This window comes from Methylobacterium sp. J-070, assembly GCF_022829385.1.
Taxonomy (GTDB): domain Bacteria; phylum Pseudomonadota; class Alphaproteobacteria; order Rhizobiales; family Beijerinckiaceae; genus Methylobacterium.
In genome coordinates this window covers 170,373-394,245 of sequence record NZ_JAKSXX010000235.1, presented here as the reverse complement: position 1 = coordinate 394,245, position 223,873 = coordinate 170,373, and the positions used below count along the sequence as shown (strand labels likewise).

The 223,873-nt window shown below is 70.1% G+C and carries 218 protein-coding genes, 1 tRNA gene and 1 pseudogene (2 of these 220 only partly in view); 85 read left to right on the top strand and 135 right to left on the bottom strand.

Annotation, left to right across the window (positions count from 1 at the left end):
- From MKL01_RS26755 to folK, 13 genes are all read left to right on the top strand, one after another.
- Positions 1-70, top strand: partial view of a formylmethanofuran dehydrogenase subunit C gene (locus tag MKL01_RS26755; protein ID WP_243908194.1) — the final stretch only. It extends 725 nt beyond the left edge of the window; the window shows 70 of its 795 coding nt (coding positions 726-795); the start codon falls outside the window, past its left edge; it ends in the stop codon at positions 68-70.
- A gap of 84 nt (positions 71-154) precedes the next feature.
- Positions 155-361: a hypothetical protein gene (locus MKL01_RS26750; protein ID WP_243908193.1), complete on the top strand. Its 207-nt coding sequence runs from the start codon at positions 155-157 to the stop codon at positions 359-361.
- Between the two features lie 306 nt (positions 362-667).
- Positions 668-2,302 (top strand): sensor histidine kinase, encoded by a 1,635-nt coding sequence (locus MKL01_RS26745; protein ID WP_243908192.1) that lies wholly within the window; start codon positions 668-670, stop codon positions 2,300-2,302.
- On the top strand, positions 2,299-3,003 hold the full coding sequence (locus tag MKL01_RS26740) for a response regulator transcription factor (protein WP_243908191.1): 705 nt from the start codon (positions 2,299-2,301) through the stop codon (positions 3,001-3,003). Before MKL01_RS26745 ends, MKL01_RS26740 begins: the two co-directional genes overlap by 4 nt.
- Before the next feature lie 223 nt (positions 3,004-3,226).
- Positions 3,227-3,316 (top strand): pyrroloquinoline quinone precursor peptide PqqA, encoded by a 90-nt coding sequence (gene pqqA, locus MKL01_RS26735; protein ID WP_007564431.1) that lies wholly within the window; start codon positions 3,227-3,229, stop codon positions 3,314-3,316.
- A gap of 50 nt (positions 3,317-3,366) precedes the next feature.
- Positions 3,367-4,266, top strand: coding sequence for a pyrroloquinoline quinone biosynthesis protein PqqB (gene pqqB / locus MKL01_RS26730; RefSeq protein ID WP_243908190.1), 900 nt, complete (start codon positions 3,367-3,369; stop codon positions 4,264-4,266).
- Positions 4,267-4,544: 278 nt separating this feature from the next.
- Positions 4,545-5,630, top strand: a complete 1,086-nt coding sequence (gene pqqC / locus MKL01_RS26725) for a pyrroloquinoline-quinone synthase PqqC (protein ID WP_243908189.1) — start codon at positions 4,545-4,547, stop codon at positions 5,628-5,630.
- Positions 5,627-6,772, top strand: coding sequence for a pyrroloquinoline quinone biosynthesis protein PqqE (pqqE, locus tag MKL01_RS26720; RefSeq protein WP_243908188.1), 1,146 nt, complete (start codon positions 5,627-5,629; stop codon positions 6,770-6,772). Before pqqC ends, pqqE begins: the two co-directional genes overlap by 4 nt.
- On the top strand, positions 6,769-7,494 hold the full coding sequence (locus MKL01_RS26715) for a hypothetical protein (protein WP_243908187.1): 726 nt from the start codon (positions 6,769-6,771) through the stop codon (positions 7,492-7,494). Before pqqE ends, MKL01_RS26715 begins: the two co-directional genes overlap by 4 nt.
- The gene (locus MKL01_RS26710; RefSeq protein WP_243908186.1) at positions 7,475-7,837 is read left to right on the top strand and encodes a hypothetical protein; all 363 of its coding nucleotides are present in this window, start codon (positions 7,475-7,477) and stop codon (positions 7,835-7,837) included. The genes MKL01_RS26715 and MKL01_RS26710 overlap by 20 nt, the downstream gene beginning before the upstream one ends.
- Before the next feature lie 85 nt (positions 7,838-7,922).
- Positions 7,923-8,759: a dihydropteroate synthase gene (gene folP, locus MKL01_RS26705; protein ID WP_243908185.1), complete on the top strand. Its 837-nt coding sequence runs from the start codon at positions 7,923-7,925 to the stop codon at positions 8,757-8,759.
- A 2-nt stretch (positions 8,760-8,761) separates the two neighbouring features.
- Positions 8,762-9,139, top strand: coding sequence for a dihydroneopterin aldolase (gene folB, locus MKL01_RS26700; protein WP_243908184.1), 378 nt, complete (start codon positions 8,762-8,764; stop codon positions 9,137-9,139).
- The gene (gene folK / locus MKL01_RS26695) at positions 9,136-9,618 is read left to right on the top strand and encodes a 2-amino-4-hydroxy-6-hydroxymethyldihydropteridine diphosphokinase (protein ID WP_243908183.1); all 483 of its coding nucleotides are present in this window, start codon (positions 9,136-9,138) and stop codon (positions 9,616-9,618) included. Before folB ends, folK begins: the two co-directional genes overlap by 4 nt.
- Positions 9,619-10,002: 384 nt before the next feature.
- Here the strand turns inward: folK and xoxJ are convergent, their stop codons facing one another.
- From xoxJ to MKL01_RS26665, 6 genes are all read right to left on the bottom strand, one after another.
- Positions 10,003-10,863 carry a rare earth element methanol dehydrogenase accessory protein XoxJ gene (gene xoxJ, locus MKL01_RS26690; protein WP_243908182.1) on the bottom strand — a complete coding sequence of 287 codons (861 nt, stop codon included), beginning with the start codon at positions 10,861-10,863 and terminating at the stop codon, positions 10,003-10,005.
- A complete protein-coding gene (locus MKL01_RS26685) occupies positions 10,848-11,459 on the bottom strand; it encodes a c-type cytochrome, methanol metabolism-related (protein WP_243908181.1) in 612 nt (203 codons plus the stop codon). Before MKL01_RS26685 ends, xoxJ begins: the two co-directional genes overlap by 16 nt.
- Positions 11,460-11,593: 134 nt before the next feature.
- A complete protein-coding gene (xoxF1, locus tag MKL01_RS26680; RefSeq protein ID WP_243908180.1) occupies positions 11,594-13,399 on the bottom strand; it encodes a lanthanide-dependent methanol dehydrogenase XoxF1 in 1,806 nt (601 codons plus the stop codon).
- A gap of 710 nt (positions 13,400-14,109) precedes the next feature.
- Positions 14,110-14,376: a hypothetical protein gene (locus MKL01_RS26675; protein ID WP_243908179.1), complete on the bottom strand. Its 267-nt coding sequence runs from the start codon at positions 14,374-14,376 to the stop codon at positions 14,110-14,112.
- A gap of 129 nt (positions 14,377-14,505) precedes the next feature.
- Entirely contained in the window at positions 14,506-15,693 is a 1,188-nt protein-coding gene (gene rnd, locus MKL01_RS26670) for a ribonuclease D (protein WP_243908225.1), read from the bottom strand.
- A gap of 75 nt (positions 15,694-15,768) precedes the next feature.
- Positions 15,769-16,179 (bottom strand): hypothetical protein, encoded by a 411-nt coding sequence (locus tag MKL01_RS26665; protein WP_243908178.1) that lies wholly within the window; start codon positions 16,177-16,179, stop codon positions 15,769-15,771.
- Positions 16,180-16,324: 145 nt separating this feature from the next.
- Between MKL01_RS26665 and aspS the strand changes: the two genes are divergently transcribed.
- The 6 genes from aspS to MKL01_RS26635 all read left to right on the top strand — a co-directional run bounded on the left by aspS (position 16,325) and on the right by MKL01_RS26635 (position 21,783).
- Complete coding sequence (gene aspS / locus MKL01_RS26660) at positions 16,325-18,166, top strand: aspartate--tRNA ligase (RefSeq protein WP_243908177.1); 1,842 nt, start codon at positions 16,325-16,327, stop codon at positions 18,164-18,166.
- A 21-nt stretch (positions 18,167-18,187) separates the two neighbouring features.
- Positions 18,188-19,057 (top strand): glycosyltransferase family 2 protein, encoded by an 870-nt coding sequence (locus tag MKL01_RS26655; RefSeq protein WP_243908176.1) that lies wholly within the window; start codon positions 18,188-18,190, stop codon positions 19,055-19,057.
- Positions 19,048-20,133 carry an acyltransferase family protein gene (locus MKL01_RS26650; protein WP_409566347.1) on the top strand — a complete coding sequence of 362 codons (1,086 nt, stop codon included), beginning with the start codon at positions 19,048-19,050 and terminating at the stop codon, positions 20,131-20,133. Before MKL01_RS26655 ends, MKL01_RS26650 begins: the two co-directional genes overlap by 10 nt.
- Positions 20,134-20,174: 41 nt before the next feature.
- Positions 20,175-20,462, top strand: coding sequence for a hypothetical protein (locus tag MKL01_RS26645; protein ID WP_243908174.1), 288 nt, complete (start codon positions 20,175-20,177; stop codon positions 20,460-20,462).
- Between the two features lie 60 nt (positions 20,463-20,522).
- Positions 20,523-21,107, top strand: coding sequence for a hypothetical protein (locus MKL01_RS26640; RefSeq protein WP_243908173.1), 585 nt, complete (start codon positions 20,523-20,525; stop codon positions 21,105-21,107).
- A 283-nt stretch (positions 21,108-21,390) separates the two neighbouring features.
- Positions 21,391-21,783 (top strand): hypothetical protein, encoded by a 393-nt coding sequence (locus MKL01_RS26635; protein WP_243908172.1) that lies wholly within the window; start codon positions 21,391-21,393, stop codon positions 21,781-21,783.
- Between the two features lie 13 nt (positions 21,784-21,796).
- Here MKL01_RS26635 and MKL01_RS26630 read toward each other — a convergent pair whose 3' ends face one another.
- Both MKL01_RS26630 and MKL01_RS26625 read right to left on the bottom strand, forming a co-directional pair.
- A complete protein-coding gene (locus MKL01_RS26630) occupies positions 21,797-22,051 on the bottom strand; it encodes a DUF3297 family protein (RefSeq protein ID WP_243908171.1) in 255 nt (84 codons plus the stop codon).
- A 39-nt stretch (positions 22,052-22,090) separates the two neighbouring features.
- Positions 22,091-22,708, bottom strand: coding sequence for a CatB-related O-acetyltransferase (locus MKL01_RS26625; RefSeq protein WP_279604909.1), 618 nt, complete (start codon positions 22,706-22,708; stop codon positions 22,091-22,093).
- A gap of 78 nt (positions 22,709-22,786) precedes the next feature.
- Here MKL01_RS26625 and MKL01_RS26620 point away from each other — a divergent pair, with 78 nt between their 5' ends.
- Together MKL01_RS26620 and MKL01_RS26615 are read left to right on the top strand one after the other, a co-directional pair.
- Positions 22,787-25,117, top strand: a complete 2,331-nt coding sequence (locus MKL01_RS26620; protein ID WP_279604880.1) for an NADP-dependent malic enzyme — start codon at positions 22,787-22,789, stop codon at positions 25,115-25,117.
- A gap of 80 nt (positions 25,118-25,197) precedes the next feature.
- Entirely contained in the window at positions 25,198-26,643 is a 1,446-nt protein-coding gene (locus MKL01_RS26615) for an acetamidase/formamidase family protein (RefSeq protein ID WP_243908170.1), read from the top strand.
- A 12-nt stretch (positions 26,644-26,655) separates the two neighbouring features.
- On the opposite strand, the gene ppx is transcribed toward MKL01_RS26615, so the two are convergent.
- The 3 genes from ppx to MKL01_RS26600 all read right to left on the bottom strand — a co-directional run bounded on the left by ppx (position 26,656) and on the right by MKL01_RS26600 (position 31,784).
- A complete protein-coding gene (ppx, locus tag MKL01_RS26610) occupies positions 26,656-28,197 on the bottom strand; it encodes an exopolyphosphatase (RefSeq protein ID WP_243908169.1) in 1,542 nt (513 codons plus the stop codon).
- A gap of 282 nt (positions 28,198-28,479) precedes the next feature.
- Entirely contained in the window at positions 28,480-30,969 is a 2,490-nt protein-coding gene (locus tag MKL01_RS26605; RefSeq protein ID WP_243908168.1) for an RNA degradosome polyphosphate kinase, read from the bottom strand.
- A gap of 104 nt (positions 30,970-31,073) precedes the next feature.
- Positions 31,074-31,784, bottom strand: coding sequence for a DnaA/Hda family protein (locus tag MKL01_RS26600; RefSeq protein WP_243908167.1), 711 nt, complete (start codon positions 31,782-31,784; stop codon positions 31,074-31,076).
- Between the two features lie 295 nt (positions 31,785-32,079).
- Here MKL01_RS26600 and purM point away from each other — a divergent pair, with 295 nt between their 5' ends.
- Together purM and purN are read left to right on the top strand one after the other, a co-directional pair.
- Positions 32,080-33,159 carry a phosphoribosylformylglycinamidine cyclo-ligase gene (gene purM / locus MKL01_RS26595; RefSeq protein ID WP_243908166.1) on the top strand — a complete coding sequence of 360 codons (1,080 nt, stop codon included), beginning with the start codon at positions 32,080-32,082 and terminating at the stop codon, positions 33,157-33,159.
- The gene (purN, locus tag MKL01_RS26590) at positions 33,159-33,809 is read left to right on the top strand and encodes a phosphoribosylglycinamide formyltransferase (RefSeq protein ID WP_243908165.1); all 651 of its coding nucleotides are present in this window, start codon (positions 33,159-33,161) and stop codon (positions 33,807-33,809) included. Before purM ends, purN begins: the two co-directional genes overlap by 1 nt.
- Positions 33,810-33,849: 40 nt before the next feature.
- On the opposite strand, the gene MKL01_RS26585 is transcribed toward purN, so the two are convergent.
- A complete protein-coding gene (locus MKL01_RS26585; protein ID WP_243908164.1) occupies positions 33,850-34,215 on the bottom strand; it encodes a hypothetical protein in 366 nt (121 codons plus the stop codon).
- Between the two features lie 167 nt (positions 34,216-34,382).
- Positions 34,383-34,805: a nucleoside-diphosphate kinase gene (gene ndk / locus MKL01_RS26580; RefSeq protein ID WP_243908163.1), complete on the bottom strand. Its 423-nt coding sequence runs from the start codon at positions 34,803-34,805 to the stop codon at positions 34,383-34,385.
- Positions 34,806-35,247: 442 nt separating this feature from the next.
- On the opposite strand from ndk, the gene MKL01_RS26575 reads away from it, so the two are divergent.
- Positions 35,248-35,712: a DUF2147 domain-containing protein gene (locus MKL01_RS26575; protein WP_243908162.1), complete on the top strand. Its 465-nt coding sequence runs from the start codon at positions 35,248-35,250 to the stop codon at positions 35,710-35,712.
- Positions 35,713-35,772: 60 nt separating this feature from the next.
- On the opposite strand, the gene MKL01_RS26570 is transcribed toward MKL01_RS26575, so the two are convergent.
- On the bottom strand, positions 35,773-36,408 hold the full coding sequence (locus MKL01_RS26570; RefSeq protein ID WP_243908161.1) for a glutathione S-transferase N-terminal domain-containing protein: 636 nt from the start codon (positions 36,406-36,408) through the stop codon (positions 35,773-35,775).
- Between the two features lie 240 nt (positions 36,409-36,648).
- Between MKL01_RS26570 and MKL01_RS26565 the strand changes: the two genes are divergently transcribed.
- From MKL01_RS26565 to MKL01_RS26550, 4 genes are all read left to right on the top strand, one after another.
- The gene (locus tag MKL01_RS26565; protein ID WP_243908160.1) at positions 36,649-36,939 is read left to right on the top strand and encodes a hypothetical protein; all 291 of its coding nucleotides are present in this window, start codon (positions 36,649-36,651) and stop codon (positions 36,937-36,939) included.
- 148 nt (positions 36,940-37,087) lie between these two features.
- Positions 37,088-39,121: an FUSC family protein gene (locus tag MKL01_RS26560; protein ID WP_243908159.1), complete on the top strand. Its 2,034-nt coding sequence runs from the start codon at positions 37,088-37,090 to the stop codon at positions 39,119-39,121.
- A 23-nt stretch (positions 39,122-39,144) separates the two neighbouring features.
- The gene (locus MKL01_RS26555) at positions 39,145-39,342 is read left to right on the top strand and encodes a DUF1656 domain-containing protein (protein WP_243908158.1); all 198 of its coding nucleotides are present in this window, start codon (positions 39,145-39,147) and stop codon (positions 39,340-39,342) included.
- Positions 39,343-40,398, top strand: a complete 1,056-nt coding sequence (locus tag MKL01_RS26550) for an HlyD family secretion protein (protein ID WP_243908157.1) — start codon at positions 39,343-39,345, stop codon at positions 40,396-40,398. It begins immediately after the preceding gene.
- Positions 40,399-41,252: 854 nt separating this feature from the next.
- Here MKL01_RS26550 and gatB read toward each other — a convergent pair.
- The 4 genes from gatB to gatC all read right to left on the bottom strand — a co-directional run bounded on the left by gatB (position 41,253) and on the right by gatC (position 45,016).
- Positions 41,253-42,725 (bottom strand): Asp-tRNA(Asn)/Glu-tRNA(Gln) amidotransferase subunit GatB, encoded by a 1,473-nt coding sequence (gene gatB / locus MKL01_RS26545; RefSeq protein ID WP_243908156.1) that lies wholly within the window; start codon positions 42,723-42,725, stop codon positions 41,253-41,255.
- Between the two features lie 156 nt (positions 42,726-42,881).
- The gene (locus MKL01_RS26540; RefSeq protein ID WP_243908222.1) at positions 42,882-43,181 is read right to left on the bottom strand and encodes a hypothetical protein; all 300 of its coding nucleotides are present in this window, start codon (positions 43,179-43,181) and stop codon (positions 42,882-42,884) included.
- Positions 43,178-44,641, bottom strand: coding sequence for an Asp-tRNA(Asn)/Glu-tRNA(Gln) amidotransferase subunit GatA (gene gatA / locus MKL01_RS26535; protein ID WP_243908221.1), 1,464 nt, complete (start codon positions 44,639-44,641; stop codon positions 43,178-43,180). Before gatA ends, MKL01_RS26540 begins: the two co-directional genes overlap by 4 nt.
- Positions 44,642-44,728: 87 nt before the next feature.
- Positions 44,729-45,016: an Asp-tRNA(Asn)/Glu-tRNA(Gln) amidotransferase subunit GatC gene (gatC, locus tag MKL01_RS26530; RefSeq protein ID WP_243908155.1), complete on the bottom strand. Its 288-nt coding sequence runs from the start codon at positions 45,014-45,016 to the stop codon at positions 44,729-44,731.
- 453 nt (positions 45,017-45,469) lie between these two features.
- Between gatC and MKL01_RS26525 the strand changes: the two genes are divergently transcribed.
- Both MKL01_RS26525 and ruvX read left to right on the top strand, forming a co-directional pair.
- Positions 45,470-46,036, top strand: coding sequence for an SMI1/KNR4 family protein (locus tag MKL01_RS26525; RefSeq protein ID WP_243908154.1), 567 nt, complete (start codon positions 45,470-45,472; stop codon positions 46,034-46,036).
- On the top strand, positions 46,033-46,533 hold the full coding sequence (gene ruvX, locus MKL01_RS26520; RefSeq protein WP_243908153.1) for a Holliday junction resolvase RuvX: 501 nt from the start codon (positions 46,033-46,035) through the stop codon (positions 46,531-46,533). Before MKL01_RS26525 ends, ruvX begins: the two co-directional genes overlap by 4 nt.
- Here ruvX and dprA read toward each other — a convergent pair.
- The 22 genes from dprA to MKL01_RS26410 all read right to left on the bottom strand — a co-directional run bounded on the left by dprA (position 46,523) and on the right by MKL01_RS26410 (position 68,088).
- Positions 46,523-47,734 (bottom strand): DNA-processing protein DprA, encoded by a 1,212-nt coding sequence (gene dprA, locus MKL01_RS26515; protein WP_243908152.1) that lies wholly within the window; start codon positions 47,732-47,734, stop codon positions 46,523-46,525. The two genes, ruvX and dprA, sit on opposite strands and share 11 nt — an antisense overlap.
- Positions 47,735-47,771: 37 nt before the next feature.
- Positions 47,772-48,374 carry a glycerol-3-phosphate 1-O-acyltransferase PlsY gene (plsY, locus tag MKL01_RS26510; RefSeq protein ID WP_243908151.1) on the bottom strand — a complete coding sequence of 201 codons (603 nt, stop codon included), beginning with the start codon at positions 48,372-48,374 and terminating at the stop codon, positions 47,772-47,774.
- Positions 48,374-49,678: a dihydroorotase gene (locus MKL01_RS26505; protein ID WP_243908150.1), complete on the bottom strand. Its 1,305-nt coding sequence runs from the start codon at positions 49,676-49,678 to the stop codon at positions 48,374-48,376. Before MKL01_RS26505 ends, plsY begins: the two co-directional genes overlap by 1 nt.
- The gene (hisF, locus tag MKL01_RS26500; RefSeq protein WP_243908149.1) at positions 49,675-50,478 is read right to left on the bottom strand and encodes an imidazole glycerol phosphate synthase subunit HisF; all 804 of its coding nucleotides are present in this window, start codon (positions 50,476-50,478) and stop codon (positions 49,675-49,677) included. Before hisF ends, MKL01_RS26505 begins: the two co-directional genes overlap by 4 nt.
- Positions 50,479-50,496: 18 nt before the next feature.
- Positions 50,497-50,967: a DUF29 domain-containing protein gene (locus MKL01_RS26495; RefSeq protein WP_243908148.1), complete on the bottom strand. Its 471-nt coding sequence runs from the start codon at positions 50,965-50,967 to the stop codon at positions 50,497-50,499.
- Between the two features lie 35 nt (positions 50,968-51,002).
- Positions 51,003-51,749: a 1-(5-phosphoribosyl)-5-[(5-phosphoribosylamino)methylideneamino]imidazole-4-carboxamide isomerase gene (gene hisA, locus MKL01_RS26490; protein WP_243908147.1), complete on the bottom strand. Its 747-nt coding sequence runs from the start codon at positions 51,747-51,749 to the stop codon at positions 51,003-51,005.
- Positions 51,750-51,786: 37 nt separating this feature from the next.
- Positions 51,787-52,446, bottom strand: a complete 660-nt coding sequence (gene hisH / locus MKL01_RS26485; RefSeq protein WP_243908146.1) for an imidazole glycerol phosphate synthase subunit HisH — start codon at positions 52,444-52,446, stop codon at positions 51,787-51,789.
- Positions 52,447-52,465: 19 nt separating this feature from the next.
- Complete coding sequence (locus tag MKL01_RS26480) at positions 52,466-52,951, bottom strand: DUF2628 domain-containing protein (protein ID WP_243908145.1); 486 nt, start codon at positions 52,949-52,951, stop codon at positions 52,466-52,468.
- A 68-nt stretch (positions 52,952-53,019) separates the two neighbouring features.
- Positions 53,020-53,607 (bottom strand): imidazoleglycerol-phosphate dehydratase HisB, encoded by a 588-nt coding sequence (gene hisB, locus MKL01_RS26475; protein WP_243908144.1) that lies wholly within the window; start codon positions 53,605-53,607, stop codon positions 53,020-53,022.
- Positions 53,608-53,690: 83 nt separating this feature from the next.
- A complete protein-coding gene (locus tag MKL01_RS26470) occupies positions 53,691-54,566 on the bottom strand; it encodes an S-methyl-5'-thioadenosine phosphorylase (RefSeq protein WP_243908143.1) in 876 nt (291 codons plus the stop codon).
- A 278-nt stretch (positions 54,567-54,844) separates the two neighbouring features.
- A complete protein-coding gene (locus MKL01_RS26465; protein ID WP_243908142.1) occupies positions 54,845-55,756 on the bottom strand; it encodes a cytochrome c1 in 912 nt (303 codons plus the stop codon).
- Between the two features lie 18 nt (positions 55,757-55,774).
- Entirely contained in the window at positions 55,775-57,061 is a 1,287-nt protein-coding gene (locus MKL01_RS26460; protein WP_243908141.1) for a cytochrome b, read from the bottom strand.
- Between the two features lie 13 nt (positions 57,062-57,074).
- Complete coding sequence (gene petA, locus MKL01_RS26455; protein WP_279604879.1) at positions 57,075-57,659, bottom strand: ubiquinol-cytochrome c reductase iron-sulfur subunit; 585 nt, start codon at positions 57,657-57,659, stop codon at positions 57,075-57,077.
- Positions 57,660-57,939: 280 nt separating this feature from the next.
- A complete protein-coding gene (locus tag MKL01_RS26450) occupies positions 57,940-59,805 on the bottom strand; it encodes an ABC transporter ATP-binding protein (protein WP_243908140.1) in 1,866 nt (621 codons plus the stop codon).
- A gap of 129 nt (positions 59,806-59,934) precedes the next feature.
- A complete protein-coding gene (locus tag MKL01_RS26445) occupies positions 59,935-60,519 on the bottom strand; it encodes an AprI/Inh family metalloprotease inhibitor (RefSeq protein ID WP_243908139.1) in 585 nt (194 codons plus the stop codon).
- 156 nt (positions 60,520-60,675) lie between these two features.
- Positions 60,676-61,500, bottom strand: coding sequence for a succinate dehydrogenase iron-sulfur subunit (locus tag MKL01_RS26440; RefSeq protein ID WP_243908138.1), 825 nt, complete (start codon positions 61,498-61,500; stop codon positions 60,676-60,678).
- 93 nt (positions 61,501-61,593) lie between these two features.
- Positions 61,594-63,411 carry a succinate dehydrogenase flavoprotein subunit gene (gene sdhA, locus MKL01_RS26435; protein ID WP_243908137.1) on the bottom strand — a complete coding sequence of 606 codons (1,818 nt, stop codon included), beginning with the start codon at positions 63,409-63,411 and terminating at the stop codon, positions 61,594-61,596.
- Positions 63,412-63,443: 32 nt separating this feature from the next.
- The gene (sdhD, locus tag MKL01_RS26430) at positions 63,444-63,863 is read right to left on the bottom strand and encodes a succinate dehydrogenase, hydrophobic membrane anchor protein (protein WP_243908136.1); all 420 of its coding nucleotides are present in this window, start codon (positions 63,861-63,863) and stop codon (positions 63,444-63,446) included.
- Positions 63,864-63,873: 10 nt separating this feature from the next.
- Positions 63,874-64,275 carry a succinate dehydrogenase, cytochrome b556 subunit gene (sdhC, locus tag MKL01_RS26425; RefSeq protein WP_243908135.1) on the bottom strand — a complete coding sequence of 134 codons (402 nt, stop codon included), beginning with the start codon at positions 64,273-64,275 and terminating at the stop codon, positions 63,874-63,876.
- A gap of 129 nt (positions 64,276-64,404) precedes the next feature.
- Positions 64,405-65,706: an SLC13 family permease gene (locus MKL01_RS26420; protein ID WP_243908134.1), complete on the bottom strand. Its 1,302-nt coding sequence runs from the start codon at positions 65,704-65,706 to the stop codon at positions 64,405-64,407.
- A gap of 229 nt (positions 65,707-65,935) precedes the next feature.
- On the bottom strand, positions 65,936-66,436 hold the full coding sequence (locus MKL01_RS26415; RefSeq protein ID WP_243908133.1) for a hypothetical protein: 501 nt from the start codon (positions 66,434-66,436) through the stop codon (positions 65,936-65,938).
- 158 nt (positions 66,437-66,594) lie between these two features.
- Positions 66,595-68,088 (bottom strand): AMP nucleosidase, encoded by a 1,494-nt coding sequence (locus MKL01_RS26410; protein ID WP_243908132.1) that lies wholly within the window; start codon positions 68,086-68,088, stop codon positions 66,595-66,597.
- 214 nt (positions 68,089-68,302) lie between these two features.
- On the opposite strand from MKL01_RS26410, the gene tsaA reads away from it, so the two are divergent.
- Together tsaA and MKL01_RS26400 are read left to right on the top strand one after the other, a co-directional pair.
- Positions 68,303-68,800, top strand: a complete 498-nt coding sequence (gene tsaA / locus MKL01_RS26405) for a tRNA (N6-threonylcarbamoyladenosine(37)-N6)-methyltransferase TrmO (protein ID WP_243908131.1) — start codon at positions 68,303-68,305, stop codon at positions 68,798-68,800.
- On the top strand, positions 68,797-69,513 hold the full coding sequence (locus MKL01_RS26400) for an SGNH/GDSL hydrolase family protein (protein ID WP_243908130.1): 717 nt from the start codon (positions 68,797-68,799) through the stop codon (positions 69,511-69,513). Before tsaA ends, MKL01_RS26400 begins: the two co-directional genes overlap by 4 nt.
- 446 nt (positions 69,514-69,959) lie before the next feature.
- On the opposite strand, the gene guaA is transcribed toward MKL01_RS26400, so the two are convergent.
- From guaA to MKL01_RS26365, 7 genes are all read right to left on the bottom strand, one after another.
- Complete coding sequence (gene guaA, locus MKL01_RS26395) at positions 69,960-71,516, bottom strand: glutamine-hydrolyzing GMP synthase (protein ID WP_243908129.1); 1,557 nt, start codon at positions 71,514-71,516, stop codon at positions 69,960-69,962.
- A 199-nt stretch (positions 71,517-71,715) separates the two neighbouring features.
- On the bottom strand, positions 71,716-72,135 hold the full coding sequence (locus tag MKL01_RS26390; RefSeq protein ID WP_243908128.1) for a hypothetical protein: 420 nt from the start codon (positions 72,133-72,135) through the stop codon (positions 71,716-71,718).
- Positions 72,136-72,595: 460 nt separating this feature from the next.
- Positions 72,596-73,957, bottom strand: coding sequence for an NTP/NDP exchange transporter (locus MKL01_RS26385; protein ID WP_243908127.1), 1,362 nt, complete (start codon positions 73,955-73,957; stop codon positions 72,596-72,598).
- A gap of 228 nt (positions 73,958-74,185) precedes the next feature.
- The gene (locus MKL01_RS26380) at positions 74,186-74,929 is read right to left on the bottom strand and encodes an NADPH-dependent F420 reductase (RefSeq protein ID WP_243908126.1); all 744 of its coding nucleotides are present in this window, start codon (positions 74,927-74,929) and stop codon (positions 74,186-74,188) included.
- The gene (locus tag MKL01_RS26375) at positions 74,919-75,824 is read right to left on the bottom strand and encodes an aldo/keto reductase (protein ID WP_243908125.1); all 906 of its coding nucleotides are present in this window, start codon (positions 75,822-75,824) and stop codon (positions 74,919-74,921) included. Before MKL01_RS26375 ends, MKL01_RS26380 begins: the two co-directional genes overlap by 11 nt.
- Before the next feature lie 117 nt (positions 75,825-75,941).
- Positions 75,942-76,280 (bottom strand): hypothetical protein, encoded by a 339-nt coding sequence (locus tag MKL01_RS26370; protein ID WP_243908124.1) that lies wholly within the window; start codon positions 76,278-76,280, stop codon positions 75,942-75,944.
- 74 nt (positions 76,281-76,354) lie between these two features.
- Positions 76,355-76,798, bottom strand: a complete 444-nt coding sequence (locus tag MKL01_RS26365; protein WP_243908123.1) for a CHRD domain-containing protein — start codon at positions 76,796-76,798, stop codon at positions 76,355-76,357.
- Between the two features lie 236 nt (positions 76,799-77,034).
- On the opposite strand from MKL01_RS26365, the gene MKL01_RS26360 reads away from it, so the two are divergent.
- The 3 genes from MKL01_RS26360 to MKL01_RS26350 all read left to right on the top strand — a co-directional run bounded on the left by MKL01_RS26360 (position 77,035) and on the right by MKL01_RS26350 (position 80,226).
- A tRNA-Met gene (locus MKL01_RS26360) sits at positions 77,035-77,111 on the top strand.
- Between the two features lie 285 nt (positions 77,112-77,396).
- Positions 77,397-78,329: a metallophosphoesterase gene (locus MKL01_RS26355; RefSeq protein ID WP_243908122.1), complete on the top strand. Its 933-nt coding sequence runs from the start codon at positions 77,397-77,399 to the stop codon at positions 78,327-78,329.
- Between the two features lie 118 nt (positions 78,330-78,447).
- Positions 78,448-80,226 carry a hypothetical protein gene (locus MKL01_RS26350; protein WP_243908121.1) on the top strand — a complete coding sequence of 593 codons (1,779 nt, stop codon included), beginning with the start codon at positions 78,448-78,450 and terminating at the stop codon, positions 80,224-80,226.
- Positions 80,227-80,245: 19 nt separating this feature from the next.
- Here the strand turns inward: MKL01_RS26350 and MKL01_RS26345 are convergent, their stop codons facing one another.
- The 5 genes from MKL01_RS26345 to MKL01_RS26325 all read right to left on the bottom strand — a co-directional run bounded on the left by MKL01_RS26345 (position 80,246) and on the right by MKL01_RS26325 (position 84,598).
- Entirely contained in the window at positions 80,246-80,872 is a 627-nt protein-coding gene (locus MKL01_RS26345) for a class I SAM-dependent methyltransferase (protein ID WP_243908120.1), read from the bottom strand.
- Between the two features lie 143 nt (positions 80,873-81,015).
- The gene (locus tag MKL01_RS26340; RefSeq protein ID WP_243908119.1) at positions 81,016-81,681 is read right to left on the bottom strand and encodes a class I SAM-dependent methyltransferase; all 666 of its coding nucleotides are present in this window, start codon (positions 81,679-81,681) and stop codon (positions 81,016-81,018) included.
- Positions 81,678-82,871 carry a glycosyltransferase family 4 protein gene (locus MKL01_RS26335; RefSeq protein ID WP_243908219.1) on the bottom strand — a complete coding sequence of 398 codons (1,194 nt, stop codon included), beginning with the start codon at positions 82,869-82,871 and terminating at the stop codon, positions 81,678-81,680. Before MKL01_RS26335 ends, MKL01_RS26340 begins: the two co-directional genes overlap by 4 nt.
- Positions 82,872-82,876: 5 nt before the next feature.
- Positions 82,877-84,148 (bottom strand): glycosyltransferase, encoded by a 1,272-nt coding sequence (locus tag MKL01_RS26330; protein ID WP_243908118.1) that lies wholly within the window; start codon positions 84,146-84,148, stop codon positions 82,877-82,879.
- Between the two features lie 183 nt (positions 84,149-84,331).
- Positions 84,332-84,598 (bottom strand): hypothetical protein, encoded by a 267-nt coding sequence (locus MKL01_RS26325; protein WP_243908117.1) that lies wholly within the window; start codon positions 84,596-84,598, stop codon positions 84,332-84,334.
- 532 nt (positions 84,599-85,130) lie between these two features.
- Between MKL01_RS26325 and MKL01_RS26320 the strand changes: the two genes are divergently transcribed.
- From MKL01_RS26320 to MKL01_RS26305, 4 genes are all read left to right on the top strand, one after another.
- On the top strand, positions 85,131-87,113 hold the full coding sequence (locus MKL01_RS26320; protein WP_243908116.1) for an acyl CoA:acetate/3-ketoacid CoA transferase: 1,983 nt from the start codon (positions 85,131-85,133) through the stop codon (positions 87,111-87,113).
- Positions 87,114-87,265: 152 nt separating this feature from the next.
- Complete coding sequence (mdcB, locus tag MKL01_RS26315; RefSeq protein ID WP_313901491.1) at positions 87,266-88,066, top strand: triphosphoribosyl-dephospho-CoA synthase MdcB; 801 nt, start codon at positions 87,266-87,268, stop codon at positions 88,064-88,066.
- 103 nt (positions 88,067-88,169) lie between these two features.
- A complete protein-coding gene (locus MKL01_RS26310) occupies positions 88,170-88,904 on the top strand; it encodes a DUF3750 domain-containing protein (protein ID WP_243908115.1) in 735 nt (244 codons plus the stop codon).
- 336 nt (positions 88,905-89,240) lie between these two features.
- On the top strand, positions 89,241-90,908 hold the full coding sequence (locus tag MKL01_RS26305; RefSeq protein WP_243908114.1) for a methyl-accepting chemotaxis protein: 1,668 nt from the start codon (positions 89,241-89,243) through the stop codon (positions 90,906-90,908).
- 13 nt (positions 90,909-90,921) lie between these two features.
- Here the strand turns inward: MKL01_RS26305 and asd are convergent, their stop codons facing one another.
- Positions 90,922-91,833, bottom strand: coding sequence for an archaetidylserine decarboxylase (gene asd / locus MKL01_RS26300; RefSeq protein ID WP_243908113.1), 912 nt, complete (start codon positions 91,831-91,833; stop codon positions 90,922-90,924).
- A 32-nt stretch (positions 91,834-91,865) separates the two neighbouring features.
- Here asd and MKL01_RS26295 point away from each other — a divergent pair, with 32 nt between their 5' ends.
- On the top strand, positions 91,866-93,572 hold the full coding sequence (locus MKL01_RS26295; RefSeq protein ID WP_243908112.1) for an aminotransferase class III-fold pyridoxal phosphate-dependent enzyme: 1,707 nt from the start codon (positions 91,866-91,868) through the stop codon (positions 93,570-93,572).
- Between the two features lie 254 nt (positions 93,573-93,826).
- Here MKL01_RS26295 and MKL01_RS26290 read toward each other — a convergent pair whose 3' ends face one another.
- Both MKL01_RS26290 and MKL01_RS26285 read right to left on the bottom strand, forming a co-directional pair.
- Complete coding sequence (locus MKL01_RS26290) at positions 93,827-94,438, bottom strand: hypothetical protein (protein WP_243908111.1); 612 nt, start codon at positions 94,436-94,438, stop codon at positions 93,827-93,829.
- Between the two features lie 53 nt (positions 94,439-94,491).
- Positions 94,492-95,178, bottom strand: a complete 687-nt coding sequence (locus MKL01_RS26285) for a class I SAM-dependent methyltransferase (RefSeq protein WP_243908110.1) — start codon at positions 95,176-95,178, stop codon at positions 94,492-94,494.
- Between the two features lie 660 nt (positions 95,179-95,838).
- Between MKL01_RS26285 and MKL01_RS26280 the strand changes: the two genes are divergently transcribed.
- Positions 95,839-96,630: a lytic transglycosylase domain-containing protein gene (locus MKL01_RS26280; protein WP_243908217.1), complete on the top strand. Its 792-nt coding sequence runs from the start codon at positions 95,839-95,841 to the stop codon at positions 96,628-96,630.
- A 233-nt stretch (positions 96,631-96,863) separates the two neighbouring features.
- Positions 96,864-97,997: a DUF2778 domain-containing protein gene (locus MKL01_RS26275; protein WP_243908109.1), complete on the top strand. Its 1,134-nt coding sequence runs from the start codon at positions 96,864-96,866 to the stop codon at positions 97,995-97,997.
- A gap of 148 nt (positions 97,998-98,145) precedes the next feature.
- On the opposite strand, the gene gyrB is transcribed toward MKL01_RS26275, so the two are convergent.
- From gyrB to MKL01_RS26250, 5 genes are all read right to left on the bottom strand, one after another.
- On the bottom strand, positions 98,146-100,590 hold the full coding sequence (gyrB, locus tag MKL01_RS26270) for a DNA topoisomerase (ATP-hydrolyzing) subunit B (RefSeq protein WP_243908108.1): 2,445 nt from the start codon (positions 100,588-100,590) through the stop codon (positions 98,146-98,148).
- A gap of 179 nt (positions 100,591-100,769) precedes the next feature.
- A complete protein-coding gene (locus tag MKL01_RS26265) occupies positions 100,770-101,732 on the bottom strand; it encodes an aldo/keto reductase (protein WP_243908107.1) in 963 nt (320 codons plus the stop codon).
- 4 nt (positions 101,733-101,736) lie between these two features.
- Positions 101,737-102,381: an MBL fold metallo-hydrolase gene (locus MKL01_RS26260; RefSeq protein WP_243908106.1), complete on the bottom strand. Its 645-nt coding sequence runs from the start codon at positions 102,379-102,381 to the stop codon at positions 101,737-101,739.
- An 87-nt stretch (positions 102,382-102,468) separates the two neighbouring features.
- A complete protein-coding gene (locus MKL01_RS26255) occupies positions 102,469-102,855 on the bottom strand; it encodes a hypothetical protein (protein ID WP_243908105.1) in 387 nt (128 codons plus the stop codon).
- A gap of 83 nt (positions 102,856-102,938) precedes the next feature.
- Positions 102,939-104,606, bottom strand: a complete 1,668-nt coding sequence (locus MKL01_RS26250; protein ID WP_243908104.1) for an alpha-amylase family protein — start codon at positions 104,604-104,606, stop codon at positions 102,939-102,941.
- A gap of 157 nt (positions 104,607-104,763) precedes the next feature.
- On the opposite strand from MKL01_RS26250, the gene MKL01_RS26245 reads away from it, so the two are divergent.
- Positions 104,764-107,784: a penicillin-binding protein 1A gene (locus tag MKL01_RS26245; RefSeq protein ID WP_243908103.1), complete on the top strand. Its 3,021-nt coding sequence runs from the start codon at positions 104,764-104,766 to the stop codon at positions 107,782-107,784.
- 68 nt (positions 107,785-107,852) lie between these two features.
- A complete protein-coding gene (locus MKL01_RS26240) occupies positions 107,853-108,917 on the top strand; it encodes a hypothetical protein (RefSeq protein WP_243908102.1) in 1,065 nt (354 codons plus the stop codon).
- Positions 108,918-108,936: 19 nt separating this feature from the next.
- Here the strand turns inward: MKL01_RS26240 and MKL01_RS26235 are convergent, their stop codons facing one another.
- Complete coding sequence (locus tag MKL01_RS26235) at positions 108,937-109,152, bottom strand: hypothetical protein (protein ID WP_243908101.1); 216 nt, start codon at positions 109,150-109,152, stop codon at positions 108,937-108,939.
- 270 nt (positions 109,153-109,422) lie between these two features.
- On the opposite strand from MKL01_RS26235, the gene MKL01_RS26230 reads away from it, so the two are divergent.
- Together MKL01_RS26230 and MKL01_RS26225 are read left to right on the top strand one after the other, a co-directional pair.
- Positions 109,423-109,671, top strand: coding sequence for a hypothetical protein (locus MKL01_RS26230; protein ID WP_243908100.1), 249 nt, complete (start codon positions 109,423-109,425; stop codon positions 109,669-109,671).
- A 187-nt stretch (positions 109,672-109,858) separates the two neighbouring features.
- Positions 109,859-110,488 (top strand): hypothetical protein, encoded by a 630-nt coding sequence (locus MKL01_RS26225; RefSeq protein WP_243908099.1) that lies wholly within the window; start codon positions 109,859-109,861, stop codon positions 110,486-110,488.
- Between the two features lie 367 nt (positions 110,489-110,855).
- Here the strand turns inward: MKL01_RS26225 and MKL01_RS26220 are convergent, their stop codons facing one another.
- Positions 110,856-111,434 (bottom strand): polysaccharide biosynthesis/export family protein, encoded by a 579-nt coding sequence (locus tag MKL01_RS26220; protein ID WP_243908216.1) that lies wholly within the window; start codon positions 111,432-111,434, stop codon positions 110,856-110,858.
- A 188-nt stretch (positions 111,435-111,622) separates the two neighbouring features.
- On the opposite strand from MKL01_RS26220, the gene MKL01_RS26215 reads away from it, so the two are divergent.
- Positions 111,623-113,845, top strand: coding sequence for a GumC family protein (locus MKL01_RS26215; protein WP_243908098.1), 2,223 nt, complete (start codon positions 111,623-111,625; stop codon positions 113,843-113,845).
- 4 nt (positions 113,846-113,849) lie between these two features.
- On the opposite strand, the gene MKL01_RS26210 is transcribed toward MKL01_RS26215, so the two are convergent.
- Complete coding sequence (locus MKL01_RS26210) at positions 113,850-115,034, bottom strand: GNAT family N-acetyltransferase (RefSeq protein ID WP_243908097.1); 1,185 nt, start codon at positions 115,032-115,034, stop codon at positions 113,850-113,852.
- A gap of 250 nt (positions 115,035-115,284) precedes the next feature.
- Here MKL01_RS26210 and MKL01_RS26205 point away from each other — a divergent pair, with 250 nt between their 5' ends.
- Positions 115,285-116,346 (top strand): polysaccharide deacetylase family protein, encoded by a 1,062-nt coding sequence (locus tag MKL01_RS26205; RefSeq protein ID WP_243908096.1) that lies wholly within the window; start codon positions 115,285-115,287, stop codon positions 116,344-116,346.
- Between the two features lie 114 nt (positions 116,347-116,460).
- Here MKL01_RS26205 and MKL01_RS26200 read toward each other — a convergent pair whose 3' ends face one another.
- Both MKL01_RS26200 and MKL01_RS26195 read right to left on the bottom strand, forming a co-directional pair.
- On the bottom strand, positions 116,461-116,796 hold the full coding sequence (locus MKL01_RS26200) for a hypothetical protein (RefSeq protein ID WP_243908215.1): 336 nt from the start codon (positions 116,794-116,796) through the stop codon (positions 116,461-116,463).
- 84 nt (positions 116,797-116,880) lie between these two features.
- Positions 116,881-117,087, bottom strand: coding sequence for a DUF2842 domain-containing protein (locus tag MKL01_RS26195; protein ID WP_243908095.1), 207 nt, complete (start codon positions 117,085-117,087; stop codon positions 116,881-116,883).
- Between the two features lie 183 nt (positions 117,088-117,270).
- On the opposite strand from MKL01_RS26195, the pseudogene MKL01_RS26190 reads away from it, so the two are divergent.
- The 4 genes and pseudogenes from MKL01_RS26190 to MKL01_RS26175 form a co-directional block, all read left to right on the top strand.
- Positions 117,271-118,290, top strand: a pseudogene (locus MKL01_RS26190) (COX15/CtaA family protein); the annotation flags it as partial.
- A gap of 221 nt (positions 118,291-118,511) precedes the next feature.
- Complete coding sequence (trhA, locus tag MKL01_RS26185) at positions 118,512-119,195, top strand: PAQR family membrane homeostasis protein TrhA (RefSeq protein WP_243908093.1); 684 nt, start codon at positions 118,512-118,514, stop codon at positions 119,193-119,195.
- A gap of 131 nt (positions 119,196-119,326) precedes the next feature.
- On the top strand, positions 119,327-120,526 hold the full coding sequence (locus tag MKL01_RS26180; RefSeq protein WP_243908092.1) for a glycosyltransferase family 4 protein: 1,200 nt from the start codon (positions 119,327-119,329) through the stop codon (positions 120,524-120,526).
- 144 nt (positions 120,527-120,670) lie between these two features.
- Positions 120,671-122,191: an undecaprenyl-phosphate glucose phosphotransferase gene (locus MKL01_RS26175; protein WP_243908091.1), complete on the top strand. Its 1,521-nt coding sequence runs from the start codon at positions 120,671-120,673 to the stop codon at positions 122,189-122,191.
- 253 nt (positions 122,192-122,444) lie between these two features.
- Here MKL01_RS26175 and MKL01_RS26170 read toward each other — a convergent pair whose 3' ends face one another.
- The 9 genes from MKL01_RS26170 to MKL01_RS26130 form a co-directional block, all read right to left on the bottom strand.
- Complete coding sequence (locus MKL01_RS26170) at positions 122,445-122,798, bottom strand: hypothetical protein (protein ID WP_243908090.1); 354 nt, start codon at positions 122,796-122,798, stop codon at positions 122,445-122,447.
- 197 nt (positions 122,799-122,995) lie between these two features.
- Positions 122,996-125,566 (bottom strand): TonB-dependent receptor domain-containing protein, encoded by a 2,571-nt coding sequence (locus MKL01_RS26165; protein WP_243908089.1) that lies wholly within the window; start codon positions 125,564-125,566, stop codon positions 122,996-122,998.
- Between the two features lie 249 nt (positions 125,567-125,815).
- On the bottom strand, positions 125,816-126,454 hold the full coding sequence (locus MKL01_RS26160) for a hypothetical protein (protein WP_243908088.1): 639 nt from the start codon (positions 126,452-126,454) through the stop codon (positions 125,816-125,818).
- A gap of 13 nt (positions 126,455-126,467) precedes the next feature.
- Entirely contained in the window at positions 126,468-127,310 is an 843-nt protein-coding gene (locus MKL01_RS26155; protein ID WP_243908087.1) for an ABC transporter permease, read from the bottom strand.
- Positions 127,311-127,321: 11 nt separating this feature from the next.
- Positions 127,322-128,071: an ABC transporter ATP-binding protein gene (locus MKL01_RS26150; RefSeq protein ID WP_243908086.1), complete on the bottom strand. Its 750-nt coding sequence runs from the start codon at positions 128,069-128,071 to the stop codon at positions 127,322-127,324.
- Positions 128,068-128,298 (bottom strand): hypothetical protein, encoded by a 231-nt coding sequence (locus tag MKL01_RS26145; RefSeq protein ID WP_243908085.1) that lies wholly within the window; start codon positions 128,296-128,298, stop codon positions 128,068-128,070. The genes MKL01_RS26150 and MKL01_RS26145 overlap by 4 nt, the downstream gene beginning before the upstream one ends.
- 65 nt (positions 128,299-128,363) lie before the next feature.
- On the bottom strand, positions 128,364-128,789 hold the full coding sequence (locus tag MKL01_RS26140; protein ID WP_243908214.1) for a hypothetical protein: 426 nt from the start codon (positions 128,787-128,789) through the stop codon (positions 128,364-128,366).
- A gap of 58 nt (positions 128,790-128,847) precedes the next feature.
- A complete protein-coding gene (locus MKL01_RS26135) occupies positions 128,848-129,831 on the bottom strand; it encodes a YVTN family beta-propeller repeat protein (protein WP_243908084.1) in 984 nt (327 codons plus the stop codon).
- Positions 129,832-129,952: 121 nt separating this feature from the next.
- Positions 129,953-131,293, bottom strand: coding sequence for an ABC transporter substrate-binding protein (locus tag MKL01_RS26130; RefSeq protein ID WP_243908083.1), 1,341 nt, complete (start codon positions 131,291-131,293; stop codon positions 129,953-129,955).
- 183 nt (positions 131,294-131,476) lie between these two features.
- Here MKL01_RS26130 and MKL01_RS26125 point away from each other — a divergent pair, with 183 nt between their 5' ends.
- The 7 genes from MKL01_RS26125 to MKL01_RS26095 are packed head-to-tail and all read left to right on the top strand — an operon-like array spanning position 131,477 to position 136,949.
- Positions 131,477-131,998 (top strand): DUF3280 domain-containing protein, encoded by a 522-nt coding sequence (locus MKL01_RS26125; RefSeq protein WP_243908082.1) that lies wholly within the window; start codon positions 131,477-131,479, stop codon positions 131,996-131,998.
- A gap of 27 nt (positions 131,999-132,025) precedes the next feature.
- Positions 132,026-132,727: a (5-formylfuran-3-yl)methyl phosphate synthase gene (locus tag MKL01_RS26120; RefSeq protein ID WP_243908081.1), complete on the top strand. Its 702-nt coding sequence runs from the start codon at positions 132,026-132,028 to the stop codon at positions 132,725-132,727.
- Positions 132,724-133,299 carry a uridylate kinase gene (locus MKL01_RS26115; RefSeq protein ID WP_243908080.1) on the top strand — a complete coding sequence of 192 codons (576 nt, stop codon included), beginning with the start codon at positions 132,724-132,726 and terminating at the stop codon, positions 133,297-133,299. Before MKL01_RS26120 ends, MKL01_RS26115 begins: the two co-directional genes overlap by 4 nt.
- Positions 133,296-134,846 (top strand): DUF6513 domain-containing protein, encoded by a 1,551-nt coding sequence (locus tag MKL01_RS26110; protein WP_243908079.1) that lies wholly within the window; start codon positions 133,296-133,298, stop codon positions 134,844-134,846. Before MKL01_RS26115 ends, MKL01_RS26110 begins: the two co-directional genes overlap by 4 nt.
- 4 nt (positions 134,847-134,850) lie before the next feature.
- Positions 134,851-135,441, top strand: a complete 591-nt coding sequence (locus tag MKL01_RS26105; protein WP_243908078.1) for a DUF447 domain-containing protein — start codon at positions 134,851-134,853, stop codon at positions 135,439-135,441.
- 21 nt (positions 135,442-135,462) lie between these two features.
- The gene (locus MKL01_RS26100) at positions 135,463-135,996 is read left to right on the top strand and encodes an SRPBCC family protein (RefSeq protein ID WP_243908077.1); all 534 of its coding nucleotides are present in this window, start codon (positions 135,463-135,465) and stop codon (positions 135,994-135,996) included.
- Positions 135,993-136,949, top strand: coding sequence for a YncE family protein (locus MKL01_RS26095; protein WP_243908076.1), 957 nt, complete (start codon positions 135,993-135,995; stop codon positions 136,947-136,949). Before MKL01_RS26100 ends, MKL01_RS26095 begins: the two co-directional genes overlap by 4 nt.
- Before the next feature lie 64 nt (positions 136,950-137,013).
- Here the strand turns inward: MKL01_RS26095 and MKL01_RS26090 are convergent, their stop codons facing one another.
- The 8 genes from MKL01_RS26090 to MKL01_RS26055 all read right to left on the bottom strand — a co-directional run bounded on the left by MKL01_RS26090 (position 137,014) and on the right by MKL01_RS26055 (position 142,188).
- Complete coding sequence (locus MKL01_RS26090; RefSeq protein WP_243908075.1) at positions 137,014-137,214, bottom strand: hypothetical protein; 201 nt, start codon at positions 137,212-137,214, stop codon at positions 137,014-137,016.
- Between the two features lie 71 nt (positions 137,215-137,285).
- Positions 137,286-138,461: a chlorophyllase/cutinase-like alpha/beta fold protein gene (locus tag MKL01_RS26085; RefSeq protein ID WP_243908074.1), complete on the bottom strand. Its 1,176-nt coding sequence runs from the start codon at positions 138,459-138,461 to the stop codon at positions 137,286-137,288.
- Between the two features lie 115 nt (positions 138,462-138,576).
- Positions 138,577-138,777, bottom strand: a complete 201-nt coding sequence (locus tag MKL01_RS26080; RefSeq protein ID WP_243908073.1) for a hypothetical protein — start codon at positions 138,775-138,777, stop codon at positions 138,577-138,579.
- A 77-nt stretch (positions 138,778-138,854) separates the two neighbouring features.
- A complete protein-coding gene (locus MKL01_RS26075; protein WP_243908072.1) occupies positions 138,855-139,310 on the bottom strand; it encodes a response regulator in 456 nt (151 codons plus the stop codon).
- Between the two features lie 169 nt (positions 139,311-139,479).
- Complete coding sequence (locus MKL01_RS26070) at positions 139,480-140,352, bottom strand: dienelactone hydrolase family protein (protein ID WP_243908071.1); 873 nt, start codon at positions 140,350-140,352, stop codon at positions 139,480-139,482.
- Positions 140,353-140,439: 87 nt separating this feature from the next.
- Positions 140,440-140,844: a hypothetical protein gene (locus MKL01_RS26065; RefSeq protein ID WP_243908070.1), complete on the bottom strand. Its 405-nt coding sequence runs from the start codon at positions 140,842-140,844 to the stop codon at positions 140,440-140,442.
- A gap of 120 nt (positions 140,845-140,964) precedes the next feature.
- A complete protein-coding gene (locus MKL01_RS26060) occupies positions 140,965-141,459 on the bottom strand; it encodes a DUF192 domain-containing protein (protein ID WP_243908069.1) in 495 nt (164 codons plus the stop codon).
- A gap of 123 nt (positions 141,460-141,582) precedes the next feature.
- Positions 141,583-142,188 (bottom strand): cold-shock protein, encoded by a 606-nt coding sequence (locus MKL01_RS26055; protein ID WP_243908068.1) that lies wholly within the window; start codon positions 142,186-142,188, stop codon positions 141,583-141,585.
- A gap of 351 nt (positions 142,189-142,539) precedes the next feature.
- Here MKL01_RS26055 and MKL01_RS26050 point away from each other — a divergent pair, with 351 nt between their 5' ends.
- On the top strand, positions 142,540-143,553 hold the full coding sequence (locus MKL01_RS26050) for a heparan-alpha-glucosaminide N-acetyltransferase (protein WP_243908067.1): 1,014 nt from the start codon (positions 142,540-142,542) through the stop codon (positions 143,551-143,553).
- Positions 143,554-143,585: 32 nt separating this feature from the next.
- On the opposite strand, the gene efp is transcribed toward MKL01_RS26050, so the two are convergent.
- Positions 143,586-144,209 carry an elongation factor P gene (gene efp, locus MKL01_RS26045; protein WP_243908066.1) on the bottom strand — a complete coding sequence of 208 codons (624 nt, stop codon included), beginning with the start codon at positions 144,207-144,209 and terminating at the stop codon, positions 143,586-143,588.
- Between the two features lie 285 nt (positions 144,210-144,494).
- On the opposite strand from efp, the gene epmA reads away from it, so the two are divergent.
- The 5 genes from epmA to MKL01_RS26020 all read left to right on the top strand — a co-directional run bounded on the left by epmA (position 144,495) and on the right by MKL01_RS26020 (position 148,785).
- Positions 144,495-145,541: an EF-P lysine aminoacylase EpmA gene (gene epmA / locus MKL01_RS26040; protein WP_243908065.1), complete on the top strand. Its 1,047-nt coding sequence runs from the start codon at positions 144,495-144,497 to the stop codon at positions 145,539-145,541.
- Positions 145,538-146,593: a lysine-2,3-aminomutase-like protein gene (locus MKL01_RS26035; protein WP_243908064.1), complete on the top strand. Its 1,056-nt coding sequence runs from the start codon at positions 145,538-145,540 to the stop codon at positions 146,591-146,593. Before epmA ends, MKL01_RS26035 begins: the two co-directional genes overlap by 4 nt.
- A gap of 4 nt (positions 146,594-146,597) precedes the next feature.
- Complete coding sequence (locus tag MKL01_RS26030; RefSeq protein WP_243908063.1) at positions 146,598-147,209, top strand: glutathione S-transferase family protein; 612 nt, start codon at positions 146,598-146,600, stop codon at positions 147,207-147,209.
- A 101-nt stretch (positions 147,210-147,310) separates the two neighbouring features.
- Positions 147,311-147,958 (top strand): dimethylmenaquinone methyltransferase, encoded by a 648-nt coding sequence (locus MKL01_RS26025; RefSeq protein WP_243908062.1) that lies wholly within the window; start codon positions 147,311-147,313, stop codon positions 147,956-147,958.
- 5 nt (positions 147,959-147,963) lie between these two features.
- Complete coding sequence (locus MKL01_RS26020; RefSeq protein ID WP_243908061.1) at positions 147,964-148,785, top strand: YdcF family protein; 822 nt, start codon at positions 147,964-147,966, stop codon at positions 148,783-148,785.
- Here MKL01_RS26020 and MKL01_RS26015 read toward each other — a convergent pair.
- The 5 genes from MKL01_RS26015 to MKL01_RS25995 all read right to left on the bottom strand — a co-directional run bounded on the left by MKL01_RS26015 (position 148,728) and on the right by MKL01_RS25995 (position 151,855).
- Complete coding sequence (locus MKL01_RS26015; RefSeq protein ID WP_243908060.1) at positions 148,728-149,030, bottom strand: DUF3253 domain-containing protein; 303 nt, start codon at positions 149,028-149,030, stop codon at positions 148,728-148,730. The two genes, MKL01_RS26020 and MKL01_RS26015, sit on opposite strands and share 58 nt — an antisense overlap.
- A gap of 1 nt (position 149,031) precedes the next feature.
- Positions 149,032-149,787 carry a DUF599 domain-containing protein gene (locus MKL01_RS26010; protein ID WP_243908059.1) on the bottom strand — a complete coding sequence of 252 codons (756 nt, stop codon included), beginning with the start codon at positions 149,785-149,787 and terminating at the stop codon, positions 149,032-149,034.
- 99 nt (positions 149,788-149,886) lie between these two features.
- The gene (locus tag MKL01_RS26005; protein ID WP_243908058.1) at positions 149,887-150,171 is read right to left on the bottom strand and encodes an acylphosphatase; all 285 of its coding nucleotides are present in this window, start codon (positions 150,169-150,171) and stop codon (positions 149,887-149,889) included.
- Between the two features lie 257 nt (positions 150,172-150,428).
- Positions 150,429-151,277, bottom strand: coding sequence for a formate/nitrite transporter family protein (locus MKL01_RS26000; protein ID WP_243908057.1), 849 nt, complete (start codon positions 151,275-151,277; stop codon positions 150,429-150,431).
- A 146-nt stretch (positions 151,278-151,423) separates the two neighbouring features.
- Entirely contained in the window at positions 151,424-151,855 is a 432-nt protein-coding gene (locus MKL01_RS25995; protein WP_243908056.1) for a gamma-glutamylcyclotransferase family protein, read from the bottom strand.
- Between the two features lie 182 nt (positions 151,856-152,037).
- Between MKL01_RS25995 and MKL01_RS25990 the strand changes: the two genes are divergently transcribed.
- On the top strand, positions 152,038-152,208 hold the full coding sequence (locus MKL01_RS25990) for a hypothetical protein (RefSeq protein ID WP_243908055.1): 171 nt from the start codon (positions 152,038-152,040) through the stop codon (positions 152,206-152,208).
- Positions 152,209-152,238: 30 nt separating this feature from the next.
- Here the strand turns inward: MKL01_RS25990 and MKL01_RS25985 are convergent, their stop codons facing one another.
- From MKL01_RS25985 to MKL01_RS25975, 3 genes are all read right to left on the bottom strand, one after another.
- A complete protein-coding gene (locus MKL01_RS25985; protein ID WP_243908054.1) occupies positions 152,239-154,242 on the bottom strand; it encodes an acetyl/propionyl/methylcrotonyl-CoA carboxylase subunit alpha in 2,004 nt (667 codons plus the stop codon).
- A 99-nt stretch (positions 154,243-154,341) separates the two neighbouring features.
- Entirely contained in the window at positions 154,342-154,782 is a 441-nt protein-coding gene (locus MKL01_RS25980) for a hypothetical protein (protein WP_243908053.1), read from the bottom strand.
- Positions 154,783-154,944: 162 nt separating this feature from the next.
- Positions 154,945-155,523 (bottom strand): L,D-transpeptidase, encoded by a 579-nt coding sequence (locus MKL01_RS25975; protein WP_243908052.1) that lies wholly within the window; start codon positions 155,521-155,523, stop codon positions 154,945-154,947.
- A 181-nt stretch (positions 155,524-155,704) separates the two neighbouring features.
- On the opposite strand from MKL01_RS25975, the gene MKL01_RS25970 reads away from it, so the two are divergent.
- On the top strand, positions 155,705-156,634 hold the full coding sequence (locus tag MKL01_RS25970; RefSeq protein WP_243908051.1) for a histone deacetylase family protein: 930 nt from the start codon (positions 155,705-155,707) through the stop codon (positions 156,632-156,634).
- 271 nt (positions 156,635-156,905) lie between these two features.
- On the top strand, positions 156,906-157,523 hold the full coding sequence (locus tag MKL01_RS25965) for a LysE family translocator (protein WP_243908050.1): 618 nt from the start codon (positions 156,906-156,908) through the stop codon (positions 157,521-157,523).
- Between the two features lie 7 nt (positions 157,524-157,530).
- Here the strand turns inward: MKL01_RS25965 and ribB are convergent, their stop codons facing one another.
- The 5 genes from ribB to MKL01_RS25940 form a co-directional block, all read right to left on the bottom strand.
- Positions 157,531-158,607: a 3,4-dihydroxy-2-butanone-4-phosphate synthase gene (gene ribB, locus MKL01_RS25960; RefSeq protein WP_243908049.1), complete on the bottom strand. Its 1,077-nt coding sequence runs from the start codon at positions 158,605-158,607 to the stop codon at positions 157,531-157,533.
- Positions 158,608-158,641: 34 nt separating this feature from the next.
- The gene (gene aroC, locus MKL01_RS25955) at positions 158,642-159,742 is read right to left on the bottom strand and encodes a chorismate synthase (protein ID WP_243908048.1); all 1,101 of its coding nucleotides are present in this window, start codon (positions 159,740-159,742) and stop codon (positions 158,642-158,644) included.
- 206 nt (positions 159,743-159,948) lie between these two features.
- On the bottom strand, positions 159,949-160,218 hold the full coding sequence (locus tag MKL01_RS25950) for a hypothetical protein (RefSeq protein ID WP_243908047.1): 270 nt from the start codon (positions 160,216-160,218) through the stop codon (positions 159,949-159,951).
- An 83-nt stretch (positions 160,219-160,301) separates the two neighbouring features.
- A complete protein-coding gene (locus MKL01_RS25945) occupies positions 160,302-160,931 on the bottom strand; it encodes a DUF3578 domain-containing protein (RefSeq protein WP_243908046.1) in 630 nt (209 codons plus the stop codon).
- Positions 160,928-162,061: an anhydro-N-acetylmuramic acid kinase gene (locus MKL01_RS25940; protein ID WP_243908045.1), complete on the bottom strand. Its 1,134-nt coding sequence runs from the start codon at positions 162,059-162,061 to the stop codon at positions 160,928-160,930. The genes MKL01_RS25945 and MKL01_RS25940 overlap by 4 nt, the downstream gene beginning before the upstream one ends.
- Before the next feature lie 124 nt (positions 162,062-162,185).
- Between MKL01_RS25940 and tyrS the strand changes: the two genes are divergently transcribed.
- A complete protein-coding gene (gene tyrS, locus MKL01_RS25935; RefSeq protein ID WP_243908044.1) occupies positions 162,186-163,457 on the top strand; it encodes a tyrosine--tRNA ligase in 1,272 nt (423 codons plus the stop codon).
- Between the two features lie 28 nt (positions 163,458-163,485).
- Positions 163,486-164,172, top strand: a complete 687-nt coding sequence (locus tag MKL01_RS25930; protein WP_243908043.1) for a response regulator — start codon at positions 163,486-163,488, stop codon at positions 164,170-164,172.
- A gap of 1 nt (position 164,173) precedes the next feature.
- Here MKL01_RS25930 and tatC read toward each other — a convergent pair whose 3' ends face one another.
- The 6 genes from tatC to argS form a co-directional block, all read right to left on the bottom strand.
- Positions 164,174-164,974, bottom strand: a complete 801-nt coding sequence (gene tatC, locus MKL01_RS25925) for a twin-arginine translocase subunit TatC (protein ID WP_243908042.1) — start codon at positions 164,972-164,974, stop codon at positions 164,174-164,176.
- On the bottom strand, positions 164,971-165,567 hold the full coding sequence (tatB, locus tag MKL01_RS25920; RefSeq protein WP_243908041.1) for a Sec-independent protein translocase protein TatB: 597 nt from the start codon (positions 165,565-165,567) through the stop codon (positions 164,971-164,973). Before tatB ends, tatC begins: the two co-directional genes overlap by 4 nt.
- Before the next feature lie 132 nt (positions 165,568-165,699).
- Positions 165,700-165,972, bottom strand: a complete 273-nt coding sequence (locus MKL01_RS25915; protein WP_243908040.1) for a twin-arginine translocase TatA/TatE family subunit — start codon at positions 165,970-165,972, stop codon at positions 165,700-165,702.
- Between the two features lie 147 nt (positions 165,973-166,119).
- Entirely contained in the window at positions 166,120-167,124 is a 1,005-nt protein-coding gene (gene nagZ, locus MKL01_RS25910; RefSeq protein ID WP_243908039.1) for a beta-N-acetylhexosaminidase, read from the bottom strand.
- Between the two features lie 292 nt (positions 167,125-167,416).
- Positions 167,417-168,793, bottom strand: a complete 1,377-nt coding sequence (locus MKL01_RS25905) for an SPOR domain-containing protein (RefSeq protein ID WP_243908038.1) — start codon at positions 168,791-168,793, stop codon at positions 167,417-167,419.
- A 48-nt stretch (positions 168,794-168,841) separates the two neighbouring features.
- Positions 168,842-170,593: an arginine--tRNA ligase gene (argS, locus tag MKL01_RS25900; protein WP_243908037.1), complete on the bottom strand. Its 1,752-nt coding sequence runs from the start codon at positions 170,591-170,593 to the stop codon at positions 168,842-168,844.
- Between the two features lie 270 nt (positions 170,594-170,863).
- Between argS and MKL01_RS25895 the strand changes: the two genes are divergently transcribed.
- Complete coding sequence (locus MKL01_RS25895) at positions 170,864-171,304, top strand: hypothetical protein (RefSeq protein ID WP_243908036.1); 441 nt, start codon at positions 170,864-170,866, stop codon at positions 171,302-171,304.
- 49 nt (positions 171,305-171,353) lie between these two features.
- Here the strand turns inward: MKL01_RS25895 and MKL01_RS25890 are convergent, their stop codons facing one another.
- Positions 171,354-172,601, bottom strand: coding sequence for a deoxyguanosinetriphosphate triphosphohydrolase (locus MKL01_RS25890; RefSeq protein ID WP_243908035.1), 1,248 nt, complete (start codon positions 172,599-172,601; stop codon positions 171,354-171,356).
- Positions 172,602-172,756: 155 nt separating this feature from the next.
- Between MKL01_RS25890 and MKL01_RS25885 the strand changes: the two genes are divergently transcribed.
- Together MKL01_RS25885 and MKL01_RS25880 are read left to right on the top strand one after the other, a co-directional pair.
- Positions 172,757-173,083 (top strand): HesB/IscA family protein, encoded by a 327-nt coding sequence (locus MKL01_RS25885; RefSeq protein WP_243908034.1) that lies wholly within the window; start codon positions 172,757-172,759, stop codon positions 173,081-173,083.
- A 138-nt stretch (positions 173,084-173,221) separates the two neighbouring features.
- On the top strand, positions 173,222-175,168 hold the full coding sequence (locus tag MKL01_RS25880) for a hypothetical protein (protein ID WP_243908033.1): 1,947 nt from the start codon (positions 173,222-173,224) through the stop codon (positions 175,166-175,168).
- Positions 175,169-175,181: 13 nt separating this feature from the next.
- Here the strand turns inward: MKL01_RS25880 and MKL01_RS25875 are convergent, their stop codons facing one another.
- From MKL01_RS25875 to MKL01_RS25865, 3 genes are read right to left on the bottom strand one after another with little or no spacing between them, the layout of a single operon-like run.
- Positions 175,182-175,916 (bottom strand): ABC transporter ATP-binding protein, encoded by a 735-nt coding sequence (locus tag MKL01_RS25875; RefSeq protein WP_243908032.1) that lies wholly within the window; start codon positions 175,914-175,916, stop codon positions 175,182-175,184.
- Positions 175,897-176,628 carry an ABC transporter permease gene (locus MKL01_RS25870; RefSeq protein WP_243908031.1) on the bottom strand — a complete coding sequence of 244 codons (732 nt, stop codon included), beginning with the start codon at positions 176,626-176,628 and terminating at the stop codon, positions 175,897-175,899. Before MKL01_RS25870 ends, MKL01_RS25875 begins: the two co-directional genes overlap by 20 nt.
- A gap of 54 nt (positions 176,629-176,682) precedes the next feature.
- Positions 176,683-177,681, bottom strand: a complete 999-nt coding sequence (locus MKL01_RS25865; protein WP_243908030.1) for an ABC transporter substrate-binding protein — start codon at positions 177,679-177,681, stop codon at positions 176,683-176,685.
- Positions 177,682-177,865: 184 nt separating this feature from the next.
- Between MKL01_RS25865 and MKL01_RS25860 the strand changes: the two genes are divergently transcribed.
- Positions 177,866-178,243: a 4a-hydroxytetrahydrobiopterin dehydratase gene (locus MKL01_RS25860; RefSeq protein ID WP_243908029.1), complete on the top strand. Its 378-nt coding sequence runs from the start codon at positions 177,866-177,868 to the stop codon at positions 178,241-178,243.
- 14 nt (positions 178,244-178,257) lie between these two features.
- Here the strand turns inward: MKL01_RS25860 and MKL01_RS25855 are convergent, their stop codons facing one another.
- From MKL01_RS25855 to MKL01_RS25840, 4 genes are all read right to left on the bottom strand, one after another.
- Entirely contained in the window at positions 178,258-178,479 is a 222-nt protein-coding gene (locus tag MKL01_RS25855) for a hypothetical protein (RefSeq protein ID WP_243908028.1), read from the bottom strand.
- A gap of 169 nt (positions 178,480-178,648) precedes the next feature.
- Entirely contained in the window at positions 178,649-181,711 is a 3,063-nt protein-coding gene (locus MKL01_RS25850; RefSeq protein WP_313901490.1) for an efflux RND transporter permease subunit, read from the bottom strand.
- A gap of 21 nt (positions 181,712-181,732) precedes the next feature.
- Positions 181,733-182,833 carry an efflux RND transporter periplasmic adaptor subunit gene (locus MKL01_RS25845; protein ID WP_243908027.1) on the bottom strand — a complete coding sequence of 367 codons (1,101 nt, stop codon included), beginning with the start codon at positions 182,831-182,833 and terminating at the stop codon, positions 181,733-181,735.
- Entirely contained in the window at positions 182,830-183,930 is a 1,101-nt protein-coding gene (locus MKL01_RS25840; protein WP_243908026.1) for an efflux RND transporter periplasmic adaptor subunit, read from the bottom strand. Before MKL01_RS25840 ends, MKL01_RS25845 begins: the two co-directional genes overlap by 4 nt.
- 97 nt (positions 183,931-184,027) lie before the next feature.
- On the opposite strand from MKL01_RS25840, the gene MKL01_RS25835 reads away from it, so the two are divergent.
- Positions 184,028-184,591 (top strand): TetR/AcrR family transcriptional regulator, encoded by a 564-nt coding sequence (locus MKL01_RS25835; protein ID WP_243908025.1) that lies wholly within the window; start codon positions 184,028-184,030, stop codon positions 184,589-184,591.
- 58 nt (positions 184,592-184,649) lie between these two features.
- Here the strand turns inward: MKL01_RS25835 and MKL01_RS25830 are convergent, their stop codons facing one another.
- From MKL01_RS25830 to MKL01_RS25820, 3 genes are read right to left on the bottom strand one after another with little or no spacing between them, the layout of a single operon-like run.
- Positions 184,650-185,711, bottom strand: coding sequence for a sensor histidine kinase (locus MKL01_RS25830; protein ID WP_243908024.1), 1,062 nt, complete (start codon positions 185,709-185,711; stop codon positions 184,650-184,652).
- Entirely contained in the window at positions 185,708-186,160 is a 453-nt protein-coding gene (locus MKL01_RS25825; protein ID WP_243908023.1) for a response regulator, read from the bottom strand. The genes MKL01_RS25830 and MKL01_RS25825 overlap by 4 nt, the downstream gene beginning before the upstream one ends.
- Positions 186,157-188,031, bottom strand: coding sequence for an MHYT domain-containing protein (locus MKL01_RS25820; protein WP_243908022.1), 1,875 nt, complete (start codon positions 188,029-188,031; stop codon positions 186,157-186,159). Before MKL01_RS25820 ends, MKL01_RS25825 begins: the two co-directional genes overlap by 4 nt.
- A gap of 456 nt (positions 188,032-188,487) precedes the next feature.
- Between MKL01_RS25820 and MKL01_RS25815 the strand changes: the two genes are divergently transcribed.
- Positions 188,488-189,174, top strand: coding sequence for a hypothetical protein (locus MKL01_RS25815; RefSeq protein ID WP_243908021.1), 687 nt, complete (start codon positions 188,488-188,490; stop codon positions 189,172-189,174).
- 101 nt (positions 189,175-189,275) lie between these two features.
- Here the strand turns inward: MKL01_RS25815 and MKL01_RS25810 are convergent, their stop codons facing one another.
- Positions 189,276-189,560 (bottom strand): hypothetical protein, encoded by a 285-nt coding sequence (locus MKL01_RS25810; RefSeq protein WP_243908020.1) that lies wholly within the window; start codon positions 189,558-189,560, stop codon positions 189,276-189,278.
- A 448-nt stretch (positions 189,561-190,008) separates the two neighbouring features.
- Here MKL01_RS25810 and frc point away from each other — a divergent pair, with 448 nt between their 5' ends.
- Both frc and MKL01_RS25800 read left to right on the top strand, forming a co-directional pair.
- Positions 190,009-191,286, top strand: coding sequence for a formyl-CoA transferase (gene frc, locus MKL01_RS25805; RefSeq protein ID WP_243908019.1), 1,278 nt, complete (start codon positions 190,009-190,011; stop codon positions 191,284-191,286).
- A 193-nt stretch (positions 191,287-191,479) separates the two neighbouring features.
- Positions 191,480-192,412 (top strand): methionyl-tRNA formyltransferase, encoded by a 933-nt coding sequence (locus tag MKL01_RS25800; protein WP_243908018.1) that lies wholly within the window; start codon positions 191,480-191,482, stop codon positions 192,410-192,412.
- 54 nt (positions 192,413-192,466) lie between these two features.
- On the opposite strand, the gene MKL01_RS25795 is transcribed toward MKL01_RS25800, so the two are convergent.
- Both MKL01_RS25795 and oxlT read right to left on the bottom strand, forming a co-directional pair.
- Positions 192,467-193,141 carry a class II aldolase/adducin family protein gene (locus MKL01_RS25795; RefSeq protein WP_243908017.1) on the bottom strand — a complete coding sequence of 225 codons (675 nt, stop codon included), beginning with the start codon at positions 193,139-193,141 and terminating at the stop codon, positions 192,467-192,469.
- Positions 193,142-193,248: 107 nt separating this feature from the next.
- On the bottom strand, positions 193,249-194,526 hold the full coding sequence (gene oxlT / locus MKL01_RS25790) for an oxalate/formate MFS antiporter (protein ID WP_243908016.1): 1,278 nt from the start codon (positions 194,524-194,526) through the stop codon (positions 193,249-193,251).
- A 478-nt stretch (positions 194,527-195,004) separates the two neighbouring features.
- On the opposite strand from oxlT, the gene MKL01_RS25785 reads away from it, so the two are divergent.
- The 4 genes from MKL01_RS25785 to MKL01_RS25770 all read left to right on the top strand — a co-directional run bounded on the left by MKL01_RS25785 (position 195,005) and on the right by MKL01_RS25770 (position 198,052).
- Positions 195,005-195,697, top strand: a complete 693-nt coding sequence (locus tag MKL01_RS25785; RefSeq protein WP_243908015.1) for a GntR family transcriptional regulator — start codon at positions 195,005-195,007, stop codon at positions 195,695-195,697.
- Between the two features lie 400 nt (positions 195,698-196,097).
- Complete coding sequence (locus MKL01_RS25780) at positions 196,098-196,250, top strand: hypothetical protein (RefSeq protein WP_243908014.1); 153 nt, start codon at positions 196,098-196,100, stop codon at positions 196,248-196,250.
- 105 nt (positions 196,251-196,355) lie between these two features.
- Complete coding sequence (locus MKL01_RS25775) at positions 196,356-197,429, top strand: HD-GYP domain-containing protein (protein ID WP_243908013.1); 1,074 nt, start codon at positions 196,356-196,358, stop codon at positions 197,427-197,429.
- Between the two features lie 128 nt (positions 197,430-197,557).
- Positions 197,558-198,052, top strand: coding sequence for a CAP domain-containing protein (locus MKL01_RS25770; protein ID WP_243908012.1), 495 nt, complete (start codon positions 197,558-197,560; stop codon positions 198,050-198,052).
- 10 nt (positions 198,053-198,062) lie between these two features.
- On the opposite strand, the gene recJ is transcribed toward MKL01_RS25770, so the two are convergent.
- From recJ to MKL01_RS25735, 7 genes are all read right to left on the bottom strand, one after another.
- Positions 198,063-199,880 carry a single-stranded-DNA-specific exonuclease RecJ gene (recJ, locus tag MKL01_RS25765; RefSeq protein WP_243908011.1) on the bottom strand — a complete coding sequence of 606 codons (1,818 nt, stop codon included), beginning with the start codon at positions 199,878-199,880 and terminating at the stop codon, positions 198,063-198,065.
- Between the two features lie 135 nt (positions 199,881-200,015).
- Entirely contained in the window at positions 200,016-201,416 is a 1,401-nt protein-coding gene (locus MKL01_RS25760; protein WP_243908010.1) for an NAD(P)(+) transhydrogenase (Re/Si-specific) subunit beta, read from the bottom strand.
- A gap of 4 nt (positions 201,417-201,420) precedes the next feature.
- Positions 201,421-201,876 carry a proton-translocating transhydrogenase family protein gene (locus MKL01_RS25755; protein ID WP_243908009.1) on the bottom strand — a complete coding sequence of 152 codons (456 nt, stop codon included), beginning with the start codon at positions 201,874-201,876 and terminating at the stop codon, positions 201,421-201,423.
- Positions 201,877-201,900: 24 nt separating this feature from the next.
- On the bottom strand, positions 201,901-203,130 hold the full coding sequence (locus MKL01_RS25750) for a Re/Si-specific NAD(P)(+) transhydrogenase subunit alpha (protein ID WP_243908008.1): 1,230 nt from the start codon (positions 203,128-203,130) through the stop codon (positions 201,901-201,903).
- Between the two features lie 203 nt (positions 203,131-203,333).
- Complete coding sequence (locus MKL01_RS25745; RefSeq protein WP_243908007.1) at positions 203,334-203,627, bottom strand: aa3-type cytochrome c oxidase subunit IV; 294 nt, start codon at positions 203,625-203,627, stop codon at positions 203,334-203,336.
- Positions 203,628-203,749: 122 nt separating this feature from the next.
- The gene (locus tag MKL01_RS25740) at positions 203,750-205,111 is read right to left on the bottom strand and encodes an ABC1 kinase family protein (protein WP_243908006.1); all 1,362 of its coding nucleotides are present in this window, start codon (positions 205,109-205,111) and stop codon (positions 203,750-203,752) included.
- Between the two features lie 177 nt (positions 205,112-205,288).
- A complete protein-coding gene (locus MKL01_RS25735; protein ID WP_243908005.1) occupies positions 205,289-207,160 on the bottom strand; it encodes a M3 family oligoendopeptidase in 1,872 nt (623 codons plus the stop codon).
- A gap of 247 nt (positions 207,161-207,407) precedes the next feature.
- Between MKL01_RS25735 and MKL01_RS25730 the strand changes: the two genes are divergently transcribed.
- From MKL01_RS25730 to MKL01_RS25720, 3 genes are all read left to right on the top strand, one after another.
- Positions 207,408-208,892: a sigma-54-dependent transcriptional regulator gene (locus MKL01_RS25730; RefSeq protein WP_243908004.1), complete on the top strand. Its 1,485-nt coding sequence runs from the start codon at positions 207,408-207,410 to the stop codon at positions 208,890-208,892.
- Between the two features lie 241 nt (positions 208,893-209,133).
- A complete protein-coding gene (locus MKL01_RS25725; protein ID WP_243908003.1) occupies positions 209,134-211,128 on the top strand; it encodes a murein L,D-transpeptidase in 1,995 nt (664 codons plus the stop codon).
- 241 nt (positions 211,129-211,369) lie between these two features.
- Complete coding sequence (locus tag MKL01_RS25720) at positions 211,370-212,875, top strand: DUF882 domain-containing protein (RefSeq protein ID WP_243908002.1); 1,506 nt, start codon at positions 211,370-211,372, stop codon at positions 212,873-212,875.
- 87 nt (positions 212,876-212,962) lie between these two features.
- On the opposite strand, the gene MKL01_RS25715 is transcribed toward MKL01_RS25720, so the two are convergent.
- The 12 genes from MKL01_RS25715 to MKL01_RS25660 all read right to left on the bottom strand — a co-directional run.
- Positions 212,963-213,211 (bottom strand): hypothetical protein, encoded by a 249-nt coding sequence (locus MKL01_RS25715; RefSeq protein ID WP_243908001.1) that lies wholly within the window; start codon positions 213,209-213,211, stop codon positions 212,963-212,965.
- Positions 213,212-213,390: 179 nt separating this feature from the next.
- Positions 213,391-216,081, bottom strand: a complete 2,691-nt coding sequence (gene ppdK, locus MKL01_RS25710) for a pyruvate, phosphate dikinase (RefSeq protein ID WP_243908000.1) — start codon at positions 216,079-216,081, stop codon at positions 213,391-213,393.
- Positions 216,082-216,247: 166 nt separating this feature from the next.
- Positions 216,248-216,391 carry a DUF3096 domain-containing protein gene (locus MKL01_RS25705; protein WP_243907999.1) on the bottom strand — a complete coding sequence of 48 codons (144 nt, stop codon included), beginning with the start codon at positions 216,389-216,391 and terminating at the stop codon, positions 216,248-216,250.
- Between the two features lie 120 nt (positions 216,392-216,511).
- The gene (gene pufC, locus MKL01_RS25700; RefSeq protein WP_243907998.1) at positions 216,512-217,615 is read right to left on the bottom strand and encodes a photosynthetic reaction center cytochrome PufC; all 1,104 of its coding nucleotides are present in this window, start codon (positions 217,613-217,615) and stop codon (positions 216,512-216,514) included.
- A 10-nt stretch (positions 217,616-217,625) separates the two neighbouring features.
- Positions 217,626-218,606, bottom strand: coding sequence for a photosynthetic reaction center subunit M (pufM, locus tag MKL01_RS25695; RefSeq protein WP_243907997.1), 981 nt, complete (start codon positions 218,604-218,606; stop codon positions 217,626-217,628).
- 80 nt (positions 218,607-218,686) lie between these two features.
- The gene (gene pufL, locus MKL01_RS25690) at positions 218,687-219,511 is read right to left on the bottom strand and encodes a photosynthetic reaction center subunit L (protein ID WP_243907996.1); all 825 of its coding nucleotides are present in this window, start codon (positions 219,509-219,511) and stop codon (positions 218,687-218,689) included.
- A gap of 82 nt (positions 219,512-219,593) precedes the next feature.
- Positions 219,594-219,785: a light-harvesting antenna LH1, alpha subunit gene (gene pufA / locus MKL01_RS25685; RefSeq protein WP_243907995.1), complete on the bottom strand. Its 192-nt coding sequence runs from the start codon at positions 219,783-219,785 to the stop codon at positions 219,594-219,596.
- Between the two features lie 10 nt (positions 219,786-219,795).
- A complete protein-coding gene (pufB, locus tag MKL01_RS25680) occupies positions 219,796-220,032 on the bottom strand; it encodes a light-harvesting antenna LH1, beta subunit (protein WP_243907994.1) in 237 nt (78 codons plus the stop codon).
- 124 nt (positions 220,033-220,156) lie between these two features.
- Positions 220,157-220,378: a hypothetical protein gene (locus MKL01_RS25675; RefSeq protein ID WP_243907993.1), complete on the bottom strand. Its 222-nt coding sequence runs from the start codon at positions 220,376-220,378 to the stop codon at positions 220,157-220,159.
- Between the two features lie 35 nt (positions 220,379-220,413).
- Positions 220,414-221,880, bottom strand: coding sequence for a chlorophyllide a reductase subunit Z (gene bchZ / locus MKL01_RS25670; protein ID WP_243907992.1), 1,467 nt, complete (start codon positions 221,878-221,880; stop codon positions 220,414-220,416).
- The gene (bchY, locus tag MKL01_RS25665) at positions 221,880-223,409 is read right to left on the bottom strand and encodes a chlorophyllide a reductase subunit Y (RefSeq protein WP_243907991.1); all 1,530 of its coding nucleotides are present in this window, start codon (positions 223,407-223,409) and stop codon (positions 221,880-221,882) included. The genes bchZ and bchY overlap by 1 nt, the downstream gene beginning before the upstream one ends.
- Before the next feature lie 5 nt (positions 223,410-223,414).
- Positions 223,415-223,873, bottom strand: partial view of a chlorophyllide a reductase iron protein subunit X gene (locus tag MKL01_RS25660; RefSeq protein ID WP_243907990.1) — the 3' portion only. It continues 546 nt past the right edge of the window; only the last 459 of its 1,005 coding nucleotides appear in the window; the start codon falls outside the window, past its right edge; it ends in the stop codon at positions 223,415-223,417.

Here is a 223,873-nt window from a genome sequence, read left to right as displayed (position 1 = left end):
CCGGCCGCTGCGCCGCTACTCGGGCGATCTCGCCACCATCGCCAAGGGCGAGATCTGGGTCGCGGCCTGACGCCGCCTGGGCAAGGGCCGTGGACGCGTCCTATGCTCCGCGCCAAGCCGGCCCGTCCGAGGCCGGCAATGCGGGGACGCGCCCATGCTGCTGCTGCTGTCGATCTGCCTCGTCGCCCAGCCCTCGACCTGCCGCGAAGACCGGATCGAGATGTCGTTCGAGAAATCGAGCCCGTTCGTATGCCTGCGCAACTCCCAGAGCGCACTGGCGACCTGGCAGGCCACGCATCCCGAATGGCATGTCGAGCGCTGGCGCTGCGCCGCCAAGGACAGCGTGCCGAAGGATCTGTGAAGTCGGCTTGGTTCTCCGGCCCGGCGGTGACATGCTCGCGTCCGCGACGGGGCCGTGGATCGGCGATCGGCCTCCGCCGACCGGCGTTCGAAGGTCACGGATGTCCCACCCTCAGCCTGATCCCTCGGCGCCGGCGCGCGACCCGGGCCGCTACGGCGCCATTCCGGGATCCCGGGTTCAGCCGCAGGGCCCATTCCGGCCCGCGCCGCAGCCCGCTTGGCAGCATCACTCCCAGCCCCGCGGGATGAGGGTGCGGACGGGACGATCGCAGCCGATCCGGCCGGCTTTCGAGACGGTGTCGCGACCATGCGCTCGCTGAAGGTCCGCTTCGCGCTGCTGCTCGGGGGTACCGCCATCGTGGTGGTGCTCGCCGCCGCCGCGGCGCTGGCGGCGATCGGCGCGGCGGAACGGACCGTGGATCGGACGCTGGAGGCGCAGCGACGGCTGGAACTGCTGGCGGAATTGTCGGGCCGCCTTACGCAGTTCGGTCTCGCGGCCGTCGAGACCGTGGGCAATCCCGATGGACAGCCCGAGGCGATGGCGATCGCCCGCGACAACGCCGACCGCGCGCTGACCACCGTGGACGAGGCCCTCGCGAAGAGCTTCCCCCCGAGCGACGATCCCGCCGACCGGATGCAGTACGCGGCACGCACGCGCCCCATGGCGCAGCTGAGGGCGGCCCGCGCCGTGCTCGACCGGCAGGTGACGCTCATCAGTCGCCAGACCGACCAGGAGCGGCGACAGGACTCTATCAAGGGCGCGCTGAACGGGTTCGGCGCCATGACCGGGCAACCGCTCTCGTTCCTCATCGAGGCCGAGCGGCGCAGCATGGCGCTGGGTTCCGAGCAGGCCCGGGCGCTGTCGGCGCGCCTGCGCGGGGCCGCCGCCTCCGCGGTGGCGGCGGCCCTGGTGCTGCTGGCGATCCTCTATCGCGGCGTCACCCGGCCCACCCTGGCGCGGATCGAGGAGGTTCGCCGGGCGGCGAGCGCCATCGGTCACGGGGCCCTCGACACGCGCCTGTCCGTGGCGACCCGGGACGAGCTCGGCCTCCTCATGACCAACGTCAACCGCATGGCCGCCCGCCTGGCCCGCCGCGAGTCGCGGGTGGTGGCCGACCGGGCCGCCCTGGAGGACACCGTCGCGACGCGCACCGCCGACCTGCGGGCCGCCAATGCCCGCCTCGAAGCCGCCGACCAGTCGCGGCGCCGCTTCTTCGCCGACGTCAGTCACGAGCTGCGCACGCCCCTCACGGTGATCCTCGGCGAGTGCGACCTCGCCCTGCGGGGCGCGACGAGGGGCGCCGATCCGGGGCCGATCTTCGCCACGATCCGGAAGCGGGCGCAGCGGCTGAAGCTGCGGGTGGAGGACCTGCTGCGCGTCGCCCGCTCGGAATCGGGCGAGATCGAATTCGACAAGCGCCCCCTCGGCCTCGCCCTGGTCCTGTCGGAGGCGGTGGACAACATGGGCTCGGAGGCCGCGCGCCGGCGGGTCGCGCTCACCCTCGATCCCGGGACGCGGGACGTCGAGTGCCTCGCCGACCGCGAGTGGATCCGGCAGACCGTCGAGAGCCTCGTGGACAACGCCCTGCGCCACGCCACCGGACTGACGCGCGTCGAGGTTGCCCTGGCGACCGGTCCGGGTCCGGTGGGACGGATCACCATCACCGACGACGGGTCGGGCTTCGGCGCTCCCGAGGCCGAACTGTTCGAACGGTTCCGGCGCGGCACGGGCGCGGGGCCCGACGAGACCGGCTTCGGCATCGGCCTCGCCCTGGCCCGGTGGATCGTCGAGCAGCACGGCGGCACGATCCGGTTGGAGTCCGGGCCGGACGGGCGCGGCGCCCGGGTCAGCCTGGACATCCCGGCCCTCGATCCGGCATGGGATGCCGGAACGGCCGGGGACGCGGCCGGCGCCGGACAGGTGAGGGAGTCGGCCGCATGACGCGGATCCTGATCGTCGAGGACGATATCGACATCCGGGCCCTCCTGGCGCGAGGCCTCGAGGCGGAGGGTTTCGAGGTCGGCACGGCGGCCTGCGTGGACGAGGCGCTCAAGGCCGCGCACGATCCCGCGCCCGGGGCCGTGCTCCTCGACATCAATCTGCCGGACGGGTCCGGCCATGACGTCTGCCGCTCCCTGCGCGAGGGCGGCTTTCCCGGCGCGATCCTGTTCCTCTCCGCCCGGGACGAGATCCGCGACCGGGCCGAGGGGCTGGCGCTCGGAGCCGACGACTACATCGTCAAGCCGTTCGCGTTCGACGAGCTGGTCGCCCGCCTGCGGACCCACCTGATGCGGCGCGCCCAGTCGGAAGCGCCGCGCTCGCGTATTACGGTCGGCAAGCTGATGCTCGACTTCGACACCCGTCAGGCGAGCTGCGGCGAGGCCAGTGCCCGGCTGACCCCCCGCGAGGCCGACCTGCTGGCGATGCTCATGGAGAACATCGGCAAGCCAGTCTCGCGCGCCGATATCTTCGACCGGCTCTGGGCCAGCCAGGGCGGGCTCTCCCTGAACGTGGTCGATGTCTACATCGGCTATCTCCGCTCGAAGATGGCCGATTTCGTCCGCTATGGCGGGCCCGTTCTGGTCACCGTCCGGGGTAAAGGCTTCATGCTGGAGCTTCGCGGTCCCGACTTCCGTCAATGAGCCAGTGTACTTAAGTCGCAGGCGGCCGGTTTTTGCGATGGTGTCCGGATATTTAGGAAGTCTCTCACGAAAAATTTGGGAGGATCCGGCAACTTAGTGCTTGAAGAGCGCGGCTGAATCGTCGATACCTCTCCGGCGCCGGAAATCAGAGCGCCATCAGTGTCTTAGGGTCCTCTTAGGAACCGCGTGACGCTCGGTGAGGATAACGTCTAGGAGAAACACCATGAAGTGGGCTGCCCCCGTCGTGTCCGAGATCTGCGTCGGCATGGAAGTGACGAGCTACGAGTCGGCCGAGATCGACACCTTCAACTGAGCCGTTTCGCAACTGAGATTCCTCGGGCCGGGGATCGCGGGAGCCGCACCATGCGCGTCGTGATCCTCGGTTCCGCGGCCGGCGGCGGCCTTCCGCAATGGAATTGCCGCTGCCCCATCTGCACGCTGGCGCGGTCCGAGCCGGACCGGGTGCGGCCCCGGACCCAGTCGAGCATCGCGGTCTCCGCTGACGGGTCGGACTGGCTGCTGATCAACGCCTCGCCGGACGTCCGGCAACAGCTCTCCGACAACCCCCAGATGCACCCGCGCACGGGACTGCGCGACTCGCCAATCCGCGCCGTGCTCCTGACGAACGGCGACGTGGATCACGTCGCCGGGCTCCTGACCCTGCGCGAGGGCCAGCCCTACACCCTCTACGCCACCGGCGGCATCCTCGATTCCGTGAACGCGAACCGCGTATTCGACGTGATGGCGGACGGCGTTGTCGCCCGCCGGGCCGTCGGCATGGACGAGCGGTTCGAGCCCCTGCCCGGCCTGTCGGTCACGCTCTTCCCGGTCCCCGGCAAGGTGCCGCTCTGGCTGGAGGACGAGACCATGGAGATCGGCGCCGAGACCGAGACGACGGTCGGGGCGCTGATCGAGGCCGGCGGGCGCCGCCTCGCCTACGTGCCCGGCTGCGCTCGGGTCACCGATGGCCTGCGTGAACGGATCGCCGGCGCGGACGCGCTGCTGTTCGACGGCACCGTGCTCCACGACGACGACATGATCCGGGCCGGCGTCGGCACGAAGACCGGCTGGCGCATGGGCCACGTGCCGATGCGCGGCGAGAACGGGTCGATCGACGCGCTGGCCGGCGTCGAGATCGGGCGGCGCATCTTCGTGCATATCAACAACACCAACCCGGTGCTGGTCGAAGGCTCGCCGGAGCGGGCCGCCGTCGAGGCCGCCGGCTGGACGGTGGCGCATGACGGACTGCGCTTGGCGCTCTAGGCCGGCGGATACACGAGAACGCGGATGAACCGGACCGTCCAAACCGTTCCTCGCTCAGTCTGAAGGCCGGCTCGGAACGCGTTCGCGTAACGCGCCTTGCCGGGCGGGCTCTGTGACGCAGGCGTCTCGGGCGCGAACCGGGTGCCGGGCCGGAACCGGGAGTTGGGCCGGTCGGCCACCGGCACTATATCGGCCCTGAGCCCAACTAGTTAACCCGTCGATGCGGGCGGGATCAGGATGACAGGAAACGCGAGCCGAGAACGGACGCCGGAAACGCCATGAACGCACTCTTCCCAACCCCCGATGCCGCCGAGAGCCAGCGCCTCCTGAGCCCCGAGGAGCTGGAAGCGGCGCTGCGCGACATCGGCGCGCGTCGCTACCACAACCTGCACCCGTTCCATCGACTGCTGCACGACGGGAAGCTGTCGAAGGATCAGGTCCGGGCCTGGGCGCTGAACCGCTACTATTACCAGGCGATGATCCCGGTGAAGGACGCCGCCGTCCTCGCCCGCATGACCGACGCGTCGCTGCGGCGGATCTGGCGTCAGCGCATCGTCGATCATGACGGCGATCACGAGGGCGACGGCGGCATCGAGCGCTGGCTGAAACTCGCCGAAGGCGTCGGCTTCGAACGCGACTACGTGCTGTCGACCCGGGGCATCCTCTCGGCCACCAAGTTCTCCGTCGAGGCCTACGTCCATTTCGTCGCCGAGAAGACCCTCCTGGAGGCGATCGCCTCGTCGCTGACCGAGATGTTCTCGCCGACGATCATTTCCGAGCGCGTCGCCGGGATGCTGAAGAACTACGACTTCATCACCAAGGATACGCTCGCGTATTTCGACAAGCGCCTGACGCAGGCCCCGCGGGACGCCGACTTCGCCCTCGACTACGTCAAGCGGCACGCGACCACGCCGGAGCTGCAGCGCCGGGCCATGGCGGCCCTGACCTTCAAGTGCACCGTCCTGTGGACGCAGCTCGACGCCCTGTACTTCGCCTATGTCGCCCCCGGGATGATCCCGCCGGATGCCTGGCGTCCGGGCGAAGGCCTCGTCGCCGAGCCGGCGCCGGGCCAGGCACAGGGCCCGGGCCGCAAGATGGCCGCCGAGGACCGTCCCCGCCTGCCCCGGGGCGTGCGGCTGCGCAACGACGAGACCCGCGGCAAGTACGTCCTCCTCGCCCCCGAGCGCACCTTCGACCTCGACGACAATGCCGTGGCGGTCCTCAAGCTGGTCGACGGCAGCCGCAGCGTTGCCGACATCGCGGATGAACTGGGCCGGACCTACGCGGCCGATCCGCGAGCCATCGAGGCCGACGTCCTGCAGATGCTCGACGGCCTCGCGGAGAAACGGGTTCTCGAGCGATGAACGCCCTGACGCCGAACCGGCCCGAGGTGCCGGCTCCGGTGGGTCTGCTCGCCGAGCTGACCCATCGCTGCCCGCTGCGCTGTCCCTACTGCTCCAACCCGCTGGAACTCGACCGCCGCTCAGGCGAGCTCGATACGGCGACGTGGCAGCGCGTCCTCACCGAGGCCGCGGGCCTCGGCGTGCTCCACGTGCACCTCTCCGGGGGTGAGCCGACGGCGCGCAACGACATCGTCGAGATCACCAAGACCTGCGCGGATCTCGGCCTCTACTCGAACCTGATCACCTCGGGCGTCGGCGGCGCGCTGGCCAAGCTGCAGGCGCTTTACGATGTCGGCCTCGACCACGTACAGCTCTCGGTCCAGGGCGTCGATGCGCAGAACGCCGAACGGATCGGCGGCCTGAAGAATGCGCAGCCCCAGAAATTTGAGTTCGCCGCCCAGGTCGTGGCGCTCGGCCTGCCGCTGACGCTGAATTCGGTGATCCATCGCGGCAACATCCACGAGGTCGCCGGCTTCATCGATCTGGCGGTGACGATGGGTGCCAAGCGCCTCGAGGTGGCGCACACGCAGTATTACGGCTGGGCCTACGTCAACCGCGCCGCGCTGATGCCCGACAAGGCGCAGGTGGACGAGTCGATCCGCATCGTCGAGGCCGCGCGCGAGCGGCTGAAGGGCCAGCTCGTCATCGATCTCGTGGTGCCCGACTACTACGCGAAATACCCGAAAGCCTGCGCCGGCGGCTGGGGGCGCAAGCTGATAAACGTCACGCCTCAGGGGAAGGTCCTGCCCTGTCACGCCGCCGAGACGATCCCGGGGCTGGAATTCTGGAACGTCACCGGGCATTCCCTCGGCGAGATCTGGCGCGACTCGCCGGCCTTCACCGCCTATCGCGGCACCGACTGGATGAAGGAGCCCTGCCGCTCCTGCGACCGCCGCGAGAAGGATTGGGGCGGCTGCCGCTGCCAGGCTTTGGCGCTCGCCGGCGACGCGGCGGCCACCGACCCGGCCTGCTCGCTCTCGCCGCTGCACGCCAAGGTGCGGGCGCTGGCCACCGAGGAGGCGGCCGAGAGCCCGCCGGATTACGTCTATCGGACGATCGGCAGCAACGTCCGGTCGCCGCTCAAGGAGGAATTCCACTCGTGAGACGTCATGTCGTGAGAGGTCTGGCCACGACGGCCGCCGCGCTGGTGCTGGCCGCGCTGCCGGCCTACGCCGAGGATGCGCCGAAGCCCGCCGCCGTCACCCAGGCCAATGCCGCGGCGCCGCCCTCGGCGGCGGACCTGCTGTTCGACCAGCCGCACATGAAGAACACGGCGCCCGGCTCGACCATCACGTACGATTACCTGCGCCGCTCCGGCATCTCCAGCGGGCCGTTCGGGGCGCCCCTGGACGACACGGTGGTGCTCAAGGTGGCGCCCGGGAAGAGCCCCGAGGCGCGCGACATCGTCGTCACGATGTTCTCGGGCCTGAACCGGGTCCCGGCCGGGCCCTTCGAGGACATGCCGGGCAACCCGGTCGTCTCCCTGTTCCTGGAGAACCACCTGCGCGGACTCGCCAAGGCGCTGGAGGCCAATCCGCGCTACCTGAAGCTCGCGATCCGCAAGGGCCTGCGCGAGAAGGCGGTCGTCTCGCCGACGAAGGTGACGTTCGGCGGTCACGAGGTCGACGGCTGGCGCGTGACGACGAAGCCGTTCGAAGGCGACGCCCTGGCGCAGCGGATGCGCGGCATGGACGACCTGACCTACACCTTCGTCACCGCCCCCTCCGTCCCCGGCGAGATCGTCTCGATCGAGGCGGCGTCGAAGACGCGGGACGGCGGCGAGTTGCTTGAGGAGAAGCTGAGCTATGATCAGAAGGCTGGCTGAACGGGGTGCCCTGGCTGCCCTCGCCCTGACCCTGTCGGGTCTGGCCGGCTGGGCCGCCGAGGAGAACGACTATCCCACCGATGCGCGGGTCGATTACGTCTTCGGCTGCATGGCGGCCAACGGCCAGACCCGCGAGAGCCTGCAGAAGTGCTCCTGCTCGCTGGATCAGCTCGCCGCGATCCTGCCGTACGACAAGTACGTCCAGGCGAGCACGATCCTGTCGATGCGTCAGGGCGTCGGCAACCGCGCCAACGAGTTCAAGTCGACCAAGGTCTTCGACGACAAGGTCGCGGAACTCCGTCGTGCGCAAGCCGAGGCCGAGATCCGCTGCTACCGCGGCTGAAAGTGCAGGGGCCGGCCGAGATTGCGCCGGCCTCGCGATTCGCGCACACGCATCCCGTACCGCGCTCGTGAACGGGACCTGCTCCGTGACCGCCTCTTCCGGCCTGTCCGACCTCCTGCCCGCGCTCGGTGGGCGCACGCTGGTCATGGGCATCCTCAACGTCACCCCGGATTCCTTCTCCGACGGCGGCCTGTTCGCCGGCGCGGCCGAGGCCGTGTCGCAGGCGGAACGGCTGGTCGCCGAGGGCGCGGCGATCCTCGATGTCGGCGGTGAGTCGACCCGGCCCGGTCACGTCCCGGTCTCCGCCGAGGAGGAGCAGGCGCGGGTGCTCCCGGTGATCCGTGCGGTTGCGCCCAGGCTGCCGGTGCCGATCTCCATCGACACCTACAAGGCCTCCACGGCGCGCGTCGCGCTCAAGGCCGGGGCCCGGATCGTGAACGACGTCTGGGGTCTGCAGCGCGAGCCCGACATCGCCTCCGTGGCGGCCGCGTACGGAGCGCCGGTCATCATCATGCACAACCGCGAGACGATCGACGCCGACATCGACATCGTCGCCGATATGCTCGGATTCTTCGAGCGGTCCCTGGGCATCGCGCACCGGGCGGGCCTCGCGGACTCCGACATCGTCCTCGATCCGGGGGTCGGCTTCGGCAAGACCTGGGCGCAGCATCTCGAGGCGCTGAGGCGGCTCCCGGAGATCCGCGCCCTCGGGTATCCGGTGCTCGTGGGCGTGTCCCGTAAATCCCTCCTCGGGCGCCTGCACGACCGCGAGACCCGCCCGGCGGACCGGCTCCACGGCTCCCTCGCGGCCCACGCCGTCGCGGCGGCGCTCGGCGCCGACATCGTGCGGGTGCACGACGTGGCGGCCCACATCGATGCGATGCGCGTCGTCGACGCGATCCTGCGGCCGGAGGCGCGGTGAGCATGGGCGACGACCTGATCCGCGTCACCCGGATCGCCGTGTTCGGGCGGCACGGCGTCCTGCCCGAGGAGGCGGTGCTGGGCCAGCGCTTCTACATTTCCCTCGAGGCCCGTCTGGACCTCGGCGCCGCCGGTCGTTCCGACGATGTCGCCGGCACGGTGAGCTACGCCGATCTCACCGAGATCGCGGTCGGGATCGCCACGGAACGGCGGTTCAACCTGATCGAAGCCCTCGCGGAGTCGATCGCCGCCACGATCCTCGCGCGGTTCCCGGCGGTGGACGCCATCGCCGTGCGGGTCGACAAGCCCAGCGCCCCGGTCCCGGCCATCCTCGACGGCGTCAGCGTCGAGATCACCCGCCGTCGGGAGGTCCGCCGATGAAGGCCTATCTCGGGATCGGCAGCAACATCGGCGACATGGCGGCGCTGCTCGACCGGGCGGTCGCGGGTCTCGCCGCGACGCCCGGAATCACCGTGACCGCACGCTCGGCCGACTACCGCACGCCCCCCTGGGGCAAGACCGATCAGCCGTGGTTCCTCAACGGCGCCGTCGCGATCGAGACCGCGCTCGATCCGCACGGACTGCTCGACGCCTGCCTGCGCGTGGAGCACGATCTCGGCCGCGTCCGGGAGGAGCGCTGGGGGCCGCGGGTGATCGATATCGACGTCCTGGCCTACGAGGGGGCCGCCGTGGACGACGCGCGCCTCGTCCTGCCGCACCGATACGTGCGCGAGCGGGCTTTCGTGCTGGTGCCCCTCGCCGAGATCGCGCCGGACCTCGTCATCGGCGGCGAGCGCGTGGTCGACGCGCTGGCAAAGCTCGACCGCACCGGGATCGCGCGGGCCGGAACCCCGGCCTGAACGAAGGCGGCGATCCGGGGACGGTTCCGGAGGGCGACCGCATCCCGATGCGGCCGAAGCGCCGCGGATGCGCCGATCTCGCGGAGGCCGTTTGATCGCCTCGGTCGAAAGTCCCGCGCCGACATCGCGGATGCCGCGATGAGAGCATGCGCGGATTGAATTGGATCACGCGCTTGCCGGTCTGGGCGCGACTCTCCTCCCCGCAAGGGGGAGGAGAGCGCGTCGCGCTTCCTGATCCGCATCAGATAGAAAATATTCTCAGGTAGCGCCGGCGGTGAGCGCGGCACCGCCCGGACCGCTTCGCTCCATCGGGTAGTCAAAGGGACCAAGCCGGGCCTCGAGACGGCGTCGCCGCCCCGGTCGGATCGGTCGCGCACGCGCCCGTCAGCGCTCGCCGGGCTCGGCCAGCCTGTTCTCCTCGGCGTCGAGGAGCGGCACGTCGAATTCGCGCAGGACAGCGTCGATATCGGCCCTGCGCTTGCGCAGGACGGTGTTGAGGGTGCGCTTCCAATCGTTCTCGCCGATCCGGACGCCCATGGCGATGCGGTAGGCCATCGGCGGCCGCTCCGGTTCCTTGAGCAGCGGCACGACGGTCATGGGCGTGCCCGACTGCTTGGCGAGCCAGCCTGCCGCCGGCCCCCACAGGACGGCGGCGTCGATCTCCTTGGCGGCGAGCGCCGCCACGATCTCGGCCGCGACCGTCTGGTACTTGCGGGACGGGTCGAGCTGGTAGGGCGCGTACGCCTTCATCGTCGAGACGAGGCCGAGTTCGCCCATGCGGTTGACCGGCGGCGTCCCGGCGATCACCCCGATGCTCCTGCCCTTGAGGCGGACGTCGTCGAGACCCGTCACGCCATCGAACTCGCCCTTGCGGGTGACCAGCGTGTAGGCAGAGCGGTAATAGGGGTTGGTCGTCTGGACGAGGTCGCTGCCGAAGGCCTGACCCATGATCAAGTCGCACAGGCCGGTGCCGAGGGTGTTGCGCACGAACCCCGGCCCCTGGGTGAGCCAGTAGTAGCGGACCTTGATCTTCAACTCGTCGGCGATGATCGCCGCGATCTTGTTCTCGAAACCGTCGTCCTTGCGCTCGGAGAACGGCATGTTGCCCGGATCGCCGCAGACGCGCAGCACGTCCGTGGTGACCGTGTCGGGGAGGTGCTGGGCGAGCGCCCCCTGCGCGCCCGTCAAAGACAGGGCACAGAGGGCTGCGATCCGGGCGAAGGCCGACATCAGCCGCCCATGCATTCCTTCTCCGCCTTCTTGGCGCCGTCGGGCTTGTCCTCGTGGTCCGAGGGCCGGATCCGTCCGACCGCCCCGGAGGCGCGCGCCTTCAGATAGACGTAGAGGTCGTCCGAGTAGCACATGACGTTCTTGTTGTCGCCGAAGGCCGGCATGACCTTCTGCTCGGAGGCGCTCACGTCCTGCTTGCCGCCGACCAGGATGCCGATGAACTCCTCGTACGAGAGGTGCTTCAGCGAATCCTTCAGCGCGGGCGCGTAGGTGGAACCCATGCCGTCGGGGCCGTGGCAGACGTGGCACTCCGCGTGATACCGGCGGTAGCCCGAGTACGCATACCAGTCGAGCTTCTTGCCGTCCTGGGTGACGTGGAACGTCGGGTGGCCTTCGGCGTCGACGTACTTGCCGTCTTCCACCTTCACGGCAGCGTTGTCCTTGAGCAGCTTCGGATCCTGCTCGGCGGTCTTGTCGTTCGCGTTGAGCGAATTCGCGAGGGCGGGGTCGGCGGGCTTTGCATCCTCAGCATGTACGGCCGCCGCGGAGACGGCAGCTAGGGCGAGGGCGGCGATAACCGGCCGCGTTACGATCGTGCTGAGGTTGAGCAACGCATAAGTCTCCCTGGAGCGAGGCCTTTCGCCTTCCTTCGAGCCGTAGCCTCTTGCGTCTGAGTCTAATCATAAGGATGCCGGCGCGGGAACCCGCGCCGGCATCGTTTTTCACACTTGCACCCTGCGGCCGATTAGTTCGGCAGGGCGAAGACGGTGAGCTGACCGCCGAGGTTGGTGTACTGCGACAGAGCCGCGTAGCCACCCACCGCGCCGAGACCGGCGTTCGGATCGGTCAGGCCGGCCGCGAGGCCGATGCCGGCCCAGCCGCCGACGCCCGACAGGACGCCCACGTACTGCTTGCCCTTGTGCTGGTAGGTCATCACGTTGCCGATGATGCCCGACGGGGTCTTGAACTTGAACAGCTCCTTGCCGGTCTTGTCGTCGACCGCCTTCAGGTAGCCCTCAAGCGTCCCGTAGAACACCACGTCGCCGGCCGTGGCCAGAGCACCGGACCACACCGAGAACTGCTCGGCGTCGGACCACTTGATCTTGCCGGTCGTGCCGTCCCAGGCGATGAAGTTGCCCATGCCGCCGTGCGAGTTCGGAGCCGGGTACATCGACAGGGTCGCACCGACGTAGGGCTGGCCCGGGGTGTAGGTCACCCGGAACGGCTCGTAGTCCATGCAGACGTGGTTGGTGGGCACGTAGAACAGGTTGGTCTTCGGCGAGAAGGCCGCGGGCTGCTGATCCTTCGACCCGAGGGCCGCCGGGCAGATGCCCTTGGAGTTGGTGTCCTCACCGTTCTGCTCGGTCGAGTACTTCGACACGACCAGCGGACGGCCGTAGGTCTTCGAGCCCTTGTCCATGTCGACCTTGGACGCCCAGTTCACGGCCGGGTCGTACTTCTCGGCGACCAGAAGGGCGCCGGTCTCGCGGTTCAGCGTGTAGCCGAAGCCGTTGCGGTCGAAGTGGGTCAGGAGCGGCTGCTCCTTGCCGTCGATCTTCTGATCCGTGAGGATCATCTCGTTGATGCCGTCGTAGTCCCACTCGTCGTGCGGGGTCATCTGATAGACCCACTTGGCCACGCCGGTATCCGGGTTACGCGCCCAGACGGTCATGGACCAACGGTTGTCGCCCGGACGCTGCTTGGGGTTCCAGGTCGAGGGGTTGCCCGAGCCGTAGTACATCAGGTCGAGCTTGGGGTCGTACGAGAACCAGCCCCAGGTGCAGCCGCCGCCGGTCTTCCACTGATCGCCTTCCCAGGTCTTCAGCGAGGAGTCCTTGCCGACCGGCTTGCCGAGGTAGGTGGTCTTCTCCGGGTCGACCAGCATCTGGTCGTCCGGACCCTCGGAGTAGCCGCGCCACACCTTCTTGCCGGTCTTCAGGTCGTAGGCGGTGACGTGGCACTGCACGCCGAACTCGCCGCCCGAGATGCCGACGATGACCTTGTCCTTGACCGGCAGAACCGTCGCGGTGTTGGTCTCGCCCTTCTTCGGGTCGCCGTTCACGACCGACCAGTTGACCTTGCCGGTCTTGGCGTCGAGCGACACGAGGGTGGTGTCGGCCTGGTGCAGGAGGATGGCGCCGTCGGCGTAGGCGAGGCCACGGTTGACCGTGTCACAGCACATCACCGGGATCACGGACGGATCCTGCTTCGGCTCGTACTTCCAGACGATCTTCGCCTCGTGGTCGAGGTCGAGGGCGTACACGATGTTCGGGAACGGCGTGTGCACGTACATCATGTTGCCGACGACGAGGGGCGAGCCCTCGTGGCCGCGCAGGACGCCGGTCGAGAAGGTCCAGGCGACCTGGAGGTTCTTCACGTTCGACGCGTTGATCTGGTCGAGCTTCGAATACCGAGTATTCGCGTAGTCGACCGTCTGAAGGACTTGCTCCGCCGGATTGGCAATGCCCTTCAGGACGCTTTCGTTGGCCAGCGCCGGCGCGGCAACGGCCGCGACGCTCGCGCCAAGCGCAAGGAGATGTACCGCTCTCATGGGTTCCTCCGACAAGTCTTTGAGAGTCGTTAGGGCGCGTTGAGAGAACGCGTCGCTCGGACCCCGACCTGACTGTTTGCGACAGGGATGGACGCCTCGGTAGCGGGCATAGTGGACTTCGAGGAGATCTACGGACCCCCTAGCCAGGAACCGCCATCCCTGAGGCGGTCCCCTCGAAACCGAGGCTTGGACGGACCTTAAGAGATTTTTGAGCGCCGTCAACTCGCTGTTCCGCGCGTTTCGCCGCACGGTGAAAGGTTCTTTGCAGGTAACAAAACATCGCCGTCTGTCATGCACCTGCGAAAAGAAATGTTGCGATGCACCAAACGGGATGCATTCTTTTGGCTTGTTCTCACGGCGACGCGTCGGTCGGCCATGCAGACCTTGCAAGCGTTGAAGCTCTGCTGTGCCTAACTATGCGCGCTCCGCGGTTCACGGCTGGTGCGGTGCTGCTTTTGTGGGCGGACTCCGTCGGCGCCGTGTTCGCAGTGCGGGAGTAAGCGACGACCGGCCGACGAGGGCGCCCCGGCCAACGATCCCGTGCGCTCAGTCGCCGCATGGGCGAGTCGCAGGATTTGGCGGGTCGCCGCGTATTTGCCGGTACTGATTTGCCGAATCATCCCGACGGCTCCAGTCAGCCACGACGCCCGTATGGCGCGAAGCCGGCCGCTCCGTCGCCGCCGGTTTTCCGAACGGCGTCGACCACCGAATCAAAGCGCGCCGACCGGTCCCGTGCTCTCGAACTCCGCCGTATCGCCGATGAGATCGGTGATCGAGATGTTGAGGCGACGCCCGTTCGCGAGGCGGAGCTGCGCGTCGGGCTCGAGCCAGATGGGCCGCAGGCCCGCGTGACTGCCGTTCAGGGTGCCGAAGGCGACGATGCCGCCCTCGCGCCGTTCCACCACCACGCGGTAACGGACGCGGGCGGAGCCGCAGCCCTCCGCCGAGACCAGCCCCCGACCGGTCAGAGTCTTCAAGACTTCGTTCGGCTCAAGCATACGCGCAGCGGAGGGCGGGATTAATCGGCAACGGCATTGCCATTTAGTCCCGACCGTCGGGCGAGTCACGTCTGCGGAAGCGGTTTGTCGTGCTCCGCGCGGGCTTTGTCAGTCGGCGGCGCCGGGCGCCTCGTCGGCGGAGGTCGGGTCGAGCGTGCGCACCACGATGCGGCCAGCCTCCACGGACAGGGCCAGGCGCCCCTGCTTGAGCGCGAGGGCCTTCTCGCCGAACAGCGTCCGACGCCAGCCCTGCAGGGCCGGAACCTCGGCCGCGTCGTCATCGGCGACGGCTTCCAGATCATCGACGGTGGCGATGATCTTCGGCGCGACGCCCTCGGCCTCGCAGACCGCCTTCAGAAGCACCTTCAGGAGCTCCACGATCGCGCCGTTGCCTCCGCTCCGGCGCGCCCGCTCGGGCATGCGGATGTCGCTGGTGTCGCGCAAGAGGCCGCGCTCCACGGCGGCCAGGATCTCTCCGCCGGTTCGTGAGCGTTCGAACCCGGCCGGGATGGTCCGCAGGCGGCCCAGCGCTTCGGCATTCCGCGGGGCGGCGGACGCGATGTCGATGACCGCCTCGTCCTTCAGCACGCGGCCGCGCGGCACGTTGCGGGCCTGCGCCTCGCCCTCGCGCCACGCCGCGACCTCCATCAGCACGGCGATCTCGCGGGGCTTGCGCATCCGGCCGGACAGCCGCCGCCACGCCTGTCCCGGATCGGCCCGATAGGTGTCCGGCGACGTCAGCACCGCCATCTCCTCGTCGAGCCAGGCACCGCGATCGGTGCGCAGGAGCTCGGCGACGAGGACCTCGTAGACCTTCACGAGGTGCGTGACGTCCGAGAGGGCGTAGGTGAGCTGCGCCTCCGAGAGCGGCCGGCGGGACCAGTCGGTGAAGCGGGACGACTTGTCGATCTTGGCCTTGGCGACATCGTTGACGAGCTGCTCATACGAGACGGAGTCGCCGTAGCCGCACACCATGGCGGCGACCTGCGTGTCGAAGAACGGTTGCGGCAGGATCCCGCCCATCAGCCAGACGATCTCGAGATCCTGGCGGGCGGAGTGGAACACTTTCACGGTCCGCTCATCCGCCATCAGGTCGATGAAGGGCTGGAGATCGATGCCGGGCGCCAGGGGATCGACCAGCACCGCGGTGCCGTCCGGAGCCGCCATCTGTACGAGGCAGAGCTTGGGATAATACGTCGTCTCGCGCATGAACTCCGTGTCGACGGTCACGAAGGGCTGCTCGGCGAGACGCGCGCAGATCTCACGCAGCGTGTCGGTTGTGGTGATCAGGTCCATGACCCGGCTATACGCAACCCGCGCCGACATGGGGAGGGACCACCGCGCAGGTCCCCATCTTCCCCGCATTCCCCGTCACGATATCAGCTCTGCCGCTCCCGCGCGGGCTGCCCCGCGGCGCACCCGCGCCTGGCGCCGGATTCGCGTGGCGTGCGCCCGGCGTTGCGCCTCCGCGCGGCCGAGCAGCCGGTCCAGGATCCCGGTCTCGATGCGCTCGCCGGTGGCGCCGTCGACCAGCCGGCGGATCCGATCGACCCGGAAGCCGCGATAGCCGCCGCGCCGGGCATCGATGCCGCCGAGCAGGGTCCGCCCCGGACCGAGCTTCAGCTCGCGCGCCGCCAGGGACCGGTTGCTCCAGGCGCCGGCCGCGTCCTCGTAGACGAGGTCGAAACGGCCATCGAGCGGCAGCGTCCGCCAGGCACCGGACGCCGTGGCGACCGGCGTTTCACGCGGCTCCCGCGTGTGGGAAAAAGCGTTGTGGCTCATGGACATCATATGGGGATCGCGCGGCCGTTCCGGTAGGCGCGGAGGGCGGTCCGGGCCCGGCTTTCGGAGCCGTGGCGCCCGTCCCGCGCTTGACTTGGGGGGCCTCGCGTGAATGGTGCCGGCCTTCCCACGGAAGAAGCCCGTCATGCACCGTTACCGTTCCCACACCTGCGGGGCGATCCGCCCGTCCGACGTCGGCCAGCGCGTCCGCCTCTCCGGCTGGTGCCACCGCATCCGCGACCACGGGGGCGTGCTGTTCATCGACCTGCGGGACCATTACGGCCTGACGCAGTGCGTGGTGGATTCCGACTCGCCGGCCTTCAAGGCCGCCGAAGGGGTGCGCTCGGAATGGGTGGTGCGGATCGACGGCCGAGTCCGCACTCGTCCGGCCGGCACGGAGAACGCCGAGCTGCCGACCGGCGCGGTCGAGGTCTATATCGACGACCTGGAGGTGCTGGGGCCGGCCGGGGAGCTGCCGCTGCCGGTCTTCGGCGACCTGGAATATCCCGAGGAGACGCGGCTCCGGTACCGCTTCCTCGACCTGCGGCGGGAGAAGCTGCACGCCAACATCATGAAGCGCGGCGCGATCATCGATTCGCTGCGGCGCCGGATGCGCGAGGGCGGCTTCTTCGAGTTCCAGACCCCGATCCTGACCGCCTCGTCGCCGGAGGGCGCCCGCGACTATCTGGTGCCCTCCCGGGTCCATCCCGGCAAGTTCTACGCGCTCCCGCAGGCGCCGCAGCAATTCAAGCAGCTGACGATGATCGCGGGCTTCGACCGGTATTTCCAGATCGCCCCCTGTTTCCGCGACGAGGACGCTCGGGCGGATCGCTCGCCGGGCGAGTTCTACCAGCTCGACATCGAGATGAGCTTCGTCACCCAGGAGGACGTGTTCCAGGCGGTCGAGCCGGTCCTGCGGGGCGTCTTCGAGGAGTTCGCCGCGGGCCGGCGCGTGACCCCGGCATTCCCGCGGATCACCTTCGCGGAGTCGATGCTGAAGTATGGCGTCGACAAGCCGGATCTGCGCAACCCGCTGATCATCGCCGACGTCACCGACGCCTTCGCCCGCCCGGACGTGGCCTTCAAGGCCTTCCAGGGGGTGATCGCGGGGGGCGGCGTGGTCCGGGCGATCCCGGCGACCGGGGCGGCCGCGCAGCCGCGGTCGTTCTTCGACAAGCTGAACGACTGGGCCCGGTCCGAGGGCGCGCCGGGACTCGGCTACATCGTCTTCGAGGACGAGAACGGCCGGCTCTCCGGCAAGGGCCCGATCGCCAAGTTCATCCCGGCCGAGGTCCAGGCGCTGATCGCCGAGCGGGCGGGCGTCAAGGCCGGCGACGCGGTGTTCTTCTCCGCCGGGCCCGAGGCGAAGGCGGCCGGCCTCGCCGGCAAGGCCCGTATCCGCATCGGCGACGAACTGGGGCTGTGTGACAAGGATCAGTACGCGTTCTGCTGGATCACCGACTTCCCGATGTACGAGTGGAGCGAGGAGGAGAAGCGGATCGACTTCTCCCACAACCCGTTCTCGATGCCCAACATCGACCGCGACGAGTTTCTCGGCTTGGACCTCGCCGCCCTCGCGGCCGAGGACGAGACCGGCCCGGTCACCAGGAAAGTCCTCGGGATCAAGGCGTTCCAGTACGACATCGTGTGCAACGGCGTCGAACTGTCCTCCGGAGCGATCCGCAACCATCGTCCGGACGTCATGGAGAAGGCCTTCGCGATCGCCGGCTACGGCCAGGAGGTACTGGAGCAGAAGTTCGGCGGCATGCTCAACGCCCTGCGCATGGGCGCCCCGCCGCACGGCGGCATCGCGCCGGGCGTCGACCGCATCGTCATGCTCCTGTGCAACGAACCGAACATCCGCGAAGTGGTGCTGTTCCCGATGAATCAGCGCGCCGAGGACCTGATGATGGGCGCCCCCTCGGAGGCGACCCCCAAGCAGTTGCGGGAGCTGCATATCCGCCTCAACCTGCCCGAGAAGCTTTGAGCCTGGCAGACCCGCCGCGCGGTGGCGGCCCTCGTCGCGATCGTCGTGGCGCATGACAGTGCCGAGATGCTGCCGGCCTGCCTGGCGGCGCTGGCCGCCCAGCACGTGCCGGCGATCGTGGTCGACAACGCCAGCCGCGACGCTTCCGTGGCGGTCGCGGAGGCCGCAGGCGCACGGGTGATCCGCAACACCCGCAACCAGGGCTACGGCCGCGCCAACAACCGGGGCGTCCGGGCCGCGGAGGCGGCGGAGCACGTCCTGATCGTCAACCCGGACGTCGTCCTGCGCCCGGGCGCGGCGACGGCGCTCCTGGACGCGGCCCGGGCCTGGCCGGATGCAGGCCTCCTGGCGCCGCGGCTCGTCGAGGCCGACGGCCGCTTCTTCTACCAGGCGCGCTCGTTGCTGGCGCCCTATCTCACCAATCCCGGCGGCCGCCGCGCGCTGCCGCAGGGCGATGCCTGCGCGCCGTTCCTCTCCGGGGCTTGCCTGATGATCCCGCGCGCGCTCTTCCTGGACCTCGGCGGCTTCGACGAGAACATCTTCCTGTTCTACGAGGACGACGACCTGTGCCGGCGCCTCGCGGAGTCCGGGCGCGCCCTCGTCCATGTCCACGGAGCCGAGGCGCTGCACGGCCGCGGCCGGTCCTCGGCGGCGGAGCCGGGGCGGGTGTTCCGCAGCCGCTGGCACCAGTCCTGGTCGCGAGCCTATGTCAGCCGCAAGTACGGCCTGCCCGACCCGAGCCTCGCCGCCCTGATGAGCAACCTGCCGAAGGCCCTCCTGTCCGCGCTGGTGCTGCGCCGTGCCGGCCTGGAGCGCTACGGCGGCTCGGCGGCCGGCGCCCTGGCTTTCCTGCGCGGCCGGACGGCGCTCGGCCGTGAGGGATTGACGTGACCGTTGCTCCGACCATCGCGGCGGCCCTCGATCGCGGGCGGAACGGTTTTACCGGTCTGCGCCTCGCCCTCGCCCTGGCCGTGGTGATATCGCATGCCTTCAGCGTCGCGACCGGTGCGGCCGGGGACGAGCCGCTGGCGCGGGTGACCGGCTACACGCTCGGCGAGCACGCGGTGAACGGGTTCTTCGCCGTGTCGGGCTTCCTGGTCACCATGAGCGGCGACCGGCGCGGGATCCGCGACTACGTCCTCGCCAGGACCCTGCGGATCCTGCCGGGACTGGTGACCGCGACGCTCGTCGTGTCGCTCGGGCTCGGCGCCGCGCTGACCCGCCTGCCGCTCTCCGAGTACCTGCGCGACCCCGGATTGTGGTCGTTCATCCGCGGGACGCTCACGACCTTCAAGAGCAACGCCGCCCTCCCGGGCGTCTTCGAGGCCAATCCTTACCGGGCCCCCCTCGGCACGGTCTGGACGCTGAAATACGAGGTGCTGTGCTATCTCGGCGTCCTCGCCGCCGCCCTGTGCGGCCTGCTGAGGCGGCGCTGGTCGGCCCTGGTGATCGTCGCGGGGCTCGCGCTGGCGCTCTCCATCGTCACCGGGCTGCGCGGATCGGAGCTCGCCAAGGGCACCGAGACGGCCATGCGCCTGCCGCTGCTCTTCGCGGCCGGGGCGGCCCTGTATCTCTGGCGCGACCGCCTGCGGGTTTCAGCCGTCGCCCTCGCGTGCCTCGCCTTCGGCGCGGTCGTCCTCGCGCGGACGCCGGCCTACCCGGCGCTGCTGTTCCTGGGGGAGGCCTACGGCGCCGTCTGGCTCGCCCTCGGACCCATGGCGTGCGGGCCGTTCGATCCGCCCGCGGACCTGTCCTACGGGATCTATCTCTACGGCTGGCCGGTTCAACAGACCCTGCACGCCCTGTGCCCGCAGATGTCCGGGCCCGCCCTGCTGGCTCCGGCCTTCGCTTTGACACTGCCGGTGGCCGCCCTGTCCTGGTACGGGATCGAGCGACCGGCCCTGGCGCTGAAGGCGCGGGCGCTGGGGCGGCGACGCCTGGGCACGATCGAGCCGGCGGGGCCGTGAGCGATCACGATAGGGCACTCCCGCCCGCCGCAGCCTTGGCGTTGGCGGCGAAGCTGCTGCAAGCGCACGGCTTCATCATCGTCGCACGGAACGAGCGCGGCGACAGCCTCTACCTCGCGCTCCAGGGCCAGGACGCGACTCTTCGCCTGTCCAGCCATGCCCGCCGTCCCCGGCAGCGACGGACCCATCCCGAGGTCGTGACCAGCCTCGTCGTGGCCACGCCGAAGCGGGGCCGTCAGCTTTCAGCGATGATCGCGGCGGCCCAACGGGACTACGCGGCTCGCACAACCAAAGGCCCTGTTCAGGAAGAGCGGCCATTCGCCGAATAGGAAAAAATTGGCATAATACCGGCGATGCAATAGGTTTCTTGTCCAAACGGGGCAAGGCCGATGTCGCGACTCACGAACGATCGTCACGCCCAGGAGATCGCCACCCTTCGCGCCGAGCTCGCTGGCTTCGCTGTCGATGTCAAGCTGATCCAGTTCGAGAACGTTTTGAGCCGCAAGGACCGAGCCGACCAGCCGCGTGCGCCAGCCGGGCAGTCCGATGGCGGCCGCTGGGTTTCGGATGGCACGGACGGCGCCTCCGAGGCTCAATCGCGAACAGTAGACGCTGTGCTCGCAGATGGATCGCGGGTTCTCTCGATCCGGATCCGAGCCAAACCGCATACGGACTGGGACGAGCAGCACACGGTCACCGGACCGGACGGGACACGCACGGTCTTCGAGACCTCAGGTTTCACCCAGACGATCCGCGATGGTGACAGCGGCGAGATCCTGGCTCGCAGCACCCTCACCCGGGATGGGGCCGAACCGGAGGCCTTCGTCCGACTGGCTCGAAGCCGACCGCGGCCCTCCGATGAGCTGGCGCGGCGATTCGCGAGAACGCTCGAAGCCGCGGGATCGCTCTTCTCGGTTTTGTCCGGGCAGAATACCAAAGATCGTAAGGCTATATTTGCTGCACCCAATGACTAACCAACGTCAGTTTAGATCAATATACAACGCTGTGGCTTCGCGTGAGACGCTACTTAAGCAGTTACGTCTTAGATACATTCTGAATACTCCAGTACATCATATAGCATGTGGTGTGTTCATCGAAAGATCTTCCGATCCAGATTGCTTTCGACCTAGACTTGTCGCCTGCTCATTGTTCTATGCAGATTCGATCTCCGATATCCGCATAGGAACATTCTATGAGCCATTGATAAAGCCGGCCAGATCAGAAAATGCTGCGTGGCTATGGTCAGAACCGGACTCATTGACTGATGCGATTGAAGTTATTATCAATTATGCTGTTCCGAAAATGAAATTATTGAGTGAAATCGAGGGTTATTTGACTCTGCTATCTGGTGACAATCGCTTTTATGACGAAGAAGCCGAAGACCGCATGATCGTCTACATCGCGGCCGGAGACCTCGAGGCCGCTCGAAAGATCTGGCACGAGCAACAACCCTTGCACGCCCGCAGGACGTTCCCGCCGGGGTCTCTCCCGCATCGCTGGCAGACGCAACTCACCGCCGTGGCGGACCCGCTCATGGCCGGCGATCGCCCGGCGCTGGCCAGGATCCTGCACGAATGGGAGGCGGCCAACGTCCGGGGAACGGAGCTCGAGCCCTATTGGGAGCCCACGCCCTTCCCGCTGGAGCGATGATCCGGCGCGGATCTCAGCCCACGTCCGCCGCGTCGCGCAGATAAGGCTCCACCGGGCCCTTCAGCTTCACCGTCATCGGGTTGCCGGCGCGGTCGAGGGTCTTGCCAGCCGAGAGGCGCACCCAGCCCTCGCTCACGCAATATTCCTCGACGTTGGTCTTCTCGACGCCCTTGAAGCGGATGCCGATGCCGCGCTCGAGCAGGGCCGCGTCGTAGTAGGGGCTGTTCGGGTTGACCGAGAGGCGGTCTGGCAGCGCGGGGTCGGACATGGTCGGGCTCCGGGTTCGGCAGGCAATCCGGGCAGCGGATTACGCAATCCCCCGGCCTGCGGCAACGTCGCCGGCCGCCGCGACGAGGCGGGCGACGTCGCCGCTCTGCAGCAGCGGCACGAGCCGCGTCACCGCCTCGTGGGGCAGGTCCCACCACGCGGCCGCCATCAGCGCCGCCACGGTGTCCTCGTCGAAGCGGCGCCGCACCACCCGCGCCGGATTGCCGGCGACCACCGCGTAGGGCGGGACGTCGCGGGTCACCACGGCCCTGGCGGCCACCACTGCCCCGTGGCCCACCGTGACCCCCGAGAGGATCATGCAGCCGGATCCGAGCCAGACGTCGTGCCCGATCACCACGTCGCCCCGCGAGGCGTGGAAATCCTCCGGCGCCCGCGCGTCCGGGAACAACCCGCGCATCGCGGCGAACGGGTAGGTCGAGACCCAGTCGAGCCGGTGGTCGCCGCCGAGCAGGATCTCGACCTTGTCGGCGATGGAACAATAGCAACCGATCGTCAGCCGGCGGCCGCTTTCGGGGAAACGCACTTTTGGACGCCCGTACGAATAAGCGCCTATGGAGAAGCCGTAGGCCTTCGCCAGTTTGGCGAGGTGGATCCGGGTCTCGTTGTGCGGGTTGCGCCCCCTACGCAGCCGGTGCAACAGACCGGTCAAGACGCGAGCCCGTGCGATGCGCGATCGCGTCGTCCTCTGCGGAAAAGGTGAGCGGGAGCGTGGGCGATGGCCGATAACATGTCCGAGGACCTCAAGGCCGGGGCGCTCGTCTACCACCGCCTGCCCAAGCCCGGGAAGCTCGAGATCCAGGCGACCAAGCCCCTGGGCAACCAGCGCGACCTCGCGCTGGCCTACTCGCCCGGCGTGGCGGCGGCCTGCATGGCCATCCATGACGATCCGCAACAGGCCGCCGATCTGACGATCCGGCAGAACCTCGTGGCGGTGCTGTCGAACGGCACGGCCGTCCTGGGTCTCGGCGACATCGGACCGCTGGCCTCCAAGCCCGTGATGGAGGGCAAGGCGGTCCTGTTCAAGAAATTCGCCGGCATCGACGTGTTCGACATCGAGGTCGATCAGAAGGACGTCTCCAAGCTCGTCGACGTGGTCTGCGCCCTGGAGCCGACCTTCGGCGGCATCAACCTGGAGGACATCAAGGCGCCGGAGTGCTTCGAGGTCGAGGAGCAGTGCCGGGCCCGGATGAACATCCCGGTCTTCCACGACGACCAGCACGGCACCGCGATCATCGTGGCGGCGGCCGTGCTCAACGGCCTGGAACTCGCCGGCAAGAACCTGTCCGACGTCCGCATCGTCACCTCCGGGGCCGGTGCGGCCGCCCTCGCCTGCCTCAATCTCCTGGTCTCGCTCGGCGCCACCCGCGAGAACATCACGGTCACCGACATCAAGGGCGTGGTCTACAAGGGCCGCCCGGAGCTGATGGACCGGTGGAAGGACATCTACGCGCAGGAGACCAGCAAGCGGACGCTGGCCGAGGTCATCCCGGGGGCGGACGTCTTCATCGGCCTCTCGGCCGGCGGCGTCCTGAAGCCCGAATACCTCAAGGAGATGGCCGAGAAGCCGCTGATCATGGCGCTGGCCAACCCCTACCCGGAGATCATGCCGGACTTGGCGCAGACGGAGCGGCCGGACGCGATGATCTGCACGGGCCGGTCGGACTTCCCGAACCAGGTCAACAACGTCCTGTGCTTCCCCTACATCTTCCGCGGGGCCCTCGATGTCGGCGCCCACAAGATCAACGAGGAGATGAAGAAGGCCGCCGTGAAGGCGATCGCGGGGCTCGCCCACGAGACCACCTCCGACGTGGTCGCCCGGGCCTATGGCGGCGAGGCGCGGCCGTTCGGGCCGAACTCCCTGATCCCGAGCCCGTTCGACCCGCGCCTGATCCTGCGCATCGCCCCGGCGGTGGCCAAGGCCGCGATGGATTCCGGCGTCGCCGGGCGGCCGCTCGCCGATCTCGACGCCTATGTCGAGAGCCTCGACCGGTTCGTGCACCGGTCCGGCCTGATTATGAAGCCGCTGTTCTCGAAGGCGAAGGTCGAGCCCAAGCGGGTGATCTACGCCGAGGGCGAGGACGAGCGGGTGCTGCGCGCCGTGCAGGCGATCGTCGAGGACAAGGTGGCGCGGCCGATCCTGGTCGGCCGCCCGCGGGTGGTCGAGACCCGCCTGAAGCGCTTCGGCCTGTCGATCGAGCACGGCCGCGACTTCGAGTTGATCGACCCCGAGGACGATCCGCGCTACCGCGCCTACGTGCAGACCTACCTCGAGGTCGCCGGCCGGCGTGGCATCACGCCCGACGCGGCGCGCACGCTGGTGCGGACCAACAACACCGTGATCGGTGCCATCGCGGTGCGCCGCGGCGAGGCCGATGCCCTGATCTGCGGCCTGGAGGGCCGGTTCGAGACACGGCTGCGCATCATCCGCGACGTGATCGGGCTCGCCCCCGGCGCGGAGCAATGCGCGGCGATGAGTCTCGTGGTGACCCATAACGGCGCCTACTTCCTGGCCGACACCCATGTCCGCCAGAATCCCACGGCCGAGGAGATCGCCGACGTGGCCCAGGCCTGCGCCAGCCACGTGAGCCGCTTCGGGCTGACGCCGAAGATCGCGCTCCTGAGCCACTCCGATTTCGGGCAGTCGGATTCGCTCTCCGCGATGAAGATGCGGGACGCCCTCGCCCTGCTGCAGAAGCGCGACCCCCATCTGATGGTCGACGGCGAGATGCAGGCGGACTCGGCCCTCAGCGAGATGGTCCGCGACCGCGTGCTGCCGGGATCGCGGTTCAAGGGAGCGGCCAACGTGCTGATCTTCCCGAATCTCGACGCCGCCAACATCGCGTTCCAGTTCGCCAAGGTCCTGGCGGATGCCCTGCCGGTCGGTCCGCTGCTGATCGGTCCGGCCAAGCCCGCCCATATCCTGACGCCGTCGGTGACCGCCCGCGGGATCGTCAACGTCACGGCAGCCGCCGTGGTCGAGGCGCAGTCAGACCATGCGATGCCGGCCGAGCCCGGCGAGGGCGGCGTCGGCATGATCTCGGAGTGAGACGGCGCGACGACGGCCGCAAGCGTGGCCGTCGACTTGCTTTCCCTCTCCCGAGGCTTGGATACCTTGGGAGATGAGCCATGTGTGCGGGTGACGATCCGACTTGCCATGCCTTCGAGGAGCACCGGCGCCGGTTCCGAAAGGATCTGGAGCCGGAGCGACGTGCCTTCCTGAAGAGCAGTTTCGCCGCGACCGGCGCGGCGGCCGCGGCTTTCGCGGCCGGCGGCCCGTCGCTCGTGAGTCCGGCGCTCGCCCAGGCGAGCGCCGCCCGGATCGCCACGACCGCGCATTATCATCTGCCGGCGCATGCCGAGACCGTCCACTGGGGCTTCTTCAGCCGGAGCCTCAAGCCGCAGGTCGAGATCGGCTCGGGCGACTTCGTGACCATCGAGACGCTCACCCATCAGGCGAGCGACGATGCCGAGCGCATGATCGCGGGCGATCCGGGCGCCGAGAGCGTCTACCTCTGGACCAAGGACAAGATGGGCGTCACCCCCCGCGGCGCGGGGGCGATGGACGCCAAGATCGGCCCCGGCGGTGGGCTCGGGGTGCATATCTGCACCGGCCCGGTGGCGATGCGCGGCGCGGAACCCGGCGACGTCCTGGAGGTGCGCATCCTCGACGTCGCGCCCCGCCCCTGCGCCAACCCGAAGTACAAGGGTCTGGCCTTCGGCAGCAACGCGGCGGCGTGGTGGGGCTACCACTACAACGACCTGATCACCGGCGATAAGCCCCGGGAGGTCGTGACCATCTACGAGGTCGACGCGACCGGGGAGCGCGACTGGGCGCGGGCCGTCTACAGCTTCCGCTGGCCCGGCGTGACCGATCCGTTCGGCGTCTCCCACCCGACCATCGATTATCCCGGCCTGCCGGTGGACCACACGAAGACGCAGAAGACCTTCGAGGTGTTGAAGGGCATCCGGGTGCCGATCCGCCCGCATTTCGGCACGATGGGCGTGGCGCCCGCCGAAGCCGACCGGGTGAACACGATCCCGCCGAGCTACACCGGCGGCAACATCGACAATTGGCGGATCGGCAAGGGCGCGACCCTCTACTATCCGGTCGCGGTGCCGGGCGCCCTGTTCTCGGTGGGGGACCCCCATGCCAGCCAGGGGGATTCGGAACTGTGCGGCACCGCCATCGAGTGTTCGCTGACCGGGACGTTCCAGTTCGTCCTGCACAAGAAGGCCGACCTGCCCGGCACGCCGCTGGAGGGCCTCGATTTCCCGATGATCGAGACCCGCGAGGATTGGGTCCTGTCCGGCTTCAGCTATCCGAACTATCTGCGCGACCTCGGCCCCGATGCGCAGACGGCGATCTTCCAGAAATCCTCCATCGACCTCGCCATGCGCGACGCCTTCCGCAAGATGCGCCAGTTCCTGATGCACGCGAAAGGCCTGACCGAGGACGAGGCGATCTCGCTGATGTCGGTGGCGGTGGATTTCGGGATCACGCAGGTCGTCGACGGCAACTGGGGCGTCCACGCCGTGGTCAAGAAGGCGATCTTCTCCGATCGCGTCGCCTGAACGCCGGCGCCCTCAGCCGATCTCGATCCGTCCGTCCAGGCCGACCACGCGGCCGAGGCCGCGGACGCGGTTCAGCAGGCGGTCGCCGCTCAGGGCTTCCCAATCGCGGGACAGGCGCAGGGTGACGCGCCCGTCCTCGACGGTGAGCGGCGCCCGGCTCAGGGCGCCCCCCATGCCGGCCGAGATCGGGAAGGCGACGCGCAACAGGCCGCCGAGCAGGCGCGCCCGCTCGAACAGGCGCGTCCCGGCCACCCCGCGCAGGATCGGATTGGCCTTCTCCGGCGCGAGGCCGGTGTGCCGCAGGGAGACCGCCAGGGCGAGATAGGCCCGGCCCGGATGGTCGACGCCCACGAAGGCGGCATTCTGGATCACCGCGATGCTCTGTTCGTCGCGGTAATCGGGATGGGCCCGCCAGCCCACATCCGAGAGCAGGCAGCCCGCGTGGCGCAGGCGTCGCTCATCCGCCGTCTCATGCCCGTCGAGGGTCGCCACGAACCGGTCGGTCCAGGCGATCAGCTCCTCGCCGTGCGCCGGCGCGCGGGCGCGCAGGGTGTTGAATTCGGCCGCCGAGGCGAGCAGCGGGTCGATCAGACGCGTGTCGCGGTCGAGCTGCTCGAACAGCAGCCCCTCCCGGACCCCGGAGGCCGAGATCGCCACCTCCCGCGGCCGGCCGACCCGGATGATCTCCTCCAGCACCGCCGCACCGTAGGCGAGGAGCGGACGCCGCGCCTCGGAGATCAGGTCCACGTCCTGCAGGAGGGCGACATCGGTCTGCTCGACCACCTGGAGGAAGCTCAACTCGTCGGTCGGCTCCACGGTGTAGCCGTGCATCACGTGCACCGGATAGCCGCGGGCGGCCTGATGGAGCCGTGCCAGCGCGCGCCAGGTGCCGCCGACCGCGTAGAAGGTCCGCCCGCGCAGGGTCTCGAGCTGGGGGGCCGCCCTGCGCATGTGCTCGCGGACGATCTTGGCGGCCTTCTTCACCGATCCGCCGGACAGGTCCTGCAGGGCGAGGCCGCCGAGGGGCATGGTCACGCCCTGCCCGACCACGGTGCCGCGGACATCGACGAGTTCGAGCGACCCGCCGCCCATGTCGCCGACCACGCCATCGGGGGCGTGAAAGCCCGAGATCACGCCGAGCGCCGAGAGTTCCGCCTCACGCCGGCCGGACAGAAGCTGGATCTCCTGGCCGCAGGCCGCTTCGGCGGCGCGCAGGAAGTCGGGCCCGTTCTCCGCGTCCCGCGCCGCCGCCGTGGCCAGGACGAGCACCTGGCCGACCTGCATCGTCTGGCAGAGCACGCGGAACCGGCCCAGGGCGGTGAGCGCCCGGGCGACGGCCTCGTCGTTGAGCCGCCCGGTGGTCAGCACGTTGCGGCCCAGGCCGCACAGCACTTTCTCGTTGTAGAGCGGTGTCGGCGCCCGGCTCAGGCCGTCATAGGCGACCAGCCGGACCGAGTTGGAGCCGATATCGATGATCGCCACCGGGGTCTGGGCAGCGCCCCCGGTCAGGTCCGCGGAATGCGCGAGGATGAGGTTGGCGCGAGAACTGCCCAAACGTTCGTGTCCTTGTTCGAGCGCGGCGGAGGTGTCTGGCGCACCACCGGTCCAGTTTAGAGCCGCGGCCGATCGCGTTGCAATCGACCTCGGCTCCAGATCCGTAACGTCGGCCGGCGCCGACCGAACGGGAAGCCGTGGCGGCCGGGAAACCATGCGGACCGGCGTCGAAAGTCGATCCCGTCGTTTGCGCAGATCTTGAAGCGTGCGCAAGTTCTTCACGCAAAACCGCAGGGCGGTTCTGCGAAACCTGTCGAGCCTGCTGCGCACGGGCCGGGACACTCAGGCGCGTTGCGCCCGCCGGCTCAGCGCACGGGGGCTCGACTTCTTCGACGCCTTGCCCCGGCCCGAAAGGCTCGGGTTGGTCATGAAGTACTTGTGCGCGTTGAACGGCTCCTCGCCCTCCGCGGGTTGGATGCGTTCGCAGCCGCCCGACGCCAGCAACCGCCAGCTCTGGCGGTTGTCGAGGAGGTTGGCCAACATGATCTGGTCGAGCACCTGCTGATGCACCGTGGGATTGGTGATCGGCAGCAGAGCCTCGACGCGCCGGTCGAGGTTCCGGCTCATCAGGTCGGCCGAGGAGATGTACACCGTGGCCTTCGGGTGCGGCAGCCCGACGCCGTTGCCGAAGGCGTAGATGCGCCCGTGCTCCAGGAAGCGCCCGACGATCGACTTAACCCGGATCGTCTCGGACAGGCCGGGGATACCCGGCCGCAGGCAGCAGATGCCGCGCACGACGCAGTCGATCTGCACGCCGGCCTCCGAGGCGTCGTAGAGCGCGTCGATGATCTGGCTGTCGACCAGCGAGTTGCACTTGATCCAGATGGCGGCCGGGCGCCCGGCCTTGGCGTGGGCCACCTCCGCCTCGATGTGCTCCAGGAGCCGGATCTTCGCCGTCAGCGGCGAGACCGCCATCCGCTCCAGCTCCGCCGGCTCGGCATAGCCGGTGATGAAGTTGAAGATCCGCGACACGTCCCGGGCGATCGCCGGATCCGCCGTGAAGAAGGACAGGTCGGTGTAGATCCGCGCGGTGATCGGGTGGTAGTTGCCGGTGCCGACGTGGCAGTAGGTGACGAGCCTGTCGCCCTCGCGCCGGACCACCAGCGACAGCTTGGCGTGGGTCTTCAGCTCGACGAAGCCGAACACCACCTGCGCGCCGGCCTTCTCCAGGTTGCGCGCCCAGCGGATGTTGGCCTCCTCGTCGAACCGCGCCTTCAACTCCACCAGGGCGGTGACCGACTTGCCCAGCTCGGCGGCCTCAGCCAGCGCGGCCACGATCGGTGAGTTCGACGAGGTGCGGTAGAGCGTCTGCTTGATCGCCACGACGTTCGGGTCCCGGGCCGCCTGCGCCAGGAACTGCACCACGGAGTCGAAGGACTCGTAGGGGTGGTGGACGATGAAGTCCTTCTGCCGGATCGCCGCGAAGACGTCGCCGCCGCTCTCGCGGATGCGCTCGGGGAAGCGCGGATTGTAGGGCTTGAACTTCAGGTCCGGGCGGTCGATCCCGACGACCTGGGACAGCTCGTTCAGCGCGAGCATCCCCTCCACCAGGAAGATCGCGTCCGGGGCGATCTCCAGCTCGTCCGCCACGAAACTGCGCAGGTCCTCCGACATCCCCGCCTCGACCTCGAGGCGGATCACGACGCCGCGGCGCCGCTGCTTCAGAGCCGTCTCGAAGTGGAGGACGAGATCCTCCGCCTCCTCCTCGATCTCGAGGTCGGAATCGCGCACGACCCGAAACGCGCCGCTGCTCCGGACGAGGTAGCCGGGAAACAGCCGGCCGGTGAACATCCCGATCACCTGCTCGATCGGGATCAGCCGCGCGGACGTTTCGCTGTCGCTCACCGGCAGGCGCACGTACCGGTCGATGACGCCCGGCAGGCGGATCAGAGCGCGCAGCACCCGGCCATCCTTCGGCCGCACCAGCATCAGCGCGATGGTGGTGCCGAGATTCGGGATGAACGGGAACGGATGGGCCGGATCGATCGCCAGGGGGGTCAGGACCGGGAAGACGTGGTTGAGGAAGTACTCCTCCAGCCAGGCCGCCTGGTCGGCCGTGAGCGCGGCGGGCTCGACGATGTCGATGTCGGCCGCGTGCAGTTCCCCGCGCAGCTCGCGCCAGCGGGCCTGCTGATCGGCCGCGAGGCGTACGACCTCGGCGCCGATCCGCACCAGCTGCTCGGACGGCGACAGGCCGTCCTGGGACGGGACCGTCAGGCCCGCGCGGACCTGATCGATCAGGCCGGCGACGCGGACCATGAAGAACTCGTCGAGATTGTTCGCCGAGATCGACAGGAAGCGGACCCGCTCCAGCAGCGGATGGTTGGGGTTCGCCGACTCCTCCAGCACCCGCCGATTGAACTGAAGCCAGGACAATTCGCGATTCACGTAGCGCTCCGGCGAGTGGCGCAGCGAGCGCCCGGCCTCCAGCACCGATTCCCGCGCCGCGCCCGGCGCCGGCGGCTCCGCCGGTGATGCCGCCGCCGGCCATTCGTCATTGGCATCCGCGACCGGGCCGACGGCCGTCGGCGCGGCTGTGCCGCGCGGTGGCTCGGCCTGGGCGCGCTTGACCGCGGGGGCGCGCCGCGGAGCCGGATCGGCCGGGGCCCTCGGCGGGGGATCGTTGGGAACCGCCTCGCCCACGCCGACCTCGGCCGGTGTGCGCCGCGCCATCGGGGTCCGGCGCGGCGTCGGGGTGACCGCCGCGCGCCGCCGGGGCTCGGCCGCCTCGTCGTCGGCGTCGCGGTCCACGGGCTTCTGCGTCGATTCCATCCCGATCCCTGTCCCTGTCAGCGGCTCCTCGCGGTGGCGGAGCGTGTAGCATCCCTGCCGGCTGGCCTTCACGACGGTTTCGTGACGGCCACCGGATTCCCCCTTCAGCCGGCCGCGTCGGCCTCGTCGTCGAGGCCCATCCGGCGCAGCACCGCGAGGGCGAGGGGCCGGCTGATGCGACGCCCGCGCCCGAGGGCGTCGCGATCCAGCTCGGCGACCACGTCCCGGGCACGGCCGAGGGAGCGGTCGATCCGCAGGGCCAGCGAATCGATCACCCCGAGATCCACCACCAGCTGCCGGTCCACGAACAGCTTGACCAGCACGGCACGCAGGAGCGCATCGTCCGGCGTCTCGATGGCGATCCGGGGCGCGAGGCGCAGCCGTGAACGCAGATCCGGCGTGGCCAGGCCGAGGGCGTCGATCCCGGCGGCGCTGGTCAGCAGCACCGGGCAGGCCCGCTCCCGCGCCCGGTTGAGCAGATGGAACAGCGCAGCCTCATCCCGCTGCTCCGCCCGGTCGATATCCTCGATCACCAGGGCGCCGTTCGACACCAGGTGCTGGATCGCGTCCGCCCCGAGGTCGGCGGCCGGGGTGGTCCAGGCATGGGCGCGCTCCGCCCAGATCGCCGCCAGATGGCTCTTGCCGCTGCCCGAGGGACCGGTGAGCACCAGCACGCTGTCGGGCCAGTCGGGCCACGCCTCGATCAGCGTGTAGGCCGCCTCGTTGGCCGGCCCCACGAGGAAATCCTCGCGGCCGTAGCGGGGGTCGAGCGGCAGGTCGAAGGCCAGTTGCCGCGGTGGTGCGTTCTCGCGCATGCGTCGTCCAGGATCACCCCGCGCCCGCGGCGGTCAAGGCCGAACCGACGGCGGCGGCCGGCCCGATCATAGCCCGCGTGCGCACGATGATGCTCTCCCGGCAACCCGACGCGCCAGTGGCAGAGTGGGGATGCGGCCCGAGCCGATCAAGGCTCCGGCCAGCCGTGCGAGGGCCGGGAGACAAATGACCCGATCGCCGCGGCGGCGAGGCGGAATCTTCGCCCGGCCGGCCGACTCGCACAACGCCGGGTTAGCCGTTAGAGCGGTGCCGATCGTAGAACGAGGTGGCGCGGGCATGACGGCCAAGGACGGCACGGAGCCGAATACGGGGCTGACCTACGCGGCGGCCGGCGTCGACATCGACGCCGGGAACGCCATGGTCGAGACGATCAAGCCGCTGGTGCGCGCGACCCGGCGCCCCGGCGCCGATGCCGAGATCGGCGGGTTCGGCGGATTGTTCGACCTCAAGGCCGCGGGCTTCCGCGACCCGATCCTGGTGGCGGCCAACGACGGGGTCGGCACCAAGGTCAAGATCGCCATCGAGACCGGCCGCCACGACACGATCGGCGTCGACCTCGTGGCGATGTGCGTGAACGACATCATCGTCCAGGGCGCGGAACCGCTGTTCTTCCTCGACTACTACGCCACCGGCAAGCTCGTCCCGGGCGTCGGCGCCGACATCGTGCGGGGGATCGCCGAGGGCTGCCGGCAGGCGGGCTGCGCCCTCATCGGCGGCGAGACCGCCGAGATGCCCGGCCTCTACGACGGCTCCGACTACGACCTCGCGGGCTTCGCGGTCGGCGCCGCCGAGCGCGGCACGCTGCTGCCCCGGCCCGGCATCCGGCCGGGCGACGTCGTCCTCGGGCTGCCGTCCTCGGGCGTGCATTCCAACGGCTACTCCCTGGTCCGCCGGATCGTCGCCGGGAGCGGGCTCGGCTGGGATGCGCCGGCCCCGTTCGCGCCCGGCCGGAGCCTCGGCGAGGCCCTGCTGGAGCCCACCCGGATCTACGTGAAGCCGCTGCTCGCCGCCCTCGGCGCCACGGACGGCATCCGGGCGCTGGCGCACATCACCGGCGGCGGCTTCCCCGACAACCTGCCCCGGGTCCTGCCGGACGATGTCGGCATCGCCATCGATCTCGACGCGGTGACCCCGCCGCCGGTGTTCGGCTGGCTCGCCGGCGCGGGCGGCGTTTCGCAGGCCGAGATGCTGCGCACCTTCAATTGCGGGATCGGCATGGTGGTGATCGCCGCCGCCGACGCGGTGGACGACGTCGACGAGGCCCTGACCCGGGCCGGCGAGATGCCGGTGCGCCTCGGGCGGATCACGCCGCGCGGGTCCGAGCCCGTGTCCTTCGGCGGACGCCTCGCCCTCTGATGGCGGGGGCCCGCAAGACCCGCGTGGCGATCCTGATCTCGGGGCGCGGCTCGAACATGGCGGCGCTGATGGAGGCGGCGCGGGACCCCGCCTACCCGGCCGAGATCGTGCTGGTCGTGTCGAACCGCCCGGGGGCCGCGGGCCTCGAACGGGCGGCCGCAGCCGGCATCCCGACGCGGGCGATCGACCACACGGCGTTCGCCGACCGCGCCGGCTTCGACGCCGCCCTCGACGCCACGCTGCGGGCGGCCGACATCGACCTCGTGTGCCTCGCGGGCTTCATGCGGATCCTGACCCCGGATTTCGTCGCCGCCTGGGCGGGCCGGATGCTCAACATCCACCCGTCGCTCCTGCCCCTGTTCAAGGGCACCCACACGCACCGGCAGGCCCTCGACGCCGGCGTGCGCCTGCACGGCTGCACGGTGCATTTCGTGGTGCCGGAACTCGATGCCGGCCCGATCGTCGCCCAGGCGGCGATCCCCGTCCGCCAGGACGACGATCCCGAAAGCCTCGCGGACCGGGTGATCGTGCAGGAGCGCCGCCTCTACCCGGCCGTGCTCGCCCTGGTGGCGGGCGGGCGCGCCCGCCTGGAGGGCACGCGCGTCGTCATCGCCGAGGCGGCGCCGGACGGCGCGCTGTTCAGCCTGTAGCGCGCGGCACCGACGCCGGAGCCGGCGCGCCGAGGCGGTGTCAGACCGGGCGCTGCAGCTTGCAGCTGTCCAGGGCCGAGAGCGCCTTCGCGCGGGCGGACTCGTTGAAATAGCCCGTGGCGCGATAGGCCTCGATCTCGGACGCGTCGAGATTGCGCAGGGTCTGGCGGGCGTAGCAGCCGCAGGGGCGCTCGAGGGCCGCCTCGGTCGCGCTGGTCATGCGGGCCTGGACGACCGTGCAGGCGTGCCGCACGCGACCTTCGAGATTGGCCTTGGTGGCGGTCTTGAGGGCCGGATCCGGCTCGTATTGCTGGAACGGGGCGGAGGACCCGCCCGCAAGGGCGGCAGTCGCGCCGAGGGCGAACAGGCCGGTCGCGATCAGCAGGGGAAGGCGGCGCATCGTCATGGTCGTGGCGGTCCGGGAGCTGCGTTGGCTAAGCTCAGCCGTTGGACTCCCCCGGGCTCCATCCCGTCAATGGCGGCCCGGACACACAGGTCGGCATTCGCCGCGTGCCCGGGTGCGATGCGGGACGATCGGCGGCCGGTGTGCCCGGACCGCCACCGTCCCGGGGATCAGCCGACGATGTCGGAGTCCTGGAAGAACTGCGCGATCTCGATCTTGGCGTTCTCGGCGCTGTCCGAGCCGTGGACGGTGTTCTCGCCGACGGACTCGGCGAACTTCTTCCGGATCGTGCCGTCGGCGGCCTGGGCCGGGTTGGTCGCGCCCATCACCTCGCGGTACTTGGCGACGGCGTTCTCGCCTTCGAGGACCTGCACCACCACCGGGCCCGAGGTCATGAAGCTGACCAGTTCGCCGAAGAACGGACGCTCCTTGTGGACCTCGTAGAAGGTTTCGGCCTGCGTCTTGGACATGCGGATGCGGCGCTGGCCGACGATGCGCAGACCCGCCTCCTCGATCACCGCGTTCACCGCGCCGGTCAGGTTCCGCCGCGTCGCGTCGGGCTTCAGGATCGAGAAGGTGCGCTCGGTGGCCATGGTGCGTCCGGTCTGTGTGTGGAAGAGGCGGGCGGCGGCCCGGCATTCCGGACGCGCCTGTGCAGCGACGAGTTCGCTTCGGCGCCGGGCTTATAGCGGTCGCCCTACGGAGCCTCAAGCCGCGGGGCGGCGCGGGGCCCACTTTGGCGGCCGAGCCGGATCGGGCCGGTGCCCGGGCGCGCGACGGCACCGGACACGGCACGACCTGTCGCGGCAAACGCGGCCGCCCACAACGACGCGTTGCAATCGGACCCTTACCTATTCGCCGGCGGCCGATCGGACTGCGCCCTCGGCCGGCCCGATCGGATCGCGCTTGCGCCAAGCGTGGCCGTGGCTCTGCCGCAACACCGCCGAAAAATCGCCTGATTGCGACGGCTCATTCGCGCCTCGACCGACTTCGTTCATCCCTCGGGCGTCCGCGCCCCATTCCCGGAGACGAACCATGCGACTCGCTCTCAGCGCCGCCCTGCTTCTCGCCGGCCTCTCCGCGGCTGCCGCCGATACCGGCAAGGACCCGTCCGGCACCTGGCTCACCGGCGACGGCCGCGCCAAGATCCGCATCGACCGGTGCGGCCCGGGCCAGAAGCTCGTCTGCGGCAAGGTCGTCTGGCTCAAGGCGCCGACCACCGAGACCGGCGCGCCCCGCACCGACCTCCGGAACCCCGACCCGAAGAAGCGCGCCCGCCCGGTGATCGGGCTCCAGCTCATCGAGGGGCTCAAGCCCGACGAGGAGAAGTTCACCGGCGAACTCTACAATATCGAGGAGGGCAAGATCTACACGGTCAGCCTCGAGCGCGAGAGCGAGGCCGAGCTCAGCGTCTCCGGATGCATGCTGAAGGTGCTGTGCGGCTCCCAGACCTGGACCCGGGTGCCGGACGTGAACCAGCAGGCGGCCAACAAGAACTGATGCCGCTTCGTGCCGGGAGCCGGCCTCCGGCTTTCGGATGAAGTCGAGGCGCCCGGCGGTTCAGATCGCCGCGAGACCGCGCTGCACCGCCGGGCGCGCCAGGACGGCCTCGAGCCACCGGGCCACGTTCGGCAGGGCGCCGATGTCGACGCCCTGCTTGAAATTGAGCTTCGCCCAGGTGACCGTGGCGATGTCGGCGATCGAGTAGTCATCGGCCAGGTAGGGCCGGCCTTCGAGGCGGCGCTCCAGAACGCCGTACAGGCGTTTGGCTTCCGCGGTGAACCGGTCGATCGCGTAGGGCACCTTCTCCGGCGCGTAGATCTTGAAGTGATGGGTCTGCCCGAGCATCGGCCCGAAACCCGCGACCTGCCAGAACAGCCACTCGTCCACGGCGACCCGGGCACGCTCGTCGGACGGGTAGAACAGCCCGGTCTTCCGGCCGAGATACTGGAGGATCGCCCCCGACTCGAAGACGGAGATCGATCGTCCCCCCGGTCCATCCGGATCGACGATCGCCGGAATCTTGTTGTTCGGCGAGAGCGCGAGAAAGTCCGGGGCGAACTGCTCGTTCTTGGCGATATCGACGGGCACGACCCGGTAGGGGAGCCCGCACTCCTCCAGCATGATCGGGATCTTCCAACCGTTCGGCGTACTCCAGGTATGGACGTCGATCGGCCGCCCGGACACCGCTGCCATGCTCTGCCTGCTCCTCGACCGAACCAACGGCGGCGCGGTGATCCTCCGCCGGTCTCGGACAACCCCGTCAGTGAAGACGATTTCCCGGCCGCGCTCAAGGGCGGCGTTCCCGTGCGCCTCACGATTGCGAGATAGGGCCCGGTGGCTGTTGGCAGTGCGCCGCGCAGACTTGCCGCGTCCGCACCGGACCGGCGAGATTGCGCCCGGGGCGTCGCCGCGACGCCGAAGGGGGAAGCTTCGATGTTCGACCGACTCGTCAGGATCGCCGTCCTGTCCTTGCCGCTTCTCGTCACCCAGCCCGGTCTCGCCAAGGACGCGCCCGCGACGGCGCCGGCGGCCACCGAGGCTCCCGCCGCCGCGCCGCCCGCGAAGACTCCGAGCCCTGGACAGACGGCGGCCCGTGAGCGGCAGAAGAAGTGCGGGGCCGAGTGGCGCGGCCTGACCGATGCGCAGAAGACCGCGCAGGGACCGAAATGGCCGCAGTTCTGGAGCAAGTGCAACAAGCGCCTGAAGGGCAACGACAAGGCGTGAGGCGGCCGCGAACCGTTGAGAGTCTCGACCGTTCCCTCTGCCTGGCAGCCGGTCATCGCCGGGCGGCCGGTCATCGGGACGCGTGAGGACATGACGGATCGCCGTTGGGCGCGACCGGCGGTCAGGCGGGTGCCGGGCCGGCCGCATCATGGCTGAGGCTGCCCCCGGCGCCGGCCGGGCCCCGGAGTCGATGCTCGACCGGCTCCTGGCGGTCCTCGACGCCTGGGTGCCGAAGCCCGCGGCCTGGGCTTTCGCGGTGCGCATCTGGATCGCCATGATGCTGGCGCTCGCGGCGGCCTTCTGGCTCCAGCTCGACAGCGCCTCCTCGGCGGCGACCTGCGTGGCGATCCTCGCGCAGCCGAAGCGCGGTCAGGCGATCTCCAAGGCCGTCTACCGTCTGCTCGGCACGCTCATCGGCGCGGTCGTGTCGATCGTCCTGATGGCTCTTTTCGCCCAGGATCGGGTGCTGCTCCTCGTCTCGTTCACGGTCTGGCTCGGGCTCTGCGTCTTCGTCGCCCAGTACCTTCAGGACACCCGCGCCTACGGCGCCATGCTGTCGGGCTACACGGTGGCGATCGTCGCGCTGGGCCAGATCGACGAACCGCAGGGCACCTTCGACGCCGCCGTCTCGCGCGTCGCCGTGATCGTGCTCGGGATCGTGGTCATCACCTTCATCAACGACGCGCTGGCCTCGCCGAGCACCTGGCGGGCGCTGCTGCCGCAGCTCCGGCAGGCCTGGGACCAGACCCGCGCCTACGCCCGGGCGACGCTGGCGGCGGGCGATCTCGGCCCGGTCCGGACCGCCGCGCTGATCCGCACGATCGCGCCGATGCGCGCCGATGCCAGCGCCATCGCGGGCGAGCTCGACGACGGTCCCGCCCGTGCCGCGGGCGCACGCAGCTGCATCGCCGCGCTCTACGTGATGGCGGCGGCGATTCGCGCGGTCGCCGCCGCCACCGCCTGTCTGCGCAACCCGGGTCCGGCTGTCACGGAGGCGCTGGCGATCTGCCGCCGGGTTGCCGACGCCCCCGACGCCGAAGCCCTCGACCGGGACGACGAGCGCCTGCGCGATCTGGTCGACGCGGCGATCCGGGACGGCGACCGACCCCTCGACGAGGTGGTCGTGCTCCAGCGGGCCCTGGATTTCGTCTGCGCGGCGACCTTCGCCCAGGACGGGATCGGCGCGGTCGCGGACGGGCATCGGCCGTTGCGCGACACCCAGCTGCCGACGCATCGGGATTTCCCGGTCGCCCTGCGCGGCGCCCTCCGTGTGGCCGTCGGCTTCGCCGTGACCGCCGCGGCCTTCGTGGCGCTGGGGTCGCCGCAGGCCAGCTTCGCGATGGTCCAGGTCGCGTCCACCGCGGCGCTGTCTTCGTCGACACCCGATCCCAAGAAGTTTGCCAACGGCGTCGTGATCGGGATGTGCCTCGCCGCGACCTTCGCGGGCATCGCCCGCTTCGCGTTCCTCAACGGCGTCCAGGGCTTTCCCATGCTCGCCCTGGCGATGGCCCCGGTGATCTTCTTCGGCTGCTTCCTGTCGCTCAACCCGAAGACCTTCGGGGTCGGCTTCATCCTGATCGTGTTCTTCCCGGTGCTGCTCGGCCCGTCCAATCCGCAGAGCTACGATGCGGAGACGTTTCTGCTGAACGCGTTCCTCGTCGTCGTCGCCGCCACCGTTTTGTCGATCGTGGTGCGGCTCCTGCTGCCGATCACGCCGGAGAAGCAGCGGGTCTACGCCCTCGATTCGGCCCGGCGCGCCCTGGCGGATGCCCTTGTCGGCGAGGGCGGCGACGCCACCACGCGCACGAGCCTGAACGCCGACCGCCTGTTCCAGTTCGCCAACTACAGCTCCGGCAGCAGCGCGGTGCGGCGGGCGAGCCTCTCGCACGCCTTCGCGCTGGCCCGGCTGGAGGCTGCGGCCGCGCGCGCGCACGCCGAACTCCGCCGGCTCTGGCCGATCAAGGGCCTTCGGGGAGCGATCCAGCGGGCCAGGGCCGGCCTGGCCGCGGGCGACGATCGCGCCCTCGAAACCAGCGCCCGTGACCTCATCCGGGCGGCCTCGCACGAGGACCGGTCCGTGCGGCTGACGACAGCTCGCGCGGCCAGCGATCTCGTGTCGGCGTCACGGACCATCGCCCGCCACCGGCGATTTCTGCATCGCCTCGGTATCGCACTATTCTGATGCAGAGGATGCACGAGGCCGGCATGTACCAAGACATCCATATCGGCGGCGTGCTGATCTCCTCGTTCGTCGCCTATGCATTGGCCGCCTTCGTGATCCTCCTGGGTCTGCGCTGGGTCGTCTTCGCCCGCATCCGCTTCAGCCGCTACGTGGCCAACGCCCCGCTCGCCGAGGCCGGTCTCTACGTCTGCGTCCTCGCCCTCCTGATCGCGTTCATCTAGATGCCCGCCACCACCGCCGACGAGGATGATCCCAAGGCCGTCTCCCGGGCGGAGGTGCCGAGCCGGCCCGATGCCCCGGCGCTGCCCCTGCGACGCGGGCTTGCCGCCAAAATCTTCCGGCTGGCCGCGACCGGCGTGATCCTGCTCGTCGCCTTCGTGGCGGCGGCCTACGTCTGGGACTTCTACGTGGTGGCGCCCTGGACCCGGGACGGCAGCGTCCGCGTGCAGGTCGCCAACATCGCCCCGCAGGTCTCGGGGCAGATCGTCGAGCTGCGGGTTCGCGACAACCAGTTCGTCCGCAAGGGCGACCTGCTCTACGTGATCGATCCCATCGACTTCGAGGTCGCGGTGACTTCGGCCGACGCCGAGGTCAAGAACCGCGAGGCCGACCTCCAGGTGAAGAACGCGCAATCCGCCCGGCGGCAGGCCCTCAGCACCGTCTCGACCTCGGTGGAGGAGAAGCAGCAATTTGCCGGGACGGCCAAGATCGCCGAGGCGGCGCTCGAGAGCGCGCAGGCGCAGCTGCGACAGGCCAAGGTCAATCGCGAACGGACCCAGGTGAAGTCCACCGTCAACGGCCGCGTGACCAACCTGCTGATGCGTGTCGGCGACTATGCCCGGACCGGCACCCCGAACATCAGCATCGTCGACACCGACTCCTTCTGGATCGACGGCTATTTCGAGGAGACCAAGATGACCAACATCCGCGTCGGCGACCGCGCCGACGTCAAGCTGATGGGGGTCGATCCGCACCTGACCGGGACGGTGGACAGCATCACGCTCGGCATCTCCACCCCCAACGCCGCCGTGAGCACGCAGGGTCTGCCGAACGTCAACCCGGTCTACACCTGGGTTCGGCTGGCCCAGCGCGTTCCCGTACGGATCCGCATCGATTATGTCCCGCCGAATGTCCCGCTGATCGCCGGGCTGACCGCCACCGTGGTGGTCAACGGCGGCCGCGCGCCGGCGCCGAACTGGTTCATGGATCTCCGGGAGCGGGTTTCGACCCTGGCAAACCCGGTGGTCGGGTCTGCCCTCGAGGCCGATCGGCGCTGAGCGCCTTCGAGGGGCAACCGCGGGCGCGGCGCCTCGGCGGATTCGGCGCGGACAGGCGATCACCGGAACGGTCCGGACCCGTCGAAACGCCGCCTGGACGGTGCCGTCTCGGCAATACTCTTACCGGGAGCGCCGCGGGCAGGCCGCCGGCCGCCAATTCGGCCGCGACGCGGACAGGTCACCCGGCACGCGCTCTTCGGTCGAGAACGATTTGGCGGCCGTCAAATGGGTCGCGGCCGAGGTAATATTTGTGCGCCGCCGCACGATCGATCCAAGGGTTTGATCGGGTTCGCATGCATCGCAGCACGGGAAGTAAAGCGTTCGCAAAAAGCAATTTGCCGGGAAAATGGCTGTTGACCGCTCCCGAGTGTGGGTGCAGTCTCCGGATGTGCTTCGCGGAAGCGGGCATGGACCTGCCGGAAACCTTGACGCGCTCGGGTTTCGCAGTGGCTCAGGTTGTCGGAAGCTGGAGGAGACAGGGATGACTCCACCGCAGCGGAACGCCGCTTAGACGGAGTCGGGACAGGTTCGGCCCGACACCCAGCGGCAGGTCACGAACATCCGGACGGAAGCGGCTCCAGGGGCGCAGAAGCGGCCAGTACGGCACGCCTTCGAATACGCGAAAGGCCCCACCTATAGCCGTTCCGCCACGGTACCCTCGATCGAGGCTCTGCTCGTCTCTCACCTGCCCGGCTTCGCCGCGGCGGGATGTCGTCGTGGCGCGACGCCGGGCAACTTCCGAACCATGCGGGTCCGCACACGCCCTGCAAGCGGCGCGAAGCGTTCCGGTCGCGCGCCCCCGCGCCGATGGCGCGCCGCTCCGGTCCGCTTCGCCGGGCCGGCGGCGACGAGCCTCAATCGATTCCGAGCTTCGCCTTCAGCAGCGCGTTCACCGTCGCCGGGTTCGCCTTGCCGCCCGTGGCTTTCATGGTCTGGCCGACGAACCAGCCGAGCAGGGTCGGCTTCTCCTTGGCCTGGGCGACCTTGTCGGGGTTGGCCGCGATGATCTGATCGATCGCCGCCTCGATGGCGCCGGTGTCGGTCACCTGCTTCATGCCGCGGCTCTCGACGACGGCGCGGGGCTCGCCGCCTTCTGTCCAGACGATCTCGAACAGGTCCTTGGCGATCTTGCCGGAGATCACGCCCTCGCCGATCAGGTCGACGATCGCGCCGAGCTGCGCGGCCGAGACCGGCGTCGCCTCGATCACCAGGCCCTCCTTGTTCAGGCGCCCGAACAGTTCGTTGATCACCCAGTTGGCCGCGGCCTTGCCGTCCCGGCCCTTGGCCACCGCCTCGTAGTAGTCGGCCGAGGCCCGTTCGGCGACCAGCACCCCGGCATCGTAGGGCGACAGGCCGTAATCCTTGACGAACCGTGCCTTCTTGGCGTCCGGCAGCTCCGGCAGGCCCTCCGCGAGGGCGTCCACGTAGGCCTGGTCGAATTTCAGCGGGAGCAGGTCCGGATCCGGGAAGTAGCGGTAGTCGTGCGCCTCCTCCTTGGACCGCATCGAGCGGGTCTCGCCCTTGGCGGGATCGAACAGGCGAGTCTCCTGGTCGATCGTGCCGCCATCCTCCAGGATCGCGATCTGCCGCCGCGCCTCGGTCTCGATGGCCTGACCGATGAAGCGGATCGAGTTGACGTTCTTGATCTCGCAGCGCGTGCCCAGGGGCTCGCCGGGCCGCCGCACCGAGACGTTCACGTCGGCACGCAGGCTGCCCTTCTCCATGTCGCCGTCGCAGGTGCCGAGGTAGCGCAGGATCGTGCGCAGCTTGGTCACGTAGGCCTTCGCTTCCTCGGAGGAGCGCAGGTCCGGCCGGGAGACGATCTCCATCAGCGCCACGCCCGAGCGGTTGAGGTCCACGAAGCTCCGGGTCGGGTCTTGGTCGTGCAGCGACTTGCCGGCGTCCTGTTCGAGGTGCAGGCGCTCGATCCCCACCGTGATCGAGGAGCCGTCGAGCATGTCGACCAGGACCTCGCCCTCGCCGACGATCGGGTCCTTGTACTGCGAGATCTGGTAGCCCTGCGGCAGGTCCGGATAGAAGTAGTTCTTCCGGTCGAAGACGGAGCGCAGGTTGATCCGCGCCTTCAGGCCGAGGCCGGTGCGCACGGCCTGGGCGACGCATTCCGCGTTGATCACCGGCAGCATGCCGGGCATCGCGGCGTCGACCAGCGAGACGTGGTCGTTCGGCTCGCCGCCGAATTCGGTCGCGGCGCCGGAGAACAGCTTCGCCCGGCTCGACACCTGGGCGTGGATCTCCATGCCGACGATCACCTCCCAGTCGTGGAGGCCGCCCTTGATCAGCTTCTTGGGGTCGACGGGTGCGTTCATGGTCGTCCGGGCCTGGCTGTGAGGCGAATTCCGCGCGATCCGACCGGCAACCGCATCCCGAGGTGCTGCGTCGCAGCCTCGAAGGAGGGCGCCAGGGATCGCGACGCTTGCCGCTGTCCTACGCGCACTGCACTTACGGGTCGCGCCGCGAAAGAATCAAGCGCGGCGTCCCACGGCCCGGCGGGCGCCGTAGCCGAGGATCGCCCAGAGCAGGGCCGCCACGGCCCGGACCGGGAAGAAGGTCGGCCCGTCATGGGTGACCGGAGCCGGCCAGGGGATGCCGGCCGCGCTCACCGCCCAGGAGAACAGCACCGAGAAGCCCAGGGCCGCGATGGCCGCGATGAACACCTTTCCGAACTGGCTGGCGGTCCAGCCGAGATAGACCGCCACCACGATCAGCGCCGGATCGAAGCCGGCCCAGATCCAGACCGTCCAGGGGTAGAACGGGACGGTCATGCCCACCAGGGCTCTGGCAGGGCGGTGCGGCCGGCGGCATCCTCGATGACCTGGGCGACCGAGAACAGCGTCTCCTCGTCGAAGGGCCGGCCGATGAGCTGGAGCCCGAGCGGCAGCCCCTGCCCGTCGAGGCCCGCCGGCACGGCGATGCCGGGAAGCCCGGCCATGTTCACCGTCACGGTGAACACGTCGTTGAGGTACATCTCCACCGGGTCGGCCGAGGCCTTCTCGCCGATGCCGAAGGCGGCCGACGGGGTCGCGGGGGTGAGGATCGCGTCGACGCCGTCCGCGTACGCGGCCTCGAAGTCGCGCTTGATCAGCGTGCGGATCTTCTGCGCCCGGACGTAGTAGGCGTCGTAATAGCCCGCCGACAGCACGTAGGTGCCGATCATGATCCGGCGCTTCACCTCGCGGCCGAAGCCGGCCGCCCGGGTGTTCTCGTACATCCCGGCGATGTCCTTGCCGGGCACGCGCAGGCCGTAGCGGACGCCGTCGTAGCGCGCGAGGTTCGAGGAGGCCTCGGCCGGGGCCACGATGTAGTAGGCCGGCAGCGCGTACGCGGTGTGCGGCAGCGAGATGTCCCTGAGGGTCGCGCCCGCCGCCTTCAGCCAAGCGGCGCCCTCCTCCCACAACTTCTGGATCTCGGCCGGCATGCCGTCGACGCGGTATTCCTTCGGGATGCCGATGGTCAGGCCCTTCACGCCGCGGGAGACCGCCGCCTCGAAGTCGGGCACGGGCAGGTCCGCGCAGGTGGTGTCGCGGGCATCGGCCCCGGCCATCGAGCCGAGGAGGATCGCGCAGTCGCGCACCGTCCGGGCGATCGGACCGGCCTGGTCGAGGGACGAGGCGAATGCCACCGTGCCCCAGCGCGAACAGCGCCCGTAGGTCGGCTTGATCCCCACCGTGCCGGTGAAGGCGGCCGGCTGGCGGATGGATCCGCCGGTATCGGTGGCGGTGGCGCCGAGGCAGAGCCGTGCGGCCACCGCCGCGGCGGACCCACCGGAGGAGCCGCCCGGCACGAGCGGCACGTCGGATCCCATGCGCCGCCAGGGCGAGATGACGTTGCCGTAGGCGCTGGTCTCGTTGGACGAGCCCATGGCGAATTCGTCGAGGTTCAGCTTGCCGAGCATGACGGCGCCGTCGCGCCACAGGTTGGCCGAGACCGCCGACTCGTAGTGCGGCTCGAAAGTCTCCAGGATCTTGGATCCGGCGGTGGTGGTCACGCCCTGGGTGCAGAACAGGTCCTTGATCCCGACCGGGATCCCCTCGAGCGGCCGGCCTTCCCCGGAGGCGATCTTCCGGTCCGAGACCTCGGCCATCTCCAGGGCGCGATCCGGGGTCTCCCGGACGAAGGCATTCAGGGCGCGCGCCTTGGCGATCGCGTCGAGATGCGCCTGCGTCAGCTCGCGCGCCGAGATCCGCTTCGCCTTCAGGGCGTCGCGCGCCTCGGCCAATGTCATGTCGTTCGGATTCACGCTGTTCACGTCCCCGCGCGCCGCGGCGCGCCCGTCAGAAACCCGGTCCGCAGAGTCGAGGGCGGTGCCGCCCTACTCGATCACCTTCGGAACCAGGAAATAATTGTCCTCGGTCTCCGGAGCGTTGGCCACCACGTCGGCGGCTCGGCCGCCGTCGGTGACCACGTCCTCCCGCTTCTTCATCGCCATCGGGGTGACCGAGGTCATGGGTTCGACGCCGGAAACATCGACGGCGCCGAGCTGCTCGACGAAGGCCAGGATGGCGTTCAACTCGCCCTGTAGCGGACCGACCTCGTCGTCGGTGACCGCGATCCGCGCCAGATGGGCGATGCGCCGAACCGTCTTCTCGTCGACCGACATGCCGTCCCGTTCGTCCCTGTCCGGGAGGTGCCTCCCGTGGTCGGTCGGGCTATAGCACCGGCGTTCGCAGCGCCGCAACGCGGACGGCGGCGCGGCGGGAGCCTGCGCGGCTACCGGGGGATCTTCACGTCGGACGCCGCCTCACGTCACGACGTGGTTCGGGGTTACCGACATCTCGATGGTGATCCCGGCCTGACGCACGGGCTGGAACATCGACTGGGCGAAGCCCAGAACGAGGATCTCGAAGGCGAGCAGCAGCATCCAACAATGCTTGCGGGTCAGCGCGGGCGCGGGGCGAGACGGGGCGGAACGGTGGAGCGGGGCGGTCGTCGACAAGGCGGGCACCCAAGGCGTGGTTTAACGAAGTCTTAACCTATCTATTCGCGAACGGCTCCGGGCGCACGCGGGTGATTTGCGGAGGTGGTTAAGGCTGTGGATGGTGGAGTGGGGTCGATGTGGGAGCGGGTGTTCGGCACCCTGTCGCCGGGGCTGACGGCGGATGACGCGGCCCTGGACCGCGCGGCCGAGGCGCTGGGATTCCCGCTCCCGGCCTCCTATCGGGATTTCTGCCGCACCTGCGGCGTCGGCTTGGCGGGCGGCCAGTTCCGGGTCGCCGTCCCGGCACCCTTCGAGCCGGTGGATCTGGTCGCCCAGGCGGCGGTCATCGCCCACAGCGTCGGCGCCGCGGTGCGGATGCTGGAGGACGGGGCGGAACCCCACCGGTTCGACGTCGAGGGCGGCGATCCGCACGTCATCGAGCGCGCCTGTTTCTTCGGGACGGGCGAGGACGGCAGCTTCCTGTTCTGGGACGTCTCCGGTGACGGCGAATACGACATCTGGCTGCTGGCCCCCGATCTGGTGATGATCCGGTTCGGCGGCGAGAGCCTCGCCGACCTCTTCACCCGGGCCACCGGTCCGGCGGTCGCCCTGATCCTCGGGGCGGGCGCCGAGCCCCTCCCCGCCCGGTTCGAGGGCATCTCCGAGGCGACGCTCGCCCGAACCGCGGCGGCGGCCCCATGAACCACGACGCGATCCGCGCCTTCGTGGCCGCCTCGCAGGGCGGCGCACGCCTCATCGGGATCGACCTCGGCACCAAGACGATCGGCCTCGCCCTGTCGGATCTCGGACGGCAGATCGCGACGCCGCTGGAGACGATCCGCCGGGTGAAGTTCACGCCGGACGCCCAGCGGCTGGCCGCCCTGTGTCGGCAGCACGCGGTGGGCGGACTGGTGGTCGGCCTGCCGCTCAACATGGACGGCAGCGAAGGCCCGCGGGTACAGTCGACCCGCGCCTTCGTGCGCAACCTCGCGCCGATCCTGCCCCTGCCGCACGTGTTCTTCGACGAGCGTCTGTCGACCGCCGTGGTGACCCGGGCCCTGATCGAGGCCGACGCCTCCCGGGCGCGACGCGGCGCACTCGTCGACAAGCTCGCCGCCGCCTACATCCTCCAGGGCTGCCTCGACGTCATGCGGCACCTCGCCGATTCGGACGCCGACGCGGATCCGCTCAGCGGCTGACCAGCGAGACGGCACCGCTCCCGTGGCGCTCGATCCGGCCGTCCAGTTCGAGCTCCAGCAGCACGGTCTGCACCACCCGGGCGCCGACGCCCGCGCAGCGCGCCAGCTCGTCCGTGCCGACCGGGCTCGGTCCCAGCAGGGCGACGATCCGCGCCCGGTCGTCGGCGGGCTCCGGCGACTCGTCGGGATCATCGGATGATTCGGGCCAGGGTCCCTCGGCGACGACCGGGGGGCCCGTCGCCTCGCGGGTGAGCGCGTCCAGGTCGATCTCGTCCCAGAAATCGGGCTGCTCGGCGAGATCCGGCCGGGGCCGGGCCGGGGCGGCATCGGCGTCCGCACCGCCCTCGATGATCGCACCGACGACGTCGAGGACGTGGGTCACGTCCGACACGAGGGTCGCACCCTGGCGGATGAGGTCGTTGGTGCCCTCGGCGCGCGGATCCAGCGGCGAACCCGGGACCGCGAAGACCTCGCGGTTCTGCTCCAGCGCGAAGCGCGCGGTGATCAGCGAGCCGGAGCGGCGCGCCGCCTCGACCACGACGGTACCGTAGGAGAGGCCGGAGATGATCCGGTTGCGCCGGGGGAAGTCGCGCCCGCGCGGCTCCCATCCCAGCGGCATCTCGGCCAGGACGGCGCCCCCCTGCCCCAGGATCGTCTCGACGAGGGCCGCGTGGCTCGCGGGATAGATCCGGTCCTGACCGCCGGCCATCACCGCGACCGTGCCGGTCGGGAGGCTGGCCCGGTGCGCCTGCACGTCGATGCCGCGGGCGAGACCCGAGACGACGACCAGACCGGCCTCTCCGAGGCCGCGGCTCAGCCGCTCTGTGAAGGCGAGCCCGGCCGTCGAGGCATTGCGCGAGCCCACCACCGCCACGGCCGGCCGGTTCAGGATGGCCGCCCCCCGCACCGCCAGCAGCGGCGGCGCGGCCTCGGTCTGGTGGAGGAGCCGGGGATACTCCGTCTCCCCGGCGGCGATGAGACGGCCGCCGAGGCGGTGCAGGGCGGCGACCTCGTCCTCGGCCTGCGCCCGGGTCACCGGTTCGATTCGCCGGCCCTGGCGCCGTGTCAGGTCCGGCAGCGCCTCGAGGGCGCCGGCCGCGCCGCCGAACCGATTGATCAGGGTGCGGAAGGTGCGCGGGCCGACGCCCTCGGTGCGGATCAGCCGCAGCCAATCAAGCCGCTGGGCATCGGTGAGCTGCATGCACCACCCCCAAGGTCCGCGCATCGCGCGCGTGCGCTCAGCCCTTCTGGCCGATGCGCCCCTCGGTGCCGGACGCGAGCCGGCGGATGTTGGGCGCGTGCTTCCACCATAGCAGCGCCGCCATGATCAGGAACAGCCAAGCTTGGGCCGGCGCGCCGAGGGCCCACAGGGTGAGCGGCGTTGCGATCGAGGCGGCGAGCGCCGCGAGGGACGAGTATTTGAGCGCGAATGCGAGCCCGAGCCAGATCGCCGCGAAGACGCCGAGCGCCGGCGGGCTGAAGGCGAGCAGCACGCCGATGAAGGTCGCGACGCCCTTGCCGCCCTTGAACCGGAGCCAGACCGGGAAGAGGTGACCCAGGAACGCCCCGAGGCCTGCGGCGAGCGCCGGCCCCTCCCCCAGGTTCCGGGCGATCAGCACCGCCGCCGTGCCCTTCAGGGCGTCGCCCAGCAGGGTCGCGGCGGCGAGCCCCTTGCGGCCGGTTCGCAGCACGTTGGTGGCGCCGATGTTGCCCGAGCCGATCGACCGCACGTCGCCGAGGCCGGCAAACCGCGTCAGGATCAGCCCGAACGGGATCGAGCCCAGGAGATAGCCCAGCGCGAGGCCGCCGAGCGCGGCCGGGGTCACGAGATCCGGGGACATCACGCGGCCGTCGCGAGATCGTCGGCCGCGTGCACGATGGTGCCCCCGACCAGCGTCAGCACGGCGGCGCCCTGGAGGCGCGCCTCGTCGAAGGGCGAGTTCTTCGAGCGCGATTTCAGCCGGCGCTTGTCGAGGACGTAAGGCAGATCGGGGTCGAGCAGCATCAGGTCGGCGGGGGCGCCGACCGTCAAGCGTCCGGCCGCGCGGCCGAGGATCCGGGCCGGGTTGATGGTGAGCGCGGCGATGAGCTTCGGCAGCGCCAGGTCGCCGGTATGCACGAGACGCAGCGAGGCGCCGAGCAGCGTCTCGACGCCGAGCGCGCCGTTCGCCGCCTCGGCGAAGGGCAGGCGCTTGGTCTCGACGTCCTGGGGATTGTGGTCGGAGACGACCACGTCGATCACGCCCTCGTCGAGGGCGCGCACCACCGCGTGCCGGTCGGCCTCGTCGCGCAGGGGCGGCGAGAGGCGGCAGAAGGTGCGGTAATGGCCGATATCGTTCTCGTTGAGCACGAGGTTGTTCACCGAGACGCCGCAGGTCACCGGCAGGCCGTCCTGCTTGGCCCGGCGGACGATCTCCACCGAATCCGCACACGAGATCATCGCCGCGTGATAGCGGGCGCCGGTCAGCCGCGCGAGGCGGATGTCCCGCTCCAGCAACACGGTCTCGGCCTCGCGGGGGATGCCCATCAGGCCGAGGCGCGAGGCGAACTCGCCCTCGTTCATCACCCCCTCGGCGACGAGGTCGGCCTCCTCGACGTGCTGCATCAGCAGGGCGTCGAAGTCCCGGGCGTAGGTGAGCGCCCGCCGCATCACCTGGGCGTTCGCCACGGCGCGCAGCCCGTCCGTGAAGGCGACGGCACCCGCTTCCTTGAGCAGGCCGAACTCGGTCATCTCCCGGCCGGCCAGGCCCTTGGTGATGGCGGCGGCGGGCAGCACGTTGACGCTCGCCGTGTCGCGGGCGCGGCGGAGCACGAAGTCGACGATGGCGGGCTCGTCGATCACCGGGTTGGTGTCGGGCATGCAGACCAGGGTCGTGACGCCGCCTGCGGCGGCGGCGGCGCTCGCGGAGGCCAGGGTCTCGCGGTGCTCGGCCCCCGGTTCGCCCACGAAGGCGCGCATGTCGATCAAGCCCGGCGTCAGCACGCGGCCGGCGCAGTCGATCCGGGCCGCGTCGGCGGGCGCGCCGGGCGCGGCTCCGGACGCGATGTCGGCGATGCGGCCGTCCCGCACGTAGAGTGCGCCTGGGGTGCTGCGGCCCGTCGCGGGATCGAGGAGATCGGCGTTGACGAGAAGGTAGCTGCTCACCGGGACACCCTCGCGGAAGTGGCCGGGCGGTCGAGGCGCACGGCGAGGCCGGCCGCCGCCATGTGCGCCTTGGCCTCGGCGACGCTTGCCTGTCCGAAATGGAAGATCGAGGCCGCCAGCACGGCGCTCGCGCCGCCCTCGGCCACCCCGGCCACGAGGTCGTCGAGGCCGCCGACGCCGCCGGACGCGATCACCGGGACGGTCACGGCGTCGCTGATCGCCCGCGTCAGGGCGAGGTCGTAGCCGGAGCGGGTGCCGTCCTTGTCCATGGAGGTGACCAGCAACTCCCCCGCGCCCTTCCCGGCGACCAGCCGGGCGAAGGCGACCGCGTCGATGCCCGTGGGATCGCGGCCGCCATGGGTGAAGATCTCCCAGGCCGCCGGTGCCCCCGGCGGCGAGACGCGTTTGGCGTCGATCGCCACCACGATGCACTGGGCGCCGAACTTCTCCGCCGCCCGGGCGACGAGGTCCGGATCCCTGACCGCCGCGGTGTTGATGGCGACCTTGTCGGCGCCGGCGAGCAGCAGGGCGCGCACGTCCTCGACGGTGCGGACGCCGCCGCCGACGGTGAGCGGCATGAAGCAGGCCTCGGCGGTTCGACTCACGATGTCGAGCAGCGTGCCGCGGGCCTCCCGGCTGGCGGTGATGTCGAGGAAACAGAGCTCGTCGGCGCCGGCCGCGTCGTAGACCTTGGCGGCCTCAACCGGATCGCCGGCATCGCGCAGGCCCTCGAAGCGCACGCCCTTCACGACGCGCCCGTCCTTCACGTCGAGGCAGGGGATGATGCGGGTTTTGAGCACGGCGTCTCGGCAATCGGTTCAGGCTTCGGAGTCGATCGCGAAGTGGCGATCCATGATGTCCTGATACGTATAGGGGCACGTCTCTGGAAAGCGGCTGACCGCGAGCCTGGTCACTTTCGCGGCTTCAAGGCGCGCGATTCGATAGGCCTTGGTGATGGCTTCGACGACACGGCGCTTCAGTCCGGGGCTCTCGCTCAATTCCTCGGCGACCTGAATGCGATGTGTTGCGATCGAGATCATCCAGCACCGCGTGCGCTTGCCGGGCTGATGGTCGAATTTGAGCATGTGCAGCAGCACCACGCGCAGCGCGCTCACCAAACTGGCGAACTGGCTCTTGCCCCAGCTCTCGATCTCCTCGGCCAGGTTCTCGCGGTCGAGACCCGACAGGTCTCCGGACCGCAGCCGCGCACCCTGCTCCTGCGTCCAGGTGTAGAAGTCGTCCGCGTAGGCCGTCCCGGCCGAGGCCGGCCGGGCCTTCACCGCCGTCATCGATGCCTCCCGCGTCGGCGCCTCACCGGAACGATCTAGCACGAAGCCGGGCCGCGCGCCGCAGCGATCGCCGCCAGGGCCGCCTCCGGATCGATCCGGCCGTCGTAGAGCGCCCGCCCGGTGATGGCCCCGGCGATCAGCGCGCAGTCCGGCTGGAGCAGGCGGTGCACGTCGTCGATCGAGGCGAGGCCACCCGACGCGATCACCGGGATCCGCACGGCCTGCGCCAGCGCCAGGGTCATCTCGACGTTGAGACCCTTCAGGATCCCGTCCCGGGCGATGTCGGTGTAGATGATCGCCGCGACGCCCGCGTCCTCGAACCGGCGCCCCAGCTCCTCCGCGGTCATGCTGGAGGTCTGCGCCCAGCCCTCGACGGCGACGCGGCCGTCCTTGGCGTCGATGCCGACCGCGATCCGGCCGGGATGCTTGCGGGCGGCCTCGCGGACGAATTCGGGATCGCGCACCGCCGCCGTGCCGATGATCACCCGGGCGACGCCCTTGGCGAGCCAGCCCTCCAGGGTCTTCATCTCGCGGATGCCGCCCCCGAGCTGCACCGGTATCGTCACCCGGCCCAGGATCGCCTCGACCGCCGCGGCGTTGCGCGGAGCGCCCGCAAAGGCGCCGTCGAGATCGACCACGTGGAGCCAGGAAAAGCCCTGCTCGGCGAAGATCGCGGCCTGCGCTGCCGGATCGTCGCCGAAGATCTTGGCCTGCGCCATGTCCCCCTGGATGAGGCGGACGCAGCGTCCCTCCTTGAGGTCGATCGCCGGGTACAGGATCACGGGCGTTTCAGTCCTTCTTGCCGGGGCGACACCGCCCTCAGGGCCGCCAGTTCAGGAAATTCGCGATGAGCGCGAGGCCCAGCCGCTGGCTCTTCTCGGGGTGGAACTGCGTGCCGGCGACGTTGTCGCGCGCCACCAGGGCGGTGACCGGTCCGCCGTACTCGGCCCGCGCCACCACGTCCTCGGGACGCGCGGGGGCGAGCGCGTAGCTGTGGACGAAATAGGCGTGCAGCCCGTCCTCGCCCGTCGGGATGCCGGCGAGCAGCGGGTGGCCGCGCTCCGCCCGCAGGGTGTTCCAGCCCATATGGGGGACCTTGAGCGCCGGGTCCGAGGGCCGGATCGGTCCGACATCGCCCGGGATCCAGTCGAGCCCCGGCGTGACGGTGTATTCCAGCCCGCGGGTCGCCAGGAGCTGCATGCCCACGCAGATCCCCAGGAAGGGCCGTCCGGCCCCTTGGGCGGCCTGCGTCATCGCCTCGACCATGCCGGGCACGGCATCGAGCCCGCGGCGGCAATCCGCGTAGGCGCCGACGCCCGGCAGGACGACGCGGTCCGCAGCGGCGACAACGTCCGGATCCGAGGTCAGGCAGATCCGCGCGTCACGCCCGGTCTCGCGGGCGGCGCGCTCGAAGGCCTTGGCGGCGGAATGGAGGTTGCCCGACCCGTAATCGATGATCGCGACGGTCTCGGCGCTCATGCTCGTCTCGCCCGGACACTCACCGGGCGCCTTCCTGGGCGGGGAACAGACCGATGACGGGCTCGGCGCGGCGGCTGGGGCCGCTCGGGAACGGCGCGCGCGGCGCGGTCGGGCTCGCCGCCAGCCAGCGGTTCAGCGCCCGCGACTCCGCCTCGGCCGCACTGCCGGCCATGACGGCGTCGCGCACCGGCCAGCCGCGCCGGGCCAGGGTCCAGCGCCGGAGACTCGACGCTTCGAGCCCGATCAGACATCCGGCCAGCAGCGTGGCGATCAGGCCGGCGCCGACGGGCAGGCCCAGCGCGACGCCCGCGCCGGCGAGGGCAGCGAGCCCGACGAGCACGATCAGCGCGGCGATCCAGAGGCGGTGATACAGGAACCACAGCACGGAGAACGCGAAGGCCGTCCACGAGAAACCGTCCGGCACCACCACCGCCCGGTCGAGCCCGAGCGATTCACCCGGCCGCGCCTCCTGGGGCAGGTGGAGCGTGTAGCTGCGCATCCGCATCGCGATACTCCGAGAACGGCGCTGCCGGATGGCCGGAGGGCCGACCGGACCGCGCGACGAGGACAGGTCTACAGGGAGCCCTTGGTGGAGGGAACGCGTCCCTCCTCACGCGGATCGATGGCCACCGCCTTCCGCAAGGCCCGGGCCAGGCCCTTGAAGCAGCTTTCCGCGATGTGGTGGGCGTTGTCCCCGTAGAGCGTCTCCACGTGGAGGGTCAGCCCGGCGTTCATCGCGAAGGCCTGGAACCACTCCCGCACCAGCTCGGTGTCGAATGTCCCGATCTTCTCAACGCGGAAGGCGGTGCGAAAGACCAGGAACGGCCGGCCGGAAATATCGACACAGACGCGGGTCAGTGCCTCGTCCATCGGAAGATGGATGTCGGCGTAGCGCGTCACCCCGCGCTTGTCTCCGAGCGCCTCGGCGAAGGCCCGGCCCAGGGCGATGCCGCAATCCTCGGCCGAGTGGTGCTGGTCGATGTGCAGGTCGCCGTCGACCTTCACGTCGAGGTCGAACAGCGCATGCCGGGCCAGCAGGTCCAGCATGTGGTCGAGGAACCCGATCCCGGTGGCGATGTTCGATCGTCCGGTCCCGTCGAGAGCCACGGTGACCGCGATGTCGGTCTCGGCGGTCTTCCGGGTGATGGTGGCGCTGCGCATTTCTCTGGGACTTTGCGTCGAGGACGGCCCGGGCCGCGAGCGCCTTCTAGTGGGAGTCTCGCCCGATTGGAAAGGGTGGCTGCCTAATCGGTCAGGACCCGCCCCGCGACGGCGTCGAGCTTGGCGAGCAGCGCGGGATCGCGAACGGCCGGTGCGGTCATGATCGCCCCGTCGAGAGCCCGGTGCGAACCCGCCGGGCAGGGTTCGCGCTCGGCCGGGAAGTCGCGCGCCAGACGTGCCACGAGCCGCGCGGCCTTGTCGGCGTTGGCCCGGGCGACCGCCACCACGGCGGCGACATCCACGGCGTCGTGACCGGGATGCCAGCAATCGTAGTCGGTCACCATCGCGATGGTCGCGTAGGTGATCTCCGCCTCGCGGGCGAGCTTGGCCTCGGGCATGTTGGTCATGCCGATGACGTCGAAGCCCTGCGCCTTGTAGGCGCGCGACTCGGCCAGCGAGGAGAATTGCGGTCCGTCCATGCAGACGTAGGTGCCGCCGCGATGCACCGCGATCGCCTCGGCCTTCGCCGCCGCCGCGATGCGGGCCTGGAGGCCGGGCCCGATCGGGTGGGCGAGCGAGACGTGCGCGACGCAGCCATCGCCGAAGAACGAGGCGGCGCGGCCCTGGGTCCGGTCGACGAACTGGTCGACGAGCACGAACAGGCCGGGTGCCAGATCCTCGCGGAACGAGCCGCACGCCGAGAGCGAGACCAGGTCGGTCACGCCGGCCCGCTTCATCGCGTCGATGTTGGCCCGGTAGTTGATCCCCGATGGTGAAAACCGGTGGCCCCGCCCGTGGCGCGCCAGGAAGACGATCGGGGTGTCGCCGATCCGCCCGATGCGCAGGGCATCCGAAGGTTCGCCCCAGGGCGAAGCGACGCGTTCCTCGCGGACGTCCTCCAGCCCCGGCAGGTCGTAGACCCCGGAGCCGCCCATCACCCCGAGCACCGCTGCGGTCATTCCGTTGTCCTGCGTGCGATCATTCCATCCGCCACCTCATCCCGAGGTGCCGGAGCGAAGCGGAGGCCTCGAACGAGCCCTCCGGTCCCCGCGGAGATCCCTGAACCCCTCCCCTCGGGACCTCCCGGCGCGGGCGCCTGAGGGTGCGGTGGTGAGAGGGATCGGCGTCGGCCGATATCGCCCCGCGGGATCCCCGCAGCGGTAGCACGGGGAGCCCGCGCAAAAAAGATGGGCCTCCCGAAGGAGGCCCAGCCGGCTCGTCCCTCCGGGGAGCCCGTTCAGAACGTGTTGTGCAGCTCCGGCTGGAGGCCGTGGACCTCGCCGCCGACATCCGACCAGACCTTCTTCTTCACGTAGTAGAGCAGCCCCGACATCACGATCAGGAACAGGATCACCCGGAAGCCCAGGGCCTTGCGGTCCATCATGTGCGGCTCGGCCGCCCACATCAGGAAGGCCGCGACGTCCTTGCCGTACTGGTCGACGGTCTCCGGGACGACCGGCTGGCCCTGATCGTTCTTCGGGTAGGTGACCTGCCCGTCGCTGATCGGCGGCGGCATCGCGATGATGTGGCCCGGATAGTACTTGTTGTAATGGCCGCCGTCCGGGACGCTGAAATCCTTCGGCGGGTCCTCGTAGCCGTTGATCAGCGCGTGGATGTAGTCGGGGCCCTGCTCCGAGTAGCCGACGAACGGCAGCCAGTCGGTCAGGAAGTACAGCGAGCCGCGGGAGAAGGTCCGCGCCTTGGCGATGACGGAGAAATCCGGGGGGGCCTTGCCGCCATTGGCGGCAGCCGCCGCCTGATCGTTCGGGAAGGGCGGCGGGAAGGTGTCGGCGGGCCGGCCCGGCCGGTCGAACATCTCGCCGGAATCGTTGGGCCCGTCCTTGACCTGATAGGTCGCCGCCAGGGCCTTGACCTGTCCGACGCTGAAGTCCGGGCCGCCCTCCTGCGCGAGGGTGCGGAACGCCACCAGCTTCATCGAGTGGCAGGCCGAGCAGACCTCCTTGTAGACCTGGAAGCCGCGCTGCAGCTGCGCGGTGTCGAACCGGCCGAAGGTGCCGGCGAAGCTCCAGTTCACGCGGGCCGGGATCGGCCCGCCATGCCCTTCCTGGGCGGAGACCGGCACGGCGCCGATCAGCAGGGCCGCGACGGCGGCCGCCGCGGTCGTCGAGAGGACGCGGGTCATCATCATGGTCCTGTCGTCAGCCCGTCAGCCTTTGATGGTCGGAGCGGCGGCGGCGCCGGCCGGCATGCCGGACCCGCTCACCTGCTTGCCCGGTCCGGTCACGCTCTCGAGGATCGAGCCCGGCAGCGCCTTCGGCGTCTCGAACAGGCCGCAGAGTGGCATGACGAGCAGGAAGTGGGCGAAGTAATAGGCCGTGCAGATCTGCGCCGCCAGCACGTAGCCGCCCTCCGGAGGCTGCGAGCCGAGCCAGCCGAGCAGCAACGTCGCGCCGATGAACACCCAGAAGAACTGGCGGTAGATCGGCCGGTAGTTGCACGAGCGGATCCTAGACGTGTCCAGCCAGGGCGCGAAGGCCAGGATGATCACCGCCGAGAACATCAGGATCACGCCGCCGAGCTTGCTCGGGACCGCGCGCAGGATCGCGTAGAAGGGCAGGAAGTACCATTCCGGGACGATGTGCGCGGGGGTCACCGCCGGGTTCGCCGGGATGTAGTTGTCGGCGTGGCCCAGGTAGTTCGGCTGATAGAACAGGAACCACGAGAACAGGATCATGAACACGCAGACCGCGAACATGTCCTTGATGGTCGCGTAGGGCGTGAACGGCACCGCGTCCTTGCCCGACTTGATCGGGATGCCCACCGGGTTGTTCTGCCCGGTGACGTGCAGCGCCCAGACGTGCAGCACGACCACGCCGGCGATCATCCAAGGCAGCAGGTAGTGCAGCGAGAAGAACCGGTTCACCGTCGGGCTGCCGACCGAGTAGCCGCCCCAGAGCAGAGTCTGGATGGTGTCGCCCACCACCGGGATCGCCGCCAGGATGTTGGTGATGACCGTGGCGCCCCAGAAGCTCATCTGGCCCCAGGGCAGCGTGTAGCCCAGGAAGGCCGTGGCCATCATCAGCAGGTAGATGACGACGCCCAGAATGTAGAGCACCTCGCGCGGAGCCTTGTAGGACCCGTAATAGAGGTTGCGGAACATGTGCAGGTACACGGCCACGAAGAACATCGACGCGCCGTTGGCGTGCGCGTAGCGCAGCAGCCAGCCGTAGTTCACGTCGCGCATGATCTTCTCGACGGAGGTGAACGCGCCCGCCGCCGACGGCTCGTAGTGCATCGCCAGCCAGACGCCGGTGACGATCTGGATGCCCAGGAACGCGATCAGGATCGCCCCGAAGGTCCAGAAGTAGTTGAGGTTGCGGGGAACCGGGAAGGCCACGAACGAGGAGTGCACCAGCCCGACGATGGGCAGGCGCGCCTCGAACCATTTGGCCACGCGGCTCTTGGGGACGTAGGTGCTGGCCGTCGCGCTCATGCTTCCGTCCTCCTCACGCCGCTTCCTTGCCGCCTTCGCCGATCCGGATCTTGGTATCGGTCTGGAAGGCGTAAGGGGGGATCGGCAGGTTGATGGGCGCCGGCCCGTGGCGCACGCGGCCCACCGCGTCGAATTGCGAACCGTGGCAGGGACAGGCCCAGCCCTCGAAATTGCCCTGATGGCCGATCGGCACGCAACCGAGATGCGTGCAATTGCCGTAGACCACGAGCCACTGGTCGTGGCCGTTCTTGACCCGCGTGGTGAACGCCGCCGGGTCGATCATGGCCGACAGGGGGACCGCCTTCATGTCGGTCAGTTCCTTGTCGGTCAGCTTGCGCACGAAGATCAGCTTGCCCCGCCAGAAGACGTTGACGATCTGACCGTCCTGGATCGGGGTCAGGTCGACCTCGATGGGCGCGCCGGCCGCGATCGTCTCGGCGTCGGGGGCCATCGACGAGACGAGCGGCCACGCCGCGGCCGCGGCCCCGACGGCCAAGCCGGCACCCGTGGCCAGGAACATGAAATCGCGACGGCTGCCCTCAGGCCCGGAGGCGGCGGGAGCGGCGGCAGAGGTATTCGCCAAGATTCGGAACTCCATGCGTCGGCGTCAGGGCCGCAGGCGCCCTGCTTCGATTTCCCGGCTCGGGAAGCATCAAAGCATTATGGTTCTAAGGCGCGCAATGAGACCGTCTGCCGCCCCGGAGTCAAGCGCCCGCGTGCAGCGCAGCGATAGGGTTCGGTCGGGTTCATCGTGATATGTTGCCGGCTGCCGTTACCCCCGCGCGTCCCGGTCGCTCGGCCATGCCGGAGACAGCGGCGACGCTCCAAGAATCCGCTGATGCCTGCCGCGCCGGCGTGCATGTCGGACGCCCGCGGTCTCACGCCACGGCGGCGTCGAACTGGTTCGCGCCGTCGCCCAGGAAGCCGCCCGACTGGCGCGACCAGAGGCCCGCATAGACGCCGCCGCGAGCCACGAGTTCGGCATGGGTGCCCTGCTCGATGATCCGGCCGCGATCGATGACGACGAGCCGGTCGAGGGCCGCGATCGTCGACAGGCGGTGGGCGATGGCCAGCACGGTCTTGCCGGCCATCAGCGCATCGAGCGATTCCTGGATCGCAGCCTCGACCTGGCTGTCGAGGGCCGAGGTCGCCTCGTCCAGGATGAGGACCGGCGCATCCTTGAGCATGACCCGCGCGATGGCGATGCGCTGCCGCTGGCCGCCGGACAGCTTGACCCCGCGCTCGCCGACCTGCGCGTCGTAACCCCGCCGTCCCTTGTGGTCGATCAGGTCGGCGATGAACGCGTCCGCGTGCGCGAGGCGGGCGGCCCGCTCGATCTCCGCCTGCGTGGCGCCGGAGCGGCCGTACGCGATGTTGTCCCGGATCGAACGGTGCAGGAGCGACGTGTCCTGGCTCACCATCGCGATGGCCTCACGCAGGGATTGCTGCGTCACCGTGGCGATATCCTGACCGTCCACCAGGATGCGGCCGCTCTCCACGTCGTAGAGGCGCAGGAGCAGGCTCGCGAGGGTCGATTTTCCCGCCCCGCTCACGCCGACGAGGCCGACCTTCTCGCCGGGACGGATCGTCAGTGAGAAATCCTCGATGATGGTGGCGTCACCGCGGCCGTAATGGAAGCCGACATCCTCGAACCGGATCTCGCCGCCGGACACGACGAGGTCCCGCGCATCCGGGGCATCGACCAGCCCGTGCGGCCGCGCCATGGTCTGCATGCTTTCCTGCACGACGCCGACATTCTCGAACACGCCGCGCACCGTCTGCATGACCCAGCCCGACATGGCGATGAGCCGCAGGACCAGGGCGAGCCCCGCGGAGGCCTCCCCGGTGGTCATCCCGCCGTCGCGCCAGAGCACGAGGCAGGCCGCACCGGTGGCGACCAGCAGGGCGCTGTTGAGGATGCCGAGCAGGCTGGTGGTCAGGGTGACCAGCCGGAACTGGTGCAGGTAGGCCGCGGTATGGACGTCCACCGCGTCGCGGACCGCCGCCCGCTCCTCGCGGTCGCGGGCGAAGAGCTTCACGGTGAGGATGTTGGTGTAGCTGTCCACGATGCGGCCGATGAGCGTCGAGCGCGTGTCGGCGGTGCGGTGGGAGCGCGCCCGCGCCCGGGGCACGAACCATGTGGTCAGGCCCGCGTAGGCGGCGATCCACAGGAGGACCGGGAGCACGAGCCACGGCGAGATCGAGCTGAACAGCCCGACGGCGGTGACCGCGTAGATCGCCACGTAGAGCAGGGTGTCGATGAACACGACGGCGAGTTCGCGGACCGCCGGGCCGACCTGCACGACCCGGTTGGCCAGCCGCCCGGAGAAGTCGCCCTGGAAGTACGAGAGGGCGTGGCCGAGGGTGTAGAGGTGCGCCCGCCACCGGATCTGACTGGTGGATTGCGGAACGACGAGCTGATTCGACAGGACCTCATGGGCCCAGATCGAGAGCGGCCGGACGAGCGCGATCAGCAGGACGGCCAGCGTCAACCCGGTCGCGTGGTCCGACAGCACCGTCGCCCGGTCGGCCGAGCCGAGCAGATCGATGAACCAGCGCATGACGAGATAGAGCGACGCCTCGACCGTCCCGGCCACCACCGCGATGACGAACAGCAGCGCCAGCGCGCCGCGGATCGGGTGCAGGTAGAACCAAGCGAACCCGATGATCGACCGCGGCGGCATGCGCGCTTCATCGAAGGGCGCGAACGGGTCGACGCGGCGCTCGAGCCAATCGAGGAACATGCTACCGGGGGCGTGATGCTGCGGGAGCCCTTCATGTAAGCGCGGGGCGCCTCGAACCAACCGTGCGGAGTGGTCGCGGCGGCGATTCCACCGCGCCCGGATCGTGCGCCGGACCGGGCCGGTTCCGCCTCAGCGGTTGAGCGCCAGCGCGGCCCCCGACTTGGTCAGGGCGCCGTCCAAGCCGCCGCCGCCCTGCCGCAGCCGAGCGGCCACCGAACCGCCCGCCTGGTAGAGGTAGACCTCCCCGTCGCGGAAGTCCCAGGCCGAGACCCGGGCCAGATCCTTGTTGGGGCAGCCCGCCGCCGAGGCCTTGTACAGGTCGAGGGCCGGCGCGCTCGACAGGGTCACCTTGCAATTGGCGCCCGTCGCGTCCCGGGCGTCCCAGGTTCCGACGACGGAGGCCCGTCCGCTCGCCACGACCGGCGGGGGCGGCGCGGGCGGGGCGACGGGTTCGGCGATCACGGTCGGGGCCGAAGGGGAGAGGGCCGCCTGAGCGCCGGGCGCCGTGGGGGCGTCGGGGCTCGCCGCCACGCCGGGGGGCGGCGCCAGCGGCGCCGCCGTGACGGTCCCGGACGGGACCGCGGTGACCGCGTCGAGGTAGCCCTGCTGCGACGGCCCGCGTGTGCGCGGCCCGTCCAGCCGGCTCGACGCGCAGGCGCCGAGGCTGGCGCCCAGGCAGAGGACGGCAAACGTCGTCAGGTACGGGCGCGGCATCGGTTCACTTCGGGTCAGGCTTGAGAGCGGAGCGTCCCGCCTGACTCGGATTCAAATGCGCTGTCCGCAAGGCGCCGGCCCGGCTCGCGGGCCGCCCCGGCGCGAGGAGCCGGCCTTTTCCCCCCGGTGTGACCGGGAGGCCTCACCCCAGTGCGATCAGAGGGTGCGCTCCACCATCATCTTCTTGATCTCGGCGATGGCCTTGGCCGGGTTCAGGTTCTTCGGGCAGGTGTTGGCGCAGTTCATGATCGTGTGGCAGCGATAGAGCCGGAAGGGGTCGTGCAGGGCATCGAGCCGGTCGCCGGTGTTCTCGTCTCGCGAATCGATCAGCCAGCGATAGGCCTGAAGCAATGCCGCCGGGCCGAGGAACTTGTCGCCGTTCCACCAGTAGCTCGGGCACGAGGTGCTGCAGCAGGCGCACAGGATGCATTCGTAGAGACCGTCGAGCCGGGAGCGGTCCTCGGGCGTCTGGCGCCACTCCTTCTCGGGGGCGGGCGTTTCGGTCTGCAGCCAGGGTTCGATGGCGGCGTGCTGGGCGTAGAAATTCGTCAGATCCGGCACGAGGTCCTTCAGGACCGGCATATGGGGCAGCGGGTAGATCCGGATCGCCCCGTCCTTGTCCTTGCGGGTCAGGACCGGCAGGGCGTTGTCCGGGCTCTTGCACTCGTCGATGCCCATCGTGCAGGCGAGCGCGTTCTGCCCCTCGATGTTCATCGCGCAGGAGCCACAGATGCCCTCGCGGCAGGAGCGGCGGAACACCAGGGTCGAGTCGACCTTGTTCTTGATCCACAGCAGCGCGTCGAGCACCATCGGGCCGCAATCGTCGCGGTCGACCTGATAGGTGTCGATCCGCGGATTGGCTCCGTCATCCGGGTTCCACCGGTAGATCTTGAAGGTCTGCACACTCCTGGCGCCGGGAGGGGCCGGCCAGGACTTCCCCTGCGTGATCTGCGAGTTTTTCGGAAGGTTGAACTGAGCCATTGTCTTTGTGTCCGGCAGTATCGGTCAGAACCTGAAACCGGCCTCGAAGGATGCGCGCGCCGGTCGCCGGCGCGTGCATCGGCAATCATGCGCTCAGTACACCCGCGCCTTCGGCTCGATGTACTGGATCTCGTTCGACATCGTGTAGGTGTGCACCGGCCGATAATCGATGTTGACCTGGTGCCGACCCTCGTCGAGCCACGACAGCGTGTGCTTCATCCAGTCCTTGTCGTCGCGGTCCGGGAAATCCTCGCGGGCGTGAGCGCCGCGGGATTCCTTGCGGTTGGCGGCGGATTCCATCGTCACCACCGCCTGGCCGATCAGGTTGTCGAATTCCAGGGTCTCCAGCAGGTCGGTGTTCCAGATCAGCGACCGGTCGGTGATCTTCACGTCGGCGGCGGCGTTCCAGACCTTGTGGATCAGGCCCTTGCCCTCTTCCAGGACTTCGCCGGTGCGGAACACCGCGCAGTTGTTCTGCATGGTCTTCTGCATCTCGGCGCGCAGTTCGGCGGTCGGGGTCGAACCGTTGGCATGGCGGAAGCGGTCGAGGCGCTCGAGCGCCTTGTCGGTGGCACCCTTCGGAAGCTCCATCGCCCGGCCGTTCGGCTCGACGATCTCGGCGCAGCGCTTGCCGGCGGCGCGGCCGAAGACCACGAGGTCGATCAGCGAGTTCGAGCCCAGGCGGTTGGCGCCGTGCACCGAGACGCAGGCCGCCTCGCCGATCGCCATGAGGCCGGGCACCACCGTGTCGGGGTTGCCGTCGCGCAGGGTCAGCACCTCGCCGTGATAGTTCGTGGGGATGCCGCCCATGTTGTAGTGCACGGTCGGAAGGACCGGGATCGGCTCCTTGGTCACGTCGACGCCCGCGAAGATCTTGGCGGATTCCGAGATGCCCGGCAGGCGCTCGTGCAGGATCTTCGGGTCGAGATGGTCGAGATGCAGGTAGATGTGATCCTTGTCCTTGCCGACGCCGCGGCCGTCGCGGATCTCCATGGTCATGGAGCGCGAGACCACGTCGCGGGAGGCGAGGTCCTTGGCGGACGGTGCGTAGCGCTCCATGAAGCGCTCGCCCTCCGAATTGGTCAGGTAGCCGCCCTCGCCGCGGGAGCCCTCGGTGATCAGGCAGCCAGCGCCGTAGATCCCGGTCGGGTGGAACTGCACGAACTCCATGTCCTGGAGCGGGAGCCCGGCGCGCAGCACCATGGCGTTGCCGTCGCCGGTGCAGGTATGGGCGGAGGTCGCCGAGAAGTAGGCGCGGCCATAGCCGCCGGTCGCCAGGATGGTCGTCTGGGCGCGGAAGCGGTGGATCTCCCCGGTGGCCTGGTCGAGGGCGATGACGCCTCGGCAGCGCCCCTCCTCGTCCATGATCAGGTCGAGGGCGAAGTACTCGATGAAGAAGTCGGTCTGGTTCTTCACCGCCTGCCCGTAGAGGGTGTGGAGCATGGCGTGGCCGGTGCGGTCGGCCGCCGCGCAGGTGCGCTGGGCGGTGCCCTTGCCGTAATCGGTGGTCATGCCGCCGAACGGGCGCTGATAGATCTTGCCCTCCTCGGTCCTGGAGAAGGGCACGCCCCAATGCTCCAGCTCGTAGACCGCCGCGGGCGCGTTGCGGACGAGGTACTCGATCGCGTCCTGGTCGCCGAGCCAGTCCGACCCCTTCACGGTGTCGTACATGTGCCAGCGCCAATCGTCCGGGCCCATGTTGCCCAGCGAGGCCGAGATGCCGCCCTGCGCCGCCACGGTGTGGGAGCGGGTCGGGAACACCTTGGTGATGCAGGCGGTGCGCAGGCCGGCCTCCGAGCAGCCCACCGTGGCGCGCAGGCCGGCGCCGCCCGCGCCGACGATCACGACGTCGAAGGCGTGATCGTGGATGGTGTAGGCAGGCCCGCTGCCGTTTGTGCCGTTGACGGCCATGGTCGGCTCCTCGAGATTCGTGATGGCGGGGTTCAGGCCGGCTGTCCGAAGCCGATGCGCAGGACCGCGTAGACGCAGGCGACGGCCACCAGGACCGCGTAGACATTGTTGGCGAACACGGCGACGATCTTGGTCGCCTGCGCGTGCACGTAATCCTCAATCACCACCTGCATCCCGATGCGCATGTGGAGGGTCACCGACAGAAAGGCCAGGATGAGGATGATGGAGACGAAAGGGTTCGCGATCACGTGGACTGCGTCCGCGTAGCCCCGGCCGGCCATCCTGGCGATGATGACCACGAAAGACAGCATCAGGACGGTATTGGTCACTGCGGTGATTCGCTGCAGCCACCAGTGGCCGACGCCGTGATGGGCGACGCCCAGTCCGGCGACGCGGGCGCGCGGGGTCCGGATCGAGACGTGGGTGTCCTGGCGGACCTGTTCCTTGGCCATGCCGACCTCCTCAGCGGACCAGAAGGGCGACCGCCCAGATGACGAGGGTGAGCACAGGCGAGCCGATCAGGGTCATGCGGGACATGGCGAGCCGCTTCTCCCGGTCGAAGCCGATCCCGAAATCCCAGGCGAGATGGCGCAGACCGCCGAGCATGTGGTGCATCAGGATCCAGGTATAGACGAACAGGATCAGGCGCCCGATCAGCGAGCCGAAGAAGCCCGCCACGTAAGAGTAGGCCACCGGCCCCGAAGCCAATGCGACCAGCCAGATCGCCACGAGCGCAGTCCCGCCGTAGAGCGCCGTGCCGGTGATGCGGTGGAACACCGACATCGCCATGGTCCAGGTCCAGCGATAGATCTGGAGATGCGGCGACATGGGCTGTGCCACTGTCGGGCGTGCGGTGGGTGCCATCGGGTTGAAGCCTCGCAGCTGCGAACTGGACCGTCTCTAATCTGGTAGCGCTAGTGGCTGAGGGAGCAAGCCGCAATGCGTCATGCTGCAACGCAATGTGGCGCCCGGGGCGACACCTGCGGGAATCTGTCACTTCAATTGTCCGAGGACGCGCCACCACGCGTAATCGAGGGGGGCCGCCAGCAGCAGCGACACCAGACCGAAGGCGAGGGTCAGCCGCGTCGCGTCCCGGAGGCGGACGCCCCCCAGTTCGCTGGCGAACACGATCGGGGGCGCCTGATACGGGAAGAACAGCGTGGAGTAGCCGATCACCTGCAGCGACACGACCGCCAGGGGCGACAGGCCGCTTCCGGCCGTCATCTCGCTGGCCAACCCGGTGTAGAGCGCGGGCGCGCCGTTGGCGGTCACGAGCAGCGTCAGGACCGTGCTCAGGCCGGTCAGGACGGCGAAGTTCTTCGCCTCCGCCCCCGGCTCCAGCGGCGCCACCGCCAGCATCAGACGGCCGAGGCGTTCGCCGAGTCCAGTCTCGTTCACGAGCGCCACGAGGCCGAGGAGCGCCGCGATATAGAAGCAGGTGCGCAGATTGACCTGCTGGAAGGCCTCGGGTCGCAGCACCCCGATCTTCGGCATCAGGCAGATCACCGCGGCCGCGAGTCCGACCCAGGCGGGCGCGAGCCCGTGCAGGCTGTCGGTCATCCATAGCGCCAGCGTGCAAACGAGGATGGTCGCGAGGCGCCGCTCGGCGCCGGAGGGCGGCGGGAGGGTCGGCAGGCTCTCGGGCGTCCCGGCGATGCGATCGGGGAACAGCCGCACGATCAGGGCCACCAGCATCAGACCCTTCACCAGCGCGAGGACCGGCGCGTGCAGCACGAAGTAGGACAGGTACGAGAGGTGCAGGCCGAGCAGGCGCTCCGCGGAGCCGGCCATCACGAGGTTCGGCACGTTGGCCGGCAGGATCGCCGCCGACAGGATCGGCGTAGCGACGCCCACGGCCAGCACGGCTCCGGTCCGCCCCGGCCGGCCGGCCGCCAGCCCGAAAGCATCGCAGAGCGCCAGCGTGATCGGTAACATCAGGGCGATCCGACCGAGGTTCGACGGCATCACGAAGGCGATGAGGAAGCTCAGCATCACCAGCCCGGCGATGAAGCGACCGTAGGAGGCCGAGAGTCGCAGGGCGAGGGCCCGCGCCATGCGGTCGCCCAACCCCGTGCGGGTCATGCCCTGGCCGACGATCATGCCGGACAGGACCAGCCAGAAGGCGGAGGCCGAGAAGCCGGAGAAGACCGTCCCGGCGCTGCCGAGCCTCAGCAGCATCGCCAGACCGAAGAAGGCCAGAGCCGTGACGACTTCCGGCAACAGCGCCGTGGCCCAGAGGCCCATGCACAGCACGAGCAGGATCGCCGTCGCCGGAACAACCGCCTCCCCGCTCACCAGGACCTCGCAACCACTCGTGGAACGTCGAAGCGCCGCATCCTGACCGCGTTGGAACGGTTCGCAATTCGGGGTTGGTTGACGGAGCCTTCGTCAACGGCGAAGGCTGGGCAGGTCGGAGCCGGCCGTTGCGAGAGCGATGGTCGGGGCGATCCTGTCCCTACGCGAAGGCCCGGCCGGGTGAGGGCCGAGCCTGTCGGGCATCGGGTCGAGCGCGAACGAAGCGTATTCAGTAGCCGTAAGCGGCGCACGCGGCCGGGTCGTAGGCGCCGTACCCATCGTCGTCGGCACATCGATCGTAGCCGTAGCCTCCCAGTCCGTAGCCCACGCCGAGGCCCAGTCCGACACCGGCGAGGCCGTAACCCACGCCGCGCCCGTATCCCCGGCCGGACCCGCGCCCGGCGAAGCCGTGGCCGGCCACACCGCGGTTGCCGATCACGCCCGGCCGCCCGGCGAAACCGCGGCCGGCCGCAGCGAAACCTCCGGTCCGGAGACCGCCGGCGCCGATGCCGGTGGTGCCGAGGCCGGCACCGCGAAAGCCGCCCGCTCCGCCGACGGATCCGCCGACCCGTGCGCCGCCGCCGAAGCCGGCGGACCCGTGGAATCCGCCACCGCCTCCGAACCCACCCCCGTGAAATCCACCCCCGCCGAAGCCGCGGGCATCAGCGCCGCTCGGCAGGAACGCCGCCGCAGCCAGCAGGGCGGTCGAGGCAATCGCGAGACGCTTCATGGGACAGTCCGATTCGACACGAGGGATCTGACTGTCCAATCCTTCGGGGCGCCGGCGTATCCACCCGTGAGCGAAAGGTCGCGGCGCGCCCATCGGTCCCCGCGACGGGCGTCCGGCGAGACGTCGCCGATCGTCCTCGCTGGCTGCGCGTCCAGCCGCTACCGGAACGGCGGCTCGTCGAAGCTCCGCAGCTTGCGCGAGTGCAGCCCGTGCCGGTCGGCGCGGAGCACGTCGAGGGCAGCGAGTCCGACCCGCAGATGCTCGGAGACGGCCCGGTCGTAGAAGGCGTTCGCCGCGCCGGGGAGCTTGATCTCGCCATGGAGCGGCTTGTCCGACACGCAGAGCAGCGCTCCGTAGGGCACGCGCAGGCGGAACCCCTGCGCCGCGACGGTGCCGCTTTCCATGTCGACCGCCACGGCGCGCGATTGGTTGATCCGCCGCCGCTCCTGGCTGAACCGCAATTCCCAATTGCGATCGTCGTAGGTGACCACCGTCCCGGTGCGCAGGCGCCGCTTGAGGGCGTCGGCCTGCTCGCCCGTCACGGACGCGGCGGCGCTCTGCAGCGCGAGCTGCACCTCGGCGAGGGCCGGGACCGGCACGTCCGGGGGCACCAGCTCGTCGAGGATCCGGTCGCGGCGGAAATAGGCGTGCGCCAGCACGTAGTCGCCGATGGTCTGCGACTGCCGGAGGCCGCCGCAATGCCCGACCATCAACCAGCAATCCGGGCGCAGCACCGCCAGATGGTCGGTGATGGTCTTCGCGTTCGAGGGGCCGACCCCGATATTGACGAGCGACGTGCCCTGCAGGGTCCCGTCGGGGCCGCGGGCGACGAGGTGGTAGGCCGGCATCTGGTGGCGATGCCACGGCGAGGCGGCGATCACCGCGGCCGGATCGGCGGTCGCGGCCTCGGCCCGGCTCACCGAGATCCCGCCCGGCAGGACCATGCGCTCGAACCCCTCGGCCCCGGAGGACAGCCGCTCCAGGCCGTGGCGCACGAACTGGTCGACGTAGCGATGATAATTGGTGAGCAGGATCCAGGGCTGGACGTCGCGCCAGTCGCAGCCCGTGTAATGGACCAGCCGCCGCAGCGAGTAGTCGACCCGCACGGCGTCGAACAGCGCGAGCGGCAGGGGCTCGCCGGCGGCGCGGTCGAAGGTCCCGTCGGCGATCTCGTCGCCCACGAGCGACAGGAGCGGCACCGGGAAATAGGTGGCGAGCTCGGCGCCATCGACCGCACGGCCCCGCGCGTCGAGCCCCGCTTCCAGGACATAGGGATAGGGAATCTCCTGTGCGCTCAAGCCCACCTCGAGGGCGATCCCGTAATCGGCGATGAGCGGTTCCAATTGCCGGGTCAGGTAATCCCGGAAGAAGGCCGGATGCGTGATCGTCGTCGCGTAGGTGCCGGCGGCCTGGAGCTTGGCGGTGGCGCGCCGCACCCGCGGCAGAGGTCCGTCGGGCCGGTAGGTGATGCGCAATTCCGGGTAGCGGAAGGCCAGGCGTTCCGTCGAGTCCGGCGGGGGGCCGCCCGCGAGGTAGCGCTCCAGGGCGAGACGCAGGGCCCCGGCCGCGCCCTCGTAGAGGTCCACCAGCCGGTCGATAGCGGTCCCGGCATCCGCCACCGCCTGCATCGGCCGCAATTCCCGCTCGATCATAGTCCCTCCGCACGACGCGGCGGTCCCGGTCGCTTGGCCGACGGGACCGCCCCTAACGCCTTGATCTGACGCGCTCTCCTTCGCCGGATCGGGATCCGGCCGGCGGCGCGTGGTCTCATGTCGGCTCTACACCGCCCGCCGCACTGGGGCGAGATGCGGGCTTGCGGCCGGCCGGCGCATGCCCGAGAACCCGGCCCGGGCGTGGCGAGGACGCATGAGCACGGACGAGTTCGGGACCCGTCCCGGTGAGGAAACAGCGATCCTCCCCACGACCTTCGACGCCGGCCTGTACTTCATCGGCCGGCTGCGCACGCCTTGGACGGCCCGATCCGATTGCCCGAAGAACGGGCTGCAGTCCGACGCGCTCTGCACCGTCGAGGTCGATCCGGCCTTCGCGCCCGGCCTGCGCAACGTCACCGGCTGCACGCACCTGATCCTGCTCTACTGGATGGACCGGGCGACCCGCGGCCTCCTGGTGCAGCGGCCGCGCCACGCGGACGGTCCGCGCGGCACCTTCTCGTTGCGCTCGCCGGCGCGGCCCAATCCGATCGCGCTGGCGGTGGTCGCGCTGATCGGCCGGGAGGACAATAGCCTGCGGGTGCGGGGCCTCGACTGTCTCGACGGCACGCCGCTCCTCGACATCAAGCCCTATTACGCCTCCACGGATGCCCGGCCCGGAGCGCAGGTCGACCGCGCCGGGGCCGAGCCGTGAGGCGCGTCGCGGTCCTGGTCGCCGCCGGGCTCGTGGTGCTGGCGATCGGCGGCCTGGCCGGCTGGCGCCTGCGCCGGCCGGGGGTCGACGCCCGTGCCTACGCGGAGATGCGCCTCGTCGCCGTGCAGGTCAGTCTGGACGAGGCGCCCGCCGACTACGTCTTCTGGGGCGGCGACTCGCAGGTGGAACTGCAGCCCGGGAGTCAGCGGCCGTGCGGCCTCGATCTCGTCAATGGCGGCGTCAGCGGCGCGACGGCCGCCAGCTATGCGCAATACCTCGCGGGCCTGACCTTCAAGGTTCACCCGCGGATCGCCGCGCTGACGATCGGGACCAACGACATCCTGGTCAAGAACAACCCGCAATTGACGAAGCCGACGGAGCAGTTCGAGGCGGCCGCGGAGGAGATCATCAAGCGGTTTCAGTCCCTCAGCCCGCGGGTCGTCGTGACCGCCCTCCCGCCCGTCGGGCGCCAGATCGGCAAGTTCGTCGATGCGCGCGCGGTGACGGAGTATTCCGAGCGGTTGCGGGCCCTGTGCGGGCGCCTCGGTTGCACGTTCGCCGACCCGTTCGCGGCGCTTCGCGACGGCGATAGCGGCTTCGCCAAGCCGGGTGCGTTGCGCGACGGTCTGCATCTGGCGGCGTTCCGGCCGGCACTCCGGGCGCTGGAGCCGGCGCTGTGCCGACAGGAGCCCTCCAGGGAGGCCGTCCCTTAGACCGCGCCGGCAGCGACGCGATGCCTGTGGCGCGACGCGGTCCGAGATAGACGGCGGCTCCGGGGCGCAGGAAAGCCTCGCCTCAGCAGACGGGCCGCCGAGGCCCCTGGATCGTCCGCCCCTCCGTGAAGATCGCGAACGGGTGCGTCCGCCTGCCTCGACCGTCGCATGCGATGCCCACGGCCGAACTCGGCGCTGGCGCGAGGCGATCGTCGCGCGCCTCATGTTGCCGGAGATCGTACGGGTCGGCGAGGGCTGACCGCATCGCCAATCGAGGCGGCGCAGGTGGGAGCGCCGTTCGGGGATCGCCTCGGCGCGACCGGACGCCGGGCGAACTGGACCATCCCGGCGCCCCGCGCCAGATCGGCGATGCGGCCTCGGTGGCCCGGCGGGGCCCATGACCGTCAGCAAGATCGAATTGCGTGCTGTCTCGATCGTGCCAGTCTCTATTCCCACTCGATCGTGCCCGGCGGCTTCGAGGTGATGTCGTAGGTGACCCGGTTGATGCCCTTCACTTCGTTGATGATGCGCGTGGCGACCCGGCCCAGGAAACCCATGTCGAACGGGTAGAAATCGGCGGTCATGCCGTCGACCGAGGTGACCGCGCGGAGCGCGCAGACGTGGTCGTAGGTGCGGCCGTCGCCCATCACCCCCACGGTCTTCACCGGCAAAATCACCGCGAAGGCCTGCCAGATCGTGTCGTAGAGGCCGGCCTGCCGGATCTCATCGAGATAGATCGCGTCGGCCTTGCGCAGGGCTTCGAGCTTCTCGGCGGTGATCGTCCCGGGGCAGCGGATCGCCAGGCCGGGCCCGGGGAACGGATGGCGCCCGACGAAGGCTTCCGGCAGACCGAGTTCCTTGCCCAGCGCCCGGACCTCGTCCTTGAACAGCTCGCGCAGCGGCTCGACGAGCTTCATGTTCATCCGCTCGGGCAGGCCGCCGACATTGTGGTGGCTCTTGATCGTCACCGAGGGACCGCCGGTGAACGACACGCTCTCGATCACGTCCGGATAGAGCGTGCCCTGTGCGAGGAACGCGGCGCCGCCGATCTTGCGCGACTCGGCCTCGAACACGTCGATGAACAGGCGGCCGATGGTCTTTCTTTTGACCTCCGGATCCGAGACGCCCTCGAGCGCCGAGAGGAACATGCCCGACGCTTCGACGTGGACCAGCGGGATGTTGTAATGGTCCCGGAACAGGGCAACCACCTGCTCGGCCTCCCCGAGGCGCAGGAGGCCATGGTCGACGAACACGCAGGTGAGCTGGTCGCCGATCGCCTCGTGGATCAGGACGGCCGCCACCGCGGAATCGACGCCGCCCGACAGACCGCAGATCACCTTCTCGGAGCCGACCTGCGCGCGGATCTTGGCGATGGCCTCCTCCCGGTAGGCGCCCATGGTCCAATCGCCCGTGCAGCCGGCGACATCGCGCACGAAGTTGCGGATCAGCAGGGCGCCGTGGGGCGTGTGCGCCACCTCCGGATGGAACTGCACCGCGTAGTAGTTGCGCGTCGCGTCGGCCACCGCGGCGAACGGGGCGTTCTTCGAGATCGCCACGGTGGTGAAGCCGTCGGGCAGCTTGGTGACCCGGTCCCCGTGGCTCATCCAGACCGGATACGTCTCGCCCTTGTGCCAGACGCCGTTGAACAGCGGGCAATCGGCCAGGATCTCCACCTCGGCCCGGCCGAACTCGGCGTGGTGGCCGCCCTCGACGGCGCCCCCGAGCTGGGCCGCCATGGTCTGCTGACCGTAGCAGATGCCGAAGACCGGAACGCCCGAATCGAACACCACCTGCGGGGCCCGGGGCGAGGCCTCGACGGTCACCGATTCGGGGCCGCCCGAGAGGATCACGCCCTTCGGCTGCTGCTCGCGGAACGCGGCCTCGGCCTTGGTGAAGGGGACGATCTCGCAGTAGACGCCCTCCTCCCGGACGCGCCGGGCGATGAGCTGGGTCACCTGAGAGCCGAAATCGACGATCAGGATCTTGTCGTGGTCGGTGTTCATCGCGGGCGATTATCCGATGACCGGCGCGCGCGCAACGCGCGGCTCCAGGCGGACTGGGGATCGCCGCGCGAGCTATGCGCCGGGATCGTCCGCGCCGCGAACCGCGCCCCCTCGTTTGGCGGGGAAACACGGCGCGGAGCCCTGCAGGCGGCCCGGCCGCACGCGCCGAGCCGGTCCTCGCCTCGGCGCGCGCGGGCGCTCAGTCGAAGTTGCGGACCTTGGCCGAACCGCCGAGGCTGATCGCGGGCTTCGGAGCCGCGCCGGCGAGGCTGACCTTCTTCTGGCCGGGCGGTGTCTTCGCGCGCAGCTGCGGAGCGGCCTCCGGCACCGGCCGCGACGGCTTCAGATGCGCCTGCCCGTGGATCACCGAGCCGATCTCGCCCGCGGCCCGGACGAGGTCGTCGCGCTCGCACGAGCGGGCGACCTTCAAGCCGAGCTTGTGCATATGGCTCTTGCCGTACAGGTAGGCGGCGAGCTGGGCGCGCTTCAAAGGCGGGATCTGCTCCAGGATCAGGGGCAGGTCGAAATCGTCGGCCCGATAGACGGAGCCCAGGACCTCGAGGCTCACCGGGCAATCGACTTCGGGCTCGGCGCCGCTGGTCGGATGCGCTTGGGTCATGGATGCCTCACGGGATTCGATGGATCGGTCACGGTGTCGGATGCCCCGGACTGCGGATCGGGTTCAACCCCGATCGGAACCGCGAGGTTCGCGAGGCGGTCCTGGTCGGCACCGTCGGCCGGGACAGTCTCCGACTTCCAGGCCCCGAGGCAACCCGTGCAGACGGATTCGATGACGGCACGGGCATGGGCCTGCCGTCGCGTGAAGAGCGCCTCCCGGGCGGCGCGGGCGGCCTCCGCATCCGGCAGGGGACGGATATGGAGAATGAGCGGCTCCTGTGCGGTCGCCGGGGCCGCAGCCAGGGCGATCGACCCCAGAACCGCAAGGACGCGCGGGTCGTGACCGCTCGATCGTCTCCGTGCCGACGGCGCAGAGCCCGTCATGCCGTCCTCCCGCTGCCACGCACCGGATATCGCGCGCGGCATGGTAAACCGCAGCTTAACGGAGGCGTCCGCCCGGTTCAGGCAGAGGGAGCCGCCCGGCCGAGGGGCAGCGTCTGCCCCGACGGTTCGGCCTCGCCGGATTCCTGCGCGGTCCGGCGCCGCTCCTGCGCGTGGCCGAGCCAGAGGCTGTTCACCAGCCAAGCGACCGAGAGCGGGATCGCGGCCCCGGCGATCCCGGTGCTTCCGAGGCCCGCGCCCTGGATGCCGGTGAACGACCATGCGCCGACCTGATCGCCGAGCCGGTACACCACTGTGTCGATGAAGCTCTTCGCCTTGTAGCGGTCCTCGCGCGGGACCACGGTGAACAGCACCTCCCGGACCGGGCGCGCGATGGCGAAGTTGCCCGCCCGGCGCAGGACCTGGAAGGCCACGATCACCCCGATCGTCGGCGCGACCGCGAGCGCCGCGAAGCCGATGATGCTGAAGGCCGGCAGCAGCGCCAGCGTCAGCGCGACGCCGAGCCGGTTCACGATCCGGCCGGTGAGGAACAGCTGGACGCCCAGCGTCAGCACGTTCACCGCGAGGTCCACGCTCGCGAAGAAGGCGGTCTGGGCGCCGCGGTCCGGGAAGCTGCGCTTGGCGATGCCCGCCTGCTCGAAATACAGGAAGGTCGAGGTCACCGAGAATAGCAGCAGGAACAGGGAGATGTTGAGGAGATAGGGCGACGCCATGGTGCGGGTCACGCCCGCCAGCACGCTGCCGCCGATGGTACCGTCCTGCCCGGTCGCCTCGGTGGCGCCCGGCACCTCATGCAGCCGGCTCGACAGGGCCGCCAAGCCGCGCATGCAGTAGACCGCGACCTCGAGCAGCACCACCGCGCACAGCATCAGGCCCCAGGTCGGGACGTTCTTGGCGAGGATCGCCGTGGTGGCCGACCCCGCGATGGCGCCCAGCGTCGCCCCCGCGGCGATGAAGCCGAACAGCCGCTTCCCCTGCGCGTTCGAGAACACGTCGACGATGGTCGCCCAGAAGATCGAGACCACGAACAGGTTGAAGATCGACAGCCAGACGAAGAAGACCCGGCCGATCCACACGGACCATTCCGGCGGCGCGAGGTAGAGCGTCAGCGCGAAGGCGAGGATGTTGGCCGCGAAGAACCGGTAGGTGATCGGCACGAACCGCGCCCGCGGCATCCGCTTCACCAGGTAGGCGAACGGCAGGTTGAGGCTCAGCATGCCGACCAGCGTGGCGGTGAACAGCCAGGGCAGGTTCTCGATGCCGCCGGCGACGCCCATCTGGTCGCGGATCGGCCGCAGCACGTAGTAGGCGGCCAGGATCGAGAAGATGTAGGCCCACGACCACGCGAGCGCCCTGCCCTCCCCGGGCTGGACGTCGATCAGGCGGGCCAAGGTGCCGCGGTCCGGGGCGGACTCAGGCATGGTGGGACCTCGCGGTCATGAGCATGGTTCCGCGTCCGCCTGAGCGGCGTGAGGGAGGCGCAGCCTCGGGGACCCGCCGCAGGTCGCGTCTCCAATGCCGCTCCGGATGCTGCCTTCCCCCGCCCCCGGGCGAGGGATGGCGCGCGCAGCCCGTCGCGTCCCGCGGCGGATGGACCGGCGTGCGCCGCCGAGCCCGGACGGGCGAGGGAGCCCGTCCTGCCCCTGCCCTCACTTGGCCATCCCGAGCTTCGCGCTGAGTTCCGGTGCGGTGACGTCGTGGCCGTAGCCCGGTGAACCCATGGCGAACTTGTCGGCGTCCTTGAGCGGGCCGACCACCACCGGATCGAAGCCGGCGTCGCGGACCAGGCCCGCCGCCACCTTCACCGCATCCGGATCGTCGCCCGCGATCGGGATCGCCATCCGGCCGCCGGCGCGGTCCTTGCCGCCGTCGGCGCCTTCCTTGGCGAAGACCTTGTAGTTGGCCGCGTTGAAGGCCCGCACCAGCTTGGCACCCGGGAAATACTTGGCCGACGTGGTGCCGATCCCGTTCGCCTGGACCTCGTCGTAGAGCGCGCCGTCCCGCTTCTGCGTGGCGTTGCCGGCATCGATCACGATCCGGCCCGAAAGGGCCGGCCCGATCTCCTTGGCGAGATCCGGGTAGGCCTTGTAGGGCACCGCGATGAACACGGCATCGCCGAACTTGATCGCCTCCTCGGGCGTCCCGGCCTTCGCCTTCGGACCGAGCTCCGAGACCATCGCGGCGAGGGCCTCCGGGTGACGCGAGGCGAACATCACCTCGTGGCCGTCCTTCACCCAGAGGGTCCCGATCGTGCCGCCGATATTGCCGGCCCCGATCACGCCGATCCGGATCTTCTTCGCCCCGTCCTGTGCCAGGGCCGGAGCGATTGCCGCCAGGGAGAGCCCGGCCGCCAGAGCGAGCGCCGCGCGGCGCGTGGTGAGATCAGACCGCATCGATAAAGGCCTCCATCTGCTTGCGCTGGGCCGGATCCGGGAGCTTGCCCCGGGCGGCGGCGAGGTTGTCCTCGACGTAGGCGACCTTCGCCATGCCGGGTATCGGGCAGGTCACGGCCGGGTTGCCCAGGACGTATTTGAGGAAGAACTGCGGCCAGCTCGTGCAGCCGAGATCCTGCGCCACAGCGGGCAGCGCCTTCCCCTGGACGGCCTTGAACAGGCGGTCGCGGCCGAAGGGCACGTTGGTCATAACCGCCACGCCCCGGTCGGCCGCGAGCGGGATCACCCGCTCGGCGGCGGCCCGGTTGTCGATGGCGTAGTTGACCTGGATGAAATCGAGGGCCTCGCGCCGCATCACGGCTTCCAGCGCGTCGAGCTGGGTGTCGCGCCACACGGTGACGCCGACGTAGCGGATGCGCTTGCGGCCCTTCAGATCGCGCAGCACCGCCAGATTGGCATCCACGTCGATGAGGTTGTGGACCGCCACGAGGTCGAGCGTCTCCACCTTCATGCGGCTCAGCGACCGCTCGAACTCCGCGAGCGTGGCGTCGCGGCCGGTGGTGTCGACCTTGCTGGCGAGGAAGATCTTTTGGCGCAGGTCCGGCTCCGCCAGGATGAGGCCGAGCACGTCCTCGGCGGTGCCGTAGCTCGGCGCGGTGTCGATCACCGAGCCCCCGAGGCTCAGAAACGTCTGCACCGCCTCCTTGAGCGGCGCCACCGTTTCGGCCGTCGGCGCGACCTCGTAGCGACGCGACGTGCCGATCCCGATCGCCGGGAGCATCTCGCCGGTCGAGGGGATCGGCCGGCGGATCAGCGGCGCGGCGGCCCGCGCGAGGCGCGGGACGAGGGGGGCGAGGGCCGCTGCGGCGACGACGGTGCGACGGGATACGGACATGGCCGGCCTCCGAAAGACTCTGGACGCCGATGCGAGATAGGGCGCCGCCGGCGCTTCGTGCATTCTTTATTCTCACGCCTGCGCGAGCGGCCCGCGGGCGCCGGGGCGGCGCCCGGCCTAATCCTCCTCGGGCGGGTCCTCGAATTCCGCCCCTTCGGTATCGGGGGCGATGCGGAACCGGTACTCGTCGATGGCCAGGAAGGCACGGTGCGCCGCCTGCGGATCGATGCCGTCGCGTACCACCAGCGTCTGGAAATCGATGAACAGCCGCGCGATCCGGGCCTCCTCCGCCAGCGCGGCGAGCGCCGAGGAGCTGGCGCCCGAGCGCATCGCGAAGCGCTTCGCCACTCCGTCGGCGTCGGGCGTCGCCACCACGACGACCTGCCCGGCCGTCTCCGGTCGGAGTTCCGCCCAGCGGACAGGCGTCCAGGCGATGATGGCCTCGGTCTGCTTCATCGGTACCTCCGGTAGGCGGACGCCATCCGCCTACCCGGGCCCTGGGCGCGCGTCGAGGTTCCGCGGGCGGGCGGTCAGCGGCCCCGCTCGACCTGGCCGCGGATCTCGCCCTTGGGGTTCGCGGCGGTGTGAATGTTGAAGTAGAGCCGGCCGGCTTCGAGGTCGGCGGCCTTGGCGTCGTCCAGTGCCGCCTCGCCGGAGAACGGGCTACTCGCGGCGGTGACGGGGACGAGCACCCCGGCGTTCTCCCCCGCCTTGGCCGGTCCGTGGAAATGCGCCGCCGTCACCGGGCCGGTGAGCCCGCTGTACGTCCCGGTCCAACTGAGCCGCTTGGTGGCGGGATCGAAGGTGGCGGTGACCTCCCCTGTGCCCGGCGACTGCGTCGCCGGCACTTCGCTGGCACCGTTAAGGGTCGCCCGATAGGTGGTGCCCGCCGCCAGGGCCGGCAGGGTGGCGGACGGCGACGCCGCCGCGAGGGCGAGCAGGATGGCAAGGCGGGTGCTGGCGCGACGGGTCATCGAACGCTCCGGAATGTCCGGTCCCAAGGCGGGACCATCCGCGCAACATAGCGGCCGGTGCCGGGCTGAACATGCCCGGGACGGCGCCGTCGCCCTATGTCGCTTGACGGCCGGGCGGCTCCTTCGCTCCGTCGCGGCAGGAATCTGCGCAGGGCCGGTCACCGACCGTTGACACCCCGCACCCCGCCTCCCTATACCCCCGCGACGTGTCGCCCTCCGGGGCGGTTGCGGCTTGGGGCGGGGTAGCTCAGCTGGTTAGAGCAGAGGAATCATAATCCTTGTGTCGGGGGTTCAAATCCCTCCCTCGCTACCAACATTGCCATTGACCGAGATCGACGCAGCCCTGGCGATGGCCGGGGCTTTTTTATGCCCGGGTCGAAGCCCGTAGACCCCGCAGAGCACCGCCCCACGCAATCGGGAGGCGCTCCGCCACGCTGCCGCCGTCTTGATGCGTCGGTCCCGTCGAGAAGCGGTTCGCGGCTGTCCTGCTGCCTTTCGCGGGGCCACCATCCCTCCGCCACGCGTTCGTGACGAGTTCGAAACCCGTCCGAGGCATTCTGCCGGGGACGACCCCCCGAGTTCAGACGCCTCTCCGCCCATGCTCACGCGACGCGCGCTGCTCTCCCGCCCGGCTCTGACCGGAGCCCTGATCGCCGGAGGCGGACTTCTGAGCGCCAGATACGCCACCGCGTTCGAGCCGCATCGCGTGCAGGTCACCGCCTATCGTCTCTCGCCGTCCCGTTGGCCGCGCGGCCTGAGTCTGCGTATCGCGGTCCTGAGCGACTTCCACGCGCACCCGCGCTGCATGGGCGAAGCCGAGATCGCCGCGGTGGTGGCGCGCACCAACGCCCTCGGGCCCGACCTCACCGTGCTCCTCGGGGATTACGGCTCGCAGAGCGCCGGTCCTGTGCCCTTCGAGACGGTCGCGCGCCTCCTGGGCGATCTGCGCGCGCCGAAGGGCGTCTATGCGGTCCAGGGCAATCACGACTGGGGGGACGACCACGAGGCCCGGCAACGCGGCCGCGGCCCCACCCGGGTGGAGCGCGCGCTCCGGGCGGCCGGAATCGGGTTCATCGAGAATGCGGCCACCCGCCTCGACCTGCCGGCGCCCCTGTGGCTCGCCGGGATCGAGAGCGAGGAGACGCCGAGCGTACCGCGCAGACCGCAGCCGCTCGCGCGACACCGCCTCGCCGCGCTGGATCGGACGTTACGGCCGGTGCAGCCGGACGAGCCCGTGATCCTGCTGGCGCACGAACCCGACATCTTCGCCCTGGACCTCGACCCGCGGGTCGTCCTGACGCTGTCGGGCCACACCCATGGCGGGCAGATCCGCATCCTGGGCTGGTCGCCCTGGATCCCGTCGCGGTACGGGTTGCGCTACGCCTATGGTCACATCGTCGAAGGGGGGCGCGACCTGATCGTCTCGGCCGGCCTCGGCTCCCACTTCGTGGCGGGCCGGCCGGTGCGGATCGGCATCCCGCCGGAGATCGTCATCGTCGACATCGGCGCGGAAGACGCCAGGACGTCCTAGGACGTCGAGAGCGGGTCCTCCGCCGTCCAGTGAAGCGTTGCGCTCCGCGCGCGACGATGGCGGCGCGGGTTGGGATGTCCGGCGGCCGGATGAGAGCCGATCTGCAGGTGCAAGTGCCGTGAACGCCGAAAGAGCCAGTCCGTCCGGGGAGCGCACCGTATCGGTGCCGGCGGGATCGCGCATCGACATCCGCGGCTCGCTGCCGCGGGCCGCCCTCGTCGCGGCGGTGACGATCTTCGTCCTGACTGCCGCGGAGCTGCTCTTCGGCCTGCGGCCCGGCATAGAGACCCTGCTGTTCCTCAACGATGTGCAGAGCCTTCTCGTCATCGTGGCCGTCCTGCTCGCGGTGGCGTTCTGGCGCATTCCGGCGGTCCTGTCGGGTTCGGCATGGCGCGTGCCGCCCCCGCGCCTGACCGCGCCCCTCCTCGCGCTCCTCGCGGGCATGGCCTGCCTGGCCGGTACGTATCTGGTCTTCGGACGCTACGCTCTGTCCTACGACGAAGTCATGGCCGTCTTCGACGCGGAGATCTTTCGTTCGGGCCTCAGGATCGCGCCGCTGCCATCCGAGTGGCGCGGCTTCCGGCACGCCTTGGCCCCGTCCTTCCTGCTGCCCGTCCCGGGCGAAGTCGCCTGGGTCTCGGCTTACCTGCCGGTGAACGCGGCGCTGCGGGCGCTGGTCGGCAGCGCCGCGGATCCGGCCTGGACCGGTCCGATCCTCCTGATCGTCGCCGTCCTCGCGCTGAACGGCATCGCGCGGCAGCTGTGGCCGGACCGGCCGGACGCCGCTTTCGTGGCGACGCTCCTGCTGGTGACCGCACCGCAGGTGCTGGCGACCGCCATGACGCCCTACGCGATGACGGCGCATCTGGCCTTCAACCTGGTCTGGCTCCGGCTGTTCCTGCGCGGCGGTCTCCTGGGACACGCGGGCGCGGCGGCGACCGGCGTCCTCGCCTGCGGGCTGCACCAACTGGTGTTTCATCCGCTGTTCGCGGCCCCCTTCCTCGTCTTCCTGATCGTCGACCGGCGCTGGCGGCTGGCGGTGTTCTACGGCACCGTCTACGCGGCGGCCGGCCTCGTCTGGATCCTCTATTGGCAGGTCCTGCTCGCCGCGCAGCCCGACGCCGGCAACGCCGCCGCGGCCGTCGGCGCGGACTGGTTTCTCCGACGCTTCACGACCCTGCTCGCCGCCTTCGACCCGGGCAGCTTCGATCTCATGACCAAGAACCTCCTGCGCTTCGCTGCGTGGCAGAACCCCCTGCTTCTCCCCCTCGTCGGCCTCGCGTGGCCGGCCTTCCGCCGCGGTGAGAGGCCTGCGTGGTCCCTGGGGGCCGGGATCGGACTGACGCTGCTGGTGGTGGCCGTCCTCCTGCCCTTCCAAGGTCACGGATGGGGCTACCGATATCTGCACGGCCTGATCGGATCCGCCTGCCTGCTTGCCGCCCGCGGCTGGATCGCCCTGACCGAACGGGCCACGGCCTCGCAGGCGGCCGCGGCCCGCGGCGCCCTCACGGTGTCATGCCTGGCGGCTCTGCTGGTCCTGATCCCGGTCCGGGCCCACGACGTTCGCGACGCCGTCGCCCCCTACGCCGCCGCGTCCCGCGCGATCGGATCCGCCGATGCCGACATCGTGGCCCTGCGGGCGGGCGGGGCCCTCTACGGGCGCGACCTGGTCCGGAACGATCCGTTCCTGCGAAACCGTCCGATCATCGTGCTGCTCGACGATCTCGACGCCGCGCACCGGGCCGCGCTGTGTTCCCGCGGACGGATCGTCGAGTTCGGGCCTCAGGAGGCGCGGCGCTTCGGCATCGTCGGCGACTACCGCGAGGAGTCGCCGGCCTCATCCCGGAACGTGCTGCCCTGCACGACCGGGCGGGTGACGGTTCCGGAGCGGTACTGAGCCGAGCCTGCGCTCGGGCTCACGCGCGGGGGCGCGACACCGTCAGGTAGACGCAGGCGTTGTCCCGGCGGATGCCCTCCGGCGTGACGGCGTCCTCCAGCCAGGCGCGCAGGTTCATCGCGACGGCGAGGCCGCCGGCGAGGATCGGTCCGAGGATCGGGACGCGGCGAAGGACATAGGAGGCGCCGGTGGAGCGCAGGATCGTCGTCCACGCGAGGGGCCCCACGATCGGCACGCATTCGACCACGTCGAAACCGCGGATCGCGAGATCGTGCGTCAGGCCCTCGCGCGTCCACCGCCGATGATCCTCGGGATGCGGATGGTAGAGCCAGGTCCCGTGGGTCGAGAGGACCATGAGGCCGTCGCGGCGCAGGACCCTGCGCGCTTCGCCGAGATACGTGTCCAGGTCGCGGACGTGCTCGAGGACCTGGAACGAGAGGACCAGATCGACGCTCGCGTCGGCGACCGGCAGTCGCCCGTCACCGCCGATCGCGATCTCGGCCGCCGTTCCGAAATCCGCGCCCCGATAGGTGATGCCGGCCCGGCGGAAGAGCGGCTCGTAGGGCCTTGAGGCGCAGCCGAAATCGAGCGCCGTCGCACCGCGGCGGTCGAGCCGGCCGACGAGGCCCGCGATGTGCGCGAGCATGCCGCGCAGGAGCAGCCAGTCCGTACACCAGATTGGGGGTCGCGACCGGCGCCGCTGCTCGCGGTCACGCTGGCGCGCCGAGGCCCCATGCGGCGCGGCATCTGCCGCTGCGGTCTGTGCCGTTGCCATGGCGAGTCGCGCTTTCACGTGGAGATCCGGCCCAGGCGCATGGTGACTTCGAGACGGTTGGGAAAGAGCCGCGCGAAGATGCCGGACCGGTAGGCGCCGCCGATCTCGGCCTCGACCCGCAACCCTGCCGCGGCCGTCAGACCGGCCCAGTCGCCGCGCGTCAGGTAGCGGGCCCTGACCATGCCGGAGAACGGGACGTTGCCGATCACGTCGAGGGCGCCCAGCCGCAGCGCGTCGAGGCGCGACGCCCGGAGGTGATCCTTCACGTAAATCGGCCCGCGCGAGACCCGCGCGCATTCCGCGAGCAGCGCTGCCCGGGACGGGCCGTCAACATGGTGCAGCACGTTGTTGAGCACGACGGCATCGAAGCGTGCGTCGCCGAACGGCAGGTGCGTTCCGTCGAACCGATCGGTCTCGATGCCGAGGTCCGGCAGGAAGCGATCCGCGACATCGACCGACACCACGCGCCGGAGGTTGAACACCTGGCGCATCGCCTCCGCGATCAGGCCCGTCCCGCCGCCGACGTCGAGGACGTCCCGGTGCGCGGGATCCCACAGGGCCGCCAGATCCGACAGGAGCTGTGTCTGATAGGTCGGCTTGACGCGACGATAGAGCGCCCCGTGTTGGCCGAGGATCGCGGAGACGGCCTGAAGGCTCGGAGCGGCCATGCCGTGGGTCATGGGGCGAACCTCCGCGTGGTGTCCGTAAGGCCGGGACGACCGGGGATCCGGGGGGGTGACGCTGGCAGCAGATCCGCGATCAGGGCGAGATGCGCCGCCGCCGACGTCCGCCACGCGTAGCGGGCCGCGCAGGCGGCGGCCCGGGCGGCCCCGTCGCCGGGATCCGCCAGCTGCGTCGCCAGGGCGACCGCGAAGGCTGCGGCCGCGGCATCCGGATCGGCCGGGTCGAGGGGCAGCCCGGTCACCCAGTCCGCGAGGCCCTCGTCCGCGCCCGCGGTCTCGCGTCCGCAGAGCACCGGGAGCCCGGAGGCCAGGGCTTCCTGGATGACCAGCGGCAGTCCCTCCCCGGTGCTGGGCAGCACCAGGCAGTCGGACGCCCGGTACAGGTCGGCGAGGCCCGCATGCGCCATCCCGCGCAGCACCCGCACGTTGGGAAGCGCCCAGGATGCCGGATCGAGGGGCCCCCATCCCGCGAACACGAAGGTGACGTGCGGCATGCGGCGCGCGAGGCGCTCGAGGATCGGCAGGCCCTTCTTGTCGACGAAACGCCCGACGAAGAGCGCGACCGGCCCCTCGACCGGCAGGCCGAGACGTCCGCGCAGGGCCGCCACGGACGTTGCGGCGGCGCGCGGATGGAAGAGCGTCGCGTCGACGCCGTTCGGTATCATGAGGGGCGCCCGGCGGAACCGGACGGTCGCGAAGAACGCCGCGCTCGTGCGGCTTATGAAGACGACCCGGTCGGCGGCCCTGAGCATCGGGCGGGCCACCAGGGCGTTCCCGGCCGCCATCAGGTGCCGCAGCCATCGGTTCGCGTACGGTACCTCGCCGATGTGCTGGACGATGACCACCGGCTTGCGGAGCAGACGCGCGGCGATCAGGATTGCCACGTTGCTGGGGTAGAGGCTGTCGTGCAGCTGCAGCCCGTCGGCGCGGCGGACCTCCCGCCAGATCCGAGCCATCGCCCGCAGACCGGGGAGCGGAAGCGGAAGCCCGAACCGGCGCTCGATGCCGTTCCAGGCCGGCAGCGGGACGGCGCGTCCGCAGGCCGGACCGGGCGGGGGGCTGGCGTCGCACGCGAGCCACGTGACCGAAGCGCCGAGCGCGCCGAACTGGCGCGCGAGCTGCCCGGCGACGATCTCGATGCCGCCCCGGTGGCTCTCGAAGTAGTGCGTGCCGAGCAGGACGCGCATCGCGGTCACGCGGCCATCGAATCGTGGGCCGGCGGCTTCGTCTCGGGGGGCTTGGTCTCCGACTGTGCGCCGCGCGTGCCCCGGGGCTGCAGGAAGGCCGCCTCGTTGCCGCCGATCACCGAGAGCAGGAAGCCGCCGAGGGCGGTCTGGGTCCCGATCGCGATGAGCGATGTCCCGGCGACCGCCGGCAGGACGCTGCCGAGCGGGCCGAACCGGTGCAGCGACCAGTAGCCCAGAACGGACAGGAGCAGGCCGGTCCCCGCCAGGATCGCCACGGCGCCGAGCGCCAGCATCGTCTCGAGGGATACGAAGCGCGCCATGCGGGCGTGCCGTCGTCCCGGGAGGCGATAGCCTTCCCGCACGCCGTACAGGTGGGCGGCGGCGGCCAGGAGCGCGGCGTTGTGCGCGACGCCCAGAAGGGCGCCGGCCAAGATGATCCAGTAATTGCCGACATAGCCGCCGGCCGCCGACGGCGCGAGCGCCGAGATCGCCGCCAGCGTCAGGACCGAGAGCCCGATCGCGGCCAGGAGCACGGCCGGCAGCGCGAACAGCCAGGCCGGGCTCAGCATCAGCAGGAACCGTAGGTGCCGCCAGCCGTCCCGCCAGGGGCGCAGGTGCGGCGGCCGTCCGCGCTGATCCGGGAGGAGCGTGGCGGGGACCTCGGCGACGCGCTCGCCCTTCAGGGTCGCCTTGATGATCATCTCGCTGGCGAACTCCATGCCGGAGCCGCGCAGGTTCAGCCGCTTGAGGCACCCCTTGGTCAGGGCCCGCAGGCCGCAATGCGCGTCGCCGATCCGCGCGCCGAACAGGACGTTCAGAAGGCCGGTCAGGACCGGGTTGCCGAGGTACCGGTTCTTCCAGGGCATCGCCCCGGGCGCGATCCCGCCGCGGAAGCGCGACCCGATGCACAGGTCTGCCCCGCCCTGCAGGGCCTCGATCATCGCGACCGCGTCGCGGAAATCGTAGGACCCGTCCGCATCCCCCATGACCAGGTAGCGGCCGTTCGCCGCCCTGAACCCGCCCATCAGGGCCGCGCCGTAGCCCTTCTCGGCGACCGTCGCCACCCGCGCGCCCAGAAGCGCCGCGACCTCCCGGCTCCCGTCGAGGCTGCCGTTATCGGCGACGACGATCTCGCCCGCGAGGCCGAGACGGGAGTCGAGCAGCGCGAGAGCCGCCCTTGCGCTCGCGAGGGCGGCCGGCAGCGCCCGCGCCTCGTCGAGGCACGGCATCACGATCGACACGTCGATGGAACGGTCTGAGCCCGTCGGGGAAGGCATCGGAAACTCTTCGCTCGCCGGTTCCGGTCGATCCTGCGCCCGCGGGAGCGTGGTCGGACTGACTTGCGAAGTGGTTAACGATCGGCCCGGGGCTCGACGGACAGGGCCCCGACGTCGCGTTCCGATGGGCTCAGGCAACGAATCGGAGTCGGACGGCCGCGCCGCTGCAACCGCCCGACGGCCTCAAGCGGCCTGCGCGTCGCGCAGCACGGTCTGGACCTGTCCGGCTGCCCGGGCGAGCGCCGTTTCCTTCTCGGTGCCGTCGACCTCATCGGTCGCGAGAGCGCCGAGCCGGTAGGCGATCCGGTGTTCGACGGCCTGCAGCAACTCGCGCGCCGGATCCGCGTCGATACGCAGTAGCGTCTGCGCGAGATCAAGATACGCGCTCCGCAGGAGGCTGAAAGCAAAGCGGGTCGCGGTGTCTTCCGCGATCGGACTCATGACGGTCATGGCGTGTACCCTACTGAACACGCTCCCCAGACCATCGGCCCTATAGACCATCCGATGACAATTGTAAAACGAGCTATTCCAGAGGCCAGATCGGCGCTTGCCGAGGCCCGTTGCTGGCGAAAACTAACATGAGCCAAAGAGCACTGTTCAAACGGATCGCGAGACGCGGCTTTCCACGGCGTGGCGCGAATCGGCATTGCGTCGAGGGTACGGGTACGCCCGCGCGAAGGACTTGCGGCGCGGCAGCGCCGCGCGGGGGCGAGCGGGCGGCAGCCGACAATTTTTCTGACCGTGCACCGAAGAGTTTTTCAGGAGCAAAAGGCACGGCTTTCGGAGTAATGTGGCCGACAACCCTGTGCCTTCGTGCGATGCCGCAAATATTGATGCGGTGCAATAAGAGAAACCGACACGACTCTGCTGAGCGCCTGACTGCATCCGACCGGACTGCGCCCGGCCGACCATCGACGATACAAAGGACGGCAGGCTTCGCGGCCGGGCGTCGTTCCGTCACCCGAGGGGGATCACGCGGTCCATGAGAAAGAACAAGGTCATCTCGGCGGACGAGGCGATCGCGCTGATCCGCGAGAACGACGTCGTGACCACCACAGGGTTCGTCCAGAGCTGCATTCCCGAGGCGCTGCACGCGGCGCTGGAAAGGCGCTTCGTCGAGACCGGCTCTCCGCGCGGTCTGACCCTGATCATGACCGCGGGCGCCGGCGACAGCAAAGGCCTCGGCACCGGCCGCCTGCACCATCACGGCCTGCTCTCGCGGGTGATCGCCGCCAATTTCGGCCGCATGCCGAAGGTCGCGCAGGCCGCGCAGGACAACCTGATCCGCGGCTACAATCTGCCCCAGGGCGTGATCTCCCAGCTCTACCGGGCCTGTGCGGCCGGCCAGCCGGGACTGTTCTCCAAGGTCGGCCTGCAGACCTACGTCGATCCCCGCCATGGCGGTGGCAAGGTCAACGAACTGACCCGCGAGGACATCGTCAAGCTGGTCGAGGTCGATGGCGAGGAATGGCTGTTCTACACCGCCACCAAGATCGACGTGGCCTTCATCCGCGCCACCTCGGCCGACCCGTCGGGGAACCTCTCCTACGAGAAGGAGGCGCTCACCCTCGACTGCCTGGCCCAGGCCATGGCCGCCCGCAACAACGGCGGCATCGTGGTCGCCCAGGTCGAGCGCATCGTCGACGACGGATACCTGCTGCCGAAGGACGTGCGGGTGCCCGGCATCCTGGTGGATTGCGTCGTGGTCGCCGAGCCCGAGATGCATCGGATGAACTACGGCGTGATGCACGATGCGGCTCTGGCCGGCGAGATCCGCGTGCCCGTCACCGGCATCAAGCGGATGGCGCTCAACGAGCGGAAGATCATCGCCCGGCGTGCGGCCTTCGAGCTGCCGCCGAACGGCGTGGTGAATCTCGGCGTCGGCGCCCCAGAGGGCATCGCGTCGGTGGCCAACGAGGAGAAGATCACGCCCTACATCACCCTCACCACCGAGGCCGGCGCCGTCGGCGGCGTGCTGGCCTCCGGGTCGAGCTTCGGTGCGGCCACCAACGCCGACTGCATCATCGACCAGAACCAGATGTTCGACTTCTACGATGGCGGCGGCCTCGACATGACCTGCCTGGGGATGGCCGAATGCGACGGGGCCGGAAACGTCAACACGTCGAAGTTCGGGGGCAAGCTCAACGGCTGCGGCGGCTTCATCAACATCTCGCAGAACGCCCGCACCGTGGTGTTCGCCGGCACCTTCACGGCGGGGGGGCTGGAGATCGCCGTGCATGACGGCCAGGTCCGGATCGTGAGCGAGGGCAAGGCGCGAAAATTCGTGACTCAGGTCCAGCAGATCACCTTCTCGGGCCCCTACGCGGTCGAGCGCGCGCAGCCGGTCCTCTACGTGACCGAACGCTGCGTCTTCCAGTTGACGCCGGAGGGGCTGGAACTGATCGAGGTTGCGCCCGGCATCGATATCGAGCGCGACATCCTCGCCCACATGGCGTTCGCGCCCGTGGTGCGGAACCCGGTGCCCATGGACCCGCGGATCTTCCGCGAGGAGCCGATGGAGCTGATCTCCGATCTGCTCAACCTCGATCTGAAGTCGCGCGTCAGCTACGACCGGGAACGCAACATCCTCTTCATCAACCTCGAGGGCTGGTACTGCCGGGTGAAGGGCGACATGGACGAACTGCGCATGACCATCGTCGAGGCCTGCCGCGCGGCCGGCCAGCGGGTCAACGCGGTGATCAACCACGACGGCTTCCGGCTCAACGAGAACCTGTTCGACGATTATGCCGGGATGGTCCAGTATCTCCAGGCGAACTACTACGCGACGACGACCCGCTACGCGACCAGCGCCTTCCTGCGCCTGAAGATGGAGGAGGCGCTCAACAAGCGCGGCGTCGCCCCCCACGTCTTCGAGCGGAAGGAGGACGCGCAGGCCTTCGTCAGCAGCACCGAGGACCGGAAGGCGCGCAAGCGGATCCCCCCCGCGGTCGCTTCGGCGGCCTGAGGGCGCCGCATCTGGTATAGGCGGCTCACCGGCCCTCCCCCGAGCCTCGCGGCGAGGACCGCGCGGAGCCTCGAGCCCTGGATCAGGACCATCGACTTCCCCCGGCGCCCGCCGAGGGCCCCCGCGGTTCCGGCGCCCCCTGGGCCGAGCGCGTGGCCGCCCTCGCCCATGACGCGCTGATCGACGAGCTGGAAACCTGGCCGAAGCCCGGGCTCGTCAGCCCGGTGGATTCCGGCAGCCATGACGACATGGACGCCGACACCCTGCGCCGCAGCGCGGCGGCGATCCGGCCGTTCTTCGCCGACCTGGTGGCGGCCGGATCCCGGGGGGCTGCCCTGACGGACCTCCGCGCGATCGGCTTGGCGGCCGAGGCGGCCATGATGGCGGCGACCGGCGGTGTCAACGCGCACCGCGGCGCCATCTTCTCGCTGGGCCTGATCTGCGCGGCGGCCGGATCGGTCGGCGCGAAGTCCTGCTCGGCCGAAGCCCACGCGGAGGCGGTCGCCCGGCTCTGGGGCGACGCGATCGCGCGCGCGCCGGCCTCGCCGACGAGCCACGGCGGCCGGGCCGCGCGCCGCTACGGTGTCGGCGGCGCCAGCGCCGAGGCGGCGGCCGGATTTCCCACGATCCGCGCCACCGGGTTGCCCGCCCTGCGCCTGGGCCGGGCGCACGCGCCCGAGGACCCCGAGGCCGCCCGCGTGCAGTGCTTCTTCGCGCTCCTGGCCGTGGTCGACGACACGAACCTGCTCCATCGCGGCGGCTCCTCTGGGCTGACCGCCGCGCGCGCAGCCGCAGCGGCTTTCCTGACGGCCGGCGGGATCGCGGCCCCCGGATGGCGCCAGCGCGCGGCGGATGTGCACCGGGTCTTCGTGGCCGCGCGCCTGAGCCCCGGCGGCTGTGCCGATCTCCTCGCGACCACGCTGTTCCTCGACGCCCTGGGAGGTCCGGCCTGACGCGAACCCGACCCCACCGGTGACGGCCGGACCGTTCGGCCGCATTCACCCGGCGGTGTCCGATCCCCATCTCCCGGAAACCCCCTCTCTTCCCGGTTCCCCCGTGACTCCTATCCGGATCGCGCTCCTCGCGCTCGCTGCCGTGTTCCTCGTGCCCGTCGCCGTCTCCGCCACGCTCTACTGGCTGCGGGCGAGCGGCGACTGGCGGCTCGCCGACCGGTCCAGCGCGGGCCTGCTCCCCTCGGCCGATGCCCATGAGGGCGCGGTGGTGCGGATCTTCTCGGCGCGGACAGTGAGCTGGCGCGGCATCGTCGCCACCCACAGTTGGATCGTCATCAAGGATCGCGGGCAGCGCGCCTACCGCCGATTCGACTACACCGCCTGGGGTCAGCCGATCTGGATCGACCGCTTCGTCCCCGACGGACGCTGGTTCGGAAACGCGCCCGCCGTGGTGTTCGCCGCGGACGGGATCGAGGCCGAGGCCATGCTGCCCCGGATCCGCAAGGCCGTGACCGAATACCGGTATGCACGCCCCGGCGACTATGTGGTCTGGCCGGGGCCGAACTCGAACACCTTCGTCGCCGCGATCATGGCGGCCGTGCCGGAGATCCGGGCAAGCCTGCCGACCACGGCGATCGGCAAGGACTTTCCCTACGACGGCCGGTGGATCGGCCGGACGCCGTCGGGCACCGGCATCCGCGTCAATCTCGGCGGTTATGCCGGTCTGACGCTGGGCTGGGTCGAGGGTCTGGAGCTGAACCTGCTCGGCGGCGTCGCCGGGATCGACCTGCGCCGGCCGGCCATCAAGCTGCCGGCCCTGGGTCGGATCGGGCTGTAGAAACCGCGATGCCGCAGGCGGTAGAATCGGCGCTTGAACCAGCGTCCCGACGCCGTCCGGAACAGGCATCACATTCCGCGGACACTGCACGACGGCTGGGTGCTGTCTATCCGAGCGTACACCTGCTCAAATATGCGGACAGGACCATCGCCAGGTAGAAAGATCCAAGATTTCGATCTTCAGTCCTTTGAATTATTTCTTTGATCGATCGATAAGAAACTATCTTTCTGTGATAATGCAACAAAAAAGTGAGTCTTAAGGAATTGCATGTCGATGGTCTGACGGTTAGGTACGCGCGAGCCGGGGACGTCTTGGCGATCGATCTGGAAGACCTCGATGCGTGTTACCATCAAAGCCCGGCTCGTCGGGTTGCTCGCGTTGCTCGGCATTCTTCTTGTCGTATCCACGGCACTCGGCAATTACGCTCTCTACGCCAGTCGTCAGAGTCTTCAGACGATCTTTGCCGATCGGGTCGTGCCCTTGCGTCAGTTCTGCGAGATCCGGGATGCCTACGAGGCCATCCTCAGGGACCTGCGCGACGCTGCCGGCGAGGCGACCGGACAACGGGACGTCGGTAAGATCATGGCGGAGCACTTGGCGCATTCGCAGCAGAGCTGGGCGGCCTACATGACGACCTATCTGACACCGGAGGAGGAGATCCTCGCCGCCGATGTCGGGACGCAGCTGAAGCGGGACGAGTCGATCGTCGAGGATCTGATCCGGCGTCTGGACGGCCGCGGGCCGATCGACCTCGCGCAGGCGCGGACCAACCTGCTGAGCGAGATGGAACCGACCAGCGCCGGCCTCACGAAGCTGACGAACCTCCAGGTCCGGGAGGCCGGCAGCGAATTCGACCGTGCACGCGCGTTGGCCGACTGGCTGCGCGGCCTGCTTCTCGCCGCGCTCGTGCTCGCGGCCATCGCGGTGGCCTACGGGTTCGTCGTCATCCTGACCCAGGTGATGCGACCCATCGGCGCGACGACCGCGACGATGTCCCGACTCGCCGCGGGCGACCTCGACGCACCGGTGGCCGGCGTGGACCGGCGCGACGAGATCGGTGCCATGGCCCGGGCCATCCAGGCGTTCAAGGAAGCCCTGCTCGCCAAGCGCGCGGCGGATGCGGCGGCCGCCGCCGAGCAGGTCGTCAAGGCCCGCAGGGCGGAGACGCTGGACCACGCCACCCGGGCGTTTCGCGGCCAGATCGAGCGCATGACGCACACGCTGGCAAGTGCCGCGGGCGAGCTGGAGGCGGCCGCCAAGCTCATGAGCCGCAACGCCGAAGAGACCGCCGCCCAATCGTCCAACGTGTCGCTGGCCGCCGAGCAGACCTCGGCCAACGTGCAGACCGTGGCGGCGGCCAGCGAGGAGCTGGCGGCCTCGATCGGCACGATCAATGTGCAGATCGCCCGTTCGTCCGACATCGCCGAGCGGGCCGCCGACGACGCCAACCAGACCAACACGCTGGTCCTGGGGCTGGCCGACGGCGCGGAACGGATCGGGGCGGTGATCAGCCTGATCTCGGGGATCGCCGCGCAGACCAATCTCCTGGCGCTGAACGCGACCATCGAGGCGGCCCGGGCCGGTGAGGCGGGCCGCGGCTTCGCCGTGGTGGCGGCCGAGGTGAAGGAACTGGCCGATCAGACCGCCAAGGCGACGCAGACGATTTCCGGCCAGGTCGCCGCCATCCAGGGCGAGACGGACCGCGCGGTGGATGCCATCCAGGCCATTGCCGCCACCGTCCTGGACCTGCGCGGCATCGCGGTCAGCGTCGCGGCCTCGATGGAGGAGCAAGGGGCGGTGACGCAGGAGATCGTGCGGAACGTCAGCCAGGCGGCGGACGGGACGCAGGCGGTGACGATCAATATCGGCGCGGTCACGCAGGCGGCCGGCGAGACCGGCAGCGCCGCGGCCCAGGTGCTGACTGCCGCGACGGAGCTGTCGCACCAGTCCGATGCCCTGAGCGCCGCGGTCGCCGAGTTTTTGGAGACCGTGCAGGCGGCCTGAGCCCGGAAGGCCGTCAGGGCGACGCGGGCTCCCGAGCGTCCGGCAGGCGCATCAGGGGTTCGCCCATGCGCAGGCGCGCCCCCTCGCGCAGGCTCGGCCACAGGTCGAAGCCGGCGGGCGCGAGGACCACGATGGTCGAGCCGTGCTCGAACCAGCCCATCTCCGCGCCCTTGGCGAGCCGCGCCGCGCAGCGGAGGGTATGGCCGCCGGTGTCCCGGAGGGCGACGCTCGCGGGCAGGACGCCGAGGCGCAGGCCGGCCACCAGGATCGCCGCCACCGGCACCAGCGTCACGGCGTGGCCGGTCCCGGCGAGCTGCAGACGCAGGACGGCGCGTTCGTTGCGGCAGAACAGGGCCTCGACGCGCTTCAGCGCGATCGGATTGACGTTCCAGGTGTCCCCCCAGATGTGCCGGACGGACTCGACCCGCAGGTCGTGGGGCGCGTGGAAGCGGTGATACATACCGGCGGTCAGGCGCAGGGTCGCGTAGGCGCCGCCCTCGTGCGCCTGGGCCAGTGCGGCATCGCCGCCGAGGAGGTCTTCGAGGCGGTAGGACAGCCCCTTGATCTGGTACAGGCGCCCCGCCTCGATCCGGCCATGCGCACCCAGGATCGCGTCGCTGGGACTCGTGAGGATCGCGGGATCCGCGGCCACTGGCCGGGCCCCGGGGCGCAGGGCGCGCACGAAGGCGGCGTGCAGGCTGGGGAACCGCGCTTCCCGCGCGTCGCTGAGATCGACGTCGCAGAACAGGCGCCAGGTCGCGATCGACAGGTCGCGCACGAGGGGCTGCTCGATGCGGCTGAACCAGCCCATGAACCGCGTGGCGAGGCGGCGCGGGAGCCGGTTGGTGAGGAGGAAGTTCAGATCCTCCTGGGCGCCGACCCGCGCCAGGGCGGCGCGCAGCCGGGATCCGGAAACCGTCATCATGCCGTGAACCATCTCCGATAGGGCCCGGTGCGATGTCCGCACTCCTCGCCACCCTCTCCGCCACCACCGCCGTCGCGCTCCTCGCCCTGCCGCGGGCGGCGCAGCGCCTGCAGCTGTCCCGGGCGAAGCATCCCTCGCTCACCGGCCACGCGCGGATGGCCCGGCGGGTCGCCGGCCTGATCCCGCACTACGCCTATTCCGAGCGCGGCTTCTTCCGCTCCGACGATCCGGACGAGGCCGTGGCGCGGCGGCGCGAGGCCGGCTTCGCGCGGCTCTCGGAGCAGTTCCGGACACGGTTCGCCCGCACGCGTGCCGAGACCCAGCGGGTGCGTGACGGCCTGTCGGACCTGCAGTTCACCGGGCTCTACCGGGTGCCGTTCCAGTACGCGGGCCACGTGCGCGCGCATCTGGGCACCGGTGCCTTCGCGGCGGCCTCGGAGGGCGTGACCGTCACGGATCTCGACGGCAACGTCGCATACGATCTCGCGGGCTCCTACGGGGTGAACCTGTTCGGCGTCGATTTCTACCGGGCCTGCCTGGACGAGGGGGCCGCCCGGGTCGCGGCCCTGGGCCCGATGCTCGGCCCGCTCCACCCGGTGGTGACCGGGAACGTGGCACGCCTGAAGGCGCTCTCCGGCCTCGACGAGGTCTCGTTCCACATGTCGGGGACCGAGGCGGTGATGCAGGCGGTGCGCCTGGCCCGCTACCACACCGGCCGGCGACGGATCGTGCGATTGTGCGGCGCCTATCACGGCTGGTGGGGCGAGGTGCAGCCGGGCATCGGCAATCCGGTCCCGACCCGCGACACGCTCACCCTGGCGGACCTGTCGGAGCGGACGCTGCGGGTCCTGTCGAGCCGCAGGGACGTCGCCTGCGTGCTGGTCAATCCGCTCCAGGCCATGCATCCCAATGCCGGGGCGTCGGCCGATTCCGCCCTCGTGGACAGCGGCCGCAAGGCCGCCTTCGACCGCGCGGCCTACACCCGCTGGCTCCACGAGCTGCGGGCAGTGTGCAGCGCCCGGGGCATCGTGCTGATCCTCGACGAGGTCTTCCTCGGCTTCCGCCTCGCGCGCGGGGGCGCCCAGGAATATTTCGGGCTGCGGGCCGACATGGTCACCTACGGCAAGACGCTCGGCGGCGGCCTGCCGGTGGGCGTGCTGTGCGGGCGCGCCGACCTGATGCGGCGGTACCGGGACGACCGGCCGGTCGACATCTGCTTCGCGCGCGGCACCTTCAACGCCCATCCCTACGTGATGGGCGCCATGAGCGCGTTCCTCGACCGGCTGGACACGCCCGAGGTCGGGGCCCTGTACCGGGATCTCGACGCCACCTGGGACGGGCGGGCTGCGCGACTTAACGCTATGCTGGCGGAAGCCGGCCTGCCGGTGCGGGTCGCCGCCATGTCCACGGTCTGGACGGTCCTGTACACCAAGCCGTCGCGCTACAACTGGATGCTGCAATTCTACCTGCGTGCCGAGGGGCTGGCCCTGTCGTGGGTCGGGACCGGCCGCCTGATCTTCAGCCTCGCCTACGACGACGCGGCCTTCGAGGCCGTCGCCGCCCGGTTCGTCGCGGCGGCGCTGGCGATGCGGGCGGATGGCTGGTGGGAGGCCGGCGCGGCGAGCGACAAGGCGATCCGCCGGGCGATCCTGCGCGAGGTCGCGGCGATCCGCCTGGGCGCGCTCGGGCTCGGCGGGCTCGCCGCCCGCGTCGGGCTGCGGGTGCCGGACCGGGCCTGATCGACCGCGGGCCGCATCACCGCGGTCGCGACCGGCCGTTTTTCCGATCCTGGTCTGCCGCGTCGCTTCGCTTCGGCGGCGCGGGCTGCTTCGGACCCGACCGGGCTGCCCGAGGCGCAAGCCCGTGTCGACCGGGCCCGCCATCGGCAAATCGGACCGGGCGTTCAGGCGCAGGTCCGAGATCCGGCCACCAGTCTCCGCGTGCCCCACGGCGAGAGGCCGGGCCGGACGCTGCCCGGCCCGGTGGGCTGCCCTCAGGCGCCGCGCTCGTGCGGCTCGTGCTCCTCGACGAGTTCGCCGTGCAGCAGCGCCAGGGGCGCCTTGTGGTAGAGCTTGATGTCGTGGAACGGGTCGGTGAGGATCTTCGTCCCCCAGACGAGGCCGGTCTGCACGTCGCGCTGGATGAACAGCTGCACCATCCGGAACACGAGGCCCGCGAGGGCCAGCCACAGCCAGATCCAGCCGACGTTGCGGATCAGGTCCGCGGTGGTCTGGTGCGGCGAGATCAGCCCGAACAGGCTCGGATCGAAATAGAGCGGCAGCGGCGAGAGCGCCCAGATCGCCAGCAGCACGACCTTGCGCTGCAGGTTGTAGCCGACCTTGATCTCTTCCTTGTGCTCGTGCGTGGCCTCGTTGACGTGGTCGTAGCCCTTGGGCTCGAAGAACAGGTGGCCGGCCTGCCGGGAGGTCATCGCCACGAGCCAGCCGATCAGCGCCGCCGTCGCCGGATCCTTGAACGCCAGGGCGTAGGCCAGCAGGAAGCTGACCGCGCTCACCACGTGCAGGCTCTGGTTGACGCGGTTGTGGTGATAGTAGCGGTGGTCGTCCCAGCGCTGCACGCGCAACGCCTCCATGAAGCTCGCCATGATGTGCTTCCCCGATCGGATGGTTGTGGGCTGGTCCAGAAGCTCGCGGGCCGTCAGGCGTCGCGCTTGCGCAGGCGGACGAGGGAGAAATGGCCCAGCGGCGGAAACGCCCGGCGCTCGACGATCTCGACCGGGGCGTCCGCCGCCCAGGCGGCGTAGCGGTTCCAGGCAAATTCGGTCCGCCAGCCGAGGCGGCTCGTGACCGGCGCCAGCGCGTGCTCGACGGCGCGCCGCAGCCCGCCCTCGGCGCCGATCCGTGTCGTGATCACGATCTCGCCACCGGGGCGCAGCACCCGGGCGAACTCGTCGAGGGCGGCCTCCGGGTTCGGAACCGCCGTCACCACGTACTGCGCCACCACCACGTCGAAGGCGGCATCGGGGAAGTCGAGATGCTCGGCATCCATGACGGCGAGCCGCTCGACGTTGCGCAGGCCGAGCCGCGCGACGCGCTGGCGCGCCTTCTCGAGCATGGGGCCGGAGATGTCGATGCCCACGATGCTGCGGGCGCGCCGGTAGGCCGGGAGCGACAGCCCCGTGCCGACGCCGACTTCCAGGATGCGGCCGCCGATCCGTTCCGCCGCCGCCGCCGCGAGGGTGCGCCCCTGCGCGAAGACCGGGCCGAACACCAAGTCGTAGACGGGCGCCCAGCGGCCATACGCCTTGGCGACGCCGTCGCGGTCGAGGTTTGGGCCGAGCGCGCCTGCGCGCGACGGGTCAGTGCCTTGCATTCCGATGGCCATGGAGGTCCTGTCTCACTTCTTGCCAAGTCGGGGCCGCTGCGGCCGTCCGCGATCTCTAGGGGTCGGGCTGAGGGTGCATCCCGGATCAGGGGCGCGACCGGGAGGGGGTAGACCGTCGTCCACGGTGACGCGGCGCGGTCGCTCGTGACAGGGCGGTCATGGCGAAACGCCGGGGTCCGGTCAGGACAGACGGGGCAGCGGCCGACGCCGAACCGCTCTGAACCTCGTGGACACCACGGCGCCTCTCCGCACAATCTTTTCCGCCGGCAAAGCTATGATTGTCGTTTGACAGGGTTGTGACAGTAAAAGCCAAGCACAAAACCTGCATTCACTTCGCTGGCAAAGCAATCGCGGCGTCCTGTGCGCGCGCAAGCGCGGCGCCTCCGCGGTCGTCGCCTGACAGGTCTGGCGGGACCGCTCGCTGATGCGGCGCCACCCGGCGGCGGGACCGTCGGCGACCTCCGGGCCCCGCTGGTCCACCGTGTCCTCTCCGGGCCCGGCCGTCAGCACCGCGGTGAAGCCGGGCCGGCGCAAAGTTTTGATGATCGAATGTCTGAAGGTCGTGCCTTCGACATCATCTCGCCCAGATATCGACGAGATGTAACCCGGTATCGCCAGAAGGACGAGGCGCGACGACGCGCCGGAGGAGTATTACGCGTGATGGACTATATGCGGCGTCAGACCTTCGCGGTGGTGGCACTCGCCGGGCTCGCCTTCGGCGCCGGGCAGGCCCAGGCCGCGCAGTGCGGCAACAATGCTGCGGGATTCGAGAGCTGGAAGCGGCAGTTTTCCGAAGAGGCGCGCGGCCGGGCCAGCGCAGCGAGCCTGGCGGCGCTGCAGAACACGACCTATTCGGCGCCCACCATCTCGGCCGACCGGGGACAGCACAGCTTCAAGCTGTCGCTGGAGCAATTCCTCGCCAAGCGCGGCGGAACCACGATCGTCTCGCGCGGGCGGGCGCTCAAGCGGCAGAACGCTGCCCTCTTCGAGTCGATCGAGCAGCGCTACGGCGTCCCCCCGGGGCCGCTCCTGGCGATCTGGGGCATGGAGACCGGCTTCGGTGCGGTGCGCGGCAACGTCAACACCCTGTCGGCGGTGGCGACGCTCGCCTACGATTGCCGGCGCTCGGAATACTTCACGGACCAGCTCTACGCGGCTCTGACGCTCGTCGACCGCGGCCTCCTGACGTCGAACACGCGCGGTGCGGCGCACGGCGAGGTCGGCCACACGCAGTTCCTGCCGAAGAACGTCCTCGCCTACGGCACCGGCGATCTCAACAATGTCGGCGCTGCCCTGTCGTCCACCGCCAACTTCCTAAAGGCGCATGGCTGGCGCGCGGGCGCGGGCTACCAGCCCGGCGAGCCGAACTTCGCCGCGATCCAGGGCTGGAACGCCGCCTCGGTGTATGAGCGCGCGATCGCGCTGCTCGGGCGTCAGATCGACAACGATTAAAGATCTGCCGCGACCAATTGTGGCGTAAAAAGCCGTCGTCGACAGCAACACGCCCGAAAATGGTCCCGATCGATCAAAGATCGACCATGGCGCCGCCCCAGAAAAGCCGACCCGCCCCGCTGATTGGATCGGGGCGGGGCCGGTCCGTCCGTCGTGATTCCCCTGCAAGGCTCGCGGAGGTCTCGGCGGACGAGCGATGGCCCCTCCCGCCACGAGGAGCATGGGCCCGCGCAATGACCACCGATTCCGCGCCGCTGGACGGCCTCGGCACCCGGAATGCGCGGCGCTCCTGCGCGGCGCCCCTGACGATCCTGACCGGCGCGGTCCTGATGGCCGTCGTCGGAAGCGGTTTCCCGAGCCGCAACGCCCGACCCGTCGCCATCGACCCGTCGCAATCCCGAATCGCCGCCGCCGAGGCGCCGGCCGCGGAGTCCGGCGACACGACTGCCGCCGTCGAGGCGCCCGCGCTCGAGACGCCCGGTTTCGGGCCGACCGCCGTCGAGACGCCGATCCTCGAGAGTTGGCCCGCGGCCACCGGCGGACCCCTGTCCCGCTGGGCCTGGACCGAGATGGCGCCGCCGACATTGGCGCCCGATGCGAGTCCCGGCTCCGATGCCGAGGCGCAGGTCGCCGCGCCGCCGCCGGCCGCGATCGTCGTCCCGCTGCCGATGCCGCGTCCCCCGGAATTCCGGGTCCCCGGACCGGGCGGACTCGCCCGCCGGGCCGAGCGTCGGATGGCGCGACGCGCGCCGCCGCCGGCCCAGCCGGCCGCCCCGGCGGACGAGCCCTCCTTCCTGGAAAAGCTCTTCGGCATCGAGCGCGCCCCGGCCCTGGCTTATGCGGCCCTGGAGAGCAAGCCCGTGGACGTCGCCCCGCAGCGGCGCATCTCCCCGCCCTTGCCCCTGGCGCGCGAGCCGGGCGCGACGGCCGGCATCGCCGTCTACAACATCGCCGCCCGGACCGTGACGCTGCCGAATGGCGAGCGCCTGGAGGCGCATTCCGGGCTCGGCGAGGGCCTGGACGATCCGCGGGTCGTCAACGTCCGGATGCGCGGGCCGACGCCCCCCGGCACCTACGATCTGACCGAGCGCGAGCAGCTGTTCCACGGCGTGCGCGCCATCCGGCTCACCCCGGTCGGCGGCAGCGATGCGGTTTACGGCCGGGTCGGATTGCTAGCCCACACCTACATGCTGGGCCCGCGCGGCGATTCGAACGGATGCGTGTCGTTCCGCGACTACGACCGGTTCCTCCAGGCCTTCCTCCGCGGCGAGGTCCAGCGCCTCGTGGTGGTGAGCGGGACGCCGGATCCGCTGCCGACGGTCGCCGACAGCGGCGGGCGCACCCGGATGGCCCGCAACGGCACCTGAAGCCGGCACGGTCGGGGAGCGGCATAGACGCGGCCGCCCGTCGTCACGGTGACGTCGACGGCCGGTTCCCGGAAGACGATCGCCGGAGCGCGCCGGTCGATCGAAGCGTGCGTCCGGGCGTCGACGGATCGTTGCACAATGATTGGGATCAGACGTCCAGGTTGGCCACGCTCAGCGCGTTCTCCTGGATGAACTCGCGACGCGGCTCGACCACGTCGCCCATCAGCTTGACGAACAGGTCGTCGGCGTCGGTCGTATCCTTGACCTTCACCTGCAGCAGCGAGCGCACGTCGCGGTCGAGGGTCGTCTCCCAGAGCTGCTGCGCGGTCATCTCGCCCAGGCCCTTGTAGCGCTGGAGCTGGAGGCCCTTGCGGCCGAAGGCCATGACCGCCTCGAACAGGGCCACCGGCCCGTGCAGCACGGTCTCGTCGGCCTTGCGCATCAGCGTCGCCGGCTCGCCGTAGATCTCGCGGAAGGCGTCGGCGCGCTCGGACAGGCGGCGGGCCTCCTGGGAAGCGATCAGGCTCGCATCCAGGGTCGCGACTTGGCGGACACCGCGCAGGGTCCGGCTCAGCCGATATCCGCCCTCGAAGGCCTCGCCGGCCCAGCCCTGCTCGATCTCGTCGGCGATCCCGTCCAGACGGCGGGCGGTCATGTCGGCGAGGACCTCGGCCTCGCCGGGGCGGGAAGCCGCCTCCGCGTCGAAGGCTCCGGCCAGCACGGCCTGCTCCACCACGGAGCGATCGTAGCGCGTGTGCAGGCCCTGCAGCACGTTGCGGAAGCCGCGCGCCTCCTCGACGAGGCTCTTGAGCTGCGGGCCGGTGAACTCCGCCCCCGTCGAGAGCCGCAGGATCGCCCCGTCGGTACCCTGGTCGATCAGGTAGTCCTCGAGGGCGCGCTCGTCCTTGAGGTAGATCGCCTTGCGGCCGCGCTCGGCTTTGTAGAGCGGCGGCTGCGCGATGTAGAGATGGCCGCGGTCGATCAGCTCCGGCATCTGGCGGAAGAAGAAGGTCAACAGCAGCGTCCGGATGTGGGAGCCGTCCACATCCGCGTCGGTCATGATGATGATGCGGTGGTAGCGCAGCTTCTCGGGGTTGAAGCCCTCGCGGTCCGTCGAGGAGCGTCCGATGCCGGCGCCGAGCGCCGTGATCAGCGTGCCGATCTCCGCCGAGGACAGCATGCGGTCGGCGCGCACGCGCTCGACGTTCAGGATCTTGCCCCGCAGCGGCAGCACCGCCTGGAACGCCCGATCGCGGCCCTGCTTGGCCGAACCGCCGGCCGAGTCGCCCTCGACGAGCAGGATCTCGCATTTCGACGGGTCGCGCTCCTGGCAGTCGGCGAGCTTGCCGGGCAGCGAGGCGATGTCGAGCGCGCCCTTGCGGGTCACGGTCTCGCGGGCCTTGCGCGCGGCCTCGCGGGCCGAGGCCGCCAGCACGACCTTGCCCATCACCGAGCGCGCCTGCTGGGGGTTCTCCTCCAGCCAGGTCGACAGGCCCTCGTTGAGGACGTTCTCCACGGCCGGGCGCACCTCGGACGAAACCAGCTTGTCCTTGGTCTGCGACGAGAATTTCGGGTCGGGCACCTGCACCGAGACGACCGCCGTGAGGCCCTCGCGGCAATCCTCGCCGGTGAGCGAGACCTTCTCGCGCTTGGAGACGCCCGACGAATCGGCATAGCCGGTGATCTGGCGGGTCAGCGCGGCGCGGAAACCCGCCATGTGGGTGCCGCCGTCGCGCTGCGGGATGTTGTTGGTGAACGGCAGCACCGTCTCGTTGAACGAGTCGTTCCACCAGAACGCGACCTCTACGCGGATACCATCGCGCTCGGCGCGCACCACCACCGGGTTGGTGATCCCGTCGATCGGCTTGCGCGAGCGGTCGAGGTAGCGGACGAAGGCCTCGATGCCGCCCTCGTAGTAGAGTTCCTCGCGCTTGTGCTCCGCGTGGCGCGCGTCGGTGAGGACGATGCGGACGCCCGAATTGAGGAAGGCGAGTTCGCGCAGGCGCTTCTCGAGCGTGCCGTAATCGAACTCGATCATCGTGAAGGTGTCGGTCGACGGCAGGAAGGTCACCTCCGTGCCGCGCCGGCCGTTGCCGGGGCCGACGATCTTCAGCGGCGCCACGGCATCGCCATGGCGGAATTCCATCGCGTGCTCCTGGTCGTTGCGCCAGATCCGCAGGCGCAGCCAGGACGACAGGGCGTTCACCACGGAGACGCCGACGCCGTGCAGGCCGCCGGAGACCTTGTAGGAGTTCTGGTCGAACTTACCGCCCGCGTGCAGCTGGGTCATGATGACCTCGGCCGCCGAGACCCCCTCCTCCCTGTGGATGTCGGTGGGGATGCCGCGGCCGTTGTCGGAGACGGTGACCGATCCGTCGGCGTTGAGCTGGACGGTGACGAGGTCGGCGTGTCCGGCCAAGGCCTCGTCGATGGCGTTGTCCACCACCTCGTAGACCATGTGGTGCAGGCCCGAACCGTCGTCGGTGTCGCCGATATACATGCCGGGGCGCTTGCGCACCGCGTCGAGACCCTTCAGCACGCGGATCGATTCCGCGCCGTATTCGGCGGGCTCGGTTTGTGGGGTGTCGGCCATAGGGTTCCTCGGGCGGGCGGGCCATTACGCGACGGAGGGACTCGCGCCGTCGGGCGTCCACGCCTGCGCTCTTGCTTGGTCCACCCGATATAGGGATTCCGCGTTGAGATTGCACGATTTTACGGGTTCGCGGCGGGACCGAACCCCCGTCTTTCTGACGCCGGCGGATTAACGCGGCGTTAGCCCTGGATGCCGCCCGCGCTGGCGGCGTCCAGACGGGCGATCGCGTCCGCCGGGAGGCTGAGGCGGGCGCCCCCGAGGAGCTCATCGAGCTGCGTCACCGAGGTCGCGCTGGCGATCGGCGCGGTCACGCCGGGGCGGGCGATGATCCAGGCAAGGGCCACCTGCGCGGGGCGCGCCCCGTGTTCCCGGGCGACCGCGTCCAGGACGTCGAGGAGTGCGAGGCCGCGCGGCGTCAGGTATTTGGCGACCCGGTTCTCCCGCGCGCGGCCCGCGGCGTCCCCGGCGGATCGGTACTTGCCGGTGAGGAACCCGGCCGCCAGCGAGAAGTAGCCGATCACCCCGATCTGCTCGGCCCGGCACAGCGGCTCCAGCGCCTCCTCGTAGCCGCGCTCGGCGAGGCTGTAATCCGGCTGCAGGCACTCGTAACGCGGCAGCCCCGCCGACGCCGAGACCCTGAGCGCTTCGGCGAGCCGCGGCGCGCCGTAATTCGAGGCCCCGATGACCCGCACCTTCCCGGCCGCGATCAGCCGCTCGTAGGCGCGCAGCGTCTCCTCCAGCGGAACCTCCGTATCGTCGACATGCGACTGATAGAGATCGATCCGGTCGGTCCGGAGCCGCCGGAGCGAGGCCTCGCAGGCGCGCTCGATATGCTGCGCCGACAGGCCCTTGCCGGCCTCGCCCAGATCCATGCCGACCTTGGTGGCGAGCACCAGCGTCTCCCGGGCGCCGGGACGCGCGGCGAGCCAGCGCCCGATCACCGACTCGGATTCGCCGCCCACATGACCCGGCGCCCAGCGCGAGTAGACGTCGGCGGTGTCGACGAAGTCGAAACCGCTCTCCACGAAGCGGTCGAGGATCGCGAAGGAGGTCGCCTCGTCGGCGGTCCAGCCGAAGACGTTGCCGCCCAGACAGAAGGGCGCGACGGTGAGGTCGGAGCGGCCGATGCGGCGCTTGTCCATGGCGTCAGTCCTGGAGGAACGGGTTCGAGACACGCTCCTCGCCGAGCGTGCTGGTCGGGCCGTGGCCCGGGATGAAGGCGATGTCGTCGCCGAGCGGGAGGACCTTCTCCTTGATGGCCCGGATCAGCTGGTCGTGGTTGCCGCCGGGCAGGTCGGTGCGGCCCACCGAGCCCTTGAATACCACGTCGCCGACCAGAGCGAAGCGCGCGTCCCGGCTCACGAACACCACGCTGCCCGGCGAGTGGCCGGGGCAGTGGAGGATGTCGAAGCCCAGGCCGCCGACCGTCACGCCGTCGCCCTCGTCGAGCCAGCGGTCGGGGGTGACGGCCCGGGCCTCGCCGAGCCCGTAATTGGCGGCGGTCTCGGGCAGCGAGTCGAGCAGGAACTGGTCGGCGCGGTGCGGGCCCTCGATCGGGACGCCGAGGCGCTCGCGCAACTCGTCGGCGCCGGCGGCGTGGTCGACGTGGCCGTGGGTCAGCAGGATCTTCTCCACCTGAACGCCCTGCTCGCGGATCGCCGCCTCGATCCGGTCGAGGTCGCCCCCCGGGTCGACCACGGCGCCGACCTTGGTGGCGTCGTCCCAGATGAGGGTGCAATTCTGCTGGAAGGGCGTGACCGGGATGATCCCGGCGCGGGGCGTTCCTGGCATGTCGTTCCGCGGGTTGACTGCGCCGCCTCCGGCGCTCCGGCGCGGTTCTAGCGCAGTTGGCGGCGCGCGGCACCCCGCCGGACGCGGTCAGGCGGCATCGCCCCTCGGCCGGCGCAGGCCGTCCTGGACCTTCAGCATCTCGGCCATGCCGAGGCACCGGCTGCTCCAGCGGGTCTCGGCGGTGTTGACCTGTGTGAACCGGTCGTGGGACCGGCCGCCATAGGCGCCAAAGAGCGCTCTCCCGGCCTCGACGGCTCCCCCGTCCGTGGTCGCCGACGGGTCGGGCCGGTCGATCCGATAGGACGGCGCGGCCGCCTTGCCGGTGACCCCGATCCGGACCCAGGCATCGCCGTAGTGCTTCTGGCAGATCCGCATCGTGATCAGCACCTGGCGGATATACGCCTCGGCGTCGGCGAGGTCGGGCAGGATGTCGGCGATCGTCGCGTCCGGGGGATAGTGCTTCGTCCGGGCCATGGCACTCCTCGCTCCGCGACGCCTCGCTGTCGCGTCTCCCTAGCGTGCCGTCCGGACGAGGGCGAGCCGCGGACCCGCCGGGCTCACTCCGGTGTCCGTTTCAGCAGAGCGTCGAGGCCGCCGACCCGGAACCAGTGGTAGCCATAGCCTTCCACGAACAGGCAGTGGCGGCCGTCGGCGCCGACCTCGCTGCGCGCGCCGGTGAGCAGGTCGATCAGGATGTCGTGCTCCGGCTCTTCCAGGCCGGACTCGAGGCCGATCTCCACGGGCTCGGCGGCGAGGTTGTGGACGCACAGGATCGCGTTGCCGCGCCAGGCGTAGCGCAGGGCCAGCACCGAGGGCTTCCCCGTCGGCACCGCAGTCACGTCGCCCCAGCCGATCTCAGGTGCCTCCTTGCGCTGCCGGATCATGCTCTGCATCCAGTTGAGCAGCGACCCGCGGTCGTGGCGCTGGTCGGCGACGTTGACGTGGGCGTAGCCGTACGGCCCGTGGTCGATCAGCGGCATCACGGTCCGGTCGGCCTTCGAGAAGCCGCCCTGGGACTCGCCGGTCCACTGCATGGGCGTGCGGGCGCAGTCGCGCTCCTTCAGCGAGAGGTCGTCGCCCATGCCGATCTCGTCGCCGTAGCGCAGCACCGGGGTCCCGGGCAGCGAGAACATCAGCGAGTAGGCGAGCCGGATCCGACGCGGGTCGCCGGACAGCATCGGGGCGAAGCGGCGCCGGATGCCCCGGTCGTAGAGCTGCATCCCCTTTTCGGGGCCGAACTCCGCGAACACCGTCTGGCGCTGCGTCTCGGTGAGACGGCCGAGATCCAGCTCGTCGTGATTGCGCAGGAAGATGCCCCATTGGCACGAGAGTGGGCGCGGCTTGGTCCGCTCGATCGCCTTCACGAGGGGGCGCGCATCCTGCGCCGCCAGGGCGTAGAAGGTCGCCTGATTGACCTGGAAGTTGAACATCATGTGCATGCGGTCGGCGTCGTCGCCGAAATAGTCGAAATCCTGCTTGGGCAGGATGTTGGCCTCCGCCAGGATGATGGCGTCGCCCTTCCGCCATTGCAGGAACTCGCGGAAGTCGCGCAGCATGTCGAATTGCTCGCGCGGCTTGCCGTCGACATCGGCGCCCTTCTCGGCGATCACGAACGGCGCGGCGTCCATGCGGAAGCCCGACACGCCGAGCTGGATCCAGAAGCCCATGATCTTCAGGATCTCGGCCAGGACCTCGGGATGGGCGGTGTTGAGGTCCGGCTGGAAGTCGAAGAACCGGTGGAAGTACCAGGCGCGTGCCTTGGAATCGTAGGTCCAGGTCGTCTTCTGCACGCCGGGGAACACCATCCCCTCCTCGGCGGTCTTCGGCCGCTCCTGCGACCAGACATACCAGTCCCGGTGGGGCGAATCCGGGCTCGAGCGGGCCGACTGGAACCAGGGATGCTGGTCCGAGGTGTGATTGACCACGAGGTCGATCAGCACCCGCAGGCCGCGCTGCTTGGCGGCGTGCGTGAAGGCCACGAAGTCGCCGAGGGAACCGTAATCGGGATCGACGCCGTAATAGTCGGCGATGTCGTAGCCGCCGTCCTTCTTGGGCGAGGGCTGGAACGGCATCAGCCAGATCGCCGTCGCGCCGAGACCCTGGATGTAGTCGAGCCGCCGCTCCAGGCCGGCGAAGTCGCCGATGCCGTCGCCATTGGCGTCCATGAAGGTGCCGACCGACAGGCAATAGATGACGGCGTTCTTGTACCACAGGTCGGTGATCATGCTCCCCCCGGGGCAATGTCGCGCCTGACGAACGTCGGGACCGGCAAAAGCGTTGCCGTTCGGCGCTTCCTTAAAACAGCCGCGTTGTGCACGCCCTGTTCAGGCCCGCGCCCGGAAGGTCCGTGGCCGCCCCGTCGCGTCGCTGAACCCGGCCCGTATGAACGCCATCCTGATCAAGCTGTTCGCGACCGCCCTCACCCTGAGCCAGGTCACGACCAAGCCGGACGCGGTCCGGACGCGGTTCGATCCCGCCACGGACGGGCCGGAGGTGGTGCGCCTGCTGCGCGACGGCTGCGCCCACATGCGCAAGTCGTTCGACATCGAGGACATCAACCTCGACGAGCTGATCTCGACCGCCATGGAGGATCCGTCGTCCGTCGCGGGGCCGGCCGCGCCGAAGATCCTGCACGGGCTCGACATCAACGAGCTGAACACGAGCTACAAACAGTTCTGCAAGGGCGAGAACCCGCCGAACTCTCCCTTCGACGCGCGGGCGGTGATCGAGTTCTACGACAACGCCACCAAGGATCTGCCGAGCGCCGAGGCGCTGCGCGACAAGGCGCTGCCCGGCCTGACCCGGATCCTCGACGGCGCGGGCAAGCCCTTCGCCGAGGCCGCCGAGCCGAACGGCCGTCGCCTCGTGGTGCCGATCACCGCGGTGCCGACGCTCGTGCAGAAGGCCTTCATCGCCGCCGAGGACAAGCGCTTCGAGAGCCACCACGGCATCGACGAGCGCGGGGTGATCCGGGCCTTCATCGGCAATCTGGCGTCCCCGGGGCGGCCCGCGGGCGGTTCGACCATCACCCAGCAGGTGGTCAAGAACCTCTCGGTCGGCGACGACGTCACCTACGAGCGCAAGATCCGCGAGATGATCGTCGCGTCGCGGCTGGAGCGGATCCTGACCAAGCCGCAGATCCTCGGGCTCTACCTCAACGGCATCTACCTCGGTCGCGGAGCCTACGGCATCGAGATGGCGGCGGAGAGCTACTTCGGGAAGCCCGTGGGACAGCTCACCCTGCCCGAGGCGGCCCTGCTCGCCGGGATGCCCAAGGGCCCGAATTTCTACAGCCCCGACAAGTACCCCGACCGGGCGCGGGAGCGGCGTGCCTACGTGCTGGCCCGTCTCAAGGAAGACGGCACCATCACGGACGCCGAGATGAGTGCCGCCATCAAGGCCGATCTCGGGCTGAAGCCCGTCGAAACGTCGCGACGGGATTCCGGCTTCTACGTGGTCGATTTCCTCAACCGGGAGGCGCGCACCTTCGCGGGCGTGGAGTCCCTGACGGCGGGCTCGCTGACGGTCCGGTCGACGATCAACGCCGGTCTGCAGCGGGCGGTGGAGGAGGCGCTTCAGGACGGCCTTGCCAACTACGAGCGTTCCACGGGGCGCCAGACCTTCGCGGGTCCCGAACTCAACCTCGCCGACAGCGTCCGCCGCATCCAGGCCGCGACCCCGGCGCCCGAGGGCTCCGCGCAGGCGGCCCCGGGCGTCACCGGCGCGCGGGCGGACGCGATCAAGCCGGACGCCAAGACCCTCAAGGCCGAGAAGGCCGCGGCGACGCCGGCCCGGCAGCCGGCCTGGCTTCTGGCGCTGCAGAGCGCGCGGCCCGTCCTGTACGATGTCCGCTGGCCCATGGCGGTGGTGCTGGAGACCGGCCGAGGCGGGGTGAAGGTCGGGCTCGCGGATGGCCGTACGGCGAGCCTCGATCCCGGCATCGCCCGGGCGAAGCTCCAGCCCTACGACGTGGTGCGGGTGAAGCTCGGCTCCGGCAAGGGCGGCCTGCGGGCCCAGATCCGGGTCCGGCCGGCGGTCCAGGGCGCGGCCCTGGTGATGGACAACCGGACCGGCGGCATCCTGGCGATGGCGGGCGGGTTCTCCTACCCGCTGAGCCAGCTGAACCGGGTCACCCAGACCGTGCGGCAGCCCGGCTCCACGCTGAAGCCGCTCACGTACCTCGCCGCCCTGAATGCGGGACTCCAGCCCAATACTCTGGTGATGGACGCGCCGGTCACGCTGCCGCCGATCGGCGGCAGCGGCGCGTCGTGGTCGCCGAAGAACTACGAGGGCGGCGGCTCGGGCCCGACGACGCTGCGGCGCGGCCTCGAATTCTCCAAGAACCTCGTCACGGCCCGGCTGCTTCAGGGCGGCATCGCCCCGAAGGCGCCCGCGAGCCTCAAGCGGGTCTGCGACATCGCCCTGGAGGCGCAGATCTACGCCGAGTGCGAACCCTACTACCCGTTCGTGCTCGGCGCCCAGCCGGTGCGGATGCTCGACCTCGCGGGGTTCTACGCCGCGGTGGCCAACGAGGGCGCGCGGCCCGCGCCCTACGCCCTCGAATCCGTGGAGCGGGACGGCAAGCCGCTCTACACCCACGCCGCCCGCGAGCCCGCCCGGATCGGATCGGCCGATCGGATCGCGTTCTACCAGCTGAAGACCATGCTCCAGGGCGTGACCCAGCACGGGACCGCGGCCGCTTTGTCGAAGGTCTCGGCCTACGTGGCCGGCAAGACAGGGACGTCGGAGAACGAGAACGACGCCTGGTTCGCCGGACTCACCAACGAGATCACCGTGGTGGTGTGGGTCGGCTACGACAACGCCGACGGCAGCCGCAAGACCCTCGGCCGCGGACAGACCGGCGGCCACGTCTCCGTCCCCATCGCCGCCGCGATCCTGCAGGCGGCCTGGGCGAACGGCGTGCCGAAGACGCCGCTGCGGGGCCCCTCCCCCGAGGCGCGCCCGTTCATCGCCGACCTGGCCGTCGACCCGCGCAGCGGCGTGCGGGTCGCGGGCGGCGGCATCCTGGAGCATTTCCGCACCAGCGGCGACGGGCGCATGGCCGACACGCAATACCGCCTGGTACCGCGCGAGACGCTGTACGCCATGCGCCCCGACGCCGAGGACGGCGATCTCTCCGGGGCGGAGGACGGCGCCAGCGTCGCGGGCGACTACGACGGCAACATGACCGGCGAGCGCCCGCGGCCCGACCTGCTCGATCCCTTCGCCGAACGTCCGCCGCCGCGCAGCCGCCGTGCGCAGGGGGATCTGGCTCCGGACGGCCAGGATGCCTACAGAGCTTGGCCGGGCCAGGACGCGCGCTCGCCGTTCGGGGATGACGGCGTCCGCCGACCGCGCCGCCGCGATCCGGACTACCTGTTCGGCGAGGATCCGGGTTTCTGACCGCCGTTTCCGGGCGCTCCTCCCGAGAGCCCCGCCCGAGAGCCTCACCCGAAGACCTTGCCCGAGAGATGAGACGCCCGTTGCGCCAGCAGTTTCCTGCCGCCTTCGCCCTCGCCCTGACGGCCGTCACGCCGCTCTGCGCACAGACGCCGGCGGCGATGCCGGCGCCATCGCCGGATGTGGAGCGGATCAAGGAGGTTCCGGCGATCTCGGCCGTCGATCCGGCGACGATCAAGGCCGGCCAGATCCTGTTCACGGATCACCGCGACAAGCCGTCGGCGCCGGAGAACGGCCTGATCCCGTATCTCGATTGGCAGAAGGCGCGGCCGGCCGAGGCGGCGGCGCTCGCGCCCTACCCGGGCTACAAGGAGCCGGACTACACGGTGACGGTGAACGGCGTCACCAAGCCCCGGCACGAGACCCTGAAGATCTACGTGGCCGAGGGCCGGTTCGTCGTGCCCCGGCCCCCGGAGGCGATCGACCCGGCGTCCTTCGCCAACCTCGCCTTCGTCCAGAAGATGGATCCGGCGATCAAGCACCGAGCCGTCTCGGTCGCCGACGTGACCCCCAACAAGGATCCGGCCGCTGCCTTCGCCAAGCGGCCCGACCGCCCCTGGTGCGAGGGTGCGGGCGCCTGCATCGAGTCGCGCTACGATCTGGAGGGCAAGCTGCCGCTTGGCGTGAAGCTCGCCAACAAGCTGGAGGAAGGCTCGGCCAAGAAGATCGCCGAGTACGTCTCGTTCCAGAGCGAGCTGCGGGTGCTCGGTCCGGATCAGAATGGGCCGCTGCGGGCGCTGACCCGGATCGATACGCCGGTCACCGGCGGCCTCGAGCAGACGATCTTCTGGGTCAACCAGATCCTGCGCTTCGGCAAGTTCCTGGCGGTGTTCCAGCCCCTGCCGAACGACCCGACCAAGACCGTGGTCACCGCCTACATGGCGCTGGCGATCAAGGGCGACGTCCTCGACCGCAAGGCCGAGTATGCGCGGGTCCCGGTGCTGAAGAACCTCCTGCCCGCGCAGGTGCTGATGGGCAATTCCAGCTTCAACACCGGCAGCTCGATCAGCGCCGGCCTGCCCGTCTACGCCCGGAACCGGATCACCGCCTTCGCTGACGCGATCGCGAAGCGCTGATCCGACCCCAGACGCCGGCTCACATCCCGCGGTTGCCGATCGTCGGAAGGGTCGGCTGGGTGTAGGCGCGGTTCACGTCCCGGCGGCTCTGCGTGCCGTTCGTGTTGCTGGAGGCCCGATAGTTGTCGAGGTTGAAGCTGTCGGCGAGCCCGCTGCGCGAGTCCGGGCCGTCGGTGGCGCAGGCGCACAGACCGCCGATCGTCAGCGCGGACAGGGCGAGGAGGGTTAATCGCATGTCGAATCCTGGCGGCTGCCGAATCGGCTGGTGAACTGGTATCGACCGGCCCGATGTCGAACGAAGGGACTATCGCGGCATGGTCAGCCCCGGGAAGGATCCGTCAAGGCCGGGGGTGGCCGGTAAACCCGTTCCGCCGCCTCCGATGCGCGGCGGCCACGGAAAATCCACCACGCCTCCGCTTTGCCCGGGATACCGGCCGCCATTCGTGTTGAGCGGCGCCCGCGCCCCCTGGCGGATCCCGGGCCTTTCGGGCGACACTCCCCTCCGATGACCAACGTCTTGCCCTTCCGGCCGCGCCCACCCGTCACACGCCTCGCCCGGTGCGAAGTCGTGACCGTGGCCGGCGATCTCCTCGCCCTGCTGGAGCAGCTCGAGGATGTGAGTGGCCGCGCCGCCGCGATGGGTCGCCCCGCGCTCGAGGTGGAGCGCACGGTGCAACACCTCCTGGATGCGGTCGGTGCCGTGGAACGGGCCCTCGATTGCATCGGCGAGGGCGAGCAATCGGCTCCGGGCTGAGCCGCGCGGACGGCTGAGTTGCCGCTGTCTGGCTTCAGCCGTTATCCTTGGGCTGATCTGTCCAAAAGCCTCTTCTTTTTCTGTTGATCCCGAGTTTCGCTGTCGAGCGAGGCTTGGCCGGAACCGAACGCACGACCTGCAGTTGAAGGACGGGTGCTCGTGACGGGCGTCGGTTCCGGAGGACGAGATGAAATTTCGCACGGGCGGAACGCTGGCGCTCATCGCCGGCGTGCTTGTGGCCGGAACTGCCGTCTCCGCTCAGGCGGCCGAGTTGGGATTCCTCGAGATGCTGTTCGGCGCCCGGCCGGCCGTGCAGCAGGCCGCCCCGGCCGCGGCGCCCGCCGGCGAGACCCGCGGCTATGACCGCCGCTCGACCGCGCGCCTCGGATTTGCGCGCCGACGCTTCCAGACCCGCTACGCCGCGCTTCCGATCAAGATCCACGCGAAGGAGCCTGAGGTCAGCGCGCGTCAGGTCTCGATCGACATGAAGGCGGGGGCATCCGCGGCGCTGCTGAAGGATGAGACGCTGCGACCGGGCGACATCGTCGTGCTGAACTCCGGGGCCAAGGTGTTCACCGGCGATCCCGAGAAGCGCCATGCGCTCCGGGACTTCGAGCCGGTCCAGACGTCGCGCTTCGTGAGCAAGGGCACCCGCAAGGTCCTCGCCGGTCTGTTCACGCCGGTGGGCATGGCGCCCACCCACGAGGCGCGTCGGATGCTGGCGCGCGCCGGCACGGCTGCCCCGCCGGTGGCGACGCCGATCCCCACGGAGAAGACCGCGATGCGGGTGATCAACCCGTGGCAGGGCGGGCAGTGATCGCAGGTCGTTCGACGCGATCCGCCAGGCGCGGCTGACCGGGACTGCATAGGTGTGGTGATCCGTAGGTGACTGCGTGCAGTCCGGAGCCGGCCGCGTGGCGCCGTTGCGCAGTCAGCGGTTCCGCGGTCAGGCTCCCGAACACCGCTCAGGTCGCTCGGTCACGATCGTGGCACTCTTCGCGCAGCTCAGACTGATCTGAGCAAAGTGCAAAGTTCAGTCTTGGGCCACGGCCGAACGGCGTGTTTCAACAGATCGATAAGAACGAGCTGGGATGCTCGATGCAGGCGTGCAGTCATGTCGGGACTGAGCCGACCGCCTCGTGAGGCGACGTGCCGCCGGGATCCCGCGATACGCCGACCGGCTCTCAGAAGAACCTCTCCTTGACGACGATCGTGTCGCCCGGACGGACCGCGTAGGTCATCGGCACGATCCCCGACACCATGTTGCCCCCGGTGTCCCGGGTCAGGATGGCGTAGTCGCGGGCGGCGCGGGGTCCGAAGCCGGCCGCGATCGCCACCGCCGTCTCGACCGTCATGCCGTTCACGAACGGATATTGGCCCGAGGTGGTCACCTCCCCGAGGATGTAGAAGGGCCGGTAGGCGTCGACCTCCACGGTCACGTGCGGCTCGCGCACGAAGCCGGAGGCGAGCTTGGCTTCGACCGACCGGGCCGCCTGGCCCGTGGTCTGGCCGCCGACCTGGACGGTGCCGATCAACGGCATCGCGATCCGGCCGGCCCCATCGACCGCATAAATATTCGACAGGTTGTCCTGGCCGAAGACGATCACCCGCAGCTTGTCGCCCGCCGCGAGCGTGTAGCGCGCGGCGATCGACCCCGTGCCGGTGGCGTCGAGCTCATCGGTCCGGAAGGTCGGGCGGAGGCAGCCGCCCAGAGCGAGGGTGGAGCCGAGTGTGAGGAGAAGAGCGCGCCGGTTCATCACCATCGCCATCATGGATGCGGTAGCGGCAGGGATTAGGGCGTTAAGGTTAACGAACCTTGATCACGGCCGCCGCTGGAGCGGGTTTTGTTCGCCGTCAGCGGCTTTAACTGTTGAGCAACCTTAACATCCACTAATGGCGTCGCGGCAGCATTCACGGCTGCCGGGTCTGACTTCGCCGCTAGAGCGTCCGCATGTCCCGAATCCATCAACGCTCGACCCACGACGAACCCGGGCTGCAGCCCGCCGCACAGGACGGCCTCGGCCTCGCCCAGGTCCCGCGCGTCCTGCGCCGCTCGCTCGGCTGGATCGTCGGCCCGACCCTGGTGGTCGCCCTGGGGGCGAGCGTCTTCGTCAACGTGGTGAGCCCGCGCTACACCGGCGAGTCGAAGCTGATCCTCGAGAGCCGCGACGCGGCCTTCGCGCGGACCGCACAAGAGCGCACCGATCAGCTGACGCCGATCGACGAGCAGGCGGTGGCGAGCCAGGTCCAGGTGGTGATGTCGCGCGACCTCGCCCGGGAGGCGATCCGCCGGCTCAAGCTCGTCGGCAACGCGGAGTTCGATCCCGGCGCCGGCAGCATCGGGCCGGTGCAGCGCGTCCTGATGATGCTCGGCCTCGGCGCCAATCCCCTCGACCGCCCGGCCGAGGACCGGGTGCTCGACGCCTATTTCGAACACCTGCTGGTCTATCCGGCGGGCAAGTCGCGGATCCTGACCATCGAATTCCGCGCGAAGGACCCGGTGCTCGCCGCCGAGGCCGCCAACACCATCGCGCAACTCTACATTGCCTCGCTTGAGGCCGACAAGGTCGACACGGCGCGCTACGCCTCGACGTGGCTCGGCAGCAATATCGACAGCCTGCGCAAGCGCGTCGCCGAGGCTGAGGCGAAGGTCGAGGCGTTCCGCGCCAAGAACGGCCTCGTGGGCAGCTCCGGCGCGAACGGCCGGCCGATCACCGCCCAGCAGCTCGGCGAATTGTCGACGCAGCTGTCCTCGGCCCGGATCCTGAAGGCGGATCTCACCGGCAAGGTGAAGGCCATCAAGGACCTGATCAAGGACGGGCGCGCCTTCGAGATCCCCGACGTCGCCAACAACGAGGTCATCCGGCGCATCGTCGAGAACCGGATCGCCGTGCGGGCCCAGCTCGCCTTGGAATCCCGCACGCTGCTGTCGGCCCATCCGCGGATCAAGGAGCTGAACGCGCAGCTCGAGGACCTCGACGCGCAGATCAAGGCCTCGGCCGAGCGCGTCGTCCGCACCATGGACAACGATGCCAAGATCGCCGCCGCCCGCGTCGAGAGCCTCCAGGCCGCTGTCGACGGCCAGCAGGACGTGGTCGTGAAGGGCAATGCCAGCGAGGTTCAGCTCCGGGCTCTGGAGCGTGAGGCGAAGGTTCAGCGCGAGCAGCTCGAATCCTACCTCTCCCGCTATCGCGAGGCATCCGCCCGCGACGGCGAGAGCGCGACCCCGGCCGATGCCCGCGTCGTCTCCCGCGCGGTCACCCCCGAGGTGCCCTCCTTCCCGAAGAAGCTGCCGATCGTCACCTTCGCGACCCTGCTGACGCTGCTGCTCACGGCCGGCGCGGTCATCGCCCGCGCCCTGCTGGCCGAGGGCGCCCGCACCGGGGGCCAGCGGTCCGGCGGCTTCGACCCCGCGGAGGATCGTCAGCGCCGGGAGCCGATCGTCGAGCGGCCGGTCTTCGCCTTCCCGGAGGCGATGCCGCCGGGACGCTGGTCCGACGCCTCCGAGGCGACTGCCGCTGAGGCGGCGTCGACCGCCGCGGCGGAGGTCGCCGAGGCGTTCGACCTCGCGCCGCTGGTTGCGCGGATCACCTCCGCACCCCGGGCCGAGGATGCGCCCTCGGGCCGCCGCGTCCTGATCGTCGAGACCCAGGATACGCCCGGCGCGCCGGCTTTCCCGGAAGCGCTCACCCGTGCGCTCGGCGTCGCCGGCAGCCTCGTCGTGGTCGAGCTCAACGCCCCGGCCGACCAGATCCAGGACCTCGGCTTCACGGACCTAGTGGCCGGGAAGGCCGCCTTCCTCGACGCGATCCAGCCGCTCGGCGACAGCAGCCTGCACCGCATCGCCGCCGGGCAGCACGCCGCTACGGTGCTGTTCGACGAGCCGGACGCTCTGGCGCTGACCTTCGAGGCCATGGCCGAGGCCTACGACTGGGTCGTCTGCCGGATCCACGCGGTTCCCGGCGCCATCGCGCTGCTTGAACTCACCGCCGGCTACATGGACAGCGTCGTCATCGTCTCCAACGCCGCGGCGGAGGATCCGGCGCTCACCGACCTCTACGCCACCGCCGACGAGGCCGGGGCCGGCCAGATCCTGGTGGCTCAGGACCGTCCGGCGGCGGCGGCCGAGGCGGTCGCCGACTCCGCCGGCGCCTTGCGCCTGAACGCCGCCTGAGAGGTCAGGAGCGCCGCAGCTTCCTCAGCCGCTGCAGGGCAGCGAACAGCCGCGGGTCCCGCTTGATCCGCCGCTTGGTGCGGGTGAGGCCCTGCCGCAGCGCGCCATAGGTCCTGCCCCGGAGGCTCACGGGCACCAGGGTCTCGACGAGGCCGATGGTCTCGTCGCAGATGCTGGCCTTGTAGCGCGCCTCGCCGACGCCGAGATCGAAGCCCCGGCGTCCCCGCGCCGTCTGATCGTGGACGAGGTGCTGCAGCAGCAGGTCGCCCGGGCTGAACCGGGAAATCTCGGGGTCGGCATCGAAGGCGGTCATCATCCCGCTGAAGCGGCTCTCGCTCACGGCCCCGCAGAAGGTCGCCAGCACGCGGCCGCTCTCGGCGAGGCAGAGGGCGTAGATCTCGAGAGCGGGGTTCGGTCCCGAGGCCGAGGCCGTCAGGAAGGCGCGGATCGACGGGTCGGCGTAGGGATCGGCGATCCCCATCCCGGCGAAGCGCGCCGCCTTCTGCGCGTAGAACGCGGCGAGGAACGCCGCCACCTCCTCGGGGGTCCCGGCGCGGCGATACGCGACAGCGCCCTTCGCCTCGATCAGGCGCTTCTCCTTCGAGCGCAGCTTCTTGCGCGCGTCGGCGCTGAAGACCCGCCGCACCGTCGAGTCCGGATCCGGACCGAGCATCAGCCCGTAGCCGTCGCTCGCCTCGGGCTCGCCGGTCGCCGCCAGGGGATTGGCCGCACCCTCCCACATCCGGGGCTGGTGCTGCAGCGCGTAGAGGTCGATGCCGGCCGCTCGTCCGGCCTGGACCAGGGCCGCCACGATGTCGCCGGGCGGGATCGCCGCCGCGTCGCGGGTGGCGAACAGCGGCATGTGGTAGTTCGCGTGCGTATCGCCCACCGTCCGGGCGACGCGCAGCCCGTACGCGCGCTGCACCGTGAGCGGCAGGAGCAGGCGCACCCGCCCCTCGGCGTCCCGCAGCACCGCGACCCGCGCGGCGTCGAGCTGACCGGTCGAACGGAGATAGGCGGCGATCCAGTCGAAGCGCTGGTAGGGCGTCTGGAGGACTGCCGGATCGGCTTCGAGCCGCCGCCACAGCGCCTCGGCGGCCTGCAGGTCGGAGATCAACTCCGCCACCACCACGCCGCCCGCCCGCGCCTCGAGCATGCCTGTTCCCGCTACGTGGACACCGAGCGCCATGACGCCGAACTCTCCCCTGGACCGCGCGAGATCCGCTGTCGAGCATCCAGCCTGGGTCTTGCCGACTGAATGGCCCGTCACTTTGTCAGGCGAAAACGCCCGTCGACTGCGGTAAGTCCCGGCAAATCGCTGCCTTGGCTAATGCATCCTTCCGAAACGACCGCATTGCGACCGGACATTCGCGGTTTGTTTACCGCACGGCGACCAGGCTTTGTGCCTCCGGGCCGGGCGCCCCGATCGGTTCAGGACTATGCTGTCGTCGCGCACCAAGCACCGGGTCTTCGCGTCCGGATTCCGCGCGATCCAGGCCGTCGGCGCCGACCGGTGGCTGGCCCCGGCGGCGCGGGGCCTCGGCGTGATCCTGACCTTCCACCATGTCAGCCCCGGCCCGGTCGCGGCCTTCGCGCCGAACCGGCTGCTCGGCATCACCCCGGACTTCCTCGACCTGACCCTGCGCGAGCTCGATGCCCGCGGCTTCGAGGTGATCGGCCTCGACGCGGTGCCGGAGCGCCTCGCCAAGCCGGATTACGGGCCGCCCTTCGCGGTCCTGACCTTCGACGACGGCTACCGCGACAACGTCGAGCATGCGCGGCCGGTGCTGGCCCGCCACGGCGCGCCCTGGACGCTGTTCGTGACCAGCGCCTTCGCGGATCAGCGCGGCCGGCTCTGGTGGATCGAGCTCGAACGCGCCATCGCGCGGCTCGACCGGGTTCGGATCGCCATCGGGTCCCGCAGCCTCGACCTGCCGGCCCGCAGCCCGCAGGAGAAGGCGCTCGCGTTCGAGGCGGTCTACCGCGACCTGCGCGGCGGCGGCGAGGCGGACCTCCTGGACCGGATCGCCGACCTCTGCCGTCAGGCCGGCATCGAACCCGGGGAAGTCGCCTCCGAGCTGTGCCTGTCCTGGGCCGAACTGCGCGATCTCGCCGGCGATCCCGCGATCACCCTGGGCGCCCACACGGTGAGCCATCCGATGCTCGCCAAGCACCACGCTGCGGTGGCCGCGCGCGAGATCGCCGACGGCCGGGCGCGGATCGAGGCTGAACTCGGTCGGCAGGTGCGCCACCTGTCGTATCCGGTGGGCGATCCCGGCTCTGCGGGGCCACGGGAATTCGCTCTGGCGCGGGACATGAACTTCGCCACCGCGGTGACGACGCGGCCCGGTCACCTCTTCGCCGAGCATGGCGCGCATCTGCACGCGCTGCCGCGGGTCTCGGTGAACGGATGCCACCAGTCGCGCGCGGCTTTGGCGGGCCTGCTCTCTGGGGTGCCGTTCCTGGCCTGGAACCGCGGCCGGCGCCTCAACGTCGCCTGAGCCGCTCCCGCCCTAAGCGGGTTTCGCAAATCCGGCCGCCGGTTTCAGGGCGGTAGCCTGCGGGCTCACATGCACCGAAGCCGATTAAGCGTTGGCCCGCCGACGCGTATCGGCTCAGCGGCGGCGCCGGTGCCGGTAGCCGGTGGAGAAGGACGCGTATTGCCGGCCGCGGCCGGAGCGGTAGCGCCGCCGATGGCTCGGGCCGGCCTCGGCGGTCTCCTCGACCTGCGGGATCGGCTCCGCCATGGCGGCCGGAGGCATCGCGGCGATGTCAGCCGACGCGTAGCCGCCCGCCACGTTCTTGGCCGCGGGGCCGAACATCGCGAGGCACTGATTGTACGCGAGGTCGTTCTTCAACCGCTCGCACTCGCCGATGGACCGCGGCGTCCCCTGCGCCAGGGCCGGCAGCGGGGCCAGCAGCACGAGGGCGGGGAGGAGCGTCAGGCGCATGAACGAAGGATACACGGAGGCTCGGTCTCGGCGGCGGGCCCGCAGGCTTGTGGCGCCCGAGTGCGGCGAAATCGAGGGTCTGCCTCAGGGATCGGGCCGTTCCATCCAGCGAATCACCGGCATCAGCGGGAAGATCCAGACGATCCCGAGGATCGAGTAGAGCACGGCCTGCACGGCCGCGGGCGTTTCGGAGATGCGGCTGTCGGCCAGCGTCATGGCGAGCGGCCCGTAGACGCACACGAAAGCCAGGATCGCGAGGGTGCCGATCAAGGTGCGGGTGCGTCGGCGCATGACAGTCCCGAGGCTCCGCGACCGGCGCGGCCGTGCTGACGGCGGAGGGCTAGCGTCCCGGGGCACGGTTGGCAACGCGCGGTCTGCCGCGGGCTGCGGCGCCGCCGACGTTGCTGGCGCGGCCGGCTTCCCCTAACCCGGGCGCAGTCGCCGGGGAACCCGGCCTCGACGGAAGGGATCGGCATGGTGGCGGGCGACCGGCGGTCGGGGGTGCGGACGTGGCTCTACGTGGTCGCGGCGCTGGTGGTCGCCATGGTGGCGGTCGGCGGTGCCACGCGGCTCACCGGGTCCGGCCTGTCGATCACCGAGTGGCGTCCGGTCACCGGCGCCCTGCCCCCGCTCTCGGACGCCGACTGGGCGGCCGAGTTCGCCAAGTACAAGGACACGCCGCAATACGCCATCCTGAACCAGGGCATGGGCCTCTCCGCCTTCAAGGTCCTGTACGGCTGGGAATGGGGACACCGCCTCCTCGGCCGGCTCATCGGCCTCGTGTTCTTCGTGCCGCTCCTCGTGTTCTGGTGGCAGGGGCGGATCAGCCGCCGCCTGGGCCTCGGCCTCCTCGGGCTCGGCGCCCTCGGCGGACTCCAGGGCGCCATCGGCTGGATCATGGTGGCGTCCGGCCTCCAGCCCGGCATGACCGCCGTGGCGCCGATCAAGCTCGCTCTGCACCTGACCACCGCGAGCCTGATCCTGGCCGGCCTCATCTGGCTGGCGGCAGGCGAGCGCGGCGACGTCTCGGCGCCAGCACCGGGGCGGCTGCGGGCCACCGCGGCACTCCTGCCCCTCGCGATCCTCGCGCAGATCTTCCTCGGCGGTCTCGTGGCCGGCTCGCATGCCGGCCTCGTCTACAACACGTGGCCGACCATGGACGGCGCCCTCGTGCCGTCGGCCGACACGCTCTTCGCCATTCGCCCGTGGATCGAGAACTTCGCGGACAATCATGCCCTCGTCCAGTTCAACCACCGGATGATCGCCTATCTGGTCATCGCACTTGCGCTCCTGCACGCAGTCGATGCGCGGTTATCCGGATCGCCCGCCGCGGCGGGACGGGCAGCCGGTATCGCCGGGCTGGCCCTCCTCCAGGCCTCGCTCGGCATCGCGACGCTGCTGCTCGGCGTGCCCCTCTGGGCCGCCCTGGCCCATCAGGTGCTGGCGATGGCTTTGCTGACGATGGCCACCGTAAACGCCCGTCTCAGCCGCGGCACCGGACGCGTACGGCCCATCGCCGCGGCAGTTCCGCTTGGCTTCGAAGGACTGGCCGGCCGGGGCGTCTACGCTTTCCCGCGCCGCACCGTGATGGCTGCAGCGCGAGACACTGTCCACAGGCCTCCAGAAACTTCGGGATAACTCGGCTCAGCATTCAGCGCGGGGAACGATCAAGACCTCTCAAGCTTTAAGCTGCACGGGTTGCAGGAGGCTTCAAGATGTCTCTCGCTGAGGATGGTCGACCGCTTACCCTGACCTGGCACTACACGCCCCGGGAGATCGTCGCGGACGGCGTCGTCCACGGCCTTGGGGTCGTCCTCGGCTTCGCCGGCGCGGTGGCACTGGTGGCTACGGCGGCGACGGCGCATCTCGGCTTCGGCGAGCGGACCGCCATCGTGGTCTACGCCACGGCCCTGGTCCTGATGCTGGGCGTCTCCGCCCTCTACAATTTGCATCCGGTGAGCCCGCGCAAATGGCTCCTGCGCCGGGCCGACCACGCCCTGATCTATCTGATGATCGCCGGCACCTACACGCCGCTCGTCGCCCTCGTCGGTTCCGGGAGCCGGGCCTATGCCCTGCTGGCGGTGATCTGGATCGTCGCGCTGGTGGGGATCGCCGTGAAGCTGTTCCTGCCCGGCCGCTTCGACCGCCTCTCGATCGCCCTGTACCTCATGCTCGGGTGGAGCGGGCTCTTCGCCTACGAGTCGGTGATCGCGATCCTTCAGCCGACGGCGCTCTGGCTCCTGGCGATCGGCGGCGCGCTCTACTCGGTCGGTGTGGTGTTCCACGTCTGGCGGTCGCTGCCGTTCCAGAACGCGATCTGGCACGGTTTCGTGCTGGTCGCGACCGCCTGCCATTACGGGACGATCTGGGCCAGCCTCAACGGTCTGTCGGCGACGTGAATTGATGATGCGGTCGTAGAGGTCCGGTTACCCTCTTGAACAAAAGCCCGGGTCGGCCCGGCTGGAATTAAGTTCCCAAAGACGATCGCAACGCCAAAACCTCCGGGATTGATTTTCCCGGGAGGGATACCGTGATTGCGAAGTCGAGCGAAGCAGGCAGCGTTCAGCGTTACCGGATCCTGCACGTCTTTCGCGCCCCCGTGGGTGGGTTGTTCCGGCACGTGGTGGATCTGGCGCGTCTCCAGGCGACAGCGGGACATGCCGTCGGCATCGTCTGCGATTCCACCACCGGCGGCGAGCGCGGCGAGCGGGCGCTGACCGAACTGATGCCCTGCCTCGAACTCGGCCTCGTCCGCATCCCGATGCGGCGCAACCCGCATCCCTCCGACTGGACGTGCCTGCGCGCCGTCGGCAAGCGCGCCGAGATGGTCGGCGCGCAGGTCCTCCACGGGCACGGCGCAAAGGGCGGCGCCTACGCGCGGCTCAGCGCCGCGGCTTCCGCCATCCGCGCCTACACGCCGCACGGCGGCAGTTACAACTACCGGCCCGGCACGCCGCTCCATCGCCTCTACATGGGCGCCGAGGCCGTTCTCGCCCGCCGGACCGACGCGTTCCTCTTCGAGAGCGAGTACGTCGCCGGCCGCCACCGGGCGTTCGTGGGCGGCCCGGAGCGGGTGACGCGCATCGTCCATAACGGGATCGCGGAGGCGGAATTCGCCCCGGTGGAGCGCGTCGAGGATCCCTTCGACCTCCTGTATGTCGGCGAGTTGCGGGAGGCGAAGGGCCTGCCCTACCTGCTCGACGCCCTGGTCCGGCTGCGCGCCGAGGGTCGGGCGCTGCGCCTGCTGATGGTCGGCTCGGGACCGGACGCGGAGATCCTGCGCCAGACCGTGGAACGCCTGGGGCTCACACACGCGGTGGCGTTCGAGCCGCCGCAGGCGATCCGGGCGGTCCTCGCGCGCGGCCGGATCCTGGTGGTGCCGTCCCTTGCCGAGTCCCTCCCCTACGTCGTGCTGGAGGCTGCGGCTGCGGCGCAACCGCTCGTCGCCACGCGGGTCGGGGGCATCCCAGAGATCTTCGGCCAGGCCGCGGGCGACCTCGTCCCGGCCCGGGATTCCGAGGCCCTGGCTGCGGGTATCCGGCGGGTGCTCGACGATGCGCCGGAGGTCTGCGCGACCCGGGTGCGCGCCCTCAGCGACTCGATCCGGCAGCGCTTCTCGTTGGAGCGCATGGGGAGCGAAGTGATCGCCGGCTACACCGCGGCCTTCCAGGCCAGGAACGCCCGGCGCAACGCAGCCCCGCACACCATCGCCGGGGCGCGGACGGCCTGAGCGCCGTCGCGTGACCGTGGGGAGGGGCAGGCCGCTGCGGCGACGAAATTCGTCGCGGGGTGCTCGCCCTTAAGTCTTCCGACAACGCCCCGTGCGACGCTGCGGTTGAGGAAGCCGCCGACAGGGGGTGGGAGGGGCCGATCGATGAGCGCGTTCGATATCCGCGATCTCCTGGAGGCGGCGGGGCCGTCCGAAGCCCGGCTGGCCGCCGTCCGGCCGGATTCGGTGCCCCTCGCCGAGACGGCGGTGGCCAGGCCGGCGGCGATCTCCCCGGTGGTGGTGGCCGGACTGGTGCGGGCGCTGGAATGCGCCCTGATCTTCAGCCTGGGCTCCCTCCTCCACGTGTTGATGCTGCGCGGGCGTGTGCCCTTCGGGCTGACCTATGCGGGCGCCATCGCGCTGATCACCCTCACCACGGTGGCGCTCATCCAGGCCGCCGGCGGGTACCGGATCGGCGCGTTCCGCGCCTTCTTCAAGACGGCGCTCCGGCTGATCGCCGCGTGGTCGATGACCTTCCTCATGGTCGCCGCCGGGCTGGTCCTCGCCAAGGTCGCCGACCACTACTCCCGCCTGTGGCTCGCCACCTTCTTCGGGACTGGTCTCGCCGTGCTCCTGGCCGGGCGCTTCGCCCTCTTCCAGGTCATCGACGTGCAGACCCGGGCCGGCCGCTTCGACCGGCGCACGGCCATCGTGGGGGGCGGTAAGCCCGCCGAGGACCTCATCGCCGCCCTGGAGACGCAGAGCGAGAGCGGCATCCGCATCGTCGGCGTGTTCGACGACCGCAACACTGACCGCTCCTCCGACGTGGTGGCGGGCCACCCGAAGCTCGGCAACGTCGAGGACCTCGTGGCCTATGCCCGGCACGCCCGGCTGGACCTGATCGTCTTCACGATCCCGATCACCGCCGAGGCACGCATCCTTCAGATGCTGGCCAAGCTGTGGGTGCTGCCGATCGACATCCGGCTCTCCGCCCATGCCGCCAAGCTGCGGCTGCGCCCGCGCAGCTACTCCTATCTCGGCTCGGTGCCGGTGCTCGACGTCTTCGACAAGCCGATCGCCGACTGGGACGTGGTGGTGAAGGCGCTGTTCGACCGCTGCGTCGGTCTGACGATGCTGGTCACCCTCTCGCCGCTCATGGTGGCCATCGCCCTGGCGGTGCGCCTCACGTCGCGGGGGCCGATCCTGTTCCGGCAGAAGCGCCACGGCTTCAACAACGAGCTGATCGAGGTCTACAAGTTCCGGTCGATGTACGTCGACCAGTGCGATGCCGGGGCCGCCAGGATGGTCACCCGCGGCGATCCGCGGGTGACGCCGGTGGGCCGCTTCATCCGCAAGACCTCGCTCGACGAGCTGCCGCAGCTGTTCAACGTGTTGAAGGGCGATCTCTCGCTCGTCGGTCCGCGCCCCCACGCACTCCAGGCCAAGGCCGCCAACACGCTGTACGACCAGGTGGTGGACGGCTACTTCGCCCGCCACAAGGTCAAGCCGGGCATCACCGGCTGGGCGCAGGTGAACGGATGGCGCGGCGAGACCGACACCTCGGAGAAGCTCCAGCGCCGAGTCGAGCACGATCTGTACTACATCGAGAACTGGTCGGTGCTGTTGGACCTGCAGATCCTGCTGACCACGCCCTTCGCGCTGCTGAAGACCGAGAACGCCTACTGACGGTCTGCCGGTCCCCCAACGACCGACGGGACAGGGCTCGAGGGCTACGCCGGGGAGCCGATACGGCGGCGACCCGGAGGAACGTGCGCCGGCGCAGGGGCGGGACCGCACGCGGCCGAGGCGCAACGGCAGACCGTGGTGCCCTCCCGCTCCCGCGGACGCTGCGCCGGTCACGCGTCCCGGACCGGCGCCACGCCTCCGGGGAGGAGCGGCGTGCAACCGTCAGCCCGCGCCGGGCGGCGACTGGCCCTCCCTACGGCAGCGCGCCCGCTTTCTCCTTGGCCTTCATGATGGTGTCGCGGCAACCCTGGGCGTCGCCGGACTTGTCCTGCTCGCGTGCCTGGGCCACCAGCTTCTTGGCCTCGTTCACACCGGCCGCGGTCGGCTTCACGTCGGCATCCGACTTGGTCAGCGCCGGAGGCTTGTCCAGGGCCTTGGGCGAGTTCGACGAGGTCGGGCCGCCGGGGGGCGTCGAGCCGGTGACCGATGCGGCGCCGGCGCTGTCGAGGCGCCGCTGCAACGTATCGACCTCGTCGGAGCAGGGTGTCGCCAGGGCCGGCGTGGCTGCGGCGAGCGCCAGGGCTGCGACGGCGAGTCGGATCATCATCGGGGCGGGTCTCCACATCATGGCGTTCGAGGCGGCGCCGTCCGGGTGGCCCGGATCGCGGCGGCTACCGTGCAGACGCCGGGCACCCGGGCCCGTTCCCGAGACAGGAGGCCGCACTGCGGCGCTCCGGACACGCGACGGGCGCCCCGCGCGGCCTGGTGGCCGGGGGAGGCGCCCGTCGATCGATGCGGCCGAGGTCAGTACTTGCGGATGATCGGCTCGGGCGACATCGGCACGGGATCGGCGCCGAAGGCGTAGCGGATGCCCGCGTAGATCGAGAGGGGCTGCGCCAGGGTTGTGGTTCGCGGATCGCTGATCCGCAGGTTGCCCGCCACGGTGCCGGGCTCCGCGAAGGTCCCGAAGGTGGCGTAGCGGTTGTTGGTCAGGTTGTTGATCAGGCCGAAGATTTCGAGGTTCTTGGTCACCTGATACTTCGTCTGGAGGTTCAGCACGTAATAGGGCGGCAGCTTGCGGTTCAGGTTCGACTCGTCGCCTCGGTAGTAGGACGACGAGAACGCCTGGACGTAGAGGCCCACCTGCCAGTCGGGGGTGATGAAATAGTCGAACCCGGCCTTGATCTGGTGGGTCGGCACCAGCGGCACGACGTTGCCCTTGCGGACCTGGATCGCTCCGTCATCGGCGAGGGGGTTGTTGGGCGACGACAGGGTGCCGTTGAACTGGAAGGTCGCGTCGACCAGGGCGTAGTTGGCGTAGACCCGCAGGTAATCGGCCGTGTACTCGCTGCCGACCTCGATGCCCTGCCGCTGCGTCGAGGGCACGTTCACGAAATACGCGCGAGCCGTGTTGCCGGGGGTCGCCAGCGACAGGATGTCGTTGGTCAGGTCGGTGCGGAAGGCGCCGATCTTGTAGGTGATGACGCCGCCGTCATACGTGTTGGGCAGCTGGCCGCGGAAGCCGACCTCGTAGGTCCGCCCCGTCACCTGTTTCAGCGGCGGGTCCGCCACCAGCGAGTTCGGCAGGAGGCACGGCCGGTCCGGGTTGGCGCAGGCCAGCTCCAGCGGGGTCGGCGCGCGGTTCGACTCCGAGTAGCTGCCGTAGAGGTTCAGCGCGTCGAAGAACCGGTAGGTCAGGCCCGCCACCGGATTGATCTTGTTGTAATAATGAGAACCGGTCACGTCCGGCGAGAAGCCCGTCAGATCCGCGCTCTCGATCCGCGCGAAGTTGAGCCGTGCCCCCGCCGTGAGCGACAGACGGTCGGTCACGTCCAGCGTGTCGAGGGTGTAGAGGCCCATGTAGACGTTGGAGCCGTTGACCGAGCTCGGCGCGATGCCGAGCGCTCCGGCAGACCGCAGCTGCGTCGTTCCGAGGCCCGGGACGGTGCCGTAAAACGGGTTGTTCGGATCGGTGGTGATCGACAGGTTCGGGTTGATCGCCCCGAGGGTGCTGGACGACTTGAACGAGTAATTCGCCGTATCGATGCTGCCGCCGACCACGAAGGTGTTCGGCAGGTCGAAGACCCGGTCGTGGTTGGAGGCCTGCAGCGAGCCGCCAAAGCCCGTCGCCTCGGTCTTGGTGGTGTCGAGGGTGCCGTACGGGACGTTGGCCCGGAACGGGATGCGCTGATTCTGCTGCCCGAGGATCAGGAACTGGTTGCGGAAGGCGTTCTGCGACTGGCCGGCCGAAGGGCTGAACCCGTCATCCTGGTAGCAGAGGAAGCCGCGGAAGCTCGACCGCGAGCTGCAATTCTCGAAGTTTCCGTCGTTGCCGTCGACGTAGGTCTGGCTGAAGCGGCGGAAATAGGCGTTTCCGGCGAGGTCCCAGGTCGGCGAGATGTCGACCCGCCCGGTGAGCTGCAGGGTGCCGACGTCGGTGCTGGTGGTCTGCGGGTAGGTGAAGATCGCCCGCGGGTCGCGGTGCGTGAAGTCCACCGGGGTCGCGGCGGCGGCACCGTAGAAGCTGCGGGCGGCCATCCCGATCAGGTGGAACTCCGAATCCTGCGAGCGGTAGCCGACATCGCCGTAGAGCCGGCCGATCGTGCTGGGGCTCTCGTAGCGCCAGCCGCGGTCGTTGAGGCCGTCGCCCGTGAAATAGACGCTCCACGGCCCCGACACCTTGCCGTATTGCAGGTAGCCGGCGGTGCGCGCGTCCGAACCGCCCCAGGCGGCGATCTCGGTGCCCTGCCAGGTGAAGCCGTTCTTCATCTGGATGTTGACCGCGCCGCCCAGCGCGTTGAGGCCGAAGACCGGATTGCCGGTGACGACGTCGATCCGCTGGATCGCCTGCGACGGGATCAGGTCGAAGTTGACGACGTCGCCGAACGCCTCGTTGATGCGCACGCCGTTCTGGTAGACGGCGAGCCCCTGGGGCACCCCCTGGACCGGCGACGCGGTGAAGCCGCGATAGGTCACGTCGACCCGGTTGTTGTTGCCCTGCGAGTCCGAGAGGTTGATGCCCGGCGTCCGGCGGGCCAGCGTGGCGACGAGATTGTTGTTGGCGCGATCGATGGTGAGATCGCTCGCCGTGACCGATTCCACCGTGCTGGGAATCTTGTACAGGGGCTGCTCGCTGCCGCGTAGGCGCGTGCCGGCGCTCGGGCCGACCGAGCCGCCTGGCGGGACCGGCCCGGGTCCGTTGAAGATCTGCGCCTGGCTCGAGTTGCCGCCGCCCGATCCCACCGGCGTCGTCGAGACCACGCTGATCTCATCCAGCGTCACCGCTTGCTGCGCCTGCACGGTTCCCGGGAGGACAGATCCCGCCAGAACCGATGCAGACGCGATCAGGCTGCTCCGAAGCGCCCGAAGTGACATTCCAACCCCCATTGCGCGAAACCCGTGCCCGGCCTCTGCCGAGCTTGAGATCACTCTTGGTGAGTTGCGGCACAGTGCACAATGAGCCCGGGCCTGCGCGAACCGGGTTTTCGCTGTCTTTCCCGCATCGAGCGGCCGATGCCGCCGCAACGTTGTGAAACAGTCACAGTTTCGGCAGCAATTTCAGGGACTTAGGGAGTAATCGGCAAGCCGCTCGGGATGATTTGGCAAGCGGCCGCCGATGATCCGTCAGAGCCTGGCCTGGATGAGGCGCGCGATGTCGCCGAGCCGCTGCTCCAGGAGTTGCGGCACCTCGCAGACATAGGTCAGCGACTGGCTGCGCTCCTGGAAGATGCGCCGGTCCCAGGCGAATTTCGTCTCGAGATCGGACTGGTCCTTGGGCAGCTCGGTCGCGTCGGAAGCGCTCGGTGCATCCTTGACCTGACTGATCTTGTCGGCTTCGTCGCGGATCCGCTCCGCCATCCGGCGCTGACCTTGCGCGTAGCGGGCGATGCCGCCCACGATCTTGTCGCGCTCGCCGTTGATCACCTCGAACACGCCCGCGTAGACGCGGGTGAGGCCCTTGTCCTTCGCGTCCTTGTCGGTCCCGAGCTTGCCGGCGTACGCGTCGAGGAGGGGCCCGACCTCCGACAGGTCGGTGCGGCGGGAGGCGATCTTCTGGGCCAGTACGGCGGCGTCGTTGTCGCTGCCCCAGTCGCCGGCGGCGGCGACGTCGGGCCCGGTCCAGAACTGGCCGGGGCTCAGGGTCGCGACCTTGCGCTGGACGCAGGGCCAGTCCGGATCCTGTCGGAGTTGCGCCAGGGCCGGCCCGGCAAGGGACGCGAGGCCGAAGGTGAGGCCGAGGATACGGAGTGCGGGACGGTTCATCGGAGGGGCTCCATCAGGGGGTCTCGCCGGCCGGGCCGCCCCGCCGGGCCATGATGCCGCGACCGGGATCGTAGGCGACGACCGCCATGCCGAAGAAGGCGAGCGTCACGCCCACCACCACGGCGCAGGCGACCGGCTCGAACTGGACATAGAGGGCGAAGCGGACGAGCTGCACCGCGTGGCTGAACGGGTTCAGCTCGCAGATCCAGTACAGCGTCTCGGAGGATTCTCGGATCCGCCACAGCGGGTAGAGCGCCGAGGACGCGAAGAACATCGGGAAGATCACGAAGTTCATGACGCTGGCGAAGTTCTCCAGTTGCCGCACCAGCGAGGACAGGAACAGGCCGATCGCCCCGAGCATCAGGCCCGACGCCAGGAAGGCGGGCAGCGCCGTCAGGTAGCCGAGCGGCGGGATGTCGGTCTCCCAGAAATAGGCCACGGCCAGGAACGCGTAGGCCTGCACGACCGACACCACGACCCCGGCGATCAGCTTGGCGAGCAGCAGCAGCCAGCGCGGATAGGGTGAGGTCAGCAGCACCTTCATCGAGCCGACCTCGCGGTCGTAGACCATCGACAGCGAGGATTGCATGCCGTTGAACAGCTGGATCATCACGGCCAGCCCCGGCACCACGTAGACCTCGTAGAGGACGTAGGTCTGGTAGGGCGGTTCGATGGAGACGCCCAGCGTGTTGCGGAAGCCCGCCGCGAAGATGAACAGCCACACGAGCGGCCGGACCAGGGCCGAGAAGAACCGCTCCTTCTGGTTGAAGAAGCGCAGCAGCTCCCGGCGGACGATGCCGCCGAGGCAGATCAGGTAGCCGACCGCATCGAGGCGGCCGACGCGGACGTGCGGCATCGTTCCGGGCCTCATGCCGCTGCCCGCCCGGGCTCGGCCACGATGCGCCGGAACGCGTCGGCCAGGGCTTCGCCGGGGGCGCCGATGTCGCCGGCCCGGCCGCGGGCGACGATGCGGCCGCGATGCAGCACCACCGCCTCGTCCTCCGGGGCGATCTCCTCGAAGATGTGGGTCGCCCAGAGCACCGACAGTCCCTCCTCGCGCACGAGCGCGCGCACGATCGCCACGATATCGGCCCGCGATTCCAGGTCGAGGCCCACCGTCGGCTCGTCCAGAAGCAGCAAGTCCGGCCGGTGGATCAGGGACCGGGCGATCTCGATGCGGCGCGCCTGGCCGCCGGAGAGCGTGCGCACCTTGTCGTGGCGGCGGTCCGCCAGCCCGACCCTGTCGAGCAGCACGCCGACGCGGGCCTTCCCGGCGCCGCGGGCGATGCCGTGGAGGCTCGCGTGGTACAGGAGGTTCTGCTCGACGGTCAGGTCGGTGTCGAGGGTGCGCGCCTGGAACACCACGCCGAGGCGGGCGAGCGCCCGGGACGGTTCCCGGTCCAGCGCGTGGCCGAAGATCGAGACCCGTCCGGTCTGGTTGGTGTAGAGCCGGGTGATCACCGAGAACAACGTGGTCTTGCCGGCGCCGTTCGGCCCGAGCAAAGCGGCGAAGCGCCCGCAACCGACGGTGAGCGACACATCGTCGAGCGCCGCGCGGGCGCCGAAGCGATGGCCGACACGCTCGACCAGGAGCGCCGGCGCCTCACCGCCGCTCATCGGCCGAGGACCTTCCGGGCATCGGCGACCGCGTCGAGGCACTCGTCGAACTCGCCCTCCTTCTGCTCGCGCTCGGCCGCGCGCAGGGCCTTCCTGAGCTTGGGGACCGACGGGTCCGGCGGGTTCAGCGCGAGGGCGTCGCGGATCATCGCGATGCCCTCGGCGCAGGCGGATGCATCGTCGGCGGCGCATGACGGGGTCGCCAGGAGCAGGCCCGCGACCACCACGACGGCAGCTTTCCCCGCTCTGCGGGAAAGGGGGCGGACGCGTCCGAATGCCGAATGGACGTCCATCACTTCACCGTCAGCGTGCCGGTCATGCCCTTCGCCTCCAGGCCGCGGGCCGCCCAGGTGTAGCTGCCGGGCTTGATCGCCACGAACTCCACGGCGATCTCGCCCGGATCGTCGAACTCGAGGTGATCCGGCGGCCCCCCGCCGTGGATCTCCTTGTGCTCGATCACGATCTGATTGAGCCAGATGTAGCGGAAGAACTCCGGCGCGTAGAATTTGTATTCTTGGTGCCCCTTGGCGACGATGCGCAGCCGGTAGGCCTTGCCCGACTCCAGGGTGATGTCCTTGTTCTCGACGACGAAATCGTTGCCCTGATCGTCGCCGAGGACGAGGTCAGGCAGGTTCTCGCGCTTCTTGGTCAGGTCGAGCGCCGCCGCCGGGCCGGCCGCGACCAGCCCCGCGCACGCCAGGGCCGCAATCCGAATCATCCGCATCCGCCGTTTCCCAAATCCTGTGCCGGAATCCCGCGATTCGGGCCGTGACCGATCAGTTCGGCGAGATCGCCACGCCCCACGGCAGCAGGCCGACCGGGATGCTCTTGACGACCTTCTCGGCGGCCACGTCGATCACCGAGACGTCGTTAGACGTTCCGTTCGTGGTGAACAGCGTCTTCTGGTCCGGCGTGAAGGCGAGCTGCCAGACGCGCTGACCCACGGGCAGGTACTTCCCGACCTCGTAGGTCTTGGCGTCGACCACCGCGACGCGGTTCGCCGGTCCCAGCGCCACGAAGGCCTTGCTGCCGTCCTTGGTGATCCGGATGCCCACCGGCTGGATCGCCTCGTCGTTCACGCTCGGGATCTTGAAGGTGATCTTCTTGATCACCCGGCGCTGGGCGACGTCGATCACGCTCACGGTGCCGCCGACCTCCGCGGAGACCCACAGGAACCTGCCGTCGGCGCTGAACTCGGCAAAGCGCGGCCGGGCGTCGACCAGCACGTTGTCGATCACCTGAAAGGTCTTGGTGTCGATGAAATGGGCCATGTTGGTGGTCTCGGAGGTGTTGACCAGGACCTTGCCGTCCGGCGACAGCCCCATCCCCTCCGGCTCGACGCCCACCGGAACCTCGGCGAGCACCTTGTTCTTCTCGATGTCGATGATCGTGACCTGACTGTCGTCCTCATTGGCCACGTAGAGCGGGTTGCCCGAGGCATCGAGGATGAACTGCTCCGGATCGGGCCCCGACCGCAGCGAGCGCACGACCTTGCCGGTCCCCGTGTCGAGCACGTCGATCCGGTCGTCGTCGCTGGCGCAGACGAACAGCTCCTTGCCGTCCTTGGACACCGTGACCCCGCGGGGGCGCCGTCCCACCTTCCAGGTGGCGGTGACCGCCATGGTCCCGGTGTCGATGACGCTGACCGAGTTGCCCTTCTCGTTGGTGATGTACGCGGTGTAGGCGGCGGCCTGTCCGCAGAGGGCGAACCACGCGCCGAGGACGCACACACCCAGACCTGCCTCGACCCGGCGGTTCATGCCATTCCCTTCCCTTGCGGCTTCCCGACGTCCTCGCGGGACGTTCTCATCGGCCGATTGTAGTGCGATTTCCACGCGTTGCGAGGGCGGGACGCGCTCGTCAACGCCGCAGCCGGTGCGCTCACTTGAACTTGCAGGTTGTCTCCGGGAGATCCACCCCCAGCGTGTCGAGGGGCGTGCGCTGGTGGAGGAAGCCCTGCTCGGGTGCCACCGAGACCAGCGCCTTCGGCTGGACCACGATGATCGCCTGACGCAGCTGGTGGTCCCAGGGGCGGAAGCTCAGCGGCACGCCCTTGTAGGCCGGCAAGGTAAAGTCGGGGGTCGGGAGATAGGCGCCGATCACGGCCGGATCGTTGCTTTTCTTGGCAGTCACGGCTTCCCCCACCGTCCGCACCGCCGCCCAGACCTGATAGTCGAGCGGCCGCATCAGCCTGGACGCCGAGCGCCGGAAGCGGTTCTGGGCCTGCGCGGCGCCCCAGGTTTCCAAGACCGGCGACCATGTGGTCGGCGTCAGCGCCTGCGTCCCGCCGACGGGCCGCGGATCGACCGTGCGGTAGGAGACGTAATCGCCCCAATCGCCCGCCTCGTCGGCGACGACGGCCATGTCGTAGTCGAGCCCCCGGGTGAAGACCATCGCCTCGGCCCGGGTCGGCGTGTCGCCGCGGGCCTTGGCCAGGGGGCCGAAGGTCCAGGGTTTCTCCGCGGTGATCTTGAGCGCGAATTTCCGCGCCGAATTGCGGACCGCGTCGGCGTAGGCCTTGTCGGCCTCTCCCGGGCCGACGATCAGGAAGATCTTCCGCCAGCGCATGACGGTCAGGTACTGCGCCAGGGCGTCGGTCAGCATCGCCCGGGACGGCAGGATGTGGAACACGTTGGCCCGGCAATCGGCGCCGCGGAGCCGGTCGTCGGGAGCGCCGGCGTTGAGGATCACGGCGCCGGTGTCCTTCACCGCGTCCGCCACCGCCAGCACGGCGTCGGCGGGCAGCGCCAGGACGAGGTAGCGGGCGCCCCCGGCGATCAGGTCCCTGGCGGCCGCCACCGCATCCGGCTTGTCGTCCGTCAGCGCCACGTCGTGGAGCGTGTAGGTCTGATTGGTGAAGCGGCCGGTGGTGTTGTTGTCGGCGATGCCCATCTTGGCGCCGGCCAAGCCCTCGTCCTCCGGGGCCGCCTCGGCGTCGTAGGAGGACGGCGCCGCCTGCGGCCGGTAGATCAGGCCGATCTGCGTCTCGATGGCTTCCGGCTGCTGAGCCTGCGCGGCGATCGGCACGAGCGTGGAGAGACCGAGGCAGACCCGCAGCGCCAGTCCAATCGGTGTTCCGTTCAGCCGCGCGAGCCATCGCCGGTTCGCGTCAGGGAACAGTCGGCTCCCTCTGCCGAACCCACCCAGCAGTACCGGGGCCGCGCGCAGACGGCTCGGACGCGTCGGCAACGGGGATCGGGTTTCGGGAGCAGGATCGTGCATGGGCGCGGCCTCTACCAGCTTCCGTTCCGGCCGCTCAACCGCGACTGGTCGTCCCGACGTTCACGTTCGCGTCGTGCTTCACATGGGCGGCGAAGTACATTGCCAAATTGTCCTGCCGCCCGACCTATGCGTCACCGGTCCCGCCGAGGCGAAAGGCCGGACCGTCGAGAGTAAGGCCCGCCCATGCGTCACCCGACCCTCCAAGCGGCGACCGCGGCCGTCCTGTGCTGCGCCGTCCTGCCCGGCGCCGCGCGCGCCGCCGAGAAGGCGGCGGTGTTCCCCGTGGAGCTGTTCGAGCCCGGCGCGGCCTACGGCGCCCGGGCGCGGCCGGCCGACACCAGGAAGCTGGCGCTCGTCACCGACGAGCTGCGCAAGGCGCTCCAGGAGAAGGCCGGGCTGGAGATGGTCGACACGGCGCCCAAGGCCGAGACCGTGGCCAAGGAGGGACCGCTCTACAAATGCAACGGCTGCGCGGCCGACATCGGCAAGAGCCTGGGTGCGGACCTCGTCGTGACGGGTTATGTGGAGAAGGGGTCTGGTCAGATCTTCAATCTGAACGTTGCCATCGCCGAGGCCGGGACCGGCAAGACGGTGCGCGGCGGCCAGGTGACGATCCGCGCCGACACCGACGATACCTGGGCCCACGCAATGCGCTGGGTGGTGAAGAACCGCCTCCTCGCCGAGCCGCTGCCCGGGAAGTCGTGAGATCCTCCGTTCAATCCTGAGCCGTCCGTGTCCGCGTCCCTCGTTCAAGACCCCGCCGAGCCCCGTCTTCTCGTCAGCGTCCGCGATCCCGCCGAGGCCGAGGCTGCGCGGCTTGCCGGTGCCGACCTGATCGACGCCAAGGACCCCGACCGCGGGGCGCTGGGCGCCCTCGATCCGGCCATCGTCCGGGAGATCGTGGTCCGCGTGGCCGGCGCCGCCGAGACCAGCGCGGTGGCCGATCCGGCCGCATCGGCCGTGGCCGCCATGGCGGCGACCGGCGTCGACTGGGTGAAGGCCGGTCTCGACGCGACCTGCAGGCGGGACCTCGCCGCGTTCGGCGATCTGGCCGCTGCCGCGCCGGGACGCTTGATCGCGGTGCTGTTCGCCGAGGACGGCCCCGCGGCTGCGCTGGTTCCGGCGCTCGCGGCGGCGGGTTTCGCCGGCGCCATGATCGACACGGCGGGGAAGCGCGGCGCCCGCCTGCCCGACCTCGTCGGTCCCGAGGATCTGGCAACCTTCACCGCCGCCTGCCGCCGGCATGGCCTGATGAGCGGCCTCGCGGGATCGCTTCGGGTCATCGACATCGCGGTGTTGCGGGCGCACCGACCGGATTACCTCGGCTTCCGGGGCGGTCTGTGTCGCGAATTCGACCGGCGCAACGGTATCGACCCCCTCCGCGTCGCCGAGGCCTTGCGGGTCCTGCGCCCGGACCGGCGGGACGCCGCGTGATCGCGATCGTCAAAATCGGCGGCAGCCTGGAGGCGGATCCCCGCCGCCGCCAGGCGTTGCTGGAAGCCCTCGCCGATGGCGCGCACGGGCGGTGTATCGTCGTGCCGGGGGGCGGTGCCCGCGCCGACGCGGTGCGGTCCGCCCAGAGACGCGACGGCTTCGGCGAGTCCGAGGCCCATCGCCGGTCCCTCGATGCCATGAGCCACGCGGCCGGCGATTTTCGTGGGATCGAGCCGCGGCTGGTGGACACCGTCGAGCCCTGGGCCGGGACCGCATCGGCGACCGCGCACGTGTGGAACCCCCGCCTCCTGCGCGCCGGCCATCGGGACATCCCCGAGACCTGGGACGTCACGTCGGACAGCCTGGCGTTGTGGCTCGCCGCCCGGATGGCGGCGGAACGCTGCGTGCTGGTGAAATCCGCGGACGCACCGGCCGGGCGGGACGCCGTCGCGCTCGCGCGGAGCGGGCTCGTGGATGCGGCCTTCCCGGCCTTCGCGGCGCGCTACGGCGGCCGGATCGAGATCTGGGGGCCGACCGGCGCGGTCTCTGTCGCCGCGCGGGTCGCCGCGTGAGCCCCCCCGAGCACATCGTGTTCGTCACCGGTCGCCTCGCCCGGGCGCGGCTGGAGAAGGTCGCGGCCGGCCTGCCGGCGACCATGCGGTGGAGCATCGCGGATGCCGGCGTGAAGGTCGCCGCGCTGATGACCGAAGAGATCATCCGCCGCCGCGTCGAAATGCCCGCCGGCGCCACGCGGGTGATCCTGCCCGGCCGCTGCCGGGCCGATCCCGAGCGCCTCGCCGCGCATTTCGGCCTGCCGGTCGAGCGGGGGCCCGACGAGGTCGTCGACCTGCCGGCCTGGCTGGGCCTCTCGGCCCGGAAGGTCGACCTCTCGCGGCACGATCTGCGGATCTTCTCAGAGATCGTCGACGCCTCGAAGATGAGCGTCTCCGAGATCCTGGCCAAGGGCCTCGACCTCACCCGGCGGGGCGCCGACGTCATCGACCTCGGCGGCCTGCCCGACACGCCGTTCCCGCATCTCGAGGAGTCGGTGCGGGCCCTGAAGGGCGCCGGCCTAACGGTCAGCGTCGATTCCTTCTCCCGGGAAGAACTTGCCCGGGGCGCCGGCGCGGGCGCCGACTACCTGCTGAGCCTGAACGAGGAGACCCTCGATCTCGCCTTCGAGACCGATGCGGTGCCGGTGCTCGTGCCGACACGGCCGGACGATCTGCCCTCCCTCGACCGCGCCATCGCGCGGATGCGCGAGGCCGGCCGGCCGTTCCTCGCCGATCCGATCCTGGAGCCGATCCACCACGGCTTCGTCGATTCGATCGCGCGCTACCGCGAGACCCGAGCCCGCTGGCCCGACATCGCCATGATGATGGGCACCGGCAATCTCACCGAGCTGACCGAGGCGGATTCGCTGGGCGTGACCGCGCTGCTCGTCGGCATGTGCTCGGAGCTGGCGATCCAGAACGTGCTGATCGTGCAGGTCTCGAACCACACCCGCCGCACCGTCGAGGAGCACGACGCGGCGCGCCGGGTGATGTACGCGGCCAAGGCGGATTCGGCGCTGCCCAAGGGTTACGGCCGGGCCCTGCTCGCCCTGCACGACAAGCGCCCCTATGTGCAGACGCCCGAGGAGGTCGCCCAGGCGGCCGCCGAGGTGCGCGACCCGAACTACCGGATCGCCGTCGCGGAGGACGGCATCCATGTCTACAACCGCGACATCCACAGGGTCGGCACCGACGCGATGGCCTTCTTCCCCGACCTCGACGTGGCGAGCGACGGCGCCCACGCCTTCTACCTCGGGGCGGAACTCGCCAAGGCCGAGACGGCGTGGCGGCTCGGCAAGCGCTACGTGCAGGACGAGGCCCTCGACTGGGGCTGCGCCGCCGACGCCGAGGTGGAGGACGCGACCGCCTTCAAGAAGGCCGGCCACACCCGCCATTCCGGGCCAAACGCGCCGCCGCCGGGCACCCGGGACGCGCGCCTGCCGCCACCCGAGGCGGATGCCCTCGCACCGGAAACGGTCTCGGATGCCGAGACGGTCCCGGAGGGTCGGCGGGAGCCCGGTACCATGCTGGTCTGCGGCCGGCTCGTTCCGGCCGACAGGACGTGAGCGGATGCCGCTGATCCTGGAGACCATCGTGACGACGCTCTCGCCCGCGGGCGAGTTGCACCTCGTGCCGTTCGGCCTGATTGCCGAGGCGGAGGGCTACGTGTTGGCCCCGTTCAGACCGTCGCCCACGATCGCCAACCTGGAATCGAATCCGTGTTTCGCCGCCTCCAGTCCCCGGGACATCCGGGTCATCGCCGGTGCGGTGACCGGCCGGCGCGAGTGGCCGACCGAGGCCTGCCAAGCCATCCCGGGCCGCCGTCTCGCCGACAGCTTCGGCCACGCCGAGTTCGAGGTCGCCGCCGTGGAGGAGCACGAGATCCGGCCGCGCTTCCGCGGCCGCATGGTCCACAGCGCCGGGCACGCGCCGTTCATCGGCTACAACCGTGCGCAGGCCGCCGTCCTGGAGGCCGCCATCCTTTCGACCCGGCTCCACATGCTGGAGCCCGACAAGGTGTTGACGGAGATGGCCTACCTCGCCATCGCCATCAGCAAGACCGCCGGTCCCCGCGAGCGCGAGGCCTGGGGCTGGATCGAGGACAAGGTCGCGGCGGCTCTCGGCCCCGAGGCCCGGATTGTCGGTCGCGACGACCGCTGAGTGCGGGAGGAGAGAGACAAGATGAAGAAAATCACCCTGGCCCTGGCGGCCACCGCGGCGCTCGTCGCCGCGACCGCGCAGGCCCACGGCCCGACCCGGCGCAAGATCACCGAGTCGATCGAGATCAATGCCCCCGCCGACAAGGTCTGGGCGGTGGTCGGCGACGTGAAGAACGCCGACTGGGTCCAGAACGTCACCAAGACCGAGCTCAGCGGCGACCCGGCCGGCAAGTTCAAACGCGTCCTGACGCTGAAGAACGGCGATCAGATCTCCGAGACCAGCAACAAGTACAAGGCCGACGACAAGCTGTTCTCCTACTACATCGACAAGGTCGACGTGAAGGACCTGCCGGCCAACGACTACTCGGCGACGATCACGGTCGAGCCGGCCGGCGACGCGAAGTCGAAGGTCGAGTGGAAGGCTGCCTTCTACCGCGGCTACATGAACAACGATCCGCCGCCCGAGCTGAACGACGAGGCGTCCGAGAAGGGCGTCGGCGACTGGATCAAGGCGAGCCTCGCGAACCTGAAGGCCAAGGTCGAGAAGGGCTCGTGAGCCTCGGCCGGGGCTGCGCGGCGCTCGCCGCCGGCCTCTCGCTCGCCGCCTCGGCCGCCGGCGCCGAGCCGGCGCGCGAAGCCATCGTCACGGTTCAGCTCGGCGCGGCGGTCGAGATCGTCGATCTCGCAGCCGGCACGGTCGTGCGCCGGATCCCGATCGACGGCGCGCCGGCGGGGATCGCGCTGTCGCCCGACCACAGGCGCGCCTACGTCACGCGGCCGGAGGGCCATGGGCTGGCGGTCGTCGATCTCGACGCGGGCCGCATCCTGTCCGAGGTGCCGTTGCCCGGCGGCTCCCTCGGGGTCGCGGCCGATCCGCGGGGTGGCCGGGTCTACGTGGCCGATTGGTACGGACAGCGCCTGTCCGTCCTGGTGGAGCGGGACGGCACGCTCACGCCGGACGGCGAGATCGCGGTCGGCGCCTCGCCCTCCGGCATCGCCGTCAGTCCGGATGGAGCCACGCTCTACGTGGCCAACCGCGAGGCCGATACGGTCTCCGTGGTGGATGCGGCAAGCCGCCGGGAGACCCGCGTCATCCCGGTCGGGCAGCATCCGTTCGGCATCACCCTCGACGCGGCCGCGGGGCGTGCCTACACGGCCAACGTCACCGGCGACGACGTCTCGGTGATCGACGTCGCCGCGGGGCGCGAGATCGGCCGGATCCCGACCGGCCGGCGCCCCTACGTGATCGCCCTTTCGGGCGGCCGCGGTTTCGTCACCGACCAATATGCCGGCAGCGTCACGGCCTTCGACCTCGCGACCCTCAAGCCGGTCGGCGAGGTCGACGTCGGAGACCACCCCGAGGGCATCGCCGCCGATGACGACGGTCGGCTCTACGTGGCCAACTGGGGCGACAACACCCTGAGCGTCCTCGACGCGCGCACCCTCAAGGTGCTGAAGACCATCCCCACGGGAAACGGGCCGCGCTCCTTCGGGACGTTCCTCCGCTGAAGGCGGGCCCGGCGGGGATGAGGCCGAAGGGATAGCCGCCCGCAGGCTCGGGGCCCGCCGGACCTCAGGATTGGCTGCGGTGCGGCGCTCGGCGATAGGCCACCCGGGCGACTGCCAGCGCTCCGCCGATCTGCAGGAAGCCGGTCTCGCCCAGATCGGGCGGCCCGAGATGCGCCTGGATCAGCAGGCGCGTCAGCGCATCGAGCGCCAGCAGGGTCAGGCAGAAGGCCGCTGCGGCGAGCAGGCTGGCGACGAACTCGGGCATGGGCGGACCCCGTCTCGAACGGGATCAGCTTTGCAAGCTCCGCGCCAAGGCCAAGCCGGGTGGCGGTACCGTCAACGCTTGCGCGGAGCCGGAGCCGCAGCCGGCGTCGTGGCCTGGGCGGCGGGCGTCGGCCGCGGGGTCTCGACGGCGAGCCGCTTCACCGGCCAGCCGTCGCTCCAGCGCTCCATATCGGCCAGCCGGGGATTGTTCTTCAGCGCGACGGCGTCCGATCCGCCGAAGGCCGCGGTCGCGGCGAGGTCGAAGGTCTTCCAGAAGCCGAGGTAATCCAGGGCGTCGACCCGGGCGAGGTTGATCTGCGAGACCAGGGTCTGCTGCTCGCCAGTGAGGGCCATGTCGGCCGACCAGCGGAACGGCGGCGGCTTCGGGGCGTCCTTCCCGGCATCCTTGGGCTCGGGCCCCGGCTTGATCGCGCCGCCGTCATAGGCCGTGTCGAGCCCGGCGGGCGCCGCCAGCGTCGCGGTCAGAGCGGGAAAGCCGTGATCGTCCGAGAGCGCCCGCACGAACAGCTTGCGCTCCAGCGGAACCGCGCTGGCCTCGCGCAGCAGGCGCTTGGCGGCGAGGTCGGCCGCCCGCGTGTCCTTGTCGCCGACCATCGTGACGATCAGCGTCGAGGCGTCGATCGCCGACAGGTCGCCGAGCGCGATGCCGCGCGACTTCGGCCCGCTGGCGATGCCGCCGGGCGTCACCGCGAAGATCAGCTTCGGGACCGGCAGACCGCGCGCCTTGGCGTCGGCGGCGAGGTCCATGGCGAGCGGCGCACCCGCCAGATGGCCGATCATCGCGACTCGGCCTAGATCGGGCTTGGCCGCAGGGTCGGAGGCGAGCTCGCCGAGCGCCGCCTTCACCAGGGTCGCGGCGATGCCCGGCGCGTCGGCCGGGCGGGTCCGGTTCACATCCTGGAAGCGCGGGACGACCACGAGCCATCCCTGGCGCGCCAGATGGTCGATCCAGCCGCCGTAGCTCTGCGGGTTCACCACGCCCCAGCCGTGCAGCAGGATCGCCACCGGACGGCCGGCCTCGGGCGCGTCGCCGGCCGCATAGAACGCGAAGGTGGTGGCGGTCCCGCGCCCCAGTTGACGCTTGGTCACCGCGACCTTGCGGTCGCCAGCGCCCCCCGGCCCGTCGGCCGGCTGTGGCGGCGGAGCCGCGGCCTGTGCGCCGGCGAGGCCGGCCAGGGTCAGGATCACGGCCGCGATGAACGGCCCGCGAAGGACAGGGAGACGCATGAAGGGCTCGACTGAGAGACGCGATGCGTCGCAAGATCAGAGGCCGCTGAATAGCAGATTCTCTTGCCTTGGCGACTCGCCGCAGCGCGCCCCGGACCGTCGGCGCTAAACCCGGTCAGGCCGGGCGCTGGTAGCTCGGGACGACGTGGTCGAGGCGCTGCGCCAATGCGGCCAGCTCCACCGGCAGAGCGTCATCCGCCGCACCGTAGAAGCCGCGAAGCTCCGCCCGCACGGTATCGAGCACGGCTGTATCGGCCGCGTCCGGCGCGTCGGGGCAGCGCAGGGAATCGGCGTGGTTGGCGGCGACGATCTTCATGATGGCATTCGGGATCGCGTGAACTGCGAAGCGCCCGGTGCGGCGCGCCGGGAGTGGCGTACAACGACGCCGCCGCGTCAGGTTTCCAAGCCCGGCGTGATTAATTTTCCGCCTGGCCCGATCACCGCCGGTCCGGTGGCGGTTGCGGGGCGGCCCGCAGCCTGCTCCACCCACGCGAGGATGTCCTCGGCGCGCCAGGGCTTCGGGATGAAGGTCGCCGACACGCGCAGGTCGCTCGGCTGGTCGCCCGCGTCCCCGGAGGTCAGGAGTACCCGCACCCGCGGCCAGGTCACGCCGATAATGCGCGCGAGTTCGAAGCCGCCGATGGGGCCGGGCGTGCGGACATCCGAGAAGACGACGCTCACCTCGTCGCCCCGGTCGTTGAGGATGGCGAGGGCCCGGTCGGCGGTCTCGGCCTCGATCACCGTGAAGCCCGTATCCTCCAGCAACGTGGCCGCAAGGAAGCGCTCGTCGGGCTGGTCCTCCACGACGAGGATGACGGGCTTCTGGCCAGGCTGTATCGAATCGCTCATGGGCCCGGACACTCTACAGGGGCTGAACGGCCGCCGCTGCGATCGGTTCACGTGATCAATCGCCGCTTCGTGCCGGACCCGCGCAGGCACAGATCCTCCCTGAGTCCTCGCATAATCGAGAAGTTGTCGCCGTGTCCCGGGCAACACAGCCTTCAAGGAACGTCCGGATTCAGCCGACGCCGTGCGCCTTCAAGAAGGAAAGCGCGCGTCTCCAACCGTCCTCTGCGGCCTCGCGGCGGTAGCTCGGCCGGTAATCCGCGTGGAAACCGTGCGGCGCGTCGGGATAGACCACCAGTTCGACACTCTTGCCCGCGGCCTTCGCGCGGTCGCGCGCTTCCTCCACCGCGGCGACCGGGATCCCCGTGTCGGCGCCGCCGTAGAGGCCGAGCAGCGGCGCGTTGATCTCGGCCGCCACGTCGGCCGCCTTCCGCGGCTGGATGTCGCTGCGCTCGCCGCCGACGGGGCCGTACCAGGCCACCGCTGCCTTGAGGTCGCGGCGATGCGCCGCGTAGAGCCACACGTCCCGTCCGCCCCGGCACCAGCCCATCACCGCGAGCCGGTTCAGGTCTCCCTTCGCGGCGGTCGCGGCCCAGGCCGCGGTGGCGTCGAGGTCGCCGATCCACTGCGCGTCCGGAGTCTTCGCGATGACGTCCCGGATAATCAGCTTGGGGTCGGTCATCGTGGAGAGGTCGCCCTGCCGGGCGTAGAGTTCCGGGGCGACCGCGCAGTAGCCCGCCTTGGCGAGCCGGCGGCAGATGTCCTTGATGTAGTCGTGGACCCCGAAGATCTCCTCGATCACCAGCACGGTCGGGAACGGCCCCGGTCCCTCCGGAACCGCCCGGTAGGCCGGCATCGGACCGTCCGCCGCGGGGATCTTCACCTCGCCGGCCTCGATGCCGGCGGCGTCGGTGTGGATCACCTGCGCTTCGACCCGCGTGGTCGCCAGGGTCAGGCCGCTCATCAGGCTCGTCATCACGAAGCCGCGCCGCGAGAAAGGCGGCGTGATCAGCCCGTCGAGCCCCGCCTGATCCTGATCGGCCATGTATTCTCTCCCCGGGTCGCGATGCGCAGGGCTATCCGGCCGAACCGGGCACGGTCAAATCACGGAACCGGTCGCCCGTCGGCGGGCTCACGCACCGGCGGCGACGAGCGTGCGGCCCGGCTGCCGGGAAGCGGCCCGGACCGTCTCCGGCGCCTGCCGGGGCTGCAGCACGTCGGCGAGGGTCACGAAGGCCTCGGCGGCGGGAGCGACCACCGCCCGGATCCCGTAGCCCAGGGCGAACGAACGGATCAGGTCGGCGTCGCGTCCGATCCCGAACCGGTCGAGCGCGGCGAGGAACGCCTCACGGAACAGGCTGGGCCGGCACCAGCGCTTCTCGGCCATCTGCAGCGGCCAGTCCCACAGGCCCTCGGCCCGCCGGGCCGCCAGTACCTCCCGTGCGATGAAGTAGCCGGTGGCCCTATGCTCGATCCCGTCGGCCTGCACGGACCACTCGTCGTTACCGAACAGCTCGGCCTCGGCCATGTCGCTCATCGGGGTCTCCGCGCTGTACCAGCATTCCGGCGCACCGGAACATTGCCGGAACACTGGCGCGGATCGGATCGCCGGTCAAGATCGTTGTTCCCGGTGCGTTCGCCGGTCGCGCGGGGTTTGTCAGCGCGCCTTGAACATCGGATGCTCGATCCGGTCGCCGGGCTGGATCCCGAGCTTGGCGGCGACTCCGGCGTTGAGCTCCAGCACCGCCAGGACCGGGCTTCCCGATGGGATGATCGCGGTCGACAGCGGCTCGGTGTCGGCGGCGATCCGGGTGATGGTGCCGTCGCGCCGGATGAAGACCATGTCGAGCGGCAGATAGGTGTTCTTCATCCACATCGTGACGGGTTCGTCGCGCTCGAAATCGAACAGCATCCCGTGGTCTGGCGCCATGTGGCGGCGGAACATCAGCCCGCGGGAGCGCCCGGCATCGTCGCGCATCACCTCGACGTCGAAGCGCTTCGGACCCTTCGCCGTGACGATCGTCAGGGGCTCGGCCTGGGCAGTGGCGGCGTGGGCCGGTGCCTGGGCACGGGCGCCCGGTATCGGATCGGAAACGGCCAGGGCGAGGCAGGCCAGGGCGGCCGCGACCGGAACGCGGGACAGGACTCTCACAGGCTCGGGCCTCTCGTCGGATGATGCGCGGTCATAGACCAGGATCCGCGCGGTGGGAATCCGGGCTTGAAAACCGCAAGCACGGCAAGAGGTTGGCGCGGGACGGGGCCGGGTCGTGCGACCTCAGTGCGAGGCCGGAAGCGCGCCGTCGACCAGCCGGACCTCGGCGGCCATCACGCCCTTCGAGCCGTCGCCGTACCGCACCAGCACCGCCTCGCCGGGTTTCAGCTCGGCGATCCCGTAACGGCGCAGGGTCTCCATGTGCACGAAGATGTCGGGCGTCCCGTCGCCGCGGGTCAGGAAGCCGAAGCCGCGCAGCCGGTTGAACCATTTCACCACGGCGGTTTCCAGCCCGCTGGTCGGCGTCACGGAGACGTGGGTGCGCGGCATCGGCATCTCGGAGGGATGCAAGGCCGTCGCCTGATCCAGCGAGATCACCCGGAAGGCCTGCCAGCCCCGCGGCCGCTCCACCGCCTCGACGACGATGCGCGCGCCCTCGCTGGCGGCCTGGAAGCCGTCCCGCCGCAGGCAGGTCACGTGGAGCAGGATGTCCGCCGCGCCGTCGTCGGGCACGATGAAACCGAATCCCTTGGAGACGTCGAACCATTTGATGCGGCCCGCCACCTCGACGAGGTCGAGAGCTTCGTCCTCGTGGTGGCTCGTTTCGCCGGTTCGAGACCCTGCGATCCGGTCGGGGTTCTCGGGCCCGCCTTCGCGTTCGTCAGACATCGCCGAGCAACCTACACCGAATCACGCCGCGCGCTCTGGAGACAAGATTAACGAAGTCCTGATTCCCGGGAAGCCCATTTGGCCGGCAGAAGAGCCCGGCCGAGATGCAATCTTGGGCTTGGGAGGCGCCGCAGCAACAGTCGATCCGCCCCGGCTTCCCGCCGAAGCGTGATTTAAGCCGCGATGCTGCCGGGTAGATTTGGCGGCGGCGAGCCTGCGCCTGGGCGACCGCCGGCGGGGGGCCGCAAGGTTCACGTTTGCGAGAGTCTGCGAGCCGCTACGGCGTCGGTCAGCAGTGTCGCAGCGCGCGCCGATGGCCTACGCAGTCCGGGCATGGTTTGGGATCGCCTCATGGACGCGGACGTGGCCGCCGACCCTCGCACCGAAGCGGTGCCCGCCCCGCGCGAACGCCGTCGCCTCCCGGCCGTCGACGCGGCGCGGGCGGCGGCGCTGGCCGCGATGGCGACCTACCATACGCTCTGGGATCTCGGGTACCTGCGGCTGACCGCGGAGAATTACGCGCTGACCGCGGCCGGCCGGCTCGCCGCGGAGGCGATCGCCGGCAGCTTCCTGGTGCTCGTCGGCGTCGGTCTCGTGCTGATGAACGGTCGGGGCGTCCGGCGCGGGCCGACGCTGATGCGGCTCGCGCGGATCGGCGGCGCCGCGCTCCTGGTGACCCTCGGCACCTGGATCGCCTTTCCGGACGCGTTCGTGTTCTTCGGCGTCCTGCACTGCATCGCGGTCTCGAGCGTGCTCGGCCTGCCGTTCCTGTTCCTGCCGGTCCCGGTCACCGCCCTGGCGGCCGCTGCGGTGATCGCCGCGCCCCACGTCGTTCACGCGCCGATCCTCGACGCCTCGGCGCTCCTCTTCCTCGGGCTCGGAACGATCCCGCCGCACACGAACGACTACGTGCCGCTCTTCCCGTGGTTCGGGCTTGTCCTGACGGGGATCGTCCTCGGCCGGACGAGCCTGCCGAGGCTGATCGGCTCTCGAGTCGGGGCCTGGGCGCCGAGCTCGGCACCCGCCCGCGCCGCCGCCTTCGCGGGCCGCCACAGCCTCGCGATCTACCTCATCCATCAACCCGTGCTGCTGGCGCTGCTCACCGGGCTGGTCGCCGTGACGGGTCCGAACCCGCGGGCGGGCCTGCGGGCCTTCCGGGCCGATTACGCCACGATCTGCGCCCGTACCGGCGGCGAGCCGCCCCTGTGCCGGATCGCCGCCCGCTGTACCTCGGACGCTCTGCTGAAGGAGGATCTGTTCCGGGAGGACGGCCGACCGTTCAGCGGGCCGGAGCGCCTGCGCGCGCAGGCGATCTCGCAGGGCTGCTACGCGGCGATCGAGAATGCCGATCGCGGACGGCGCTGACGGGGCTCGACGAAGCGGGCCCCGCGCCGATCTCAGTCCTTGGCGCGCTCGACGTAGGCACCGTCGGCCGTCATGACGACGACGCGGGTCCCGGCGGCGATGTGCGGCGGCACCGTGGTGCGCACGCCGTTCGAGAGCGTGGCGGGCTTGTAGGACGAGGAGGCCGTCTGGCCCTTCAGCACCGGCTCGGTCTCGGTGACCTCCAGCGTCACGCGCTGCGGCAGCTCGACGGTGAGGGGCACGCCGTTGTGGACCGAGAGCATCACGGCCATGCCTTCCTGGAGATACGGCGCCGCGTCGCCGACCACGTCGGCGGGGACCGCGATCTGCTCGTAGTTCTCCGGGTTCATGAAGTGGAACCCCTCGCCGTCGCTGTACAGGAAGGTGTGCTCGCGATCCTCCACGAAGGCGCGCTCGACCTGCTCGGTGGTCCGGTAGCGCTCCGACACCTTCACGCCGTCCGTGATGCGGCGCATGTCGAGCTGGGTCACCGGCGTGCCCTTGCCGGGGTGGATGTTCTCGGCGAACAGGATCACGTAGAGCTTGCCGTCCTTGTCGACGACATTGCCCTTGCGGAGCGTTGAGGCGATCACCTTCACGGAATAACGTCCTGCATTGACAAGGGGAACGGCACGCGCCAAGCGCGGGCGCTGCATCTCGGATCCCCGCCACTATCGCATCTGTGGCCCGGTTGCCAGCGTGCGGGTGCGGCGGCCGGGGCCGCGAGGGCGGGTTAAGGCATTGCAACGCTTCCGGGCATGGGTGAGGTTGGCGACGACCGCGCCGTCGCTCCGGATTGCCGCGGATGAAAGCGGAACCGAAGCGACACGCCACGGGCGTCCGATCCGGAGCCTGGAGGGCTTTGCCGCGAGGATCCGGATTCCGGAAGCCGTTGCCCGTTCCGGGAGGGACGTGATCGTGCATCCGGCCGGGATTTCCCGATGACTTCACCCTGGTGGACACCGGATCGCCACGCCGACCGACGCCCGGCCCTGATCCTGCGCAACCGGATCCTGGCTGCGTTCCGCACGTGGTTCGCCGCGCAAGACTTCGTCGAGGCGGAGACCGCCTGCCTCCAGGTCTCGCCGGGCAACGAGGCGCATGTCTCGGCCTTCGCTACCGAGGCGGTCGGCGCCAGCGGCGCGCGCACGGTGCTCTACCTGCACACCTCGCCCGAGTTCGCCTGCAAGAAGCTGCTGGCGGCCGGCGAAGAGCGGCTGTTCAGCATCGCGCGGGTGTTCCGCAACCGGGAGCGCGGGCCGCTGCACCACCCCGAATTCACCATGCTGGAATGGTATCGGGCCCATGCGCCCTATGGGGACCTGATGGCCGATTGCGCCGCCCTGCTCCGGCTCGCGGCAGAGAAAGCCGGCCGGCACCGCTTCGTCTTCCGCGGCCGGGAGACGGACCCGCATGCGGAGCCGGAGCGGCTCACGCTGGCCGAAGCCTTCGACCGCTTCGCCGGCATCGATCTGCTGTCGAGCGTCTCGCGGCAGGGCGAGACCGACCGCGATGCCCTGGCCTCCGCGGTCGCCGGCTCCGGCCTGCGGGTGGCCGCCGACGACAGCTGGTCGGACCTGTTCTCGCGCGTGCTGGTGGCGCGGATCGAGCCGCATCTCGGGATCGGGCGCCCGACGATCCTGTGCGAATACCCGGTCAGCGAGGCGGCCCTGGCCCGGCCGGCGGCGCACGATCCCCGGGTGGCCGAGCGGTTCGAACTCTACGCCTGCGGCGTCGAGCTCGCCAACGCCTTCGGCGAATTGACCGATCCGGTCGAGCAGCGCCGCCGCTTCGAGGCCGAGATGGCCGAGAAACGCCGCGTCTACGGCGAGACCTACCCGATCGACGAGGCGTTCCTCGCCGCCCTGGCGCGCATGCCGGAGGCCTCCGGGATCGCCCTCGGCTTCGACCGGCTCGCGATGCTGGCCTGTGGCGCGGCCCGCATCGACGACGTGATCTGGACGCCGGTCGTGGAGACGCTGCCGTGAACCGTATGCTGCGCAGCGCCGAGGACCTCGTCGCCGCCGGGCTGATCGCCGGCACCGAGGCCGACGCCCTGGCCACCGTGCTCGCCCGTTACGCCGTCTCGGTGACGCCCGACATGGCCGAGCTGATCGAGCCCGACGCACCGGACGACCCGATCGCCCGCCAGTTCATCCCCACCGTCCAGGAATCTCTGACGAAGCCCGAGGAGCGCGCCGACCCGATCGGCGACGCGGCCCATGCGCCGGTGGCCGGGATCGTCCACCGCTACCCCGACCGCGTCCTGCTCAAGCCGCTGCATGTCTGCCCGGTGTATTGCCGCTTCTGCTTCCGCCGGGAGATGGTCGGACCGAACGGGCTCGGGACGCTGACCGATGCCGAGCTGGAGGCCGCCTTCGCGTACATCGCGGGCGATCCGCGGATCTGGGAGGTGGTGTTGACCGGCGGCGACCCGTTCGCGCTCTCGACACGGCGGCTCGGCGTCATCGCCGAACGCCTGGCGGGCATCGATCACGTGCGGGTCATGCGGGTCCATACCCGGGTCCCCGTGGTCAAGCCGGACCTCGTCTCTGCCGGGCTCGTGGAGGCGTTGCGACGGTTCGGGGGCGCGGTGTTCGTGGCCCTGCACGCCAACCATCCGCGGGAATTCACCCCGGCGGCCCGGGCCGCCTGCGCGCGCCTGGTCGAGGCGGGGATCCCGATGGTGAGCCAGTCGGTGCTGCTGCGGGGCGTCAACGACGATGCCGCCACGCTCGAAGCCCTGATGCGCGCCTTCGTGGAGAACCGGATCAAGCCCTATTACCTGCACCAGGGCGACCTCGCGCCCGGCACCGGCCATCTGCGCACGGGCCTGGCGGAGGGCCAGGACCTGATGCGGAGGCTGCGCGGCCGGCTCTCGGGCCTCGCCCAGCCGACCTACGTGCTCGACATACCCGGCGGCCATGGCAAGGTCCCGGTCGGACCGGGCTATCTGCGCGAGACCCAGGATGGCACGCGCGTGACCGACCCGAACGGGTGCGAGCACCCCTATCCGCCGCGGCAAGACGGAGAATCGTGAGACGATGCGCAGGCTCTGGGGACGGCTGACCTCGGTCAACGTGCAGAAGGCGGTCTGGGGCCTGGACGAGGCTGGCCTCGCCTACGAGCGGATCGAGGCCGGTGGCGCCCACGGCGTGGTCGACGATCCCGCCTACCGGGCCCGCAATCCGAACGGCCTGGTCCCGACCCTGGAGGAGGACGGCTTCGTCCTCTGGGAGTCGAACGCCATCCTGCGCTACCTCGCGGCGACCGCCCAGGCCCTGGCGCTGCCGGACGATCCGCAGGAGCGGGCCCGTATCGAGCAATGGCTTGACTGGCAGGCGACGAGTTTCACGCCCGCCATGCGCGACGCCTTCTGGCAGCTTCTGCGGTCAACCGATCCGGACCGCGCGCTGATCGCAACCTCGCTGAAGAAGAGCGAGGCGATGGCGGCGATCCTCGAAGGCCATCTGGCCGACCGGGATTACGTCGCCGGCGCGCGCTTCAGCATCGCCGACATCGCCCTCGGCTGCGCCGCCCATCGCTGGCTCAACCTTCCGGCGGAGCGCGTCGACCGGCCGGCCCTGCGGCGCTGGTATGCGCGCATCGCCGCCCGTCCCGCCGCCGCGCGGGCCCTGGGCGAGCCGATCGCCTGAGAGCGCCCGCGGGCTTGCCGGCGCGGCCCGACCTTCCACCTTGGCAGAATCCACCCCGGCCCGGCGCGACCCGGACCGGGGCCGCCCCATAGGAGCCCCCGATGGCGATCGATCCGACCCTGCGCGACGCGCTCTCCGCCGTGACGCCGGCGAGCCTCGCCCGCGCCCTGACCCGGGCCGGCGTCAGAGCCTTCAGCCCGCGCGGCCTGTCCGGCCGCGGCGGCGTCGCGATCGGCGAGGCCTATACGCTGCGGATGATCCCGGCCCGCGACGACGCCGTGGGCGATCTCGCCGCCGCGATCGACGCGGTCCCTGAGGGCGCGGTGGTGGTGATCGATGCCGCCGGCTCGGGGCTCGCCCTCCCCTTCGGACCGATCCTGTCGGCGCGGCTCGCCCGCCGCGGCGCGGTCGGACTGGTCACCGATGCCGCCCTGCCGCAGGAGATCGGCGTGCCGCTCTGGTGCGCCCCGGAGGCGGCGGGCGGCACCCTGGCCCTCGTGGCGAGCCAGCAGCCCGTCGCGTGCGGCGGCGCCGCGTTCCATCCGGGCGACATCGTCGTCTGCGGGGACGGAGGCCTCGTCACGCTGCCGGCGGCGCTGGCCGAGCGGATCGCCCTGGAGACCGTGGAGCAGCAGCGCCTCGATCTGTGGATCCAGCGCGAGGTCGAGCGCGGCGAGAGCCTTGCGCGCCTCCTGCCGCCGGATGCCGCGGCGCTCGCGCGGTTCGAGGCCGACACGAAGCCGGCCTGAACGCCGTGTTCTTCCCGCTCTCGAAGGTGGTCTACTTCCTGATCACCCCCTCGAACCTGTTCATCTTCACCGGTCTCGCCGGCCTGCTGATGGCGGCGGCGACGCCGCTGCGCCGGACCGGCATCGGGCTGGCGGCGTTCGGCGCCCTCGGCCTCGCCGCTGGGGGATTGTCGCCGGTCTCCGAGGCGCTGCTTCTGCCGCTGGAGCAGCGCTTCGCCGCCGATCCGGGCGACGGCCCCGCCCCGGCGGGGATCATCGTCCTGGGCGGCGGCATCGAGGCCGGCCTGTCCGAGGCGCGCGCGCAGGTCATCGTCAACGATGCCGGGGAGCGCCCGATCTACTTCGCCGATCTCGCCCGACGCTACCCCGGCGCGCGCCTCGTGTTCTCCGGCGGGAGCGGATTCATCGGCGGCGGCATCGCCGAGGCCGACATCGTCAGCCGTCAGGCCGACGTCATCGGGGTCCCGCGCACGCGCCTGATCCTGGAGAACCGCTCGCGCAACACGCACGAGAACGCCGCGTTCACGGCGGCGCTGGTCCAGCCGAAACCCGGGGAACGCTGGCTCCTCGTGACCTCGGCGTGGCACATGCCCCGGGCCATCGGCTGCTTCCGCCAGGCCGGTTTCACGGTCGATGCCTATCCGGTGGATTACCGGACCCGCGGCTGGGGGGATGCGGCCCGCTTCAACGGCTTCGCCTCGGAGGGTCTGCTCCAGCTCGACCTCGTCGTGAAGGAGTGGATCGGCCTCGCGGTCTACCGATGGTCCGGCTACACGCCCGAGCTGCTGCCGGGTCCCCAGGCGCCCGGCGGCCAGCCGAGCCGGTAGATCCCGCGGAAATCGTCGGGGTCGACGGGCTTCCCCTTGCGCAGGATCGCGATCCGGCCCGCATGGGCGAGGCGGACCGCGACCCGGCGGACGGGCTGCATCAGCGGACCCCAGCCGTCCGGATGCGGGCCGCCGAGCGCGCGGGCCACCTCCGACGGGCAGACGGTCTTGTCCGCGCCGCGCTCCGCCACGAGGCCGAGCATCGTCGTCTCGATCGCCGCGTCGTCGGGTCTCTCGTCGGTCATATCAGGGTTCCTCGTCCGCATCCGGGAACGGGCCCTCGTGAGGCCCCTCGCCCGCCTCGAGCAGCGCCTTGCGGATCTCGGAGGCGAATTGCCGCCGCCACATGATGATCACGACCGCCGTCGTCGAGACGACGAGGACGTAGGGGCTCACGAACCAGCCGAGATAGGCCAGCGCGAAGAAGAAGGCCCGCTGTCCGCGGGCGAAATGCCGCCCGGCACTCACGTTCATGGCCGCCAGACGGCGGACCGCCCGCATCATCTCGGTCTCGCTCGCCCCGGACCCCTTCGGAGGCACGGCTCCGAGCAGGATGGCCGCGTAGTTGAACAGCCGATAGGCCCAGGCGAACTTGAAGAAGGCGTACACGAAGACAACCGCCAGTCCGGCGACCTTCAGTTCCCAGGTGAGCCGGTTCGCCACCGTGCCGAAGGGCAGCGTCGCGAAGAGGTTGAGCACATCGTCGCCGGAGCGCGACAGGGTGAGTACCGAGCCGAGGGCGATGAGGGAGGTCGAGGCGAAGAAGGCGGTGCCGTTCTGGAGGGACGCGTTGATCTGGGTGTCCACCACCCGGTTCTCGCGTCCGATGATCTGCCGCGTCCAGTTGTACCGGTGGCCGTTCATGATCTGGCTGAGCGACACCATGCGTCCGCGCAGCCGGCCCACCGAGAGCCCGTAAGCCATCCAGGCGAGGATGAAGTAGAGGAGCGCCCCGAGATCCAGAGGCGAGAAGGCGGTGTTGCTGACGGACAGGTCGTTCATGATCTCCGGACGGCGGGTTCACTTTGGGCTGCCGTGCCATACCAGCCCGCGCGCCGGTTCAGAACCCGCGTGGCTCGTGCGCCCCGGCCTCGCCCGGCGCTAACCCCGGAGGATGTCGAACCCGTCCGGCGCCGCGATGTCGTGGCGCTCGCGCACCTCGACGTCGGTGACGCGGGCGCCGGGCGGACCCGAACGGCACAGCGTCGTCATCGCGGCAACGGCGTCCGGCGAGCCGCTGAACATCCCCTCGACCGAGCCGTCATCACGGTTGCGCACGAAGCCGCGGAGCCCGCGAGCGCGGGCTTCGGCCTGGGTCCAGGCGCGATACGATACGCCCTGGACACGGCCCCTGATGATGACGGAGACGGTCCGCGTCACGCCCATCCTGGAGTCACTCCCGACCGGCTCGTGCCACGGTGCAGGATGGCGTCTTGCGACAGGACGTCCGGGCGATCAAGCCCGACCGTCGGGCCTGCGCCGATGTCCCTGCGGTCCCGGTTGCAGGACGGTCTGCGCGGCGGTTCGGCGGAACGGGCAGTCGAGGTCCGACGCCTGCCGCTGCGGCGAGGGGCGGACGCCGGGAGGTGTCCGTCCCGTCAGCGCCGCGACGCGGCCCGCGCGGAGGCGCGGGCCCTCTGTCGTTACTCGGCCGCCATCGGACGACGGACGCCCGACTCGATCGACGCCGTGCGGGTCACGCCGGTCCGAACATGGGTGGCGTAGAGCATCAGGCCGGTGAAGGCGAGGCCGCCGACGATGTTGCCGATCAGGGTCGGGATCTCGTTCCAGATCAGGTAATCCATGATGGTCAGGTGGCCGCCCATGAGGATCGCCGACGGGAACAGGAACATGTTCACCACCGAGTGCTCGAACGTCATGAAGAAGAAGACCGTGATCGGCATCCACATGGCGATCACCTTGCCGGGCACCGAGGTCGACAGCATCGCGCCGATGACGCCGGTGGAGACCATCCAGTTGCACATCATGGCGCGGACGAAGAGCGTCAGCATGCCCGAGGCGCCGTACTTCTCGTAGCCGAGGGTCCGGGCCTCGCCGATCCCGGCGATGACCTTGCCGACGGCGTTCGGCTCCGTGGCGAAGCCGAAGGTGAAGACGATCGCCATCATGAAGGCGGTGGTCAGCGCGCCCGCGAAGTTGCCGAAGAACACCAGCACCCAGTTGCGGGCGACACCCGCCACCGTCACGCCCGGCCGCTTGTCGATCAGCGCGAGCGGCGTGAGCACGCAGACGCCGGTGAACAGGTCGTAGCCCAGCAGGTACAGCATCGAGAAGCCGACCGGGAACAGCAGCGCGCCCACGAGCGGCTGGCCGGTGGTCTGGTTGATGGTGACCGCGAAGGCGGCGGCCAGTGCCAGGATCGCGCCGGCCATGTAGGCCCGGATGAAAGTGTCTTTGGTGGCCATGAAGACCTTCGCCTCTCCAGAGTCGACGGCCTTCTTCACGAAATCGGCGGGCGCCAGATACGACATGCGGAACTCTCCCTCGCGGACGCACGCCGATCGTCGTTGACCGACGGGCGCCCTGCGCAATCATGGATAGCTGGCCGGGCGCGGTGCAGGACTTCGCCCGCCAGCTCGATCGTGGGCAAGCATGTCGCGTACCAGTTGCGCAGCCCTCAGGCCGGCCGGCCCCGCGCCCAAGCGCTGAGTTCCCTGATGTAGGACGGTGGCAGTTGCGCGGCGCGCGCCGCCGCCAGGACCGAATCGAGGTAGCCCGGCCGTGGTCGGCCTGGCGCCGTGGAGCCTCCGAGATAGATCAGCGCGCGCCGGACGCCGTCCCGGGTCCTGACCGGCAGGGTCGCCTTGGTGTAGAGCCCGCCCGCGACGCCCTCATATCGGTCGAGGGCCGGGATGTCGGCACTATCGAGTTCCCACAGCACGCCCCAGACGGTGCGTCGGGCATCGCGGATCACCGAGGCGTAGCCCTCGCGCATCACGATGAAACGGTGTCGCGGCAGATGCCCGCCACCGATCAGCCGCGAGACCGGGCATCGCTGGGCCATCGCGGCGGCATCCATGTTGGCGCCGTAGGCGAAATAGAGGGGCATATCCGCGACAGGGATGGAGGAGAGACTCTGCGCCGCATGCGCCGCGCCGCGCGCGCGTCGAGGAGTACGGCAACGCAGGCGACGGCCAGGACGACCGCCGGAATGACGACAGTCACGAAGTTCTCACCCGATCTCATGGCCTGAGACCCCGGTAAGCACGCCGTGCCGGAGACGGTAAACCGATGCCGGCGGAAAGCCATATCGACGCGAACGGCGCCGTGCCGCCCTTCATCGGTGGCGCATTCGGGATCTCGAGGCTGATGGCGGTCACCGGCGTGACCACGCCGATGACGACGGGCGCCGCCGCAATGCTGTTCGGCGCGGTGGCGATCAGCTTCGTCTGCTCGTCGTGAACCGAACGCACGCCGAACGCCCCTCGGCGTTCAGGCGAATTCCAGGATCACCGCGTCGACCGCGAGGCTGTCGCCCTCCTTGGCGTGGATCTTCGCCACCTTCGCGTCGCGCTCGGCCCGGAGCATGTTCTCCATCTTCATCGCCTCGACGATCGCGATCGGCTCGCCGGTCTTCACCTCCTGCCCTTCGGAGACCAGGATCTGCTTCACGAGGCCCGGCATCGGGCAGAGCACCTGCTTGCCGGAGCCCGCCTGCTCCTTGACGGGCATGAGCGCGGCCAGCTCCGCCTCCCGCCGGGTGTAGACGCGGGCCTCGGCCGCGGCGCCGGCATGCTGCAGGGCGACGCCGTTGAGCAGGCTGCGCACCTGGATCGCGACCCGCTCGGATCCGATCGTGCCGATCCAGACCGGCTCGCCCGGGCGCCACGCGCTCGCCACCGTCAGCGCCGTGCCGTCCTCCTGGGTCACCTGCAGGTCTTCGCCCTCGGGCTCCACGGTGACCGGGTAGGACTGGCCGGCCAGGATCACCACGCGGTCGCGCTCGAAGGCGAACAGCCCCGGGGCGCGCATCTGGCCCGAGATGCCGCGTTTGCGCTGATTGAGCTTGTGGTCGATGGCCGCCGCCGCGGCCATCATGCGGATCGCAACCTGCCCGGCGGGCTCCGGCGCGGTGAAGCCCTCCGGAAATTCCTCGGCGATGAAGCCCGTGGACAGGTTCCCCTCCTGCCAGCGCGGATGCGCCATCAGCGCCGACAGGAATGGGATGTTGTGGCGGATGCCGTCGATGGCGAACGCGTCCAGCGCCTCGGCCTGCGCGCTGATCGCCTCGGGCCGGGTCGGTGCCCAGGTGACCAGCTTGGCGATCATCGGATCGTAGTGGATCGCGATCTCGCCGCCCTCCTCCACGCCGGTATCGTTGCGCACGATCGCCTTGCCGTTCCGACCCTCCTCGGGGGGGCGGTAGGTCGTCAGGCGCCCGATCGAGGGCAGGAAGTTGCGGGTCGGATCCTCGGCGTAGACGCGGCTCTCCACCGCCCAGCCGTTGAGCTTCACGTCGTCCTGGGTGATCGGCAGCTTCTCGCCGGCCGCGACCCGGATCATCAGCTCGACGAGGTCGACGCCGGTGATCATCTCGGTGACCGGATGCTCCACCTGGAGCCGGGTGTTCATCTCCAGGAAGTAGAACGACTTGTCCTGACCGGCGACGAACTCGACGGTGCCGGCGGAATCGTACTTCACCGCCTTGGCGAGGGCGACGGCCTGCTCACCCATCTTCCGGCGGGTCTTCTTGTCGAGGAGCGGCGACGGCGCCTCCTCGATCACTTTCTGATTGCGCCGCTGGATCGAGCACTCCCGCTCGCCGAGATACACGACGTTGCCGTGCTTATCGCCGATCAGCTGGATCTCGATGTGGCGCGGATCGGTGATGAATTTCTCGATGAAGACCCGGTCGTCGCCGAAGGACGACGCCGCCTCGGACCGCGCGCGGGCGAAGCCTTCCGCCACCTCGTCGGCCGAGAAGGCGATGCGCATGCCCTTGCCGCCGCCGCCCGCAGAGGCCTTGATCATGACCGGGTAGCCGATCTCGTCGGCGATCGTCTTGGCCTGCTCGGGCGATTCGATCACGCCGAGGAAGCCCGGCACGGTGGAGACGTCGGCCAAGGCCGCCGCCTTCTTCGACTCGATCTTGTCGCCCATCGCGGCGATGGCGGCGGGGTTGGGCCCGATGAACACGATGCCGGCGGCTTCGAGCGCCTTCGGAAAAGCCTCGCGCTCGGACAGGAATCCGTAGCCGGGGTGCACGGCCTGCGCGCCCGTCTTCCTGCAGGCCTCGACGATCTTATCGATGACGAGATACGATTCCGACGCTGCGGCGGGGCCGATATGGACCGCCTCGTCGGCCATCGCGACGTGCACGGCGTCGCGGTCGGCATCCGAGTAGACCGCCACGGTCCTGATGCCCATCTTCCGTGCGGTCTTGATCACCCGGCAGGCGATTTCGCCCCGGTTGGCAATCAGGATCTTGTCGAACATCGCTGTCGCACTGCTTTCGAGATCGCCGGATTGCGACCGGCTTGACAGTCCCGATAGATCAGTTGTGCGACGGACGGAAGCTGCGCCTTTGTCGAACCCTCAGGCGGCGAGGGCGAAGGTCGAGCGCACCGGATGCGCCGCGTCGCGGATCTGGCGGTTGGCCTCCAGGGCGAAGATCATCAGCGATTCGGCGCTGCCCTGCGCCTCGCGGACGATCTCCATGGCGATTCGGGCGGCGACCGCGCTCGGACCGTCGCGGCCGCTGAGCGTGGCGCCGAGCCAGGCCGCCACATCGCGGTCGATGTAGCCCGTCGGCCGGGTGCCCCATACGGCGAAGTCGACGACGGAGGCCACGAGGAAGTCGGCGAAGGCCTCGGATCCGATCACGGCCCGCTCGAGGGCGATCAGCAGGTCCGCCTCCTCGCGGCTCATGAGCCCGTCCGGCAGGACGTCGCGCTTCAGGACCTGCAGGTCCTCGTCGCTGATGGCGCCGGCCGAGACCGCATGGTTGCAGAACTGTTGAACGGAAATCATGGTCATGGTTGCCTGCCTCCCCGACCTTTGCTGCGGCCGGTGCTTGTCCCTGTGTGTCTTCAACTTACGGGACGGCTTCCCTGCCAGAGGTTAATGGCCAGATCTGAACGGGAGTTCAGGTAAACACCTCACGAGCAAGCAGGCTTATTGGGACGTTGACCGGTTGCGTTACCGGACGATGACCGTGGCACCGACGGGGACGCGATTGAAGAGATCGACCACGTCGATGTTGCGCATGCGGATGCAGCCCGACGAGACCGCCTGCCCGATCTTCTCCGGCTCGTTGGTGCCGTGGATCCGGTAGAGCGTGTCCTTGCCGTGGTCCGACAGGTAGAGGGCCCGGGCGCCGAGCGGGTTCATCGGGCCGCCCTGCATGGCGTGGACGTGCGGCCAGCGCTTGATCATCTCGGCCGGCGGGTTCCAAGCCGGCCACTCGGCCTTGCGGTCGACCGTGGCGGTGCCGGTCCAGCCATAGGCCTCGTCGCCCACCGAGACGCCGTAGCGGATCGCCTTGCCGTCCGGCAGGACGAGGTAGAGTTGGCGCTCCCGCGTCTCCACCACGATGGTGCCGGGCGGCTGCTGCGTCGGGTCGCTCACCTGGTACCGGGCGAAATGCGGATCGAACTCCGCATCCGGGACGAGCGCCATGAAGGCGGCGTCCCGAGCCGAGAGGGCCGGATCGGGCACGCCTTTGAAGTTGCAGCCCGCCAGGCACAGCACGCAGGCGATAATCGGGATGATGCGCATCGATCCGCCTTGAAGACCGTTCTGGATATTGGACAGTGCGGGCTCGCGGACCTGTCCAACGGAAGATTCGGTCAATCATAAGAGGCGCGGGCACCGGGCCGTAGTCCGCGCGGCGCGCCCATGGCACATTGCCGGCTCCTGTTGCGGGGGCGCGACAGGTCGGCATCCGGGAGCGATCGTCTTGACAACCCTGTACGTGAGCCATCCCGCCAGTTTCGACCACGAGGTCCCCGAGGGACACCCTGAGCGGCCGGCACGGATGCGCGCCGTCGAGCGCGCGCTGGAGGACGAACGCTTCGTCGGGTTGGTGCGCGCCTCGGCACCCCGGGCCGCGGTCGAGACCGCCGCGCTGGCCCATCCCCGCGCCTACGTCGACGCCCTCGTGGCCGCCGTGCCGGAGCACGGCATGGTGGCGATCGACTCCGACACCATCCTGTCCCCCGGAAGCCTCGAGGCGACCCTCCGTGCCATCGGCGGTGCCACCCACGCCCTCGATGCGGTCATGGCCGGCGAGTGCCGCAACGCCTTCGTGGCGATGCGCCCGCCGGGCCATCACGCCGAGCGGACGCGGTCGATGGGCTTCTGCCTGTTCAACCATGCCGCCATCGCGGCCCGCTACGCCCGGGAGAAGCACGGCGCGGAACGCGTGGCGCTGGTCGACTGGGACGTCCATCACGGCAACGGCAGCCAGGACATCTTCTGGGACGACGCCACGGTGCTCTACTGCTCGACGCACCAGATGCCCCTGTTTCCCGGATCGGGCTCGGCCTCCGAGCGGGGCGAGAAGGACACGATCGTCAACGTTCCGCTCCGACCGAACGACGACGGCGCGGTGTTCCGCGAGGCGTTCGAGGCCGGCATCCTCTCGCGCCTGGAGAGCTTCCGGCCGGACGTGATCGTGATCTCGGCGGGCTTCGACGCCCACCGCCTCGATCCGCTGGCGAATCTCCGCCTGGAGGCCGAGGATTTCGGCTGGGCGACGCGCCGCCTCATGGACCTGGCGGATCGGTGCGCCGGCGGCCGGATTGTCTCGGTCCTGGAGGGCGGCTACAGCCTGGAAGGCCTGGCGAAGTCCGTCGCCGCGCATGTCGACGCCCTGATGGGGCGCTGACGGACGCCTCTCGCGGGCAAAAATCCAGGACCATCGGCTCAAGGCGCCTGATCGCATCGGCTCCGAGGGCCCGGTGTGGCGCGGCATCGGCAGCGGCGTTTCGGTCCGCCGGAGGCCGGTTCGGCATCCGGTTGCGGTCCGCGGCGGGCGCGCGCTAATCGTGACGCTTCCGGAGGCTCGAACCGATGCTGCGGCGAAAACGAAGCTTGCGGGCGATACGGTCGTGGAGCGATGTCGCGTCGTCGCGGTCCATCCGGTCAGACGACCGGGGATGACGGTCGCCGGCCATCTCACCTATGCGCTGGCTCTCGGCGTGGCGGCGGCCGTCCCGGGTCCCGGTGTGGTGGCTCTGGTGGCGCGCGCCCTCGGCTCCGGGTTCCGGGCGGCCATGGCCTTCATGGTCGGGCTGATCCTCGGGGATCTAGCTTTCCTGGCCGCCGCGACCTTCGGGCTCGCCCTCATCGCCGAAACGCTCGGCACCGTGTTCACCGTCGTCCGCGTCTGCGCCGGTCTGTACCTCGCCTACCTGGCGGTCCGGCTCTGGCGTTCGGCCGGCTCCGCCGAGGGGATCGAGACCGGGGCCGCCGACAGCCCGCGCGCCAGCTTCGTCGCCGGACTGACCGTCACGCTGGCCAATCCGAAGACGATCGTCTTCTACCTCGCCGTCCTGCCGACCCTCGTCGATCTCGCGGGCGTGTCGGGCGGCGACTTCGTCCGACTGGTCTCGGTCACCACCCTGGTCCTCGTGACGGTGATGACGCCCTACGCGGCCCTGGCGGCCCGGGCGCGCGACTCCCTGAAGCGGCCGGCCTTCAGGATCCGGCTCAACAGAAGCGCCGCCGCGATCATGGCCGGCGCGGCCTGCTGGACGATCCTGCGGCGCGCCTGACGGCCCCTCAGCCCTCCAGCGGCTCGTCCCCGAGGTGCTCGATGCCGAACCCCGACAACCCGACATAGGACCGGGACGAGGTCGCGAGGTTGCGGAACGAGACCACGCCGAGGTCGCGCAGGATCTGCGCCCCAAGCCCGACCTCGCGCCACTGCCGCGCGCGCTGCGCTTCCGTGCCCTCGTCTGTGGCGCTCTTCATCGGCACGCCCGCGGTGCCGTCCCGGAGATAGACCAGGACGCCGCGCCCGACGGACGCGAACCGCTTCAGCACCGCGTCGATCTGCTTGCCGCCGCCGATCACGTCGGCGGCGACGTTCGAGCGGTGCAGGCGCACCAGCACGTCCCGGCCGTCGCCGATCTCGCCCATTACGAAGGCGAATTGCTGGATCGACTCGAACGGCGTCGAGAACGCGTAGGCGTCCACGTCGCCGTGATTCGACCGGACCTGGAAATGCCCGACCCGCTCCACCAGCCGGTCCCGCGCCTGCCGATAGGCGATGAGATCGGCCACCGAGACCCGCTTCAGCCCGTGCGCGTCGGCGAACGCGTCGATCTGCGGCCCCTTCATCACGGTGCCGTCGTCGTTGGCGAGTTCGCAGATCACCCCGACCGGCGGCAGCTCGGCCAGCTTGCACAGGTCGACCGCGGCCTCGGTATGGCCCGAACGCATCAGGACGCCGCCGTCCCGGGCGATCAGCGGGAAGACGTGGCCGGGCCGTACGAAGTCGCCCGCGCCCATGTTGCCGTTGGCGAGCGCCCGCACGGTGTTGCAGCGCTGTTCCGCCGAGATGCCCGTGGTGAGCCCGTGCTTGACGTCCACCGTGACCGTGAACGCGGTGCCGAGCGGCGCATCGTTCGAGGCCACCATCGGGGCGAGGTGCAGGCGGCGCGCCTCGCTCTGCGTGAGCGGCGCGCAGACGATGCCGCAGGTGTTGCGGATGATGAACGCCATCTTCTCGGGCGTGCACAGCGAGGCCGCGACGACGAGGTCGCCCTCGTTCTCGCGGTCGTCGTCGTCGGTGACGACGACGATCTCGCCCTTGGCGAAGGCCGCGATGGCCTCGGTGACGGTGCAATGGGGCACGGGCATTCTCGGAGCGTTGGGGTCAGGGCCGGGATCAGGGGAGCTGACCGACCTGCCCGCGATGGCGCAGATAGTGATCGGCGAGCACGCAGGCCATCATGGCCTCCGCCACCGGCACGGCGCGGATGCCGACGCAGGGGTCATGGCGGCCCTTTGTGACCAGGTCCACCTCGTCGCCGCCGCGGGTGACCGACCGGCGCGGCGTCAGGATCGAGGAGGTCGGCTTCACGGCGAAGCGCACCACCACCGGCTCGCCGTTGGAGATGCCGCCCAGGATGCCGCCGGCGTGGTTGGCCAGGAAGCGCGGACGCCCGCCGTTGCCGGCCCGCATCTCGTCGGCATTGTCCTCGCCCCGCAGGGCGGCCGCGGCGAAACCGTCGCCGATCTCGACGCCCTTCACGGCGTTGATCGACATCATGGCAGCGGCGAGATCGGCGTCGAGCTTGCCATAGACCGGCGCGCCGAGGCCCGGCGGCACGCCCTCGGCCACGACCTCGATCACGGCACCGACGGAGGAGCCATCCTTGCGGATCCCGTCCAGATAAGTCTCGTAGAAGGCCGCGGTCTCGGCGTCGGGGCAGAAGAACGGGTTGTTGCCGGTCTCCGCCCAGTCCCAGCGCGACCGGTCGATGGCGTGCGGGCCCATCTGGACCAGGGCGGCCCGGATCGTGAAGCCCGGGATGACCTTGCGGGCCACGGCGCCGGCCGCGACCCGCGCCGCGGTCTCCCGGGCGGAGGAGCGGCCGCCGCCGCGATAGTCGCGAATCCCGTACTTGGCGTCGTAGGTGTAGTCGGCGTGGCCCGGCCGGTAGCTGTCGCGGATCTCGGAATAGTCCTTCGAGCGCTGGTCGGTGTTCTCGATCATCAGGGCGATCGGCGTGCCGGTGGTGAGCTGTCGCCCGCCGGTCCGGTCGTCCGAAAACACGCCCGACAGGATCCGCACCTGGTCGGGCTCGCGGCGCTGCGTGGTGAAGCGGGACTGGCCGGGTTTGCGCCGGTCGAGTTCCGCCTGGATCTCTTCGGCCTCGAGGGGCAGGCCGGGGGGGCTGCCGTCGATCACGCACCCGAGCGCGAGCCCGTGGCTCTCGCCGAAGGTCGTGACGCGGAACAGGTGGCCGAAGGTGTTGTGCGACATGGCGCGGCTGCCTTAGCGCGGGAGCGGCGGGGGCACAAACAGCGGCACAGATCCAAGGCACACCGCCGAACCGGATCGGCGCGACCCGATTGCACGCGCTCTGCGCGTTCCTCAGCGCGCGTCCGCCCACCGGGCGTCATGAGCTCCGAAGCCGAGGACGAGGGCGGCTGCTGGAACGCTGAGCAGGACGAGGATATCGAGCCCGCTCATCCGTGTCGCTCCTTCAGAGACCGCCTCGCCGCGTCATGTAAGGTGCCGCCGGTGACCCAGCCGATCTCGGCGATACCGACGATCGCCGGCGCCGGAAGGCCCGGCGGACTGGACGTGTCAAGCACCGCCAAGATCTGGGCGAGACCGCCGACCGTAAAGATCGATCCCGCTATCGCGTAGACGTACGTGGCCGTGAGTTTGGTGCGTTCGTTCGCGATCAGAACGGATCGCGTCGTCGGTTCCGACGGAAAGAGCGAGCTGTCCAAGGGCGCGACTCATGCGTGGCCGCTGGAAGCGTCGTCCATTTTTGCTCGCAGGAGAGACGCGTGACCCGCGCGCAACTGGCGCTCTATCCTTCGTCGACGAGATCCGAGCCGGACCGTCTTTCGTTCCCGAGCCCGCCCCGCGCCGTCAACGCCCGGTAGGCCGCGACGGCCACGGCGAGATCGGCGCGCAGCCGCCGCTCATCCTGCAGGGCGTCGCGTTCGTAGGTGATGCCCAGGATGTGCGCCGCCTCGTAGCCCTCCGGCAATTCGCCGGCCGTGCCGAGACCGATGGTCCGGTTCGGGAGGCGCTCGGCGAAATCGGCGAGGCGCCTCCGGAGCATCGTGCCGCTGGTCCGGAGATGATCGCCCGCGCCGGCGCCGTGCTGGCGGATCGCCGCCACGGTCCCCTGTGCGAGAGACAGGTGCACCGCCTCGCGGTGCGCCGGGAACAGGTAGACGAGGTAGTAGCCCCGGGTCGCGCTGGTGGTGATCGCGGGATCGAAGATCGCGAGCCACGGGACGGCGGCCCAGTTGCTGCCGCGCCCCGGGCTGCCCTTCACGAGGAACGGCCCGTCGATCCCGGCGAGGGCGCCGCGCAGCTCGTCCGGGGCGCCCTTGCGGATGACGGCCGCGAGCGGGTGCCCGGCGGGTGGGTCGAGCCGGGCGAGCGGGTATTCCTCGATGATCCGCCGGAGCGCGTAGCCGAGGCTCACGGCCGCGCCAGCACCCCGCCGGTCATCGGCTCGCGCACCCCGGTGGTCGACGGCAGCGTGATCGGCAGACCCTTGAGCGAGCGCACCGCCAGGTAGGCGAAGGCCTGGGCCTCAAGGTAGGCCGACGACCATCCGATGGCGTCCGCGGTCGTGATCTCGGCGCGCAGATGGTAGTTCAGCAGCCGCACGAGCTCGCCGTTGCGCGCGCCGCCGCCCGCGACGATCCAGCGGGTGGGAATCTCCGGAGCGTGGTCGAGGGCGCGCGCCACCGCCCGCGCGGTGAAGGCGGTGAGCGTCGCAGCCCCGTCCTCGGTGGAGAGCTGGCCCGCCAGCTTGTGCGAGAACCAGTTGCGGTCCAGCGACTTCGGCGGCCGGCGGAAGAAGAACGGATGGGTCAGGAGCCAGGCGAGGAGCTGCTCGTCCGGCCGGCCGCGGGCGGCGGTGCGGCCGCCGTCGTCGAGGTTCTTGCCTTCGCGCTCCTGCATCCACTCGTCGATGAGTGCGTTGCCGGGACCCGTGTCGAACGCGATGACGCCGCCCTTCGAGTCGATCAGCGTGGCGTTGGCGACGCCGCCGATGTTCAGGATCCCGAAGGGACCGTCGAAACCGGAGGCCTCGGCCAGGGCCTTGTGGAACACCGGCACCAGCGGCGCCCCCTGCCCGCCCGCCTCGATGTCGGCCCGGCGCAGGTCCGAGACCACCGGGATCCCGAGCCGGGTCGCGAGCGCCTGCCCGTCGCCGATCTGGATGGAGATCCGCTGGTCCGGCCGGTGGATGACGGTCTGGCCGTGGAAGCCGATCACGTCGACGTCGGACGCCGCGATAGCGTTTTCCGACAGGAAGCGCTCCACCGCCTCGGCATGGGCCTGCGTGACGAACACCTCCGCGTCGGGCAGCCGACCCGGCCGGTCTCCGGGATGGAGCACGGACTCGGCATCCTTGGTCGCGGCGCGCAGCAGCGCCTTCTCGTCGTCCGCGTAGCCGCGATAGCCGGTGGGCCCGAGCGGCTCCAGGAAGTTGTTGTGGCCCTTGACCACGTGGACCCGCTCGCCGTCCGTCTCGATCAGCGCGATGTCGACGCCGTCCAGCGAGGTGCCGCTCATCAATCCGATCGCGCGCATCATCGCCATGCCGCCCTGCCCCGTGCCTTTCGGCCAACGCCCTGCTAAGAGCGCGCCGTATCCTGAACCCAGCGCGAGCTAGCACGCGGAGCCCCGGCCTGTCGCGCGAGGTCCGCGACCCGAGATGACAACCATGACCGCCGAGAGCTTCGCGCCGAAATCCGAATTCCTGCGGATCCTGACCGAGCGCGGCTATATCCACCAGACATCGGACCTTGCCGGGATCGACGCGGCGGCGCTCGAGAACCGCCTGACCACCTATGTCGGCTACGATTGCACGGCGCCCTCGCTCCATGTCGGCCACCTGCTGTCGATCATGATGCTGCACTGGCTCCAGGCCACCGGCGGGAAGCCGATCGCCCTCATGGGCGGCGGCACCACCCGGGTGGGCGACCCGTCCGGCCGCGACGAGACCCGCAAGATCCTCACCGTCGAGCAGATCGACGCCAACAAGACCGAGATCCGGAAGACCTTCGACCGGTTCCTGCACTTCGGTGAGGGCGCGGCGGATGCCGTCATGGTCGACAACGCCGAGTGGCTCACGCAGCTCAACTACATCGAGATGCTGCGCGACGTCGGCCGCCATTTCTCGGTGAACCGGATGCTGTCGATGGACAGCGTCCGCCTGCGCCTGGAGCGCGACCAGGAACTCTCGTTCCTGGAATTCAACTACATGATCCTGCAATCCTACGATTTCGTCGAGCTGAACCGCCGCTACGGCTGCGTGATGCAGATGGGCGGCTCGGACCAGTGGGGCAACATCGTCAACGGCATCGATCTCGGCCGGCGCATGGGTACGCCCCAACTCTACGCCCTGACCTGCCCATTGCTGACCACTTCGTCGGGCGCCAAGATGGGCAAGACCGCCGCCGGGGCGGTGTGGCTCAACCCGGAGATGCTGAAGCCCTACGATTACTGGCAGTTCTGGCGGAACACCGAGGATGCGGACGTCGCCCGGTTCCTGAAGCTGTTCACGCAGCTTCCGATGGCCGAGATCGCCCGGCTGGCGGCGCTCGCCGGCTCCGAGATCAATGCGGCCAAGATGGTTCTGGCCACCGAGGCGACCGCGCTGATGCACGGCCGCGCGGCGGCCGAGACGGCGGCCGAGACCGCGCGCAAGACCTTCGTGGAGGGGACGCTGGCCGCCGACCTGCCGAGCGTCGCCGTCCCGGCGGCGGTTCTGGAAGCCGGGCTGGGCGTGCTGACCGCCTTCGGGCCGGAGGTCGCCAAGCTCGTGCCCTCGACCAGCGAGGCCCGGCGGCAGATCAAGGGCGGGGGCCTGCGCATCAACGATGTCCCGATCAGCGACGAGAAGGCGCTGCTCGGCCTCGGCGATCTGACCCCGGAAGGCGTGATCAAGCTGTCCTTCGGGAAGAAGCGGCATGTCCTGCTGCGGGCGGAATAAACCGGCGCAACGGATCGAGGAGCCTCGCGTGAGCGCGTCAGCCCGCATCCTGGTCATCGATGACGAGCCTCCGATCCGCCGCCTGCTGCGGACCGGTCTCGGCACGCAGGATTACAGCGTCGTCGAGGCCGGCGACGGCGCCGCAGCCCTGGCGCTCCTGGAGGCGGGCGGGGTCGACCTTGCGATCCTCGACCTGGGGCTTCCCGACATGGCCGGACACGCCCTCCTGGCGGCGATCCGGGAGCGCTGGCCGAACCTGCCCATCGTCGTCCTGTCGAGCCGCGACGACGAGCGCGGAAAGGTCGAGGCGCTCGATCTCGGGGCGGACGACTACGTGACCAAGCCGTTCGGCATGAACGAGCTTCTCGCCCGCATCCGCGCCGCGCTCCGGCACCGCCTTGCCATGCAGGGCGAGCGGCCGATCTTCCGGCTCGACGATCTCTCGGTCGACCTCGTCCGCCGCATCGTGCGCGTCGGCGAGCGTGAGGTGAAGCTGTCGCCGCGGGAATACGACTTCCTGCGCGTGCTGGTGCAGCACGCCGGCAAGGTTCTCACGCACGCGCAGCTCATGCGGCACGCACCGGCCTCGTCGGACCCGCAATATCTGCGGGTCTACATGCGCCAGCTCCGCCAGAAGCTGGAGCCGGATCCCGAACGCCCGCGCTATCTCCTGACGGAGACCGGCGTCGGCTACCGCCTGTGCGCCCCGGACTGAATCACGGATCCAGCCCCTCCTCGACGCGCCTGGCCGCGCGCAGCTTCTCGACGCGGGCCACCGAGAACACGGAGGCCTCGTAGAGGAGCAGCATCGGCATCGCCAGCGAGAGCTGGGAGATCACGTCCGGCGGCGTCAGGACGGCGGCGGCGACGAACACCATGACGATGGCGTAACGCCGCTTCTCCCGCAGGAACTTCGCGTCGATGATCCCGACCTGGCCCAGCAGGGTCAGGATCACCGGCAGCTGGAACGCGATGCCGAACGCGAAGATCAGCGTCATGATCAGCGAGAGATATTCGTCGACCTTGGGCAGGAGCTTGATCGTCGGCTCGCCGGCGACACCGACCTGCTGGAGCGAGACCGAGAACTTGATCAGCAGCGGCATCGCCAGGAAGAACACCACCAGGGCGCCGAGGATGAAGAAGATCGGTGTCGCAACCAGATAGGGCAGGAACGCCTTGCGCTCGTTGCGGTAGAGGCCGGGCGCCACGAACGCGTAGATCTGCGTGGCGATGACCGGGAAGGCCAGGAAGGCGGCGCCGAACACGCTGAGCTTGATGTTGGTGAAGACCTGCTCGAGGAAGTGGGTGGCGATCAGCTCGGCGTTCTGCGCGCCGACGACCGAGACGTAGGGATAGACGAGAATATTGTAGATATCCCGCGCGAAGAAGAAGCAGCCAAAAAACATGATGATGAACGCGATCAGCGACTTGATCAGTCGCGCGCGCAATTCGATCAGGTGTTCAAGCAACGGCGCCCGGGACGCCTCGATGTCGGCCTCGTCCGCGTCGGTGATCATCGGACAGCGGCGCCGTTCTTCGGATCCACGACGGGCTCGTGCGCGGCCGGCGGTTCGGGGGGCGGACCGAACGGGTCATCCACCGATCCGGGAAGCGGGAGCGGCGCTTCGGACGCGGCGGCCGGGTGATCCGGGTGGCGGGCCGGATCGCCGGGCTCGGGCTCCGCGGCCGGGACCGGCTCGGCGGTCTGCACCGGCGCCCCGGCGTCCTGCTCGGCCTTCAGCTGCGCCGTCGCGTCGGCGAGGGAGCGCGTTTCCGCCGCGGGCATCTCGGGGCCGAGCTTCTCCAGGCCGACCTTGGCCCGTCCCTCGACGGCGCCCTTCAACTCGTCCCGGATCGTCTGGACAGGATTGAAGCCGGAGCCGGCCGCGCGGACCGTGTTGCGGATCCCGTCGACCTCGCGGCGAACCTCGTCGAGCTCAGCCTCGCGGATCGCCTCGTTGAACTGCATCTGGAACTCGCCGGCCATGCGGCGCAGCTTCGACGTCACCTGCCCGACGGTGCGGAGCGCCTTCGGCAGGTCCTTCGGTCCGATGACGATGAGGGCGACGCCGCCGATCAGCATCACCTCGCCCCAACTCATGTCCAGCATGTCGTCGACGGTCCTGCTGCCCTACGGTCCGGACCTCGGCCCGGACCCCGTCAGGCTCTACACGAGCACGCGTTCCCTGACAGTCCTTAAGTCGGGCCGCCCGGGCCCGGCTCGCCTGTGACCGGCTCGCCCTCAGACCGGCTTCCGCTCGCCGCCGGGCAGGTGGCTGGCCGGGGTGGCCGTGCCGGGGCTCGTCTCGGCTGCGTGCGGGATGGTGCGGACGGGCTCGCTCGGCGGGGCCGGCGTGTGGCTCGCCTGAGGCGTGTCGTCCTCGGCCATGCCCTTCTTGAACGCCTTGATGCCCTTCGCCACGTCGCCCATCAGGTCCGAGACCTTGCCGCGACCGAAGAGCAGCATCACGATGACGGCGACGATAACCCAGTGCCAGATACTCATGCTGCCCATGGCAACCTCCTGCGGGCGCCCCGAAAAAGCGGGAGCGTAACGCCACGTCCGGTTGAGGATTTCGGGGCGAACCTAGGGATCGCGCCGCCCGAACACAAGCAGCCGCAACCGCAGGGGCGGTGGAAGGCCGCGGTGGAAGGCCGCGGATCAGGCGGCGGCGAGCGCGGCGGCGAAACGCGCCCGGGCTTCCGGGAGGTCGAAGTCCTCCGCCGCGGGGTCCAGCCGCGCGAGTGCGGCTGCGGCGCGCTCGGCCGCCCTGCCTTCGAGAGCCGGCGCCGCCTCGGCGACGGCCCGCATCTCGTCCATCGCGCCGTTGCAGTGCAGGCCGATATCGACCCCGGCCGCGAAGGCGCGCTGCGCCCGCTCCCGGAACGAGCCGGTGAGCGCCTGCATCGAAAGGTCGTCGGTCATCAGCAGGTTGTCGAAACCGATCGCCGTGCGGATGACCTCCCGGATGACGGTGGCCGACTGAGTCGCGGGCCGGTCCGGATCGATGGCGGCGAAGACGACATGCGCGCTCATCGCCATCGGCAGATCGGCCAGCGCCCGGAACGGGCCGAAATCCTGCGCCGCCAGGGCTTCGCGGGTCGCATCGACCACCGGCAGCGCGTGATGGCTGTCGCAGGCGGCGCGTCCGTGCCCCGGGATATGCTTCATCACCGGCAGGACGCCGCCGGCCATCAGGCCCTCGGCGATGGCCCGGCCGATCTCCGCCACGGAAGCGGGGTTCGTCCCGTAGGCGCGGTCCCCGATGATGTCGTGGGCACCGGGCGCCGGAACGTCGAGGATGGGTGCGCAATCGACGTTGATGCCGACTTCGGACAGGTCGTGCGCCATCAGCCGCGCGCCCAGCCGGGCGATGGTTGCGGCGCTTCCGTTCAGACGGCCGTAGCGGCCGCCGGCCGGATAGGCCGGCCAGTGCGGCGGTCCCATCCGCTGGACCCGGCCGCCCTCCTGATCGATCAGGATCGGCGCCCTCTCGGAGCCCAGGCAGTCCCGCAGCGAATCCGTGAGGGCGCGCACCTCCTCGGGCAGGCCGATGTTGCGCTTGAACAGGATGAAGCCCCACGGCCGCACGTCGCGGAAGAAGGCCGCCTCCTCGGCGGAGAGCGACTTGCCGGCGCAGCCGAGGATCAGGGCACGGGAGGTCATCGGGACGTCTCGGGGACTCGTCGGTGGCGGCACTGTGCGGGTCTTGGCGAGGGGGAACGGGCCGAATCGGTGACGGCAGAGTCGGGCGGGAAAGCGGAGGCGGCAAGACGAAACCGCGATCCCGGGCGCCCGCGAGGACCGAGGGGCGGCCCGTGTGGCCCGGGGGACTCGCATCCGATGATGCCGTCCCCCGGGGTACGCGGTGTCCCGCCCGCTCCTTAAGGTCGCCCAGGGCGGGGACGGAAACTGACGCTTCGGCCTGACGCCGCCCGGCGGGTCAGCGCATCGGCGTTCAGTTCTTGGCCACGAAGCACTGCCCGCCGGCGCCCTGCAGGGCGCCGCAGAGGCTCGACGCCTCGGTCTTCTCCAGCGGTCCGACGCGGACGCGGAAGATCGTCTTGCCGTTGACCTCCGCCTGCCGGATCAGCTCCGGCTTGCCGGCGAGCTGCGGGTATTTGCTGAGCATCTGCCGGAAGGCGGCCTTCGCGTCGGCGGCGGAGTTGCGGACGCCGAGCTGCACCGAGAAGCCGCTCACCGGCCCGCTCCTGAGGGCTGCGTCGTCGGAGGTCGCGGTGCTGGACGTCGTGTCCGGCGCGGTGGCGGTCGCCGGAGCCGCGGTCGCGACCCGCTGGGCGGCCTTCGGCGGCTTGACCGCGACGGGCTTGGCCGCGGGCTGTTCCGCCTGCGCGGCTGCCGGCGGAGGCGCCACCGGCGCGGGAGCGCTGGTCGCCAGGCTTGCGGCCGCTTGCCGGGACATCTGCGGCTTCGACGGCGCGGGCGGTGCCGGCTCATCGCCGGGCAGCACCATGGTGGGGATCGGCGAAGCGCTGGCATCCGCCTGGGCCTCGCGGGCCGGCGGCACCGGCGGAGCATCGGGCTTCACCGCGACGGTCCGCACGCGCCGCGGCTCGCCGAACGCGTCGAACGCCCCGTTGCCCGGCGTCGTGCCGCCCTGGGCGTTGCCCGCGGGCGCGGGACCCTGGGCCGCACGGGCGGCCTCCGCCACGTCGAGGGGCTGCTCCTCGCGGTTGACGATCTTGATCTGGCCGTCCTTCTTGCCCTTCGGGTCGTAGATCTGCCGGTTCTGATCCGGGATCTCGACGCCGTCGGCGACCTTCGGGGCCACTTTCAGGGGCGTCGTATCGGCCTGCACCACGGGCACGCCGCCGCGCTCGGAGGTGCTCAGTCCCTTGTAGGTGAGCGCGCCGGTGACGGCGACGGCCACGACGGCGATGCCGGCCCCCACCGAGATCAGCCGACGCCGGGGCTGGACGCGCCGGAGGGCGCGACCGTCCTCGAAACCCGCCTCCGCGTCGGCGGGTGCGGCTCCGAGGTCCGCCCCGTAGGGCGCGTCCTCCCGATGCGTGTCGCGCTCCACCGAGGCGAGGTATTGGTCGAAGGCGTCCGCAGGGTTCGCCTTGGCGGTCTCGGGCGCGAAGCTGGGCTCGATCCGCTCGGACCAGCCGGCCTGATTCTGCGAACTCGAGACCGCGCGCATCTCGTCGCGGGCGGCCAGCAGGGCGCGGAACGGGTCGTCCTGGCCGACGATGCGGGCCAGTTCCGCCAGCGGGTCGGCCTTCGATCCGGTCTGGGGCGCCCGCATGCCATCCTGACGCAGATCGCGCGCGAGGGCGTCCAGATCGACCTGAGCGCGCGAAGCGTTCGTCATGGCAAGATCCTCACATCAACGCCGGTCACCAGCCCGATGCAACCGGGCTTATCGCATCTCGTCCGGCGCGGTCACACCGAGCACCGCAAGGCCGGCGGCGAGCGTGCTCCGAAGAGCCTCGACGAGCGCCAGCCGGGCCCACGTCGACTTTCGATCGTTTACATTAACAAACCGTAATTGCGGCAAGTCTTTGCCCTTGTTCCAGAAACTATGAAGCGCGGACGCCAGTTCGTAGAGGTGGAACGCGATCCTGTGCGGCTCATGCGCCGTCGCGGCGGACTCGAGCACGCGCGGATACTGGGCGATCAGACGCATCATCTCGATCTCGCCCGGGTCCGTCAGCAGCGCGAGATCGGCCTCCGCCAGCAGCGCCGGACCGGACATGTCGGCGTCCGGAAAGGCCTCCCGCGCCTGCCGCTGGACCGAGCGGACCCGGGCATGGGCGTACTGCACGTAGAAGACAGGGTTGTCCTTGGACTGCTCCACCACCTTGGCGAGGTCGAAATCCAGGGTCGCGTCGTTCTTCCGGTAGAGCATCATGAAGCGGATCGCGTCGCGCCCGACCTCGTCGATGACGTCGCGCAGCGTCACGAACTCGCCGGCCCGCTTCGACATCTTCACCGGCTCGCCGGCGCGCAGCAGCCGCACGAGCTGGCAGAGCTTGACGTCGAGGGTGGCCCTGCCGTCGCTGACCGCCTTCACGGCCGCCTGCATGCGCTTCACGTATCCACCGTGGTCGGCCCCGAGCACGTCGATCAGCTCGGTGGCGCCCGCGAGGTACTTCGCCCGGTGATAGGCGATGTCCGAGGCGAAGTAGGTGTAGGAACCGTCGGACTTCAGCAGCGGCCGGTCGCTGTCGTCGCCGAACTCCCGGGTGCGGAACAGCGTCTGCTCCCGGTCCTCCCAATCCTCCGGCAACTGGCCCTTCGGCGGCGGCAGGCGGCCCTCGTAGACCAGGCCCCGCTGGCGCAGCTCTTGGAGCAGCGCCTTCACGGCGCCGCTCTCCTGGAGCGTGCGCTCGGAGAAGAACACGTCGTGCCGGATCCCGATCGCCACCAGATCGGCCCGGATCATGTCCATCATCATGGCGAGCGCGGTCTCGCGCACCGTGGGCAGCCACTCCGCCTCCGGTCGGTCGAGAAGCGTCCGGCCGTGGAGGTCCGCCAGCTTCGCGCCGACGGGCTTGAGATAGTCGCCGGGATAGAGGCCCTCCGCGATGGCGAACGGCTCGCCCAGCGCCTCGCGGTAGCGCTGGAAGGCGGAGCGGGCGAGCACGTCGACCTGTGCGCCCGCATCGTTGATGTAATATTCCCGCGTCACCTGCCGCCCGGCCGCGACCAGGAGGTTGCACAGCGCGTCGCCGAACACCGCGCCGCGGCCGTGCCCGACATGCATCGGGCCGGTGGGATTGGCCGAGACGTACTCGACGTTGATCGGGCCGCCGGGCATCCGCGCGCGTCCGAATGCCTCCGGCGCCGAGAGGGCGCTGCGCAGGACCGTGTGGAAGATCTCCGGCACCAGCCGGAGGTTGATGAAGCCGGGCCCGGCGACGCTCGCCTCCGCGATCCGCGGATCTGCCCGGAGGTCCGCCGCCAGGGCCTCGCCGAGCGCCTTCGGGTTCGTCCGCGCCTCCTTGGCGAGGACGAGGGCCGCGTTCGTGGCGAGGTCGCCGTGCGACGAATCCCGAGGCGGCTCGACGACCACGCGACCGAGGTCGAGGCCCTCCGGCAACTGGCCGGCGCGCGTCAGCGTTTCCACGGCCTCGCGCACGCGCGCCTCGAACAGGGCGAAGATGTTCATCGGTCTCGGTCTCACTCGCGCGGGGGGCCCGCCGCCCGGCCCGTCCGGCCTGCGCCAGCCCCGTCTAGCAAGGGGCCGGGGGGGTGTCACGGCACGCGTCGAGCCCGGCGCCCATGCGAGTCCGTGCCGCCCCCGATGCAGCCAGCGGTCCGGCCGCTGCCGCGTTATCCAGCGCGACGAATACCGACCCAACGCATCGTGTCTTGTCTCGGACTCGACACGGCGGTGTCGTCCCCGGCGATCGTGGCATTATCGATCGCGGAGACATCGATGAAGATCCTGACGATTGCGGGCACGGCGCTCTGCGCCCTGATCCTGGCGGCTCCGGCCGCGGAAGCCGGCGGCTTCCGCGGCGGCGGTTTTCATGGCGGCGGCTTCCATGGGGGCGGTTTCCAGGGCGGATATCGCGCCGGCGGCTTCGGTTATCGCGGCGGCTATTACGGACGCGGCTACGGCTATCGCTCCGGTTACGGGCGCGGTCTCGGCTACGGCCTGGCCGGCGCGGGGATCGGATTGGGCCTCGGCCTCGCGGCCGGCGGCCTGTACGGCGGCTACGGCTACGGCGGCTACGGGTACGGATACCCGGCCTCCTACGGCGGGTACCAGTATGGCTACCCGGCTTCCTACGGCGGGTACGGGTACGGCTATCCGACGTCCTATGGCGGGTACGAGTACGGCTACCCGGCCGGATACGGCGGCTGCGGCTGCTGATCGCCGCGCCGCCGCGCCGGTCGGCCCCGATCGGCGCGGCATCCGTCCGTCACGGCTCCGCCAGCGGCAGCCCGCGGCTCGGCAGGTCCCAGTGGAGGTCCGGCGTCGCGTCGTAGAGCTTGCGATGGGCCAGGACCGCGTAGGTGTCGGTCATGCCGGCGATGTAGTCCGCAGCCCTGCGGGCGATGCGGGCCTGCGGAGCGCCGCCGAGCCCGGCGCTCCACTCCTCGGGCATCCGTGACGGGTCGGCCGTGAAGGCCGCGAACAGGTCGTTGACGATCGCCTCGGCCTTCTTGCGCACGGCCACGACCCCCGGATGGCGATACATCCGCGCCCACAGGAAGCGCATGATGTCGGCATCGGCGGCGGCGATCGCCGGCGAGAAGGCGATCACGGGATTGTCCGCGCGCCGGACATCCTCGACGCTGCGGGGAGCCAGCGCCCCGATCCGGCGGCCGCCCTCGCCGATCACGTCCTCGACGAAGCGGGTGATCACACGGCGGGCCAGCTCGTGGATCTTGCGCGATTCCTCAAGGCCCGGATGCAGCCGGTCGATCTCGTCCAGCAGTTCGGCGAGGAACGGCACCGCGCGCAGCTCGGGAATGTCGAACAGGCCGGCGCGCAGGCCGTCGTCGAGATCGTGGGCCGCGTAGGCGATGTCGTCGGCGAGGGCGGCCGCCTGCGCTTCGGGACCGGCCTGGCTCCGCAGGTCGAGCGGGTTCAGGGCATCGTATTCCAGGATCGCCGCCGGGATGCCGCGCGCGGCGTAGCGCGGCGTCGGCTGCCCGTCCGCGGTGAGCAGCGGCCCGTTGTGCTTGACGAGCCCCTCCAGCGTATCCCAGGCGAGGTTGAGACCGTCGAAACCCGCGTAGCGCCGCTCCAGCCGCGTGACGATCCGAAGGGCCTGCGCGTTGTGGTCGAACCCGCCATGGGCCGCCATGCAGGCGTCCAGCGCGTCCTCGCCGGTATGGCCGAAGCAGGTGTGGCCGAGGTCGTGGCTGAGGGCGAGCGCCTCCGCGAGGTCCTCGTCGAGACCGAGGGCCCGGGCGAGCGCCCGGCCGATCTGGCTCACCTCCAGGGTGTGGGTCAGCCGGGTGCGGTAATGGTCGCCCTCGTGATGCACGAAGACCTGTGTCTTGTGCTTCAGCCTCCGGAACGCCGTAGAGTGGATGATCCGGTCGCGGTCGCGCTGGAAATCGCTCCGCGTCGGCGATGCGGCTTCGGCGATCAGGCGTCCGCGCGTCCGGGCCGGATCCGTGGCGTAGGGCGCGCGCCAGCGCTCGCCGCTAGCCCGCACGGCAACCGCCCCCTGTCTCGCGCACCCCGATCATGACACCTCCCTCGACCCGAAGCGTTGCGGCGCGGGCCCAGGCCCCATATCTTGTCGGTCGTGACGCCCAGGACAACGGTCCGGCGGCGCGCTCCACCGAACGAATGCGTGGCCAGGGACAGATGGCTGAAATCACCCTCACCGATCGCGCGGCCAAGCGCATCAACGAGATCATGGGTTCCGAGCCGGCCGGCTCGTCCCTGCGGATCAGCGTCAACGGCGGCGGCTGTTCGGGTTTCTCGTACGCCTTCGACATCGTCCGGAGCCGGGAGGCCCAGGACATCGCGATCGAACGCGACGGCGCCACCGTGGTGGTCGATCCGGTCTCGGTGGAATACATGGACGGCTCGACCATCGATTTCGTGAACGACCTGATCGGCCAGTCCTTCAAGATCGAGAACCCGCTCGCGACAGCCTCCTGCGGCTGCGGCACCTCGTTCTCGCTGTAGGCCATCGCGCGCCGGGCGTTGCAGCCAAACGACACCCGGGCCGGCGCGACGCCGCGGGCGGGTCCCCGCGATTGCCTCGCTCGGGAAAACGCGGCACCCCTAGGGGATTCGCCGAAAAGCTCAGGTCCGGACCCTGCCATGATCCATCCGAAGGCCCGATCCCGCCTCCGGTCGGCGATGGCTGCGGCCGGCGTGGCGGCGCTGCTCGGCTTGGCCGCGTCCCCGGCGCCGCTCGTCGCGCAGGAAGGGGCCGCCGCCGTTCAGGACGTGACGGTGACCGACGTCGTCCTCCCCCTCGGGGGCACCCTGCTGAGGGCCCCCAAGCTGACGGCGAGCGGGACGCGCCTGTCCAAGGGCGATCTGGAGACCATCCTCCGGCCTGACTCCGCAATTCCCTGGAACGAGCGGCTGGCGCGGCTCGATGCCGGAAGCCTGACGGTTCCGGTCCTCACCTCGGAGAATGCCGGGCCGGGCGAGAACCGCCAGACGGTCACCTATCGCGATGTCGTCGCCCGGGACGTCCGGGCCGGCCGCGTCGGCGAGCTGACGGCGGCGGGGGCGACCGTCAGCGTCGTCTCCGGGCCGAACCGCGGCTCGGGCACCTACGGAGCGGTGCGGGCGACGGATCTCGACCTGGCCGCGCTCAGCCGCCTCTACACCGTTCCGGGAGACGGCAAGGGGCCGGTCCAGCGAGTCTACGGCACCGTCCAGGTCTCGGACGTCACCTACGCGGACGCGCGCGGCACCACGGTGAAGATCGCGCGCCTCAACGGCCGCGATCTCGGCGGCCGGCAGGTGCCGGACGGCTGGAACGGCGCCTTCGCCATCGTGGCGACGGGTCTGCAGGGCGGGGCCGACCGCCGGGTCTTCGCGGCGGCGGCGGCCGACCTGATCGAGGCGAGCGCGCTGGGAAGCCTCGACATGCAGGGCCTCAGCGTGAGCGACACCGATCCCAAGGGCCCGCTGCTCTTCGAGATCGGGCGGGCCGCCTACGCATCGGCGGGTCCGGAAGCCGGCACGATCCTGGACAATCTGACGCTGTCGCGGGGTGGTCTGCATACGCATATCGGCCGGCTCGCCCTGGCCGGGACGTCGCTCGCCCCCACGGTGGCGGCCCTCCAGGGGATCGCCGCGGAGCCCGCGGCGGATGCCGGCCTGTCCGATGTCGAGCTGCGCCGCCTTGCGCCGAAGCTCGGCAACCTCACCCTGAGCGACCTGTCGATCGACCTCCCGCCGGAGGACGGCCCCGAGAAGGCGGCGCTCCCGGAGAGTCGGGCCCCGACCCGCGGCCTCGCTCCCATCGGAGGACGGCCGGGCGCCGGCAAGGTGGTGGACGGCAAGGCGGCGGACGCCAGGGGGCCGGACGTCAAGGCCGCCGATCCGCTCGCCGTCACGGTCTCACCGCGACCGACACGCCGGATCACCCTGCGCGAGGCGGCTCTGGCCTTCGGTCCGCCGAGCGACGGCGTTCCGAGCACGACCCGCCTCAGCCTCTCGGGTCTCGCCCTCCCGGCGGATCTGATCGCCGGAGCCCCGATCGTCGGCGTGCTTCCGGCCTACGGCTACCGCGATCTCGACCTCGACGTTCTCGCCGACGCGACCCTGGACGAGCGGGCGCGCGACCTCGCGCTGCGCGAGATCACCGTGACCGGCCGCGACATGGGTACGATCAGGCTGGCGGGCACGCTGGGCGGCATCGGGCCCGAGCTGTTCTCCGGAACGCTGCCGGCGGCGACCATGCTGATGTTCTCGGGCAGCGCCAAGACCCTCGACCTGACGGTGGAGAATGCCGGGCTGTTCGAGCGCTTCCTCGCCGCGCAGTCGAAGGATCTCAGCCTCAAGCCGGACGAGCTGCGCAAGGAGTATGTCACCGCGAGCCTCCTCGGGGTCCCGATCATCCTCGGCAACAGCGCCGCCGCGAAGGGCATCGGGGCGGCCATGGGTCAGTTCGTGATGAAGCCCGGCAAGCTGGTGGTGCGCGCGCGGGCCAAGGAACCGGCCGGCATCGGCTTCATCGATCTCGGTGCGGCACGCTCGCCCGCCGCCGTGCTCGACCGGATGGATGTCGAGGCCAAAGCCAACTGAGCGCCGGGCGCCCTCAGAGCGCGATGATGTCCGGGTGCTGCGCGGCGAGCGCCGCCCGGGTGGCGTCGGCCCAGGTCCGATCCCGCGCCGGCCGCGGGCGATCGAGCGGGACGGCGGCGACCAGGCTGGCGGGGCGCCGGGACACCAGCAGCAGCCGGTCGGCGATCCCGATCGCCTCTCCGACGTTGTGGGTCACCATCAGGACGCTCATGCCGGTGCGATCGACGGTGTCGACCACAAGCCCGCGCAACCCGGCCGCGGCGGCATCGTCGAGGGAGACGAAGGGCTCGTCGAGCACCAGCACCCGCGGCCCGTCGGCGAGCGCCCGCGCCAGCGCCACCCGCCGCTGCATGCCGAGCGAGAGCGCCTTCGGATAGCTGCCCCGCCACGCCGTCAGCCCGAGCTGCGCGAACAGCCCGTCGAGATCACGGCCACGCCGGGCCCGCGGCAACCCGAGGCGGACGTTGTGCTCGACGCTGCGCCAGGGCAGGAGCCGCGGTTCCTGGAACACGATGCTCGCCTGATCCGCCCCGGAGACCTGCCCTTCGAACTCTGCATCGAGCCCAAGGAGGATCCGCAGCGTCGTGGTCTTGCCCGCGCCGGAAGGCCCGATGAGGCAGACGATCTCGCCGGCGCCGACGCCGAAGGCGAGGTTGCGGACCGCCTCGACGGGCTCGGCGCGGCGCGGCCGGTACCATTTCGAGTCGATCCGGACGCGGAGGACGGGTTCAGCGCCAGCGGCGGACATGGGCTTCGAGCCGCTGCAGCAGGAGAACGTCGATTCCGATCATGACCGCCATGAAGACGAGGCTGTAGCCGATGATCGCGGCCACGTCGGTGCTCTGGACGAAGTAGTAGTTGATGGCGAAGCCGACGCCGTCGGGCCGGCCGAGAAGCTCGACCACCAGCACGATCTTCCAGGCGAGCGACAGGCCCGAGCGGGCCGCCGTCACCATGTAGGGCTGGAGCTGGGGGATCAGGACGTCGCGGATCCAGGTGCGCCGGTCGAGTCGGTAGGCCCGCGCCATCTCGTCGAGCTGGGGGTCGAGGTTCCGGGCGCCCTCGCGGACGATCACCGCGACGTTCGGGAGCTTGTTGAGCACCACCGCCAGGATCGCGGCGGCCTCCGTCAGGCCGACCCAGACATAGGCCAGGACCGTGATCACCAGGGCCGGCGTGTTGAGGAGGACGAGCAGCGGGGTATCGAGCGTCAGGTCCGCGGCCTTCGAGCGGCCGAGGGCGACGCCCAGGATCACGCCCAGCACCATGGCGATCGCGAACGCGATCGCGACCCGCAGCAGCGTCGCGCCGACGTTGTGGGCGAGGTCGCCGCGTTCGGCCTCCTGGGCGATGAAGCGCAGCACCGCCATGGGCGCGGGCAGCAGCCGCGACCCGGCCTCCAGCGCGGCGGCCTGCCAGGCGGCGACGAGAACCAGGAGGGACGCGAGGCGGGTCAGCACGCCCGCGCGACCCCGGCATACATGGTCACCGCGGGAGCGCGCCGCGCGGGCGGCTCACCCATTGCGGAGGGCGTCGTAATAGAGGTCGGGCGGCAGGCCGCTGCCCTTTCCGACGAGCCGCGTGCCGCCGAGCCGCGCCATCACGGCGAAGAGCTTCTCGGCGTCGGCGCGCTCCTCCGCCACCAGCCGGCGCGGGATGCCCGACAGGAAGTCCCGCTTCAGCGCCTCGAACGTGGTGTCGTCCTCCGCCGCCATCAGGGGGCGCACGATCTGCCAGGTGCTCGGATCCTGCGCCAGCATGTCCTTGGCCGCCCGCGACGCCCGGGCGAAGCCCGCCACCGCGGCGGGCTTCTCCTTCACGATGGCGTCCTGGAACAGGTAGCCGATCAGCGCCACGTCGCCGGCGACGCCGAGCGCGTGCATGATGTCCTCGGCACTCACGAGGCGGCGGTACTTCTTGGCCTCCAGCCGTGCGCAGTAGGTCCAGTAGGTCAGCGCCGCGTCCAGCGCGCCCTGCTCCAGCTTGAGCGTGATCAGCGGCGGGGCGCCGTACGCAATCTCGGCGGCGTGCTCCAGGTCGATGCCGGCGGCGTCCTTGGCCTGAGCCTTGAGGAGGAGCCAGTTCTTGTCGAGCGGGCCGCCGGCCACGCCGAGACGCTTGCCGTCGAGGTCCTTGAGGGTCTTCACCGGGCTGTCGGCCGGCACCATCACGGCGCCCTCCGAGGTCGAGTACGGCATGAACCGCACCGCCTGGCCGTCATTGCCGAGGCGGGCCGCCCAGAGCAGGTCGCCGATGATCGTGTCGACCTGGCCGCCGATGAAGCCGATCCGCGCGGCGTCGTTCCCCGCGAGCTTGACGGCGTCGAGCTGGAAACCGTTGGCCGCGTCGAGGCCCCGGGCCTTGATCACCGCGGCCTCCCAGGTCGAGGTGCCGAAGGGCAGGCTTCCGAGGCGGATCGTCGGTCCGTCGGCGCGCGCTCCCCGCAGGCCGAGGCCGCCGAGCACGCTTCCGCCGAGCACGCTTCCGGCGAGCATCGCGCGCCGTGACAGCATCACGCCTTCTCCCATGTGTCGCGCAGTCTTCGATGGCGGCAGACCGGCGCGCGCACGAACCCGGATGCCCTTGGAAAATGGTCATAGGGCCCGCATCGGCCTGCGTCCATCGCGTGGAACCGCTTGCGCGCAATCGGCCGCGGCGGCACCCTCGGCGGCGAGGACTTCACCGGAGGAATGGGACATGACCGAACGACGCGAGGCCGCCCTGGACAATGCGACCGTGGAGGCGCGGCTCAAAGCCGAGCTGCCCGCATGGCGACTGGAGGATGGCTGGATCCGCCGCACCTACAAGACCGCAGGCTGGAAAAGCACGCTGATGGTGATCAACACGGTCGGCCACCTCGCCGAGGCCGCCTGGCACCACCCCGACCTGACCGCGTCCTACGCCTGGGTCGAGGTGCGACTGATGAACCACGCCGCCAAGGGCGTCACCGACAAGGATTTCGCCCTCGCCCGGAAGATCGAGGAGGTCGTGTCCTGGCAGCCGGGCCAGGAGGGCCACGGGCTGGACGGCACGCCCACCGATCCCCGCTTCGCCTACATCAAGTACGACAAGTAGGCCCGGCCGACCGGTCACTGCGGCTCCTTCACCCGGCGGCACTCGGTCTTGAGGTAGGCGGTCTTGCCGATCTCGTCGCGCCGTTCGGTCCGGGCGATGATCTCCTGCCAACCGGTGGCGCAGCCGAGTTCGTTGGCGACCCGGATCTTGCGCACTTCCAGCGCCTGGGCGTCCGTGCAGGCGTCCTGGGCGAGGCCGTTGGCGCAGACCAGGACGACGGCGATGAAGGCGTTCATTGGGGGTCGAGCTCCTGGTTCTGGCCCAGCCCTACGCGCCAAACCGTCCCAAGGTTTCCGATCGCCTCTGCCGTGGATCTTTACGGTCGGCCCGCCCTGAGGGGGCGAATGGACGGGCCGACCGTGTCTCGCGGCACCGGGAGGCGCCGCGATCGCGTCCGCCCGACCGTCAGGCGGCGGGGCGACCCGCACCGCCGGTCTCCGGCCGGATGCGGTAGCAGCCGACATAGAGGGCGGGCAGGAACAGCAGCGTCAGGACGGTGGCCGCCAGGATGCCGCCGATCATCGCGAAGGCCATCGGCCCCCAGAAGACCTCGCGGGCGATCGGGATGAGGCCCAGGCTCGCCGCCGCCGCGGTGAGCAGGATCGGGCGCATGCGGTGGTGGGTGGCCTCGAACACGGCGTCCCAGGGAGCCATGCCCTCGTCCCGGAACTCCTCGATCTGGCTCACGAGGATCACCGCGTTGCGGATGATGATGCCGATCAGCGCCAGGACGCCCAGGATGGCGACGAAGCCCATCGGCTTGTCGAACAGCAGCAGCGCCGGCACCACGCCGATCAGGCCGAGCGGTGCGACCGCGAAGACCAGCAGCATCCGCCCGACGCTCTGGAGCTGCATCATCAGCAGGACCGCCATGGCGAGCAGCATGACCGGGACGACTGCGGCGATCGGGCCCTGGCCCTTGGCGGATTCCTCCACGGCGCCGCCCGTCCGCAGCGAGTAGCTCTCCGGCAGCGTCTTGACGAAGGCGTCGATGCCGGGCTGCAGGTCCGCCACGATGGTGGCGGGCTGGGTCGAATCGTGGATCGTCGCCCGCACCGTGACGGTGGGAAGCCGGTCGCGGCGCCAGACGATCGGCTGCTCGAGATCGTAACCAATCCGCGCGAAGGCGAGCAGCGGCACCACGGACCCGTTGGCGAGGCCGACCTGCAACGACTGGAGCGTGTCCAGGGACGACCGCTCCGCCGCCCGGGCCCGGCCGACCACGTTCACCAGGTAGATCGAGTCGCGCACCTGGGTGATCGCCTGGCCGCCCTCGATGCCGTTGAGGATGCCCGCGACATCCTGACTGGTGACCCCGAGCTGGCGCGCCTTGTCCTGGAGGATGTCGACCCGCAGCACCTTGCCGGGCTCGTTCCAATCGAAGGTCGGCACGTCGAGGCGCCGGTCGGTGGCGACGACGTTGGCGAGGTCGAGGGCGAGGCGCCGCACCGTCTCCATGTTCGGACCGCCGAGCCGGTACTGGATCGGCCGGCCGACCGGCGGTCCCAGGCTCAGCGGCTGCAGGAGCACGTCGGTCCCGACGAAATCGCGCAGAGCGATCTCGCGGAGGCGCCCCATGACGGCATCGCGCACCTCCAGCGACTTGGTGACGATCACGATCTGCCCGAAGAACGCGTTGGCGAGCTGCTGGTCGAGGGGCAGGTAGAAGCGCACAGCGCCCTGGCCGACATAGGACGACCAGCCCGTCACGTCGGGATCGTCCTTCAGCTTCGCCTCGAACCGATCCATCTGGGCCCTCGTCTCCGCGATGGTGGCGTTCTGCGGCAGGGTCAGGTCGACCAGCACCTCGGATCGGTCGGAGGACGGAAAGAACTGCTGCTGCACGTGGCCCAGACCGACGATCGCGACGGCCATGGCCGCCAGGCACATGACGACGGTCGTCCAGTGCCACCGCATCGCGATCCGGAGGACCGCGAGGAAGAGGCGGGTGAAGATCCCGCGCTTCTCGGTCAGGTGTTTCAACGTCTTCGGCAGGAGCGTGACGCCGATCAGGGGCGCGAACAAAACCGCCACGACCCACGAGACCAGCAGCGCCGCCGCGATCACCACGAACAGCGAGTACGTGTACTCGCCGGCCCCGGACCCGTTGAAGCCGATCGGCAGGAAGCCCGCCACGGTCACGAGCGTCCCGGTCAGCATCGGGAAGGCCGTGGAGGTGTAGGCGAAGGTGGCGGCCTTGCGGAGCGTGTCGCCCCGCTCCAGGCGCGCCACCATCATCTCGACGGTGATCATGGCGTCGTCGACCAGCAGGCCCAGCGCGATGATCAGGGCGCCGAGCGAGATCCGCTGCAGCGTCACGTCCATGATCTGCATGATCACGAATACGATCGCCAGCACCAGCGGGATCGACACGGAGACGACGAGCCCGGCTCGGATGCCGAGGCTGATGAAGCTCACCGCCAGCACGATGACGACGGCCTCGACCAGCGCTTCGGTGAATCCGCCGACCGCGTGCTCGACCTGCTTGGGCTGGTCCGACACGAGGTGGACGCCGACGCCGACCGGAAGCGTCGCCTCGATCCGCCGCATCCGCGCCTTCAGGGCCTCGCCGAAATGAAGCAGATTGGCGCCCGGCCGCATGGCGATGGCGAGGCCGATGGCCGGCTTGCCGTCGACCCGGAACATCGGCGCCGGCGGATCCTCGTATCCGCGCGTGATCTCGGCGATGTCGGCGAGGCGGAAGAAGCGGTCGTTCACCCGAAGGTTGAAGTCCTGGAGGGAGGCCTCGGAGGCGAAGGAGCCGCTGACCCGCAGCGAGACGCGCTCCGGGCCCGCCTGCACGACCCCGGAGGCCGAGACCGCGTTCTGGGCCTGGAGCGCCTTGATCAGCGCCTGGAAGTCGAGGCCGTAGCCCGCGAGCTTGCGGGTCGAGAAATCGAGGTAGATCGTCTCGGCTTGGGTGCCGATCAGCTGCGTCTTGCCGATATCGGGGACCTGGAGCACCTCCGTGCGGACGGTCTCGACGTAGTCGCGCAGCTGCCGATGCGTCAGACCATCCGCCGTGAAGGCGTAGATGTTTCCGTAGACGTCGCCGAACTCGTCGTTGAAGAACGGCCCCTGCACGCCCTCCGGAAACTGGCCTCTGATGTCGCCGAGCCGCTTGCGCACCTGATAGCACGCCGGCTGGGTCTCTCCCTTCTTCAGCGTGTCGCGGAACTGCACGAAAACCGTGGAGGAGCCGGGCGTGGTGTAGCTGCGGACGAATTCGAGGCTGTTGAGCTGTTGGAGTTCCTTCTCGACCCGGTCGGTGACCTGATCGAGGGTGTCCTTGATGGTCGCGCCCGGCCACGTCGTCTGCACGACCATGGTCTTGATCGTGAACGGCGGATCCTCCTCGCGGCCGAGGCGCCCGTAGGCCATCACGCCGGCGACCAGCGACACCAGCATCAAAAACCAGACGAACGAGCGGTGCTCGAGCGCCCAATCGGAGAGATTGAAACTCTTCACGCGTGAACCCCGTGCGGCCGTTCAGACGGCGCCGTCGGTCAGGCGCACGGCCTGGCCTTCCGTGAGTGCGTGGACACCGGCGATGACGACCCGGTCGCCGGCCCGAAGCCCCTCGATGATCGCGATGCGGCCGGCTTCGGCCTCGGTCCGGTCCGGCGCGACGGTCACGTCGCGGCGCGATACCGACGTCCCGTCCGCCGAGACCACCCAGACGGAGCGGCGGCTGCCCGCACCGAGGAGTGCCGAGGCGGGCAGCAGGATGCGCGACGGGATCGTCCGGGTCAGAACCACGTTCACGGTGGCGCCCAGGCGAAAGGCCGGATCGGGATTCGCCAGAGTGATCCTGATGCGTCTCGACCGCGTCCCGGATTCCGCCAGCGGCGCGACCTCGCGCACCCGCCCGCGCGCGGTGACATCCGGCGCGCTCTGGAGCGCCACGGTGAAGACCCCGTCCGTCGGCATCGCGCCCACGGAGGCTTCCGGGATGTCGACCACGGCCTCGCGCACGTCGGGCCGCGCCACGGAGACGACGCCCTGGCCGGCGCTCAGAACCTGCCCGACCTCGGCGAGACGCTGCGTGACCACGCCGTCGAATTCGGCCTTCAGCTCGGTGTAGCCCATCTGGTCGCGGGCCTTCTGCAGGCTCGCCGTCGCCTGATCGACCCGCGCCCGCGCGGTCTCGCGCTTGGCCACGGCCTGGTCGAGGGTGGCCTGCGCCACGCTGTTGCCGGTCATGAGCCGGCGCGTGCGCGCCTCGGCGGCCTCGGCGTTCTCCGCCTGGGCGCGGGCGTCCGCGAGATCCGCCTCGGCGCGGGTCAGGTCGAAGCGCGTGACGATGATGTCGAGGGCGGCGAGGCGCTGGCCCCGCTTGACGATGTCGCCGACCGTCACGTCCCGGGCCACCATCCGCCCGGGGATCTGGAAGCCGAGCTGCGCCTGATAGCGCGGCTCGATGGTTCCGGCGAAGGGGCCGAAGGTGACCGTATCGGCCGGAGCGGCGACCAGCGTGAGCACGGGACGCACGGGTCCGGAGGCGGCCTCGTGCGGCGCTTCGCCGTGATCGTTGCAGCCGCTCAGCATCGCGGCGAGGACGCCGACGACGAGGAATGTTCGGAGATTCATGGCCGCTGTCCGATCTCGGCGGCCGCGACGACCTGACCGGGCCGCAGGAACTGGATGCCGGCGACGACCACGCGTTCGCCCGGCTCGACACCGCCCTTCAGCACGATGATGTCCGGCCCGAACCGATCGATCTCGACGGCACGGACCGAGACGGCGCGCCGGGCCGGGTCGTAGATCCACACCGAGGGGCGCCCGTCGTAGCGGTACAGCGCGGACCAGGGCAGCTCCACGGCGTCGTGCGGGGCGAAGCGCCCGCGACCGACCACCACGGCCCCGAGCCCCATGGCGGGCGGGGTCGACCGGAGGCTGATCTTGACGCGGACCGTGCCGCTCGCGGCGTCCACCGTCGGGGAGATCTCGCGCACGGACCCGGTGGCGGTGACGGCCGGGTCGGCCTGGAGGGCGACGGCGATCGTCCCCTCGGCCGGCGGCTGCGTCGTCAGCGATTCGTACACGTTGAAGACGGCATCGCGCGGACCGTCCTGAGCGAGCACGAGGATCGTCTGGCCGGACTGGACGACCTGTCCGACCTCGAAACTCCGGCTCGTGACGATCCCGGCGACGCCGGCGCGCAGCTCGGTGTACGAGAACTGTTCCTGGGCGGTGCCCAGGGCGGCCTTGGCGGAATCGACCGCGGCCTGCGTGGTGCGGAGTTCCTGCTCCGCGTTGTCGTAGGTCGAGCGCGTGGTGAAGCCGCCGGCGAGCAGCTGCTTCTGACGCTCGAACGCCATCTTCGCCTGCGTCAGCAGGGCCTCCGCCGAATTCAGCGCCGCCTTGGCGTTGTCGAGGTTGGCCTGCTGGGTCAGGGGCTCCAGCACGGCGAGGACCTGATCTGCCTCGACATGGTCGCCGACCTCGACCCGGCGCTCCGCGACCTTCCCGTTCGTCCGGAAGGCGACATTCACCTGCGCCTGGGCCTGGATATCGCCGGTCAGCACGACCTCGAGCGACTGGGACGTACGCCGGGCCTCCACGACCCGGACCCGCACCACGGACGAATCGACGGCCGCCGTCTCAGCCCGGGCGCACCCGATCCCGCTCAGGACGGTTATGGCTAGGAGACGACATACGGGTCGGAGATCGGGGAAGCGGATCATGCGGGCGTCGATCCCGGCCAGGCTCGTGACATCAGCGTGGCGCGGTCCTACCCGATCCGTTACATACCGTCCAGCCGGTTTTTAATTCAGGTGGGTGATGGCAGCGAAACGCAGGCGGCTGGCGGAACGGCCCGAGATCATCCTCGAAGCGGCGGCCGCGGTCCTGGTGAAGCGCGGCGCCCGGGGGTTGACCATCGACGCGGTGGCCGCCGAGGCGGGGCTGAGCAAGGGCGGGGTGCTGCACCACTACGCGTCGAAGGAGGCGCTGGTCCTGGCCCTGGTCGCCCGCAAGCTCACGCAGCTCCGCGAGGAACTTGCCGCCTGCGCGGCTGAGATCCCGACGGGCCCCTCCCAGCTACCCGTCGCCATGGTCGCCCATGTCCGCGGGCATTACTGCGACGACGACGAGTCCGCGCGGGCGCTGCTGCTGGCCTCGATGGAATCACCGGAGGCCCAGAAGGGTTACAAAGCCTTCGTGGCGGAGCAGCTGGGCCGCCTGGGCGGCATCCAGGGCGCGAGCCCCGGCGAAGGCTCGGTCCTGTTCTTCGCGATCCTGGGCCTCTTCATGGGTCGGGCGCTGGGCTTCCACCAACTCGGCGAGGAGGACCTCACCCCGATGCTCGACGCGTTGGAGCGGATCGCCCGCAGGGTCGAAGCATGAGGCGTCGCGCGTCATCCGGCGCCGCCGGCGTGGCCGCCGGTCTCGCGGCCGGACGGGCTCAGGACTGGAACGCCAGCACCGCGCGCGTGCCGGGGCGCCCCCTCACGTAGGCGAGTTCGGACCGCAGGTTCTGCGCCATGGCCCGCACGATCCGGGATCCGAGGCCGGTGCCGCGGATGGTCCCCTCCCCGGTCCAGCCGATGCCGTCGTCCTCCACGGCGAGCAGGACGGTATCGGCCGCCTCCAGCGCGACCTCGACGCGGATCTCGCCCGACGTGTCGAGCGGATAGGCGTACTTGTAGGCGTTGGTCACGAGTTCGGTCACGACCACGCCCACCGAGACCGCCTTGTCGGTGGACAGGCGGACCGGTGCGGCGCGCAGCCGGATCGCGTGGTCCCGGCCGCTCGCCCGCATCGCGGCCTGCAGCTCTTCGAGGAGGCTGCCGAGATAGGCGTCCAGCTCGACGGACTCGACGTCGTCCGACGTGTAGAGGCGGCGATGGATGCCGGCGATCGCCGAGATCCGCGCCTGCATCTCGTCCAGCGCCGCCTTCGCGGCCGGGTCGGTCACGGCGTTGCGCTGCATGTGCGCCAGCGCCGCCACCAGGGCCAACGAGTTCGCCACGCGGTGGTTGACCTCCCGCAGCAGCAATTCGGCCCGATCGCGGGCCTCCCGCATCTCGGCCTCCGCCCGCTCCTTGTCGCGTCGCAAAGCTTCCTGGCCGAGGGCTGTCGCGACGGCCTCGCCCAGGAGTTCGCGGAACTGGCCCTGCACGTCCTTCCAGACGTAATCGACCGCACCGGCCTTGAGGGCGGCCACGGCGACGCGGCTGTCCTCGGAGCCGGTCACGTAGATGACCGGGGGCGCCTGCGGCAGGGCCCGGATCTCCGGAAGCAGGTCGAGCCCGGTCTGGCCGGGCATGTGATGGTCGAGCGCCACGGCGTCGATCCCGCCCTGTGCCAAGCGCGACAGCCCGTCCGCGCCGCTGGCGCAGAGTTCCACCGTGTAGCCCCGGGCCTCCAGCGCGCGCCGGACCAGCCGGCCGAGGCCGGGGTCGTCGTCGATGTAAAGGATCCGCGCCGCGGGGGCGGCGTCCGCGCCGACGCGCTCGCCCGTCATGGGTTCTGGGGAACCTTCATCACCGAGAGGAACAGGCCGAGCTGGCGGATGGCGGTGGCGAAGCCCTCGTAGTTCACCGGCTTCGTGATGTAGACGTTCGCGCCCAGATCGTAACAGCGCTGGATCTCGCGGCTGTCATCCGTGGTGGTGAGCACCACGACGGGGGAGCGGCGGGTGTGCGGGTTCGCCTTGATCGCCTCGAGGACGTCGAGGCCGGTCATGTCGGGCAGATTCAGGTCGAGAAGGATGAGCAGGTGGCGCCGGGCGCTCGCCTCCCCGGACCCGTCCGGGCCCAGCAGGTACGCGAGGGCGGAGTTTCCGTCCTGGAACGGCACGATCTCGTTGTTCACGCCGGCCCGACGGATGTTGCGCTCGATCAGCCGGGCGTGACCCTCGTCATCCTCGATCATCACGATGCTGACAGGGTGCACGGGTCGCTCCAGGCTCATTCGGCGGCGAGGGGCGCGCGCTCGGCGGGGTCCAGTCCTGCCTTAGCCGCGCGGCACGGCAAGGTCACGTCGAACGTCGTGCCCTCGCCGAGCGTCGACCGCATCTCGATCCGGCCGCCGATGGAGCGCACCAGGGCCTTGACGTGCGCGAGGCCGATGCCTTCGCCCGGCCGGTCCTGCAGGCCCGACCGCCGGAACAATTCGAACACGCGGGCATGATCCCGCGGAGCGATCCCGCGCCCGTTATCGGCGACGGAGAAGCAGATCCCCCGCGGTCCCGCGGAGCGGGCCGTGACGGTGATCCGTCCCGGCCGCGACGGGTCCAGATACTTGACCGCATTGTCCAGCAGGTTGCCGAAGATCTGCTCGACGGCGAGGCGGTCGGCGACGATTCCGGGCAGGTCGTGCGCGATGAGCACCTGCGCGCCCGCCGCTTCCGCCTGATGGCGCTGCGCGTCGGCCAGGGCCTGCAGCACGGCCGCCATGTCCAGGTCTTCCGGCGTGAAATGCCGCCTGCCCTCCCGCGACAGCTTCAGGATGGCGGCGATCAGCGCCTCCATCCGGTTCACCGCCGCCTTGACGAAGCTCAGCGCCTCCCCGAAGTCCGTGTCGAGGCGCTCGGCCTCCGGATGACCCTGCAGGGCCGTCCGCATCTCCGCCCGCGTCGCCTCCAGCTCGCTCGTGAACCCCATCACGTTGACCAGGGGCGAGCGCAGGTCGTGGCTGACGATGTAGGCGTAGCGCTGGATCTCCTCGTTGGATTCCCGCAGATCCGCCTCGGCCATCCGCTGTTCGGTGATGTCGGTGTGGACGCCGACCCATTCGCGGATCGCCCCCCGCGCGTCGAGCACCGGGACGGCGCGGATCGCGTAGTGCCGCCACGTCCCGTCGCGGGACCGGACCCGGTGCTCGTGGACGTAGGTGCGTCGGGCCTTCACCGTCTCGGTCCAGGTCTCGACGGACTCCTTGACGTCGTCGGGATGGACCGCGTCGGCCCAGCCGTAGCCTTGGTACTGCGCCCGCGACTGCCCTGTGATCGCGCTCCAGCCGGGCTGCTCGCCGACCATCCGGCCCGCCGCGTCGTTGGTCCACAGGACGCCGCGCACGGCCTCGATCGCGGCGCGGAAGCGCCCCTCGCTCGCCTGCAGCTCCTGCTGCACGCGCTGCTGGTCGAGCGAGGAGGCCAGCATCGCCAGGAACAGGATGAGGAAGGTGGTGCCGGCGACGTAGACCGCGAGGTTCTGCTGTTCCAGGACGGTCATGCCCGCATGCGAGGCCGTCTCCGTCGCCGTGACGGTGGCCGCCGCCATGCCGCAATAGTGCATGCCGGCCACCGCGAAGCCCATGACGCAGGCGGCGACCAGCTTCTGCCAGACACCGTGCTGGCGGAAGGCGAGCCAGAGCGCGGCCGTCGCCGCCGTCACCGCGATCACGATCGAGACGCCGACGATGGGCAAGCTGTAGGTGAGATGTCCGGGAAGCCGAAGCGCCGCCATGCCGGTGTAGTGCATCCCGGCGATGCCGAGTCCCATCAGCGGACCGGCGATCAGGATGCCCGCGCGATCGCCCCGCCGGCGGACCACCCAGGCGAAGCCCGCCCCGGTGACCGCGATCGCGATCACGAGCGACAGGACGGTGAGGCCGAGATCGTAGGCGGCGTGCAGCGCCATCTCGAAGGCGAGCATGCCGACGAAGTGCATCGACCAGATGCCGCCGCCGAGGGCGAGCGCAGCGCCGGCAACCCATGGCCAGCGCGGACCGCTGGCGGAGTCGCGGACGCGCGCGCCGAGATCCAGGGCGGTGTAGGAGGCGAAGATCGCGAGGCCGATCGACAGAGCGACGAGCGCCGGGTTGAAACCTGTATGGACCATCTGCCGGTATCGACGCGTAACGACCGCAGGTTTCGATGTAACCCGAGTGCGTGGGAAGCGCTATCGAACTTCCGCTTCCCACCGACGTGTTGAATAACGCGGTGGATCCGGTGACTCATCCGGCGGCCGGGCGGCGAATCTGGGTCCAATAGCCTCCGGCTTCCGCGACGCTCGCAACCCCCTCCCCGCTCCGCAGTCGGCTTGCCCATAGCCCGGCGCGCCGACCGCACCGCCGCGGCTCTGCGGGATCGCCGAGGGGCCTGCGCTCGCTACAAATGATGCGGTCCACTTTGCCGGGGCGCGAGACGCGTGATGCGACAGATGTCCCCAGACGCCGCAATCGGTGGGGATCGATGTCGGCGCGAAGAAGATTCAGGTTTGGCGCGACGGCGTGGTCTCTGCCAAGGTGCGCGCACGTTGTAGGCTTCGTCGCTCCCTCATCGCGAATGCAAGTTCATGGACGAACACGACGCGATACCCGCCTCCGACCAGCTGCGCCGGTCCTTGGCGCGCGCTCTGTACGATTGCGAGCGGAGCGAGGACGCGGAGCGCCTGTCCTGGGACGATACGGATCTGGAGGCGGAGGGGTCCAGAATGCGCGAACGCTACCTCCAGCGCGCCGATGCCCTCGTGGCGGGACCGCTCGCGGCGCTGTTGGCGGATCGGGAGGCCGGCGAAGCCGTCGAGGAGGAACTGCGCGTGCTGCGCCGGCAGCGGATGGCGCCCGAGCGCGAGCGCGAGCTTCTCGAGGCCAACAACCGCCTGCTCGCCCGCAGCGAGGCGGCCGAGGCGGCTCGCGTCGTCGCGGAGGACGCGCTGGCCGCGACGCGGCGGGAGCGGGACGTCGCCCGCGAGGCGGAGGCGTTCTGGCAGCAATTCGCCTTCGATGCCGACGATCTCGCGACGCGCCGCCTCGTCGAGCAAACGGATGCCAGGGCGGCGGCCGAGCGCGAGGCGATCCGGGAACGGTGCCGCAGGGAGCGGGCCGAGAGCGCGTTGCGCCTGTTCGCCGACCGGGCCGAAGTCATGCCCAAGGAAGGCTGGGCCTCGGAGCTGGGCAAGGCCAATCGCGATATCCCGCTCTGGTGGTTCCACGCGGCGCGCGTCGCCCTGGAGCCGCCGGACTCCTCCGGCGGTTCCTGACGCCGCGCGGGCGAGCGGAACCGGTCCGAACCTCGACGGCCTTCGCGTCGCCCGGGAGCGGGTGGCCGTGCCCGGGGCGGAGCCGGAGCCGATGCGCCGCTTCAGGCCGCCGCGGATTCCTTGGCGGTTGCGGGCGGATCGCGAAACAGGGCCGTGCAGCCCGAGCCCCGGTGCATGCTCAGGATCGACGCGCGGTCGATCTCGGGATGGGTCTTGAGAACCTTCTGCACGCAGGCCAGTACGCGCTCGTACTGCGCGGCATCGAAATTCGGTTCCAGCGGGCTGACCGCGATATAGGTCTCGACGACGAGCACGCGCTCGGCTCGGTCGTGGTCGACATCGACGGCGATCCAGGACGACTTGATCAGGCTTGTGCTGGCGAGCATGGGCGTTCCTCGTTCACCGTTGCATCGCTCTGCCCGCGGTGCCGGCAGGTGATTTTGACAAAATCATGAACCTCGGGCGGTCGAAAGCCAAGAGCCCCGGTGCAACCCCTTGGGATCTCCACCCGGCGCGCCTGTTGAGCACCGGGGATTGTCAGCCTAAGGTCGCATGCCGGCCCGGGGACCCGCTACCTGGAATGGCGACTCGATTCCGCCGGATGGCATGTGGTATACAAGTCAACGGACTCGTCACGCCGGGTCCGAATGACGGTGTCGCAATACGACGAGACCGCGCGTCAGGAGGGAGTGCAGACATGATCCGTCGGAGGATGGAAAGCGCCGACCCTCGTGGCGCCAGCCGGCTGTCGCGGCCCCCTCAAAACGTTCCGCCGTTCATCCGGGCGGCCTGAGCCGCTGATCCCGACCTCCGCTCCCAGCTCCGAGACCGATCATGACCAAGGCCCTCGAAGGCGTCCGCATCCTGGACTTCACCCACGTTCAATCCGGCCCGACCTGCACGCAGCTCCTGGCGTGGTTCGGCGCGGACGTGATCAAGGTCGAGCGGCCCGGCGTCGGTGACGCCACACGGCAGCAGCTGCAAGATATTCCCGACGTGGACAGCCTTTATTTCACGATGCTGAACCACAACAAGCGCTCGATCACGCTGGATTCGAAGAATCCGAAGGGCAAAGAGGTGCTCTGGCGTCTGATCAAGGAATGCGATGTCCTGGTCGAGAACTTCGCCCCCGGCGCGCTCGCCCGCATGGGCCTGACCTGGGAGAAGATCCACGCGGCCAACCCGCGGATGATCCTGGCGTCCGTGAAGGGCTTCGGCCCCGGCCGCTACGAGGATTGCAAGGTCTACGAGAACGTCGCGCAATGCGCCGGCGGCTCCGCCTCGACCACCGGCTTCCGCGACGGCATCCCGATGGTGACCGGCGCCCAGATCGGCGATTCCGGCACCGGCCTGCACCTGGCGCTCGGGATCGTCACCGCCCTCTATCACCGCACGCAATCCGGCCTCGGGCAGAAGGTCGACTGCGCGATGCAGGACGGCGTGCTCAACCTGTGCCGGGTGAAGCTGCGCGACCAGCAGCGCCTGCAGCACGGGCCGCTCAAGGAGTACAGCCAGTTCGGGGAAGGCATCCCGTTCGGCGAGGCGACCCCGCGTGCGGGCAACGATTCGGGCGGCGGCCAGCCGGGGCGCATCCTGCGCTGCAAGGGCTGGGAGCAGGACCCCAACGCCTACATCTACGTGATCACCCAGGCGGCGGTCTGGGAGCCGATCTGCGACATCATCGGCGAGCCCGACTGGAAGACCGACCCGAACTACGCGACGCCGAAGGGCCGCCTTCCGCATCTGAACGAGATCTTCACGCGGATCGAGGCCTGGACGATGAAGATGTCCAAGTTCGACGCGATGGACACGCTGAACAAGCACGACATCCCCTGCGGCCCGATCCTGTCGATGAAGGAGATCGCCGAGGACGAGGCCTTGCGCCAGACCGGCACCATCGTGGAGGTCGAGCATCCGACCCGCGGCACGTACCTGTCGGTGGGCAACCCGATCAAGCTTTCGGCCAGCCCCAGCGAGGTCAAGCGCTCGCCGCTCCTCGGCGAGCACACCGACGAGATCCTGCGTCAGGTCCTCGGCTACTCGGAGGCGGAGGTCGGGGAGATCGCCCAGTCCGGCGCCATCGGCGCGGTGCAGAAGATCGCCGCCGAGTGAACCGACATCGGCCGGCGCGGGCGAGGGTCCGAGACCCCGCGCCCCCCGCGGCCGGATCCGGACGGCGGCCTAGCGACGCCAGACGAACCGGCGCGCCGGTTCGAGATCTATCGAGACGCCGCGCGATCCGGGTGTCCGGACCCCCCAAACCCTCCCCGGCCGCGCGCGGCGGGGACGACGATCAGGAGATCGCATGCGCATCGCCGTCATCGGACAGCAGGATTTCGGAAAGGCCGTCCTCGAGGCGTTCCTGAAGCGCGGCGACGATGTGGCGGGGGTGTTCTGTGCGCCGGAGAAGCCCGGCGCGAAGCCGGACGTCCTCAAGACGGCGGCCGTGGAGAAAGGCCTGGAGGTCTTTCAGTTTCCGAGCCTGAAGAGCCCCGAGGCGGAGGCGGCGATGCGCGGGCTCGGAGCCGATATCGGCATCATGGCCTACGTTCTGCAGTTCGCTCCGCAGAGCTTCGTCAGCATCCCGACGCACGGCACGATCCAGTATCATCCGAGTCTGCTGCCGCGCTATCGCGGACCCTCCTCGATCAACTGGCCGATCGCCCGGGGCGAATTGCAGACCGGCTTGACGATCTTCCGCCCGACCGACGGTCTCGACGAGGGTCCGGTGATCCTCCAGAAGGTCTGCCCGATCGGGGCCGACGCGACGCTCGGGGACGTCTATTTCGACGCGCTGTTCCCGATGGGGGTCGACGCGATGCTGGAGGCCGCCGACCTCGTCGTGGCGGGCCGGCACGTCGAGATCGATCAGGACGAGGATGCCGCCACGTACGAGGGCTGGTTCCGCGCCGCCGAGGCCGAGATCCACTGGTCCGCCCACGCCGAGCAGATCTACAATCTGATCCGCGCGGCCAACCCCGCTCCCGGCGCCTGGACCACGGTGGACGGCAAGAAGCTCCAGATCTTCGATTCCCGCCTGCACCCGATCCGCCGTCTCGCGGACGTGAAAGGCAAGCCCGGCGAGGTGGTCGCCATCGACGCGGACGGCTTCAGCGTCTGCGCCCAGGGTGGCCAGATCCAGGTCAGCAAGGTCAAGGCGGAAGGCGGCAAGAAGGTCGCGGCGGCCGTTTACGTCGAGGAGACCGGGCTCGCCGTCGGGCAGATGCTGGGCCGCTAAAGAGCGATTCTCCGACGGGAATGCCGGGACGCCCTTAGATCGGGTGGCGGCCCGTCAGGACCTTGTCGGCGTCGCATCCGCGCCCGTAACGTTGAGGCCATAGCCTCTGAAGCGCTTTACCGTGGCGTCGATCTCGTGGTCGGACAGGATGGTCGGCGCGCCGACCTGAAGCGCCACGGCATATTGGTGGCACAGCGTTTCGAGCTCCACCGCGAGCCAGAGCGCCTTGTCCAGGCTCGCCCCGGCGGCGATCATGCCGTGGTTGGCCAAGAGGCAGACGTTCCGGTCGGCCAGGGCCGCCAGGGCCAGCTCCGAGAGTTCCGCCGTCCCGTAGGGCGCGTAGGGCGCGCAGCGCACCGTCGGGCCACCGAACGCCGCGATCATGTAGTGCACCGCCGGGATCTGCCGGCCGCACATCGCGAAGGCGGTGCAGTAGACCGGGTGCGCGTGGACCACGGCGCCGACCTCCGGCCGCGACGCCAGGATGTCCCGATGGAAGCGCCATTCCGACGAGGGCTTCTGATCCGGCGTGTGGGTACCGTCGAGGCCCAGCGGGACGATGTCGTCGTCCCGGATCTGCCCGGACGGGACGCCCGACGGCGTGATCAGGAGCCCGCCGCGGAAGCGCACCGACACGTTGCCCGAGGTGCCCCGGTTCAGCCCCTGCGCGTCCAGCTCCCGCGCCGCCGCTGCGACGCGCCCCCGCGCGCTGCGTTCGTCCGTATCCATGCCCGATCTCCGGAAGGTCCGGCCCGGCGTAGGCAGGAAGCCCGGCGCCGTAAAGACGGCGCCGGGCTGTTCGCGGCGGAGCCGGCGGCCGGGCCGCCGGGCCGGGATTATCGGGCGAGCGCCGGAGCGAGGCTCGCCTCGGGCTTCTTCGTGTAGGCCGCACGCATCGGCTTCAGGACGAAGAGCGCCAGCAGGGCCGCCAAGATGTTGAGGGCAGCCGCCACGAGGAACACCGTGTGCCAGCTCCCCGTCATGGTGGTGAGCACGCTGGTATAGGGCACGATGAGCGCCGCCGTTCCCTTGGCGGTGTAGAGCAGCCCGGCATTGGTGGCGGCGTATTTCGAGCCGAACGTGTCCCCGCAGGTCGCCGGGAACAACGAGTAGATCTCGCCCCAGGCGAAGAACACGAGGCCAGTGAGCAGGACGAAGGCGATGGGGTTCTGCCCGAACTGGCTCAGGGCGTAGATGCCGACCCCTTCGATCGCGAACGACAGGAACATCGTGTTCTCGCGGCCGATATGGTCCGAGACCCAGCCGAAGAACGGGCGCGTCACGCCGTTGAGGACCCGGTCGAGGGTGGCCGCGAAGGTGAGGGCCGGCAGCGTGATCCCGAGGAGCGAGACCGGCACGTCGGCGATCTTGAAGTCCTTGGCGATGGGTCCGAGCTGCGCGGTGGCCATCAGGCCGCCGGCGGCCATCATGACGAACATCGCGTACATCACCCAGAAGATCGGCGTGCGCACCATCTCGGCGGGCTTGTAGTCGCGCTTCGACTGGCTGACCCGGGCGACCTCCGGAACCTGACCCTTGGCGGGCGAGCGCAGGGCCAGGGCGATCAGCATCACGATGACGCCCTGCCCGATGCCGAAGGTGAAGAACGCGGCCTCGTAACCCTGCGACTTGATCATCGCCTGGATCGGCACGACGGTCAGCGCCGAGCCGGCGCCGAAGCCCATGGCGGTGATGCCGGCGGCGAGGCCGCGGCGATCCGGGAACCACTTCAACGAATTGCCGACGCAGGTGCCGTAGACCGCGCCCGCGCCCGTCCCGCCGATCGCGGCCGCGATGTACAGCATGGTCAGCGAGTCGGCGTAGGAATTGATCACCCAGGCGATGGCGCAGAGCAGACCGCCGAACAGGGTGACGATGCGCGGACCGTACTTGTCGACGAACCAGCCCTCGATCGGCACGAGCCAGGTTTCGGTGACGACGAAGAGCGTGAAGGCGACCTGGATCGCCGCCCGGTCCCAGCCGTGACGCTCCTGCATCGGGTTCACGAAGAACGTCCAGCCGTACTGCATGTTGGCGATCATGCACATGCAGACGACACCGAAGGCGAGCTGCAGCCAACGGCCGCGTCCCACCGGCGTGCGGATCTCGGACATACGATTCCCTCCTCGACGTGTTCTTGTGGCCGTCTGTATTTGTTATCCACTATGCCCTGACAATCCCCGTCGGGGCAGGACAAACCGCGCGTTGGATGCGGAAAAATTCTTGGTCCGTAGACAAATAAAGTCGAAGATCCCGGCACGACATCGTCGTCATCCGCCAGGAACGCCCATTGGTCGACGATATGCCAGAAGTATGGTGCTGATGTCCCCTGGCTATGTCAATCGAACCTGCAGAAAAATACAGGAATGATTGTCTGGATTAAGGGAAGTGCTTCGGACGTGCGTCCCAGGCGGCGCTCGGTGGGCTGCTTTCTGCCGCCGCGCATCCGAATGCCGAGCGTCCGACTTCACAGGTCTGTGGGGCCAGCCCGCAATCGACTAGGATCTGGCTAAGGTTTGGGTTAGTCCGCTTGGGAGCGCACGACAAAGAAAGCGTGCGGGAAATCATACGTGTGAGCCGACTGGACGCGGGATGTCGAACTCCGAACCGCTGAGCGTTAAGCCGATCGTCGCCAGCTCCAGTCTTCGGACCCTGGCGTACGAAGCGCTCAAGACCGCCATCACCAACATGGACATCTATGGGCGTCCGGACGAGGTGCGGCTGGACGAGCGGAAGCTGTCGCAGGATCTCGGCGTCAGCCGGACGCCCGTGCGCGAGGCCCTGACGGTTCTGGAGCAGGAAGGCTTCGTCCGTTCGGAAGCGCGGCGCGGCGTGTTCGTCATCAAGAAGAACAAGCGCGAGATCGTCAGCATGATCCACGCCTGGACGGCGCTGGAAAGCATGGCGGCCCGCCTGGCCTGCAGCCGCGCCACGGACATGCAATTGCGATCGCTGCGGGAAGCGTTTCCGGAATTCTATGAAGGCCAGCCGTCCGAGCACATCGACGAATACTCGGACGCGAACATCCGCTTCCATCAGCGGATCATCGCGCTCGGTCACTGCGACGCGATCGCAGACCTCACCAGCAATCTGCTGATGCATGTGCGCGGGATCCGCAGCACGGCGCTCCGGCAGGGCGATCGGGCCGAGCGCTCCATCCGCGAGCACGTGGCCATCATCGCCGCGCTCGAAGCGCGGGACGCCGACCTCGCCGAGAAGCTTGTGCGGGAGCACGGGCTGGGTCTCGCCAACCACGTCGACATGTACGGCGACTATCTCGACTGATCGCGCCGGCGCGCCATGAGCCGGCAGGCGCCGGTCCACGGCTTTCACGCCCCCCGTGACTGAGTTCGCCGTCCAGCCCGTTCGCCGCGCGCGCAACGGCCTGTCGGCCTGCGCGACCGTGCAGCCCCGCGCTCGGCTCGACGCCGCGGTTTGCGTGGCTACCGATCCGGCGCCGTTCGCACTGCAATATCGCAGATCAAGCGTGGTCTAGCCTTTTCGGCAGATGCATCGCGCCTCAATGCATAGCCAGCTGGTTGCAGCCAGTGGAATCCCAGAACGCCCGCCATTCATGCATGGGCCGCATGATCGGTATTCGTTATCCGGCATACCACGCTGCAGAGCGACATGACATTTATGGCGTCGCAACATAACGCGCCTCAGCCCTTCGCGGAGTACCCCGATGATCGCCAGCTTCCTCGTGATTTTCGCCGCTTTCGCGGCCTGCCAGGCGCTGCTGACGGTAAAGTATGCCGACTTCCTGACCCCGGCCTCCGATGCGGGCAAGTCCACGTCCGGGAATGCGCGCCCCGTCGGCGCCGCCAAGATGGCCTGAGGCGCGCTGCGCCCGAGGCGGGGACTGCGTAGGGTTAACGCTTTCCTCAACACTTCGCTCTAAGGTCAACACAGCGTTGACCATGCGGGCCCGGGAGCTGCCGCGATGGCTCCCGGAACCGCACCACGCCTGACGGACGGCCCGTTCGTCCTCCTGATCTCGGATCGGCCCACGGAACGCGCCGCCCTCGAGCGGGCCATCGCCCTCGTGATGGATTGTCGGTCCATGGCGGCCGGCGGCACGATCCCGTCTACGCGTCCGCACCTCGTCGTGCTGGATCTTCCGCCGGCCCGCGCCGCTGACCTCGACGCGGCGCTCAGCTATCCCGGTCCACCCCTACCGCGCCTCCATCTCGTCCGCGGGGATCCTGCGCCGGCCGCTCCGCAACTGCGGCAGCTGCCCGCGGCGGCGCCGCGCCAGGTGGTCCTGGCCACCGTCTTCGCGATGATCGAGGAGGCGAGCCGGACGAGCGCGTTGCGTAAGCGGCGGCTGATGGAGCGTGTGACCGGCGCGACCGCCATCGTCACCGACCTGTTCGACAGCGCCGCCCTCGGTGCCCGTCTCCAGCAGGACGACGTCGAGCGGGGAACCGAACTGGTCCTCGCGGCCGTCTCGGAGGTCGGCATCTCGACGTGGCTCGCGGAAGTCTGGCGTCACGATATCGGGGTCTATCAGCACACGCTCGGCGTCGCAGGCCATGCCGCCACCTTCGGCACGAAAATCGGGTTGAGCCGGACCGATCACCGCCTGCTCGTCCGGTCGGCGCTGCTGCACGACATCGGCAAGTCGCGGATCCCGGTCGAGATCCTGAACAAGCCCGGGCGGCTCACGCCGGAGGAACTGCGGCTGATGCAGCGTCACCCCGATATCGGGGCCGACATGCTGCGAGCCCAGGGGGCGTTCGAGGCCACCGTGATCGACGTGGTGCAGCACCACCACGAGCGCATCGACGGCAAGGGGTATCCGCACGGGCTCGCCGGGTCGGCGATCAACGACCTCGTGCGGATCGTGGCGCTGTGCGACGTGTTCTCGGCCCTCACCGAGCGCCGGACGTACCGGCCCTCCGCCACCGCGGCCGAGGCCCTGGCGATCATGCGCGACAGCGGCGGTCAGCTGGACCAGGACCTCCTGCGGGTTTTTGCGCCCGCCATGCTCGGAAGCGAGGCCCTGACGGCCTGAATCGATGCGGGCGTGGCATGGCGGCCACGCCACGCCGGGTCTGCGGGTGACGGTGCCCGGACGCCGTGGTTTCGCCGCATGCGCGGCTGAGGGAGGCCGGCCCTTCCACACAGTGCGCTGATCGGACCGTGCCGAAGCTTCCCCTCGTCCTCGCCGCCGCCCTCCCCCTGGCCCTCGCCGGCTGCGGCGGCCTCTCCTTCGGACCCGAGCCGACCGTCGAGAACGCGACCCATACCGCGGTGCTCGATGAAGTCGCGGCCGCGGCCGCGATCTCGGCCTACAGGGTCCAGCACGGTTTGAGCCCGGTGGTGGTCGATTCGACCCTGGTGAAGGCCGCCGCCTTCCAGGCCGGGAACAACGCCCGCCACGGGCAGCTCAGTCACGAGATCGGCGGCAGCTTCACGTCGCGGATGAACTCCATCGGCCTGGCCAAATCCTGGGCCGCCGAGAATCTGAGCGCCGGCTCCGAGACCTTCGAGCAGGTGCTGCTCCGCTGGCAGGCGAGCCCGGAGCACAACAAGAACATGCTGCTCCCGCAGATCCGCCGGATCGGCATCGCCCGCGTCGACGCGCCCGGCACGCGCTACAAGCGGTTCTGGGCGCTGGTGATGGCGGGCGCCTGACCGGCGCCCGTCACCCTTCCGAGGGCGCGGCATCCACGATGCGAAGCTGGGCACGTTCGGCGCCGCGCCAGCGGTCGCAGGACAGGGTGCCGGCCACGTGCATCTCGCGGCCGATCCCATTGAGCAGGGCGAGGCCGAGCGGGCGCTCGGCGGCCCGGAAGCAGATGGCCCCGACCGCCTGCCCGTCACGGCTGCGCAGGCGCGCCCGCACGTGGCCCGAGCCGACCACCGCCGCATCAACCAGCCTGTGGCGCCCGAGGGCGAAGACCGGCTCGGGCGCGCCCTGCCCGAAGGGACCGGCGCGCTGCAGCAGGCGGACGGTCTCGGCGGTCGCCCCTCCGGCGCTGAGACCTCCGTCGATCAGAAGGGCATCGGCGGACCGCGCCACGGCCACGCTCGCCCCGAGCAGCATCGAGAGGTGAGACTCGAATCGCGGGATGTCGTCCGCGCGGAGGGTCACGCCGGCCGCCATGGCGTGCCCCCCGCCCTTGCTGGCGAGCCCGGCCTCGACACAGGCGCGCACCGCGAGCCCGAGATCGGCACCCGGGATCGAGCGGCCGGAGCCGGTGGCGCCCCCGTCCGGCCGGATCGCGAAGGCGAAGGCCGGGCGGTTGAAGCGCTCCTTCAGGCGCGCCGCGATGAGGCCGACGACCCCGGGGTGCCAGGCGGTGCTGCCGGTGACCAGAACCGACCGGGCCGGATCGGCGGTCAGGGCGCGGTCCATCTCCGCCTCGGCCTCCATCACGGCCTGCGCCTCGATCGCCTGACGCTCGCGGTTGAGCCGATCGAGTTCGGCGGCGATCCGGGTCGCCTCGGCCGGGTCCGCCGTGGTGAGCAGGCGCGCACCCAGCGCCGAATCGCCGATGCGGCCGCCGGCGTTGATGCGCGGGCCGAGGACGAAGCCGAGATGCCACGCTTCGGGCGGTTCGCTCAGGGCGGCGGCATCGAGGAGCGCCGCCAGCCCGGTGCGGTCGCGATGGCGCATGACCGTCAGGCCCTGCGTGACGAAGGCGCGGTTGAGACCGGTGAGCGGCACCACGTCGGCGATGGTCGCAAGGGCGACGAGGTCGAGGGCATCGGTCAGCGCCGGCTCGGGGCGGTGCGGGCCGAAGTAGCCGTCCAGACGCAGGGCCCGGTTGAGGGCGACCAGCGTCAGGAAGACCACCCCGGCGGCGCAGAGATGTCCGAGGCCCGAGAGGTCGTCCAGCCGGTTCGGGTTCACGACGGCCCGGGCGGGCGGCAGCACCTCGGCGGCGGCGTGGTGGTCGAGCACGATCACGTCGAGGCCCGACTTCTCCGCCTCCTCCAGCGGTCCGTGTCCGCTCGTGCCGCAATCGACGCAGACCAGGAGCGTGGCACCCTCGGCCGCAAGCGCGTTGATCGCCGCGACGTTGGGTCCGTACCCCTCGGTGATCCGGTCCGGAATGTGGATCGGGGACTCGAGGCCGAGGCCGCGGAGGTAGCCCGCCAGCATCGCGGCGCTGGCGGCGCCGTCGACGTCGTAATCTCCGAAGACCGCGACGGTCTCGCCCCGCCGCACCGCCCGGACGAGACGCCGGACCGCCGCATCCATGTCGAGCAGCACGTGCGGATCGGGCATCAGATCCCGCAGACGGGGCGCCAGATAGCGGGCGGCCTGGTCCGGCGCCACGCCGCGGCCGGCCAGAACCCGGGCCAGCAGCTCGGGCAGAGCGTGGGCCTGCACCATCTTGGCGATGTGGGTCTGGACGAGGCTGCCGGCGCAGCGCTCCTGCCACCGCCGGCCCGTCAGGGAAGCGGCGACGCCCAGGAAGGCCGGGACTTCGGCGAGAGACGGAGCGCACGACACGGACGGCACCCTACACCGGGTCGGCGATCAAATCCCGCGCGCGGCCGCAACGGCGCGGCCGAATGCCGACATGCCCTGAAACGAAGACGGGCGGGCATCGCTGCCCGCCCTGTCGAAATGCCGTGCCGGTGAGGGTCAGAGCGACTTCAGGATGGTGTCGACGACCTTCTTGGCGTCGCCGAACAGCATCATGGTGTTGTCGCGGAAGAACACCTCGTTCTCGACCCCCGCGTAGCCCGAGCCCATGCCGCGCTTGATGAACAGCACGGTCTTGGCCCGCTCGACGTCGAGGATCGGCATGCCGTAGATCGGCGACGCCTTGTCGGTCTTGGCTGCCGGGTTGGTGACGTCGTTGGCGCCGATCACGAAGGCCACGTCGGCCTGCGGGAACTCGCCGTTGATGTCCTCGAGCTCGAACACCTCGTCGTAGGGCACGTTGGCCTCGGCGAGCAGCACGTTCATGTGGCCCGGCATGCGGCCCGCCACCGGATGGATGGCGTATTTGACGTCCACGCCCTCCTTCTTGAGCATGTCGCCCATCTCCCGCAGGGAGTGCTGCGCCTGGGCGACGGCCATCCCGTAGCCCGGGACGATGATCACCCGCTCGGCGTTCTTCATGATGTAGGCCGCGTCGTCGGCCGAGCCCTGTTTCACGGGCCGCGTCTCGACCTGGCCGGATCCCCCCGCCGCCGCGGCGTCGCCGCCGAAGCCGCCGAGGATCACCGAGATGAACGACCGGTTCATCGCGTGGCACATGATGTACGACAGGATCGCGCCCGAGGATCCGACCAGCGAGCCGGTGATGATCAGCGCGAGGTTGCCCAGGGTGAAGCCGATGCCGGCCGCCGCCCAGCCCGAGTAGGAGTTCAGCATCGACACGACCACCGGCATGTCGGCGCCGCCGATCGGGATGATGATCAGGCCGCCGAGCACCAGCGCGGCGAGGACGATCAGCCAGAACAGCGCCTTGGATTCGGTGCCGATGAACAGGGCGATCAGCAGGACGAGGCCGCCGGCCAGCAGCGCGTTGATGAGGTGGCGCTGGGGCAGCATGATCGGCTTGCCGGACATGCGCCCGTCGAGCTTGGCGAAGGCGATCACCGACCCGGTAAAGGTGATGGCGCCGATGGCCACACCCAGACCCATCTCGAACAGCGACTGCTTGTGGAAGTGGCCGTTCTCGATGATGCCGAAGGCCTGCGGCGCGTAGAGGGCGCCGGCGGCCACGAACACCGCCGCGAGGCCGACCAGCGAGTGGAAGGCCGCGACGAGCTGGGGCATCGCCGTCATCGGCACGCGCTTGGCGATCACCGCGCCGGCGCCGCCGCCGATGCCGAGACCCAGCAGCACCAGGATCCAGGCGCCGAAGCCGGCCGGCGGGTGGCCGACCAGGGTTGTCAGGATGGCGAGCCCCATGCCGACCATGCCGTACAGGTTGCCCTGCCGGGAGGTGGTCGGGTGCGAGAGCCCCCGCAGCGCCATGATGAACAGGACGCCGGAAACGATATAGAGAAGGGAAGAGACGTTCTCTGACATCTGCTCAGCCCTTCTTCTTGTACATGCCGAGCATGCGCTGCGTGACCAGGAAGCCGCCGAAGATGTTCACGCTGGCGAGCACGATGCCGATGAAGCCGAAGAACCGGGCGAACCCGGTGCCCTTCTCGATGAGCGGGACGCCCACCGCCAGGATCGCGCCGACGATGATCACCGAGGAGATCGCGTTGGTGACCGACATGAGGGGCGTGTGGAGCGCCGGGGTCACCGACCAGACCACGTAGTAGCCGACGAAGATCGCCAGCACGAAGATCGCGAGCCGAAACACCGTCGGGTCGACGGCGCCGCCGGTGGCCGCGCTGAGGCCGTACCCCATGCCGTCGGCGATCACCTGAGCCTGGTCGGCGGCGTTGCGCGCCACCGCGGCCGCCGCGCGGGCGGCCTCGGCCAGCACCCGGGCCTGATCGGCCGCTTGGTCGGGAGGGACGATGACGTTTGCCATTCTGCTACTCCTCTCGGCCGGGCGTCACTGCGCGCCCGCCGGGGCGGGCGTACCGGACGCCTTGTTGGCCTCCGACTTGGCCAGTCCCACGGATGCGGCTTCCGAGGCGGGGCCATCGGTCTTGGGCTGGAAGGACGCGTGGACCACCGAGCCGTCGCGGGTGAGGTTCGTGGCCTTCACCAGCTCGTCGTCCCAATTGATGGCGAGCGCCTTCGACTCCTTGTCGATCAGGGTCTCGACGAACGCGTAGAGGTTGCGCGCGTAGAGGCTCGACGCGGTGGCGGCGAGGCGCCCCGGCACGTTGACGTGGCCGACGATCTTCACGCCGCCGTCCGTGGTGACCACCTCGCCGGCCTTGGCGCCGGCGACGTTGCCGCCCCGCTCCACCGCGAGATCGACCAGCACGGAGCCCGGCTTCATCGACGTCACCATCTCCTCGGAGACGAGCTTCGGCGCCGGGCGACCGGGGATCAGCGCGGTTGTGATGACGATATCCTGCTTGGCGATGTGGCCCTTGACCAGATCCGCCTGCTTCTTCTGATACTCCGCCGACATCTCCTTGGCGTAGCCGCCCTTGGTCTCGGCCTGCTTGAACTCGTCGTCCTCGACGGCGACGAACTTGGCGCCGAGGGACTCGACCTGCTCCTTCGTGGCCGGCCGCACGTCGGTGGCGGTGACGACGGCGCCGAGCCGGCGGGCCGTTGCGATGGCCTGGAGGCCGGCGACGCCGACGCCCATCACGAAGACTCGGGCGGCCGGGACCGTGCCGGCGGCGGTCATCATCATCGGCATGGCGCGACCGTACTCGGCAGCGCCGTCGACCACCGCGCGGTAGCCGGCGAGGTTCGCCTGGGACGACAGCACGTCCATCACCTGCGCACGGGTGATGCGCGGCATCAGCTCCATGGCGAAGCCGGCGACGCCGGCATCGGCCATCGCCTTGAGGGCGTCCTCGTTGCCGTAGGGATCCATGATCGCCACCACGGTGGCGCCGCGCTTCAGCTGCGGAAGCTCGTCGGCGCCCGGACGGCGGACCTTCAACACGAGGTCGGCGTCCCGCGCCGCGTCGGCGGCGCTCCCGGCGATGCTGGCGCCCGCCGCTTCATACTCTCCATCCAGGAAGCCGGCCTTCTTGCCGGCGTCCGACTGGACGATCACCTCGGCGCCGAGGGCCTTGAACTTCTTGACGGTTTCCGGGACCGCGGCCACGCGCGGTTCCGCGGAGTCCGTCTCGGACAGCACAGCAATGCGCATGCGAGGTTTCCCCTGGATAAGCTCGGCCCTTCGAATGCGCGAACGGACGCCGCTTTTCGAGGCGGGGAGCTAGGATGCAATGATGGAACGAAGCCGAATGTAACTTATGCGAAGTCCACGCCGCGCGGGTCCCGGCGACACACCCGCGACCACGCGTCTGGACCGTTCGCGGCCAGGGCGGCCGGTCGGCTGCACCGGCACCGTCAGGCGAAGAACAGGTAGAGCAGCAGCAGGATGCCGACGACCAGCGGCCCGCGCCATCCGACGGCGGGTGCGAGAGCGCCCACGGCGCCGGCCGCGCCCGCCACGATCACGCCGACGATCGCCAGGAGCCACGCCTCGCGGATTCCGCCGATGGCCAGGGCCAGGACCCAGCAGATCACGACCCCGGTGGCGATCTCGACGAAGCGGACGAAGCCGCGATAGGTCTGCTCGTGGGTCTTCGCGTCCATCGCCGGGCTGTAGGTGTGCCCGGCTACCGTCTCACTCTCGGCCATCGTGCGCTCATTCCCCTGGGACGCGACTTCTTTCGGTCTCACTGGGATGTAGCTCAAGCGTTTACCTGCCGCAATCGGACGCACGCAAGTTGATTGCCCTCTCGGGGGATCGCCGGACCGGCTCAGACGGGTTCCGGTAGGCCCGCCTCGGCGAGGGCCCGGCCCTGCCGGGCCGCGAGTTGGTCGAGGGAGAAATGCTCGATCTCGGACTCGAACAACCGGTGGTAGTTGAGTTCCGATCTGAGATGGAGGAACACGGCGCCGAGTCCCACCGCGGCGCGGTCCATGAAGACGAATTCCTGCGGCACGGTCACGGGACCGCGCTCCTTCAGGGCCTGGTGGACCTGGAAGGCCTGCCGGCGTCCGTATTCACCCGGCTTCACGCCGTCCGCCACGGTCCGGGTGCGGTCCTCGAGCAGCGGCCCGTAGATGAAGCGCGCCCAGATGTTCAGGATCTCGATCTTCTCCTTGTCGAGGTTCTTGAAGCCCCAGACCTCGTAGGCGTGGACGATGCGCGCGCCCTCGTTCTCGAGAAGCCCGCGGTAGAGGTCCACCACGCCCCCGACGAAGCGGGGATGGAAGATGCGGACGCAGCCGTAGTCGAGCAGGTTGATGCCGGCGGCCTCCCCGCCTTCCGAGAACACCGTGTAGTTGCCGAGATGCGGATCGCCGTGGATCACCGCGGCCCGGCTGAACGGGTGCCACCACGCCTTGAACATCGCCTGGGCGATGCGGTTGCGGACCTCGACGGGCTCGTCGGCGAAGCCCAAAATCTTGTCGCCGTCGAGCCAGCCCAGCGTGAGCAGCCGCTTGGTCGACAGGTCGGGGTAGACGCGCGGCACGCGCACCACGTCGATGTCCTTGAGGACGGCCCCGTACAGCCCCGCGTGCTTGGCCTCGCGCTCGTAGTCGAGCTCCTCTCGGACCCGCGCGCCGATCTCCTTCGCGATCTCCCGGGTGTCGAGCCAGGAATTCATCCGCCGGTGGAGCGCGAAGGCGACTTCCAGCTGCTTGAGGTCAGCCTCCACGGCCGATTGCATGTCGGGGTACTGGAGCTTGCAGGCGAGGCGGTCGCCCGCCTTCGCGGTGGCCCGGTGGACCTGACCCAGCGAGGCCGCGGCCGCGGGCTTCAGGTCGAAGCTTCCGAATCGCTGCTGCCATCCGGCGCCCAGCTCGGACTGCATACGGCGCCGGACGAAGGCCGCGCCCATGGGGGGCGCATCGGCCTGGAGCTTCTGGAGTTCGGCGGCGTATTCGGGCGGCAGCAGGTCCGGCACGGTGGCAAGCAGCTGCGCCACCTTCATGATCGGGCCCTTCAAGCCGCCCAGCGCCTGCGCCAGGGCGGCGGCATTGGTCGTGCCCTCCTTGCCGAAGAGACGGGACATGGCCATGCGGGCGGCGACACCGCCGACATTGGCGCCCACACTCGCATAGCGCCCGGCGCGGGCACTGAATCGGTTCGCTTCGCGATCGGTCTCGGCCATCTCTCGGTCTGCTTGCCTGCTGTCGGACCGCACATATGCCCCGTCCGGCCCGGCACCAGGGGCGTGGGTCCCTGCGCCGCGGGGTCTCGGACCGGCGCGCCGTCCCGGATCCGGCGGGGCGGACCGGGACGGCGGACGGGGCTACGCCATCCCGGCGAAAGGTCCGGACGCGGCCCGTCAGGCCTGTCCCTCCATCCCCTCCAGCTCGGCGATCATGCCCTCGATCATGCCGAGGCCGATCTGCCAGAAACCCGGATCCTTGGCGTCGAGGCCGAACGGAGCGAGCAGCTCGCCGTAGGGCTTCGAGCCGCCGGCCGCGAGCAGGGCGAAGTAGCGCTCGACGAAGCCCTCCTCCGCCTGGGCATAGACGCCGTAGAGCGAGTTCACGAGACAGTCGCCGAACGCGTAGGCGTAGACGTAGAACGGCGAGTGGATGAAGTGGGGGATGTAGGCCCAGAACGGCTCGTAGCCCGCATCCAGGGTTATCGCCGGCCCGAGCGATTCCGCCTGCACCGACAGCCACAGGGCGTTGATCTGATCGGTGGTCAGCTCGCCCTTGGCACGGGCGAGGTGGACCTTCCGCTCGAACGAGTAGAACGCGATCTGGCGCACCACCGTGTTGATCATGTCCTCGACCTTGGCGGCGAGCATGGCCCGGCGCTGGGTCGTGTCGGTGGTGGCGCCGAGCAGCGCGCGGAAGGTCAGCATCTCGCCGAACACGCTCGCGGTCTCGGCGAGCGTCAGGGGGGTCGGCGCCATCAGCGCGCCGTTCGGACCGGCCAGGACCTGATGGACGCCGTGGCCGAGCTCGTGGGCGAGCGTCATCACGTCCCGCGGCTTGCCCTGGTAGTTGACCAGCACGTAGGGGTGGACGGAGGGCACGGTCGGGTGCGCGAAGGCGCCGGGCGCCTTGCCGGGCCGGGTCGGCGCATCGATCCAGCGATCATCGAAAAAGCGCTTCGCGATCCCCGCCATCTTCGGCGAGAACGCGCCGTAGGCCGACAGGACCGTGTCCCGGGCCTCCGTCCAGGGGATCGTGCGCTGCTCGACCTTCGGCAGCGGCGCGTTGCGGTCCCAGTAGGGCAGCGTGTCCTGCCCGAACCACTTCGCCTTCAGCCTGTAATAGCGGTGCGACAGGCGCGGATAGGCCGCCCGCACGGCATCGACCAGCGCTTCCACCACCTCGGGCTCGACCCGGTTGGCGAGGTGGCGCGCCTCGGCGACGTCCTTGAACCCCCGCCACCGGTCGGAGATCTCCTTGTCCTTCGCCAGGGTGTTGGTGATCAGTGTGAAGACGCGCAGCTGGCTGCGCAAGACGGTGCTGATGGCCCCGGCGGCCTCCTTGCGGATCGCCCCGTCCGGATCCTGCAGCTTGTTGAGGGTCGGCTCCAGGGGCATCTCCTCGCCGTCGACCGTGAAGCGCAGCGACGCGATCGTCTCGTTGAACAGCCGGTCCCAGGCGGCGTTGGCGGTGACGGACTTCTCGAGGAACAGCTTCTCGGTGCGGTCGTCGAGCTGGTGGGGCTTCTCCCGCCGCAGATCCTCGATCCACGGCGCATACCGGGCGAGCGGGCCCTTGGCCATCGCGGCATCCATCACCGCGTCGTCGACCCGGTTGAGTTCCAGCGCGAAGAACAGCAGGTCGGCGGAGGCGTTCGTCAGGCGCTCCCGCGTGTCGCCGTAGAACTTGGCCCGCGCCTCGTCGGTGGTGTCGCCGGAATAGATCAGTCCGGCGAAGGACATCAGCTTGCCCAGCAGGTCCTCGATCGCCTCGTAGGCGCGCACGGCCTCGGCCAGGCGCCCGGACGCCTCCGGACCGGCCGCGATCTCGGCGATGCGGCCGGCATAGGCCTCGGAGAAGCGGCGGCACTCCTCCTCGGCGCGGGTCATGTCGGCGGCGAATTCCGGCGCGTCGAGCCCGGAATAGAGATCCGACAGATCCCATTCGGGAAGGAGGCCGAGGTCGGCGGCCTTCGCGGCGGCGCGCGCGGCGCTGACGCCTTCCGGCAGACGGACGTTCACCGGCGAGGCGGTGTGGCTCGGCATCATGTCGCGCATTCCTCTGAAGGGGCTCGGCCCCCTACCCTGATATCGAATGCGCCGCCATGCGTTCAACGCGGCCGGTTGGCCCGCATGCGCGCGTTGCCTGACGAAGCGCGGCAAACGTCGTTAAGCGGCACTTTACGTCTGTCGGTCACCCTACGGCTCGAAACGAAACACGTGCCGAATCGAACGCAGCGGTCGGGACCCGTCCCGGCACCGCATCCGGTCCTCGCGCGTCGTGCAGGGAGCCCTCATGGCCACCACCGTGCTGATCGTGGACGACGATCCGGTCCAGCGGCGCCTCGCCGAGGCGGCGGTGCGCCGGTTCGGTTTCGAGCCGCGGGTCGCCGAGACGGGGATGGACGCCCTCGCCCTGCTGAGATCCGAGGGCGCGGACGTCGTGCTCCTCGATCTGGTGATGCCGGGGCTCGACGGTCTCGGCGTCCTCGCCGAGATGCGCAAGACCGGCCTCGCGACCCCGGTCATCGTCCAGACCTCCAACGGCTCCATCGACACGGTCGTCACCGCCATGCGCGCCGGGGCCGTCGACTTCGTGGTCAAGCCGGCGGGCGCCGAGCGGCTGCAGGTCTCGATCAAGAACGCCCTGCGGGTCGACACCCTGGAGGAGGAGGTGCGCCGCATGCGGCGCCGGGCGTCGGGTGTCCTCACCTTCAAGGATCTGACGTCCAAGAGCCCCGACATGGAGCGGGTGATCCGCCTCGCCGAGCGGGCGGCGAAATCCAGCATCCCGGTCCTCATCGAGGGTGAGTCCGGCGTCGGCAAGGAGGTCCTGGCGCGGGCGATCCAGGGCTCCGGCGACCGCCGCGGCAAGCCGTTCGTGACGGTGAATTGCGGCGCGATTCCCGACAACCTCGTCGAGTCGACGCTGTTCGGGCACGAGAAGGGTGCGTTCACCGGCGCCACCGAGAAGCACGCGGGCAAGTTCGTCGAGGCTTCGGGCGGCACGCTGTTCCTCGACGAGATCGGCGAGCTGCCCCTGGACGCGCAGGTGAAGCTGCTGCGCGCCCTGCAGGAGGGAGAGGTCGACCCCGTCGGCGGGAAGCGCGCCGTGCGGGTGGACATCCGCCTGGTCTCGGCCACGAACCGTTCGCTGCTCGACCTCGTGAAGCAGGGCAAGTTCCGCGAGGACCTGTATTACCGCCTCAACGTCTTCCCAATGACGCTGCCGCCGCTGCGGGCGCGCCGCGAGGACATCCCGGATCTCGTGCGCTCGTTCTGCGCGCGGTTCTCCGCCGAGGAGGGCAAGCGGGTGCGCGCGATCACCCCGGAGGCGATGGCGCTGCTCAGCCGGTATCCCTGGCCCGGCAACGTCCGGCAGCTGGAGAACGCCGTCTTCCGCGCCGTCGTGCTCGCCGATGCCGACGAGCTGACGGTGGCGGAGTTCCCGCAGATCGCCGCCCAGGTCGAGGGCTTCGACGTCCGCATCCCGGCGGCGCCGACGCAGCAGATCCTCCCGGCCTACGCGCCGGAGCCGGTCCGCGAGATCGTGCGCGTCGAGGTCCGCGACCCGCACGCCATGTCGCTCGTCGCCGAAGAGACCGGCGAGATGAAGCCGATGGATGTGCTGGAGGCGGAGATCATCCGCTATGCGCTGCAATTCTATCGCCAGCGCATGTCCGAAGTCTCGCGTCGTCTCGGCATCGGCCGGTCCACGCTCTATCGCAAGCTGAAGGACCTCGGCCTCGAAAGCGACGAGAAAACCGAGGACGCCGCCTGACCGCGCCGCGTGCGCTACCGCACCGGGCAACGCCCTAAGCCGACGCCTTGCCGAACATTGTCGGCGACTGAGCCCGCCGCGCAATGACCGAGACGGCCTAGGACTGTATAGCATTGAATTCGACGCGATATGCACGAAAGCGCCAAAATACTGGCGAAGACTGCAGTTGCTGAAAGCCACGCTTGCGAGGATAATCCCAATCCGAGCGCGCGTTCCCTCCGCGGCTCTCCGGGAGATCACGATGCGCGTCCCGCGCTCCAGCCTAATGGCGCTGGCCGCCCTGTTGACCGGCACGCTGGCATCGAACGGCGTGTGCGGCGCCGAGATGGCCGCCCTCGACAGGACGCCGTCTGAGGTGCCCGGCCCGGCGACGGCCGATCCGGCGAAATCTTCGGACCCGGTATCGACGTCGCTTCCCGACTATAAGCCTGAGGCGCCCGCCGCCGAGCCGGCTCCGGGCGCTGCTGCGGCGGCCCCGGTGGCGCCGGCGGATCCGCTCGGCGCGGCGGTCTTCGCGCGCTTCGGCGACACCGCCCCGCTGCTGTTGCGCCTGACGACCAAGGACCGGGACGCGATCCGCTCGTTCTACGAGGCGCGCGCCTTCAAACCCCTGTGGGTCGTCGATGGCGCGTGGACGGAAGCCGCCAAGGACGTCGTGGCCCGTCTGGCCGCGGCGGCCGACGACGGGCTCGACGCCCGCGCCTATCCGGTTCCCAGCTTGGCGACGAAGCCGGACGAGAAGGCGGTGGCGGAGGCCGACCTCCGCCTCTCCGCCGCTGCCGTCCTGTACGCTCGGGATGCCCGGGGCGGCCGGGTCAATCTCGCCGCCATCTCGCGGCTGATCACCCCGCGCCTCGACCTTCCCGCCGGCAACGACGTGCTGGGCAAGCTGAGCGAGGCCGGTGCTAAGGCCGGCGACGCGCTTCAGGCCTACAATCCCGCCTCGCCGGGCTACCTGGCGCTGAAGGCGCGTCTCGCCGCCCTGCGCGGGCCTGCGCCCACGGCGGTGAAGCCGTTGCGGCTGCCGCCCGGTCCGGCGCTGCGCATCGGGATGCACGACGCCCGGGTGCCGCTCCTGCGCGCCCATTTCGGTCTCGATGCGCGGCCGGCGGCCACGCTCGACCGCGCTCCCGGTGAGCCGGAGGATTACGATGCCGGCGTCGCCGAGGCGGTGACCCAGTTCCAGCGCGGCCGCGGTCTGCCGGCGACCGGCGTCCTGAACGTCCAGACGGTCCTGGCCCTGGCCGATGTCGGCCGCGCCCAGCGCCCGAACGGTGGCGAGGCCGACCTGATCGTCAACATGGAGCGCTGGCGCTGGCTGCCCGGGGATCTCGGAGCGGACTACATCCTGGTGAACGTGCCGGAATACCGCCTGCGCGCCTATCGCGGCGGCCGGCTGCGCGACGAAGCCCGCGTGATCGTGGGCAAGCCGGAATCGCGCACGCCGCTCTTCTCGGGGCTGATGGAATACGCGGTCGTCAACCCATCCTGGTATGTGCCGCCCTCGATCCTGAAGACCATGGCGCCGAAGCTCGCCGGATATGGCGGCAAGACCTGGGGCGGCTACGAAGTGGTCCGCCACGGCGGTCACATCTCGCTGCGGCAGCCTCCGGGCGAGCGCAACGCCCTGGGCTTCATCAAGTTCATGTTCCCGAACCAGCATGCCGTGTACCTGCACGACACGCCGAACCGTTCGTTGTTCTCAGCTTCAAAGCGCGATTTCAGCCACGGATGCGTGCGCGTCGACGATCCGTTCCGCCTCGCCGACGCGGTCCTCCCGGACTGGTCGGAGGAGCGCCTGAAGAAACTCATCGGCAAGGGTGAGCGCACCATCCGGCTGCCGGAGAAGCTGCCGGTGCATCTCGCCTATTTCACCGCCTACGTGGACGACCACGGTGCCTATCGCACCCTGCCGGACCTGTACGGCTACGACGCGCCGATGCGCGCGGCCCTCGGGTTGCCGGGCGGCGGCGGAGCGGCCATTGCGCGGTTGCCCGACGAGGCGCCACGGCGCAAAGCCGAGCCCGCGGCCGCGCCGGCCAAGCCCCGGATCGTGCAGCGTCGCGCGCCGCACCACCGCTTCGCCGACGAGTGGCCGCCCGGCCGCGACGACGACTTGGAGACGCCCCGCCGGCATCTCCGCCGCGCCGCCCGGGCCGACAGCGCGCCCGAATACGGCGAGCCCGGTCTGTGGACGCCCGCGCCCCAGCAGCCGGCGCCCCGCGGCTGGTGGTAGGCGGCCCGCGCGGCCGCGCGTCGACGGGGCATCGCTGCGCGCAGTCCTGATCTCGACGGGTCGCCGGCCTCCCCGCGAGACCGGCGCCGGCGTCCCCGAGGCCCGTCTCGAGGTCGCAACTTTCACGTGCGCGATCGCACCGCCGGGCACGATTTCGCCACGGTCCAGCCTTAGCCGTATCGGCCGATACCCGGTCGTGTGACTCGCCGGGCGCCGTCGCCGGGAGAGGATCAGGACCATCGTGCCCCATCTCCCGCGCGCGCTCCGCCACCTCACGCTGGCCCTGTCGGGGATCGTCCTCGGACTGGTCGCCGGGACGGCCGAGACCGAGGATGCCGTCGCCAACGGCGACACCCGCTCCCTGACGATCCTCCACACCCACACGCAGGAGAGCGCGACCATCACGTTCAAGCGCGATGGCCGCTACGATCGCGCGGCCCTCGAACAGCTCAACTGGCTCCTGCGCGACTGGCGCATCAACGAGCCGATCAAGATGGATCCGCGCCTGTTCGACACGGTGTGGGAAGCCTACCGGCAGGTCGGTTCGAACCAGGCGATCCACATCGTCTCGGCGTACCGCTCGCCGGGGACCAACGCGATGCTGCGCCGCCGCTCCCGGATGGTGGCCGAGTTCAGTCAGCACATGCTCGGCAAGGCGATGGACTTCTACCTGCCCGACGTGCCGATCGACCGGATCCGCGAGGTCGGGCTCCAGATGCAGCGCGGCGGCGTCGGCTGGTATCCGCATGCGGGCACGCCCTTCATCCATCTCGACGTCGGTTCGGTGCGGATGTGGCCGCGCATGACCCACGATCAGCTCGCGCGCCTGTTCCCGGACGGCAAGACCGTGCACCTGGCGAGCGACAACCGACCGTTCCCGCGCTACGAAGAGGCGAAGGCCGAGATCCTCGCCCGCGGCGGGACCGTGGCCGGGATCACGACCCAGATGGCCGGCGGCGAGGATGAGGACGGTCCCGGCCTCTTCGGCTTCCTGGCGAGTCTCTTCGGCGGCGGTTCGTCCGCGCCGCAGCCGGCAGCGGAACTGCCGCAGCCGACGCCCGCGAAGGCATCCCGGCGCCCGCCGGTGGTCGCGGTCGCGAGCGCCGATCCGCAGGACCCGGTGGGCGCACGCGCGGCCCTGGCCTATGCGGCTCCGGCTGCCGACACGGCGCTGCGCGGCTCACTTTCCGACCGGGCGCGGGCGAAGGGAGCGGACCTCCAGCCGACCGATGCCAGAGCGCTGCTGACGGCCGTCAAGCCGGCTCCCGCGAGCGAGGATGCGATCGCCGCGGTGGAGACGCCGCTGCCGCCCCGCAGGCCGTCGGACCTCGCCGCGGTGACGGCCGCGCTTAGCATGCCGTTGCCGCCGCCGCGGCCGGTGCAGCTCGCCGCCCTGGGCGGGGGCATGGCCAGCCTGACGGCGGTCGCCGAGAGCCACGCCGTGCTCAGAGCCAGCGCGCCCGAGCCGACACGACCGCGTGCTCTGACCGCGCCCGACGCGGATCCCCGGGTTCAATTGCGCGCCCTGTTCGAAGCGGTGTCGGCGGGTTCGGGGACGGTACCGGCCAGCCGGAACGCGCCGGTGCGCGTCGCCGCCACGCGGGTCCGAGACGCTGCACCCGACGCCGCGGTGGCGGCTGCCCCGGATCGGGTCGCGACCCGGTTCAGTGCCCGCAGCCCGGGCGACGATCTCACGGCGGCGCGGTTCACGGGTTCGGCCACGCGGGCGGTGCCGGCCGCGCGCTGAACTCAGGCATTGCGGTCTTCAGGGGGGGCGCGTCGGCCGAGCGGCCCGATTCGGCACGGGGCGGTCGCCGCGTGTCGAGGCGCGCTTTCAGCGCTGCGGTTTCGGCAGGTCGACGGCGAGGGCGGAGACGAGGGTCGCGACATACCCGGCATCCTGCGTCGCGGCGATCCGAGCCGCCTCGCTCCCGCTGTTGGCGGCCACCGCCATGATCAGCATCGTGCCGGTCGTGAGGGCGCCCAGGGCGCCCGCCACGGCGAGATAGGCCCGCACGGCGGCCCGTGGCGCGGCCGCCAGCCGGGTCTCGCCAAAGCTCAGCGACGTCGAACTGCGAGACATGATGATGCGCGAGGCGGAACCCGGAACGGGCCGGATAAGCACATGCCTTATCCGCGGATTCAACCAACCAACGTGCCGCGCCGCGGCCGGTTCGTTACGGGAACGGGATTTTTCAACCCCTCAATGTCCGATTGGTTGACCGTCGGTGAGCGGGCGCCGTCCGGCGCCCGCGTGCGGCCTCAGCCTTCCTTGGCGGAGACCTTGCCCAGGGCGGCCTGGGCGGCGGCCAGGCGGGCGATCGGAACCCGGTAGGGCGAGCACGACACGTAATCGAGCCCGACCTCCTGGCAGAAGCCGATCGACGCCGGATCGCCGCCATGCTCGCCGCAGATGCCGAGCTTGATGTCGGGACGGGTCGCGCGGCCGCGCTCGACGCCGATCCGCACCAGCTCGCCCACGCCCTCCTGGTCGATGGTGATGAACGGATCGGCCGCGAGGATCCCCTTCTGGGTGTAGGGGCCCAGGAAGGTCGCGGCATCGTCGCGGGAGATGCCCAAAGCCGTCTGGGTCAGATCGTTGGTGCCGAACGAGAAGAATTCGGCGGTCTGGGCGATCTCGCCGGCCTTCAGGGCCGCCCGCGGCAGCTCGATCATGGTGCCGACCTGATAATCCAGGGTCGCGCCCTTCTCCTCGGCCACCGCCTTCGCCATGGCGTCGATCCGGGCCTTCACGATGTCGAACTCGGCGCGGGTGAACACCAGTGGCACCATCACCTCGGGTGTGACCGGGCTGCCGGTATCGGAGGCGGCCTGGACGGCGGCCTCGAAGATCGCCCGCGCCTGCATCTCGGCGATCTCCGGGAAGGCGATGGCCAGCCGGCAGCCGCGGAAGCCGAGCATCGGATTGTGCTCCGAGAGCTCGCGCATCCGATGCCGGATCTTCTCCTCCGCGACGCCGGTGGCCTTCACGACCTCGGCGACCTCGGCCTCGGTGTGCGGGAGGAATTCGTGCAGCGGCGGGTCGAGCAGGCGGATCGTGACCGGCAGGCCGGACATGATCGTGAACAGCTCCAGGAAGTCCTGGCGCTGGTAGGGCAGGATCTTCGCGAGCGCCGCGCGGCGGCCCTCGGCGTCGTCGGCCAGGATCATCTCCCGCACCGCGATGATGCGGTCGCCCTCGAAGAACATGTGCTCGGTCCGGCACAGGCCGATCCCTTCGGCGCCGAAATTCCGCGCCGTGCGGGCGTCGGTCGGCGTGTCGGCGTTGGCCCGCACCTTCATCCCGCGGAACTGGTCGGCCCATTCCATCAGGGTCGCGAAATCGCCCGACAGCTCGGGCTCCAGCATCTTCACCTCGCCCTGGATCACCTGGCCGGTCGATCCGTCGATGGTGATGCGGTCCCCGGCCTTCAGCGTGTGGCCGCCGACCGTGAGCGTCTGCGCCTTGTAGTCGATCCGGATCGACCCGACACCCGAGACGCAGGGCTTGCCCATGCCGCGGGCGACCACGGCCGCGTGGCTGGTCATGCCGCCGCGGGTGGTCAGGATGCCCTCGGCGGCGTGCATGCCGTGGATGTCCTCCGGGGAGGTCTCGATGCGCACCAGGATGCACTTGCGCTCGGCCTTCCGATGCGCCTCCGCGTCTTCGGAGTTGAAGACGATCTCCCCGGTGGCCGCACCCGGCGAGGCCGGGAGGCCCGAGGCGATGACCTTGCGGTCGGCCTTGGGGTCGATGGTCGGATGCAGGAGCTGATCCAGCGCCCCGGGCTCGACCCGACCGATGGCCTCCTCGCGGGAGATCACACCCTCACCGGCCAGATCCACGGCGATGCGCAAGGCGGCCTTCGCCGTGCGCTTGCCGTTGCGGGTCTGGAGCATCCAGAGCTTCCCCTTCTCGATGGTGAACTCCATGTCCTGCATGTCGCGGTAGTGGCTCTCCAGGATCCCGTAGATCCGGGTCAGCTCCGCGTAGCTCTCGGGCATGGCCTTCTCCATGGAAGGCTTGTCGCTCTCGGCCTCGAGTCTCGCCTTCTCGGTGATGTTCTGCGGGGTGCGGATGCCCGCCACCACGTCCTCGCCCTGGGCGTTGATCAGGAACTCGCCGTAGAGCGCCTTCTCGCCGGTGGACGGATTCCGGGTGAAGGCGACGCCGGTGGCCGAGGTGTCACCCATGTTGCCGAACACCATGGCCTGCACGTTCACGGCCGTGCCCCAGCTCTCGGGGATGCTGTTCAGCTCCCGGTACTTCTTGGCCCGGGGAATCATCCACGAATCGAACACCGCGCCGATGGCGCCCCAGAGCTGATCGTCCGCCTGCTGGGGGAAATCCGACCCGTGCTCGGTGCGCACGATCGACTTGTAGGTCTGGATCAGTGTCTTCCAGTCCGCGGCGCCGAGTTCGGTGTCGAGCTCGAAGCCCTTGCCGTCCTTGTACTGTTCAAGGGCCTCCTCGAACGAATGATGCTCCACGCCGAGCACCACGTTCGAGTACATGGTGATGAAGCGGCGGTAGGAATCGTAGGCGAAGCGCTCGTCGTCGGCCTCCTTGGCGAGCGCCAGCACGGTCTCGTCGTTGAGCCCGAGGTTGAGGACCGTATCCATCATGCCGGGCATCGACGCCCGCGCGCCCGAGCGCACCGAGACGAGGAGCGGCTTAGTCGCGTCGCCGAACCTGCGGCCGGTGAGCGCGCCGACCTGGGACAGGGCCGCCGCGACCTGATCCTTCAGCTCCGGCGGGAAGGACTTGCCGTGGTCGTAGTAATAGGTGCAGACCTCGGTGGTGATGGTGAAGCCCGGCGGGACCGGCAGGCCGAGGTTCGACATCTCGGCGAGGTTGGCACCCTTGCCGCCGAGCAGATCGCGCATCTGCGACTTGCCCTCCGCCTTGCCGTCGCCGAAGGCGTAGACCCACTTCGCGCTGCCGGTCGCCATGTCGATCCCGTCCGTCTCTGCTGCCCGGCGCGGGCCGGGCTGATGGGCGGGGTTGGACCATCCCGCAGCGCAACGCAAGATGAACGGCCGGTGGCTCCACGCGCGCGCGCCTGACGCCCGCTGCGCTCTGTCAGTAATCGCCGCGGATGCGTTGCCGCACTGCGCCTCAATGCAAAATGCCCAAGCCGATCACGCCGACGACGATGAGGTAGATCGCCACGATGTAGTTGAGGAGCCGTGGAACCACCAGGATCAGGATCCCCGCCAGGATCGCGATGAGGGGCTGAAGATTCGAGATCGTGACGGTCATGGACGCCTCCAATGGCCAAGCTCGGCCGCGGGATGTCGACGTCCTTAGTCGGTGGAGGTTCCCTGAAGCTGACCGTCGGCGCGGCGGCCGGACGTGTCCGGCCGCCGCGCCGTCCGGTGATCAGGGCTTCGGCGTCGGCGTCTGCGTCCCGGGGATCGGATCCTTCGCTTCGCCGGTCGGCAGGCTGGCCGAGATCGTCGGGTGGGACAGCTCCGGATAGGGTCCGATCACGTTGGCGCCGTTGAGCGGCTTGTTGGCGCCCTGGTGACACGTGGCGCAGTTGATCTTCGGAGCATCCCCGAGGGCACCGAGACGGTTCCGCGGGAACGTCGAGGTCAGCGGCGTCATGTAGTCCTGGTTGAGCTCGCGAACCATCCTTATGCCGTACCACGCGTGGACACGGTTCGGCGTGCTGGTGTCCCACTGCGCCACGGACCGCGTGTTGTGGCAGAAGGTGCAGTTCACCCCGAGCGATTGCGACATGCTGATCATGATCGCGAAGGTCTTCTCCGCATCCTGGATCGGCTTGCCCTTCGTTTCGGGCAGGGCCGTCGTGGCGTTGACCCGCACCGCGTCCTCGGACGTGTCCTTGCGCTGGTAGAACGCCTGGTAGACGTCGTAGGGCAGCGAGGTGTTGCCGACCTCCGGCGAGGCGAGGTTCTGGCTGTTATTGCGCGGGATGAACCGCCCGGCGCCCTGAACCGGACGGTCGAACCAGATATTGGCCGGCACCGGGTTGCCGCGGTGGCAGGTGTAGCAAGTCACGCCCGCCTCGTGGACGTGATTCTCCTTCCAGGACGAGTTGATGTTCTGCGTCATCTGCAGCATGCGCCGGGCGACACGCTTCTGGTACAGCTCGTCGGAGGCCATGTTCTCGGTGCTGTGGCAGTAGGTGCAGCCCTGCTGTGGCGCCACCCATTCGGTGATCGACACCATCAGCCGATTGAACTGCTCGGCCGAGAGATCGCCCAGAACCTGCACGTTCTCGTAGACCGCTGAAGCCTTGTCGCCGCCCGCGTCGGCGGGATCCGCCGGCGCGGGCGCCCTGTTGGCGTCGGCGAGCGCCTCGTTGCCGGCCCGGGTCCGGATCAGGTCCATCCCGGTGCCCCGGAAGCCGGTCTGCTTGACCGCCATGGGCGGGTGGGTCCAGCCCGCGCCGCCGAACATCGCGATTGTGAGAAACAGGGCGAGCGCACCGCCGACCACCGCCAGAATCGTCTTCATGACGGCCTCCTCACGGCCTCGGGCCGGGTGCGAGATGGGCGGGATCCACGATCGGGCCGTAGACCTGCGGATAGGAGGGCGCGACGTGGTGCTTGACCGCCCAGAGGTACCAGTTGTCGACCACGGTGCCGGTCAGAAGGATGCCGATGCCGCCGGTCAGGGTGGTGAGCACCGCGAACCACCACGCCCAGCGGTGGATCGACTCCATCGTGGCGTTGAAGCCCATGGTCCAGCGCCAGAACAGGGCGGCCCGCTCGGTGGCCGTGCCGCGGTCGACGATCTGGTCGATCTCGCGCTCCGCCCCGTAGCGCGAGCAGGCCAGGATCGTGCCCCCGTGCATCGCGAACAGCAGCGTCGACCCGTAGAGGAACGTGATCGAGAGCATGTGGAACGGGTTGTAGAACAGGTTGCCGTAGCGGAGCGAGAAGGCTGCGGTCCAATCCAGGTGGGGGAAGAGCCCGAAGGGTACCGCCTCCGACCAGGACCCCATCAGCAGGGGACGGATGAAGCCGAGGACGAGGTAGAGCCAGATCGCCGAGGCGAAGGCCCACGGCACGTGGAGGCCGAGGCCGAGCGCCCGGGCGCGCTTGTAGAGATGCGTCCACCAGAGCAGGATCGAGGCCGTGAGGAAGAAGCCGGCGATCAGCCACCAGCCCCCCTCGTTGAGGGGCGGCAGGACCTTGAGGCCGTATTTCGGCAGCGGCGGCTCCAGGGCGAGCCAGGGCAATTGTCGAACGAACTGCACCGGGTTCCAGTTCACCGACGCCCACATGTTGAGCCCGATGATCTCGAACGCGATCAGCCCGCACGTGATCGAGAGTGCCGCCAGGTAGCCGATGTAGATCGGCCCGACCTGCGAGTTGCCGATGAGGCCGAACAGGTAGCTGTTGAACGGCTTGCCGACCCGGTCGTCGACCGCGACCGGCACGCCCTGGTCCGGCACGAGCGGGCGGACCTGAACCTGCGTGAAGATGTTCTGGTAATAGGCCATGGCCTGCCCTCCCCGGAGTGCCGCGCCGTCGGGCGGCGGCGACCCGTGTTACCCGCGTCGTCTCGTCGGCGTTTCGCCGGTCATCGCCAGACCGGAAGGTTGAGCCACCAGCCCCACCATTGCGGCCAGCCCTGCGTCCAGAACGGCCCGCTGATCACGATGCAGACCGCGCTCCAGAACCCCGCCGACAGCGCCAGGAACAGGCCGAGGCGGTGGATGCCGAGGGTGCCGATCGAGTAGCCGATCGTGTCCCGGAAGAACGTATCCTCGTGCTCGGGCGTCTTTACGGTCTCGCCCTTCGACGGGTTGGTCGCGGCCAGGATCAGGCCGCCGTGCATGGCCAGCGCCAAGGTGGTAGTGAAGAAGAACGACACCGCCAGCATGTGTGCCGGATTGTAGTGGAAGTGTAGATATTGATATCCCGTATTCGAAACCCAATCGAGATGGCTGAGGATGCCGTACGGGAAGCCGTAACCCCAGGCGCCCATCAGGAAGGGCCGGATCACCACCAGGGTAAAATAGGCGAAGATCGCCATGCCGAAGGCCGCCGGCACGTGATAGCCGATCCCGAGCTTCCGGCAGATCTCCACTTCGCGCAGAGCCCACGAGACGAAGGATCCGAGGGCGCAGAACGTGATGATCTGCCAGAGGCCGCCCTCCCTGAGCGGCGCGAGCCTGAGGCCGTAGCTGATGTCGGGCGGCGCGATATTGATCTGCCAGACGTTCCAGGTCGGTCCGATCGCCGCGCCGTAGATCACGAGGGCGGTGCCGAGCACCGTGAAGAACAACCCGACCACGCCGAAGAATCCGACGAAGAACGGCCCGACCCAGAAGTCGAAGAGGTCGCCGCCGAGCAAGGTGCCGCCGCGGACCCTGTATTTGCGCTCGAAGCTCAGCATCGCCATGGCGGCTGCTCCTCAGTCAGGCCGGAGAAGGGAATGGGATGGGGTGACCGCGGCCCTCGCGCGCCGCGGTCCGGACCGGCGGTCAGGCCGGCATCTGCGGCAGCGCGAGCGTGATCGAGTTCTCGGCGGCCTTGTTGTTTCTCGGGCCGTCCAGCCAGTTGAACCGGTCGGTCGAGAGCAGGATGAAGTGGATCAGCAGCGCCAGGATGAAGAGGAAGGTGAACAGAGCCACCAGCGTGCGCCGCGGATCGAAGAGAAGCCAAACCTTATGCATCCGATCCTCCTCAGCCGATCATCGTGACGAGGGCGCGGGCCGCATCGGTGACGCCTTCGAGAGAGGCGTAGCCCTGCGGTCCGGGAAGCCACGGGCGCCACAACCAGACGAGGATGTGGGCGACCACGGCAATCGCCGTGAAGATGAGGAAGCTCGTCAGGAAGATCGCGTGGAACTCCTTGGCCTCCGGTTCCGTCAGCCCGGACAGGCTGCTCGGTCTTTCTGTAGTGACGGGTCCACTCGCCATCGTTCAGACCTCCGTGTGTTGGCCGCGCTCCTCGCGAAGCGCGACGGGTTCAGCCGTGATGCCTTGGACGATCACGGCCCGACTTCCCCCGCGTCACCGGACGGAAGCATCTCGATCAGGGCGTTCAGCCCATGAAGGCGAAGGGGATGGCCTGCACCGCCATGGCGCGGGCCTCGCCGAAGACCGACCGGCGCGCCTGCGTGAGGCCGGGCCGCGACCCGTCCCGGGCGGGCCGGACCCGTCCGAGCGCCGCGGCAGCGAGGAAGAACGGGTAGGTCGCCGCGAGGATCAGCCGGAACTGGAGCTCTTCCTGGTGAAGGCGGGCGTTCGGGACCATCGTTCGCATCGTCAGGTCTCCTTTGGGGGACAGGGAAATCGGGGTCATGCCGGGATCCCCCCGGCAAAATCGGCGCGGGCGCGCTCCACATGGCCGGCCGCGACGGCGTGGGCGTCGGTGGTGCGGGCGGCGCGCTCGGCGGCGTCGCGCAGGCGCTTGGCGGCCGAGATGCGGGCGAGCACCGGCTGGGCCTCGACCAGGGCGTCCAGCGCCTGCCGGGCGGCCTCGTCCCAGGGCAGCTCCGCGTGGCGCCGGGCCGGGGTCGCCTCGACCTTGTCCATGTCGCGGGCGAGCGGCAGAATGTGGAAGAGCGTGTCGAACAGCGCGTTGCAGACTTCCTGGACCAGGTAGGTCGCCCCGGCGTAGCCCATGAACGGCGTTCCGGTGTGCCGCCGGATGATCGCGCCGGGGAACGAGGCCGGGACGTAGGTCGCCCGCGCCCCGCACTCGGCAAGGTACATCCGCTCGTTGAACGAGCCGAACAGCACCAGCGGCGGCGTGGCGGCGATCGCCGCCCGCACGGCGTCGTTGTCGGGCTTCTGACCCGCCGTGCGGCCGAAGGCGAAATGGCAGGGCAGGCCCATCTCGTCCTCGAGGAAATGACGCACGCCCCGGGCGTAGGTCTCGGTGGCGACGATGCCGAAGCTCGCCGTGCCGAAGAAGTCCTGCGTCACCGACCGCCACAGGTCCCAGACCGGCTTGATCGTGGTGTGGCGCTCCCGCTCGATGAACGGCTCCGGATCGAGGCCGAGGATCGCCCCGAGGGAGCGCAGGAACTTGGTGGTGGACAGGATGCCGATCGGCGCCTGGAGGTAGGGACGCTCCAGATCCTCGCAGAGCAGGCGGCCGAACTCGCGGTAGAGGCAGACGTTGGCGTCGGCGTTGACGAGCTTGGGCACGTCCGCGAGGTGCGAGCCCAGCGGGAAGGTCAGGTTCACCTCGGCGCCGATGCCCTCGACCAGCCGCCGGATCTCCGCGAGGTCGGAGGGCATGTTGAAGGTGCCGTAGGCCGGTCCGATGAGGTTCACCCGCGGCTTGTCGCCGGGCTTCTTCTCGGGCCGGGCCGGGATGCCCTTCTTGGCGAACTTCCTGGCCCCGTATTCCTGCCAGAGCCAGCGCATGGCCCGGTCGGCCGCCTGCCACTGGTCCTCGTCGATGGTGCGGGGCAGGAAGCGCTGGAGCCCGGTGCCCTCGGGGGTCACGCCGCCGCCGATCATCTCGGCGATCGAGCCGGTGACCACGACGCTCGGCAGGCCCGGATCGAGGGTGGCGTGGGCGCGCTTCATCGCGCCCTCGGTGCCGTGCCGGCCGAGTTCCTCCTCGGCGAGGCCCGTGACGACGATCGGAAGCTCGTGCGGCGGCAGCGCGTCGGTGTAGTGCAGCACCGAGGTCACCGGCAGGTTCTCGCAGCCCACCGGACCGTCGATGACGACCTGCAGGCCCTTGATCGCCGCGAAGACGTAGACCGCGCCCCAGTATCCGCCGGCCCTGTCATGATCGAGGATCAGCATCACGCCATCTCCCCGATCGGCTTCTTCGGGCCTTCGATCTTCGGGCCCTGCCGCCGCTGCGGCACCTCCTGCCACACGCCGGCGGCGTAGCCGGTGCCGACGCCCTCGAAGAAGTCGCGCATGGCATCGAAGCGCGGCTTGTTGCCGAGCGCGGCGTTGATCACCGTGGCGAGGGAGCCGGCCCCGGCCGCGCCCATCAGCGGGCGCGCCGAGATCAGGTTGGTGAAGTACAGCGCCGGGGTGCCGCGCTCCTTGGCCCGCTGCACCACCGGGGTCGTGCCGATGGCGAGGTCGGGCTTGAGCGACTCGAGGGCGTAGAGGTCGTCCTCCAGGGAGGCGCGGTAGTGGACCTCTGTGCCGCGCGCCTCCAGCCAGTCGCGGTCGGCCTCCGACCAGGGCGTGCGCGGGCAGGCGGTGCCGACATACGGGACCTCGGCGCCGCTCTCGACCAGCAGGCGCGCCACCAGCAACTCCGAGCCCTCGTAGCCCGACAGCGTGATCCGGCCCTTGATCGGCTTGGCGGCGAGCGCGCCGCGGATGCCGGGGAGCAGGCGGTTCTTGGCGGCCTCGACGGTGGCGCGGGGCACGGCGCAGGCCTCGCCGATCCGGTCGAGCCAGTCGGCGGTACCGTCGACGCCCACCGGGGCCGAACCGACGATCGGCCGGCCGGCGGCCTCGAACTCGCGGATCGAGGCCGTGTAGAACGGGTGGATCGCCGCCACCGCGGCGCAATCGAGGGCCGCGTAGAGTTCCCGCCACTCGCGGGTCGGCACCACCGGTCCGGCCGACAGGCCGAGGGGCTCGAGGAGCGATCCGATCACCACAGGGTCGGCGGGGAAGACCTCGCCGAGCAGCGCCACACTCGGGCGCTCCGACCGGCCGCCGCGGGGGGCGGCCACCGGGCCCTGCTCGGCCTCCGCGCGGGCGACCTTGAGCATGGCGCCGGCCAGCACGTCCTTGGCCTCGGCATGGGTCGGGACCCCGAAGCCCGGGACGTCGATGCCGATCACCCGGACGCCGTCGATCTCCTTCGGCAGCAGCCGAAGCGGGACGCCCGAGGCCGTCGGCACGCAGAGGTTGATGACCACGACGGCATCGTAATCCGCCGGCTTCGCGATGGCGTGGACCGCTTCGCGGATGTCCTCGAACAGCTTGCCGGTGACCAGCGTCTCCGAATTGAACGGGACGTAGCCGACGCTGCGCCGGGCGCCGTAGAAATGGGACGTGAAGGTCAGGCCGTAGACGCAGCAGGCGGAGCCGGAGAGGATCGTGGCGGTCCGGCGCATGCGCAGGCCGACCCGGAGCGAGCCGAAGGCCGGGCACATGCTCTGCGGCTGGTCGTGCGGGCCCTGCGGATAATCGCTGCGCAGCTGCGCCAGCGTCTCCGACATCCCGGCGGCCTCGGCGGCCGCCACCATGGCGTCCTTGCCGGCGTGGCAGCCGAGCCCGTCGCCCTGCGCGGCGGCGAGATCGACATTGGCCGGCGCCTTGCGGGCCCGCAGATCGGCGATGTCGAGGGAGACGGCCATGCGCGTCAGACCTCGTCGTACACGACTTCGAGGGACGGCTTGGACACGTGGGCGACGCCGCACATGTCCTCGTGGGTCGCCGGGACCAGCACCACGTCGCGGCCCGTCGTCTCGCTGGAGAACAGGCCGAGGAGGCCGTCCTGGGTCAGCGGGGTCGGCCGGTGCGGCGCGGCCTCGGCGACGTTGGCGGCGAGGTCCGAGAACAGCGAGCCCCAGCGGCCCTCCGGCCGGCCGATGATCTCGTAATTCGCGCTCTTGCGCCGGATGTCGTCGTCCGCCGGGATCGAGGCCAGGACCGGGATGCCGGCGGCCTCCGCGAAGGCCTGGGCCTCGCCGGTGCCGTCGTCCTTGTTGATCACCAGGCCGCCGACGCCGACATTGCCGCCGAGCTTGCGGAAATACTCCACCGCCGAGCAGACGTTGTTGGCGACGTAGAGCGATTGCAGGTCGTTCGAGCCGACGAC

What these genes read in the sequence shown, in the direction of transcription:
- MKL01_RS26750 (WP_243908193.1), top strand. Translation starts at nt 155, where the DNA reads ATGCTGCTGCTGCTGTCGATCTGCCTCGTCGCCCAGCCCTCGACCTGC.
- MKL01_RS26745 (WP_243908192.1), top strand. Translation starts at nt 668, where the DNA reads ATGCGCTCGCTGAAGGTCCGCTTCGCGCTGCTGCTCGGGGGTACCGCC.
- MKL01_RS26740 (WP_243908191.1), top strand. Translation starts at nt 2,299, where the DNA reads ATGACGCGGATCCTGATCGTCGAGGACGATATCGACATCCGGGCCCTC.
- pqqA (WP_007564431.1), top strand. Translation starts at nt 3,227, where the DNA reads ATGAAGTGGGCTGCCCCCGTCGTGTCCGAGATCTGCGTCGGCATGGAA.
- pqqB (WP_243908190.1), top strand. Translation starts at nt 3,367, where the DNA reads ATGCGCGTCGTGATCCTCGGTTCCGCGGCCGGCGGCGGCCTTCCGCAA.
- pqqC (WP_243908189.1), top strand. Translation starts at nt 4,545, where the DNA reads ATGAACGCACTCTTCCCAACCCCCGATGCCGCCGAGAGCCAGCGCCTC.
- pqqE (WP_243908188.1), top strand. Translation starts at nt 5,627, where the DNA reads ATGAACGCCCTGACGCCGAACCGGCCCGAGGTGCCGGCTCCGGTGGGT.
- MKL01_RS26710 (WP_243908186.1), top strand. Translation starts at nt 7,475, where the DNA reads ATGATCAGAAGGCTGGCTGAACGGGGTGCCCTGGCTGCCCTCGCCCTG.
- folB (WP_243908184.1), top strand. Translation starts at nt 8,762, where the DNA reads ATGGGCGACGACCTGATCCGCGTCACCCGGATCGCCGTGTTCGGGCGG.
- folK (WP_243908183.1), top strand. Translation starts at nt 9,136, where the DNA reads ATGAAGGCCTATCTCGGGATCGGCAGCAACATCGGCGACATGGCGGCG.
- xoxJ (WP_243908182.1), bottom strand. Translation starts at nt 10,863, where the DNA reads ATGCATGGGCGGCTGATGTCGGCCTTCGCCCGGATCGCAGCCCTCTGT.
- xoxF1 (WP_243908180.1), bottom strand. Translation starts at nt 13,399, where the DNA reads ATGAGAGCGGTACATCTCCTTGCGCTTGGCGCGAGCGTCGCGGCCGTT.
- rnd (WP_243908225.1), bottom strand. Translation starts at nt 15,693, where the DNA reads ATGGACCTGATCACCACAACCGACACGCTGCGTGAGATCTGCGCGCGT.
- MKL01_RS26665 (WP_243908178.1), bottom strand. Translation starts at nt 16,179, where the DNA reads ATGAGCCACAACGCTTTTTCCCACACGCGGGAGCCGCGTGAAACGCCG.
- aspS (WP_243908177.1), top strand. Translation starts at nt 16,325, where the DNA reads ATGCACCGTTACCGTTCCCACACCTGCGGGGCGATCCGCCCGTCCGAC.
- MKL01_RS26640 (WP_243908173.1), top strand. Translation starts at nt 20,523, where the DNA reads ATGTCGCGACTCACGAACGATCGTCACGCCCAGGAGATCGCCACCCTT.
- MKL01_RS26630 (WP_243908171.1), bottom strand. Translation starts at nt 22,051, where the DNA reads ATGTCCGACCCCGCGCTGCCAGACCGCCTCTCGGTCAACCCGAACAGC.
- MKL01_RS26620 (WP_279604880.1), top strand. Translation starts at nt 22,787, where the DNA reads ATGGCCGATAACATGTCCGAGGACCTCAAGGCCGGGGCGCTCGTCTAC.
- MKL01_RS26615 (WP_243908170.1), top strand. Translation starts at nt 25,198, where the DNA reads ATGTGTGCGGGTGACGATCCGACTTGCCATGCCTTCGAGGAGCACCGG.
- MKL01_RS26605 (WP_243908168.1), bottom strand. Translation starts at nt 30,969, where the DNA reads ATGGAATCGACGCAGAAGCCCGTGGACCGCGACGCCGACGACGAGGCG.
- MKL01_RS26600 (WP_243908167.1), bottom strand. Translation starts at nt 31,784, where the DNA reads ATGCGCGAGAACGCACCACCGCGGCAACTGGCCTTCGACCTGCCGCTC.
- purM (WP_243908166.1), top strand. Translation starts at nt 32,080, where the DNA reads ATGACGGCCAAGGACGGCACGGAGCCGAATACGGGGCTGACCTACGCG.
- purN (WP_243908165.1), top strand. Translation starts at nt 33,159, where the DNA reads ATGGCGGGGGCCCGCAAGACCCGCGTGGCGATCCTGATCTCGGGGCGC.
- MKL01_RS26585 (WP_243908164.1), bottom strand. Translation starts at nt 34,215, where the DNA reads ATGACGATGCGCCGCCTTCCCCTGCTGATCGCGACCGGCCTGTTCGCC.
- ndk (WP_243908163.1), bottom strand. Translation starts at nt 34,805, where the DNA reads ATGGCCACCGAGCGCACCTTCTCGATCCTGAAGCCCGACGCGACGCGG.
- MKL01_RS26575 (WP_243908162.1), top strand. Translation starts at nt 35,248, where the DNA reads ATGCGACTCGCTCTCAGCGCCGCCCTGCTTCTCGCCGGCCTCTCCGCG.
- MKL01_RS26570 (WP_243908161.1), bottom strand. Translation starts at nt 36,408, where the DNA reads ATGGCAGCGGTGTCCGGGCGGCCGATCGACGTCCATACCTGGAGTACG.
- MKL01_RS26565 (WP_243908160.1), top strand. Translation starts at nt 36,649, where the DNA reads ATGTTCGACCGACTCGTCAGGATCGCCGTCCTGTCCTTGCCGCTTCTC.
- MKL01_RS26560 (WP_243908159.1), top strand. Translation starts at nt 37,088, where the DNA reads ATGGCTGAGGCTGCCCCCGGCGCCGGCCGGGCCCCGGAGTCGATGCTC.
- MKL01_RS26555 (WP_243908158.1), top strand. Translation starts at nt 39,145, where the DNA reads ATGTACCAAGACATCCATATCGGCGGCGTGCTGATCTCCTCGTTCGTC.
- MKL01_RS26550 (WP_243908157.1), top strand. Translation starts at nt 39,343, where the DNA reads ATGCCCGCCACCACCGCCGACGAGGATGATCCCAAGGCCGTCTCCCGG.
- gatB (WP_243908156.1), bottom strand. Translation starts at nt 42,725, where the DNA reads ATGAACGCACCCGTCGACCCCAAGAAGCTGATCAAGGGCGGCCTCCAC.
- MKL01_RS26540 (WP_243908222.1), bottom strand. Translation starts at nt 43,181, where the DNA reads ATGACCGTCCCGTTCTACCCCTGGACGGTCTGGATCTGGGCCGGCTTC.
- gatA (WP_243908221.1), bottom strand. Translation starts at nt 44,641, where the DNA reads ATGACATTGGCCGAGGCGCGCGACGCCCTGAAGGCGAAGCGGATCTCG.
- gatC (WP_243908155.1), bottom strand. Translation starts at nt 45,016, where the DNA reads ATGTCGGTCGACGAGAAGACGGTTCGGCGCATCGCCCATCTGGCGCGG.
- MKL01_RS26525 (WP_243908154.1), top strand. Translation starts at nt 45,470, where the DNA reads ATGTGGGAGCGGGTGTTCGGCACCCTGTCGCCGGGGCTGACGGCGGAT.
- ruvX (WP_243908153.1), top strand. Translation starts at nt 46,033, where the DNA reads ATGAACCACGACGCGATCCGCGCCTTCGTGGCCGCCTCGCAGGGCGGC.
- dprA (WP_243908152.1), bottom strand. Translation starts at nt 47,734, where the DNA reads ATGCAGCTCACCGATGCCCAGCGGCTTGATTGGCTGCGGCTGATCCGC.
- plsY (WP_243908151.1), bottom strand. Translation starts at nt 48,374, where the DNA reads ATGTCCCCGGATCTCGTGACCCCGGCCGCGCTCGGCGGCCTCGCGCTG.
- MKL01_RS26495 (WP_243908148.1), bottom strand. Translation starts at nt 50,967, where the DNA reads ATGACGGCGGTGAAGGCCCGGCCGGCCTCGGCCGGGACGGCCTACGCG.
- hisH (WP_243908146.1), bottom strand. Translation starts at nt 52,446, where the DNA reads ATGAGCGCCGAGACCGTCGCGATCATCGATTACGGGTCGGGCAACCTC.
- MKL01_RS26480 (WP_243908145.1), bottom strand. Translation starts at nt 52,951, where the DNA reads ATGCGGATGCGCAGCTACACGCTCCACCTGCCCCAGGAGGCGCGGCCG.
- hisB (WP_243908144.1), bottom strand. Translation starts at nt 53,607, where the DNA reads ATGCGCAGCGCCACCATCACCCGGAAGACCGCCGAGACCGACATCGCG.
- MKL01_RS26470 (WP_243908143.1), bottom strand. Translation starts at nt 54,566, where the DNA reads ATGACCGCAGCGGTGCTCGGGGTGATGGGCGGCTCCGGGGTCTACGAC.
- MKL01_RS26465 (WP_243908142.1), bottom strand. Translation starts at nt 55,756, where the DNA reads ATGATGATGACCCGCGTCCTCTCGACGACCGCGGCGGCCGCCGTCGCG.
- MKL01_RS26460 (WP_243908141.1), bottom strand. Translation starts at nt 57,061, where the DNA reads ATGAGCGCGACGGCCAGCACCTACGTCCCCAAGAGCCGCGTGGCCAAA.
- petA (WP_279604879.1), bottom strand. Translation starts at nt 57,659, where the DNA reads ATGGAGTTCCGAATCTTGGCGAATACCTCTGCCGCCGCTCCCGCCGCC.
- MKL01_RS26450 (WP_243908140.1), bottom strand. Translation starts at nt 59,805, where the DNA reads ATGTTCCTCGATTGGCTCGAGCGCCGCGTCGACCCGTTCGCGCCCTTC.
- MKL01_RS26445 (WP_243908139.1), bottom strand. Translation starts at nt 60,519, where the DNA reads ATGCCGCGCCCGTACCTGACGACGTTTGCCGTCCTCTGCCTGGGCGCC.
- MKL01_RS26440 (WP_243908138.1), bottom strand. Translation starts at nt 61,500, where the DNA reads ATGGCTCAGTTCAACCTTCCGAAAAACTCGCAGATCACGCAGGGGAAG.
- sdhA (WP_243908137.1), bottom strand. Translation starts at nt 63,411, where the DNA reads ATGGCCGTCAACGGCACAAACGGCAGCGGGCCTGCCTACACCATCCAC.
- sdhD (WP_243908136.1), bottom strand. Translation starts at nt 63,863, where the DNA reads ATGGCCAAGGAACAGGTCCGCCAGGACACCCACGTCTCGATCCGGACC.
- sdhC (WP_243908135.1), bottom strand. Translation starts at nt 64,275, where the DNA reads ATGGCACCCACCGCACGCCCGACAGTGGCACAGCCCATGTCGCCGCAT.
- MKL01_RS26415 (WP_243908133.1), bottom strand. Translation starts at nt 66,436, where the DNA reads ATGAAGCGTCTCGCGATTGCCTCGACCGCCCTGCTGGCTGCGGCGGCG.
- MKL01_RS26410 (WP_243908132.1), bottom strand. Translation starts at nt 68,088, where the DNA reads ATGATCGAGCGGGAATTGCGGCCGATGCAGGCGGTGGCGGATGCCGGG.
- tsaA (WP_243908131.1), top strand. Translation starts at nt 68,303, where the DNA reads ATGAGCACGGACGAGTTCGGGACCCGTCCCGGTGAGGAAACAGCGATC.
- guaA (WP_243908129.1), bottom strand. Translation starts at nt 71,516, where the DNA reads ATGAACACCGACCACGACAAGATCCTGATCGTCGATTTCGGCTCTCAG.
- MKL01_RS26390 (WP_243908128.1), bottom strand. Translation starts at nt 72,135, where the DNA reads ATGACCCAAGCGCATCCGACCAGCGGCGCCGAGCCCGAAGTCGATTGC.
- MKL01_RS26385 (WP_243908127.1), bottom strand. Translation starts at nt 73,957, where the DNA reads ATGCCTGAGTCCGCCCCGGACCGCGGCACCTTGGCCCGCCTGATCGAC.
- MKL01_RS26380 (WP_243908126.1), bottom strand. Translation starts at nt 74,929, where the DNA reads ATGCGGTCTGATCTCACCACGCGCCGCGCGGCGCTCGCTCTGGCGGCC.
- MKL01_RS26375 (WP_243908125.1), bottom strand. Translation starts at nt 75,824, where the DNA reads ATGTCCGTATCCCGTCGCACCGTCGTCGCCGCAGCGGCCCTCGCCCCC.
- MKL01_RS26370 (WP_243908124.1), bottom strand. Translation starts at nt 76,280, where the DNA reads ATGAAGCAGACCGAGGCCATCATCGCCTGGACGCCTGTCCGCTGGGCG.
- MKL01_RS26365 (WP_243908123.1), bottom strand. Translation starts at nt 76,798, where the DNA reads ATGACCCGTCGCGCCAGCACCCGCCTTGCCATCCTGCTCGCCCTCGCG.
- MKL01_RS26355 (WP_243908122.1), top strand. Translation starts at nt 77,397, where the DNA reads ATGCTCACGCGACGCGCGCTGCTCTCCCGCCCGGCTCTGACCGGAGCC.
- MKL01_RS26345 (WP_243908120.1), bottom strand. Translation starts at nt 80,872, where the DNA reads ATGCTCGCGCACATCGCGGGCCTCGTCGGCCGGCTCGACCGCCGCGGT.
- MKL01_RS26340 (WP_243908119.1), bottom strand. Translation starts at nt 81,681, where the DNA reads ATGACCCACGGCATGGCCGCTCCGAGCCTTCAGGCCGTCTCCGCGATC.
- MKL01_RS26335 (WP_243908219.1), bottom strand. Translation starts at nt 82,871, where the DNA reads ATGCGCGTCCTGCTCGGCACGCACTACTTCGAGAGCCACCGGGGCGGC.
- MKL01_RS26330 (WP_243908118.1), bottom strand. Translation starts at nt 84,148, where the DNA reads ATGCCTTCCCCGACGGGCTCAGACCGTTCCATCGACGTGTCGATCGTG.
- MKL01_RS26325 (WP_243908117.1), bottom strand. Translation starts at nt 84,598, where the DNA reads ATGACCGTCATGAGTCCGATCGCGGAAGACACCGCGACCCGCTTTGCT.
- MKL01_RS26320 (WP_243908116.1), top strand. Translation starts at nt 85,131, where the DNA reads ATGAGAAAGAACAAGGTCATCTCGGCGGACGAGGCGATCGCGCTGATC.
- MKL01_RS26305 (WP_243908114.1), top strand. Translation starts at nt 89,241, where the DNA reads ATGCGTGTTACCATCAAAGCCCGGCTCGTCGGGTTGCTCGCGTTGCTC.
- asd (WP_243908113.1), bottom strand. Translation starts at nt 91,833, where the DNA reads ATGATGACGGTTTCCGGATCCCGGCTGCGCGCCGCCCTGGCGCGGGTC.
- MKL01_RS26295 (WP_243908112.1), top strand. Translation starts at nt 91,866, where the DNA reads ATGTCCGCACTCCTCGCCACCCTCTCCGCCACCACCGCCGTCGCGCTC.
- MKL01_RS26290 (WP_243908111.1), bottom strand. Translation starts at nt 94,438, where the DNA reads ATGGCGAGCTTCATGGAGGCGTTGCGCGTGCAGCGCTGGGACGACCAC.
- MKL01_RS26285 (WP_243908110.1), bottom strand. Translation starts at nt 95,178, where the DNA reads ATGGCCATCGGAATGCAAGGCACTGACCCGTCGCGCGCAGGCGCGCTC.
- MKL01_RS26280 (WP_243908217.1), top strand. Translation starts at nt 95,839, where the DNA reads ATGGACTATATGCGGCGTCAGACCTTCGCGGTGGTGGCACTCGCCGGG.
- MKL01_RS26275 (WP_243908109.1), top strand. Translation starts at nt 96,864, where the DNA reads ATGACCACCGATTCCGCGCCGCTGGACGGCCTCGGCACCCGGAATGCG.
- gyrB (WP_243908108.1), bottom strand. Translation starts at nt 100,590, where the DNA reads ATGGCCGACACCCCACAAACCGAGCCCGCCGAATACGGCGCGGAATCG.
- MKL01_RS26265 (WP_243908107.1), bottom strand. Translation starts at nt 101,732, where the DNA reads ATGGACAAGCGCCGCATCGGCCGCTCCGACCTCACCGTCGCGCCCTTC.
- MKL01_RS26260 (WP_243908106.1), bottom strand. Translation starts at nt 102,381, where the DNA reads ATGCCAGGAACGCCCCGCGCCGGGATCATCCCGGTCACGCCCTTCCAG.
- MKL01_RS26255 (WP_243908105.1), bottom strand. Translation starts at nt 102,855, where the DNA reads ATGGCCCGGACGAAGCACTATCCCCCGGACGCGACGATCGCCGACATC.
- MKL01_RS26250 (WP_243908104.1), bottom strand. Translation starts at nt 104,606, where the DNA reads ATGATCACCGACCTGTGGTACAAGAACGCCGTCATCTATTGCCTGTCG.
- MKL01_RS26245 (WP_243908103.1), top strand. Translation starts at nt 104,764, where the DNA reads ATGAACGCCATCCTGATCAAGCTGTTCGCGACCGCCCTCACCCTGAGC.
- MKL01_RS26240 (WP_243908102.1), top strand. Translation starts at nt 107,853, where the DNA reads ATGAGACGCCCGTTGCGCCAGCAGTTTCCTGCCGCCTTCGCCCTCGCC.
- MKL01_RS26235 (WP_243908101.1), bottom strand. Translation starts at nt 109,152, where the DNA reads ATGCGATTAACCCTCCTCGCCCTGTCCGCGCTGACGATCGGCGGTCTG.
- MKL01_RS26230 (WP_243908100.1), top strand. Translation starts at nt 109,423, where the DNA reads ATGACCAACGTCTTGCCCTTCCGGCCGCGCCCACCCGTCACACGCCTC.
- MKL01_RS26225 (WP_243908099.1), top strand. Translation starts at nt 109,859, where the DNA reads ATGAAATTTCGCACGGGCGGAACGCTGGCGCTCATCGCCGGCGTGCTT.
- MKL01_RS26220 (WP_243908216.1), bottom strand. Translation starts at nt 111,434, where the DNA reads ATGGTGATGAACCGGCGCGCTCTTCTCCTCACACTCGGCTCCACCCTC.
- MKL01_RS26215 (WP_243908098.1), top strand. Translation starts at nt 111,623, where the DNA reads ATGTCCCGAATCCATCAACGCTCGACCCACGACGAACCCGGGCTGCAG.
- MKL01_RS26210 (WP_243908097.1), bottom strand. Translation starts at nt 115,034, where the DNA reads ATGGCGCTCGGTGTCCACGTAGCGGGAACAGGCATGCTCGAGGCGCGG.
- MKL01_RS26205 (WP_243908096.1), top strand. Translation starts at nt 115,285, where the DNA reads ATGCTGTCGTCGCGCACCAAGCACCGGGTCTTCGCGTCCGGATTCCGC.
- MKL01_RS26200 (WP_243908215.1), bottom strand. Translation starts at nt 116,796, where the DNA reads ATGCGCCTGACGCTCCTCCCCGCCCTCGTGCTGCTGGCCCCGCTGCCG.
- MKL01_RS26195 (WP_243908095.1), bottom strand. Translation starts at nt 117,087, where the DNA reads ATGCGCCGACGCACCCGCACCTTGATCGGCACCCTCGCGATCCTGGCT.
- trhA (WP_243908093.1), top strand. Translation starts at nt 118,512, where the DNA reads ATGTCTCTCGCTGAGGATGGTCGACCGCTTACCCTGACCTGGCACTAC.
- MKL01_RS26175 (WP_243908091.1), top strand. Translation starts at nt 120,671, where the DNA reads ATGAGCGCGTTCGATATCCGCGATCTCCTGGAGGCGGCGGGGCCGTCC.
- MKL01_RS26170 (WP_243908090.1), bottom strand. Translation starts at nt 122,798, where the DNA reads ATGATGATCCGACTCGCCGTCGCAGCCCTGGCGCTCGCCGCAGCCACG.
- MKL01_RS26165 (WP_243908089.1), bottom strand. Translation starts at nt 125,566, where the DNA reads ATGTCACTTCGGGCGCTTCGGAGCAGCCTGATCGCGTCTGCATCGGTT.
- MKL01_RS26160 (WP_243908088.1), bottom strand. Translation starts at nt 126,454, where the DNA reads ATGAACCGTCCCGCACTCCGTATCCTCGGCCTCACCTTCGGCCTCGCG.
- MKL01_RS26155 (WP_243908087.1), bottom strand. Translation starts at nt 127,310, where the DNA reads ATGCCGCACGTCCGCGTCGGCCGCCTCGATGCGGTCGGCTACCTGATC.
- MKL01_RS26150 (WP_243908086.1), bottom strand. Translation starts at nt 128,071, where the DNA reads ATGAGCGGCGGTGAGGCGCCGGCGCTCCTGGTCGAGCGTGTCGGCCAT.
- MKL01_RS26140 (WP_243908214.1), bottom strand. Translation starts at nt 128,789, where the DNA reads ATGATTCGGATTGCGGCCCTGGCGTGCGCGGGGCTGGTCGCGGCCGGC.
- MKL01_RS26135 (WP_243908084.1), bottom strand. Translation starts at nt 129,831, where the DNA reads ATGAACCGCCGGGTCGAGGCAGGTCTGGGTGTGTGCGTCCTCGGCGCG.
- MKL01_RS26130 (WP_243908083.1), bottom strand. Translation starts at nt 131,293, where the DNA reads ATGCACGATCCTGCTCCCGAAACCCGATCCCCGTTGCCGACGCGTCCG.
- MKL01_RS26125 (WP_243908082.1), top strand. Translation starts at nt 131,477, where the DNA reads ATGCGTCACCCGACCCTCCAAGCGGCGACCGCGGCCGTCCTGTGCTGC.
- MKL01_RS26105 (WP_243908078.1), top strand. Translation starts at nt 134,851, where the DNA reads ATGCCGCTGATCCTGGAGACCATCGTGACGACGCTCTCGCCCGCGGGC.
- MKL01_RS26100 (WP_243908077.1), top strand. Translation starts at nt 135,463, where the DNA reads ATGAAGAAAATCACCCTGGCCCTGGCGGCCACCGCGGCGCTCGTCGCC.
- MKL01_RS26090 (WP_243908075.1), bottom strand. Translation starts at nt 137,214, where the DNA reads ATGCCCGAGTTCGTCGCCAGCCTGCTCGCCGCAGCGGCCTTCTGCCTG.
- MKL01_RS26085 (WP_243908074.1), bottom strand. Translation starts at nt 138,461, where the DNA reads ATGCGTCTCCCTGTCCTTCGCGGGCCGTTCATCGCGGCCGTGATCCTG.
- MKL01_RS26080 (WP_243908073.1), bottom strand. Translation starts at nt 138,777, where the DNA reads ATGAAGATCGTCGCCGCCAACCACGCCGATTCCCTGCGCTGCCCCGAC.
- MKL01_RS26075 (WP_243908072.1), bottom strand. Translation starts at nt 139,310, where the DNA reads ATGAGCGATTCGATACAGCCTGGCCAGAAGCCCGTCATCCTCGTCGTG.
- MKL01_RS26070 (WP_243908071.1), bottom strand. Translation starts at nt 140,352, where the DNA reads ATGGCCGATCAGGATCAGGCGGGGCTCGACGGGCTGATCACGCCGCCT.
- MKL01_RS26065 (WP_243908070.1), bottom strand. Translation starts at nt 140,844, where the DNA reads ATGAGCGACATGGCCGAGGCCGAGCTGTTCGGTAACGACGAGTGGTCC.
- MKL01_RS26055 (WP_243908068.1), bottom strand. Translation starts at nt 142,188, where the DNA reads ATGTCTGACGAACGCGAAGGCGGGCCCGAGAACCCCGACCGGATCGCA.
- MKL01_RS26050 (WP_243908067.1), top strand. Translation starts at nt 142,540, where the DNA reads ATGGACGCGGACGTGGCCGCCGACCCTCGCACCGAAGCGGTGCCCGCC.
- efp (WP_243908066.1), bottom strand. Translation starts at nt 144,209, where the DNA reads ATGCAGCGCCCGCGCTTGGCGCGTGCCGTTCCCCTTGTCAATGCAGGA.
- epmA (WP_243908065.1), top strand. Translation starts at nt 144,495, where the DNA reads ATGACTTCACCCTGGTGGACACCGGATCGCCACGCCGACCGACGCCCG.
- MKL01_RS26030 (WP_243908063.1), top strand. Translation starts at nt 146,598, where the DNA reads ATGCGCAGGCTCTGGGGACGGCTGACCTCGGTCAACGTGCAGAAGGCG.
- MKL01_RS26025 (WP_243908062.1), top strand. Translation starts at nt 147,311, where the DNA reads ATGGCGATCGATCCGACCCTGCGCGACGCGCTCTCCGCCGTGACGCCG.
- MKL01_RS26015 (WP_243908060.1), bottom strand. Translation starts at nt 149,030, where the DNA reads ATGACCGACGAGAGACCCGACGACGCGGCGATCGAGACGACGATGCTC.
- MKL01_RS26010 (WP_243908059.1), bottom strand. Translation starts at nt 149,787, where the DNA reads ATGAACGACCTGTCCGTCAGCAACACCGCCTTCTCGCCTCTGGATCTC.
- MKL01_RS26005 (WP_243908058.1), bottom strand. Translation starts at nt 150,171, where the DNA reads ATGGGCGTGACGCGGACCGTCTCCGTCATCATCAGGGGCCGTGTCCAG.
- MKL01_RS26000 (WP_243908057.1), bottom strand. Translation starts at nt 151,277, where the DNA reads ATGTCGTATCTGGCGCCCGCCGATTTCGTGAAGAAGGCCGTCGACTCT.
- MKL01_RS25995 (WP_243908056.1), bottom strand. Translation starts at nt 151,855, where the DNA reads ATGCCCCTCTATTTCGCCTACGGCGCCAACATGGATGCCGCCGCGATG.
- MKL01_RS25990 (WP_243908055.1), top strand. Translation starts at nt 152,038, where the DNA reads ATGCCGGCGGAAAGCCATATCGACGCGAACGGCGCCGTGCCGCCCTTC.
- MKL01_RS25985 (WP_243908054.1), bottom strand. Translation starts at nt 154,242, where the DNA reads ATGTTCGACAAGATCCTGATTGCCAACCGGGGCGAAATCGCCTGCCGG.
- MKL01_RS25980 (WP_243908053.1), bottom strand. Translation starts at nt 154,782, where the DNA reads ATGACCATGATTTCCGTTCAACAGTTCTGCAACCATGCGGTCTCGGCC.
- MKL01_RS25975 (WP_243908052.1), bottom strand. Translation starts at nt 155,523, where the DNA reads ATGCGCATCATCCCGATTATCGCCTGCGTGCTGTGCCTGGCGGGCTGC.
- MKL01_RS25965 (WP_243908050.1), top strand. Translation starts at nt 156,906, where the DNA reads ATGACGGTCGCCGGCCATCTCACCTATGCGCTGGCTCTCGGCGTGGCG.
- aroC (WP_243908048.1), bottom strand. Translation starts at nt 159,742, where the DNA reads ATGTCGCACAACACCTTCGGCCACCTGTTCCGCGTCACGACCTTCGGC.
- MKL01_RS25940 (WP_243908045.1), bottom strand. Translation starts at nt 162,061, where the DNA reads ATGGCGATGATGCGCGCGATCGGATTGATGAGCGGCACCTCGCTGGAC.
- tyrS (WP_243908044.1), top strand. Translation starts at nt 162,186, where the DNA reads ATGACCGCCGAGAGCTTCGCGCCGAAATCCGAATTCCTGCGGATCCTG.
- tatC (WP_243908042.1), bottom strand. Translation starts at nt 164,974, where the DNA reads ATGATCACCGACGCGGACGAGGCCGACATCGAGGCGTCCCGGGCGCCG.
- tatB (WP_243908041.1), bottom strand. Translation starts at nt 165,567, where the DNA reads ATGCTGGACATGAGTTGGGGCGAGGTGATGCTGATCGGCGGCGTCGCC.
- MKL01_RS25915 (WP_243908040.1), bottom strand. Translation starts at nt 165,972, where the DNA reads ATGGGCAGCATGAGTATCTGGCACTGGGTTATCGTCGCCGTCATCGTG.
- nagZ (WP_243908039.1), bottom strand. Translation starts at nt 167,124, where the DNA reads ATGACCTCCCGTGCCCTGATCCTCGGCTGCGCCGGCAAGTCGCTCTCC.
- MKL01_RS25905 (WP_243908038.1), bottom strand. Translation starts at nt 168,793, where the DNA reads ATGACGAACGCTTCGCGCGCTCAGGTCGATCTGGACGCCCTCGCGCGC.
- argS (WP_243908037.1), bottom strand. Translation starts at nt 170,593, where the DNA reads ATGAACATCTTCGCCCTGTTCGAGGCGCGCGTGCGCGAGGCCGTGGAA.
- MKL01_RS25895 (WP_243908036.1), top strand. Translation starts at nt 170,864, where the DNA reads ATGAAGATCCTGACGATTGCGGGCACGGCGCTCTGCGCCCTGATCCTG.
- MKL01_RS25885 (WP_243908034.1), top strand. Translation starts at nt 172,757, where the DNA reads ATGGCTGAAATCACCCTCACCGATCGCGCGGCCAAGCGCATCAACGAG.
- MKL01_RS25880 (WP_243908033.1), top strand. Translation starts at nt 173,222, where the DNA reads ATGATCCATCCGAAGGCCCGATCCCGCCTCCGGTCGGCGATGGCTGCG.
- MKL01_RS25875 (WP_243908032.1), bottom strand. Translation starts at nt 175,916, where the DNA reads ATGTCCGCCGCTGGCGCTGAACCCGTCCTCCGCGTCCGGATCGACTCG.
- MKL01_RS25865 (WP_243908030.1), bottom strand. Translation starts at nt 177,681, where the DNA reads ATGCTGTCACGGCGCGCGATGCTCGCCGGAAGCGTGCTCGGCGGAAGC.
- MKL01_RS25860 (WP_243908029.1), top strand. Translation starts at nt 177,866, where the DNA reads ATGACCGAACGACGCGAGGCCGCCCTGGACAATGCGACCGTGGAGGCG.
- MKL01_RS25855 (WP_243908028.1), bottom strand. Translation starts at nt 178,479, where the DNA reads ATGAACGCCTTCATCGCCGTCGTCCTGGTCTGCGCCAACGGCCTCGCC.
- MKL01_RS25845 (WP_243908027.1), bottom strand. Translation starts at nt 182,833, where the DNA reads ATGAATCTCCGAACATTCCTCGTCGTCGGCGTCCTCGCCGCGATGCTG.
- MKL01_RS25840 (WP_243908026.1), bottom strand. Translation starts at nt 183,930, where the DNA reads ATGATCCGCTTCCCCGATCTCCGACCCGTATGTCGTCTCCTAGCCATA.
- MKL01_RS25835 (WP_243908025.1), top strand. Translation starts at nt 184,028, where the DNA reads ATGGCAGCGAAACGCAGGCGGCTGGCGGAACGGCCCGAGATCATCCTC.
- MKL01_RS25830 (WP_243908024.1), bottom strand. Translation starts at nt 185,711, where the DNA reads ATGACGGGCGAGCGCGTCGGCGCGGACGCCGCCCCCGCGGCGCGGATC.
- MKL01_RS25825 (WP_243908023.1), bottom strand. Translation starts at nt 186,160, where the DNA reads ATGAGCCTGGAGCGACCCGTGCACCCTGTCAGCATCGTGATGATCGAG.
- MKL01_RS25820 (WP_243908022.1), bottom strand. Translation starts at nt 188,031, where the DNA reads ATGGTCCATACAGGTTTCAACCCGGCGCTCGTCGCTCTGTCGATCGGC.
- MKL01_RS25815 (WP_243908021.1), top strand. Translation starts at nt 188,488, where the DNA reads ATGGACGAACACGACGCGATACCCGCCTCCGACCAGCTGCGCCGGTCC.
- MKL01_RS25810 (WP_243908020.1), bottom strand. Translation starts at nt 189,560, where the DNA reads ATGCTCGCCAGCACAAGCCTGATCAAGTCGTCCTGGATCGCCGTCGAT.
- frc (WP_243908019.1), top strand. Translation starts at nt 190,009, where the DNA reads ATGACCAAGGCCCTCGAAGGCGTCCGCATCCTGGACTTCACCCACGTT.
- MKL01_RS25800 (WP_243908018.1), top strand. Translation starts at nt 191,480, where the DNA reads ATGCGCATCGCCGTCATCGGACAGCAGGATTTCGGAAAGGCCGTCCTC.
- MKL01_RS25795 (WP_243908017.1), bottom strand. Translation starts at nt 193,141, where the DNA reads ATGGATACGGACGAACGCAGCGCGCGGGGGCGCGTCGCAGCGGCGGCG.
- oxlT (WP_243908016.1), bottom strand. Translation starts at nt 194,526, where the DNA reads ATGTCCGAGATCCGCACGCCGGTGGGACGCGGCCGTTGGCTGCAGCTC.
- MKL01_RS25785 (WP_243908015.1), top strand. Translation starts at nt 195,005, where the DNA reads ATGTCGAACTCCGAACCGCTGAGCGTTAAGCCGATCGTCGCCAGCTCC.
- MKL01_RS25780 (WP_243908014.1), top strand. Translation starts at nt 196,098, where the DNA reads ATGATCGCCAGCTTCCTCGTGATTTTCGCCGCTTTCGCGGCCTGCCAG.
- MKL01_RS25775 (WP_243908013.1), top strand. Translation starts at nt 196,356, where the DNA reads ATGGCTCCCGGAACCGCACCACGCCTGACGGACGGCCCGTTCGTCCTC.
- MKL01_RS25760 (WP_243908010.1), bottom strand. Translation starts at nt 201,416, where the DNA reads ATGTCAGAGAACGTCTCTTCCCTTCTCTATATCGTTTCCGGCGTCCTG.
- MKL01_RS25755 (WP_243908009.1), bottom strand. Translation starts at nt 201,876, where the DNA reads ATGGCAAACGTCATCGTCCCTCCCGACCAAGCGGCCGATCAGGCCCGG.
- MKL01_RS25750 (WP_243908008.1), bottom strand. Translation starts at nt 203,130, where the DNA reads ATGCGCATTGCTGTGCTGTCCGAGACGGACTCCGCGGAACCGCGCGTG.
- MKL01_RS25745 (WP_243908007.1), bottom strand. Translation starts at nt 203,627, where the DNA reads ATGGCCGAGAGTGAGACGGTAGCCGGGCACACCTACAGCCCGGCGATG.
- MKL01_RS25740 (WP_243908006.1), bottom strand. Translation starts at nt 205,111, where the DNA reads ATGGCCGAGACCGATCGCGAAGCGAACCGATTCAGTGCCCGCGCCGGG.
- MKL01_RS25735 (WP_243908005.1), bottom strand. Translation starts at nt 207,160, where the DNA reads ATGATGCCGAGCCACACCGCCTCGCCGGTGAACGTCCGTCTGCCGGAA.
- MKL01_RS25730 (WP_243908004.1), top strand. Translation starts at nt 207,408, where the DNA reads ATGGCCACCACCGTGCTGATCGTGGACGACGATCCGGTCCAGCGGCGC.
- MKL01_RS25725 (WP_243908003.1), top strand. Translation starts at nt 209,134, where the DNA reads ATGCGCGTCCCGCGCTCCAGCCTAATGGCGCTGGCCGCCCTGTTGACC.
- MKL01_RS25715 (WP_243908001.1), bottom strand. Translation starts at nt 213,211, where the DNA reads ATGTCTCGCAGTTCGACGTCGCTGAGCTTTGGCGAGACCCGGCTGGCG.
- ppdK (WP_243908000.1), bottom strand. Translation starts at nt 216,081, where the DNA reads ATGGCGACCGGCAGCGCGAAGTGGGTCTACGCCTTCGGCGACGGCAAG.
- MKL01_RS25705 (WP_243907999.1), bottom strand. Translation starts at nt 216,391, where the DNA reads ATGACCGTCACGATCTCGAATCTTCAGCCCCTCATCGCGATCCTGGCG.
- pufC (WP_243907998.1), bottom strand. Translation starts at nt 217,615, where the DNA reads ATGAAGACGATTCTGGCGGTGGTCGGCGGTGCGCTCGCCCTGTTTCTC.
- pufM (WP_243907997.1), bottom strand. Translation starts at nt 218,606, where the DNA reads ATGGCCTATTACCAGAACATCTTCACGCAGGTTCAGGTCCGCCCGCTC.
- pufL (WP_243907996.1), bottom strand. Translation starts at nt 219,511, where the DNA reads ATGGCGATGCTGAGCTTCGAGCGCAAATACAGGGTCCGCGGCGGCACC.
- pufA (WP_243907995.1), bottom strand. Translation starts at nt 219,785, where the DNA reads ATGCATAAGGTTTGGCTTCTCTTCGATCCGCGGCGCACGCTGGTGGCT.
- pufB (WP_243907994.1), bottom strand. Translation starts at nt 220,032, where the DNA reads ATGGCGAGTGGACCCGTCACTACAGAAAGACCGAGCAGCCTGTCCGGG.
- MKL01_RS25675 (WP_243907993.1), bottom strand. Translation starts at nt 220,378, where the DNA reads ATGCGAACGATGGTCCCGAACGCCCGCCTTCACCAGGAAGAGCTCCAG.
- bchZ (WP_243907992.1), bottom strand. Translation starts at nt 221,880, where the DNA reads ATGCTGATCCTCGATCATGACAGGGCCGGCGGATACTGGGGCGCGGTC.
- bchY (WP_243907991.1), bottom strand. Translation starts at nt 223,409, where the DNA reads ATGGCCGTCTCCCTCGACATCGCCGATCTGCGGGCCCGCAAGGCGCCG.